Origin of the sequence: Pectobacterium actinidiae (assembly GCF_000803315.1) — a bacterium.
Taxonomy (GTDB): Bacteria; Pseudomonadota; Gammaproteobacteria; order Enterobacterales; family Enterobacteriaceae; genus Pectobacterium; species Pectobacterium actinidiae.
On record NZ_JRMH01000001.1, the window covers coordinates 2,073,092 to 2,303,777 of the forward strand.

The 230,686-nt window shown below is 50.2% G+C and carries 209 protein-coding genes, 1 tRNA gene, 1 other RNA gene, 3 pseudogenes, 1 riboswitch and 2 other annotated features (2 of these 217 cut by a window edge); of the genes and pseudogenes, 91 read left to right on the plus strand and 123 right to left on the minus strand.

Features of this window, described 5'->3' with window-relative positions:
• The 19 genes from KKH3_RS08715 to ihfA form a co-directional block, all read left to right on the plus strand.
• Positions 1 to 510: the final stretch of a sensor histidine kinase gene (locus KKH3_RS08715; RefSeq protein ID WP_039358204.1), read on the plus strand. It extends 1,236 nt beyond the left edge of the window; only the last 510 of its 1,746 coding nucleotides appear in the window; its start codon lies off the left edge, out of view; the stop codon is at positions 508 to 510.
• A complete protein-coding gene (locus tag KKH3_RS08720) occupies positions 507 to 1,256 on the plus strand; it encodes a LytR/AlgR family response regulator transcription factor (RefSeq protein WP_039358207.1) in 750 nt (249 codons plus the stop codon). The genes KKH3_RS08715 and KKH3_RS08720 overlap by 4 nt, the downstream gene beginning before the upstream one ends.
• A gap of 184 nt (positions 1,257 to 1,440) precedes the next feature.
• The gene (locus KKH3_RS08725) at positions 1,441 to 2,664 is read left to right on the plus strand and encodes an L-lactate MFS transporter (protein ID WP_039358210.1); all 1,224 of its coding nucleotides are present in this window, start codon (positions 1,441 to 1,443) and stop codon (positions 2,662 to 2,664) included.
• A 256-nt stretch (positions 2,665 to 2,920) separates the two neighbouring features.
• Complete coding sequence (gene ugpB / locus KKH3_RS08730) at positions 2,921 to 4,258, plus strand: sn-glycerol-3-phosphate ABC transporter substrate-binding protein UgpB (protein WP_039358213.1); 1,338 nt, start codon at positions 2,921 to 2,923, stop codon at positions 4,256 to 4,258.
• 30 nt (positions 4,259 to 4,288) lie between these two features.
• Positions 4,289 to 5,137: a glycerophosphodiester phosphodiesterase family protein gene (locus tag KKH3_RS08735; protein WP_039358216.1), complete on the plus strand. Its 849-nt coding sequence runs from the start codon at positions 4,289 to 4,291 to the stop codon at positions 5,135 to 5,137.
• Between the two features lie 152 nt (positions 5,138 to 5,289).
• Positions 5,290 to 6,171 (plus strand): protease HtpX, encoded by an 882-nt coding sequence (gene htpX, locus KKH3_RS08740; protein WP_010297866.1) that lies wholly within the window; start codon positions 5,290 to 5,292, stop codon positions 6,169 to 6,171.
• A gap of 354 nt (positions 6,172 to 6,525) precedes the next feature.
• Positions 6,526 to 7,692 (plus strand): oligogalacturonate lyase, encoded by a 1,167-nt coding sequence (ogl, locus tag KKH3_RS08745; protein WP_010275714.1) that lies wholly within the window; start codon positions 6,526 to 6,528, stop codon positions 7,690 to 7,692.
• A 214-nt stretch (positions 7,693 to 7,906) separates the two neighbouring features.
• Positions 7,907 to 8,698 carry a DNA-binding transcriptional regulator KdgR gene (kdgR, locus tag KKH3_RS08750; protein ID WP_039358218.1) on the plus strand — a complete coding sequence of 264 codons (792 nt, stop codon included), beginning with the start codon at positions 7,907 to 7,909 and terminating at the stop codon, positions 8,696 to 8,698.
• Between the two features lie 184 nt (positions 8,699 to 8,882).
• Entirely contained in the window at positions 8,883 to 9,146 is a 264-nt protein-coding gene (locus KKH3_RS08755; protein WP_039358221.1) for a YebO family protein, read from the plus strand.
• Positions 9,147 to 9,273: 127 nt separating this feature from the next.
• Positions 9,274 to 10,674, plus strand: a complete 1,401-nt coding sequence (locus KKH3_RS08760) for an amino acid permease (RefSeq protein WP_039358224.1) — start codon at positions 9,274 to 9,276, stop codon at positions 10,672 to 10,674.
• 256 nt (positions 10,675 to 10,930) lie between these two features.
• The gene (gene thrS, locus KKH3_RS08765) at positions 10,931 to 12,859 is read left to right on the plus strand and encodes a threonine--tRNA ligase (RefSeq protein ID WP_039358227.1); all 1,929 of its coding nucleotides are present in this window, start codon (positions 10,931 to 10,933) and stop codon (positions 12,857 to 12,859) included.
• A gap of 2 nt (positions 12,860 to 12,861) precedes the next feature.
• A complete protein-coding gene (infC, locus tag KKH3_RS21680) occupies positions 12,862 to 13,404 on the plus strand; it encodes a translation initiation factor IF-3 (RefSeq protein ID WP_071822580.1) in 543 nt (180 codons plus the stop codon).
• A 95-nt stretch (positions 13,405 to 13,499) separates the two neighbouring features.
• A complete protein-coding gene (rpmI, locus tag KKH3_RS08775; RefSeq protein ID WP_010275699.1) occupies positions 13,500 to 13,697 on the plus strand; it encodes a 50S ribosomal protein L35 in 198 nt (65 codons plus the stop codon).
• A 43-nt stretch (positions 13,698 to 13,740) separates the two neighbouring features.
• Complete coding sequence (rplT, locus tag KKH3_RS08780; RefSeq protein WP_005968887.1) at positions 13,741 to 14,097, plus strand: 50S ribosomal protein L20; 357 nt, start codon at positions 13,741 to 13,743, stop codon at positions 14,095 to 14,097.
• Positions 14,098 to 14,186: 89 nt separating this feature from the next.
• Positions 14,187 to 14,311: a sequence feature (Phe leader region), on the plus strand.
• Positions 14,192 to 14,236 (plus strand): pheST operon leader peptide PheM, encoded by a 45-nt coding sequence (gene pheM / locus KKH3_RS22255; RefSeq protein WP_106120997.1) that lies wholly within the window; start codon positions 14,192 to 14,194, stop codon positions 14,234 to 14,236. It overlaps the preceding feature by 45 nt.
• A 143-nt stretch (positions 14,312 to 14,454) precedes the next feature.
• Positions 14,455 to 14,913: an IS200/IS605 family transposase gene (gene tnpA, locus KKH3_RS08785; protein ID WP_039358229.1), complete on the plus strand. Its 459-nt coding sequence runs from the start codon at positions 14,455 to 14,457 to the stop codon at positions 14,911 to 14,913.
• 217 nt (positions 14,914 to 15,130) lie between these two features.
• On the plus strand, positions 15,131 to 16,114 hold the full coding sequence (pheS, locus tag KKH3_RS08790; RefSeq protein ID WP_010275686.1) for a phenylalanine--tRNA ligase subunit alpha: 984 nt from the start codon (positions 15,131 to 15,133) through the stop codon (positions 16,112 to 16,114).
• Positions 16,115 to 16,128: 14 nt separating this feature from the next.
• Positions 16,129 to 18,516: a phenylalanine--tRNA ligase subunit beta gene (gene pheT, locus KKH3_RS08795; protein WP_039358233.1), complete on the plus strand. Its 2,388-nt coding sequence runs from the start codon at positions 16,129 to 16,131 to the stop codon at positions 18,514 to 18,516.
• A 4-nt stretch (positions 18,517 to 18,520) separates the two neighbouring features.
• A complete protein-coding gene (ihfA, locus tag KKH3_RS08800; protein WP_009112984.1) occupies positions 18,521 to 18,817 on the plus strand; it encodes an integration host factor subunit alpha in 297 nt (98 codons plus the stop codon).
• Between the two features lie 66 nt (positions 18,818 to 18,883).
• Here ihfA and KKH3_RS08805 read toward each other — a convergent pair whose 3' ends face one another.
• From KKH3_RS08805 to nadE, 4 genes are all read right to left on the minus strand, one after another.
• Complete coding sequence (locus KKH3_RS08805; RefSeq protein WP_039358235.1) at positions 18,884 to 19,309, minus strand: nitrous oxide-stimulated promoter family protein; 426 nt, start codon at positions 19,307 to 19,309, stop codon at positions 18,884 to 18,886.
• Positions 19,310 to 19,445: 136 nt separating this feature from the next.
• A complete protein-coding gene (locus KKH3_RS08810; protein ID WP_039358238.1) occupies positions 19,446 to 21,164 on the minus strand; it encodes an ABC transporter ATP-binding protein in 1,719 nt (572 codons plus the stop codon).
• Positions 21,165 to 21,289: 125 nt separating this feature from the next.
• Positions 21,290 to 22,177, minus strand: coding sequence for an aromatic amino acid DMT transporter YddG (gene yddG / locus KKH3_RS08815; RefSeq protein ID WP_039358240.1), 888 nt, complete (start codon positions 22,175 to 22,177; stop codon positions 21,290 to 21,292).
• Between the two features lie 185 nt (positions 22,178 to 22,362).
• Complete coding sequence (gene nadE, locus KKH3_RS08820) at positions 22,363 to 23,187, minus strand: NAD(+) synthase (RefSeq protein WP_039358243.1); 825 nt, start codon at positions 23,185 to 23,187, stop codon at positions 22,363 to 22,365.
• A gap of 224 nt (positions 23,188 to 23,411) precedes the next feature.
• Between nadE and osmE the strand changes: the two genes are divergently transcribed.
• Positions 23,412 to 23,744, plus strand: coding sequence for an osmotically-inducible lipoprotein OsmE (gene osmE / locus KKH3_RS08825; protein ID WP_039358244.1), 333 nt, complete (start codon positions 23,412 to 23,414; stop codon positions 23,742 to 23,744).
• A 104-nt stretch (positions 23,745 to 23,848) separates the two neighbouring features.
• On the opposite strand, the gene KKH3_RS08830 is transcribed toward osmE, so the two are convergent.
• The 11 genes and pseudogenes from KKH3_RS08830 to KKH3_RS08880 form a co-directional block, all read right to left on the minus strand.
• Positions 23,849 to 25,243, minus strand: coding sequence for an L-cystine transporter (locus KKH3_RS08830; RefSeq protein WP_039358245.1), 1,395 nt, complete (start codon positions 25,241 to 25,243; stop codon positions 23,849 to 23,851).
• Between the two features lie 240 nt (positions 25,244 to 25,483).
• Positions 25,484 to 25,990: pseudogene (locus KKH3_RS08835) on the minus strand (metal-dependent hydrolase); the annotation flags it as partial.
• 80 nt (positions 25,991 to 26,070) lie between these two features.
• A complete protein-coding gene (gene paeX, locus KKH3_RS08840; RefSeq protein ID WP_039358251.1) occupies positions 26,071 to 27,024 on the minus strand; it encodes a pectin acetylesterase PaeX in 954 nt (317 codons plus the stop codon).
• Positions 27,025 to 27,378: 354 nt separating this feature from the next.
• Complete coding sequence (locus KKH3_RS08845) at positions 27,379 to 28,095, minus strand: oligogalacturonate-specific porin KdgM family protein (RefSeq protein ID WP_039358254.1); 717 nt, start codon at positions 28,093 to 28,095, stop codon at positions 27,379 to 27,381.
• 248 nt (positions 28,096 to 28,343) lie between these two features.
• Positions 28,344 to 29,633, minus strand: a complete 1,290-nt coding sequence (locus KKH3_RS08850; RefSeq protein ID WP_039358257.1) for an ABC transporter substrate-binding protein — start codon at positions 29,631 to 29,633, stop codon at positions 28,344 to 28,346.
• A gap of 15 nt (positions 29,634 to 29,648) precedes the next feature.
• Positions 29,649 to 30,776 carry an ABC transporter ATP-binding protein gene (locus KKH3_RS08855; protein WP_039358260.1) on the minus strand — a complete coding sequence of 376 codons (1,128 nt, stop codon included), beginning with the start codon at positions 30,774 to 30,776 and terminating at the stop codon, positions 29,649 to 29,651.
• A 13-nt stretch (positions 30,777 to 30,789) separates the two neighbouring features.
• The gene (locus KKH3_RS08860; RefSeq protein WP_010299968.1) at positions 30,790 to 31,695 is read right to left on the minus strand and encodes a carbohydrate ABC transporter permease; all 906 of its coding nucleotides are present in this window, start codon (positions 31,693 to 31,695) and stop codon (positions 30,790 to 30,792) included.
• On the minus strand, positions 31,688 to 32,578 hold the full coding sequence (locus tag KKH3_RS08865) for a carbohydrate ABC transporter permease (protein WP_010275610.1): 891 nt from the start codon (positions 32,576 to 32,578) through the stop codon (positions 31,688 to 31,690). The genes KKH3_RS08860 and KKH3_RS08865 overlap by 8 nt, the downstream gene beginning before the upstream one ends.
• 45 nt (positions 32,579 to 32,623) lie before the next feature.
• The gene (gene pelW / locus KKH3_RS08870) at positions 32,624 to 34,255 is read right to left on the minus strand and encodes a pectate disaccharide-lyase PelW (protein WP_039358263.1); all 1,632 of its coding nucleotides are present in this window, start codon (positions 34,253 to 34,255) and stop codon (positions 32,624 to 32,626) included.
• A 274-nt stretch (positions 34,256 to 34,529) separates the two neighbouring features.
• Positions 34,530 to 35,291, minus strand: coding sequence for a 2-dehydro-3-deoxy-D-gluconate 5-dehydrogenase KduD (kduD, locus tag KKH3_RS08875; RefSeq protein ID WP_010299965.1), 762 nt, complete (start codon positions 35,289 to 35,291; stop codon positions 34,530 to 34,532).
• Between the two features lie 83 nt (positions 35,292 to 35,374).
• Positions 35,375 to 35,584, minus strand: a pseudogene (locus tag KKH3_RS08880) (5-dehydro-4-deoxy-D-glucuronate isomerase); the annotation flags it as partial.
• 308 nt (positions 35,585 to 35,892) lie between these two features.
• On the opposite strand from KKH3_RS08880, the gene KKH3_RS08885 reads away from it, so the two are divergent.
• Positions 35,893 to 36,225, plus strand: a complete 333-nt coding sequence (locus KKH3_RS08885; protein ID WP_010275594.1) for a cupin domain-containing protein — start codon at positions 35,893 to 35,895, stop codon at positions 36,223 to 36,225.
• Between the two features lie 109 nt (positions 36,226 to 36,334).
• Here the strand turns inward: KKH3_RS08885 and hxpB are convergent, their stop codons facing one another.
• Positions 36,335 to 37,000, minus strand: a complete 666-nt coding sequence (gene hxpB / locus KKH3_RS08890) for a hexitol phosphatase HxpB (RefSeq protein WP_039358269.1) — start codon at positions 36,998 to 37,000, stop codon at positions 36,335 to 36,337.
• Positions 37,001 to 37,186: 186 nt separating this feature from the next.
• On the opposite strand from hxpB, the gene KKH3_RS08895 reads away from it, so the two are divergent.
• The gene (locus KKH3_RS08895; RefSeq protein ID WP_039358273.1) at positions 37,187 to 37,735 is read left to right on the plus strand and encodes a YniB family protein; all 549 of its coding nucleotides are present in this window, start codon (positions 37,187 to 37,189) and stop codon (positions 37,733 to 37,735) included.
• An 84-nt stretch (positions 37,736 to 37,819) separates the two neighbouring features.
• On the opposite strand, the gene KKH3_RS08900 is transcribed toward KKH3_RS08895, so the two are convergent.
• From KKH3_RS08900 to KKH3_RS08920, 5 genes are all read right to left on the minus strand, one after another.
• Positions 37,820 to 38,680: a fructosamine kinase family protein gene (locus KKH3_RS08900; RefSeq protein ID WP_039358276.1), complete on the minus strand. Its 861-nt coding sequence runs from the start codon at positions 38,678 to 38,680 to the stop codon at positions 37,820 to 37,822.
• Between the two features lie 270 nt (positions 38,681 to 38,950).
• Positions 38,951 to 39,808 (minus strand): metal ABC transporter permease, encoded by an 858-nt coding sequence (locus KKH3_RS08905; RefSeq protein ID WP_039358279.1) that lies wholly within the window; start codon positions 39,806 to 39,808, stop codon positions 38,951 to 38,953.
• Positions 39,805 to 40,668, minus strand: coding sequence for a metal ABC transporter permease (locus tag KKH3_RS08910; RefSeq protein WP_039358283.1), 864 nt, complete (start codon positions 40,666 to 40,668; stop codon positions 39,805 to 39,807). Before KKH3_RS08910 ends, KKH3_RS08905 begins: the two co-directional genes overlap by 4 nt.
• A complete protein-coding gene (locus KKH3_RS08915; RefSeq protein ID WP_039358285.1) occupies positions 40,668 to 41,558 on the minus strand; it encodes a manganese/iron ABC transporter ATP-binding protein in 891 nt (296 codons plus the stop codon). Before KKH3_RS08915 ends, KKH3_RS08910 begins: the two co-directional genes overlap by 1 nt.
• A complete protein-coding gene (locus KKH3_RS08920; RefSeq protein WP_039358288.1) occupies positions 41,555 to 42,469 on the minus strand; it encodes a metal ABC transporter substrate-binding protein in 915 nt (304 codons plus the stop codon). Before KKH3_RS08920 ends, KKH3_RS08915 begins: the two co-directional genes overlap by 4 nt.
• Positions 42,470 to 43,416: 947 nt before the next feature.
• Here KKH3_RS08920 and KKH3_RS22260 point away from each other — a divergent pair.
• The 3 genes from KKH3_RS22260 to rlmA all read left to right on the plus strand — a co-directional run bounded on the left by KKH3_RS22260 (position 43,417) and on the right by rlmA (position 44,722).
• Positions 43,417 to 43,533: a DUF2627 domain-containing protein gene (locus KKH3_RS22260; protein ID WP_139338652.1), complete on the plus strand. Its 117-nt coding sequence runs from the start codon at positions 43,417 to 43,419 to the stop codon at positions 43,531 to 43,533.
• Between the two features lie 41 nt (positions 43,534 to 43,574).
• Positions 43,575 to 43,784 carry a transcription antiterminator/RNA stability regulator CspE gene (gene cspE, locus KKH3_RS08925; RefSeq protein WP_005968829.1) on the plus strand — a complete coding sequence of 70 codons (210 nt, stop codon included), beginning with the start codon at positions 43,575 to 43,577 and terminating at the stop codon, positions 43,782 to 43,784.
• Between the two features lie 107 nt (positions 43,785 to 43,891).
• A complete protein-coding gene (gene rlmA, locus KKH3_RS08930; RefSeq protein WP_039358291.1) occupies positions 43,892 to 44,722 on the plus strand; it encodes a 23S rRNA (guanine(745)-N(1))-methyltransferase in 831 nt (276 codons plus the stop codon).
• A 189-nt stretch (positions 44,723 to 44,911) separates the two neighbouring features.
• Here the strand turns inward: rlmA and mntP are convergent, their stop codons facing one another.
• The 5 genes from mntP to manX all read right to left on the minus strand — a co-directional run bounded on the left by mntP (position 44,912) and on the right by manX (position 49,269).
• Positions 44,912 to 45,484, minus strand: coding sequence for a manganese efflux pump MntP (gene mntP, locus KKH3_RS08935; RefSeq protein WP_039358294.1), 573 nt, complete (start codon positions 45,482 to 45,484; stop codon positions 44,912 to 44,914).
• A 438-nt stretch (positions 45,485 to 45,922) separates the two neighbouring features.
• Positions 45,923 to 46,381, minus strand: a complete 459-nt coding sequence (locus tag KKH3_RS08940) for a DUF986 family protein (RefSeq protein WP_039358296.1) — start codon at positions 46,379 to 46,381, stop codon at positions 45,923 to 45,925.
• 89 nt (positions 46,382 to 46,470) lie between these two features.
• The gene (locus KKH3_RS08945; protein ID WP_039358298.1) at positions 46,471 to 47,313 is read right to left on the minus strand and encodes a PTS mannose transporter subunit IID; all 843 of its coding nucleotides are present in this window, start codon (positions 47,311 to 47,313) and stop codon (positions 46,471 to 46,473) included.
• Positions 47,314 to 47,327: 14 nt separating this feature from the next.
• Complete coding sequence (locus tag KKH3_RS08950; RefSeq protein ID WP_039358301.1) at positions 47,328 to 48,125, minus strand: PTS mannose/fructose/sorbose transporter subunit IIC; 798 nt, start codon at positions 48,123 to 48,125, stop codon at positions 47,328 to 47,330.
• Between the two features lie 175 nt (positions 48,126 to 48,300).
• Positions 48,301 to 49,269, minus strand: a complete 969-nt coding sequence (gene manX, locus KKH3_RS08955; RefSeq protein ID WP_039358304.1) for a PTS mannose transporter subunit IIAB — start codon at positions 49,267 to 49,269, stop codon at positions 48,301 to 48,303.
• 568 nt (positions 49,270 to 49,837) lie between these two features.
• Between manX and KKH3_RS08960 the strand changes: the two genes are divergently transcribed.
• Complete coding sequence (locus tag KKH3_RS08960) at positions 49,838 to 51,394, plus strand: TerC family protein (protein WP_039358307.1); 1,557 nt, start codon at positions 49,838 to 49,840, stop codon at positions 51,392 to 51,394.
• A 124-nt stretch (positions 51,395 to 51,518) separates the two neighbouring features.
• On the opposite strand, the gene sdaA is transcribed toward KKH3_RS08960, so the two are convergent.
• From sdaA to pabB, 3 genes are all read right to left on the minus strand, one after another.
• The gene (gene sdaA / locus KKH3_RS08965; RefSeq protein WP_039358310.1) at positions 51,519 to 52,883 is read right to left on the minus strand and encodes an L-serine ammonia-lyase; all 1,365 of its coding nucleotides are present in this window, start codon (positions 52,881 to 52,883) and stop codon (positions 51,519 to 51,521) included.
• A 395-nt stretch (positions 52,884 to 53,278) separates the two neighbouring features.
• On the minus strand, positions 53,279 to 53,872 hold the full coding sequence (locus KKH3_RS08970) for a CoA pyrophosphatase (RefSeq protein ID WP_039358313.1): 594 nt from the start codon (positions 53,870 to 53,872) through the stop codon (positions 53,279 to 53,281).
• A complete protein-coding gene (gene pabB, locus KKH3_RS08975; RefSeq protein WP_039358316.1) occupies positions 53,869 to 55,311 on the minus strand; it encodes an aminodeoxychorismate synthase component 1 in 1,443 nt (480 codons plus the stop codon). Before pabB ends, KKH3_RS08970 begins: the two co-directional genes overlap by 4 nt.
• Positions 55,312 to 55,454: 143 nt before the next feature.
• Here pabB and KKH3_RS08980 point away from each other — a divergent pair, with 143 nt between their 5' ends.
• On the plus strand, positions 55,455 to 55,694 hold the full coding sequence (locus KKH3_RS08980; RefSeq protein WP_039358320.1) for a YoaH family protein: 240 nt from the start codon (positions 55,455 to 55,457) through the stop codon (positions 55,692 to 55,694).
• Between the two features lie 46 nt (positions 55,695 to 55,740).
• Here the strand turns inward: KKH3_RS08980 and KKH3_RS08985 are convergent, their stop codons facing one another.
• Positions 55,741 to 56,085: a RidA family protein gene (locus KKH3_RS08985; RefSeq protein ID WP_039358322.1), complete on the minus strand. Its 345-nt coding sequence runs from the start codon at positions 56,083 to 56,085 to the stop codon at positions 55,741 to 55,743.
• Between the two features lie 192 nt (positions 56,086 to 56,277).
• On the opposite strand from KKH3_RS08985, the gene yoaA reads away from it, so the two are divergent.
• From yoaA to rnd, 5 genes are all read left to right on the plus strand, one after another.
• Complete coding sequence (yoaA, locus tag KKH3_RS08990) at positions 56,278 to 58,197, plus strand: DNA repair helicase YoaA (protein WP_039358325.1); 1,920 nt, start codon at positions 56,278 to 56,280, stop codon at positions 58,195 to 58,197.
• Positions 58,198 to 58,312: 115 nt separating this feature from the next.
• A complete protein-coding gene (tsaB, locus tag KKH3_RS08995; RefSeq protein ID WP_039358328.1) occupies positions 58,313 to 59,014 on the plus strand; it encodes a tRNA (adenosine(37)-N6)-threonylcarbamoyltransferase complex dimerization subunit type 1 TsaB in 702 nt (233 codons plus the stop codon).
• Between the two features lie 99 nt (positions 59,015 to 59,113).
• Positions 59,114 to 59,743 carry a Slp family lipoprotein gene (locus tag KKH3_RS09000; protein ID WP_039358330.1) on the plus strand — a complete coding sequence of 210 codons (630 nt, stop codon included), beginning with the start codon at positions 59,114 to 59,116 and terminating at the stop codon, positions 59,741 to 59,743.
• 200 nt (positions 59,744 to 59,943) lie between these two features.
• Positions 59,944 to 61,629 carry a long-chain-fatty-acid--CoA ligase FadD gene (gene fadD / locus KKH3_RS09005; protein ID WP_139338651.1) on the plus strand — a complete coding sequence of 562 codons (1,686 nt, stop codon included), beginning with the start codon at positions 59,944 to 59,946 and terminating at the stop codon, positions 61,627 to 61,629.
• Positions 61,630 to 61,770: 141 nt separating this feature from the next.
• Positions 61,771 to 62,895, plus strand: coding sequence for a ribonuclease D (gene rnd / locus KKH3_RS09010; protein ID WP_039358337.1), 1,125 nt, complete (start codon positions 61,771 to 61,773; stop codon positions 62,893 to 62,895).
• A gap of 221 nt (positions 62,896 to 63,116) precedes the next feature.
• On the opposite strand, the gene minE is transcribed toward rnd, so the two are convergent.
• Genes minE through minC form a run of 3 tightly spaced genes read right to left on the minus strand, consistent with a single transcriptional unit; the run spans position 63,117 to position 64,909 of the window.
• Positions 63,117 to 63,386 carry a cell division topological specificity factor MinE gene (gene minE, locus KKH3_RS09015; protein ID WP_005968801.1) on the minus strand — a complete coding sequence of 90 codons (270 nt, stop codon included), beginning with the start codon at positions 63,384 to 63,386 and terminating at the stop codon, positions 63,117 to 63,119.
• 3 nt (positions 63,387 to 63,389) lie between these two features.
• A complete protein-coding gene (gene minD / locus KKH3_RS09020; RefSeq protein WP_039358340.1) occupies positions 63,390 to 64,202 on the minus strand; it encodes a septum site-determining protein MinD in 813 nt (270 codons plus the stop codon).
• 20 nt (positions 64,203 to 64,222) lie between these two features.
• Positions 64,223 to 64,909 carry a septum site-determining protein MinC gene (gene minC / locus KKH3_RS09025; RefSeq protein ID WP_010275486.1) on the minus strand — a complete coding sequence of 229 codons (687 nt, stop codon included), beginning with the start codon at positions 64,907 to 64,909 and terminating at the stop codon, positions 64,223 to 64,225.
• Positions 64,910 to 65,045: 136 nt separating this feature from the next.
• Between minC and KKH3_RS09030 the strand changes: the two genes are divergently transcribed.
• From KKH3_RS09030 to KKH3_RS09045, 4 genes are all read left to right on the plus strand, one after another.
• Positions 65,046 to 65,303, plus strand: coding sequence for a YcgL domain-containing protein (locus KKH3_RS09030; protein ID WP_039358343.1), 258 nt, complete (start codon positions 65,046 to 65,048; stop codon positions 65,301 to 65,303).
• Positions 65,304 to 65,644: 341 nt separating this feature from the next.
• Positions 65,645 to 66,301 (plus strand): fumarylacetoacetate hydrolase family protein, encoded by a 657-nt coding sequence (locus tag KKH3_RS09035; protein ID WP_039358347.1) that lies wholly within the window; start codon positions 65,645 to 65,647, stop codon positions 66,299 to 66,301.
• Between the two features lie 118 nt (positions 66,302 to 66,419).
• On the plus strand, positions 66,420 to 66,866 hold the full coding sequence (locus KKH3_RS09040; protein WP_010275477.1) for a cysteine cluster protein YcgN: 447 nt from the start codon (positions 66,420 to 66,422) through the stop codon (positions 66,864 to 66,866).
• Positions 66,867 to 67,096: 230 nt separating this feature from the next.
• Positions 67,097 to 67,294, plus strand: a complete 198-nt coding sequence (locus KKH3_RS09045; RefSeq protein ID WP_039358350.1) for a DNA polymerase III subunit theta — start codon at positions 67,097 to 67,099, stop codon at positions 67,292 to 67,294.
• Positions 67,295 to 67,368: 74 nt separating this feature from the next.
• On the opposite strand, the gene dsbB is transcribed toward KKH3_RS09045, so the two are convergent.
• A complete protein-coding gene (dsbB, locus tag KKH3_RS09050; RefSeq protein WP_039358353.1) occupies positions 67,369 to 67,899 on the minus strand; it encodes a disulfide bond formation protein DsbB in 531 nt (176 codons plus the stop codon).
• Between the two features lie 194 nt (positions 67,900 to 68,093).
• Positions 68,094 to 69,674 (minus strand): sodium/proton antiporter NhaB, encoded by a 1,581-nt coding sequence (gene nhaB, locus KKH3_RS09055; RefSeq protein ID WP_039358357.1) that lies wholly within the window; start codon positions 69,672 to 69,674, stop codon positions 68,094 to 68,096.
• Positions 69,675 to 69,904: 230 nt separating this feature from the next.
• Between nhaB and fadR the strand changes: the two genes are divergently transcribed.
• Complete coding sequence (fadR, locus tag KKH3_RS09060) at positions 69,905 to 70,624, plus strand: fatty acid metabolism transcriptional regulator FadR (protein WP_039358360.1); 720 nt, start codon at positions 69,905 to 69,907, stop codon at positions 70,622 to 70,624.
• A 97-nt stretch (positions 70,625 to 70,721) separates the two neighbouring features.
• Here the strand turns inward: fadR and KKH3_RS09065 are convergent, their stop codons facing one another.
• The 4 genes from KKH3_RS09065 to KKH3_RS09080 all read right to left on the minus strand — a co-directional run bounded on the left by KKH3_RS09065 (position 70,722) and on the right by KKH3_RS09080 (position 76,142).
• Positions 70,722 to 72,263, minus strand: a complete 1,542-nt coding sequence (locus KKH3_RS09065) for a SpoVR family protein (protein WP_039362294.1) — start codon at positions 72,261 to 72,263, stop codon at positions 70,722 to 70,724.
• Between the two features lie 166 nt (positions 72,264 to 72,429).
• Complete coding sequence (locus KKH3_RS09070; protein ID WP_052201319.1) at positions 72,430 to 73,845, minus strand: condensation domain-containing protein; 1,416 nt, start codon at positions 73,843 to 73,845, stop codon at positions 72,430 to 72,432.
• Positions 73,846 to 73,895: 50 nt separating this feature from the next.
• Positions 73,896 to 75,185 carry an MFS transporter gene (locus tag KKH3_RS09075; RefSeq protein ID WP_052201320.1) on the minus strand — a complete coding sequence of 430 codons (1,290 nt, stop codon included), beginning with the start codon at positions 75,183 to 75,185 and terminating at the stop codon, positions 73,896 to 73,898.
• 21 nt (positions 75,186 to 75,206) lie between these two features.
• A complete protein-coding gene (locus tag KKH3_RS09080; RefSeq protein WP_039358363.1) occupies positions 75,207 to 76,142 on the minus strand; it encodes a sulfotransferase family protein in 936 nt (311 codons plus the stop codon).
• Between the two features lie 782 nt (positions 76,143 to 76,924).
• Here KKH3_RS09080 and otsB point away from each other — a divergent pair.
• The 4 genes from otsB (at position 76,925) to KKH3_RS09100 (ending at position 82,014) form a co-directional block, all read left to right on the plus strand.
• A complete protein-coding gene (gene otsB, locus KKH3_RS09085; protein WP_052201321.1) occupies positions 76,925 to 77,698 on the plus strand; it encodes a trehalose-phosphatase in 774 nt (257 codons plus the stop codon).
• On the plus strand, positions 77,695 to 79,089 hold the full coding sequence (locus KKH3_RS09090) for an alpha,alpha-trehalose-phosphate synthase (UDP-forming) (RefSeq protein ID WP_039358367.1): 1,395 nt from the start codon (positions 77,695 to 77,697) through the stop codon (positions 79,087 to 79,089). The genes otsB and KKH3_RS09090 overlap by 4 nt, the downstream gene beginning before the upstream one ends.
• 119 nt (positions 79,090 to 79,208) lie before the next feature.
• Positions 79,209 to 80,684 (plus strand): GMC oxidoreductase, encoded by a 1,476-nt coding sequence (locus KKH3_RS09095; protein ID WP_039358369.1) that lies wholly within the window; start codon positions 79,209 to 79,211, stop codon positions 80,682 to 80,684.
• A gap of 34 nt (positions 80,685 to 80,718) precedes the next feature.
• The gene (locus KKH3_RS09100; protein ID WP_039358371.1) at positions 80,719 to 82,014 is read left to right on the plus strand and encodes an aminotransferase class III-fold pyridoxal phosphate-dependent enzyme; all 1,296 of its coding nucleotides are present in this window, start codon (positions 80,719 to 80,721) and stop codon (positions 82,012 to 82,014) included.
• A 140-nt stretch (positions 82,015 to 82,154) separates the two neighbouring features.
• Here KKH3_RS09100 and KKH3_RS09105 read toward each other — a convergent pair whose 3' ends face one another.
• Genes KKH3_RS09105 through KKH3_RS09135 form a run of 7 tightly spaced genes read right to left on the minus strand, consistent with a single transcriptional unit; the run spans position 82,155 to position 87,023 of the window.
• A complete protein-coding gene (locus KKH3_RS09105) occupies positions 82,155 to 83,054 on the minus strand; it encodes a tagatose-bisphosphate aldolase (RefSeq protein ID WP_039358372.1) in 900 nt (299 codons plus the stop codon).
• Positions 83,055 to 83,090: 36 nt separating this feature from the next.
• A complete protein-coding gene (locus tag KKH3_RS09110; protein ID WP_039358374.1) occupies positions 83,091 to 83,624 on the minus strand; it encodes a P-loop nucleotide/nucleoside kinase family protein in 534 nt (177 codons plus the stop codon).
• On the minus strand, positions 83,621 to 84,058 hold the full coding sequence (locus KKH3_RS09115) for a PTS sugar transporter subunit IIA (protein ID WP_039358376.1): 438 nt from the start codon (positions 84,056 to 84,058) through the stop codon (positions 83,621 to 83,623). Before KKH3_RS09115 ends, KKH3_RS09110 begins: the two co-directional genes overlap by 4 nt.
• Before the next feature lie 6 nt (positions 84,059 to 84,064).
• Positions 84,065 to 84,343 carry a hypothetical protein gene (locus KKH3_RS09120; RefSeq protein WP_039358378.1) on the minus strand — a complete coding sequence of 93 codons (279 nt, stop codon included), beginning with the start codon at positions 84,341 to 84,343 and terminating at the stop codon, positions 84,065 to 84,067.
• Positions 84,344 to 84,387: 44 nt separating this feature from the next.
• Positions 84,388 to 85,725 carry a PTS sugar transporter subunit IIC gene (locus KKH3_RS09125; protein ID WP_039358380.1) on the minus strand — a complete coding sequence of 446 codons (1,338 nt, stop codon included), beginning with the start codon at positions 85,723 to 85,725 and terminating at the stop codon, positions 84,388 to 84,390.
• A 13-nt stretch (positions 85,726 to 85,738) separates the two neighbouring features.
• On the minus strand, positions 85,739 to 86,032 hold the full coding sequence (locus tag KKH3_RS09130; RefSeq protein ID WP_010295258.1) for a PTS sugar transporter subunit IIB: 294 nt from the start codon (positions 86,030 to 86,032) through the stop codon (positions 85,739 to 85,741).
• Between the two features lie 10 nt (positions 86,033 to 86,042).
• The gene (locus KKH3_RS09135) at positions 86,043 to 87,023 is read right to left on the minus strand and encodes a 6-phosphofructokinase (RefSeq protein ID WP_039358382.1); all 981 of its coding nucleotides are present in this window, start codon (positions 87,021 to 87,023) and stop codon (positions 86,043 to 86,045) included.
• Between the two features lie 538 nt (positions 87,024 to 87,561).
• Here KKH3_RS09135 and KKH3_RS09140 point away from each other — a divergent pair.
• Positions 87,562 to 88,815: a D-amino acid dehydrogenase gene (locus KKH3_RS09140; RefSeq protein ID WP_039358385.1), complete on the plus strand. Its 1,254-nt coding sequence runs from the start codon at positions 87,562 to 87,564 to the stop codon at positions 88,813 to 88,815.
• Positions 88,816 to 88,831: 16 nt separating this feature from the next.
• On the opposite strand, the gene KKH3_RS09145 is transcribed toward KKH3_RS09140, so the two are convergent.
• From KKH3_RS09145 to yeaG, 3 genes are all read right to left on the minus strand, one after another.
• Complete coding sequence (locus tag KKH3_RS09145; protein WP_039358388.1) at positions 88,832 to 90,031, minus strand: multidrug effflux MFS transporter; 1,200 nt, start codon at positions 90,029 to 90,031, stop codon at positions 88,832 to 88,834.
• Positions 90,032 to 90,194: 163 nt separating this feature from the next.
• Positions 90,195 to 91,469: a YeaH/YhbH family protein gene (locus KKH3_RS09150; RefSeq protein WP_039362302.1), complete on the minus strand. Its 1,275-nt coding sequence runs from the start codon at positions 91,467 to 91,469 to the stop codon at positions 90,195 to 90,197.
• 36 nt (positions 91,470 to 91,505) lie between these two features.
• Positions 91,506 to 93,440 carry a protein kinase YeaG gene (gene yeaG, locus KKH3_RS09155; protein ID WP_039358391.1) on the minus strand — a complete coding sequence of 645 codons (1,935 nt, stop codon included), beginning with the start codon at positions 93,438 to 93,440 and terminating at the stop codon, positions 91,506 to 91,508.
• Between the two features lie 454 nt (positions 93,441 to 93,894).
• On the opposite strand from yeaG, the gene KKH3_RS09160 reads away from it, so the two are divergent.
• Both KKH3_RS09160 and KKH3_RS09165 read left to right on the plus strand, forming a co-directional pair.
• Positions 93,895 to 94,644, plus strand: a complete 750-nt coding sequence (locus KKH3_RS09160) for a MipA/OmpV family protein (protein ID WP_039358394.1) — start codon at positions 93,895 to 93,897, stop codon at positions 94,642 to 94,644.
• A 136-nt stretch (positions 94,645 to 94,780) separates the two neighbouring features.
• Positions 94,781 to 95,632, plus strand: a complete 852-nt coding sequence (locus KKH3_RS09165; RefSeq protein ID WP_039358396.1) for an aldo/keto reductase — start codon at positions 94,781 to 94,783, stop codon at positions 95,630 to 95,632.
• 71 nt (positions 95,633 to 95,703) lie between these two features.
• Here KKH3_RS09165 and KKH3_RS09170 read toward each other — a convergent pair whose 3' ends face one another.
• Together KKH3_RS09170 and gapA are read right to left on the minus strand one after the other, a co-directional pair.
• On the minus strand, positions 95,704 to 96,573 hold the full coding sequence (locus tag KKH3_RS09170; RefSeq protein WP_039358399.1) for a D-hexose-6-phosphate mutarotase: 870 nt from the start codon (positions 96,571 to 96,573) through the stop codon (positions 95,704 to 95,706).
• 107 nt (positions 96,574 to 96,680) lie between these two features.
• On the minus strand, positions 96,681 to 97,676 hold the full coding sequence (gapA, locus tag KKH3_RS09175) for a glyceraldehyde-3-phosphate dehydrogenase (protein ID WP_039358402.1): 996 nt from the start codon (positions 97,674 to 97,676) through the stop codon (positions 96,681 to 96,683).
• A gap of 343 nt (positions 97,677 to 98,019) precedes the next feature.
• On the opposite strand from gapA, the gene msrB reads away from it, so the two are divergent.
• Positions 98,020 to 98,439: a peptide-methionine (R)-S-oxide reductase MsrB gene (msrB, locus tag KKH3_RS09180; protein ID WP_039358405.1), complete on the plus strand. Its 420-nt coding sequence runs from the start codon at positions 98,020 to 98,022 to the stop codon at positions 98,437 to 98,439.
• Positions 98,440 to 98,571: 132 nt separating this feature from the next.
• The gene (locus KKH3_RS09185; RefSeq protein WP_039358408.1) at positions 98,572 to 98,850 is read left to right on the plus strand and encodes a YeaC family protein; all 279 of its coding nucleotides are present in this window, start codon (positions 98,572 to 98,574) and stop codon (positions 98,848 to 98,850) included.
• A 36-nt stretch (positions 98,851 to 98,886) separates the two neighbouring features.
• Here the strand turns inward: KKH3_RS09185 and pncA are convergent, their stop codons facing one another.
• The 3 genes from pncA to sppA all read right to left on the minus strand — a co-directional run bounded on the left by pncA (position 98,887) and on the right by sppA (position 102,612).
• Entirely contained in the window at positions 98,887 to 99,549 is a 663-nt protein-coding gene (gene pncA, locus KKH3_RS09190; RefSeq protein ID WP_039358412.1) for a bifunctional nicotinamidase/pyrazinamidase, read from the minus strand.
• Between the two features lie 19 nt (positions 99,550 to 99,568).
• A complete protein-coding gene (gene ansA, locus KKH3_RS09195) occupies positions 99,569 to 100,588 on the minus strand; it encodes an asparaginase (RefSeq protein ID WP_039358415.1) in 1,020 nt (339 codons plus the stop codon).
• 173 nt (positions 100,589 to 100,761) lie between these two features.
• Positions 100,762 to 102,612, minus strand: a complete 1,851-nt coding sequence (gene sppA / locus KKH3_RS09200; RefSeq protein ID WP_039358418.1) for a signal peptide peptidase SppA — start codon at positions 102,610 to 102,612, stop codon at positions 100,762 to 100,764.
• Positions 102,613 to 102,896: 284 nt separating this feature from the next.
• Here sppA and KKH3_RS09205 point away from each other — a divergent pair, with 284 nt between their 5' ends.
• The 3 genes from KKH3_RS09205 to KKH3_RS09215 all read left to right on the plus strand — a co-directional run bounded on the left by KKH3_RS09205 (position 102,897) and on the right by KKH3_RS09215 (position 105,754).
• Positions 102,897 to 103,448: an NAD(P)H nitroreductase gene (locus tag KKH3_RS09205; RefSeq protein ID WP_039358421.1), complete on the plus strand. Its 552-nt coding sequence runs from the start codon at positions 102,897 to 102,899 to the stop codon at positions 103,446 to 103,448.
• A 96-nt stretch (positions 103,449 to 103,544) separates the two neighbouring features.
• The gene (locus KKH3_RS09210) at positions 103,545 to 105,470 is read left to right on the plus strand and encodes a DNA topoisomerase III (protein WP_039358423.1); all 1,926 of its coding nucleotides are present in this window, start codon (positions 103,545 to 103,547) and stop codon (positions 105,468 to 105,470) included.
• The gene (locus KKH3_RS09215; protein WP_039358427.1) at positions 105,467 to 105,754 is read left to right on the plus strand and encodes a YnjH family protein; all 288 of its coding nucleotides are present in this window, start codon (positions 105,467 to 105,469) and stop codon (positions 105,752 to 105,754) included. The genes KKH3_RS09210 and KKH3_RS09215 overlap by 4 nt, the downstream gene beginning before the upstream one ends.
• 115 nt (positions 105,755 to 105,869) lie before the next feature.
• Here the strand turns inward: KKH3_RS09215 and xthA are convergent, their stop codons facing one another.
• Positions 105,870 to 106,676 (minus strand): exodeoxyribonuclease III, encoded by an 807-nt coding sequence (gene xthA, locus KKH3_RS09220; protein WP_039358430.1) that lies wholly within the window; start codon positions 106,674 to 106,676, stop codon positions 105,870 to 105,872.
• 306 nt (positions 106,677 to 106,982) lie between these two features.
• Positions 106,983 to 107,078, plus strand: a riboswitch (glycine riboswitch).
• Positions 107,079 to 107,099: 21 nt separating this feature from the next.
• Between xthA and KKH3_RS09225 the strand changes: the two genes are divergently transcribed.
• Positions 107,100 to 107,726 carry a trimeric intracellular cation channel family protein gene (locus KKH3_RS09225; protein WP_039358433.1) on the plus strand — a complete coding sequence of 209 codons (627 nt, stop codon included), beginning with the start codon at positions 107,100 to 107,102 and terminating at the stop codon, positions 107,724 to 107,726.
• Positions 107,727 to 107,910: 184 nt separating this feature from the next.
• Here the strand turns inward: KKH3_RS09225 and KKH3_RS21690 are convergent.
• The 4 genes from KKH3_RS21690 to KKH3_RS09240 all read right to left on the minus strand — a co-directional run bounded on the left by KKH3_RS21690 (position 107,911) and on the right by KKH3_RS09240 (position 109,722).
• Positions 107,911 to 108,040: non-coding RNA, RtT sRNA (locus KKH3_RS21690), on the minus strand.
• Positions 108,041 to 108,083: 43 nt separating this feature from the next.
• Positions 108,084 to 108,168: transfer RNA gene (locus KKH3_RS09230), tRNA-Tyr, on the minus strand.
• Between the two features lie 154 nt (positions 108,169 to 108,322).
• Complete coding sequence (gene purU / locus KKH3_RS09235; protein ID WP_039358436.1) at positions 108,323 to 109,171, minus strand: formyltetrahydrofolate deformylase; 849 nt, start codon at positions 109,169 to 109,171, stop codon at positions 108,323 to 108,325.
• An 83-nt stretch (positions 109,172 to 109,254) separates the two neighbouring features.
• Entirely contained in the window at positions 109,255 to 109,722 is a 468-nt protein-coding gene (locus tag KKH3_RS09240) for a YchJ family protein (protein ID WP_039358439.1), read from the minus strand.
• Between the two features lie 132 nt (positions 109,723 to 109,854).
• Between KKH3_RS09240 and rssA the strand changes: the two genes are divergently transcribed.
• The 3 genes from rssA to galU all read left to right on the plus strand — a co-directional run bounded on the left by rssA (position 109,855) and on the right by galU (position 113,012).
• Positions 109,855 to 110,760, plus strand: a complete 906-nt coding sequence (gene rssA / locus KKH3_RS09245) for a patatin-like phospholipase RssA (RefSeq protein WP_039358442.1) — start codon at positions 109,855 to 109,857, stop codon at positions 110,758 to 110,760.
• A gap of 117 nt (positions 110,761 to 110,877) precedes the next feature.
• On the plus strand, positions 110,878 to 111,894 hold the full coding sequence (rssB, locus tag KKH3_RS09250) for a two-component system response regulator RssB (protein ID WP_039358445.1): 1,017 nt from the start codon (positions 110,878 to 110,880) through the stop codon (positions 111,892 to 111,894).
• A 206-nt stretch (positions 111,895 to 112,100) separates the two neighbouring features.
• A complete protein-coding gene (gene galU, locus KKH3_RS09255) occupies positions 112,101 to 113,012 on the plus strand; it encodes a UTP--glucose-1-phosphate uridylyltransferase GalU (RefSeq protein WP_039358449.1) in 912 nt (303 codons plus the stop codon).
• Between the two features lie 148 nt (positions 113,013 to 113,160).
• On the opposite strand, the gene hns is transcribed toward galU, so the two are convergent.
• Positions 113,161 to 113,568, minus strand: a complete 408-nt coding sequence (hns, locus tag KKH3_RS09260; RefSeq protein ID WP_010275331.1) for a histone-like nucleoid-structuring protein H-NS — start codon at positions 113,566 to 113,568, stop codon at positions 113,161 to 113,163.
• Positions 113,569 to 113,961: 393 nt separating this feature from the next.
• On the opposite strand from hns, the gene KKH3_RS09265 reads away from it, so the two are divergent.
• Positions 113,962 to 114,558, plus strand: coding sequence for a thymidine kinase (locus KKH3_RS09265; RefSeq protein ID WP_015840216.1), 597 nt, complete (start codon positions 113,962 to 113,964; stop codon positions 114,556 to 114,558).
• Positions 114,559 to 114,711: 153 nt separating this feature from the next.
• Here the strand turns inward: KKH3_RS09265 and adhE are convergent, their stop codons facing one another.
• Positions 114,712 to 117,387 carry a bifunctional acetaldehyde-CoA/alcohol dehydrogenase gene (gene adhE, locus KKH3_RS09270; protein ID WP_039358452.1) on the minus strand — a complete coding sequence of 892 codons (2,676 nt, stop codon included), beginning with the start codon at positions 117,385 to 117,387 and terminating at the stop codon, positions 114,712 to 114,714.
• Between the two features lie 1,008 nt (positions 117,388 to 118,395).
• Between adhE and oppA (KKH3_RS09275) the strand changes: the two genes are divergently transcribed.
• The 6 genes from oppA (KKH3_RS09275) (at position 118,396) to oppF (ending at position 125,829) form a co-directional block, all read left to right on the plus strand.
• Positions 118,396 to 120,066, plus strand: coding sequence for an oligopeptide ABC transporter substrate-binding protein OppA (gene oppA / locus KKH3_RS09275; protein WP_039358455.1), 1,671 nt, complete (start codon positions 118,396 to 118,398; stop codon positions 120,064 to 120,066).
• Positions 120,067 to 120,259: 193 nt separating this feature from the next.
• Positions 120,260 to 121,897: an oligopeptide ABC transporter substrate-binding protein OppA gene (gene oppA, locus KKH3_RS09280; RefSeq protein WP_039358458.1), complete on the plus strand. Its 1,638-nt coding sequence runs from the start codon at positions 120,260 to 120,262 to the stop codon at positions 121,895 to 121,897.
• 53 nt (positions 121,898 to 121,950) lie between these two features.
• Entirely contained in the window at positions 121,951 to 122,871 is a 921-nt protein-coding gene (gene oppB, locus KKH3_RS09285) for an oligopeptide ABC transporter permease OppB (protein ID WP_039358461.1), read from the plus strand.
• 11 nt (positions 122,872 to 122,882) lie between these two features.
• The gene (oppC, locus tag KKH3_RS09290) at positions 122,883 to 123,791 is read left to right on the plus strand and encodes an oligopeptide ABC transporter permease OppC (RefSeq protein ID WP_010295218.1); all 909 of its coding nucleotides are present in this window, start codon (positions 122,883 to 122,885) and stop codon (positions 123,789 to 123,791) included.
• 11 nt (positions 123,792 to 123,802) lie between these two features.
• Positions 123,803 to 124,798, plus strand: a complete 996-nt coding sequence (oppD, locus tag KKH3_RS09295) for an ABC transporter ATP-binding protein (protein ID WP_039358464.1) — start codon at positions 123,803 to 123,805, stop codon at positions 124,796 to 124,798.
• Positions 124,795 to 125,829: a murein tripeptide/oligopeptide ABC transporter ATP binding protein OppF gene (oppF, locus tag KKH3_RS09300; protein WP_039358467.1), complete on the plus strand. Its 1,035-nt coding sequence runs from the start codon at positions 124,795 to 124,797 to the stop codon at positions 125,827 to 125,829. Before oppD ends, oppF begins: the two co-directional genes overlap by 4 nt.
• A 309-nt stretch (positions 125,830 to 126,138) precedes the next feature.
• On the opposite strand, the gene KKH3_RS09305 is transcribed toward oppF, so the two are convergent.
• A complete protein-coding gene (locus KKH3_RS09305; protein ID WP_010295213.1) occupies positions 126,139 to 126,462 on the minus strand; it encodes an HI1450 family dsDNA-mimic protein in 324 nt (107 codons plus the stop codon).
• Between the two features lie 120 nt (positions 126,463 to 126,582).
• Complete coding sequence (cls, locus tag KKH3_RS09310; protein WP_039358470.1) at positions 126,583 to 128,043, minus strand: cardiolipin synthase; 1,461 nt, start codon at positions 128,041 to 128,043, stop codon at positions 126,583 to 126,585.
• 251 nt (positions 128,044 to 128,294) lie between these two features.
• Between cls and KKH3_RS22265 the strand changes: the two genes are divergently transcribed.
• Positions 128,295 to 128,471, plus strand: coding sequence for a YciY family protein (locus KKH3_RS22265; protein ID WP_085996914.1), 177 nt, complete (start codon positions 128,295 to 128,297; stop codon positions 128,469 to 128,471).
• Positions 128,472 to 128,546: 75 nt separating this feature from the next.
• On the opposite strand, the gene KKH3_RS09315 is transcribed toward KKH3_RS22265, so the two are convergent.
• Positions 128,547 to 130,220 carry a Tar ligand binding domain-containing protein gene (locus KKH3_RS09315; RefSeq protein WP_039358473.1) on the minus strand — a complete coding sequence of 558 codons (1,674 nt, stop codon included), beginning with the start codon at positions 130,218 to 130,220 and terminating at the stop codon, positions 128,547 to 128,549.
• 127 nt (positions 130,221 to 130,347) lie between these two features.
• The gene (locus KKH3_RS09320; protein ID WP_039358476.1) at positions 130,348 to 130,644 is read right to left on the minus strand and encodes a YciI family protein; all 297 of its coding nucleotides are present in this window, start codon (positions 130,642 to 130,644) and stop codon (positions 130,348 to 130,350) included.
• 250 nt (positions 130,645 to 130,894) lie between these two features.
• On the opposite strand from KKH3_RS09320, the gene tonB reads away from it, so the two are divergent.
• Positions 130,895 to 131,650, plus strand: coding sequence for a TonB system transport protein TonB (gene tonB / locus KKH3_RS09325; RefSeq protein ID WP_039358480.1), 756 nt, complete (start codon positions 130,895 to 130,897; stop codon positions 131,648 to 131,650).
• Positions 131,651 to 131,757: 107 nt separating this feature from the next.
• On the opposite strand, the gene yciA is transcribed toward tonB, so the two are convergent.
• The 3 genes from yciA to KKH3_RS09340 form a co-directional block, all read right to left on the minus strand.
• Complete coding sequence (yciA, locus tag KKH3_RS09330; protein WP_010275288.1) at positions 131,758 to 132,180, minus strand: acyl-CoA thioester hydrolase YciA; 423 nt, start codon at positions 132,178 to 132,180, stop codon at positions 131,758 to 131,760.
• Positions 132,181 to 132,199: 19 nt separating this feature from the next.
• Entirely contained in the window at positions 132,200 to 132,766 is a 567-nt protein-coding gene (locus tag KKH3_RS09335; RefSeq protein WP_039358483.1) for a septation protein A, read from the minus strand.
• A 199-nt stretch (positions 132,767 to 132,965) separates the two neighbouring features.
• Positions 132,966 to 133,718, minus strand: coding sequence for a YciC family protein (locus KKH3_RS09340; protein WP_039358486.1), 753 nt, complete (start codon positions 133,716 to 133,718; stop codon positions 132,966 to 132,968).
• Between the two features lie 349 nt (positions 133,719 to 134,067).
• On the opposite strand from KKH3_RS09340, the gene ompW reads away from it, so the two are divergent.
• The gene (gene ompW / locus KKH3_RS09345; RefSeq protein WP_039358490.1) at positions 134,068 to 134,700 is read left to right on the plus strand and encodes an outer membrane protein OmpW; all 633 of its coding nucleotides are present in this window, start codon (positions 134,068 to 134,070) and stop codon (positions 134,698 to 134,700) included.
• A gap of 139 nt (positions 134,701 to 134,839) precedes the next feature.
• Here the strand turns inward: ompW and KKH3_RS09350 are convergent, their stop codons facing one another.
• From KKH3_RS09350 to KKH3_RS09380, 6 genes and pseudogenes are all read right to left on the minus strand, one after another.
• Positions 134,840 to 135,559, minus strand: a complete 720-nt coding sequence (locus KKH3_RS09350; RefSeq protein WP_039358494.1) for an oligogalacturonate-specific porin KdgM family protein — start codon at positions 135,557 to 135,559, stop codon at positions 134,840 to 134,842.
• Between the two features lie 387 nt (positions 135,560 to 135,946).
• The gene (gene trpA / locus KKH3_RS09355) at positions 135,947 to 136,750 is read right to left on the minus strand and encodes a tryptophan synthase subunit alpha (RefSeq protein WP_039358497.1); all 804 of its coding nucleotides are present in this window, start codon (positions 136,748 to 136,750) and stop codon (positions 135,947 to 135,949) included.
• Entirely contained in the window at positions 136,750 to 137,943 is a 1,194-nt protein-coding gene (gene trpB / locus KKH3_RS09360) for a tryptophan synthase subunit beta (protein WP_167371725.1), read from the minus strand. Before trpB ends, trpA begins: the two co-directional genes overlap by 1 nt.
• A 13-nt stretch (positions 137,944 to 137,956) precedes the next feature.
• A complete protein-coding gene (trpCF, locus tag KKH3_RS09365; RefSeq protein ID WP_039358503.1) occupies positions 137,957 to 139,324 on the minus strand; it encodes a bifunctional indole-3-glycerol-phosphate synthase TrpC/phosphoribosylanthranilate isomerase TrpF in 1,368 nt (455 codons plus the stop codon).
• A 7-nt stretch (positions 139,325 to 139,331) separates the two neighbouring features.
• Positions 139,332 to 140,977: pseudogene (trpD, locus tag KKH3_RS22445) on the minus strand (bifunctional anthranilate synthase glutamate amidotransferase component TrpG/anthranilate phosphoribosyltransferase TrpD).
• On the minus strand, positions 140,977 to 142,539 hold the full coding sequence (locus KKH3_RS09380) for an anthranilate synthase component 1 (RefSeq protein ID WP_039358508.1): 1,563 nt from the start codon (positions 142,537 to 142,539) through the stop codon (positions 140,977 to 140,979). Before KKH3_RS09380 ends, trpD begins: the two are co-directional and overlap by 1 nt.
• Before the next feature lie 31 nt (positions 142,540 to 142,570).
• Positions 142,571 to 142,675, minus strand: a sequence feature (Trp leader region).
• Positions 142,676 to 142,914: 239 nt separating this feature from the next.
• Here KKH3_RS09380 and rnm point away from each other — a divergent pair.
• Positions 142,915 to 143,799, plus strand: a complete 885-nt coding sequence (gene rnm / locus KKH3_RS09385) for an RNase RNM (RefSeq protein ID WP_167371724.1) — start codon at positions 142,915 to 142,917, stop codon at positions 143,797 to 143,799.
• 142 nt (positions 143,800 to 143,941) lie between these two features.
• Positions 143,942 to 144,562: an L-threonylcarbamoyladenylate synthase gene (locus KKH3_RS09390; RefSeq protein ID WP_039358513.1), complete on the plus strand. Its 621-nt coding sequence runs from the start codon at positions 143,942 to 143,944 to the stop codon at positions 144,560 to 144,562.
• Positions 144,563 to 144,938: 376 nt separating this feature from the next.
• Here KKH3_RS09390 and KKH3_RS22450 read toward each other — a convergent pair whose 3' ends face one another.
• Entirely contained in the window at positions 144,939 to 145,148 is a 210-nt protein-coding gene (locus tag KKH3_RS22450; protein ID WP_039358516.1) for a hypothetical protein, read from the minus strand.
• A 162-nt stretch (positions 145,149 to 145,310) separates the two neighbouring features.
• Between KKH3_RS22450 and KKH3_RS09400 the strand changes: the two genes are divergently transcribed.
• The 3 genes from KKH3_RS09400 (at position 145,311) to KKH3_RS09410 (ending at position 147,025) form a co-directional block, all read left to right on the plus strand.
• Positions 145,311 to 145,556: a hypothetical protein gene (locus tag KKH3_RS09400; protein WP_039358520.1), complete on the plus strand. Its 246-nt coding sequence runs from the start codon at positions 145,311 to 145,313 to the stop codon at positions 145,554 to 145,556.
• A 12-nt stretch (positions 145,557 to 145,568) separates the two neighbouring features.
• The gene (locus tag KKH3_RS09405; protein ID WP_039358523.1) at positions 145,569 to 146,141 is read left to right on the plus strand and encodes a hypothetical protein; all 573 of its coding nucleotides are present in this window, start codon (positions 145,569 to 145,571) and stop codon (positions 146,139 to 146,141) included.
• Positions 146,142 to 146,455: 314 nt separating this feature from the next.
• Positions 146,456 to 147,025 carry a recombinase family protein gene (locus KKH3_RS09410; RefSeq protein WP_039358525.1) on the plus strand — a complete coding sequence of 190 codons (570 nt, stop codon included), beginning with the start codon at positions 146,456 to 146,458 and terminating at the stop codon, positions 147,023 to 147,025.
• Positions 147,026 to 147,287: 262 nt separating this feature from the next.
• Here the strand turns inward: KKH3_RS09410 and KKH3_RS09415 are convergent, their stop codons facing one another.
• The 3 genes from KKH3_RS09415 to KKH3_RS09420 form a co-directional block, all read right to left on the minus strand.
• Positions 147,288 to 148,004, minus strand: a complete 717-nt coding sequence (locus KKH3_RS09415) for a YagK/YfjJ domain-containing protein (protein WP_039362308.1) — start codon at positions 148,002 to 148,004, stop codon at positions 147,288 to 147,290.
• A 274-nt stretch (positions 148,005 to 148,278) separates the two neighbouring features.
• The gene (locus KKH3_RS22635; protein ID WP_478212204.1) at positions 148,279 to 148,569 is read right to left on the minus strand and encodes a helix-turn-helix domain-containing protein; all 291 of its coding nucleotides are present in this window, start codon (positions 148,567 to 148,569) and stop codon (positions 148,279 to 148,281) included.
• 213 nt (positions 148,570 to 148,782) lie between these two features.
• On the minus strand, positions 148,783 to 150,315 hold the full coding sequence (locus KKH3_RS09420) for a site-specific integrase (RefSeq protein ID WP_234991532.1): 1,533 nt from the start codon (positions 150,313 to 150,315) through the stop codon (positions 148,783 to 148,785).
• A 254-nt stretch (positions 150,316 to 150,569) separates the two neighbouring features.
• Here KKH3_RS09420 and rluB point away from each other — a divergent pair, with 254 nt between their 5' ends.
• Positions 150,570 to 151,454 (plus strand): 23S rRNA pseudouridine(2605) synthase RluB, encoded by an 885-nt coding sequence (gene rluB / locus KKH3_RS09425; protein ID WP_039358533.1) that lies wholly within the window; start codon positions 150,570 to 150,572, stop codon positions 151,452 to 151,454.
• Between the two features lie 217 nt (positions 151,455 to 151,671).
• Here rluB and cobO read toward each other — a convergent pair whose 3' ends face one another.
• The gene (gene cobO / locus KKH3_RS09430; RefSeq protein ID WP_039358538.1) at positions 151,672 to 152,262 is read right to left on the minus strand and encodes a cob(I)yrinic acid a,c-diamide adenosyltransferase; all 591 of its coding nucleotides are present in this window, start codon (positions 152,260 to 152,262) and stop codon (positions 151,672 to 151,674) included.
• Positions 152,263 to 152,288: 26 nt separating this feature from the next.
• Positions 152,289 to 153,050 (minus strand): YciK family oxidoreductase, encoded by a 762-nt coding sequence (locus tag KKH3_RS09435; protein WP_039362311.1) that lies wholly within the window; start codon positions 153,048 to 153,050, stop codon positions 152,289 to 152,291.
• 357 nt (positions 153,051 to 153,407) lie between these two features.
• Here KKH3_RS09435 and sohB point away from each other — a divergent pair, with 357 nt between their 5' ends.
• Positions 153,408 to 154,454: a protease SohB gene (gene sohB, locus KKH3_RS09440; protein ID WP_039362314.1), complete on the plus strand. Its 1,047-nt coding sequence runs from the start codon at positions 153,408 to 153,410 to the stop codon at positions 154,452 to 154,454.
• A 58-nt stretch (positions 154,455 to 154,512) separates the two neighbouring features.
• On the opposite strand, the gene KKH3_RS09445 is transcribed toward sohB, so the two are convergent.
• Positions 154,513 to 154,782 (minus strand): YciN family protein, encoded by a 270-nt coding sequence (locus tag KKH3_RS09445; protein WP_039358540.1) that lies wholly within the window; start codon positions 154,780 to 154,782, stop codon positions 154,513 to 154,515.
• Between the two features lie 369 nt (positions 154,783 to 155,151).
• On the opposite strand from KKH3_RS09445, the gene topA reads away from it, so the two are divergent.
• Together topA and cysB are read left to right on the plus strand one after the other, a co-directional pair.
• Positions 155,152 to 157,752 carry a type I DNA topoisomerase gene (topA, locus tag KKH3_RS09450; protein ID WP_039358543.1) on the plus strand — a complete coding sequence of 867 codons (2,601 nt, stop codon included), beginning with the start codon at positions 155,152 to 155,154 and terminating at the stop codon, positions 157,750 to 157,752.
• A 462-nt stretch (positions 157,753 to 158,214) separates the two neighbouring features.
• Positions 158,215 to 159,189, plus strand: coding sequence for an HTH-type transcriptional regulator CysB (gene cysB, locus KKH3_RS09455; protein ID WP_010295182.1), 975 nt, complete (start codon positions 158,215 to 158,217; stop codon positions 159,187 to 159,189).
• A gap of 121 nt (positions 159,190 to 159,310) precedes the next feature.
• Here the strand turns inward: cysB and dtpA are convergent, their stop codons facing one another.
• The 12 genes from dtpA to KKH3_RS09515 form a co-directional block, all read right to left on the minus strand.
• Positions 159,311 to 160,828, minus strand: coding sequence for a dipeptide/tripeptide permease DtpA (dtpA, locus tag KKH3_RS09460; RefSeq protein ID WP_072034520.1), 1,518 nt, complete (start codon positions 160,826 to 160,828; stop codon positions 159,311 to 159,313).
• A gap of 620 nt (positions 160,829 to 161,448) precedes the next feature.
• Entirely contained in the window at positions 161,449 to 164,052 is a 2,604-nt protein-coding gene (locus KKH3_RS09465) for an aminotransferase class V-fold PLP-dependent enzyme (protein WP_039358550.1), read from the minus strand.
• Positions 164,053 to 164,260: 208 nt separating this feature from the next.
• Complete coding sequence (gene nth, locus KKH3_RS09470; RefSeq protein ID WP_039358553.1) at positions 164,261 to 164,896, minus strand: endonuclease III; 636 nt, start codon at positions 164,894 to 164,896, stop codon at positions 164,261 to 164,263.
• Positions 164,893 to 165,600 (minus strand): electron transport complex subunit E, encoded by a 708-nt coding sequence (locus tag KKH3_RS09475; RefSeq protein ID WP_039358556.1) that lies wholly within the window; start codon positions 165,598 to 165,600, stop codon positions 164,893 to 164,895. The genes nth and KKH3_RS09475 overlap by 4 nt, the downstream gene beginning before the upstream one ends.
• Positions 165,597 to 166,226 (minus strand): electron transport complex subunit RsxG, encoded by a 630-nt coding sequence (gene rsxG / locus KKH3_RS09480; protein WP_039358557.1) that lies wholly within the window; start codon positions 166,224 to 166,226, stop codon positions 165,597 to 165,599. Before rsxG ends, KKH3_RS09475 begins: the two co-directional genes overlap by 4 nt.
• A 10-nt stretch (positions 166,227 to 166,236) precedes the next feature.
• Complete coding sequence (gene rsxD / locus KKH3_RS09485; RefSeq protein ID WP_039358558.1) at positions 166,237 to 167,292, minus strand: electron transport complex subunit RsxD; 1,056 nt, start codon at positions 167,290 to 167,292, stop codon at positions 166,237 to 166,239.
• Positions 167,293 to 169,536: an electron transport complex subunit RsxC gene (gene rsxC, locus KKH3_RS09490; protein WP_039358560.1), complete on the minus strand. Its 2,244-nt coding sequence runs from the start codon at positions 169,534 to 169,536 to the stop codon at positions 167,293 to 167,295.
• The gene (rsxB, locus tag KKH3_RS09495; protein WP_039358562.1) at positions 169,529 to 170,107 is read right to left on the minus strand and encodes an electron transport complex subunit RsxB; all 579 of its coding nucleotides are present in this window, start codon (positions 170,105 to 170,107) and stop codon (positions 169,529 to 169,531) included. The genes rsxC and rsxB overlap by 8 nt, the downstream gene beginning before the upstream one ends.
• Positions 170,107 to 170,688 carry an electron transport complex subunit RsxA gene (rsxA, locus tag KKH3_RS09500; RefSeq protein ID WP_039358565.1) on the minus strand — a complete coding sequence of 194 codons (582 nt, stop codon included), beginning with the start codon at positions 170,686 to 170,688 and terminating at the stop codon, positions 170,107 to 170,109. The genes rsxB and rsxA overlap by 1 nt, the downstream gene beginning before the upstream one ends.
• Positions 170,689 to 170,904: 216 nt before the next feature.
• The gene (gene ydgT, locus KKH3_RS09505; protein WP_010275188.1) at positions 170,905 to 171,120 is read right to left on the minus strand and encodes a transcription modulator YdgT; all 216 of its coding nucleotides are present in this window, start codon (positions 171,118 to 171,120) and stop codon (positions 170,905 to 170,907) included.
• A gap of 245 nt (positions 171,121 to 171,365) precedes the next feature.
• Positions 171,366 to 172,871: an L-arabinose isomerase gene (gene araA, locus KKH3_RS09510; RefSeq protein ID WP_039358568.1), complete on the minus strand. Its 1,506-nt coding sequence runs from the start codon at positions 172,869 to 172,871 to the stop codon at positions 171,366 to 171,368.
• 37 nt (positions 172,872 to 172,908) lie between these two features.
• Entirely contained in the window at positions 172,909 to 174,594 is a 1,686-nt protein-coding gene (locus KKH3_RS09515; protein ID WP_039358571.1) for a ribulokinase, read from the minus strand.
• Positions 174,595 to 174,965: 371 nt separating this feature from the next.
• On the opposite strand from KKH3_RS09515, the gene KKH3_RS09520 reads away from it, so the two are divergent.
• The 7 genes from KKH3_RS09520 (at position 174,966) to KKH3_RS09550 (ending at position 182,621) form a co-directional block, all read left to right on the plus strand.
• The gene (locus tag KKH3_RS09520) at positions 174,966 to 175,949 is read left to right on the plus strand and encodes an arabinose ABC transporter substrate-binding protein (protein ID WP_039358574.1); all 984 of its coding nucleotides are present in this window, start codon (positions 174,966 to 174,968) and stop codon (positions 175,947 to 175,949) included.
• A gap of 152 nt (positions 175,950 to 176,101) precedes the next feature.
• Positions 176,102 to 177,625: an L-arabinose ABC transporter ATP-binding protein AraG gene (gene araG / locus KKH3_RS09525; RefSeq protein ID WP_039358577.1), complete on the plus strand. Its 1,524-nt coding sequence runs from the start codon at positions 176,102 to 176,104 to the stop codon at positions 177,623 to 177,625.
• Positions 177,626 to 177,643: 18 nt separating this feature from the next.
• Positions 177,644 to 178,630, plus strand: coding sequence for an L-arabinose ABC transporter permease AraH (gene araH / locus KKH3_RS09530; RefSeq protein ID WP_039358580.1), 987 nt, complete (start codon positions 177,644 to 177,646; stop codon positions 178,628 to 178,630).
• Positions 178,631 to 178,694: 64 nt separating this feature from the next.
• Positions 178,695 to 179,627, plus strand: a complete 933-nt coding sequence (gene araC, locus KKH3_RS09535; protein WP_039358583.1) for an arabinose operon transcriptional regulator AraC — start codon at positions 178,695 to 178,697, stop codon at positions 179,625 to 179,627.
• Positions 179,628 to 179,729: 102 nt separating this feature from the next.
• On the plus strand, positions 179,730 to 180,776 hold the full coding sequence (locus tag KKH3_RS09540) for an oxidoreductase (RefSeq protein WP_039358587.1): 1,047 nt from the start codon (positions 179,730 to 179,732) through the stop codon (positions 180,774 to 180,776).
• A gap of 151 nt (positions 180,777 to 180,927) precedes the next feature.
• Positions 180,928 to 181,920, plus strand: coding sequence for a bile acid:sodium symporter family protein (locus KKH3_RS09545; RefSeq protein ID WP_039358590.1), 993 nt, complete (start codon positions 180,928 to 180,930; stop codon positions 181,918 to 181,920).
• Positions 181,921 to 182,162: 242 nt separating this feature from the next.
• Positions 182,163 to 182,621 (plus strand): SgcJ/EcaC family oxidoreductase, encoded by a 459-nt coding sequence (locus tag KKH3_RS09550; protein ID WP_039358594.1) that lies wholly within the window; start codon positions 182,163 to 182,165, stop codon positions 182,619 to 182,621.
• Between the two features lie 79 nt (positions 182,622 to 182,700).
• Here KKH3_RS09550 and add read toward each other — a convergent pair whose 3' ends face one another.
• From add to manA, 4 genes are all read right to left on the minus strand, one after another.
• The gene (gene add, locus KKH3_RS09555; protein ID WP_039358597.1) at positions 182,701 to 183,717 is read right to left on the minus strand and encodes an adenosine deaminase; all 1,017 of its coding nucleotides are present in this window, start codon (positions 183,715 to 183,717) and stop codon (positions 182,701 to 182,703) included.
• A 120-nt stretch (positions 183,718 to 183,837) separates the two neighbouring features.
• Positions 183,838 to 184,815 (minus strand): arsenic resistance protein, encoded by a 978-nt coding sequence (locus tag KKH3_RS09560; RefSeq protein ID WP_039358600.1) that lies wholly within the window; start codon positions 184,813 to 184,815, stop codon positions 183,838 to 183,840.
• A 98-nt stretch (positions 184,816 to 184,913) separates the two neighbouring features.
• Entirely contained in the window at positions 184,914 to 186,473 is a 1,560-nt protein-coding gene (locus KKH3_RS09565; protein ID WP_039358604.1) for a YdgA family protein, read from the minus strand.
• Between the two features lie 88 nt (positions 186,474 to 186,561).
• Entirely contained in the window at positions 186,562 to 187,734 is a 1,173-nt protein-coding gene (gene manA, locus KKH3_RS09570) for a mannose-6-phosphate isomerase (RefSeq protein ID WP_039358607.1), read from the minus strand.
• Positions 187,735 to 187,974: 240 nt separating this feature from the next.
• Here manA and fumC point away from each other — a divergent pair, with 240 nt between their 5' ends.
• On the plus strand, positions 187,975 to 189,372 hold the full coding sequence (gene fumC, locus KKH3_RS09575) for a class II fumarate hydratase (protein ID WP_039358611.1): 1,398 nt from the start codon (positions 187,975 to 187,977) through the stop codon (positions 189,370 to 189,372).
• 62 nt (positions 189,373 to 189,434) lie between these two features.
• On the opposite strand, the gene tus is transcribed toward fumC, so the two are convergent.
• On the minus strand, positions 189,435 to 190,370 hold the full coding sequence (tus, locus tag KKH3_RS09580) for a DNA replication terminus site-binding protein (RefSeq protein WP_039358614.1): 936 nt from the start codon (positions 190,368 to 190,370) through the stop codon (positions 189,435 to 189,437).
• Positions 190,371 to 190,535: 165 nt separating this feature from the next.
• Positions 190,536 to 191,804, minus strand: a complete 1,269-nt coding sequence (locus tag KKH3_RS09585) for an MFS transporter (RefSeq protein WP_080756530.1) — start codon at positions 191,802 to 191,804, stop codon at positions 190,536 to 190,538.
• Between the two features lie 114 nt (positions 191,805 to 191,918).
• Here KKH3_RS09585 and KKH3_RS09590 point away from each other — a divergent pair, with 114 nt between their 5' ends.
• The 4 genes from KKH3_RS09590 (at position 191,919) to KKH3_RS09605 (ending at position 196,663) form a co-directional block, all read left to right on the plus strand.
• Entirely contained in the window at positions 191,919 to 192,815 is an 897-nt protein-coding gene (locus KKH3_RS09590) for a LysR family transcriptional regulator (RefSeq protein ID WP_039358620.1), read from the plus strand.
• A 241-nt stretch (positions 192,816 to 193,056) separates the two neighbouring features.
• On the plus strand, positions 193,057 to 194,274 hold the full coding sequence (mlc, locus tag KKH3_RS09595) for a sugar metabolism global transcriptional regulator Mlc (RefSeq protein ID WP_039358623.1): 1,218 nt from the start codon (positions 193,057 to 193,059) through the stop codon (positions 194,272 to 194,274).
• 133 nt (positions 194,275 to 194,407) lie between these two features.
• Positions 194,408 to 195,073 carry a dethiobiotin synthase gene (bioD, locus tag KKH3_RS09600; RefSeq protein ID WP_039358625.1) on the plus strand — a complete coding sequence of 222 codons (666 nt, stop codon included), beginning with the start codon at positions 194,408 to 194,410 and terminating at the stop codon, positions 195,071 to 195,073.
• Positions 195,074 to 195,175: 102 nt separating this feature from the next.
• Positions 195,176 to 196,663, plus strand: a complete 1,488-nt coding sequence (locus tag KKH3_RS09605) for an MDR family MFS transporter (RefSeq protein ID WP_039358629.1) — start codon at positions 195,176 to 195,178, stop codon at positions 196,661 to 196,663.
• A gap of 49 nt (positions 196,664 to 196,712) precedes the next feature.
• Here the strand turns inward: KKH3_RS09605 and KKH3_RS09610 are convergent, their stop codons facing one another.
• From KKH3_RS09610 to KKH3_RS09650, 9 genes are all read right to left on the minus strand, one after another.
• Positions 196,713 to 197,012, minus strand: coding sequence for a DUF1161 domain-containing protein (locus KKH3_RS09610; RefSeq protein ID WP_039358632.1), 300 nt, complete (start codon positions 197,010 to 197,012; stop codon positions 196,713 to 196,715).
• Between the two features lie 103 nt (positions 197,013 to 197,115).
• The gene (locus KKH3_RS09615; RefSeq protein ID WP_039358636.1) at positions 197,116 to 197,736 is read right to left on the minus strand and encodes a hypothetical protein; all 621 of its coding nucleotides are present in this window, start codon (positions 197,734 to 197,736) and stop codon (positions 197,116 to 197,118) included.
• A 155-nt stretch (positions 197,737 to 197,891) separates the two neighbouring features.
• Positions 197,892 to 198,242 (minus strand): DUF1283 family protein, encoded by a 351-nt coding sequence (locus KKH3_RS09620; RefSeq protein ID WP_039358639.1) that lies wholly within the window; start codon positions 198,240 to 198,242, stop codon positions 197,892 to 197,894.
• A gap of 283 nt (positions 198,243 to 198,525) precedes the next feature.
• On the minus strand, positions 198,526 to 199,275 hold the full coding sequence (gene ydfG / locus KKH3_RS09625; protein ID WP_039358641.1) for a bifunctional NADP-dependent 3-hydroxy acid dehydrogenase/3-hydroxypropionate dehydrogenase YdfG: 750 nt from the start codon (positions 199,273 to 199,275) through the stop codon (positions 198,526 to 198,528).
• A 202-nt stretch (positions 199,276 to 199,477) separates the two neighbouring features.
• On the minus strand, positions 199,478 to 200,662 hold the full coding sequence (locus KKH3_RS09630) for a pyridoxal phosphate-dependent aminotransferase (protein ID WP_039358645.1): 1,185 nt from the start codon (positions 200,660 to 200,662) through the stop codon (positions 199,478 to 199,480).
• Positions 200,663 to 200,971: 309 nt separating this feature from the next.
• The gene (locus KKH3_RS09635; RefSeq protein WP_039358648.1) at positions 200,972 to 202,189 is read right to left on the minus strand and encodes a glycosyltransferase family protein; all 1,218 of its coding nucleotides are present in this window, start codon (positions 202,187 to 202,189) and stop codon (positions 200,972 to 200,974) included.
• Positions 202,190 to 202,219: 30 nt separating this feature from the next.
• A complete protein-coding gene (locus KKH3_RS09640) occupies positions 202,220 to 203,044 on the minus strand; it encodes a mannosyl-3-phosphoglycerate phosphatase-related protein (protein WP_039358651.1) in 825 nt (274 codons plus the stop codon).
• 374 nt (positions 203,045 to 203,418) lie between these two features.
• The gene (locus tag KKH3_RS09645) at positions 203,419 to 205,257 is read right to left on the minus strand and encodes a coiled-coil domain-containing protein (protein WP_039358655.1); all 1,839 of its coding nucleotides are present in this window, start codon (positions 205,255 to 205,257) and stop codon (positions 203,419 to 203,421) included.
• Positions 205,258 to 205,285: 28 nt separating this feature from the next.
• Complete coding sequence (locus tag KKH3_RS09650; RefSeq protein WP_039358657.1) at positions 205,286 to 206,176, minus strand: coiled-coil domain-containing protein; 891 nt, start codon at positions 206,174 to 206,176, stop codon at positions 205,286 to 205,288.
• A gap of 243 nt (positions 206,177 to 206,419) precedes the next feature.
• Between KKH3_RS09650 and pptA the strand changes: the two genes are divergently transcribed.
• Positions 206,420 to 206,650 (plus strand): tautomerase PptA, encoded by a 231-nt coding sequence (gene pptA / locus KKH3_RS09655; RefSeq protein WP_039358660.1) that lies wholly within the window; start codon positions 206,420 to 206,422, stop codon positions 206,648 to 206,650.
• A 20-nt stretch (positions 206,651 to 206,670) separates the two neighbouring features.
• Here the strand turns inward: pptA and yddG (KKH3_RS09660) are convergent, their stop codons facing one another.
• The 4 genes from yddG (KKH3_RS09660) to KKH3_RS09675 form a co-directional block, all read right to left on the minus strand.
• Positions 206,671 to 207,582, minus strand: coding sequence for an aromatic amino acid DMT transporter YddG (yddG, locus tag KKH3_RS09660; protein WP_039358663.1), 912 nt, complete (start codon positions 207,580 to 207,582; stop codon positions 206,671 to 206,673).
• A gap of 212 nt (positions 207,583 to 207,794) precedes the next feature.
• Complete coding sequence (locus KKH3_RS09665) at positions 207,795 to 209,306, minus strand: pyridoxal phosphate-dependent decarboxylase family protein (RefSeq protein ID WP_039358665.1); 1,512 nt, start codon at positions 209,304 to 209,306, stop codon at positions 207,795 to 207,797.
• A gap of 9 nt (positions 209,307 to 209,315) precedes the next feature.
• Complete coding sequence (locus KKH3_RS09670) at positions 209,316 to 210,701, minus strand: diaminobutyrate--2-oxoglutarate transaminase (RefSeq protein WP_139338649.1); 1,386 nt, start codon at positions 210,699 to 210,701, stop codon at positions 209,316 to 209,318.
• 356 nt (positions 210,702 to 211,057) lie between these two features.
• Positions 211,058 to 211,930 (minus strand): arginase family protein, encoded by an 873-nt coding sequence (locus tag KKH3_RS09675; RefSeq protein ID WP_039358671.1) that lies wholly within the window; start codon positions 211,928 to 211,930, stop codon positions 211,058 to 211,060.
• 239 nt (positions 211,931 to 212,169) lie between these two features.
• Here KKH3_RS09675 and KKH3_RS09680 point away from each other — a divergent pair, with 239 nt between their 5' ends.
• The gene (locus KKH3_RS09680) at positions 212,170 to 212,742 is read left to right on the plus strand and encodes a TetR/AcrR family transcriptional regulator (protein ID WP_039358673.1); all 573 of its coding nucleotides are present in this window, start codon (positions 212,170 to 212,172) and stop codon (positions 212,740 to 212,742) included.
• Positions 212,743 to 212,786: 44 nt separating this feature from the next.
• On the opposite strand, the gene KKH3_RS09685 is transcribed toward KKH3_RS09680, so the two are convergent.
• The 4 genes from KKH3_RS09685 to KKH3_RS09700 all read right to left on the minus strand — a co-directional run bounded on the left by KKH3_RS09685 (position 212,787) and on the right by KKH3_RS09700 (position 215,501).
• Positions 212,787 to 214,082, minus strand: a complete 1,296-nt coding sequence (locus KKH3_RS09685; protein ID WP_039358676.1) for a glycoside hydrolase family 10-like protein — start codon at positions 214,080 to 214,082, stop codon at positions 212,787 to 212,789.
• A gap of 5 nt (positions 214,083 to 214,087) precedes the next feature.
• Positions 214,088 to 214,375 (minus strand): VF530 family protein, encoded by a 288-nt coding sequence (locus tag KKH3_RS09690; RefSeq protein WP_039358679.1) that lies wholly within the window; start codon positions 214,373 to 214,375, stop codon positions 214,088 to 214,090.
• Between the two features lie 372 nt (positions 214,376 to 214,747).
• Positions 214,748 to 215,155 (minus strand): nuclear transport factor 2 family protein, encoded by a 408-nt coding sequence (locus tag KKH3_RS09695; RefSeq protein ID WP_234991531.1) that lies wholly within the window; start codon positions 215,153 to 215,155, stop codon positions 214,748 to 214,750.
• A gap of 10 nt (positions 215,156 to 215,165) precedes the next feature.
• Positions 215,166 to 215,501, minus strand: a complete 336-nt coding sequence (locus KKH3_RS09700) for a nuclear transport factor 2 family protein (RefSeq protein ID WP_039358685.1) — start codon at positions 215,499 to 215,501, stop codon at positions 215,166 to 215,168.
• Positions 215,502 to 215,656: 155 nt separating this feature from the next.
• Here KKH3_RS09700 and KKH3_RS09705 point away from each other — a divergent pair, with 155 nt between their 5' ends.
• On the plus strand, positions 215,657 to 215,923 hold the full coding sequence (locus tag KKH3_RS09705; protein ID WP_039358688.1) for a YjbD family protein: 267 nt from the start codon (positions 215,657 to 215,659) through the stop codon (positions 215,921 to 215,923).
• A gap of 19 nt (positions 215,924 to 215,942) precedes the next feature.
• Here KKH3_RS09705 and KKH3_RS09710 read toward each other — a convergent pair whose 3' ends face one another.
• From KKH3_RS09710 to KKH3_RS09740, 7 genes are all read right to left on the minus strand, one after another.
• Positions 215,943 to 216,824, minus strand: a complete 882-nt coding sequence (locus tag KKH3_RS09710; protein WP_072034521.1) for an HTH-type transcriptional regulator ArgP — start codon at positions 216,822 to 216,824, stop codon at positions 215,943 to 215,945.
• 191 nt (positions 216,825 to 217,015) lie between these two features.
• Positions 217,016 to 218,989, minus strand: coding sequence for a methyl-accepting chemotaxis protein (locus KKH3_RS09715; RefSeq protein WP_039358691.1), 1,974 nt, complete (start codon positions 218,987 to 218,989; stop codon positions 217,016 to 217,018).
• A 152-nt stretch (positions 218,990 to 219,141) separates the two neighbouring features.
• Positions 219,142 to 219,618 (minus strand): GNAT family N-acetyltransferase, encoded by a 477-nt coding sequence (locus KKH3_RS09720; RefSeq protein ID WP_039358694.1) that lies wholly within the window; start codon positions 219,616 to 219,618, stop codon positions 219,142 to 219,144.
• Positions 219,619 to 219,683: 65 nt separating this feature from the next.
• On the minus strand, positions 219,684 to 220,880 hold the full coding sequence (locus tag KKH3_RS09725) for an MFS transporter (protein WP_039358696.1): 1,197 nt from the start codon (positions 220,878 to 220,880) through the stop codon (positions 219,684 to 219,686).
• Between the two features lie 137 nt (positions 220,881 to 221,017).
• Positions 221,018 to 221,569, minus strand: coding sequence for a TetR/AcrR family transcriptional regulator (locus KKH3_RS09730; protein ID WP_234991530.1), 552 nt, complete (start codon positions 221,567 to 221,569; stop codon positions 221,018 to 221,020).
• A gap of 108 nt (positions 221,570 to 221,677) precedes the next feature.
• The gene (locus tag KKH3_RS09735) at positions 221,678 to 222,073 is read right to left on the minus strand and encodes a cytochrome b562 (RefSeq protein WP_010275013.1); all 396 of its coding nucleotides are present in this window, start codon (positions 222,071 to 222,073) and stop codon (positions 221,678 to 221,680) included.
• Between the two features lie 275 nt (positions 222,074 to 222,348).
• Positions 222,349 to 222,777 carry an OsmC family protein gene (locus tag KKH3_RS09740; protein WP_039358702.1) on the minus strand — a complete coding sequence of 143 codons (429 nt, stop codon included), beginning with the start codon at positions 222,775 to 222,777 and terminating at the stop codon, positions 222,349 to 222,351.
• A gap of 312 nt (positions 222,778 to 223,089) precedes the next feature.
• Here KKH3_RS09740 and KKH3_RS09745 point away from each other — a divergent pair, with 312 nt between their 5' ends.
• The 4 genes from KKH3_RS09745 to KKH3_RS09760 all read left to right on the plus strand — a co-directional run.
• Positions 223,090 to 223,779: an expansin EXLX1 family cellulose-binding protein gene (locus KKH3_RS09745; protein ID WP_039358705.1), complete on the plus strand. Its 690-nt coding sequence runs from the start codon at positions 223,090 to 223,092 to the stop codon at positions 223,777 to 223,779.
• Between the two features lie 288 nt (positions 223,780 to 224,067).
• Complete coding sequence (locus KKH3_RS09750; protein WP_039358707.1) at positions 224,068 to 225,468, plus strand: SrfA family protein; 1,401 nt, start codon at positions 224,068 to 224,070, stop codon at positions 225,466 to 225,468.
• Positions 225,469 to 225,470: 2 nt separating this feature from the next.
• A complete protein-coding gene (locus tag KKH3_RS09755) occupies positions 225,471 to 228,458 on the plus strand; it encodes a virulence factor SrfB (RefSeq protein WP_039358710.1) in 2,988 nt (995 codons plus the stop codon).
• Positions 228,455 to 230,686: the 5' portion of a putative virulence factor gene (locus KKH3_RS09760; RefSeq protein WP_039358713.1), read on the plus strand. Its footprint extends 231 nt past the window's final position; the window shows 2,232 of its 2,463 coding nt (coding positions 1–2,232); it begins with the start codon at positions 228,455 to 228,457; its stop codon lies off the right edge, out of view. Before KKH3_RS09755 ends, KKH3_RS09760 begins: the two co-directional genes overlap by 4 nt.

Consider the following 230,686-nt stretch of genomic DNA (forward strand, 5'->3'; position numbering starts at 1 on the left):
CTGATCGATATAAAGAAAGAGCTGTACCAAATTCAGGATTATATCGCGATTGAGCAGGCGCGGTTCGGTGCCAAGTTAACGGTAATCTACGATATCGACGATGATTTAGCGTACAAGATCCCCAGCTTATTAATTCAGCCGCTGGTAGAAAACGCGATTGTGCATGGTATTCAGCCTTGCAGAGGTAAAGGAACCGTTGTGTTATCCGTGAAGGAGCAGGGCGATAAGTTGTTGGTCGCGGTCAAAGACACGGGTAATGGTATCAGTCAGGAAACCATGGATCGCGTCGCGCGTAACGAATTGCCGGGTAATCGAATTGGTCTGCTGAATGTCCATCACCGGGTTCGTTTGCTCTATGGTGAGGGTTTGCATATTCGCCGTCTTGAACCTGGGACTGAGATTTATTTCTACATTCCACGAGAAGATAAAACCCCGTCGGCGTTGCCGGATGCCGTTCAGGTGCCGCGGCCGGGACATTCTGCTGCTGAACAAACAGGAGGCAACCCATGAAAGCCATTATCGTTGAAGATGAGTTCCTCGCGCAGCAAGAGCTGAGTTACCTTATCAAACAGCACAGTGATATTACGATTGAGGCGACATTCGATGACGGGCTGGATGTCCTGAAATATCTGCAACATAACGAAGTCGATGCGATCTTTTTGGATATCAATATTCCTTCGTTAGATGGTGTCTGGCTGGCGCAAAATATCAGCAAATTTGCGCATAAACCTTACATCATTTTTATTACGGCATACAAAGAACACGCGGTAGAGGCGTTTGAAGTCGAAGCCTTTGATTACATTCTTAAGCCGTATCATGAATCACGTATCGTCACGATGCTGCGTAAACTGGAAGCGACCTGGCAACAGCGGCAAATGGCACCCGCTGCTGAAACAGGTGCGCAGGCGGGTGCACCGAGAGGCGCACAGCACACCATTAACCTGATGAAAGACGAACGTATTATCGTTACGGACATCAACAATATCTATTATGCCGCGGCGCAGGAAAAGGTCACGCTGGTTTATACCCGGCGTGAGGAGTTCATTATGCCGATGAACATTACGGAGTTTTGTAGTCGTTTGCCGGAAGAGTATTTCTTCCGCTGCCATCGGTCTTACTGCGTCAACCTGACGAAAATCCGTGAAATTGTGCCGTGGTTTAACAATACCTATATCCTGCGATTGAACGATCTGGATTTTGAAGTCCCGGTAAGCCGAAGCAAGATAAAGGCGTTCAGGTCATTGATGCGTCTTTAACGGCATTTCATTCCGCGTTTCAGGCATCTCATTCCCCATTCGATCAACCACTGTCAGCCCGCTTGTATACTGGCCTCAGCCCATAAGCTGACAGTGTTTTGATGGATTTTCTCTTCTCCACATCAGCTTATATTTTTTAGCGTGCCGAGTGAATCGGACCAATTTTTGATGTAGGGGAAAGCCCATGAATACCAAACCTGTTAACCGGGGATTGATTGTCCTCGGTACGATCATCACCCAAATGGGACTCGGCACGATTTACACCTGGAGTTTATTCAACCAGCCGCTGGTGGACAAATTCGGCTGGACGCTGAGTTCAGTGGCGACGACGTTTTCCATTACCAGTTTCTGTCTGGCCTTTGCCACGCTGTTTGCCGGTAAATTTCAGGAACGTATTGGCCTGCGCCGCTTAACGATGATCGCCGGTATCGCGCTGGGTGCAGGCCTGATGGCGAGTGCGGCAAGCCCGTCGCTGACGCTGATTTATCTGCTGATGGGGGTTGTTGTCGGTTTCGCGGATGGCACGGCTTACATTACGACGCTGTCCAATTTGATCAAATGGTTCCCTAACCGGAAAGGGCTGATTGCGGGTATCTCTGTTGGCGCCTTTGGTACTGGAAGCCTGCTGTTCAAATACGTAAACAGTTTTTTGATTGCGGAAGTCGGTGTGTCAGAAGCCTTTTTCTACTGGGGCATTATCGTCATGGCGATGATTCTGGTCGGTAGCTCACTGCTGAAAGAACCTGCTGCGGTGCCAGTTCAGCAGGCTGTGGTTCAGGGGCAGACGCGTGATTTCTCGCTGGCTGAAATGCTGGCGACCAAAGAATCGTATTTGCTGTTTATTATCTTCTTCACTGCATGCATGAGCGGCCTGTACTTGATCGGTATTGTGAAGGATATCGGTGTGCAAATGGCCGGAATGGATATGGCGACGGCGGCCAATGCAGTGTCTGCGATTGCGATTTTTAATACCGTTGGGCGTATTGTACTTGGCGCACTTTCCGATAATGTCGGACGTATGCGGGTGATCAGCTTTACGCTGTTCGTGACGATTCTGGCCGTATCCGTGATGACGTTCCTGCCACTTAATCCGATTCTGTTCTTTGCCTGTGTCAGCGCGATTGCCTTCTGCTTTGGCGGCAATATCACGGTGTTCCCGGCGATTGTTGGCGACTTCTTCGGCCTGAAAAATCACAGCAAAAACTACGGCGTGATTTATCAAGGGTTCGGTATCGGTGCGTTGTCTGGCTCGTTTATCGCCGCACAGTTAGGGGGATTCCAGGCCACCTTTATGGCAATCATCATTATGTCGGTCATCTCGCTACTGATTACCCTGTGGGTTAAACCACCGAAACATCAACCTGTTGAAGCCTCAATGCGTACGGATATGGCACACGCACAGAGCTAATCGAATACCGTGGCGAGCAGTTGAAGGACTGCCCGCCACAACGTTTTCTGACGTAAGGCTTTTCTGCCATAAGATGTCTCCTCTCTATACCTGCTGAAATATCGCGATACAGTTCATCACCTCCCAGTCATCTACGTGTCACAGGCGAACCCTAGCGTCGTTACCAGTTCGCCTTTTTCCTAAAACACGTTTTCCAAAATGAAATTTTCCTAAAACAACGCGATTTTCCTAAAAAAATCGTACCGGAGAAAACATCATGATGATTCGGTTTGGGTTCTCGTCTGTTTTTTGGATGCTGCTAAGTGTGGTCTTGCTCATTCCGCTGTCTGCCAAGGCGGCTGTTGAGCTGACGTTTTGGCATGGCATGGATAGCAACCTGAACACGGAGTTGATACGGCTGGTCAACCGGTTTAACGAGTCTCAGACGATGTATCATGTTGAGCCTATCTATAAGGGCAGCTATGAACAGACGCTGGCTGCGGGGATTGCCGCGTATCGCACCGGTAATGCACCGGATATTTTGCAGGTTTATGATGTCGGTACGCCGAATATGATACACAGCGGGGCGATTATCCCAGTGTTCGACCTGTTCAAACAGGCTGGTATCGAAAATGATGAAAAAGCCTTTCTGCCCGCGGTGGCGCTATTTTATAGCGACAGCCAGACCGGGCATCTGATTTCCCAACCGTTTAACAGTTCAACCCCCGTGCTCTACTACAACAAAGATGCGTTTATTAAAGCGGGACTCGATCCTGATAAGCCGCCACTTACCTGGAATGAGCTGGCGTACGACGCGACGCGACTGCGTGAGAGTGGAATGACCTGTGGTTATACGAATGCAGGGCAGCAGGGCTGGATATTGCTGGAAGCCTTTAGCGTGTGGAACGGACTGCCGATCGCGACGAAAAACAATGGTTTTGACGGTGTCGATACGCACTTGTTGGTGAATGGTCCGTTGCAGGTCGCACACATCGCCCAGCTTGCGGAAATGATGAAGAAGAAAGCGTTCAGTTATTTTGGTCGTAATGACGAAGGGACTACGCGCTTTTATAACGGCGATTGCGGCATATTGACCACGTCATCGGGTGGGCTACGCAAGATTCAGAATTATGCAAAATTTCACTACGGCGTTGGGATGCTGCCTTACAGCGAAGAAGCGAAAGGTGCGCCGCAAAATACATTCATCGGAGGGGCAAGTCTCTGGGTCATGAAAGGGAAACCGGCATCACATTATCAAGGGATCGCTGAATTCCTGCATTTCCTCACGCTGCCGGAGAATGCCGCAGAATGGCATCAGATGACGGGCTATTTGCCGGTGACACTGCCAGCCTACGATCTGACGCGTGAGCAGGGATTTTATGCCCGATATCCCGGTAGCGATATTGCCATGAAACAGATAACGAATAAACCGCCGCTGCCTTATACGCGTGGGTTTCGCTTGGGTAATATGCCGCAAATTCGCACCATCATGGATGAAGAACTGGAGAAAGTCTGGGCAGAGCAGGAAACGCCGCAGCAGGCGCTAGACAATGTGGTTTCGCGGGGAGATCGTCTGTTGCAGCATTTTGCTCAGTCGGTTTCCCGCCGTTCGTGATAGTCCCCGCTTATTTGGAGCTTTCGACTGATGACAAGGCAAAGTAAAGGCATCACTCAGGAATTAATCGCGGTACAAAATCCTACGGTGCTGAGCGTAGCACATCGCGGCGTCTGGGCATCGGCACCGGAAAATTCGCTGGCGGCGCTGCGCGAAGCTATTCGTCTGGGCGTTGACATCGTGGAAATCGATGCACAATTAACGGCAGATAGCCACGTTGTCGTGATTCATGATGACACGCTCGATCGCACGAGCGATATGCGTGGTTGCATTGGCAAGATGATGCTGGCGGAGATTCGTCAGGCACGTCTACGCGGGAGTAATGGCGGTTCGGCATGGCCATTGAGTAACGAAAAAGTCCCGCTGTTGTATGAAGTTCTTGAAGAGGCTCGAGGGCGTATAGTCGTCAATGTTGATGTCAAACATGAGCACGAATTTGGTGTGATCGCCCGTGATATTCGCGATAAAGGCTTGAGCGCCGGCGTGATCATGAAAAGTCCGGTGGATCTTGCCTCTGCCCGTTTTCCCATTTCATCACCGTTGCGGGATACCCAAATACCCTACATGCCGATGATCCACTTCAGACGGGGGGAAACCGTCGATATTTTGCGACAGATTGATGACATTGGCGTTGCCATTGTGGAAGCCCGCTTTGATCATATTGAGACGTTGACTGAGGCGTATACCGAGTTTCAACGGCTTGGCGTGCGGATTTGGGTAAACACACTGGATTGCTCACATTCACTCGATTACAGCGACAGGCGAGCTTTAGTCAACCCTGACGCGGTATGGGGCGCATTAATTCACGCTGGTGTGGGGGCGATTCAGGTGGATCACGCTGCCGCATTGATCGATTTCCGTTCAACATTGTTACGCTGACGTATCAGGCAGGACGCCGCTTTCCTTTTGAAAAATGTAAAGTTATGTGGATTTAGTAACTGAAAAGTTAAGAATGCTTGAAAATGCCACGACAACCCATACGATGTATGTGTTGCAAACTTTATTTTTCTGCGAGAGGAAATCAGACCTTTATGATGCGTATTGCGCTTTTCCTGATCACCAACCTGGCGGTGATGTTGGTTTTCGGGCTGGTACTCAGCCTGACGGGAATTCAGTCCAGCAGTGTCCAGGGCTTAATGATTATGGCTGGGCTGTTTGGCTTTGGCGGTGCGTTTGTTTCACTGCTGATGTCTAAATGGATGGCGTTACGGTCCGTTGGCGGTGAAGTCATTGAACAACCACGTAACGAAACTGAACGCTGGCTGATGGAAACGGTTCGTTCACAGTCACAGCAGGCTGGGATCGCGATGCCACAGGTGGCAATCTATCATGCACCGGACATCAATGCGTTCGCAACGGGAGCACGCCGTGATGCATCGCTGGTGGCGGTGAGTACCGGTTTGCTGCAAAACATGAGCCGTGACGAAGCGGAAGCCGTTATTGCGCATGAAATTAGCCACATCGCGAATGGCGACATGGTGACGATGACGTTGGTTCAGGGGATCGTAAACACCTTCGTTATCTTTATCTCTCGTTTGATCGCACAGGTCGTTTCCGGTTTCCTGTCCGGCAACCGTGACGAAGGTGAAAGCAGCAACGGCAACCCGCTGGTTTACTTTGCTGTTGCGACCGTACTGGAACTGGTGTTTGGTATTCTTGCCAGCATCATCACCATGTGGTTCTCACGCTACCGTGAATTCCATGCGGATGCCGGTTCAGCCAAGCTGGTGGGGCGTGAGAAAATGATCGCTGCACTGCAACGCTTGAAGACCAGCTATGAGCCGCAGGAAGAGAGCAGCATGATGGCTTTTTGCATTAACGGAAAATCGAAGTCCTTCAGTGAACTGTTCATGTCACACCCACCGTTGGATAAGCGTATCGAAGCGCTGCGTTCCGGCGAATACCTGAAGTAATTCAAGAACTATCTTCCCAACGTTATCTTCCCAAAGGCCCATTCGGGCCTTTGTTATTTCTGCGCTTATGGGTTCATCGAACCTGCATTTTCTCCGCCTGAATGCTTTCATTAGATCTGAAACAGGTGGTGAAAATATGAAGAATGTTTTATAAAATAAAACCACGATCACGGAAAAATGAAACATTGTTTCTATAATGCCGGTATAACAGGCGTCTCGCGTGAGATTGGTGGCCTGATTTTTGAACAACCAGTGTCGGGATGACCGATGTATCGGGCGTTCGAAATATCAGGTTATCGAAGAGTATGCGCGTGTGGCGTCAGATTCTTCATGATAAGTTCTAAGGATTTACGGATGGCCAAAGGTAACAAGATCCCCCTAACGTTTCATACCTACCAGGATTCAGCAACCGGCACCGAAGTTGTGCGCTTAACCCCACCCGATGTTATCTGTCATCGCAACTATTTCTATCAGAAGTGTTTCTTCAATGACGGCAGCAAGCTGCTGTTTGGCGCTGCGTTTGATGGCCCGTGGAATTACTATCTGCTGGATTTAAAAGAGCAGAGCGCTACGCAGTTGACGGAAGGCAAAGGCGACAATACTTTCGGTGGTTTCCTGTCTCCGAATGACGATGCGCTCTATTACGTTAAAAATACCCGTAATCTGATGCGTGTCGATCTGGCTACGCTGGAAGAGAAAACGATTTATCAGGTACCTGACGATTGGGTCGGCTACGGTACCTGGGTTGCCAACTCTGATTGCACCAAAATGGTCGGTATTGAGATCAAAAAAGAAGACTGGAAACCACTGACCGATTGGAAAAAATTCCAGGAATTCTATTTCACCAATCCTTGCTGTCGTCTGATTCGCGTCGATTTGATAACCGGTGAGGCTGAGACTATTCTTCAGGAAAACCAGTGGCTGGGTCACCCAATCTACCGTCCGGGTGATGACAACACGGTGGCTTTCTGCCACGAAGGTCCACATGACCTGGTTGATGCACGTATGTGGTTCATCAACGAAGATGGCACCAACATGCGTAAAGTGAAAGAGCATGCGGAAGGCGAAAGCTGCACTCACGAATTCTGGGTTCCAGATGGTTCAGCGATGATTTACGTCTCTTACCTTAAAGATGATACCAATCGCTATATCCGCAGCATCGATCCCGTTACGCTAGAAGATCGCCAACTGCGTGTAATGCCGCCGTGTTCTCACCTGATGAGTAACTATGATGGTACGCTGCTGGTGGGTGATGGTTCCGATGCGCCAGTCGACGTGCAGGATGATGGCGGTTACAAAATTGAGAACGATCCGTTCCTGTATGTTTTCAATCTGAAAACCGGCAAAGAACATCGTATTGCGCAGCACAATACCTCTTGGGACGTGCTGGAAGGGGACCGTCAGGTTACTCACCCGCACCCGTCCTTCACGCCGGATAATAAACAAGTCCTGTTTACTTCTGACGTAGATGGAAAACCTGCACTGTATCTGGCGAAGGTTCCTGATTCAGTCTGGCACTAATAATACTAATAAATCCGCGTCACACTTTATGGCGCGGATTATTTTAAAATATTTTCTTACATATTATTTTATTAAGTCTCTGACGCGGTTATTTCTCAAACTTAACTTGATTATCGTTATTGCTCCATTGCCATAATCAAAGCGTTCCCTTTATACTAAAACCATTGTTCTATTTTTTTTAAAACAAAAAAACCTGAGTAGGGTAACCACAAAAATGGCTAGTGCAGATTTAGATAAACAACCCGATTCCGTGTCGTCCGTTTTAAAGGTTTTTGGTATTTTACAGGCATTAGGTGAAGAGAGAGAAATTGGTATTACCGAGCTTTCTCAGCGCGTGATGATGTCCAAGAGTACCGTTTACCGCTTCTTGCAGACGATGAAATCCTTGGGCTATGTTGCGCAGGAAGGTGAATCAGAGAAATATTCGCTGACGCTCAAGTTGTTTGAACTTGGGGCAAAAGCATTGCAGAACGTAGATTTAATCCGCAGTGCGGATATACAGATGCGTGAGTTGTCTGCACTAACGCGGGAAACAATCCACCTTGGCGCGTTGGATGAAGACGGCATCGTTTATATCCACAAGATTGATTCGATGTATAACCTGCGTATGTATTCACGTATTGGTCGCCGCAATCCGCTGCACAGTACCGCAATTGGTAAAGTGCTGTTGGCATGGCGTGACCGTAACGAAGTGGAAGAGGTTCTGTCGACCGTTGAATTCACTCGCAGTACGCCACATACGCTATGTTCTGCTGATGCGCTTCTCAACCAATTGGATGTCGTGCGTGAGCAAGGCTACGGAGAAGACAACGAAGAGCAAGAAGAAGGGCTGCGGTGTATCGCCGTGCCGGTATTCGATCGCTTTGGCGTGGTGATTGCGGGTCTCAGTATTTCGTTCCCAACCATTCGTTTTTCAGAAGAAAACAAACACGACTATGTCGCGACGCTGCACACCGCAGCCAGAAATATCTCTGAGCAAATGGGCTACCACGATTACCCTTTCTGATACTCCCTATTAATGCCTGAGCCTGTCCTTGCCGACAGGCTTTTTTTATTTTTACACCAATACGATAGCGGTGCGCATCAACACGATGTGGATAACGGATAGGGTTGGGTATCGAACTTGGCTATGTCACGGTGGTAAGATAGCCCACAGGTATCTGTCATAAGTGGTTATAAGTGGAGTCGTTGTGAACATATTAGAAGTGGTTTTTGTCTTGCTGATTGTGCTGCTGGCTGCGCTGGTCTGGTTTTTTGTTAATCGTGCGAGTGTCAGAGCGAATGAGCAAGTGAAATTGCTGCAAGAGGTCGTAGAGCAGCAACGCCAGCAGTTAGCGTTATTGAAAAAATTGCTGCCCCAGAATGCAGAGAAAAATGAGCCTGAAGCGCTTGCCGCTGAGCGCGATCGTGATGATGTGGAGTTAACGTTTAAAAGCGTCATCCCAGAACGTTAATGGCTTAATCACTGTGTAACGCGTAAAACACCTATCCCTTTGCCTGCTTACGTCATCCTTCATGCTGATGGCGTGAGCGGGCATTGTTATAAAATGAAGAAGGCTTTACAGGAAGCACAAAAACAACATGGCAAATGTTCAAAACAACATAGCAACTGATCAACAGGAATTGGTTTTAAAACGAGGGTTAAAGAACCGACATATTCAACTGATTGCGCTGGGTGGTGCGATTGGTACCGGATTGTTTTTAGGGATATCGCAAACTATCCAAATGGCAGGGCCGTCCGTTTTATTTGGCTATGCGATTGCTGGAATGATTGCGTTTCTGATTATGCGACAGCTGGGTGAGATGGTGGTGGAAGAACCCGTAGCGGGTTCATTTAGCCATTTTGCCTATAAGTACTGGGGCGATTTTGCGGGCTTTCTGGCCGGTTGGAACTACTGGGCGATGTTTATTCTGGTCGGGATGGCTGAACTGACTGCCGTGGGGATTTATATCCAATACTGGTGGCCTGAAACGCCAACCTGGCTGTCCGCCGCAATATTCTTTGTGCTGATCAACCTTATCAATCTGGTTAATGTGCGGATGTTTGGGGAAACAGAATTCTGGTTTGCCCTTATTAAAGTCCTTGCCATCGTTGGGATGATTGTCTTCGGTAGTTGGCTGCTACTGAGTGGCAATGGCGGCGAAACGGCAACGGTGCGTAACTTATGGATCCACGGTGGATTCATGCCAAATGGCGCAAGCGGATTGATCATGGCGATGGCAGTGATCATGTTTTCATTCGGCGGTCTGGAATTAGTGGGGATTACCGCTGCCGAAGCGGCCGATCCGAAGCGTTCTATTCCGCAGGCGACCAATCAGGTGGTCTATCGCATCCTGATTTTCTATATCGGCGCACTCTCTATTTTGTTATCGCTTTATCCGTGGGGAAAGGTTGTCGATGGCGGGAGCCCGTTTGTTCTGATTTTCCAGGCGCTGAATAGCAATATAGTGGCAAACGTCCTTAACATAGTGGTACTCACGGCGGCATTATCAGTTTACAACAGCGGCGTGTACTGCAATAGCCGGATGCTGTACGGTTTGGCAAAACAGGGAAATGCGCCGAGATCTCTTGCGAAGGTCAACGCACGCGGTGTCCCCGTTCGTTCTATCGTGCTGTCAGCATTAGCGACATCGTTCGGTGTAGCGATCAACTACCTAATGCCAGGCAAAGCCTTTGAGCTGTTGATGGCGCTGGTGGTCTCGACGCTGGTGATTAACTGGATCATGATCTGCTTTGCGCACCTGCGTTTCCGCCAGGTGATGATAGAGAAGGGGGTTGTTCCTGCGTTTAAAGCCTTCTGGTATCCGTGGGGTAACTATCTGTGTCTGGCGTTTCTGGCGGGGATTCTGGTGATTATGCTGCTGTCTCCAGGGATTCGCATTTCGGTCATCTTAATTCCGTTCTGGGTTGCCGCTATTTGGCTTGGCTTCCGATTCTCCCGCAAAAATAATGCATCGCTGAAATCCGTGCAGACACGGTAAACACTCTGTGGCCTGTTCATTACGATGCAAAGATGAACAGGCTATCCATCCGGCTTTAACACGCAAGTTATAAGGTGTATTATTGCCCCGACGTTATCTATGTCACGCTAATGCGTACCTTGAGTGTTCGCATCATGTGTATATATTTCACAGAGTAAAGAGAAATAGCATGGTTAACACTTTTGATTTTCAATTGATATACGATTTTTGCATGTGAGCTTTCGTGTGGCTCACCACTGTAAATAAGGGAATTATAATGCCAGTTATCACCCTTCCTGATGGAAGTCAGCGTCATTACGACCACGCCGTTTCTCCCCTCGATGTTGCACTTGATATTGGTCCCGGTCTGGCAAAAGCCTGTATCGCTGGACGTGTCAATGGCGAATTGGTTGACGCTAGCGATAAGATCGATACTGATGCGCAGTTAGCCATCATTACCGCCAAAGATGAAGCCGGTCTGGAAATTATTCGCCACTCCTGTGCGCACTTGCTGGGTCATGCGATTAAGCAACTGTGGCCAGATACCAAAATGGCGATTGGTCCAGTTATCGATAACGGTTTTTACTATGACGTTGATATCGACCGTACCCTGACTCAGGAAGATATTGAGCTGCTCGAAAAGCGTATGCACGAGCTTGCTGACACCGACTATGACGTCATTAAGAAAAAAGTCAGTTGGCAGGAAGCACGCGATGCGTTCGCGGCACGCGGTGAGACCTACAAAATGGCGATTTTGGATGAGAACATCAGTCGCGACGATCGTCCAGGTCTGTATCACCATGAAGAATACATCGATATGTGCCGTGGTCCGCACGTACCGAATATGCGTTTCTGTCATCATTTCAAATTGCAGAAAACGTCCGGCGCTTACTGGCGTGGTGACAGCAAAAACAAAATGCTGCAACGCATCTACGGCACCGCATGGGCGGATAAAAAGCAACTGGCTTCTTATCTGCAACGTCTTGAAGAGGCGTCTAAGCGCGACCACCGCAAAATCGGCAAACAGCTTGACCTGTACCATATGCAGGAAGAAGCGCCGGGTATGGTATTCTGGCACAACGACGGCTGGACGATCTTCCGCGAGCTGGAAGCATTTGTGCGCATGAAGCTTAAGTCGTACCAGTATCAGGAAGTAAAAGGTCCATTCATGATGGATCGCGTGATGTGGGAAAAAACCGGTCACTGGGAAAACTACAAAGAAGCGATGTTCACAACGTCATCTGAAAACCGTGAATACTGCATCAAGCCGATGAACTGCCCAGGCCACGTACAGATTTTCAATCAGGGATTGAAGTCATACCGCGATCTACCGCTGCGTATGGCTGAGTTCGGTAGCTGTCACCGTAATGAGCCATCAGGCTCTCTGCATGGCTTAATGCGCGTGCGTGGCTTCACACAGGATGATGCGCACATCTTCTGTACGGAAGAGCAGGTTCGTGATGAAGTGAACAGTTGCATCAAGATGGTGTATGACATGTACAGCACCTTCGGTTTTGAAAAAATCGTAGTGAAACTGTCTACACGTCCTGAAAAACGTATTGGTAGCGATGAAATGTGGGATCGCGCTGAAACCGATTTGGCCGCCGCGTTGACTGAAAATAACATCGAATTCGCCTATCAGCCGGGTGAAGGGGCGTTCTACGGCCCAAAAATTGAATTTACCCTGCATGACTGTTTGGATCGAGCATGGCAGTGTGGTACGGTGCAACTCGACTTTTCATTACCGGGTCGTCTGAACGCGTCTTACGTTGGCGAAAGCAACGAGCGTCAGGTGCCGGTTATGATTCACCGGGCTATTTTGGGATCAATGGAGCGTTTCATCGGTATTCTGACCGAAGAATTCGCCGGTTTCTTCCCAACCTGGTTGGCTCCGGTTCAAGCGGTGATTATAAATATCACCGATAGCCAGTCTGATTATGTCAATGAATTGACCCGAAAACTGCAAGAAGCGGGCATTCGTGTAAAAGCAGACTTGAGAAATGAGAAGATAGGCTTTAAAATCCGCGAACACACTTTACGCCGGGTTCCCTACATGCTGGTTTGTGGCGACAAAGAAGTCGAGACAGGAAAAGTTGCTGTCCGCACTCGTCGTGGTAAAGACCTTGGGAGCCTAGATGTCAGTGAAGTTATCAGTAAGCTGCAGCAAGAGATTCGCAGCCGTAGTCTTCATCAATTGGAGGTATAGGTATTAAAGGCGGAAAACGAGTTCAACCGGCGCGTCCTAATCGCATCAACAGAGAGATTCGCGCACATGAGGTACGCCTGTCAGGCGTCGAAGGCGAACAGCTGGGCATCGTAAGTCTAAATGAAGCATTAGAAAAAGCCGAAGAAGCCGGTGTTGATTTAGTTGAAATCAGTCCGAACGCCGAGCCGCCGGTTTGCCGAATTATGGATTACGGCAAGTTCCTTTATGAGAAGAGTAAGGCCACAAAGGAACAGAAGAAAAAACAAAAAGTTATTCAGGTTAAGGAAATCAAATTCCGACCTGGTACCGATGATGGCGACTATCAGGTCAAACTACGCAACCTGATTCGCTTTCTTGAAGATGGTGACAAAGCCAAAATCACACTGCGTTTCCGTGGTCGTGAAATGGCGCACCAACAGATTGGTATCGAAGTGCTTAACCGCGTTCGTGACGATCTGAGTGAACTGGCAGTTGTCGAATCCTTCCCATCGAAGATCGAAGGCCGTCAGATGATCATGGTGCTAGCACCGAAGAAGAAACAGTAAGGCATTCAAGTAGCAAGACCGTACAACCTTTGTGTTGTGCGGCTTTGTTCGCCTTATCTGATTCGTTTTATTAACAATGCGAAGTGGAAATAACAATGCCAAAGATTAAAACAGTACGTGGCGCCGCTAAACGCTTTAAAAAAACCGCAAGCGGTGGTTTTAAGCGTAAGCATGCTAACCTGCGTCATATTCTGACCAAAAAGTCTACTAAACGTAAACGTCACCTGCGTCCAAAAGGTCTGGTCTCCAAAGGGGATCTGGGTCTTGTTATCGCATGTCTGCCGTACGCATAAGTAACCTTTTTTTAATTCAGAATAAGACTTTAGGAGAGAGCATATGGCTCGCGTAAAACGTGGTGTAGTTGCCCGTGCACGTCACAAGAAAATATTGAAACAAGCGAAAGGTTACTACGGTGCCCGTTCGCGTGTTTATCGTGTTGCCTTCCAGGCAGTAATCAAAGCTGGTCAATACGCTTACCGCGACCGTCGTCAACGTAAACGTCAATTCCGCCAGCTGTGGATTGCACGTATCAATGCGGCAGCTCGTCAAAACGGCTTGTCTTACAGCAAATTCATCAACGGCCTGAAAAAAGCCTCTGTTGAAATTGACCGTAAGATTCTGGCTGATATCGCAGTATTCGATAAGTTAGCGTTCAGCGCGCTGGTCGAAAAAGCGAAAGCAGCACTGGCGTAAGTCAGTTGAGAGAGGGAGCTTTGGCTCCCTCTTTTCGTCGAGTGAGTGCTACATTTTTGGTTTTTTATTATTTACAAGACAAGGTAACGCAAGTATGAACGCTGCTATTTTCCGTTTCTTTTTTTACTTTAGCGCCTGAACTCAGGGGGCTTTGCGCGTAAGAAAAGAAACGAAAAGTAGCGCTTAAGCCTCCCCATAGGGAGGCTTTTTTGTTGTGCCCAGAAAACCCCCAGCTAGGCTGGGGGTTCAGTAAAGCTTTCAGCTTTGAGCCAGTTATAAAAACCCCTTTTGATTTGTTAAAACAGTTTGCGGTCTGGCAACTGCAAAGGTCCAACAAGAAATCAAAAGGGGGTCCCAATGAGGGACGAAAAGAGCTTAGCGCACACCCGATGGAACTGTAAATATCACATAGTTTTTGCGCCGAAGTACCGAAGGCAGGTGTTCTACGGGGAAAAACGCAGAGCGATTGGCAGCATTTTAAGAAAGCTGTGCGAATGGAAAAACGTGAATATTCTGGAAGCTGAATGCTGTGTGGATCACATCCACATGCTTCTAGAGATCCCGCCCAAGATGAGTGTCTCGGGATTTATGGGGTACCTGAAGGGAAAGAGCAGCCTGATGCTTTATGAGCAGTTTGGCGATTTGAAGTTCAAATACCGTAACAGGGAGTTTTGGTGCCGAGGGTATTACGTTGATACGGTAGGAAAAAATACGATCAAGATACAAGAATACATAAAGCACCAACTGGAAGAGGATAAAATGGGAGAGCAACTCTCGATCCCGTATTCTGGTAGCCCGTTTACGGGCGGTAAGTAACCCATAAATGCAAATGTCAGATCGCGATGCGCCTGTTAGGGCGCGGCTGGTAACAGAGCCTTATAGGCGCATATGAAAAACCTCCGGCTATGCCGGAGGATATTTTTTTTACAACAATCGGCTTTTACTCTTGTTTTTAGTAACATTTATCGTTTTGAGTAAAACGACATTCTTCAATCATGACCGTTGGCCACATAGGCAGAAAAAGAGGAACACAATGCCACATCTCGCAGAGCTGGTTGCCAAAGCCAGAACAGCTATAGAAGAGGCTCAGGATGTTACCGCACTGGAAAATGTGCGTGTCGAATATCTGGGTAAAAAAGGTCACTTAACCCTTCAGATGACCTCGCTGCGCGAGTTGCCGGCTGAAGAACGCCCTGCGGCTGGTGCTGTCATTAACCAGGCTAAGCAAGACGTTCAAGACGCGCTGAATGCCCGTAAGCACATGCTGGAATCCGCTGAGTTAAACGCGCGTCTGGCGCAAGAAACCATCGATGTCTCACTGCCAGGACGCACCATTGAAAATGGTGGCTTGCATCCGGTGACCCGTACCATCGATCGCATCGAAACCTTTTTCGGCGAGCTGGGTTTCTCAGTCGTAACCGGGCCAGAAATCGAAGACGACTATCACAACTTTGATGCACTGAATATTCCAGGACATCACCCTGCGCGTGCTGACCACGACACCTTCTGGTTTGATGCAACACGTCTGCTGCGTACACAGACGTCAGGCGTTCAGATTCGTACCATGGAAAAGCAGCAACCGCCTATCCGTATCATCGCGCCGGGCCGTGTTTATCGTAACGATTACGATCAGACCCACACGCCGATGTTCCATCAGATGGAAGGGTTGATCGTCGATAAAGACATCAGCTTCACCAATCTGAAAGGCACGCTGCATGATTTCCTGCGTAATTTCTTTGAGGAAGATTTGCAGGTTCGCTTCCGTCCGTCTTATTTCCCGTTTACCGAACCGTCTGCTGAAGTGGATGTGATGGGTAAAAACGGTAAATGGCTGGAAGTCCTGGGCTGTGGCATGGTGCACCCGAATGTCCTGCGTAATGTCGGCATCGACCCAGAAGTGTATTCCGGCTTCGCGTTCGGTATGGGCATGGAGCGTCTGACGATGTTGCGCTATGGCGTGACCGATCTGCGTGCATTCTTCGAAAACGATCTGCGTTTCCTCAAACAGTTTAAGTAAGGCGGGTATACATCATGAAATTCAGTGAACTCTGGTTACGCGAGTGGGTAAACCCGGCAGTTGACAGTGAAACGTTATCTGAACAGATCACGATGGCAGGGCTGGAAGTGGATGGCGTAGAGCCTGTTGCTGGTGCATTTAACGGCGTGGTTGTCGGTGAAGTGGTTGAATGTGGACAGCACCCGAATGCAGACAAACTGCGTGTGACGAAAGTGAATGTAGGCGGTGAGCGCCCGCTGGACATCGTCTGTGGCGCACCAAACTGCCGTCAGGGTCTGAAAGTGGCCGTGGCGACGGTAGGGGCTGTGCTGCCGGGCGACTTCAAAATTAAAGCCGCCAAACTGCGTGGCGAGCCGTCTGAAGGCATGCTGTGCTCATTTTCCGAGTTGGGTATTTCCGACGATCACGATGGCATCATCGAGCTGCCAGTCGATGCGCCAATTGGTACAGATATTCGTGAGTATCTGAAGCTGGATGACAACGCGATTGAAATCAGCGTGACGCCAAATCGTGCTGATTGCTTAGGCATTATCGGTGTGGCGCGTGATGTCGCCGTGTTGAATCAGCTGGCGTTGAATGAACCGACTATTGAGCCCGTTGCCGCAACGATTCAGGATACGTTCCCGATTCAGGTCGATGCGCCGCAGGCATGCCCGCGTTACTTAGGCCGTGTGGTGAAAGGGATTAACGTGAAGGCGGCAACGCCGCTGTGGATGCGTGAAAAACTGCGCCGCTGTGGTATTCGTTCTATCGATCCGGTGGTTGACGTGACGAACTACGTGCTGCTGGAACTCGGCCAGCCGATGCACGCGTTCGACCTTGACCGTCTCAACGGCGGTATCATCGTGCGTATGGCGAAAGAGGGCGAAGCGCTAACGCTGCTGGATGGTAACGAAGCGAAGCTGAACGCAGATACGCTGGTTATCGCTGACCAGCAGAGTGCGCTGGCGATGGGCGGCATCTTTGGCGGCGAGCATTCTGGCGTCAATGAAGAGACACAAAACGTTCTGCTGGAATGCGCTTACTTCAATCCGCTGTCGATTACAGGGCGCGCACGTCGTCACGGTTTGCACACCGATGCCTCTCACCGCTACGAGCGTGGCGTCGATCCGGCGTTACAGCACAAAGCCATTGAACGCGCGACCCGCCTGCTGATCGACATTTGTGGTGGTGAAGCGGGTCCGGTGGTTGATGTGACCAGCGAGGCAGACTTACCTTCGCGCGCAACGATTACGCTGCGCCGTGAGAAGCTGGATCGCCTGATTGGACATGTAATTGGCGATGAGCAGGTGAGTGATATTCTGCAACGTCTGGGCTGTAACGTCGTGAAAATCGATGCAGGTTGGCAGGCGACGGCACCGAGCTGGCGTTTCGACATGGAAATTGAAGAAGATCTGGTTGAAGAAGTCGCACGTATTTACGGCTACAACAACATTCCGAATATTCCGACTCAGGCACCATTGATCATGACCTCGCATCGCGAAGCGTCACTGTCATTGAAGCGTGTGAAGACATTATTAGTCGATCACGGGTATCAGGAAGCAATTACTTACAGTTTTGTTGACCCGAAAATTCAGGGACTCATTCACCCTAGTGAAGCGTCTTTGAGCTTGCCGAGCCCGATCTCTGCGGAGATGTCGGTAATGCGTTTATCGCTGTGGAGCGGCTTGCTGGGCGCGGCCGTGTATAACCAAAACCGTCAGCAAAGCCGCCTGCGCCTGTTTGAAAGCGGTCTGCGTTTTGTACCGGACAGCAGTGCTGACCTAGGTATTCGCCAAGATCTGATGCTGGCAGGTGTGATTACCGGCACCCGTTATGAAGAGCATTGGGATCTGGCGCGTCAGACTGTTGACTTCTATGATTTAAAAGGCGATTTGGAAGCGGTGCTGGCATTGACGGGCAAGTTGTCTGAGGTTGAATTCAAAGCCGAAAATAATCCGGCATTGCATCCAGGACAAAGTGCTGCTATTTATCTGTGCGGAGAACGCATTGGATTTATTGGCGTTATTCACCCAGAACTGGAGCGCAAGTTAGATCTTAACGGGCGCACCGTGGTGTTCGAATTGTTGTGGGATAAGGTCGCAGACCGCATATTGCCTGATGCGAACGAGATTTCCCGCTTCCCGGCGAACCGTCGCGATATCGCCGTTGTGGTTGCTGAAAATGTCCCTGCGGGCGATATTTTGGCCGAGTGTAAGAAAGTTGGCGCAAATCAGTTAGTTGGCGTAAACTTATTCGACGTGTACCGAGGGAAGGGCGTAGCGGAAGGTTATAAGAGTCTGGCTATCAGTCTGACCCTGCAAGATACCACGCGTACACTGGCAGAAGAGGAAATTGCCGCTACCGTTGCAGAATGCGTAGCAGCATTAAAACAGCGATTCCAAGCATCCTTGAGGGATTGAACCTATGGCGCTTACTAAAGCTGAAATGTCAGAATACCTGTTTGAGAAGCTCGGACTGAGCAAACGGGATGCCAAAGAGCTAGTCGAGCTGTTTTTTGAAGAAGTTCGTCGCGCTTTGGAAAATGGCGAACAGGTCAAGTTGTCAGGTTTTGGCAATTTTGATTTGCGAGACAAGAACCAACGTCCGGGACGTAACCCAAAAACTGGCGAAGATATTCCGATTACGGCGCGCCGTGTGGTCACGTTCCGTCCGGGGCAAAAGCTAAAAAGCAGGGTAGAGAACGCCTCTCCCAAAGAGTAACAGTGTCACCCAAAAAGGCCGCGCAAGCGGCCTTTTCCTATCCTATTCGTTTTCATATTATCTATTTCATTTCAGCGGCGTGTCGGTATCCGCTGGTGCCGTATGCTGCGAGGCTAAGCGGGGTGCCCGCCCGGTTGACACTTTTGGCGCTGTCTCTTTTTTCGGATAATCCGGTACTGGCCGATGATCGTCAATTAAATGGCGTATCGCCAAAATCGGGTGACGTAACAACATCCGTGGCCCCGACCAGCGCATAATCGCTTTTATCGCCTCACGTCTGGCGGGTTGATAGCAGTGAATGGGGCAATGCTTACATGCGGGTTTATCTTCACCGAACTGGCAACGTTCCAGACGCTTGATGGCGTAGTTGAATAAGTCTTTATACTGCGCGTTATCGTCGGTTTCGGGGTGATGCTTTTCATACAGTTCGATCATCAATCCGACGGTACGAATCTCCCGCTGTCGGTATTTTCCCAGGGGCTTTCTCGCCATGTGCGTCATGTCCTGATGAAACAATAATAGATGTATTTTAAATGCAATTTATTGCAAGAGAAACCTCTGAAGTCACATCTATATGGGAAAACAGAGAGAAAAAGGCGAGGAGAACCCTCGCCGAAGGAGGTAGCAATCAGGCCTGACCGAACTGTGCCTGATGTAATCTGGCATAGATACCGCTGTGTTCCAGCAGCGCCTGATGGCTGCCTTGCTCAATGATGCTGCCGTTATCTACCACCACAATGCGTCCTGCATTTTGTATGGTTGCCAGTCTGTGGGCGATGATCAACGTAGTACGCCCTGCGGAAAGCTCGCTGAGCGATTGTTGTATCGCCTGCTCCGTCGCGGTATCCAGTGCGGATGTCGCTTCGTCCAGAATCAAGATTGGCGGGTTTTTCAGAAAGATTCGCGCGATAGATAAACGCTGCTTTTGCCCACCCGACAGCTTAACACCGCGCTCGCCGACCACGGTATCCAGTCCGTCAGGCAGATTCTCGATCAGCTCATCTAACCGTGCGCGGCGTGCGGCTTCCATGATTTCTTCATCGCTGGCATCAAGTTTACCGTAGGCGATGTTTTCCCGAATGGTGCCGCCGAACAGGAAGACATCCTGCTGTACGATGCCGATTTGGCTACGCAGCGATGCCTGCGTCATCTGACGGATATCCATGCCGTCAATAGTGATGGCTCCGCTGGTTAAATCGTAGAAGCGAGGAAGCAAGGAACAGAGCGTGGTTTTGCCTGCACCGGATGGACCAACAAATGCCACGGTTTCCCCCGCGCGTATCGACAGATCGATATTACGCAGAATTGGACGGTCGGCGGAATAACCAAAGCTCACCTGATTAAAGCGGATATCGCCTTTCAGCGGTCCGATATCATGCGCATCGGGGGCGTCGGCAATTTCGGGAACGGTGTCGATCAGTTGAGTAAAGCGTTTGAACCCCGCAATCCCTTTGGGATAGCTTTCCAGCACCGAGGTAATTTTGGCGACCGGTCGGAAGAAAACCTCAATCAGCAGCAGGAAGCCGATAAAACCACCGTAGCTGAGTTCGCCCTGAATGACATACCAAATACCGGCCAACATCACAATAAGCTGTATCAGGCGCGTGCTGAGGTAGCTGAGCGTCATACTGGCGGTCATGATGCGATAGGCCTGCAACTTGGTACGGCGGTAGTTTTCGTTATCGTTGGAGAACAGTTTCTTCTCATGAGCTTCATTGGCAAACGCTTTAACAACGCGGATACCGCCAACGCTCTCTTCAATTCGGGCGTTGAAGTTGCCAACCTGACCGAAGAGCTGACGCCAGGTCTCCGTCATGCGGGCGCCATAACGGCTGACGAGAAACGTCATGAAAGGCACGATAATAATCGTCAGCAGCGCCAGATTCAGGTGAACCGTTGCCATCAGGATGAACGCACCAATAAACGTCATGATCGCGAGAAAGAGGTCTTCTGGGCCGTGGTGGGCGATTTCCCCGACTTCCTCCAGATCTTTGGTGACGTGAGTGATGATATGGCCGGTCTTCATATTGTCGTAATAACGGAACGGCAAATTTTGCAGATGTTCAAATGCCTGCCGCCGCATATCGGTTTCAATACCCACGCCCAGCGCATGTCCCCAATAGTTGACGATGGCCATCAGCGCGGTATTCAGCAGGTATACCGCCAAGAGCGCAACCGACGCTAACAGGATCAGCGACCAGTCCTGAGCCGGTAATAGTTTGTCGATGAACGCTTTAATCGCCATCGGAAACCCTAATTCAAGCAGCCCAGCGATAATGGCACAGCCGAAATCGAGGACGAATAACCCTTTGTAAGGGGAATAGTAGGAAAAGAAACGCCTTAACATGTGTGACTTTTTAGGTAACGAAATGTGAAGGTGACTATAACAGGTTAGCGCGAAGAATGTGACCGCGCGCAGATTAGGGTTTTATTAACCAGGAAGCGCGATCGCATATCAGGGGGATGCAGCGGTCAACCAGTGGGAGAGCGTGTCGCATACCAGCAAAGTAGCGAACCTGCTGTGACCATGACGACGCCTTGCCAGAATGAAAGATCGGGCGTGATATTGAGCCAGAACGCGGCCAATAGCGTGGAAAGCACGGGCGTGAAATAAGAAGCGGTTGCCAGCAGCGTCAGATTGCCATGCTGAATGCCAGTATTCCAGGCAGAATAGGCCAGTGCGGTTGAGGCACCCATAAAGAGCAGTTGCAGTGAGCTTGCTAACGTAAATGAAATAGCGCCTTCAGCGCTCAAGGCATACTTTATCCATAGCACGAGAGACGTGATGAAAAAGAACAGCGAGACACCGCTTTCCCCTTGTCCATAACGCTTGGTGATATTGCAGTAGAGCGCCCAGGTCAAGGCCGCAGAAAACGCCAGACTGTAGGCGAGTGGGTTGGCAAGAACGTTGTTCCACAGTAATTCTGGTGTCCAGTCGCTTTCTCCTTTCATAATCCACACAATGCCGCCGAGCGAGAGTGCGAGACCCGGCCAGAGCAGGAAACGGCTTTTCTGCTGATTGATAAAAAGAGAAAAAAGAATGGTCAAGCTCGGCCACAAATAGTTAATCATCCCTATTTCCATCGCTTGCATGCGGCTATCCGCGAGTCCGATGGACAGCGACAGAAATATCTCGTAGCAAACAAACATCGCACCGCCTGCGAATAAATAGATTCTGGGCAACGTTTTAATGCGGGGAAGACCATAAAAGGCCAGCAGACAGAGTGTGCTGGTGGAATAAATCATCGCTGCGCCGCCGATGGGGCCGAGCGCTTCTGTCAGGCTACGGATAAGCCCGACGGATGTGCTCCATAAAACGATCGCCAGCAGGCCCGTGAGCGTAGCGCGCTGTGGCGTCATGTTTATTCCCATCATCCTTTTCGTTGCCTGCGTTGGTTGCTACTTGGGCTTTCTATGGATTTCTCCCTCGCGAGCGAGTGCTTGTTCCTGTGACTCGAATGACTGAGGGAATCGTGATGCGTGCGCAGAAAAAACAAGAGCAAACCGGACGCCGTATCCGCGCCCGGTTTGCTCATCGCGATGACTTATCGCCAGAAGTCATCAAAAACGGTAATAGGCGGACGGCGCTTGTGTTCCGTTTTGCGATACCAGTTTTCAATAGTGGCGGCATCTTTATCATCGATCTGCTTGCCTTCCAGATAATCGTCGATCTTTTCATAGGTGACGCCCAATGCCACTTCATCGGGCAGGGACGGGCGGTCTTCTTCCAGGTCGGCGGTGGGGGCTTTGGTGTAAAGATGAGAAGGGCAGCCAAGTTCGCGTAGTAGCGCTTTGCCCTGCCGCTTGTTCAGTCGGAAGATCGGGTTGATATCGGTGCCGCCATCGCCGTATTTGGTGAAAAAGCCTGTTACTGCCTCTGCTGCATGATCGGTACCGACGACGAGCCCGGCATTCATGCCTGCGATGCTGTACTGCGCTTTCATGCGTTCTCTGGCTTTCTCATTGCCTTTAACAAAATCGGAAAGCTCAACGCCAATGGCACGTAAGGTGGCTTCACTGGCTTCGATAGCCGGCTTGATGTTTACGGTTAATACGCGGTCTGGTTGGATAAAGGTGATGGCATCCTGACAGTCTGCTTCATCTGCCTGTACGCCATAAGGCAGGCGAACGGCGATGAACTGATAGCGAGAATTTCCCGTCTCATTACGCAATTCCGTGATAGCCGTCTGGCACAGTTTGCCAGTCAGCGTAGAATCCTGGCCGCCGCTGATACCCAAGACTAACGACGTAACGAACGGGTGAGCATTCAGATAATTCTTTAAAAAATCAACGCTAACACGGATTTCCTGTGCTGGATCGATGCTACTTTTCACTCCCAGCGCAGTGATAATGTCGTTTTGTAATGACATGCCATCCCCTCCTGAACTTATTGATACTGCAAAAGAATTATTACGATTGCCAGAGTGTAAAACGAATTGACGTGAAGAAAAAGAACAAGCTGTCAGGTAGTCATTTTCCCTATAGATAACCCGTTTTTGACTATCGGCCAATATGTTACATCTCTGCATTATGATTTGAAAAAGTGGTCGCCGCCGACTAGCCTTAGAGTGAACGATAATAATGGGGTGATAATATGAAGAATAACAGATTACTGGTATGTATTGCGGCAGTTGGTGCTGTCATGCTGGCGGGATGTTCGGCTTATAACAAGGCAGAAAGCTATGTTAATGAGCCTGTGGTGAAAGATGTGAAAGTAGGAATGACGAAGCAACAGGTTCATCAGGTTGCGGGGACTGGCGGTACAGAGAAACGTCTGGTGAATGCCAAAGGCACCTGTAGCGATTATCTGCTGAAAAATCGCGATGGCACCGCACAGAACTATTTTGTGAGCTACGACGAGACAGGCCACGTGCGTAATAAAGGCTTCCAGAGTTGCCAGGCTTACGATACTAATCCGCAGCGCTAACTAACCTGATTGCACAATAGCGTTATCAGTAACAGTAACGCGTTAAAAACAAAAACGCCGACAGCATCAGCCGTCGGCGTTTTCTTTTGTGTAGCACAGGTGGTTTAGCGGTGTGTCAACTCAGCGTCATCCTGCGCGTTGAAAACCGTTTTATCCGTCTGTTTCATCAACTGGCTAGTGACCGTACCGGCCGTCATCGATCCGCTGACGTTAAGCGCGGTACGGCCCATATCGATCAGCGGCTCAATGGAGATGAGCAGTGCGACAAGCGTCACCGGCAGCCCCATCGCGGGTAGAACGATTAATGCGGCAAAAGTGGCACCGCCGCCCACACCGGCTACGCCAGCAGAACTGATGGTGACGATACCGACTAGCGTCGCGATCCAGACAGGATCCAGCGGGTTGATGCCGACCGTTGGCGCGACCATCACAGCCAGCATCGCTGGGTAAAGCCCCGCACAGCCGTTCTGACCGATTGTTGTGCCGAAAGAGGCCGCAAAGCTGGCGATAGATTGCGGTACGCCAATACGGCGCGTTTGCGCCTCAATGCTGAGCGGAATGGTCGCCGCGCTGGAACGACTGGTAAAGGCGAACGTCAGTACCGGCCACACTTTGCGATAAAAACGTGCCGGATTGATACCTGTGAACGACAGAATCAGTGCATGGACACCGAACATAATCGCCAGTCCGAGATAGGATGCGACAACGAAGCTGCCCAGTTTGAGGATGTCTTGCAGGTTAGAGCTGGCGACCATTTTTGTCATCAGCGCCATAACCCCATAAGGCGTTAATCTCATCACCAGACGAACGAGCTTCATCACCCAGGATTGCAGTGTGTCAATGGCGGTTAAAACGCGTTCGCCTTTGGCGGCGTCATCTTTCAGCAACTGTAGCGCAGCTACACCGAGGAAGGCTGCAAAGACGACGACGCTGATGATAGACGTCGGGTTCGCGCCGGTCAGCTCAGCAAACGGGTTTTTAGGAATGAATGACAGGATAAGTTGAGGCACGTTAAGGTCAGCAACTTTCCCCGCATAGTTGCTTTCAATTGCGGTTAATCGCGCCGTTTCCTGCGCACCTTGAACCAGTCCGGTAGCCGTCAGGCCAAACAGGTTAGTCACAAAAACGCCGACCAACGCAGAAATCAGCGTGGTGAGCAGCAGAGTGGACAACGTCAATAGGCTGATTTTCCCTAATGACGAGGCGTTATGCAGTTTGGCAACAGAATTCAGGATGGAGATAAAGACCAGCGGCATGACGATCATCTGCAACAGCTGCACATAGCCATTACCTACGATGTTAAACCATGAGATGGACTGCTTAACCACTGGGTTGTCACCACCATAAATCAGGTGCAGTGCAAGACCAAATAACACCCCGACAACCAAACCCAACAACACTTTCTTAGCCAGACTCCAGGATGGGTTACGGCTGGCGTAACCTAATCCGAGCAGCAATACGACAAATAGCAGAATATTTATGAGTAGCGGAAAATTCATCCGGCTTTGCTCCCTATTAGTGAATCGCGTCACGCTGTCCACGATTTCGCGCCGTAACGTAGAGCGGCGGAGATAGCGTGATTTTTTGCGATGAAAAATAACAAACGCGCACAGGATAGCAGGTCTTTTGCCATCATGTTACAGGGATATGTCTGACGGTAGGTAACGCTGTTATTTCACGTATTGAAAGAGATACGTTTGCGCCGACTGCAAAAAGCGAAATGACTGTTCGTAGGTGCAGCAATCCAGATTTTTTTGTGGCTGATACAGCGAAAAACCGATACAGGCAATACACAGAAAGCGTTCCAACTGATTGCCTTTTTGGCTGTTTAAAATCGGCAACCGGAAACGCCAGCGACAGGGCCAGAGCAGAGGGACGCCAGAGGGCGTCAGCATATCAGCAAGAATGTGGCTCAAATACCCGACGATCATGGCATGGTAGGCATCCGTCGGAATCGGCCAGTCTGGCGGCAGCCGCGTCTGAATAAAGAAGATACCGGCGGCGATGGCAAGGAGGCTATGCGTAAACCCGCGATGACCAAAGAGGCGGGCAATCGGCGAAGAAAGCCACTTCAGGCGCTGCCCGAGGACGGATTTGGGGTGATCGATGTCGGGCAGCAGCGCGGTAAGGAGTGCTCCGGGAATAATGTGCCACCAGTCTCCGGTAGCCAGCGCAGGCGATAGCTCAACTTTTTTAGCCAGAATTGCGCAGGCAACAGAAAACAGCAGGTGTCCTTCCGCAGTCATGAAACTTCTCAAATAAAACTGTTATTTTATACAGTATAAGAGATTATCCCTGCCTGCGGAAGCGGTGACGGCGTAACGATTTATTTCGGCAGTTCGTTGCTTGCAGGTAAAAGACGCAGCCAATTGTCTAGCAACTGAGGCCAGGCTGCCGCAGGAAGCCCTTTAGTGCCGCGCAGGCCGAAACCGTGTTTACCTTTCTCAAAGAGATGCATTTCGACGGGAATCTGTTTTTCCCGCAGCGCGCTGAACATCACCAGACTGTTATCAACCGAGACTGACGGATCGTCAACGGCATGCACCAGAAACGTTGGAGGTGTCTGAGCGGTAACCTGCTTCTCTGGAGAATAACGCAACACCTGCGCGTCCGTTGGCTGTTCGCCGATTAATTGTTTGCGCGAGCCAGCGTGCGCAATATTCGCCTGCATCGAAATAACGGGGTACATCAGTACCATGAAGTCAGGGCGTGCGCTCACGCTATCAATGGCATCCGTCGCCGGGTAAACGGATTGGGTGAATCGAGTTCCAAGGCTAGCAGCAACATGACCACCGGCGGAGAATCCCATAATACCGATACGTTGCGGGTTAATGTGCCACTTATCGGCGTTGGCTCTCAGCGTTCTGATTGCACGCTGGGCATCGGCTAACGGAGCGTCAGCACCTTCTTTATGGCCTTCACCGGGCATGCGATAGGTCATCACGAAAAGGGTATAACCCTGTTGATTAAAAAACGGTGCCAGATCGCTGCCTTCCTTGTCCAGCACGACGCGCTGATAAGAACCGCCAGGCGTAATGAGCAAAGCCATACCATTGGGCTTCTCTGCCGGATAAACGGTAATTTCGGGACTGCGAATCCCGGTTGCGGCCCGATCGGGAAGAGAAGGATCTTTGCTACGCTCGACCACTTGCGGCTGTACCGTTGACGAAGAGGCACCTGGCGCTTCGCCATGTGGCCAGACAGGGAAAACAGGTTGGGCGTAACTTAATCCATGTACAGACATCATAATGGCCCCGACAAGCAGAGAACGAACAATCATGATAGATCACCTGACAAAGAGAAGAAGGGGGGAAATCATTGGGCGATGGTAAAAAAATAGGGTAGCCATCACATCGGAGAAAAATGACTACCCTGAACCGCAAATTTTAATAAAGAAATAACATTCATACACGAAGAGGGTAAATCAGACACAGCAATTTCAACAGCTAAAACGCATGTGGCTAAATCACATTTAATGGCACCACATGTAACAACAAAACCTAACTAACCTGCTTACTAACAACGGACATCATAATAAAGGGATGCTAATGATGAAATTGAGTGAGTCAATTAACAATAACATCCCTTTTGCCAACGAATAACAATAATACTTATTTAAATAACAAGCTCGTTATTAGAAGCTATATTGCACACCAACACGGTAACGAGTTTGGCGATGATCGGTAGTGCCATCCTGAGCGACGTTACCTACCGCCATATAAGGCTTCCAGTTTTTATCCAGTTTATAAGACAATTTTACATCATGGTCGAAATTGTATGTTTCATTGTCGTATTGATATGCACCGGCTTTATTTGCTTTTTTGTAGTCCAGTTCGTAATCAACCTGGAAATCTTTCAGGAATTTATAGCTAACAACCGCGGTTAAGTTATAACCATTTTCTTGGTTGTTTTTTGATGCGTTTGGAACATCACCGCTATTACGTTTGTAGTAAGGGCGATAACGTAAAGAAGTAGAAAGATCGTCAGTGATGTTCATTTTACCGCGCAGGTAAGGACGATAGTTGTTAGACGTAGAGCTTGAATCTAAAGAGAATCCTGGTTCTAAAGAAAAGGTTTTATTGAAGTTGTACACATAGCTGGCAACGACTTCAGTACCATTGCTGACGGTTTCATTAAATGGTTTATTTGGCGTGTTGTCAGCACTGGATTGACGCCATTTTGCTTCAACAGATAACCCAAAGCCGTTGGCAAAACGGTGTGACATAGATAAACGATCGCGATGATCATTTTTCGGTGTATCTTTCATTTCATGACGATAGTCAATTGTCACAGCCATTGCATTCACACTAATTAATGACGTAACAGCCAGAGCTAGTAATTTAAATTTCATTGTTATATTCCCTACTGGTTAGGATATCTCTTAATAAAAAACACGCATTATGCTTTTTAGGACAAGTTCTATTCTATTTATTATTAAATTGCGTTCTGTGATCGAGATCGGCTTGGGTAACAAAAAGTAAAATGGGATTTCAAATTGTGAGGAAGATCGGATTGAATATAGCGGTTGTTTTAATTTAAATGAAAAATCCCTGCCGTCAGTACGGCAGGGATGAATTACAATCTAAATCAGGTACGGCATTATTTCATTGCACGCTTCAGAATACGCTCAGACTGACGCTGGAAGTATTTCGCAGCATCTTCCACAGATTTCTGACCGTAATCGATAGACTGGATGGTATCACCAAACAGAGAAACGATTTGCGGGTCGTCGAAATAAGGGGAAACGGCAACGTCATGTGGCAGAGCCAGCGCCAGTTTCAACCCGGCAACGGCTGGTGCATCATCTTTGATCACGCCATCAGCAGTCAACTGAGCCACAGCGGCTTTACTCAACGGTACACCACGTTCCAGACCCAGAGCCTGAGCACCTTCTTTGCTGTTCAGCAGGAAGTTGATCAACTGAGCAGACTCTTTAGGATACTTAGTCGATTTCCCGATAGACAGCATCTGTGCAGGTTTGAAGAACAAGCCGGCATCTTTCGCACCTGGCAGCATCGGATAGTTACCCAATGCCAGTTTTGCTGGTGGTTGCAGGTTGTCAGAGTACTTGGTAATGGTGGAGTTCCACATGTAAGTACCAGACCACTCGCCGTTGATCCATGGCTTCATCTCATACATGTTGCTCTTACCGAAAGAGGCATAGTATTTCGCATCAGGCATGACATGGCTGTCGATCAGTTTCTTATACATGCCAAAGAATTCAACCCATTGCGCATCGGTGTAGGCGAATTTCTGACTTTTTACATCAATAGCAGGAATGTTGTATTTCTGAACCATGTAAGAGTTCAGCAGTGCCAGAGAATCCTGGTGTTCCAACACGATAGGGTAGTATTGGTCGCCCAGTTTTTCTTTGAACACTTTACCGGCGTTCAGCAGCTCGTCCCACGTTTTCGGATATTCCAGTCCCGCTTTTTGCCAGCTTTCAGTGTTGAAGTAGAACACACGAGCAGTGACGGAAATTGGAATACCGTTCAGTTTCCCTTCGACCGTGGTGCTTTGCAGCTCTTTCGGATCGAACTGGGTCAGATCCAGAGTATCTTTCACTTTGTTCAGGTCATAAAAACCCGTGCCGTTTTTAGAGAAAATCGGCAGCCAGTTCCAGTTAGTCTGCATCACATCCGGCTCGGTGTTACCGGCAATCTGTGTAGTCAGACGCGACAGGTGACCATCCCATCCGGTGTATTCCGCTTTCACCGTGATGTTCGGATGCTGTTTGTGGAACTCTTCAATGGCCTTGAGCGTCTGCTGGTGACGGCTGTTGCCGCCCCACCAAGACATTCTCAATTCAACATTATCAGCGGCGAAAGAAGGCATGGCCACTAATGCCAGAGATGAAACTATTAACGTGTGTAGGATCGCTTTTTTCATCGGTTACTACTCCTGTTAAAGAGAGATATTTTTTTCTGTTTTTGCATCAAAAATATGGCATTTTTCCATGTCGAACTGGAAATATACCGGACGATGCAGTCCCTTCTCGATAATCAGCCGACCTTCGTCATAAGGAATGCGGCTGGTTAATTCAAAGCCATCGACTTTAATGTACATAAAGAATTCGTGACCCATGTTTTCTACGCGAACCAGCTCACCCTGTGAGTGGCTGCCTTCAAATGGCGTATCTGACACGGAAACATAGTCTGGGCGAACGCCGAAGAATACGTCTTGTCCGATATAGCTGCGCACTTTATCTTGTTTTTCAGCATTTAATACCAGCGCGTTATTACCCACCACCACGCCAACCTGACCGTCTTTCTCGACCAGTTTGCACGGCTTGATGTTCATTTCTGGTGAGCCAATGAAGCCAGCAACAAACATGTTGACAGGGAAGTGGTACAGGTTATCTGGCGTGTCAACCTGCATGATGTGACCGAGTTTCATCACGCAGATACGGTCACCCATGGTCATTGCTTCAGTCTGATCGTGGGTAACATATACGCTTGTCGCCGCTTTACCGCTTTTCTTCAACTGCTTATGCAGGTCGGAAATACGGATACGCATGGAAGCACGCAGTTTGGCATCCAGGTTTGACAACGGTTCGTCAAACAGGAACACATCGGGTTTTTTAACGATGGCGCGGCCTACGGCCACACGCTGAGCCTGACCACCAGACAGCTGGCGCGGCAGACGATCCATCAGTTCTTCCAGCTCCAGAATTTTGGCCGCTTCTGCTACCTGCGCTTCGATTTGCTCTTTAGGCAATTTGCTCAGTTTCAGACCAAACGCCAGGTTCTCTTTTACCGTCATGTGAGGGTAGAGGGCATAGTTCTGGAACACCATCGCAATCCCACGCTCTTTTGGCGCCAGATTGTTAACCACGCGCTCACCGATGCGAACTTCACCGCCGCTAATGGTTTCCAGACCTGCCAACATACGCAGTGTGGTGGATTTAGCACAGCCAGACGGGCCGACGATAACCATGAATTCGCCGTCTTTAATCGTCAGGTCGATGCCGTGAACGGCTTTGAAACCGTTGGAGTATACTTTTTCCAGTTTATTGAAAATAACTTCAGCCATGATAAATCCTCTATTAACCTTTAATTCCGCTGCTGGTCACGCCTTGTACGAAGTAGCGCTGTGCCAGGAAGAAAACAATAATGGATGGCAGAATGGAGATGCTGGACATGGCCAGAATTTCATTCCACGGAGCGCCTTCAGTAACGTCGATAGACATTTTCAGCGCCAGCGCAATCGGATATTTATCCACGCTATAGACATAAATCAGCGGACCGATGAAGTCGTTCATTGACCACATGAACTGGAACAGCGCAACAGAGATGATGGCTGGTTTCAAAATCGGCACGACCACATACCACAGCACCTGGAAGGAGTTACAGCCATCAATCTGGGCGGCTTCTTCCATATCACGTGGTACACCACGCAGGAACTGGATCAGCATGAACACAAAGAAGCCTTGTGTTGCAAACGCGACTGGCAAGTACAGTGGCAGATAGCTGTTCAGCATGCCCATTTCACGGAACATGAGGTACTGCGGAATCAGCAACACGGTGCTTGGCAGCAGCATGGTGGCAATCAGCGTGGCAAACCAGAAGTTCTTCCACGGAATGTCAAAGCGAGCGAAGCCATAAGCCACAATGACCGAGGAAATAACGGTCAGAACCACTTTCGGAATCACATACTGGAAAGTGTTAATCATGTAGTGACCGAAATTGTATTCCGTACCGGTTTTCCAACCGTTAACGAAACCGTCCCAGGTGGCATGAGCAGGCCACAGACCCAACGTAGTGAAAATCTCATGGTTAGGTTTGAACGATGCTGAGAACATCCACGCCAGTGGATAAAGCATCAGTAAACCAACGAACAGCAGTATCACGTAACGGATAGCGGCACTGAGTTTTTCTTTACGCAGCGTGCGGCGTACTTCTGCAGCAGCAACTTCTTGTGCTGTAGTCAGGTTTGAATGCATGTCAGCCATTTTTTCCTCCTTTATCAGCGGAGTAGAACACCCAGTATTTCGACGACTTAAAGGAGATAGACGCAAATACTGCAACAACCAGGAACAGAACCCATGCCAATGCAGCACCGTAACCCATATCGAAATACTTGAACGCCGTATCGTAGATATAGAGCGAGAACAGATAGGTGTAGTGCGTTGGACCGCCGCCAGTAATGACGTAAGGTGCCGTAAACTCCTGGAATGCCTGAGTGGTCTGCATGATAAAGTTAAAGAAAATAACTGGCGTAATCAGCGGTACCGTTACTTTCAGGAACATTTGCCATTTGGATGCACCGTCGATCATCGCCGCTTCATACTGAGATTGCGGAACGTTCTGCAATGCAGCCAGGAAGATAACCATGGCGGAACCGAACTGCCATACGCGCAACAGCGTGACCGACATCAGTGCCAGCGACGGCTCACCCAACCAGTTGATGGCATCAAAGCCAAACACGCCGAGGAAGCTATTTAACAAGCCATCGATAGCGAACAGTGCACGCCACAGAACGGCGATTGCCACGCTACTGCCCAGAATAGAAGGCACATAGTAAGCAGTACGGAAGAAACCGATACCACGTAATTTGAAATTAAGTACAAACGCAATTAACAATGCGAAAATTAATTTCAATGGAATGGTCAGAAATACATAGGCAAAGGTAACGCCCATTGATTTCCAAAAGAGATCATCCTCGATGAACATACGGTGATAGTTTTCTAGCCCCGTAAATTCAGGCGGATTTATCAAATCATACTCAGTAAAACTGAGGATAAATGACGAAACAAAGGGGAAAGCGGTAAAAACTATCAGCCCTATAATATAGGGGGAGATATAGGCTAACCCCAGCATTCTGTTTTCATTCATAATGCTTACCTATTGATTAATTGTGAACCATTAAAAAACATAAAATTAAGCTGTTAATAACTCTGGATAAATTAATTCCACGTCATAAACAATTCTATTTTCCCCATTAACGTGAAAATCCCCGTGAACATATCCACCTTGTGTCAGATACTGCGGGATATCGTTTAATTTGTTGCGACAAGCGGCAACGAAAGTCAGTAAAGCCAACGGATAGGTATCATCCAGACGAACATAACGATGCTGTGCGGAGCGAACGAACAAACCACGATGGAAATGTTGTTCAAACAGAACGCCAGCCAATTGCGCGGCGTAATGTGCCCAGGATTCTGATTGTTTGTGATCGGCCAGTTCGATAACGGCCAACAAAAGTACCGGGCTGGCGATGTGCTGAATCTCTTCTTTGTTCAGCCGCGTCAGCATGGTGTTAACCAGTGCATACAGGTCCTCATCACCGCTTAGACGATAAGCACGAACCAGCGGTAATAAATAATCACCTTCTAATGCAAACGGTTTTAATTCCGTACCCGCTTTACCGTAATAGCCATCGCGTTTAAAACGGTAACCTGTCATGTCCTGGCCGTTGTTCCACATCGGGCGCAGTGTATTGCTGGTGACATCGTAGGCGTACTGATAGTAATTTTTTAACCCTGAAATAACCCAGTTCAGCATTTCTGCATCAGGCTGCGTGCGGAGAATATCCAACATTGCCAGTGGGTTATCAATCAGCAGTGGGCGCATATCACGGAACAACACATTGGCTTCACGCGCGATTTCGCCGAACTCTGGGCCAAACTGGCGTTGAGCACGATCGCCAAACCAGGACTGCGTCTGGTTATCGTCTTCTGGCACCGGCTGGCGCTGCTGTGGTGAACTGAACTGATACACCGGCATACCGGTTTCTGGGTTGCGAGCCAAAACGTATTGGCGATAAAGATGCTTACCCCAGGCCGCGGCGTGACTATCGCCCGTGTACTCTGCGTATTTGAACGCGGCATAAATCAGGTCTGTGCCAGCATTAACAAACGTCAGCCCCTTCGTTAATGGCAGAACAGGCCACTGTGCCGGATCGACGACATCATGGCGGGCATGCAGGAAAACATTCGGATCGCGTTTTTTGCTGTAATCACCATGACGACCCAGATCCAGTGAATCCCAGTCTTCGACGTGTGCGTTCCAGAAACCCTGAAAGAAATTCAGCGTCTTTTCCGCATTAACGCGATGCAACAACGCGTAATAGGGCAGGTGGTGTTTTAATTCATGCACCTGAGCTTTGGATTCTGGCCCTTCGCCTGCGAGCGTATCCAGATTAATAAAGCGGTGACCACCCCAGAAGAACAGGCCGCTATTATCATCAACGAAATGATCCAGAAAATATTCGCTTTGTGCGATAGCCTGTTGTTGGTAACTATCATTACCTGTAACAACGCTCATGGCGCATAGCGTTCTTAGCCAATTTTGCTGGCTGGCAAAATTAGAAATAGGGGCGCTATGTCCATCCGGGAATTGCCACATCGCAGGCGCATAATTTTCCACATCAAAACCGTCAGCCAATAATAACGTCGGCTGACTTTGGCTGCGGCCTTTATCCTGAACGCAGGCAATGTGGCTATCGAGTGCTGCAACCCATTCGTCGAGCTGCGATTTTCTGCTGGTGTATAAGTTTTCAAAAATACTCATGGAGTACCTTCTTATGGAACCGTGGGAACAGTTCCTTATAAATAGAAACACTGTTTTGATTGATTATATTGCGCTATTAACCTTGTCGTCATGCACGCAATATCGAAAGTGTGATCAAAGTCGGAACGTTGTTTTGATTTTTTTTTAAGAAAGGATTTTGACAGGAGAAAGAATCATGAAAAACGAAATAACAACTTGAAAAACAAATAAAAAGCACAACCGAAATTGTGCTTTTTATCGCAGATTGGCGAAATGCCGCTAAGAAAAACTGCGCTTAGCGAGCCAGCCAGCCACCATCAACGGCAATCGTGTAACCATTGATGTAGTCGGATGCGCTGGATGCCAGGAAGACGGATGGGCCCATCAGATCCTGTGGTAAACCCCAACGGCCAGCTGGGATACGATCCAGAATTTCTTTGCTGCGTTCTTCATCGGCGCGCAGTTGCTGGGTATTGTTGGTAGCCATATATCCCGGAGCAATTGCGTTGACGTTGATACCGTGTTTTGCCCACTCGTTCGCCATCAGACGGGTTACGCCCATAACTGCGCTTTTTGATGCGGTATAAGAAGGTACGCGGATACCACCCTGGAAGGACAGCATAGACGCGATATTGATGATCTTGCCGCCTTTACCTTGTTTGATGAACTGGCGTGCAACGGTCTGAGACATAAAGAAAACGCTCTTAATGTTCAGATTCATTACGTCGTCCCAGTTTTTCTCGCTGAAGTCGATCGCATCTTCACGACGGATGATACCGGCGTTGTTGACCAGAATGTCAACGTGACCAAATTCAGCAACGGCTTTCTCGACCAGCTCTGCATGACCAGAGACATTGCTCATGTCGGCAGTCAGGCTCAGGAAACGACGTCCCAGTGCAGTGACTTTTTCGATAGTGTCTTTCGGTTCAACGATGTTGACGCCGACGATATCACAACCTGCTTGTGCCAGACCGATAGCCATGCCTTGACCCAAACCCGTATCACAACCCGTGATAAGAGCAACTTTACCTTGCAAATCAAAAGAATTTAAAATCATATCTGTAATCTCTCTATAAGCGACAAAATACTTAGTCGTTAGCTGTTACTGTAGGGAACACCGGTAATTCCGGCTGAAAGCGATTAACGTAACTCGCTAACCTTGACGTGATCCATGTCACCGAAAACCTGATTCTCGCCAACCATGCCCCAGATAAAGGTGTAGCGTCTGGTGCCAACACCGGAATGAATCGACCAGCTCAGTGACATCACCGCCTGCTCGTTTTTTATTACGCTATGACGGGATTCCTGTGGTTGACCCATCATATGAAAAACGGCCATTTCATCATTAACCGCTCTTGGTGAAAGCGCCGGGCGAAACAGATGATGTTGCGTGGCAGTGACAACGTCACCTATTCCTCAACCTGCCCGGTTCTTTCTTGTTATGCCGGATGATAGTTTGGATGGGATGTGAATTCAATAAAAATGAAATAATGTTTTATTTATTTCTTGAGGGCCGTCATGGTTTTGCTTATTTTATGTTTCTTCTGGTACTGATGTGGCTAAAATGTCGCAATCCATAGTCATACACTCGTTGTCGTGCACGGTTTGTTGACGCAATAGAAGGTATGGGCAATAAAAGCGTTAGAGGAGAGATGCTGATGAGAAGATATTTTATTGATGATGAAACGCCATGGGAAGAGCTGGGCGGTGGCATTAAACGTAAAATCATGACCTGGAGCGATGAGTTAATGATGGTTTACGTGCACTTTGATAAAGGTGCGATTGGTACACCGCACTTCCATGAGATTCACGATCAGATTGCTTATGTTGCCGCTGGCAGCTTTGAAGTCGTGATCGAAGGTGAGAAACGTATCCTGAAAACTGGCGACGCTTATCTGGCCGTGAAAAATGAAATGCACGGCGTGGTTTCGCTGGAAGACGGCAGCGTCCTGATCGATGCTTTCTCGCCTAAGCGAGCTGATTTCCTGTAATGCCTCAACGCGCGGTCAGTCTATTGGCTGACCACGCTTTCGTTATATCCCGCGATGTCTGTTTTTCTATTCTTCTACTTCTTTATTCCTCATTCCTACACCTGAATTTCTAGACTACGTGCGCGGTGGCCAGCTGATTCAGGGAATCCAGCTTATAGTCTGCCAGCGCCCAGCGAGCGTCATCGCGGAACTCAGCCTGTGGAATAACGATTGAACGCATGCGTGCCGCTTTGGTTGCGATCATGCCGTTTACCGAATCTTCCAGCGTCACACATTGTGTTGGAGGAACGCCGAGTCCGTTTGCTGCATTCAAATACACCTCTGGATGAGGCTTGCTATACGGCAGCGTCTCGGCTGACATGAGGACATCAAAGTAATGTTCCAGGTTAAACATGCGCAATACCTGCTGCTGCATGCGGAGCGGCGAAGCGGAAGCCAGTCCAATTTTGAGATTCTGTTCACGACACAGTTGCAGCGCATGTTCGACGCCGGGCAGGAGGGGGCGCTGTTCGGCAACCAGTTCAATCGCACGATCGATAATACGGCGGACAACCTCGTCCCGCGTTGGTGTCGCCCAGGGAGAACGCTGATACCAGAGTTCGACCACCATATCGATGCGTAAACCCAGAGTATCTTTCATGGATTCTCGTAGTGAAATGTCTACGCCAAGTGAGGCGATAACCTCCAGTTCGGCCTTGTCCCACAACGGTTCTGAATCAATGAGCAGCCCATCCATATCGAAAATCGCCGCTCGTATAGAAGAATCAAAAGGCATACCACGGGCTCCGTCAGCAAAGGAAAAGAAAATTTACTGATAAACTATACCTTAATAAGTCGAGTTGCAGGGGACTACTCAGGCGATGCAGGAGATAAAGTGTTGACTGTGCGTAAAGTTACAGTAGGCTACCCGTCGTACTAAAACGATACATTACCGATGTTGCGTCGCTAAGAAGGGGTTCTCATGACGTATCAACAGGCTGGCCGTATTGCCGTCGTTAAACGCATTGCCGGATGGATCCTTTTTATTCCCGCGCTGCTTTCAACCTTCGTCTCGCTGGCTAACTATCTCTATGCTTATACCCAGAAAAAACAGGGTATTGATGCTGTTCTTCTGGATTTTGTGCACCTGATGGTCGACATGGTGCGCTTCAATACGCCTTTCCTGAATATTTTTTGGTACAACTCGCCGGTACCGGATTTTACGCGTTTTTTCAGTGGGGCGACGCTGATGTTTTGGCTGATCTACATCCTGATTTTTATTGGCCTGGCTTTACAGGTTTCGGGCGCCCGGATGTCTCGTCAGGCTAAGGCCATAAAGGAAGGCATTGAAGATCAACTGATTCTGGAAAAGATGAAAGGTGATGGTGGGAACACGCGTGAGACGCTGGAATCACGTGTTATTGTTCCTGGACACACAATTTTTGTGCAATTCTTTCCGCTTTATATCTTGCCGGTGATTATCGCAGGTATTGGCTATCTGGTACTACGTTTATTAGGGTTACCAGTCTGATTGACGCTCTGGCGCAGCCGTTGCGCCAGAGCGGTATTCTTCTCACCTTAGCCCAAGACTCTCATATTAACGCAACCCTTAGCCTTAGATTAAAAGCTGTCGCTCAATGAGCTGTTGCGCTTCAACAATATGTTTGCCGCCGAAAAGATTGGCGCGGTTAAGCAGATAATAAATCTGGTAAATGGGCTGGCGATCGATAAAGCCTTTATCCAGCGGCCACACACTCTGGTAACCATCATAAATCTGTGGGGGCAGGGCTGGATAGCGTGGCAGCATCGCTAAATCACATTCTCTGTCCCCCCAATAGCAGGCCGGATCGAACAGATAAGCGCCATCCTGACCATTCGCACAGTTCTCTGGCCATAGGTCTCCGTGCAAGAGCGACGGCTGGGGCTGATGCCCTGCCAGACGTTCCTCAACGCGTGCGATTAGCGTTTCAATATGACCAAAATGCATCCCTTTTTCTGCTGCAAGCTGTAACTGCCAGCCAATACGCTGTTCGGCAAAAAAAGTCGCCCAGCGCCGCTGCCAACTGTTTGGCTGAGGCGTTGTTGAGAGGTCGTTATCGAAATCCAGTCCAAATTGCGGCTGCTCGCTCCATTGATGCAGGCGTGCTAACTGTTCGCCCAGGCACCAGGCGCTGTGTGCATCTAACGGTTTGACGGGCAGATATTGCAGAAGCAGGAAGCTGTGTTCGCGGGAGCTACCGACGCCATAGACGGCGGGTACACGCACCGTATTGCTGCGGCTCAGCAAGTGAAGCTGATCGGCTTCAGCAGTGAATTTAGCCAGCATTTCACGACTATCGCATTTTACGAAAACGTCATGCTCGCCGTAGCGGACATACCAGGCTGGATGTATTTCGCCGCCGGATAATTCGCGACGCTCCTGAATATCCGCAGTACCGTGATGCTCTTCCAAAAGTCGGCTGATAGCTTGCCACATAAGGTCATCCTCCCGTTGATGTTGCCCGATACGATGCTGTTCACTGAGGTGGTACGTTTACGGTAACCCATTGAGCGTAATAAAAATGGAATCTACAGCACAGTGATAACCGATAGGCCGAGATAACGAGAAACAAGTATAGTCGGAATTAAAAATAGCGGAGTTAGGATGACGCTCAATCCGTTAGATAAGGCAATGAAATCGCGTATGAATGACGTAACCGACGGCTGTTTTTCGGTTACGTCATGCTAAAAGGTTGGGACAAGGGAATTACAACGCGTCGGTGACGATCTGAGATGCCGCCTGACGACGTTGTTTAAGCTGGTGGTAAGTCAGCGCCAGCGTGAAGAACAGCGCCTGAACGATAACGATGCAAGGACCGGTTGCGCCATCAATATAGAAACTGATCAGCGTACCGGCAACACAGGAAATGACAGAAACCAGCGTAGCAACAAGCACCATGCGCTCAAAACGTTTACAGACCATGAAGGCAATAATGCCTGGTGCAATCAGCATCGCGATCACCAGAATAACGCCGACGGCCTGTAAGGATGCGACAATCGTCATCGCCAACAGGCTTAGCAAGCCGTAGTGCAGCAGCTTAACAGGCAGGCCGATAACGCGGGCATGATTGGGATCGAAGCAGTACAGCATGAAATCTCGGCGTTTTAACAAGATGACAGCCAGCGTGACTCCGGCAATCAGTAAGATTTGCGTCAGCTCTTGCTGAGTGATGCCCAGCACGTTACCAAACAGAATATGGTTCAGGTGCTGATCGGTATCGATGCGCGCAAACATGACTAGCCCCAGCGCAAACATGCCGGAAAAGATGATCCCCATTACCGTGTCTTCTTTGACCCGGCTGTGTTCTTTCACGTATCCCGTCGCTACCGCACAAAAAATACCAGATACAAAAGCCCCGATGACTAATGGGATCCCCAGTAAAAACGCGACAACGATACCAGGCAGCACAGCATGGGAAATGGCATCCCCCATGAGCGACCAGCCTTTCAGCACCAGATAACACGACAGCACTGCGCAGACCGTACCGGTGACGACGGCGGCGAGTAACGCACGCTGCATGAACGGATAGGACAGGGGATCGATGAGCCAGCTAATGAGCGTCATAATGCATCTCCTGATTGATCGCGTAACCGTAGACGGCGCGATGCCAGTAATCCATGTTTGGGTGCAAAGACAAATGCCAACAGGAAGATGACGGTTTGCAACGTGACAATCACGCCGCCGGTTGCACCATCAAGGAAGAAGCTCAGGTAAGCCCCGACCGCGCTGGTGATCGCCCCCAGTGCAATAGAAATCATGACCAGACGACCAAATCGGTCGGTGAGCAGGTAAGCTGTGGCACCCGGTGTAATTACCATCGCGATCACCAAAATAGCCCCGACGGTTTGCAACGCCGCGACGGTACAGGCACTCAGCAGCGTAAAGAACAGAATTTTCAGCTTCAGCGGGGAAAGGCCAATGGAACGAGCATGGTTCTCATCAAAAAAGACGGCCAGCAGATCTTTCCACAGCAGGCAGAGAATCACGAACGTTACGCCGATGATGATTTCAACTTGCAGAATATCTTCGTCGGCAATGCCCAAAATATTGCCAAAAATGATGGATTGCACGTTAACCGATGTCGGGTTGAGCGAAATAATTAGCAGGCCGACAGCGAAAAACGTTGAGAAAATAAAGCCGATAATTGCATCTTCGCGCAATCGGGTAATATGACGGATGAGTGTCATGGCCAGCGCGGCAAGCATGCCGGTAAAAAATGCACCAGCCGCATAGGGCAGGCCTAGTGCATAGGCTCCTGCGACGCCGGGGACGACGGAGTGAGAGAGCGCATCGCCCATCAGCGACCAGCCTTTCAGCATCAGGTACGCTGAAAGAAAAGCACACACGCCACCGACAATCGCGCTGACCCAGATCGCCTTGACCATGTAGTTATAGCTGAATGGCTGCAACAGGATATCGATCATCAGGGCTTTTTCTCCTCCGGTACAGCGCGTGATGCAGGAGGATCGCTCTTGGTCGACCCATAGAACACAGCCGGACGCTCATCGTCTGTTAACACCGTCACCGAGCGGACATCGTCATCATCGTGAAGATGCGATCCCCCGAGGTTGATGTGCCGCAGAACACCACCGAACGTTTTCTCCAAATTGCTTTGGGTAAAGGTGCTGTGCGTCGGCCCTGCGGCTAAAACGGTGCGATTGACCAAAATAACGTTGTCACAAAACTCAGGAACGCTACCGAGGTTATGAGTTGCCACCAGAATCAAATGCCCTTCATCGCGCAAGGTGCGAAGCAGGTCGATAATGGCATTCTCTGTTTTAACGTCTACGCCGGTAAAAGGCTCATCCAGCAGCAACACGCTGCCTTGTTGAGCGAGCGCCCGCGCCAGAAAGACGCGCTTTTTCTGTCCACCGGACAATTCACCGATCTGGCGATGTTGCAGCGTTGATAGCCCGACGCGCTCCAGCGACTCCGCCACAATAGCGCGGTCTTGTTTACTGGGAATGCGTAGGAAATTCATCCTCCCGTAGCGTCCCATCATGACCACGTCGGAAACCAGAACGGGAAAATTCCAGTCCACGTCTTCTGTTTGTGGAACATAAGCAACCAGATTCTGTTTCAGCGCCTGATAGATTGGTTGCTGATTGAGCAGGACCTGCCCTGAGGTTGGCTTGACCAACCCCATGATGCTTTTGAACAACGTCGATTTTCCACTGCCGTTTACGCCAACCAAGGCGCAAATTGTGCCGCCAGTCAGGGAAAAAGAGGCATGGCGAATAGCCTGATGCCCGTTGCTGTAAGTAACCGAAACATCATTGACTTCTAATGACTGTACGGCTCGATCACGACTCATTGATTAAATCCTTTAGCGATGGTTTCCACCGTCACTTTTAACAGATCGATATAGGTCGGCACGGGGCCTTTTTCTGTAGACAGTGAATCAACATACAGCACGCCGCCATATTTCGCCCCCGTTTCTTTACTGACCTGTTTTGCCGGCTTATCGGAAACGGTGCTTTCGCTGAATACGACAGGGATAGCCTTCTCACGTACGGTATCGATAACCCGACGCACCTGCTGCGGTGAACCTTGCTCATCGGCATTGATTGGCCAGAGATAGACTTCATTGAATTGATAGTCTTTTGCCAAATAGCTGAACGCCCCTTCACTAGTGACTAACCAGCGTTGCTGTTCTGGGATACGGGCAAGACGCTCACGTAGCGGCGTATCAAGAGCCTTAATTTTTTCTGCATAGGCTTTGGCGTTACGGTTATACGTCTCTGCATTGGCGGGATCGGCTTGCACCAAACCTTTACGGATATTTTCGATATAGATTAATGCATTGGAGGGAGACATCCAGGCATGTGGGTTCGGGTTGCCATTATAGGCGCCTTCGCGGATAGGAAGCGGCGTGATACCTTCCGTCACCACAACGGCTGGTACATTTTTCACGTTCTCGAAAAAGCGCGTAAACCAACGTTCGAGATTCATGCCGTTCCACAGCACCAGCTGTGCGGACTGTGCTTTTACAATATCACGTGGTGTCGGTTGATAATCATGAATCTCCGCACCGGGTTTGGTGATGGACTCAACCGTCGCGGCATCGCCTGCAATATTCTGTGCGATATCCTGAATAATGGTAAAGGTCGTGATGACTTTAAGCTTTTCAGCCGCCTGAGCAGAAGTGCTGGCTAGAAGCAGTAAAGCGCATGGCAGTGCCATACGGCGAAACAGGGCAGGTAAATGAGCGTGAAAACCAATCATGCGGATATCCTTACAAACCGTGAAAGTGTTATTTGAGAATAATTATCAATATCATTTAAGTCAAGAGGCAGAGAAGGGCGGGAGGTGAATATTGGAAGGTGTCTCATGACACAAGAAATCACTGTTCGCAGGCACGTCGCACGCGCTTGCGTGGGTAAGGAACGCATCATGCTCCTTTGATAACAGAAATGTTGCTTTAATTTAATGAATCGTACTTAAGGTTACAACGAAAGTCTAACGGTAACGGTAGTGTACTGTCGCGCAACTATACATAGCTATACACATGGTGAAATTTACGCCAAAAGAAGAGAAGAACCTGATACATCCTTAAGAAAATACCGACGACTGCCGATAAACCATAAAGAATGTGAGAGATGTCTCTATTTTAGACAAAAGGGTTGTAAGTGATATGAGCACAAAATCAGAACGACGTTGGAAACTGGCGAGTGTAGTCTTATTGGTTTTTTTGGTGGCGTTATTAGTGTTGCTGGTTCAAAGCAGTTAATTCCTAACGTGACGAAATGTTAGGTTATAAATAATTTCTATTATGTAATGTATTAATGCAACAGATACAGATAGCATAAAAATGACAATCGATTTTAAACATTGATATAAGTGTGATTGCGGATGATCACGCCAGTGGTTAATGGTCAATATACTTTCATAACAGAACGCCAATTATAGCTTTTTGTTATGATTGCCGATGTCTCTGTGCCAGAAATGCGACGGTTGTCGCGTATTTTTTGCATAATAGAATCTGAAGTGTGTTTATTGTGTCGGGGCAAAAGCCGCCTGTGAATATAAGTGTCAGCGAGCATTATCGTGTATTAATGAATCAGGGATGACGTGAATTTGTGCGGCGTGTCCATGACTGGCAAAAAAGGTCTTGCCATCGTTTACATAGTGTGTAATAACGCTTCTGGGTAAAACGAGGTACAGTTCTGTATATGAATGGCATTTTCAGTAAAGAAGACTTAAGTACAACCTTTAGTGTTGCATTCTGCTTCTCTGCCGATCCTTATCTTAGTGCCTCAGGCAGTAACGACTTTGGTTTGTCTGTATAACGCCTTTTGGGCGGTTTAAACAATTAAAGGAAATATTTGAAATGGCAAAGATTAAAGGTCAGGTTAAGTGGTTCAACGAGTCTAAAGGCTTTGGTTTCATCACTCCTGCTGACGGCAGCAAAGATGTATTCGTACACTTCTCTGCAATTCAAGGCAACGGCTTCAAAACTCTGGCTGAAGGCCAGAACGTAGAATTCGAAATTCAGGATGGCCAGAAAGGTCCTTCTGCAGTAAACGTCACTGCGCTGTAATTTTACAGCTCTGTTGCAAAACCCGCCATGGTGCGGGTTTTTTGTTGTCTGCGTTTTATCTGAACCTGTGATGTAATGAAGACGTCGTTAATGAGGAAAATGTGCCGATGAGTTATCAGTGTCCGCTATGCCAGTTACCTCTGGAGCGACACCCGCGGCAATGGACGTGTGGTAAACATAGCTTTGACTGTGCGAAAGAAGGGTACGTCAACCTGCTCCCAGTGCAGTTTAAGCGTTCAAAACAGCCTGGCGATAGTGCTGAAATGATGCAGGCGCGGCGCAGCTTTCTGGAAGCGGGTCACTATCAACCGCTACGCGACGCCGTTGCGCAGCACGTTGATCGTATTGTGGCGGATGACGCGGCGGCGCTGCTGGATATCGGCTGTGGTGAAGGGTATTACACCGCCGAGCTGGCTCAGCGTCTCATATCGCGCAGAACGATGACGATATACGGCTTGGATGTCTCCAAAGCGGCGATTCAGCGCGCGGCAAAACGGTATGATAACGTTGAGTTTTGCGTCGCCTCCAGCCATCGGTTGCCTTTTCAGGACCAATCCCTTGATGCTGTGGTAAAAATTTATGCGCCGTGTAATGACGCGGAATTGCAGCGCACCGTTAAGGTTGGCGGTTGGGTGGTGACGGTGTCGCCGGGGCCACGACACCTTTATCAACTGAAAGCGGAAGTCTACGATGCGGTGTTATTACACCCGAGCAAAGATGAAGTGCTCGCCGGTTTTCAGCTTGTGGATCAGCAGACGCTCGCGTACCCGATGCAGTTATCTGGGAATGAGGCGGCGGCGCTATTGCAAATGACCCCCTTTGCCTGGCGGGCAACGCCAGACGTTAGCGAGCGACTACAGGCGGCCACCGCGTTTAGTTGTGAAACAGACTTTATTATCCGCTTGCATCAGCGTGTTGATAACGGTGCGGTAGCATAATCGGGAAGAATAAAAAACGGGCAGCGCGGTAATCGGGCTGCCCGTTGATGTAAGTCTTGTTTTATACCCTAAATAATTCGCGTTGCGTGAAGGCGGCAACCGCACGAATCCCCAGGAGCTTACACAAGTAAGTGACTGGGGTGAGTAAGAGCAGCCAACGCACAAGCAACGTGAAGTATGACGGGTATATCAGGCAGCGTAGCCGAGGTGCTCGTACAGGATATTGCAGCCGATACCAATCAGAACCACGCCACCCATAACTTCTGCTTTTTTGCCGAGAATGGGGCCGATGTAGCGGCCAATCATCATCCCAATAGTAACCATAATCATGGTCGCGCAGCCTATCACCATCGCAGTATGGAAAATATTGACCTGAAGGAAGGCCAGACCGACACCGATTGCCATGGCATCCAGGCTGGTGGCGACCGCGGTACAGATTAACAGCGCCAGACTATGATTTTTGACTTTTTCGCAGCGGCAGTCTGAAGAACCTTTGAGGCCTTCAACGATCATGCGACCACCCAGAATCAGTAACAGCGTAAAGGCGACCCAGTGATCCCATTCCAGAATATATTGGCTGGCAAATAAACCGAGTGCCCAGCCGATGAGCGGGGTGATAGCTTCGATAACACCAAAGATGAGGCCAGTACGAATGGCATCGCGGAAACGGGGATTATGCAGTACGGCACCTTTACCGATTGACGCGGCGAAGGCATCCATTGACATACCAAATGCTAGGATGAGTGTTGCTGACATATTCATTGTAAAATAGCCTCGGCTGGACGATTAACCATATACACGCAGATCATCCCCAACCCGAATGATGATACTACGTGTCTATGGTCTCGCCTGCCAAGCACGCTTGGCCGCCCGCACCACGTTCTGTACTCCGATAATGGGAGATAAAACGAGTATGTTGATACGAGCATTTCTAACTAGTTACCATTCACTGTGATATGAATAGTTATTAGTCAGAAATCGGCTACTCCCCAATGACGGCGCAACCTTACCATATTATTTATGGTGCAAACAACACCAAATATTTTACGTGTTAATAATGCAATTGATAATTATTTTCATTTGATTGTCAGGGGAGTGGAGTTGTACAAAATAACGTCAAAGTTAATGGGGTTAAAATACCATCCAAAGAGGAGGTGTATATTTGTGGTTATTTTTAATAATTAGTAAGATAATTTTACTTCATTGATTCTCAATCATAAATTTATATATTTTTTCTAAATCATCCAGCTGTGTAACCTGTATCAATAAACGACGCTTTTCTAGTTCAATGACTAATACACCATCCTCAGATAAATTCATATTTTTAATTCTGGTATAAGGAATGAATATATTCGCATAAAAGAACCCGGTTGATTTAAAAACCAGTTTGGGACGACGAATATAGGCCAGATAACACGCCATGAAGGCCAGCGAAATCAAAAGGTAGGTGGTGATAATGGCACCGTTATTCATCACATTCTGATAAATAAGAATCCCCACTAAGCCGATGAAAATCAGCGTATCGAGCCGGTTAATCCGCTTCAGCGGGACGAGGAGCTGTGTTTTCCCTTTGAGTTTGTCCATGATGAACTCATCGTAGATGGCATAAACCAGTGCTAACGCAATCAACACGACCAGTGTGATATCTGTCATTGTCATCCGTATTACCCTTGTCCGTTAAGCATCCATATCCGTTAAAAATCCGATAATAACAATGGCCGGGCGTATTGGCACCCGGCCATTGAACATTACAGGCCGAGCAGGCCGATCCAGTATCCGAAGATACCAATGGCGAAGAAGCCCATAATCAGCCATAGCGCGTTTACCTTGCGCCGTAACAGCCACATACAGCCGAACGTCAGCAGCAGGGGAACGAGCCCCGGCATAAGCTGGTCAAGGATGGATTGAACGGTGGTTACTGTGGTCTCTCCGTTCTGGTTTGTCACCGTCGACACCACCATCGGTATGTTGACGTGAGTCCATTTATTGACCAATGCCCCCATAACGAACAAGCCGAGAATTGAAGCCGCTTCGGTCATTTTTTGCAGGAAACCGCCGCCCATATCACTGACGATATCGATCCCCTTACGGTAGCCGTAGGCGACACCATAGTACCGGACCAACAGGCGAACCAGGTTAAACAGGAGGAAGAAGAGGACTGGCCCCAGCAGGCTGCCGCTCATGGCAATCCCTGCGCCGAGTGCAGCGAATACCGGACGGGCGGTACCCCAGAATATCGGGTCACCGACGCCAGCCAGTGGCCCCATCAGCCCGACTTTCAGACCGTTTATTGCCGCGTCATCGATAGGAGCACCGTTAGCACGTTGTTCTTCCATGGCCATCGTTACGCCGAGTATCGGAGCGGCAACAAATGGCTGCGTATTGAAGAACTCCAAATGGCGCTTGATCGCTTGTTTACGCTCTTCGGAATTTTCAGGATAAAGACGGCGAATCACCGGAACCATGGAAAAACAGAAGCCGAGCGCCTGCATACGTTCAAAGTTCCAGGAGCCTTGAAACAGGTTGGAACGGATAAACACCGCGCGGATGTCGCTGTCAGTGAGTTTTTTAACATTCGTATTGTCGACCATTTTTCTCACTCCTGTTAATCCAGTTCGTTATCAAGACCGTTATTGCCTGACGCGACAGACTGGCCTTGAACCTTGTTATATTTCGGGCTGAGTTGGATATACAGCACCGCCATCACAATACCGATCACGCCCAGCGCCACCAGGTTGAACTCGGTGAACGCAGCGGTAACGAAGCCAAGATAGAAGAACGGCATCAGGTAGCCCGCGCGCATCATGTTGATGACCATCGCGTAGCCGACAACAACAATCATGCCCCCGGCGATATTCAGACCGTTGGTCACCACTTCCGGGATGGAGTTCAGCAGCGCGTGAACGGCGTCGGTCCCCACGGAAACGGCAACGATCACCGCAGGAATCGCGATACGCATGGCCTGTAACAGTAGGGCAGAAACGTGAATCCAACTGATAGCCGTCAGATTACCGCGCTCTGCCGCGCTGTCTGCCGCATGCTGGAACGCAACGGTGATGGTACGAACAATGATGGTTAAGACTTGCCCGGCCGCTGCGAGTGGAATCGCCAGCGCAATCCCTGCGCCGATCCCCTGACCGCCAGCAATAACCAGAATGGTTGAGATAATGGAAGCCAGCGCCGCATCCGGTGCGACGGCCGCACCGATGTTCATCCAGCCTAATGCGATCATTTCCAGCGTACCGCCGATAATGATCCCGGTTTTTAAATCACCTAATACTGCACCAATCAGCGTACAAGCGACGAGTGGACGGTGGAACTGGAATTCATCAAGAATCGAACCCATCCCCGAAACACATGCGACGAGAAATATCAGCACAATTTGAAGTGTGGTAATCTCCATCGTACTTCTCCTATAAAATGTGTCTGAGTAAAAATAAATGACCATCCCCGTTGATTTTCTATCTCGACATAGCTTTTCAATATCGACATAAATACCTATCTTGAAAATCGTCAGGTCGATAAAACTATTATTGATGGTGACATTAGCGCTAATACCCTTCACAGCACGATAGGTATCAACGCGGCATTTTGTTAATCAAGTCCATCATTTTAATCCGGGAATCGGTTGAGACTTTCCGAACCTCCAATTCAACACCGCGTTTATCTAATTCACGGAATGCCGCAATATCCTTCTCATCGATAGAGACGGCATTATTTACCTGCGTTTTCCCCTGTTTGAATGCCATCCCGCCAATATTGACCGAGGTGATGTTTACGCCATTTTCGATCAGTGTTAATACATCTGTCGGATTGGTGAACAGCAGCATCACGCGGTCGGCAGCATATTTCGGGTTGTCATAAACACGAACGGCTTTTGCCACATCCACTACGTGCGCGGTAACGCCCGGCGGCGCAACCTGAGTCAGCAACGTTTTACGCACGTTATCGGCGGCGACTTCATCGCTGACAACAATAATGCGCGAAACATTGGTTTCTTTCGTCCAGCGGGTAGCGACCTGACCATGAATCAGACGGTCGTCGATACGTGCCAACCCAATCTTCATATGTTCGCCGGGTCCTGCCGGTGTGGGTACGGCGTTGATTTTTGGAGGAGGTGGAGAAGAAGGGGGGACGGTTTTGGGAGCTTCCTGATGCTTTAGCGCTTTTACGCCATCTCTGCCAGTTTCTAAGGCGATAGAAACCAGATCGGAAAAGGACGGATTATCATCCCGAGCCATAAAGGTTTCCGCTAGCATGGGAATATTCACGCCAGCGATAACATCCTGGTTTTCTTTGTCGGTGACGAGGCGGCTGGCGGCGTTGAACGGGCTGCCGCCCCAGGTATCAACGAGAAACAGCACGCCTTGAGATGTGTCTAACTGCGTGAGTTTTTCCTGATATTTTTCTATCAATGTTTCGGCGTTTTCTCCAGGAACGAAATCAATCCAGGCGACATTACTTTGCTCGCCAAGGATCATTTCCGCTGTCTTTAACAGCGGTCCCGCAGTGGCGCCGTGAGTGCATAACATGATTGCAATACTCACTTGCTACCTCCTCACGTTCACGATCAAAAAAGAGTCAATGTGTCAGGAAACCGGGTTAGCGCTCGCAAGCTGAACGTTAACCGCCGCGGTATTAGTATGGCTGCAAGAAAAAATTTTACCGTGGATTCATGACATTCACTGTGTTCCTCCAGGTTGTCAGGCGAGATATCGTGACTGACAGATTTATTTTACTTATCGAAAAAATAAATAGTGTGATGATGCTCTAATGCTGACCAGTTAAACCACGGGCTAAAAGGGCGTGGAACGGGAAAATTTGGGCGCGTGATCAATGCGAAGCTGGCCGAAGAAATTCTTTGTGAAAATTGGTAACAACCTGTTAGAGTAAACGTCCCTTAAATTGCTTAGGAGCACCGGGCATCAGCCCTTCCCATGGACTGTCACCGACAAAACGTTCTCTGTTTTCCCGCTAATGCTGGCGGTTTGCTGTACTCAGCTGGTCACTCAGACCACATTCAGAATCGCTCTGATTCACACCAACTCTTTTTATTACCATTCAATGCGGCTCATGCATTGATGTCATCTGCTCGTTCATTTTCTGGAGTCTGACATGGAATTTTTGCTAGATCCTTCAATCTGGGCAGGCTTATTGACGCTGGTGGTACTTGAAATTGTTCTGGGTATCGACAATTTGGTGTTTATCGCCATTTTGGCGGATAAATTACCTCCCAAGCAGCGAGATAAAGCCCGCATTATCGGTTTAAGCCTGGCGCTGTTAATGCGTCTGGGTTTGTTGTCTTTGATTTCCTGGATGGTCACACTGACGCGTCCACTGTTTAGCCTTGGCGATTTCAGCTTCTCAGGTCGCGACCTGATTTTACTGTTCGGCGGTATGTTCCTTTTGTTCAAGGCTACGATGGAGTTGCATGAACGGTTAGAGAATAAAACGCACGATGGCAACGGTAATCGCGCCCACGCCAGTTTCTGGGCTGTGGTGGCGCAGATCGTCGTGCTGGATGCCGTGTTCTCGCTGGATGCCGTGATTACCGCGGTGGGAATGGTCGATCACCTGGGCGTGATGATGACGGCGGTGATCATTGCGATGGGTGTCATGCTGCTTGCTTCTAAACCACTGACCCGATTCGTCAACGAACATCCAACGGTGGTGGTCCTGTGTCTCAGCTTCTTGCTGATGATTGGCTTGAGCCTGATGGCGGAAGGTCTTGGCTTCCACATTCCGAAAGGTTATCTGTACGCAGCGATTGGCTTCTCTATCCTGATCGAAATGTTTAACCAGATTGCCCGTCATAACTTTATGAAACATCAGTCGCACCGTCCTTTGCGTGAGCGTACCGCAGAGGCCATTCTGCGCCTGATGGGCTCACGGAAAAACACGGACGATGTGGATACGGATGAACCGCTGAAGAAACTCACAACAGAGGAATTCGCCGAAGAAGAGCGCAATATGATCAGCGGTGTGCTGACGTTAGCCTCGCGTTCGCTGCGCAGCGTGATGACGCCACGTACTGAAATTTCCTGGGTGGATAGTGCGAGTTCTGTCGAACAGATCCGTATGCAGTTGCTGGACACGCCTCACAGCCTATTCCCAATTTGTCGCGGCTCGCTGGATGAACTTATCGGCGTTGTCCGTGCCAAGGATCTGCTGGTGGCGCTGGAAACACAGACTGATGTGGAAAGCTTTGCTGCGGCTAATCCACCGATCGTCGTGCCGGAAACGCTGGATGTGATTAACCTGCTGCCTGTTCTACGTCGTGCGAAAGGTAGTCTGGTCATCATTGCCAACGAATTTGGCGTGGTGCAAGGACTGGTCACGCCGCTGGACGTGCTGGAAGCGATCGCGGGTGAATTCCCAGATGAAGACGAAACGCTGGATATCATCCCAGACGGCGAAGGCTGGTTGGTGAAAGGCGGAACGGATCTACACGCTTTGCAACAGGTCGTGGATAGCAGCGATCTGGTTGATCCGAAGGAGGAGTATGCTTCACTGGCCGGAATGCTGCTGGCAAACAGTGATGAATTCCTGAAAGTCGGGGACACCATTGAATTGCACCATCTGCGTTTCCATATCCTCGAAGTGTCCGAATACCGTATCGAACTGGTACGCGTGGAACGCATTGTGGATGAGGAAGACGCTGAAGAAGCGTAATCAGGGCTGTATAAGTCGAGTGCAAAATGAAGCCCCGCCAATTTGGCGGGGCTTTTTCATCGATGGAAACAAAGGCAGAAGCAGGGTGATGACTCATCACACCGCTTGCTAATTACAGAGTGCGTTAATCACACTGTACTTTGATTGCCAGCCCGCCTCGTGAGGTTTCGCGGTATTTGGCGTTCATGTCTTTACCTGTCTCGTACATGGTTTCAATCACCTTATCCAGCGAAACGCGGGGTTCGCTGGTGCGGCGAGTAGCCATGCGGGCGGCATTAATCGCCTTAACGGAAGCAATTGCGTTACGTTCTATGCACGGAACCTGAACCTGACCAGCAACTGGATCGCAGGTTAAGCCCAGATTGTGTTCCATACCGATCTCGGCCGCGACGCAAACCTGTTCCGGGCTGGCGCCCATCAATTCTGCCAGCCCAGCGGCTGCCATCGAGCAGGCCACGCCGACTTCTCCCTGACAGCCCACTTCGGCACCGGAGATGGAGGCATTCATTTTGTACAGAATGCCGACCGCGCCCGCCGCGAGGAAATAACGAATATAAATGGTCGGGCTAACCGGCTCGATGAAGTGGTCGTAATAGGCAAGGACCGCGGGGACGATGCCGCAGGCGCCGTTCGTTGGCGCGGTAACCACACGTCCGCCAGCCGCATTCTCTTCATTCACCGCCAGTGCAAACATATTGACCCAATCCACCACGTTCATCGGGTCGTTAGACAGCTTATCGGAAGACACCAGCATACGACGCAGCGCAGAGGCACGACGTGGCACGCGTAGCGGGCCGGGCAACACGCCTTCGGTGTTCATACCGCGATCGATACAGGCACGCATCGTCTGCCAGATATCGGCAAAATAGGCGTCAATGTCCTGACGGCTGTGCAGAGCCAGCTCGTTACGCATCACCATCCCGGAAAGCGACAGGCCACTTTGTTTGCAGTGATCCAGCATCTCTTTGGCGGAATTGAAGGTATAGGGAACGGATACATCAGTGGTGGCATCTTTGCCAAAATTCTCTGCATCGACGATGAAACCGCCGCCGATGGAGTAATAGGTTTTGCTATAAATTTCTTTATTGCCAGCAAAGGCGGTGATGGTCATGCCGTTTTCGTGCAGCGGCAGATTTTCACTGCGGAAAACCATACCGCCTTCACGCGGGAAATCCACATCATGCTGCCCGTTAGCCAGCAGCAGGCGTTCGCGTTGCTCAACATCACGGATGAAACCGGGAATGGCGTCAATATCAACGGTATCCGGCATATTGCCCGCGAGTCCCATAATGATGGCGATATCCGTGTGGTGACCTTTACCCGTCAGAGACAGCGAACCATACACATCGACGGCAATACGCGTGGTCGCGGTCAGTCGATCCTGGTTGATCAATTCATCGACAAATTGCTTACCGGCTTTCATCGGTCCAACCGTATGAGAGCTAGAGGGGCCAATACCGATCTTAAACATGTCGAAAACGCTTATCACGCGAAACTCCTTAAAGACTCAAGGTCGTACCCACTCTTTATCGTCTGATCGTCTGCATTCGGTTCCTTCACCACAATCAGAAAGTTATACCGCGAATTATCTGATGATTTCGGTTTTTGCGAGACATGACCTGAATTTTAGTGGATATACACCCAAAGATTAGAATAAAACTCGTCAAATCGCGCTATTGTAGTGTGGAATATGTCGTGTGGCTTTCTTTTTCGCATGAAATAAACTTATGTCATCACATAATTTAACTTATCCTAAATGCGAGCTAAGTCATTGTAACTGCTATGTCTGGATGCTTTTTGTTCGTAAAGGTCGCTTTTAAAATAAGGATATTTAGTGAAGGAAAAGAAGTGGTGAGCTAAAAGCCGCTGAACGCGGCATTCAGCTTAGGGTCTGTCGGAAATCTGTAAGGCAAGCTGGTGGATGATGGCAGCGGTTAGTCCCCAGACAAACTGCTGCTGGTACCAGGAAAGATAAACGCGATGGCGCTGTTGCTTGCGCTCAATATCCAGCGGGTAATAGCGCGTTAGCGCGAAGGCCTCGTCCAGCGGCATTTCAAACAGTTCGGCGACTTCGTCTTCATTTGGATGAAAGCGAGTCTGTGCGGCGATCAGCCCGACGACAGGGGTGACCTGAAAGCCGCTGACGCTGTCCAGTGGCGGTAATACGCCCAGCACCTGTACGTTTTCTGGCGGAATAGCCACTTCTTCCTGCGCTTCACGCAGCGCCGTTTCAATAATTGAACGATCTTCTTTATCCGCCGCCCCGCCGGGGAACGCCACTTGCCCGGCATGCTTACGCAGTTCGGCAGAACGTCGGGTCAATAACAGCGTGGGCGTAGGGTGACAAATAATCGGCACCAGAACCGCAGCCTGACGCTGCTGGTGCACGGGCCGCAGCGATGGCGGAAGCTGTAACTGAAAGCGCGTAATAAAGTCGTTCAGCGCAAAAGCCGTTGGCGGCAAGGCGATCTCACTCATTTAGTCAGTACCCGAATTGTCTGGGAATCAGCCAGCAGGGGAAGAATGCGGCCTACTTTATCAAACGTTTCCTGATATTCAGCTTGTTCCTGACTGTCGGCGACGATGCCGCCGCCCGCCCAGCAGTAAATTCTGCCATGTTCAGTGAGTAACGTTCTGATAGTGATATTGGTATCCATTGTGCCGCACAGGCTGATATAGCCGACGCTGCCGCAGTAGGCATTCCGGCGCTGCGGCTCCAGCTCTTCAATAATCTGCATAGCGCGAATTTTGGGCGCACCGGTAATCGAACCACCGGGGAAACAGGCGCGTAGCAGCGTAGTTGCAGGGCAATCTTCCGGTAGCTGTGCTTCAATCGTGCTGACCAAGTGGTGCACGGCGGGGAAAGGCTCGACGACGAACAGTTCTGGCACGCGGACGCTGCCCGGCACCGCGACACGACCAATATCGTTACGCAGGAGGTCGACTATCATCAGGTTTTCTGAGCGGTCTTTTTCCGAATTAGCAAGCTGTAGCGCCTGCTGTTTATCGGCATCCGAATCTGTGAGGCGCGGTAGTGTGCCTTTAATCGGGCGCGTTTGGATACGTTGATCTTCCAGCCAGAGGAAACGCTCTGGTGATACGCTGATGACAGCATTTTCTGGCAGGCGCAGGAAAGCGGAAAAGGGCGCTTTATTTCCTGCGGAAAGCTGTAAAAATGCCTGCCATTCATCGCCCGCGTAAGTCGCGGAAAAACGCTGCGCCAGATTGACCTGATAACAATCTCCTGCCAGAAGGTAGTCCTGTATTTTGCGGAATTTTTCGCCATAGGCGTCGCGTGACATATTCGGCTGCCAGACGCTGGTAAGGCTGAAATTGGCTTTCGGGGTCTCCACTGGCGGGGTCGCTAGCCAGTCGAGTCGCGTTTGCAGGGAATGATGTACGATTAGCGTTAACGTTTGCTGATGGTGATCGGCGACGAGCGCCCAATCGTATAAACCTACTGCCATATCCGGCAGGTTGATGTCCCGTTCAGCCTGTGTGGGCAACGTTTCAATCTGACGTCCCAGATCGTAGCCGAACAGACCAAGTGCGCCCCCCTGAAAAGGGAAGTCAGGATGTGTTTCAGCGGACAACGCGAGTGAATCAAGTTGCTCTTGCAGGAGAGTAAACGGATCGCCTTCTACGGTAATCGTGACACCGTCACGCGTAATTTCCGTCTTGCCTTCGCGCGTGCAAAGCGTGACTCGCGGGTCAGCGACCATAATATCAAAACGGTTATGCGGATGATCGGCAAACCCGGAATGCAGCAACATCGCCCACGGTTGTTGAGAAAAGGACGCAAAGCGCTCGAGCAGCACGGTCGGGTAGTAAGGCAGCGCGTGATAGATAACGGCGGAGCTCGTCGCTGTGGTCGAATCGCTTGTGTTGGTTACGTGAGTCGTATTGGCGGCAGTCATGTTTTTCGTGTTGTGTTTACAATGTGGTGATGTCGATAGCGTATCGATTTTACTGACCACAGCGTACCACAAAGCAGAAATGCTGGTGTATGCCGAAGCGGGCATGCGATGATACGTGCTAATTTACCAACCAGGAAACTATCATGATTGCAGGTATGCCCGCACTGACGCACAAGCAGCAGCAAGATGCCGTAGAGCGTATTCAGGAACTCATGTCTGAGGGCATGAGCAGCGGCCAGGCGATAGCACAGGTTGCGGCGGAGATCCGTCAGAATCATCAGGGTGGCAACGTCGCAGTGATGTTTGACGAAGATGATGACGCGTTTAATGATAGCGACGAAGAAAACCATTTTGACGATGGAGAAGAAGAGGAAGAGCAGTAAGAGTAAGATAAGAACTGTAACCGCGCTTCCTCTGGAGGACGATAGCTTATATCGCCGCAATCGCTTTGATTTCGACTTTGAACTGCGGATGCATCAATTTAGCCTGCACGGTGCAGCGTACAGGCGCGCTGCCAGCCACAACCCAGGCATCCCATGCGGCGTTCATCGCAGCAAAATCATCGGCATCGGCAAGAAAAATCGTCACATCTAATAGCTTACTCTTATCCGTCCCCGCCTGTTGTAGGATCGCATCTAACGCGCCCAGCGCGTTTTCCGTTTGCGCCTGTGCGTCGTCATCCAGATTTTCCGGTACGCTGGTGTAATAGAGCGTGTTGTTGTGGATGACGGCGTCTGACCAACGTGCTTCAGGATTAATTCGTGTGATCGCCATGAGGTGGGGTTTCTCCATTGTGGGGATAATAAATATCGAATCGCCAAGCCTAACACAGCGCTGGATGGCACGCTTTCCTGATTTAGGGTGGTAGCGTCGGGTGACTCTTGGCATAATCAGCGCGATATTTTGCCACGACCTGAAACGGCTTGCGGCTTACAAATACAGCATTCCCTTGAAAAGAGAGCAGGCGTGACGAACGATCGTGTAATTGATGATTTTGCTAATGACGGCGCGCTGGCGAAAGCGATCGCGGGCTTCAAGCCTCGCGAGCCACAGCGACAGATGGCACAGGCAGTCATGCGGGCCATCGACGATAAAACGGCGCTGGTGGTGGAAGCGGGAACCGGAACCGGAAAAACCTATGCCTACCTTGCGCCCGCCTTGCGTTCAGATAAAAAAGTCATCATTTCGACCGGTTCGAAAGCGCTACAGGATCAGCTCTATAGCCGTGATTTACCCACGATTGCGCAGGCGCTGAAGTACAAAGGTAAATTAGCGCTGCTGAAAGGTCGCTCGAACTACCTCTGTCTGGAACGGCTCGAACAGCAATCGCTGGGCGGCGGTGATTTACCCGGCGAAACGCTGAGCGAACTGGTCCGGCTGCGCGGCTGGTCGTCGGAAACGACGGAGGGCGATGTCACGACCTGTTCAGGCGTGGCGGAAGACAGCGCGATCTGGCCGTTAGTGACCAGTACCAACGATAACTGTCTGGGCAGCGACTGTCCGCACTATAAAGAGTGTTTCGTGGTGAAAGCGCGGCGTAAAGCGATGGATGCCGATATCGTGGTGGTCAACCATCATCTCTATCTGGCCGATATGGTTGTGAAGGAGAGCGGTTTTGCCGAGCTGATCCCAGAAAGTGACGTCGTCATTTTCGATGAAGCTCACCAAATTCCCGATATCGCCAGCCAATATTTTGGTCAGCAGCTTTCCAGCCGCCAACTGCTGGATCTGGCGAAAGACATCATCATTGCTTACCGCACCGAAGTACGCGACGCTTCTCAATTGCAAAAAAGTGCCGATCGCCTGACGCAAAGTACGCAGGATTTTCGGCTGGCGCTGGGCGATCCGGGGTTTCGCGGTAATCTGCGTGATGTGCTCGAACAGCCATCGCTTCAGCGCGCGCTGGTGCTGCTGGATGATGCGCTGGAGCTGTGTTACGACGTCGCGAAACTATCGCTCGGGCGTTCAGCGCTGCTGGATGCCGCTTTTGAGCGCGCCACGCTCTATCGCAATCGCTTGAAACGGCTGAAAGACGTGCAGTTACCGGGTTATAGCTACTGGTACGAATGTCATTCACGCCATTTCGTGTTGGCGCTGACGCCGCTGTCCGTCTCCGATCGCTTTCGTGAACTGATAAAAGAGAAGCCTGCGGCCTGGGTGTTTACCTCCGCGACGCTGTCGGTTAACGATCAACTCTTCCACTTCACCGATAGGCTGGGGTTGGATAACGCGAACACGCTCCTGTTACCCAGCCCGTTTGATTATGCCAATCAGGCGTTGCTCTGCGTCCCCCGTCATTTACCGGAAACCAATCGTCCCGGTGCAGCGAAAAGGCTGGCGGCAATGCTGCGGCCGTTAATTGAGGCGAATCAGGGACGCTGCTTTATGCTGTGTACCTCGCATCAGATGATGCGCGATTTGGCGGCCGAGTTCCGCGCTACGCTGACGCTACCGGTGCTGTTGCAGGGAGAAACCGGCAAGGCTCAACTGCTGTCGCAGTTTGTGTCGGCGGGTAATGCCTTGCTGGTGGCGACCAGCAGCTTCTGGGAAGGTGTGGATGTGCGCGGCGATACGCTCTCCTGCGTCATTATCGATAAACTGCCGTTTACCTCGCCGGACGATCCGCTGCTTAAGGCGCGTATTGAAGACTGCCGCTTGCGCGGTGGTGAGCCTTTCGACGATGTGCAGGTTCCCGATGCGGTGATTACCCTGAAGCAAGGCGTCGGGCGCCTCATCCGTGATGTTGACGATCGTGGTGTGATTGTGATTTGCGATAATCGGCTGGTGATGCGTCCGTATGGTGCCGTGTTTCTTAATAGCCTGCCGCCGACGCCGCGTACCCGCGATATTCGGCAGGCGATTAATTTCCTGACGCGTAACACATAATTCTCAACTGGCGGTTGCCGCATGGCCTGACCGATGGTGGGAAGGGCTGCGGCACGACAGGGGCTTATGCTATGATACGGGTTGTTAAGATTTATTTATCCTGCCTGAGGTTGGCATGTCTACGCGAATTCTAGCGCTTGATACCGCAACGGAAGCCTGTTCCGTCGCACTCTGGAATGAAGGTGAAATTCATTCCCTGTTCGAAATTTGTCCCCGTGAACACACACAACGTATTCTGCCGATGGTTCAGCAGGTGCTGGCCGATAGCGGCCTGACGCTTAAGGATCTTGATGCGCTGGCCTTTGGTCAGGGACCGGGAAGTTTTACCGGCGTGCGGATTGGTATTGGCATTGCCCAAGGGCTGGCGCTGGGAGCGGATTTACCGCTGCTTGGCGTATCATCACTGGCGACGATGGCACAGGGGGCTTTCCGTCTCACGCAGGCCACGCACGTGCTGGCGGCCATTGATGCGCGGATGGGAGAAGTGTACTGGGGGTGCTACCAGCGTGATGCTGACGGCGGCTGGCAGGGTGAATCCGAGGAAGCGGTATTGAAACCTGAACAGGTGCAGGCGTTAACTGCCGCGCTGTCAGGGGAATGGGCTACGGTAGGAACCGGGTGGGAAACCTATCCTGAGCTAGTAAGCCATTCCTCACTGGTGTTAACGAAGGGTGACGTGCTGTTGCCGCAGGCGCAGGACATGTTGCCTCTGGCCTGTCAGCTATGGCAGGCAGGAAAAGCGGTCAGCGTCGAAAATGCGCAACCGCGCTACCTGCGCAATGAAGTGACCTGGAAAAAGCTACCCGGACGCGACTAGTCGGAATGCACATTTGGCGTGAAGTATACCCGTCATAAACAGCAACTTATTCGATGCTGAGCAGTCTAACTATCAGATATCTGAAGAGGGGGTTGTGCCATGTTTGTTCAGATAAGAAGCGTACAGATGAAAAGTGTGCATCTGAATCAGAAAAAAGCATGTCTCGGTATGGTGGTTGCGGCAGCGCTGCTGCTTTCAGGCTGTGTCACGGTGCCGGATGCCATTAAAGGCACTTCACCAACGCCGCAGGACGATTTGGTGCGCGTGATGAGTGCGCCGCAGATTTATGTCGGTCAGGAATCGCGCTTTGGTGGACGGGTGGTCAGCATCCGCAATGAAGCGAATAAAACGCGTCTGGAAATTGCCAGCATGCCGCTGGATAGCGGGGCGAAACCGCGGTTGGATATGCCGTCAGAAGGGCGTTTTATTGCCTATGTAAATCGCTTTCTGGAACCTGTCGATTTTAAAGACCAACTGGTCACCGTTGTCGGACCGATTGTCGGCACCGAACAGGGCGCTATCGGGGATAAACCCTATCGCTATGTCGTGATCGATGCACAGGGCTACAAGCGTTGGAATGTCGTGCAGCGCCTGATGGTACCACCCGGCGGCTATGGCTATGGCCCGTGGGGATGGCGTGCGGGTTACGGCTACGGCTGGGGCCCAGGATGGGGATTTGACGGCGGTTGGTCCGGTCCGGCAAGGATTGAGAATATCGTGACAGAATAAGAATCTACCCAGTAGGCTATTGAGATCAGGCGACGCAGGTTGCCTGATTTTTTTTGAATAAAGAATAAATTAGTGATCGATCTCGCAACCTTAACATTGTTTGTTAGCTAACTGGTAGGCTGAGTTAAAATAATGTTAATAACAATAAGCCTCTGAGGGCGACGACGATGCCACTAAAAAAATATCTCGGGAGTGACGTCTTGGAAAAAATTTGGTTATCACGCTATCCGGCGGATGTGCCGGCGGAAATCGATCCAGACCGCTATTCGTCGTTGATTGACATGTTTGAAAATGGCGTGAGGCGTTATGCCGATAGACCTGCATTTATCAACATGGGTGAGGTGATGACGTTTCGTAAGCTGGAGGAGCGGAGCCGGGCGTTTGCGGCCTACCTGCAAAACCAGCTTAAATTGCAGAAAGGCGACCGCGTGGCGTTGATGATGCCCAATTTGCTGCAATATCCCGTCGCACTGTTTGGCGTATTGCGTGCGGGTATGGTGGTTGTCAACGTTAACCCACTGTATACGCCGCGTGAGCTGGAACATCAGCTAAAAGACAGCGGTGCCAGCACGATTATTATCGTGTCTAACTTCGCGCATACGCTGGAAAAAGTCGTTCATAACACGGCGGTGAAGCACGTTATCCTGACTCGCATGGGTGACCAGCTATCCACGGCAAAAGGCACGTTGGTTAACTTTGTAGTGAAATACATTAAGCGTCTGGTGCCCAAGTATCATCTGCCGGATGCGATATCGTTTCGTCGCGTTTTACAAGAAGGGCGACGCCAGCAGTATGTTCGGCCTGATATCATCAATAGCGATCTGGCTTTTCTGCAATATACCGGCGGCACGACGGGTGTTGCTAAGGGTGCCATGCTCACGCACCGCAATATGCTGGCGAATCTTGAGCAGTGTAAAGGCGCATACGGTGCTGTTTTGCAAGAAGGCAACGAGCTGGTGGTGACGGCGTTACCTCTTTACCATATTTTCGCACTGACGGTGAACGGGCTTCTGTTCCTTGAACTGGGTGGGCAAAATCTGCTGATCACTAACCCTCGTGATATCCCTGCGCTCGTGAAGGAGCTAAAACAGTACCCATTTACGGCCATCACCGGCGTCAATACGTTATTCAACGCGTTGCTTAACAACAAAGAGTTCCACGAACTGGATTTCTCAACGCTGCGTCTATCGGTTGGCGGTGGTGCATCGGTGCAACAGGCGGTGGCAGAACGTTGGGAAAAAACTACCAGCAAGCACCTATTGGAAGGGTATGGATTGACGGAGAGTTCGCCGCTGGTGTCGGGAAATCCGTACGACCTTAAGCACTATAGCGGCAGTATCGGGCTACCAGTACCGTCTACGGATGTCCGAATCATTGGCGATGATGGCAACGACGCCGGGCCGGGTGAGGCCGGTGAACTGTGGGTGCGCGGGCCACAGGTGATGTTAGGGTATTGGCAGCAACCTGCCGCCACAGATGACGTGTTAAAAGACGGCTGGCTGGCAACCGGTGACATTGTCACTTCCGATGATGAAGGATTCTTGCGGGTCATCGATCGTAAGAAAGACATGATTCTGGTTTCCGGTTTTAACGTCTATCCGACGGAAATTGAAGATGTTATCAGCCGTCATCCTAAGGTATCGGAATCGGCGGTGATTGGGGTAGAGAATGAGGCCTCGGGTGAGGCCGTCAAAGCCTTTGTGGTCAGACGCGATAACTCGTTAACGAAAGAGGAACTCATTACCCATTGCCGCCGCAATCTCACGGGCTATAAAGTACCGAAAGAGATCGAATTCTGCGACGATTTACCGAAATCTAACGTCGGGAAAATTCTACGTCGTGAATTACGTGACGAGAAGAAGGCGAAGAAAGACGCTGCCGCCTGATGATTTTCCGCGAAAAACGACTGCCAGAGAGAGGCAGGACGCGATATGATGTTTTCACGCCGGTTTATCCGGCGTTCTTTTTTATGGCGATACGGATTTGACCCAGAACCGTAAAGTAAAAACAACCAAGAGAATGACGTTTTGAATTATCAGTTGATCACTTCCGACATCGGGTTACAACAGGTTTGCTCTCAGGCGCGATGCTTTCCGCAGGTGGCATTGGACACGGAGTTCGTTAGAACCCGCACGTATTACCCGCAATTAGGGTTGATTCAATTGTATGACGGCGAACAGCTTTCACTTATTGACCCGTTAACGATTACCGACTGGGCACCTTTTCAGGCGTTACTGCGTGATGAGCAAGTCACTAAATTCCTGCATGCGGGCAGCGAAGATTTGGAAGTGTTTCTCAATGCGTTTGGAACACTGCCGACGCCTTTCATCGATACACAGATTCTGGCCGCATTTTTAGGTAAGCCGCTTTCTTATGGATTCGCTGCGCTGGTGGCCGACTACATGGGCGTGACGCTGGATAAAAGCGAGTCGAGAACAGACTGGCTGGCTCGTCCGCTGAGCGAAAAGCAGTGTGATTATGCTGCCGCCGATGTGTTCTATCTGTTGCCGATGGCCATTCAACTGGTGGCAGATACGGAAGCCGCAGGCTGGACGAATGCCGCGCTGGATGAGTGTCTCCTGCTGTGTCAGCGTAAACAGGATATTCTGGCACCGGCGCTGGCTTATCGCGAATTTGGCAATGCCTGGCAGCTGCGTGGCCGAAACCTGGCTTGCCTTCAGCGTCTGGCCGAGTGGCGTTTGCGTAAAGCGCGTGAGCGAGACAGCGCGGTGAATTTTGTCGTACGTGAAGAGAATCTCTTGCAGGTGGCGCGTTGTTTGCCTACTTCGCTGGGTGAACTGAGCTCGCTGGGGCTGAGCGGCCCGGAAATCCGCTACCACGGCAAAACGCTGCTGGATTGTGTCGCACAGACGGACGGCATTGCTGACTCGGATTGCCCACCTCCGCTGATTAATTTAATCGATCATCCTGGCTATAAAAAAGCGTTTAAAGATATCAAAGCGCTGGTGCAGCGCGTGAGCGAACAGAGTGGATTATCCGCCGAACTATTGGCTTCACGTCGTCAAATTAATCGTTTGTTGAACTGGCACTGGAAATTAAGCGGACAAGATGTGGGGACGCCGGAAATGCTGTCTGGCTGGCGCGGTCAGTTATATGGCGGTGAACTGCGTGAAATTGTGCAGAGTTATTAATCACCGGTAAACACGTCTTATCAATACGCCTTATTTGCTGTGATGATGCAATCATGAAACAAGCAGCAAATAGGGTGATAAGAATACGGCGAAAAAAGTAAAATAAGAAATAAAAGACTGGCTAAATATACAGTCGATTATGAAATGAAACGCACTTAATTTGAAGTATGACGGGAATAGATATCCCCTGCGTAAAAGCAGGGGATACTACAGCAGAAAAATCATTTAGGCGTTTCTTCCGCTTCCGGTAATGTAACGTTCAACTCAAGCACGGAAATATCATCTCCTTTTTGCTCAAGCTGAACTGTCACCATCTCAGGGTCAATCTGTACATATCTACAGATAACCTCAAGAATATCCCGCTTTAATTGCGGCAGATAATGGGGTTCGCTATCTCCCCGGCGTCGCTCCGCGACAATAATTTGCAGCCGTTCCTTGGCAATATTGGCTGTCGTTTTTTTGCGGGACAGAAAGAAGTCCAGTAAAGCCATAATTTATCCCCCAAAAAGTCGTTTAAGGAAACCCTTCTTCTCTTCTTCAACAAAACGGAAAGGACGCTCTTCGCCAAGCAGACGTTCAACGGTGTCCGCGTAGGCTTTACCTGCATCAGCTTCCGCATCCAGAATGACCGGTTCGCCCTGGTTAGAGGCGCGGAGCACGGATTGGTCTTCCGGGATCACGCCAACCAGCGGAATCCGCAGGATCTCAAGAACGTCTTCCATGCTCAGCATGTCGCCACGGCTCACCCGGCCTGGGTTGTAGCGCGTCAACAGCAGATGCTCTTTGATCGGATCTTCAGAACGCTCTGCACGACGTGATTTCGAAGACAAAATGCCCAGAATACGGTCAGAGTCGCGAACGGAAGACACTTCCGGGTTGGTGGTGATAATCGCTTCGTCAGCGAAATAGAGCGCCATCAAGGCACCCGTTTCAATCCCGGCGGGAGAGTCACACACGATAAAATCGAATTCCATGTCGCCCAGATCGTTGAGTATTTTCTCTACGCCTTCGTGCGTCAACGCATCTTTATCACGCGTCTGTGATGCTGGCAGAATGTAGAGATTATCCGTTCTCTTATCTTTGATCAGCGCTTGATTCAGCGTGGCATCGCCCTGAATAACGTTGACGAAGTCATACACCACGCGACGTTCACATCCCATGATCAGGTCAAGATTACGCAGACCAATGTCAAAATCGATGACAACCGTCTTTTTTCCTTTCTGGGCTAAACCGGTAGCAATGGCCGCGCTTGATGTGGTCTTGCCAACGCCCCCTTTACCCGATGTAACAACAATGATGCGTGCCATAAATGTTTCCTTGGGAGATTCTAGTCTAGAGGTTTTATCGTTAAAACATTGTCCAGCTGGTTCAGATTGATCCGTGCTGGCTGCCCAAAATACGGTTCAGGAATCTGATCGCTCAGCCAGTAACGGCCAGCAATTGAGACCAGTTCTGCGGCCAGGTGCGTACAGAATATCTGGCTCTGAACATCGCCAGAAACGCCTGCGAGGGCTCGGCCGCGCATCATGCCGTAAATATGAATATTGCCATCGGCAATCACCTCAGCGCCCGCGCTAACGCTGCTTGTGACGATTAAGTCACAGTTCCGGGCGTAAATCTGTTGACCGGAGCGAACGGGGGTGTTGATGACTTTCGTTTTCACCGCAGCAGGAACGGCGGCGACGGGCTCGACTACCCGGCGTTGTGCTTTACCTTCGCTCAGAAGGGGAAGCCCCGCCTGCGCAATGGTTTTCTTTAATGCGTCGTCGGTGCATCCGCTGACGCCAACGACATGCAGGCCGGTTGACGAAATGGCCTGCTGTAATTTTATCCAGTCGGTTTCCGCTGTTAATGCAGCAACATTAATGACAACGGGGGCATTTTTCAGGAAAGCAGGCGCCTGCTCTATTTTTTCCTGTAGTGCCTGATAAATTACCTCGGGTTGGGAATCATGCAAATGAACAACCGATAAGGTAAAGCTGCTGCCTTTTAGCTCTATTGGCGTTTGTGACATCTATCCTGACTCAGTTTCAGCATCTTTTAATCCCTAGAGTAACATTTAAGGCATGATATTCCAGAGCGCTGTAAGCATGTTATAGTCACAATTATATACAGGCAAGATGGCATTCCCATCAAATAGAGTAAAAAATATGTTTTGTGTGATCTATCGAAGTGCGAAACGCGATCAGACCTATCTTTATGTTGAAAAAAAAGACGATTTCTCACGCGTGCCGGAAGAATTAATGAAAAGTTTCGGCACGCCGCATTTAGCCATGGTCTTACCGCTGGATGGGCGTAAAAAACTGGCGAATGCCGATATAGAAAAAGTGAAACTTGCGCTACAGGAACAGGGGTTTTATCTGCAAGTTCCTCCACCGGTTGAAAGCTTATTAAACACGCCGGTATAAGTGTAAAAAAATAATACCAAGGCGTACTTTCAGATAAAGCCGCAAACATAATTTGGCGTGGAATATCTCAGTCGTTCGTATGATATTCCGCGCGATAAATATTCACTTTTTGAGTTTTACCTCGCCACAATTTAATTGTTTCCATTTTTGATGGTTAGGACTTCGTTTCCCCCTCATCGGATCCCCAGTCTTGCTCACCTGAAATCTGTTGGGATAACCCCCGTTGCGATGATATAACGATGGTTTTGCACCATCGTGTTCTTATATAGCTGTTTTCTTTTTGGGCGAGTCGTGCGCCATGAAGACAGCGATAATCCAACAGACAGGGCAGGAGAATACCCATGTATCAACACAGAGACTGGCAGGGCGCGCTGCTTGATTTCCCAGTAAATAAAGTCGTTTGCGTAGGAAGTAACTACTCAGAACACATCAAAGAAATGGGAAATGCGACCCCGAGCGAGCCCGTTTTATTCATCAAGCCTGAAACCGCACTGTGTGACTTACGCCAGCCCGTTGTCATCCCCAAAAATCTGGGCTCGGTTCACCACGAAGTTGAACTGGCTGTGCTGATCGGTACGCCGCTCAAGCAGGCGAATGAAGAGCGCGTCGCCCGGGCGATTGCAGGCTATGGTGTGGCGCTGGATCTGACGTTGCGTGATTTGCAGTCTGACTTCAAAAAGGCGGGGCTGCCGTGGGAGAAAGCCAAAGCGTTTGACGGTTCCTGCCCGATCTCCGGTTTTATTCCGGTTGCCGAGTTTGGCGATCCGCAGCAAACCGATCTGGGTGTAAAAGTGAATGATGAAGTGCGCCAGCAGGGCAACACGCGTGATATGATTACGCCGATTCTGCCGCTGATCGCTTACATGAGCCGTTTCTTTACGCTGCGTGCGGGCGATATTATCTTAACGGGTACGCCAAAAGGGGTCGGTCCGATCCTGTCTGGCGATATGCTGACGATTACGGTAAATGACCGGACGCTGAGCACACGCATTATCTAACGCTCTGGCTGCCCGTGTTAAACGACGGGCAGCAAAATATCATCCCGCCGCAGCCTGCCAGAATCACACTTTTTTTCACAATACAGATTTTTCACAATACAAAGTAACCGGAAGAAAAATGACTGAACGCCCTTTTTGGCAGCAAAAAACGTTGTCTGAGATGTCTGACGATGAATGGGAGTCGCTGTGCGATGGCTGCGGTCAGTGCTGTTTGCATAAACTGATTGATGAGGATACGGAGGAGATCTACTTTACCAACGTCGCCTGTAATCAACTGAATATTAAAAGCTGCCAGTGCCGTAACTATGAGAAACGCTTCGAGTATGAACCGGACTGCATCAAGCTGACGCGTGAAAACCTGCTGACGTTTAACTGGCTACCGGCGACCTGTGCTTATCGCCTGATTCATGAACGTGAAGATTTACCGCAGTGGCACCCGCTAGTCTGCGGCACCAAGACGGCAATGCACCGTGAGCGCATCTCTGTGCGCCATATCGCCGTGCGCGAGAGTGAGGTGGTGGACTGGCAGGATCACATTTTAAACAAACCCGAATGGGCGCGATAGTTTCTGTTCGGTGTTGGCTGTTTACTGGTTAAAACAAGAAGCCCCTCAAACTGAATCACTCAGAAGAGGGGCTTTTTATCGAGTGGATACTCGAGTTGTAGCCATCTCTTCTTTTTGTCTGTCACGTCACATTTTTCTTTTTCCTTGTGCGAATCATGCTGTCATCCCCGGCATAAATCGTGACGTGTTGTATAATTTTAGAGCAGTGTAACCAGCAGGAGGGAGAGCATGTGATTAACTTTGAGAAAATCATTCTTGAGTACAGCGAGCAGTACACCGACTTTGCTGCCTCCACGATTGCTTTTATGGAAAGTCAGGAAAAAAAGATCGACGCAGATGAAATATCACGAAGAATCCCGCAGGAAAAAAGGCCTTTTTTCAACGAGCGATTAGGCCATTATCGCGAGATCTACAGACCACAGCAGTAAGCGCTGGCGCAAGGTTGTAGAACGTAGAAACGGTTACCAGAAGCCCGACTTTAGTCGGGCTTTTCGGTATATGATCAGCGGCTGAAGAGGTCGCGGCGTTTGGGGCGGAAAGGCTGGGCGATCAATACCAGCACCGCAATCAACAGATAAGCGATAAAGATGCCAAGCAACCATTGCGGCATTTCCAGGGAGAGGAATTCCCACTGACGCTCTGAGCAATCACCCGTCGCATTGAAAATGGCCGGGAGCCATTTGTCTAAAGGCAGCCATGACGGGAAGCTGACAAAGAAATCACAAGTGGTAAACGGCGACGGATGTAACAAAATATCCGTGTGTTTCCATGCCAGTCGGACCCCTTCATATGAACTGTATATCCATAGCGCGATGGCTGGGTAACGCAACGCCGTTGATGGCGCGATGGCACCAACAATACCTGCTGCGAACACGCCCCACAGCGCACAGCGCTGATAAATACATAGCACGCACGGTTTTAAGAGCATAACGTGCTGAAAATAGAGCGCGACCAATTCCAACGCTAAAGCAGTCAACGCCAGCAGCAGCCACGCACTCCGCCCGCGTGAGCAACGATTAAGAAATCGCAACATAAAAATATTCCATGCTAAACATGATTAAAGCAGCAGTGTAAACCGTTCTGGCTTCACTGCCATCATTTCACTGTGCAAAACGTAACGATATGTTTATTTGATGCTTTTCTGTCATTCTGCGGCGGCGGAAATCGTCTTGATAATGTTATCAATACCGAAATTGTCGCCGCCGCGATTACTATACACGATCGTGATTAGGGGTGACTGCCCGATAGGATCAAGTCTGGCAAAGAAATCCATTGTTTATTCATCAAAAACTCGGTGAACGGCAGCAGCGTGAACTCAACGCAAAGCAGCCCGACCAGCGTCATGACAATGGTGTAAGGCAGCGCCATTACCACCATGCGTCCGTAAGACAGACGGATAAGCGGTGCCAGAGAGGATGTCAGCAAGAACAGAAACGCCGCTTGCCCATTCGGTGTGGCGACGGAAGGGAGGTTGGTGCCGGTATTGATCGCGACAGCAAGCAGTTCGAACTGGTGTAGCGAAATCTGGCCGTTCTCAAAAGCGTTGCGCGCTTCGTTAATATAAACCGAGCCAACGAAGACGTTATCTGAGATCGATGAGAGCAGGCCGTTAAACAGATAAAATTGCGTCAGTTGTGCACTTTCAGACGATTGTAAGACGTAATGGATGATCGGTGAGAACAACTGCTGATCGATAATGACGGCGACGATAGCAAAGAAGACCGTCAGCAGCGCGGTAAACGGCATGGCATCCTGAAACGCTTTACCTATGGCATGTTCTTCCGTCACGCCGCAGAACGTCGTAACCATAATAATCACGGAAAGGCCAATCAACCCGACTTCAGCCAGATGAAACGCCAGTGCAATGATAAGCCAGACCCCCATCACCGCCTGTACGACTAAACGCGCTTTATCCTGCGGCGTGCGCTTTTCTGTCATGTCCCGATCGTAATCCTCAAGCACGCGACGCACGTTGTCTGGCAGATTGACGCCATAGCCGAACAGTTTAAAACGCTCGACCAGCACACAGGTTAGAATGCCGCAAATAAATACCGGAACGGTTACGGGTGACATGCGCAGGAAGAAACTGACGAAATCCCAGCCTGCGCTTTTCGCGATAATCAGGTTCTGAGGTTCGCCAACCATCGTCATGACGCCGCCCAGTGCTGTACCGACGCCAGCGTGCATCAGCAGGCTGCGTAAGAATGCCCGGAACTGCTCCAGCGTACGATGGTGTTCCTCGCTGCTTAATGTGCTGTCATCGCTGATATCGGCTTCGTCTTCACCCTGTTGAGAGGCGAAGCGGTGGTAAATCCCATAAAACCCAATAGCGACGCTGATAACAACGGCAATCACGGTCAGCGCATCAAGGAAGGCGGAAAGAAAGGCGGCGGCGATACAGAAAGCAAGTGAGAGCAGCGTTTTGGAATGAATGCGCAGCAGCAGTTTGGTAAACACAAGGAGCAGCAGCTGCTTCATGAAGTAGATGCCTGCCACCATGAACACCAACAGCATCAGGACTTCAATATTCCCCGTGACTTCATGCCACACCTGCTGCGGGCTAGTCATTCCGATAAATATTGCCTGAAGCGCCAGCAGACCGCCGGGCTGAAGCGGGTAACATTTCAGCGCCATACCGAGCGTAAAAATAAACTCCACGACGAGTAACCAACCGGCCCAAAACGGGCTGACAAAATAGAACAGCAGCGGATTAATCAGCAGGAAGCAAAAAATAGTCAGTTTGTACCAGTCTGGCGCGTATCCGAGGAAATTTTTTAATAGCGCACGGTGGAGGGGCATGCCGCTCATAGTGGGAGAGGAATCCTTATTCGTTAGAATAGTTTGATGCTTTTTATCATATCTTAAAAACTTTACAAACGGGCAGAAGTCTACCGTTCTACGCCGCAAGAGGGCGGTTTGCAGTCACAATTTTTCATTGAAATGGTTCGGTGCCCGAGTGCGGCGCTATATCATGATTCTTTCGTCTGGTATTATGACTTGGCTTTTTTCGGCAATCACCGCTACGGATTATCAAACACATGGTTATAAAGGCGCAAAGTCCGGCTGGATTCGCGGAAGAATACATTATCGAAAGTATATGGAATAACCGCTTTCCCCCTGGCTCTATTTTGCCCGCGGAAAGAGAGCTTTCCGAACTGATCGGCGTGACCCGTACTACCCTGCGTGAGGTGCTTCAGCGCCTGGCCCGCGATGGCTGGCTGACAATACAGCACGGGAAACCAACAAAGATTAACAATTTTTGGGAAACGTCCGGGCTTAATATTCTGGAAACGCTGGCTCGGCTCGATCACGATAGCGTGCCGCAATTGATCGATAACCTATTGGCAGTGCGAACCAACATCGCCGCCATCTTTATTCGGACGGCATTACGCCACAATCCGGAAAAGGTGCGTGAGGTATTAACTCAGACAAACGCGGTAGATGATAGCGCAGAAGCCTTTGCACAACTTGACTATAACGTGTTCCGTGGTTTGGCTTTTGCCTCTGGCAATCCAATTTATGGTCTGATCCTGAATGGTCTGAAAGGGCTATATATCCGCGTAGGGCGCTACTATTTTTCCAATCCGGAAGCCCGCAAGCTGGCGGTGAATTTTTACGGTCGGTTGGAAGCGTTGCGTAGCGAAGAGCTCTACGATCAGGTGATGGATGTCGTCAGACATTATGGTAAAGAAAGTGGAGCGATCTGGCACAGCATGCAGAGTGCGATCCCGCGGGATATCGCGGAAGTACGCCGCTAAGGCTCATACCGCAGTTTCATGGTGAAAAGGGGATTCAGGTTGCTGCCTGAATCCCCTTTGTCTTTGGTTGTGTTGCTGACCAGTGAACCGAGTTCCGTTATGCCGATGCCGTCCCGTTACGCGGCGGGCAGCGTTCAATCAACTCGATGCTGCCATCCGTGTTCGCCTGTTCCAGATAGACGTCAAATCCCCACAGGCGGTGAACGTGCTTTAATACTTCCTGGCTACTTTTGTCCAGCGGTGCGCGATTATGCGGAACATAGCGCAGCGTCAGCGCCCGATTACCGCGCAAATCCACATTCCAGACCTGAATGTTCGGTTCCAGATGGCTCAGGTTGTACTGCGCCGAGAGTTCCTGCCGGATCAAACGATAGCCTTCTTCGTCGTGGATCGCGGCAATTTCCAGATAGTTATTGCGGTCGTCGTCCAGAACGGTAAATAGCCGGAAATCACGCATCAGCTTCGGTGACAGGAACTGGCTGATGAAACTCTCGTCCTTGAAGTTCTGCATTGCAAAATGCAGCGTGTCGAGCCAGTCTTTACCCGCGATATCGGGGAACCAGTAGCGGTCTTCGTCCGTCGGTGACTGGCAAATACGCTTGATATCCTGAAACATCGCGAAGCCTAGCGCATACGGATTAATCCCGCTGTAATACGGACTGTTATACGGCGGCTGATAAATCACGTTGGTATGGCTGTGCAGGAACTCCAGCATGAAGCGCTCGGTGACCCGACCTTCATCGTAGAGATGGTTCAGAATGGTGTAGTGCCAGAATGTTGCCCAGCCTTCATTCATCACCTGAGTCTGCTTCTGCGGATAGAAATACTGGCTGACTTTCCGCACGATACGCAGAACCTCACGCTGCCAGGGCTCCAGCAGCGGCGCATTTTTCTCCATAAAATAGAGCAGGTTTTCCTGCGGCTCTTGCGGAAAACGTCGTGCTTGCTCTGGTATGGCACCCTGTTCGCGACGCGGTAATGTCTTCCAGAGATCGTTAACCTGGCTTTGCAGGTAGGCCTCACGGCTTTTCTGGCGGGACTTTTCCTCTTCGAGCGAAATCTTCTGCGGACGCTTATAGCGGTCAACGCCGTAATTCATTAGCGCATGGCAGGAATCTAACAGGCGTTCCACTTCGTCCACACCATAACGCTCTTCGCATTGCGCGATATACTGCCGCGCAAACAGCAGGTAATCGACGATGGAGCTGGCATCGGTCCAACTGCGGAACAGGTAGTTGCCTTTGAAGAAGGAGTTATGCCCGTAGCACGCATGCGCCATCACCAGCGCCTGCATCGGCAGGGTGTTTTCTTCCATCAAATACGCGATACAGGGATCGGAGTTAATAACGATTTCGTATGCGAGTCCCTGCTGCCCGTGTTTATAACGCTGTTCGGTTTCGATAAATTTCTTCCCGAACGACCAGTGGGCATAGTTGATCGGCATGCCTATACTGGAATAGGCGTCCATCATTTGTTCTGAAGTGATGACTTCAATCTGATGAGGATAGGTCGCCAGACGATACAACTTGGCTACCCGATCAATCTCATCCAGGTAAACCTGCAATAACTCAAACGTCCAGTCCGGTCCATCACTCAGGCGAAGTGTTTTTTTTACCTGATTATCCGTCGATATAGCCATCAGCGCGCCCCCTAACATAACAAGTCTGTACGTGAGATCTCGTTTACTGCCTTCCCGCTGGCTCCTGTCAAAAAATCATCGTTGTTCATTTAGTTATAGCTGAGCTTTGGAAACGCGGCAATTGACGAATTGAGCGTAGCAAGAAGGTTATCTCGTTATCGCAACCTCACTGCTTTCCCTCATCCAGCCAGCATCCTGTGCTCACGACGCTATCAAGTCGCTTTCTGGTTTGAGCAAGGTATTGCGATATGACATGGCTCGCTTGCTCAGACGCAGGATGACGATAATTAAGGAAAAGTCCATCGTGCGTGCGAATGAACCATAAGCACACTTCTTCAGGGTCGACGCTGGTGCAGTAGGCTGTAGCAACTTGCCACTCAGACCAGTGACGTGAACCTGGCGTACGACGCATATCCATATATGAGATCATGAAAGGATCGCGAAGCGGTTGGTTGATCAGTTCGGCGACACGGGTTATGGGTATTTGTGCCAACGTCTTTATTCCCTTGAGGCCCGTTACCGCGTGGGCGAGTGCCGACGAGAATGGGCTTGAACCATCGATTCGGCAGGCAAATGGAGACATCCCCACGTACCAGCCCATCGACGGCTTTCTGTTTCCCGATTGGGTTTGACAGGGAATCATCGTCCGAAATTCATACTGTCCGGTTTTATCATGAACGGATTTAGCCAGACACGCTAACAGCCCGGAGAAGGTATCTCCACTGGCGGCCCGACAGATGCGGCTAAATGCGTTTGCGTCATTTTTGTTCATCACCATGATGTGCCCGCTATGCTGCGCAATTAACGGATTTTCTGGTCTGTCTAGCGGAATGGGGAAAGGAGGCAAATGGCCCCCTGACTTATTGACAAAGCGCTGCCAACGAATGATCCCTTCGTGATCGGCGGTCAGCGCTTCAGATGCGCTTCGTTCTGCTTCTGCAAAATCGAGATAACTGGCAGCGGGAGGCAGAGTGAGCGGGGTGTTATCGGCGGAGATCGCCGCATGGTATAAAAGAGAGAGCTCAGCCGGAAGTTCAAAGAGTGAATAACCGTCTATCAATGTATGATCAACGGCGACACAGACGGTTGTCGCTCTCGCGTGCTGGATCGTGGTAAACAGATAGCCAGGCCAGTTGAGTGGACTAACGCTGTCGTTGAATAACTGCTCCAATTGGTGGACGAGATCGCCGGTATTGCTGAAATGACCAATAAAGCTGGCATCCACCTTGATCGCCGCTGTTTCCAAGGTCAGGCGTTCCAACTGTGTGTGCGCCGTTGGGGTCGCAGAAAGTCTAAGATGGCTGCGCAGTGTTTCATGACGATCGGTCCAGTGACACAGGGCTTTGGTGAATGCCGCCTGATCGAGCGGCTCCGGCAGAGTAAAGGTACAACTTAGCCAGGATGCCGATGCTCTCCCTTCCCGCTGTTCCTCAAGGGCTCCCATGATACTCGCCTCCTGAATACAGGAAGCGCGTCGCCGATCGCGAACCCATCTCGCATCCGACATTGGCGGGGCTTCTGCTCGCCAGACGGTAAGACGGCCTGGTGGGAGAGTCAGTGACGGCATATTGATAAACTTCATGATCTTTTCCTTAATCTCTGTGAAGTGCGTTGTCGAGTAAGCGCGGCAATTCAACCTGGTTTCTGACTCAACTGAGGCGTCCGAACTTTCCACAATGGGGATAAGACAATCCATATGGCGGCCAGCGCCATCAAGATAGCGGCAAATAAGAGGGATAACCGTATACCCAGAAACGTTCCGCATGCTCCGCCCAGTACTGCACCTAGCGGCGCCAGTCCCCAAACCAGCGTGCGGATACTTGCGTTTATCCGTCCATGAATAGCTGCGGGAGAAAGGGTATAACGGATCGGAACCTGATGAACGTTATAGATCTGCATGCCAAACCACATGATGGATTGAGAAAGACCTACTGTGATTTCCCCTTGCAGTAATGGGCAAAGCAGCGCACCGCCGGCGCTGATAATAATGGCGGTGACGAGCACGCGTCCCAGCCCTAGCCATCTTGCGGCGATGCCGGAAAGTAATGCTCCCGTCACGCTTCCTACCGCGGCGAAACTGGTCACAATGCCAATTTTCTCTGGTGTGAGTTGGAGGCTTCCTGATAGATAAAGAATGAATAAAGCAGAGTAGGCGCTATAGAAAAAGATCAGTGTAGCCGTGGCGAACGTGGCTGCGCGAAGGGGGGGAGTATGCAACAAGAATTGTGCACCTTCAATTGCTCCAGTGAGGATGCGTCTCAATGTACCTGAAGAAGTCGCGCGCGGTGCCTGAGGCGTCGCGTGTGGAGCCATCGACGTGCCGGGCTGCGATCCTGTCGTCACGTAAGGGAGTAATGCGGTCATCAGCATCAACGCGACTATATTCGCTACAATCGCGGTAGGCGCTGAGAACGTTGCAATCAGCCAACCGGCGAGTGGCAAGCCAACAATCATCGCTGCTGATTGTCCTAACTCTAGCCTGCTCTGTGCTTTTACCCACAGCGTATGCGGAACGATGGCAGGCACCCAGGATAGAAATGTGATATCCGTAATCACCATGGCGGCGCCAACGAGCGTTGCCGCGGTATAGAGGTGAAACATACTGACATGTCCGTTCCAGAAAACTGCCAGAGGGATCGTTGACAACACCAAGGCTATAACCATATTCGCCGCCATCAAAAGTAGCCTGTGTGATACGTTGTCAACCAGTAGTCCGACAAACAACCCTAACAGCAAATAGGGCATACGACCGCAGGCGAGTAATATCCCGGTTTCAAACGAATTGGCGTGGTTTAAATGAATAGCGGTGAGTGGGAGCGCGAGTGTTGTTATCTGCGCGCCGGTCAGGGAGAGAACCTGACCGGACAGAAGAAGATGAAAACCCGCGGGGATCCGCTTTGCCTTGTTTGTTAAATCATGCATGGCGCGTCGAACCCTGAAAAGCTAGCTGTTTATCGCTAGGCTGTAACCTAAACGTTGTAGTTCTTTTCCTGCAATAAGTTCGAACTTTTCAATTTGCTCTTGGGTAAGATCCTGACGGTAGCGACCATTGCGGCCAGTATAAACTGGCTTGCTTGCCGACTCGGCAGAGGGGTGTCCCCAGGGTTTTTCAAAAAGAGAGTGAGCAAGGTCTGAATGGCGTAGTAAACCGTCATCCCATTCTAATCCAATGAAATCAATCATCTGCTTAATGACGATTTGAGGCGTCATGACCAGATCTTCGTATCTGATTTCTTGATATCGCGCGTTCGGCGCGGAACGATGCGCGTTGGCTACTATCTCTAACCAGCCGTATGCGGCTTCCTCTATCGTCTGATAGCCCCATTCAGGGACTGTCTTTAAATGAGAGGCGGCAAGATCGCGTCCATCACGGAGGATATGAATAAAATCTGCGTTAGGCCAGATAGTGGCATAGTCTCTAACATCTTTGATCCTTCTTTGGAGCTTCAAACCCCAGCGTTTTGCTCCGGTTTGCTGGCGCCGAAGTTCTCCAATTAAATTAATTAGATAGCAACGATCGTCTAAAGAGGTAAGATCGCTGTCACACGCGGACATCGCATTGTTTACCAGATTTCTAAGATCGTCGCGGTTCAGACCAAAACGCTCGCATTGAATGATGAAGTGTACGCCGTCAAACCATTCAGGATCGATGCTTTCTTTTGTTGCGCCTATCAGCTGTTTCTCGTTGATATCGATAAAATTACATGCGTTTAGAATGTGAGGGCCAAGGTTGACGGGCTCTGTAAAATCGAGTTCGGGCCCAACGACCAGATCGGAGTGAGAATCAAGAATTACGCTGAGCAGCGTGGTGCCTGAACGGTTTTCTCCGCCTAAGAGAACCGGGTTGGAGGTCAATACATGAGATTTACAGTCAGCCATAACATATCCTTTTGTTATTAAACAGTATTTATACCCGACATACTTCAAGCTGCTTGTGCGTTGGCAATACTCGGCTCATCTCTGAGCCTCGCCCTGAAGAGCCGCCACAAGCGGCGTTCAAATTGGCTTAGCCAATTTGTCGTTACTCACCTCAGCCACTTACCTGAGTAAGCTCCTGGGGATGAAATATCAGACATCCTGTCCCAACGCATAGCGTTGTTCAGACGCTAACGTTTTGTCACGCAACTCGAATTATTCAGGGGATATCAATATTCTCAGTGTTCCATATTTTGGAAAAATAATTCCCCCCTGAATAACCATTAATATGGTTTGAAAATAATTAGCAATGTCAGTTTTAATTTCCCTTTCGTCATCTCCATAGCAATGTGAAAAATTTCTATCATTTGTTATTTGACAGGTCAATATATAATTTATTGTTAATTTATGTTGAAATTTTTCTTAAGGAGGTTAAATAATAATTACGCGATGTGACGGGTAGGTTGGCAACATTCAGTGATAAATAATAGCTTGTTAATTATTTTTCACTCTATTTTTAATTCATAACTTCATGATATTAATGGCTTTTAATGATATTAAAAACAAGTGAATTTGAGAGTGGTGTGCATGTATTTGTCAAATAGCATTTTATTATGGTTCGATTGGGTTGATTAATATAATTATATTAATGCGTTACGTTGATGGTTATAGGCAGTGTCTGTGTATTGGCTAGGTGAAAATAGATGTAGCAAAAGGGACGTCATTATCTCAGCGAGGAGTAAAATATGTCTTTTACCGATGAGCTAGCAAGCATTAGGCCGGATAAACACGCATTTTTCTTTGATATCGACGGAACGCTGGCCGACATTTGTCAGCGCCCGGAACAGGTAAAAATACCCTCCGAGCGTTTGCGCTTGCTGACACGACTTTCATTTATGAGTGGGGCGATGGCGGTGATATCCGGGCGCAGCATGGTGGATATTGACCAGCTATTATCCCCTCTTAAATGTCCGGCGGCGGCGGTACACGGCGCTCAAAAGCGGTATGCCTGTGGAACGCTTTGGCAATCTGAAACGTATTTACCGAAAAAACTGCTTCAGCAGTTACGCTTGCTGGCTGCGGATTTCCCCGGGGTTTGTCTGGAAAAAAAAGCCCAAATTGCCATGACGATACATTTTCGCGCCTGTCCTGAGAGCGGGGATGACGTGCGGATGAGGGTGAAGCGTTTAATTGCAGACTATCCGCAATTTGCGTTGCAACCTGGTAAGGAAGTCGTTGAAATTAAACCTCGCGAGGTTGATAAAGGCGCTGCACTGCATGAGTTTATGGGACAGCCGCCTTTTCTCGGTAGAATCCCCGTTTTTGTCGGTGACGACTTACCTGATGAGGTCGGATTTTCGGCTGCTCAGACGCTGGGTGGTATTGGCATCAAAGTGGGTCAAGGGGAAACGTGCGCAAGTCATCGACTGGCCAGCCCCGAAAGCGTTGAAAATTGGCTCCGCCACGTTACTTCTGAGCCAAATTCTCCCTTATCGCATAAGGGAGGCTACCCACAATGAATCGCCTGATTGTTGTTTCCAATCGCGTCGCCTCTCCAGCAAAAAATGGCTGTCCCGGTGGTCTCGCTAGCGGTCTACTGGATGCGCTACGTCAGATTGGTGGGCTTTGGTTTGGCTGGAATGGGGAAATCAAAGATGATGCTGGCGAATTATCCATCCAGGAAGAGGGGGAGATCACGTTTGTCACGACGAGTCTCACCCGTCAGCAGTTCCAGCAGTACTATTGCGGTTTTGCAAATAGCATGTTGTGGCCTGTTTTTCACTATCGTACTGATATAGCTAATTATAATAGCAATGACTACGCGGGATATTGTCAGGTTAATACATTATTAGCCCAAAAATTAATTCCCTTATTGCGTCCAGATGATTTGTTATGGGTGCAGGACTATCATCTCATCCCCTTTGCTAATTCGTGTCGTCAGTTGGGAGTGCGCAACCGTATCGGTTTTTTTCTGCACACGCCTTTTCCCTGTGCGGAGATAGCAAGAACGATTCCCCCACACCACGATCTGTTTGGCTACTTAGCCGATTACGATCTGGTGGGATTCCAGACAGAAACCGATCATCAGGCGTTTCTGGATTATGCTCGTCGTTTCAATGTCAATCAGGGTGTACCTCCTACGGGGGTTTATCCTATCGGCATTGCGCCTGACGCGGTGACGAAGATGGCAGAGGATCATCAGCAAAATGCGATCCTGAAGGGGCATTCACACCAAGCGCCAGAGACTCAGGTGATTTTTGGCGTTGACAGGCTTGATTACTCCAAAGGACTCCCTGAGCGTTTTCAAGGCTATGAACGTTTTTTGGAGACGTATCCTGATTATCGACGCCAGGTACAGTTTGTCCAAATGGCGGCGGCTACACGAGAAGATCTTACCTGCTATCGCCGAATCCATCAGCAGCTCAACGCCGAGGTTGGCCGAATTAATGGGTGCTTCGGTGATGTTGACTGGCTCCCGCTGAATTATTTAAACCAAAGCTGTTCACGCGCCTGCCTTGCAGGGTTAATGCGTCAGGCTCGTGTCGGTCTGGTGACGCCATTGCGTGATGGTATGAATCTCGTCGCCAAAGAGTATGTTGCCGCCCAAGATGCTGATAACCCTGGAGTATTGATTCTTTCCTGCTTTGCCGGTGCGGCTCAGGAACTCGATGCCGCACTCATGGTGAATCCACATGATGCCGATGAGGTCGCGATGGCGTTAGACCGCGCATTGACGATGTCTTTGTCAGAACGAAAAGCCCGACATCGGGCAATGATGCAAGTGTTAAATAAGAACACGATCGCTGATTGGTATGGAACGTTTCTCACTGATTTACGGAAGGTCAGACCGACTAACACGCCGCTGCGCGAGCGACTCGGTGCATTCGCCGGCGATGCTGCGCATCTGTAGTCATTGAAAAAGGTTTAATTATTACTGGTCGTGGTGAATAACCAGGCAGTCATTACGTTAACCATCGCGATCGTATTGGGCCAGTTGGTGGCAGGCCTATTGAAAAAGGAGCAAATATTGTGACGATAATTCAGCACATCGCCGCCTATCAGGGACGATTCGACCAATTCGACGCTGTCGTAGTGGGTTCTGGCCCTTCAGGCTCAATGGTTGCCAGAACATTAGCTGAGAAAGGCAAACATGTTCTCATTTTGGAACTTGGTGCGCATGCGCCGCCGGGCGCAGTGCTTACCACGCATCAATCCGTATTTAGCCGAGCCATAACGGAAGACCATATTGCAGACGGTAATCCGTGGACGGCGTGCTGCGTCGGTGGGGGAATGCAGTTCTATTCCGCGATTACTTTTCGTTATCGTGATGCAGATATGCACGCGAGTCGCTATTTGAACTCCGATATGGAAATGGATTGGCCGATCGGGCTTCAGGACCTGAATGAGCATTATGACTATGTCGAAACGCTGATGGGAATCACTGAAATGGGGCGCTATCCCGTCAGCGCTCGCGGCATCAAGATAGCCGCGGCAATGTCCGTATTGGACTATCAACCTAAGAATATGCCGCTCGCTATCCTTCAACCCGGCAAAGACGGAGGATGCAGCTATTGTGCTGCCTGCGATAGCCGCTCTTGCCCAGTAGGGGCGAAGGCCTCGGTTTTCACACGCTCGGTGCTCGACGATACCTCGTTGAAGGGCAGCATTACGCTGTTGTACGGCTGTGTAGTCAAAAAAATCGTCCTGGACAAACAGGGGCATGCGGGTTCAGTCGAATGTTATATCCCTTTCTCCTCTCAACACTTAAGCGTGCCGGTCGAGAACGTCATTTGCTGCGGCAATGCAATCCAATCAAGTGCGTTGCTCATGCGCTCTAAGTCCCACTATGCGCCCCAGGGTATTGGCAATGATTACGATCTGGTTGGAAGGGGACTGTCATTTAAAATCAGTGGCTATTCAATTGGTTCCAATCCGCTGTGGATGCAACAAGCCGATTTAGGGGCGCCCCATCAGGGTGCGCCAGCGACAGTCTATACCGATGCGTTCTATCAGGCTCCAGACGTGCCTACTGGCATGGGGGGACTGATTTATGAGGCGGCTTCGCCTTTCCCAGAAAAAAATATTGGTCATTTGCGCATCCACTACCTTGCCGGAGAAGAGGCCTGGTCGCATAACCGTATTTCACTGGATGATGAAGAAGATGTCTTTGGTAATCCATTAATCAGATTCCACTATAAAAATACTGAAAATGATCAAGCCCGTTTTGCATTTTTAGCCGATCGGGCTGACGACATATTACGTCAGGCTGGCGCAACATCCATTGAACGTGAAGTTCCGCAGTACAGAAAAGGCAGTTCGCACCTGCATGGCACGGCTCGTGCTGGAAAAAATCCTGCGCGTTCAGTTGTCGATCTCGTCGGCAAGGTGCATGGCTATGACAACATTTACGTTATGGATGCGTCCGTAATGAATTTTGCGGGTAACTGGAATCCAACGCACACCATCATGGCTAACGCACGCAGAATGGCAATCGCACTGGATTAAGGTGAAGAGGGAAATAATCATGGAGCACACTGAAATGGATAATAAACATCTGCTATTGAGAGCAATGTCGTCAACAGCGGCAAAGCAGTATGACGTAGAAGCGCGTCCCCCGTTTGTCGTCAATAGTGCACAAGGGGCGTGGTTAAAGGACTGCGATGAGCGCGCTATTTTGGATATGACATCGTCTAATGGCACGACGCTGTTTGGCTATCGGCGGGAGGATATCGATAACGCCGTAATCGAGCAACTCACCCAGAGAGGGACGATATTTCCGACCACGCTGTCTCCGCAGCGTATTGAACTGGCAGAGCGTCTTATCGACCGCTATCCGGCGGCAGAAAAAGCTGTTTTCTTCCGTACCGGGTCGGATGGAACGTCTGCGGCGATAAGGATGGCGCGAGCTTATACTGGGAAACGTATTATTTTATCCAGTGGGTATCATGGATGGCACGACTGGCATCGTCTTTTCGGCAAAGCCTGTTTCGATAAACAGACGGAAGTTTTTCATTTTGGCTACAACTTATCCGCGTTATCACAACTGTTGGAACATGCCAGAGACTGTATCGCGGGCGTTATTGTGACGCCAGAGCCTGGCTGGTATGACGAGAGCCATTTTCAGGCAATGTATCAACTGTGTAAACAGGCCGGCGTTCCATTCATATTAGACGAAGTGATGTCGGGTCTGCGCTACGGCGCAGCCGGTCTGAATGGCGCAGGTGTGTCCGCTGATTTGGTGGTCATCAGTAAAGGGTTAGCCAACGGTCATGCGCTTTCTTGCGTGGCGGGAAAGGCGGATATCATCAATGCCTATGATGCCGCAGGCTTGGCTGGAACTTACAATAAGGAAGTCACGCCGATGGCGGCCGCCCTTACCGTGTTACGTATCCTTGAAGAGGAAAAACCTCACGAGACGGCCTGTGCGGTGGGGGCTGAGCTGATGCAGGGGATGCAAAACGCGGCGGATAAAATCGGTTTCCCGCTGTGGGTCACTGGTGCCCCGTTGATGTTCAAAACGGTATTTTCCAGCGCGGCGCTTGCAGATGCTGTCACCGCGTCTTGCTTTTCCTCCGGCTTGTTTTTGGAGTGTGGCGGTACCCATATGATCAATTTCGCATTCGGTGCACAGGAACGGGATTATGCGATTGACTGTTTTGCACAAGCACTGAAGGAGGTGAGTTCATCTGGATTGGCTGACGATGTCATTGATCGCAAGATTACCGAATCTCAACGTAAAATGTACGCCCGTGATGCATTTGGCGCAGCATTTGAGGAAGACGAAGACATCACGCATCAAATCGCAGAGGCGCTAGGATACCTTGGCTTGCGTTAGGCATACCGCGCTTTTCTCGCGCATAACTATATAGAGAAGTGTCATTCTAGAGAGGTGTCATTCCCACATCGCGTTAGGAAAGGGAATGACACATCCCTGTTTTCGTCATACTTCGTCTAACCTGCCTGACGTTTACTCATTTAGCGGTGTTGATACCGTTTTAACAGCGCCTGAATATCGTTGAGGCGGGAAACGGCAATGGTAGACAGCTTCTCTTTAGAAACGTTGCGATCGAGCGAGATGCAATCCTTCCACAGTGAACGACCGGCAATCACACCAGAAGCGCCATTTTTCAACGCACTTTCTACCTGAGGGAGAAAGGTGGCGTGATCGACACCCGCAGACAGGACGGCCCAGGGAATGTTACCGCAGAGTGTGGTGACGCGCGCACAGGCTTCATCAGACCCAGGATAAGGAATCTTTAAGACTTTCGCGCCTTGATCGATACAGGCCTGACAGCCTGCCGGAATGAGTTCTGGCAAGAGGCGGGTATAGGCTTCGCGAGATTCATTTTCCAGAGAGTAGGTCAGAAATTCGACGACGAGCAGTAAATCTTCCTGCGCAAAATCCTGAATCACTTTACGGAGTGTGGCAAGGTTACGGGTATTGGCATCTGGTATATCCGGGCGAAGGTAGATCATGATTTTTCCGCCGGTGGCACCCCATTCACGGACTTTACGTGCCGTTACGCCGTCAACCATCGTGGAGATCCGGTAGCCTTCTGGCGTTGTTTCCCACCCTGACGCATCAAGCCCGATAAGCAGGCCCGTATCGCGGGGCAAAATCTTTTCATCTATAAGACCCGGTATGGCGCAGATCGGGTCAACCAGGACACAGCCTGCCTCAGCTGCCAGATAGCGAGTGATGTCATATTTTGTTTTTCCTAATGTCTCATTGGTAATCGCAGCCTGTGCTTCTGATGTCGGTGCTAATAAAGTTCGCATGCCGCCACGTTGATCGCAGGCAATAACCATCATTGCCCCCGTTGCGTTACAAATTAATTGATATCCCCGATGCTCAGCGGTTGTCATGGTGTTCATGATAATTACCCTCATAAAATTAATGTAAATAAGCGATTAATCCAGGTGTGTTTTTATCCATTGAATTAATTCCTGATAATTAATGTCCTTATCCTGATCAACCGTGTAACATTTTCCCATACCCATCGGCTGTGCCTGATGCGCGAGTGAAATTAATTCCGGCAGATACTCACTGCCGGGATGACCCTTTATTCTTTCATTCATTCTGGTTTGATATCGCTCAGCCACCCGGTCAGGTGAGATGGCATTCCATATCTCAAGCGCATGCTGGATGTCACACGAAACCAGATAGTGCTGTAATAGTGATTTTTCGCGAAAACCGAACCACGCATCAAGAATCAGAATACTATTGTCAGGAGCCTGTCTAACGATATTAAACATGGCCTGATACGCGGCATACCCTAATTTTCTGTTTAACGTTCGGTCAATCGTGTCGCTGAACTGCATCATGAACGGCTCTTTTATTTCATCGAGACTTAAGCGTGGGAGGCTCAATTCATCCGCAATGATACGCGCTACCGTACTTTTCCCTGATGCGGGAATGCCATTGACTAAAATAAGTTTTTTCATAAGACTCCGACAATATCATCTGATGTGGTGGCACATCGAATACGAGAGAGCATGTCGTCCTTTTCTAATAGGTTGACGATTGAGGCGATACCTTCCGTAATATGCGCATCACTGTTAACGCCACCGAACATAATTAAAATATCCACCGGCTCACTTCCGTGAATAGAGAGCGGCGTCTGTAACGTCAGTAGGCTAAAACAATTCTCCCGAACGCCACATTCAGGGCGCGCATGAGGAATAGCGACTCCTTCATCAAAAACATAATAAGGGCCGTATTCCTTCGTGTTTTCTATCACCGCGATAGGATACTCATTTGTAATATACCCGGCGCTGATTAAGGGTTGCGCGGCACAATAAATAGCCTCTTCCCATGTCTTGCATATCACACCGAGTTGAATGCAATTGTGCTGCAACAGGAAATTTTTTATGCTCATAAAACCTCATATATTTTTCCGAATGGTATTTCTGAGTTCATCTATCTGAATAAAAATACGATCAACGCGTTCCCGATAGTCAGAATGTGAAGAAAATAACTGAATGGCCTGATTGTATTTAATCATTAGCGCTTTTTGCGTTTCACTATGCCCCGGGTTTTGTGTTAAACGAGATTCAAGTTCCGCTAATTCTTCCTCCATTTCCCTGACGCGATTGTCATTCGTATTATCGCGATGGTCGGAAGAGGGACCAGGGGATAAAAAGCGTTTGAGCAGAGAAAACATAGTGACTCCTTAAGCTATTTGCATCATGACGACAGGCCAGTGCGCTATTGCGATAGTTTACGGTTCGCAATAAAAGCAATAAAAGCAACGAACGCGACAAAGGCGGCGACAAATAACCAGTCTTGCTGGAAGGCGTGTCCTAATATCAGGCCAGTACTGATGACATCGGAATCACTGAAGGTGACGCCAGTAAAGCCGAAAACTTCCAGTAATGGCACCAGAATAGCGGGCAACAGCGTAATGAAAAGGCCATGAACGACACCGCCGATGACGGCACCACGTCGTCCTCCCAGCGCGTTACCAAAAATACCGGCGGTTCCGCCCGCAAAGAAGTTGGTTAATAACCCTGGCAAAATCATTGCCAGCCCAAACATCGGGAAGATCAACATCCCCAGAATGGAACCGACGGTGGTCGCCAGGAACCCGACAATCACGGCGTTGGGCGCATAAGGGAAGAGTACCGGGCAATCCAACGCGGGTTTGGCGTTAGGCACCAGACGCATAGCGATACCTCGAAAGGCGGGAACCAGTTCATTAAGCAACAGACGTACACCGCTGTAGAGAACGAAAACGCCTGCGACAAACTGCATGGACTGCATGAAGGAATACATCAGATAGTTGACGCCATTGGCGTACTGCGCGATGTAGGCCGGTCCCGCTGCCACGGCGGGGATGAGATACATCGGCACCATGACGACGGCCATCGACAGGTAGGTATCTTGCAAGAATTTGAAATTATCAGGCAGCGCTAAATCTTCCGTGGATTTGGAGTTTTTACCGACGACCCGAGCGACGGCGGCCTGCACCAAATACCCGATAGTACAAAAATGTCCCAGCGCAACATCATCGGAATTCGTGATTTTACGGACAATCGGCTGCGCCAGCGCTGGCATCAGTACCGCCATAATGCCGCCAAATATGCCTCCGGTTAGGATCAGTGTCGCGCCGGTCAAGCCCGATTTATAGCCGATTACGGTACCGATTGTTGCCATCCACAGCAGAGCCTGTCCCGTCAGGAAGATATATTTAAAGGGGGTGATTCGCGCGATAAGGATGTTAACGGCAAAGATCACCATGAGCGTTAACGCGACTTCTGACCCGAGCTCGCGGTTTGCCAGCCCGGCGATGGCGGCAACATCGGTGATGTAGCCTTTCATGCCAAAGCCTTGAGTAAAGATGCTGTTCAAATACGTCAGGGTATCGACGATGATGTTAATCCCCGCCATCATGATGAGGAAACCGAGCAGTGTCTTGAACGTCCCCTCTGCTGTTTTCCCTACCGATTTCTTCTGTAAAATTAATCCGATCATGGCGATCAGCGCGATTAATATAGATGCCTGGCCTAATAAATCTTTCACAATGAAATTGATAACGGTATTCATTTTTCACCTCATGCTATTGATGAGCCTGGATATACGCTAAAATTTTTTCTTCTATTTCATCTTTGTCGGTCAGTTTATTAAGAATGATGATTCTTTTTTTCTCATCTTCACTGGCATCACTATTCAGAATGTCAGCAAATATTTTCTGAGTTAGAATAACGTCATAATTGAAGGCCGACGCTTCTGAAATCGTGGTGTGATTTATTTCTGCATCAATCCCCAGTTTTTTTAGTACGGATTTCGCACTCATTTCGATAGCGAAACTGGAACCTAATCCACAGCCGCAAACGCAAAGTACTTTCAACATAATCATGGCCTCATATAAGATGATGAGCTTTCGCGAGCTTGTAAAAGTGACTGTCAACATCAACCAAACGTCGTTCGGAATCCTCCAGGTCGATAGGAATGGCCTTGTTGTTATTATTAATAATGATGATTTTATTGGTGAGTCCGGCGTTAATACACCGAACCACTTCTTCTGCTAACAGGGTGCCCTGAATAATTTCTTCCCCGGTGGGCGCGCCATTTCGTAAACCGTATCCCAAAATAGTTTTTCGGATACGGATACCAATCTTATGCTCTAGTTTTTTGATAATGGTGTCGATAGCGCCCTGAAAGCCAGGCGTATATTCATGGGTATAGCCTTCAGAGCATAAAATGATTACGCTGTTTTGTTCTTTGATTTTCTCCCGAATACAGTGTGATAATTTATCAATATCCCACGGTGATTCTGGAATGAGTGCGACATCTGCATTGCTCTTTAATGCCGCCTGCAATGTTAATTCACCGCAATAACCGCCGAGTAATTCAATCATGAATACCCGTCCTTGTAGTCCACGGCCTGTATTGCGCAATTTTTCTACTTCACTCATTACCTGCTCACAGGCGGTAGAAAAACCGATCGTATAGCTGTTGCCTGAAATATCATTATCAATCGTCATTCCTACGCCATAGCAATGAATACCATAGTGACTTAATTCTTTTAGAAATTGGAATGAGCCATCTCCTCCAGCCATAATGAGCGCGTCGATTTTTTGTTTTTGAATGTTTTTGACGATTTGCTCATAATCCGTTTTTCTACATTTTCCGCTTTTTCTCCCAGAGGTGATCAAAGGCATGGCTGAGAGGGAATAATCCACTAAATCGCGGCGAGTAAGGACTTTACAGCAGTTATCGATAAGACCATTAATGCCACCATCGAAAATGACAATGTCGGAGGCAGTCATTCTATTCACCTGAAAGATGAAGTTATTTATTCCGCTAACGTCACCGCCGCTAATGACTAATCCAATTTTCATCATCGCCCTCTGGAAATATGAATAACCATCGTGTGAACACAATGTTATTAAACTGATAAGGCGTTTTTTTGATGAATGTCGCAAAATTGTATTTAACTACGGGGTCGAGTGTCTTGACAGTCATGTTGTTGATTCGATTGTTGTGATGGTTATCACTATTTAAAAATAGCCAACCCGACTAACTTATTAATTCATTTGGTATTTAACATTTTCATCTTTTTTATTTTTCTTATGCTTTCCAGCTAAAAAGTGAATACGCATTTTGTGAATGATTTCACAGTTATTTCGTTACGATCATCAGTTGAGTAAGTGATTCGGGTGAGGCACACGCAAGTGGGCCGCGTCGCGCAGCCAACGCACATGCAACGTGAAGTATGACGGGGATAGATAAATGCTATCGTCGAAGCGGGTGACAATTCTTTCCTAAATGCTAGAGTAGTCTTCAGTTTCACCTTTTAACTAGTGTTTTATTCCATCAAATAAGCATTTTTCCAGTAGATTAGACGGTCTTTAACGGAAATAAAGGGAGAGCGGTAGCATGCGGGTTGTGATTCTGGGAAGTGGCGTCGTTGGCGTAAGTACCGCCTGGTATCTTGCGCAGGCAGGGCATAATGTTACCGTAATCGACAGGCAACCGGAGCCTGCGTTGGAAACCAGTGCTGGAAATGCCGGACAGATTTCCCCCGGCTATGCTGCGCCTTGGGCTGCGCCGGGAATACCGCTGAAAGCGATAAAGTGGATGTTTCAGCGCCATGCACCGCTGGCCATCCGGCCTGACTTTACGGCGGCACAACTGTGCTGGATGTGGCAAATGTTGATCAACTGCGATGCGCGCCACTATAAAACGAATAAAGCGCGGATGGTGCGTCTGGCGGAATACAGCCGCGATTGCTTGCAAGCGCTGCGGCAGGATACCGGTATCGAGTACGAAGGCCGGCAAGGGGGAACGCTGCAACTGTTTCGCACTGAACAGCAATATGACAATGCGACACGAGATATCGCCGTGCTGGAAGAGGCTGGCGTACCGTATCAACTGTTGACTCGCCATGAGCTAGCCTCGGTTGAACCTGCGCTGGCGAACGTGGCGGGTAAACTGACTGGCGGGCTACGTTTACCGCATGACGAGACAGGAGACTGCCAGCTGTTTACTCGCCAACTGGCGGCGATGTCCGCCGAGGCCGGCGTCACCTTTAAATTGGGGCGTAACATTCGTCAGTTGCGGGTTGAAGGGCAGAGCGTGACGGGCGTGCAGTGCGACGACGAAATCATCACGGCAGATGCCTATGTGATGGCCTGCGGTTCTTATTCCACGGGACTTTTGCGCCAGTGGTTCGATATTCCTGTCTATCCGCTGAAAGGCTATTCGCTGACGATCCCGCTAGCAGATGATGCCTCGGCACCGGTTTCTACGGTGCTGGATGAAACGTACAAAGTGGCAATTACTCGCTTTGATCGCCGCATCCGCGTTGGAGGAATGGCAGAGGTTGTGGGCTTCAACACTGAACTGAATCCCAAGCGCCGTGAAACGTTGGAAATGGTGGTGCGCGATCTCTATCCTCATTGCGGCCCGATTGAGCAAGCAACATTCTGGACGGGGTTGCGCCCGATGACGCCAGACGGCACGCCGCTGGTAGGGCGCTCACCGTTGAAAAATCTGTATCTGAATACGGGGCACGGCACGCTGGGCTGGACGATGGCCTGCGGATCGGGGAAATTACTGGCGGATATTCTGTCGGACAAATCACCGGAGATTGCGTCCGATGATTTGTCCGTGGAGAGGTATACGCGTTAGCGTATCGGTATTTTGATTAACTACGGGGCAGCGATGTAATGCTGCCCTTATGGTTCCGCGTGAGCAGACGAGCGCGTATCGCCAATAGGGCTGCACAGAGCATCACCAGCGCCAGTGATATTTTTGACGGCAGAGGGAGTGCCATCGCGATCAGTCCCAGCGCTGCACCGCCCGCCATTTGCACAAACCCGACCATCGCCGATGCAATTCCCGCCTCATTGGAATAAGGTTCCAGCGCATAGCTGGTGGACGGTCCGATCAAAAATGCCAGACCGGCACAGGCCAGCGCAACGGGCAGCATGTAGGTTGGCCAGGTATCTTGCATCGCTTCGGGTAAGAGAACGACGCCGCTGAGCAGCGAAAGAAAACCCGTCCCCATCAGCAGGCTACCGATAGCCAGACAGCGTGGCCGACCGACTTTGCGGATAATACGATTCGCAAAGAAGCTGACCAGCATGATCCAAAAACCGTTTACGCCGAAGGCAATCGAAAACTCAAGCGGCGTGAGCTGGGCGTCATTCATCAATACCACGGGAGAGAAGGTGACATAGGTTAACGCCATCCCCATCGCGCCCGCGTTGACTGAGGCAAATCCGAGAAAGTGTCGTTCGGATAACAAACGTGCGTATTGGCGTAGCGGCAAGCCATGTACGGGCAGCGTTGAAGCTGGTCGCGTTTCGGGAAGGAAACGGATGACGAGAGCCAGAACCACGATGCTGTAGCCCGCCAGGAACCAGAAGGGCGCACGCCAGCCGAAGGCTTCGGCCAAAAGCCCACCGAATAGCGGTGCCAGTGCTGGCACAATGTTCAACGTGCCGTTAAGGAAACCATAGGTTCTGGCGGCATCGTCACCGTTAAGTTTGTCGCGCACACTGCTGAAAATGGCAACAGCGGTACAACAGACGGCCAGCCCTTGGAAAAGACGTGAGAGGATGAACAGCGTGGCATTGGTAGCCAGCGCGGCCATGATCGCACCGATGAGATAGATCATCACGCCAGCCAGCGCCATCGGGCGTCGACCGTACTTATCGACCAGCGGCCCCGCCAGAAGTTGGCCTAATCCCATGATCAGAATAAACAGTGCGACGGTAGACTGAATCAGCGATTCGGGGCTGTTCAGCGCCACAGCGATGGCGGGAATAAGCGGTAAATAGATGTCAATGCCCAGCGGACCGAGTAGAACCAGAGCCAGTAAGATCAGAACAAATCGTTGCATAACAAAACAGAAATCTACGTTTTATGGGCTCGACAGGGTAATCCGCACCGTGGCGGAAGGAAAGCGTTATCTTTGTGACAATGTCACGAAAATGGCGATTAACCTGCTGCGAAAGGAATCAGCCAGTTAGCGATTAACAGATAACTGGCCGATTGAGATGTGGCTAATGTCCTACCGTTTGTTTACGGAAGAGTTCACGGAAGACAGGGTAAATATCATCCTGATCGCGAATATGCTGCATGGCGAAATTATCGAACGTATCGCGCAGCGTTTCATATTCGCGCCAGAGCGTCTGGTGTGAACGTCGGGTGATTTCAATATAGCTATAGTAACGCACCATCGGCAGAAGCTGATTCGCCAGAATCTGGTGACACAACGGAGAGTCATCAGCCCAGTTATCGCCATCCGAGGCCTGTGCCGCGTAGATATTCCACTGCGACGGATCGTAACGCTCGCGAACCACTTCCTCCATCAGTTTTAACGCACTAGAGACAATGGTGCCGCCCGTTTCCTGAGAGTAGAAGAACTCCTGTTCATCGACCTCTTTCGCCTGCGTGTGGTGGCGAATATAGACGACGTCGACGTTTTTATAATTTCTGCTGAGGAACAGATACAACAGAATATAAAAGCGCTTCGCCATGTCTTTCGTCGCCTGATCCATCGAGCCGGACACGTCCATCAAACAGAACATCACCGCCTGGCTCGACGGCTCAGCCCGGCGCTCATAGTTCCTGTAGCGCAGGTCAAACGTATCGATAAAAGGCACACGGGCGATTTTCTGGCGCAGTTCGGTGATTTCCTGCCGCAGCCGTTCCTCTTCCAGCAATTGTGCGGGTTCGGTATGCGCCAACTGTTCCAGCGTTTCTTCCAGTTCATGCAGCGTGCGTCGTTTACCTGCTGTCATCGCCATACGGCGTGCCAGCGAGTTTTGCAGCGAGCGCACCACGCTGATATTGGCCGGAACGCCGTTAGCGGTGTACCCGGCACGGTGCGTTTTGTACTCGGTCATCTGCCGATGCTGGGTCTTCTTCAGATTCGGCAGCGCCAGATCTTCAAACAGCAGGTCCAGATATTCGTCTTTGGAGATCTGAAAGACAAATTCATCCTCGCCTTCGCCGTCTTTACTGGCGTCCCCCTGACCGGAACCACCGCCGCCACCTCCTTGTGGCCGCTCGATTTTGTCGTTCTGTACGAAGTGATCGTTGCCCGGGTGGACGCGGTGGCGGCGTCCTCCTCGGCCCTGATGGAACATCGGTTCGTTGATGTCTGCATTGGGGATCGAGACTGACTCCCCGCTTTCGATGTCGGTCACCGAACGCTTATTTATGGCCTCGGAAATCGACTGTTTTATTTGCGACTTATAGCGGCGCAGAAAGCGTTGGCGGTTCACCGTGCTTTTGTTTTTGCCGTTCAGCCGTCGGTCAATAAAATAGGCCATGTTTCCCCCAAACGCTGTTGCCAGCATCGTACGTCATTATGATGACTTCCTCACCCGCAGATACCATTCGCACAGCAAACGCACCTGTTTCCGGGTATAGCCTTTCTCCATCATGCGATCGACGAAGTCATCATGTTTTTTCTGTTCATCCGTTGAGGTTTTGGTATTAAACGAAATCACAGGCAGCAACTCTTCCGTATTGGAGAACATCTTCTTCTCAATGACCGTGCGCAGCTTCTCGTAACTGGTCCAGTTTGGATTCCGGCCGCTATTGTTGGCACGGGCGCGCAGGACAAAGTTGACGATCTCGTTACGGAAGTCTTTAGGGTTGCTGATGCCCGCAGGCTTCTCGATCTTTTCCAGCTCGGCGTTTAACGATTCGCGGTCAAACAGCTGGCCAGTATCTGGGTCACGGTACTCCTGATCCTGAATCCAGAAATCCGCATAGGTAACATAACGGTCAAAAATGTTCTGTCCGTATTCGGAATAGGATTCGAGATAGGCAGTCTGGATCTCTTTACCGATAAATTCGGCGTACTTCGGCGTCAGATAGCCTTTCAGGTGCTCCAGATACTTCTCTGCCAGCTCCTGCGGGAACTGTTCGCGCTCGATCTGCTGTTCGAGCACGTAGAACAGGTGTACCGGGTTGGCTGCGACTTCGCTGTGATCGAAGTTAAAGACGCGCGACAGAATCTTGAACGCAAAGCGGGTCGACAGGCCGTTCATTCCCTCATCGACGCCCGCGTAGTCGCGATACTCCTGATACGACTTCGCCTTCGGATCGGTATCTTTCAGGCTTTCCCCATCGTAAACCCGCATCTTGGAATAGATGCTGGAGTTTTCCGGATCTTTCAGGCGTGACAGAATGGAGAAACGAGCCAGCGTTTCCAGCGTGCCGGGCGCGCAAGGAGCATGCGTCAGTTCGCTGTGATCCAGCAGCTTGTCGTAGATTTTGACCTCTTCGGATACGCGCAGGCAGTACGGCACCTTCACGATATACACACGGTCAAGAAACGCTTCATTGTTCTTGTTGTTACGGAACTGCACCCACTCGGATTCATTGGAGTGCGCCAGAATAATCCCGTTGAACGGCAGGGCGGCAATGCCTTCCGTCCCGTTATAGTTGCCTTCCTGTGTTGCGGTCAGCAATGGGTGGAGCACCTTGATCGGCGCTTTGAACATTTCGACGAACTCCATAATGCCCTGGTTTGCCCGGCATAGTGCGCCGGAGTAGCCGTAGGCATCGGGGTCGTTCTGGGCAAAATGCTCCAGCTTGCGGATATCGACTTTACCGACCAGCGCTGAAATGTCCTGATTGTTCTCATCACCGGGTTCGGTTTTCGCGATCCCGACTTGCGCCAGAATTGATGGCCATACTTTGACGACTTTGAATTTGGTAATGTCGCCACCAAATTCCTGGAGGCGTTTGGCTGCCCACGGCGACATGATGGTACCGAGGTAGCGCCGTGGAATGGCATACTCTTTTTCGAGTATCGCGGCATCTTCCTGCGGGTTGAACAGGCAGAGCGGATGGTCATTCACCGGGCTGCGTTCGCCGTTGGCACTGAGGATGTAAATCGGTACGCGCTGCATCAGCGCTTTCAAACGTTCGGCCAGAGAAGATTTCCCGCCGCCGACCGGCCCCAACAGATATAGAATCTGTTTCTTCTCTTCTAATCCCTGCGCGGCATGTTTCAGGTAAGAGACAATTTGTTCGATGGCCTCTTCCATACCGTAAAATTCTTCAAAAGCAGGGTAGCGAGCAATTACCCGATTTGAGAATAGGCGCGACATACGTGATTCTTGGGCGGTATCCACCATTACAGGCTCACCGATAGCCGTTAACAATCGTTCAGCCGCATTCGCATAAGCATTGCGATCCTGCTGACAGATAGTAAGGAATTCCTGCAGAGTGAACTCTTCATCCTTGGCAGCGTCGTAGCGCTGGCGGTAGTGATCAAATATGTTCATAGCGATGCCCGTCCTTCGTCGATTAGCACAGATTAAGAGAGCGCGTGAAATATATGCCTATTAATGTATTGCCCCCGAAAGGATAAACCTTCTTAGTCCAGCAACCCTTATGCCAACTTGTGGCGTTAGAGCGTCGTGATTTTATTCATGCCTGCTGGTCAGGAAGTCGTCACCTTCTGTATTAAAGCGTAGTTTGCATCCGTAAAATTTCCTCTAGTCCACAGACGTATTTTTAAGATATTTCAAGGACTCACTTTCAGGGAAATCCGTGTAACATTATAGAGAATGGGCGCTCAGCCTTAAGGACACTGCCTATTACCGACGTTAGCGCACGTAAAACCTATCGAATATATAGGTTATTCGTTAATGTTATTTTTATATAACCTGAACGCGAACGTGTGTAATTGGCTTATCATGTTTCATGATATTTACCTGTAATAGGAAATAGAAAACTGTGAAAAAACCTCAACTATGCATGCTGGCCGCACTGGTTTCTGGTGCTGTGCTCCTGCCTTCAGCCTATGCCGCAGAGGTCTCTCTGGGTCTTGGCGCTGCGGGTTCAACGTCCGTGTACCGTGGTGTTGATAATGACGTTTATCCGCTTCCTGTACTGAATTATGAAAGTGAAAGTTTTTATTTCCGCGGGCTGGGTGGTGGATACTACTTGTGGAATGACGGCGTAAATCGTTTCTCTTTAACGGCGTATTACCTGCCTTTAGGGTTTAAGCCGGGAGATAGCGACGATCTGCGTATGAAGCAGTTGGACAAACGCCGCGGTACGTTAATGGCGGGTGCGGCTTATCGTCATACGGCTGACTGGGGTGAAATTCGTACCGTGCTGGCGGGTGATACGCTGGATTACAGCAACGGCTTCGTGTGGGATACCGCTTACCTTTACCGCTTCTCAATGGGCGATCTCAGTATTACCCCGGGTATCGGTGCCTCCTGGTTCAGTGAAAACATGAACCAGTATTACTACGGCGTAAGCGCACAGGAGTCCGCGCGTTCCGGCTTTAACCAATATAGCCCTGGCGATGGTTGGGCTCCGTATCTTGAGCTGAGTGCGGGTTATAAAATTAACGATAGCTGGAGCGCCTGGGCAGTTGGGCGTTACACCCGTCTGTCTGACGAAATGAAAGACAGCCCGATAGTTGATAGTAACCACAGCATCTTAATGAGCGCGGGCGTCAGCTATCGTTTCTGATGCTTTTCATAAGCATGGTGCATCTGCTGTACAATAATGGGGTGATATCACCCCATTTGCACATTTATGGTGCGCCGAATGCCATGTTAGGTTTGACGGTAAACAGGTTACGTTGACGGTTTAACAAGGAGGGCTCGTGACAAAGGCGATTCGTTTTCCAGATAACACCCGCGTACCGGCAATCGGTCAGGGAACATGGTACATGGGCGAAGATGCCCGAATGAAAGCGCAGGAAGTGGCGGCGCTGCAAGCAGGCATCGACCTTGGATTAACGCTGATTGATACCGCCGAAATGTATGCGGATGGTAGGGCGGAGGACGTGGTTGGCGAAGCGATACGCGGCCGTCGCGACCGCGTTTATCTGGTATCGAAAGTGTACCCGCACAATGCCGGAGGCGAAAAGGCGATACAGGCGTGTGAACGCAGCCTGAAACGACTGCAAACTGAACGTATTGATTTGTATCTGCTGCACTGGCGCGGCGGCATTCCGTTAGTGGATACCATTGCGGCAATGGAGCGATTGCAGCAGGCGGGTAAAATCGGCCAGTGGGGCGTGTCCAACCTTGACCTTGAGGATATGCAGGAGCTGTGGTCGTTAAGTGGCGGACAGCACTGCATGACTAATCAGGTGCTTTACCATTTGGCCTCTCGCGGCATTGAATTTGATTTGTTGCCGTGGTGCCAGCAACAGCAGCTCCCAGTGATGGCGTATTGCCCGCTGGCGCAGGCAGGGCGCTTGCGTGAGGGATTATTTTCGCATCCGGTGGTAAACCGCATCGCACGCGAACATAGCATCACACCTGCTCAACTTTTACTGGCGTGGGCAATTCGCCAGCCGGGCGTGATCGCCATTCCAAAAGCCAGTTCGGTAAAGCATGTGCAGGAAAATGCGCAAGCGCTGGACGTGGTGTTGTCTGAGGACGATATTGGGCAACTGGATCAGGCTTTTCCACCGCCGACGCGTAAACAACATCTGGATGTGGTGTAGCAGAAGCGAAAGCATGTGATGTATGGCGGATGATGTCGCCATACATCAATATATTTAGGGCATTGCCGTGGTTATTTCTTGATGCGGATAACCGTCGTCAAACGAGCCGGAGCCTCGGCGGATGCGACAAACGGTTGGTTAATCCGCGCGGTTTCCACACACACGAACGTTTTATATCCCTCATCGGGCATATCGCTAATCGTACGAGACAGTTCTGCGCCGGGGTTCCATGACACCACATCGCTATGGTGCGTATGGTGTACTTCGATAGCGCGTTTCAATACCGCATCATGTACCACACTGGTGTCCTGCGGCTGGGTATAAATACGATCTGTACGGTCGGTAAAGACCAAATCGCCTTGCTGTGTTGCCAGCTTGCCCTGATCGACCTTATCAATAAATGACTCACCCAGACCAGTAATGCGAATATCACTGATGTCGCCGATGTTGAAATAGGTGTGCAGCGCGCTGGTGATGCTGTAATCGCCATGTGCTTCCAACTCAATACTGCATTCTTTGCCCAGCTTGAAACGTGCGATGAGCGTGAATTCATGCGGCCAGCTCTTACGCGTTTCTTCATTGTCCCGCAGTGTGAATGTGAGCTGCACACCATGCTCATCTTCGCTGTGGGCGGTAAATTCCCACGGCAGCAGACGGGCAAAACCGTGGTTAGGCTCGGCGAAAGGGCCAAACCAAGGGAAACAAATCGGTACGCCGCCGCGAATAGCAACGTGATGAGTAAAAGGCGTATTGTCGCTCAGCCAGAGCACCTGTGCTTCGTTTTTCGGCTGCCAGCCAAGTAAATGCGCCCCTTGCAATGCGATTGCCGCGCGCACTTCAGGATGATCAACGACGATGAGAGGGAGTTGGTCCAACTGACGCTGGCTGAGGGTTGCGCTAATTTGTTGAGTGACGGGAAGTGCGAAAATTGTGTTATGCATGATAGTGCCTTTTTTTGATTGTTTTTCGTTGTAAAAAGAAATCTGCAATTAACAATAAAAAAGGGCGACATGACGTCGCCCTTTTTTCACAGAATCATCGCTGACGCTTATTTAGAGATGTGAGCGATCAGATCCAGAACCTTGTTTGAGTAACCTGTTTCGTTGTCGTACCAGGAAACCAGTTTCACAAAGTTATCGCTCAGTGCGATACCGGCTTTAGCATCGAATACGGAAGTCAGTTTTTCGCCGTTGAAATCGGTAGAAACCACTTCGTCTTCGGTATAACCCAGAACGCCTTTCAGATCGCCTTCAGAAGCGGCTTTGATTGCTGCACAGATTTCTTTGTAAGACGCTGGTTTTTCCAGACGTGCAGTCAGGTCAACAACAGAAACGTTCGGGGTAGGGACGCGGAACGCCATACCAGTCAGTTTGCCGTTCAGCTCAGGAATGACTTTACCTACTGCTTTAGCTGCACCGGTAGAAGATGGGATGATGTTCTGTGCTGCGCCGCGGCCGCCGCGCCAGTCTTTGTGAGACGGGCCATCAACGGTTTTCTGCGTTGCAGTGGTAGCGTGAACGGTGGTCATCAGTGCTTCAACGATACCGAAGTTGTCGTTGATGACTTTTGCCAGCGGTGCCAGGCAGTTAGTGGTACAAGATGCGTTAGAAACGATTTCCTGACCTGCGTAAGTTTTGTGGTTAACGCCCATAACGAACATCGGGGTGTCATCTTTAGATGGGCCAGTCAGAACGACTTTCTTCGCACCAGCAGCGATGTGCTTACGTGCAGTTTCGTCAGTCAGGAACAGGCCAGTTGCTTCAGCAACGACATCAACGTTAACTTCGTTCCACTTCAGGTTTGCAGGATCGCGCTCTGCGGTAACACGAATGGTTTTGCCGTTAACAACCAGGTGGCCATCTTTAACTTCAACGGTGCCGTTGAAACGACCATGAGTTGAGTCGTACTTCAGCATATACGCCATGTAATCAGCGTCCAACAGGTCGTTGATTGCAACGATCTCGATGTCAGAACGTTCTTGTGCAGCGCGGAAAACAATACGGCCGATACGGCCAAAACCGTTGATACCTACTTTGATAGTCATATATTCCACCAGCTATTGGTTTGTGAATAAAAGGTTGGTTGTAAAATTACAAAAACCTTGCTGAGCGTCAAGCGGAATCGTGTCAATAGTTGCTGTAAGTCAAACCTATGACCAAACTTTGTGCGAAAACCGCTCGACCCTGTAACTAAGTAACATCTAAGACTGATATGAGGGCGGAATGCATCATATAAAGCCTGTGTTGTCTCAATATGTGACGTGTATCACAATTAAATATTCATGCTAATCACATTCCTAATATTAGGCCAGAACGGCCTGTAAGGTTGTTAATTTTTTGTTATAATCAATGATTAATTGAATTGATAACACCCGCTGTGAGACTTCCATGACTAACGACTCTACTTCTCGTACCCCGTCTGACAATACTGAATTGACAGAGATGCAGCGCTATGTCACCCAGCAACGCGGTACGGAGCCTGCGTTTTCAGGTAAATTGTTGCATAACAAGCGAACTGGCGCTTATCACTGCCTGTGCTGCCAGGCTCCGCTGTTTTATTCCGACAGCAAATATGATTCCGGCTGTGGCTGGCCGAGCTTCGATCAGCCTGTTTCCTCAGAGGCGATTCGCTATCTGGAAGATGATTCACACAACATGCGCCGCATTGAGATCCGCTGCGGGCAGTGTGATGCGCATCTGGGGCATGTGTTCCCTGATGGCCCGAAAACCACGGGAGAGCGCTACTGCGTGAATTCCGCTTCGTTGAGTTTTATCGACGACGTTGATGGCGAGCGTGTTGACGGGTAATGTGTCTGCGAGAGGAGTGGCAGTCGCAGGCTGATAACGTTTTAGCTTTAAACGATTCAGCTGCAATGAAACGCTACACAAACTGGAATCCAGTCATAATAAATCTGACCTTTCTCGGAGCAGAAACCGGATATGGAACTCAATGATCTGATCGACGTCATGACGCCAGAAATTTATCAACGGTTAGTCACGGCGGTGGAGCTAGGCAAATGGCCAGACGGTGTCGCGTTGACGGCTGAACAGAAAGAAAACTGCCTGCAAATGGTGATGATGTGGCAGGCTCGCCATAACGAACAGGCTGAGCACATGACGATTGGCACTAATGGCGAAATTGTGATGAAGAGCAAGCAAGAGCTGAAGCGCGAGTTTAACATCGCTGACGCCATTGTTACGTTAAAACCCAACGCGTAACGTGTGAGCAGGCAGCCGCAACGGCTGCCGCTGTTTTCAGTTGTCAGTAACGCTAGGGGCAGAAGACAGCGTAGTAAGAAACTGCGTCATATCCGTCAGTATCGCACCACGCTGCGCCATTTCCCGTAATGCAGATTCGCTGTCATCAGGCGAAAGATTAACGCCACGACAGCCGTCCACCAGAACGTCGGTGTGATAGCCGAGCGCAATCGCATCCAATACGCTGAACTTGACGCAATAATCTGTCGCCAGCCCCAGAATCGTCAAATGGGTGATGTGATTAGCGTGCAGCCACTCATCCAATTCGGTTTTAACCCGATGACCATTATCGAAAAAAGCGCTATAGCTATCGATCTCCGGCTGCGTCCCTTTTTGTACGATCCACTGAATGGCTGACTGATTCAGCGCTGGATGAAAATCAGCCCCGGCGGTTCCCTGCACACAGTGAACCGGCCACCAAATTTGCGGCCATCCGTTTAATTCACCGAGTTCTCCGACTGTGGTATTCGCATTAACAGCAAAGCTGCCGTGATTAGCTGGATGCCAATCCTGACTGGCAATCACTGTTACGCCAGCAGCCACGCAAGCCTCGATAGCATGATTGGCAACGTCAATGACGCGGTCACCTTCATTAACAGCCAATGCGCCGCCAGGACAAAAATCATTTTGCAAATCAACTAATAGCAATGCTCTTTTCATTATCTACTCCGTGATTAACTCAATCTTTATCGCTCAATTCCCCATGCAGGCTCTGCTGCATCAACTGACGAATTTCATCGGCGCTTAAGTCTTGCTGGCTCAACAAGTAATGCAGCTTGGTCAAGGCAGCTTCGACAGTCATATCAAAGCCACTGATGACGCCAGCGTGCGCCAGCGCATTGCCCGTCGCATAACCGCCCATATTCACGCGTCCGGAAATGCACTGCGTCAGGTTGACGACCACAATGCCGCGATCGGAGGCTTCATGTAACTCGCGCAGCAGGCCAGGGCTTTGCGGCGCATTGCCAACGCCGTAGGAGCGCAGAATAAGCGCTTTTACTGGCTGACGGAGGAAATTGCTGATGACATCGGCAGAAATGCCAGGATAAATCGTAATCACCCCGATAGGCTGCGGCGTAATGTGATGCACCTTCAGCGGCGGACAGTTGCTGCATTCCACGGTAGGAGCCAGCCGACGAATATGGATACCGGCTTCCAGCAGCGGCGGATAGTTGGGGGAGGCGAAGGCGTCAAAACCGTCTGCATGGGCTTTGGTGGTGCGGTTGCCGCGCAGCAGTTTGTTATTGAAGAAGAGGGCGACTTCATTAATCGGATGATTAGCGGCAACGTATAGCGCGTTCAACAGGTTGGTCTGGCCGTCCGAGCGCAATTCTGCTAACGGGATTTGTGACCCTGTCACGATAACCGGCTTGGCAAGATTTTCCAGCATAAACGACAGAGCAGATGCGGTGAACGCCATTGTATCAGTGCCGTGCAGAATCACGAAACCGTCGTAATCATCGTAGTGGTGTTGAATATCGTCCGCGATGGATTGCCAATCGGCCGGCGTCATGTCAGACGAATCGATTAGCGGGTCATATTCATGAATCGTGAACGATGGCATTTCTTCGCGGTGGAATTCTGGCATGTTTGCCAATTGCTGCTGTAAATGACCAGATACAGGTACATAGCCATTGGCTGATCGCTGCATACCGATGGTACCGCCCGTATAGGCGACATAAATGGATTTCTTTCGCATGGTGGTGTGAGTCAGGATTAAAAATCAAGTATAGAGGGAAAAATAGCCCGGTAATATCATCATAAGTAATGACTATTACCGGGACAGGCCCGTCGTACTTCAAGTCGTATGTGCGTTGGCTTCCTTCACACAACTCGAATTATTTAGGGCACATATAGCGATCAATGTAAATGCTACCTAACTTCTCCGCAGGTGAGGCAAAATGCGTATCGGTTCTGCGGGTCGTTCAGGTTATTCATGATAGATGGCTGTGACCGCACCACTTCCGCCAACTGAGCAACCGGGGCTGGCAGCATGGACTGAACGGCAACGGGCAGCAGGGCATAAACAGAGGCGTTCACCTGATTCAGCATCGTGTCGAGCAAACCTGGCTGCTCGGCATACCAGTTCAACTGATATTGTCCCAGTTTTGCCAGCTCTGCCGCTTTCTTCACGGCGTCGTCAAAATCACCGATCTGATCGACCAGACCATTTTCTTTCGCATCGCTACCAACCCAGACGTGGCCTTGCGCGATCTGATCGATTTGCGCTGGCGTTTTCTTACGTGCTTGCGCCACGATATCGATGAAGTTCTTATAACCGCGTTCGATACTCAGTTGCATCATCTGCGAGAATTCAGGCGGCAGCGATTTCGTGATTGACAAATCGGCCAGCGGGGACGTGGCAACGCCATCCGTGTGGACGCCAAGGTTTTCCAGCGAATCTTCGAACGTGGTAATCACGCCAAAAATACCGATAGACCCTGTCAATGTACTGGCGCTGGAGATGATTGCGTTCGCTGGCGTTGAGATCCAGTAGCCGCCCGATGCTGCCATTCCGCCCATGGATACGACGATCGGTTTACCCGCCAAACGGAGTGACATCAGTTCTGAGCGAATCAGCTCCGACGCGGTGACGCTACCGCCGGGGCTATTGACGCGCAGTACCAGTGCTTTGACTTTAGGATCGAGGCGCGCGGCACGAATTTGTGCTGCCGTGGTATCGCCGCCGACCATTCCTGGTGTTTCCGGGCCATCAATAATTGCCCCATTAGCAAACACAACTGCGATCTGATTGTTGTTTTGCACTGGCGGTTTGATGGTGTAGTCGTAAATGCTGATGAAATTAAAGTTGTTCTTCTGACTATTCCAGCCGAACGCTTTAACCAGCGATTGCTCGGTCATGGAACGTGATGCCACTTCATCGACCAGCTTGTTATCCAGTGCATAGCGTGCAGTGTCGCCCTGAACGGCCTGCAAGCCTGCAATGATGCTGGTTGCGCCAGGGAAGAGCTGCTGCGGGGTGATCTGGCGGTTAGCAGAAACAGTATTTAAATACTGCTGCCACAGGGCGTTGATCCACCGGCCATCGGCATCGCGTGCAGCAGGTGACATATCGTCACGCAGATACGGCTCAACGGCTGACTTATAGGTTCCCACACGGAAGATATTGGTGGTCACTTTCAGCTTGTCCAACATGGACTTGAAATAGAGATTGTTGGTCGCGAAACCGTGTAGATCAACGCTGCCTTGTGGTGTCAATGATACCGTATTGGCAAAACTGGCCAAATAGTATTGAGACTGGTTGTAGCTGTCACCGACTGCATAAATAGGCTTGCCGCTATCGCGAAATTCGCGCAGCGCTTTACCGATGTATTGCAGAGACGGCTGGTCGGCACCGGTAAAATCGCTGAGATCCAGCACCATTCCCGTGATGTTTTCGTCACTCTTTGCCTGACGAATACTGTCGACGATATCGAACAGTGAGTTCTCCTGGCGACGGTTGTTCGATGCGCCGAAGAATTCGCGTCCTAATTGACGCAGTTTGTTGTTAACGGTGGGTTGATCAACGACCACGCCCGTCAGATCGACCAGCAGCGCACCTTTCGTGGCCTCTTCCGGCGTCGTTTTTATCTGTGAGTAGATCCCAACACCAACTAAAATCAGAGCAATAAGGAAAATATTGAGAATAAATTCTCTGATAAAATTAAGCAGACGCCATGTCCACTTAAAAAATCCGCTAAAAATTCGCCACAATGTGCGCATGATATCTCCATGAACGGGTAAACAGCGTGTGCCCTACGTCCTTCAACTCGCCCTCTGGCAAGTGATGAAGCACAAGGAGTGATAGTATCCTAATGAGCGGACAGTAAAAAGTCAGCATTAAATCGCCGCAGAAGCACGCCCTGTCGGGGTTATCTTGTAACAAAACTTCTACTTGTGCTAACGTGGCGCGCAACGTTGCCGTACAGTCGTTTCTACTGTAGAAGTGGCTTGCCGGAGAAGTGAATTGTACCGCAGAAATTATATTGCCAGACAGGAGATGTGCGATGGATGCTCTTGAATTGCTATTGAATCGTCGTTCGGCCTCGCGCCTGACCGCGCCAGCACCGACGGGTGACGCATTGAATAACATTATCCACGCCGGTATGCGTGCGCCGGATCATGGTGCGATGCAGCCGTGGCGCTTTTTTATGATCGAAAATGACGGTCTGGATCGTTTTAGTACGCTACTGACCCGCGCCGCGCAGCAGGAAGGGCTGGACGACGCTGGTATTGATAAAGCGCGTCAGGCGCCTTATCGCGCGCCGCTGATTATCACCATTGTTGCCCATTGTGAAGAGAACCCGAAAGTCCCGCTCTGGGAGCAAATTGTCTCCGCAGGCTGTGCGGTTCAGGCTATGCAGATGGCCGCATTGGCGCAGGGCTTTAACGGTATCTGGCGTAGCGGTGCCTGGACGCATAATGCTTTGGTGCGCGAAGCGTTCAACTGCCGTGAGCAGGATGAAATTGTCGGTTTCCTCTATCTGGGAACACCTCAACTCAAAGCCTCGGCCACGGTCACGCCGCTTGATACCGACGCGTTTGTTCACTACTTCTGATCGTCATCTTTTGAATAATATCGATTTCCGCCTTGTTTCACAGCGTACTTTCCCGCGAGTTACGCGGGAAATGTCCAGTCTGCTTAATGGTGAATAATGCGACTTTTTATTGCCGAAAAGCCCAGCCTTGCGCGGGCGATTGCAGACGTATTACCCAAACCGCATCGACGCGGCGATGGCTTTATTGCCTGCGGCCAGAATGATGTTGTGACGTGGTGTGTGGGGCACCTGCTGGAGCAGGCGCAGCCGGATGTTTATGATGCGCGCTATGCTCGCTGGTCGCTCACCGATCTACCTATCATTCCCCAAAAATGGCTGTTGCAACCGCGCCCCTCGGTCAGTAAGCAGCTTAACACCATAAAAAAGCTCCTGAATGATGCCAGTGAAGTGATTCATGCGGGAGACCCCGATCGTGAAGGACAACTGCTGGTGGATGAGGTGCTGGAATACCTTTCATTACCGGAAGAGAAACGTCAGCAGGTACGTCGTTGTCTGATTAACGATCTCAACCCGCAGGCAGTAGAGCGTGCCGTTTCTCGTTTGCGTGAGAACAGAGAGTTCATCCCCCTGTGTGTGTCGGCGCTGGCGCGTTCCCGAGCGGACTGGCTCTACGGCATTAACATGACCCGCGCCTATACGATATTAGGCCGCAATGCTGGCTATGACGGCGTGCTGTCGGTTGGCCGCGTGCAAACGCCGGTGCTGGGGCTGGTGGTGCGGCGAGATGAAGAGATAGAAAACTTCGTTTCCAAAGATTATTTTGAAGTGAAAGCGCATATCGTGACGCCTGCCGATGAGCGTTTTGTCGCGCTATGGCAGCCCAGCGAATCCTGCGAGCCTTATCAGGATGAGGAAGGACGCTTATTGCATCGTTCGCTGGCGGAACATGTCGTTAAACGTATCGAAGGCCAGCCTGCGTTCGTCACCAGCTATAATGATAAACGGGAATCAGAAACCGCACCGTTGCCTTATTCGCTGTCGACGTTACAGATCGAAGCCGCGAAGCGTTTTGGGCTTAGTGCGCAGCAGGTGTTGGACGTGTGCCAGAAGCTCTATGAAACCCATAAGCTGATTACGTACCCGCGTTCTGACTGTCGCTATCTGCCAGAAGAGCATTTTGCCGGGCGTCATGCCGTCATAAACGCGATATCCGTACACCAACCCGACCTGTTGCCACAGCCAGTTATGGATGTGGATCGGCGTAACCGCTGCTGGGACGATGGTAAGGTCGATGCTCACCACGCGATTATTCCTACTGCCCGTACCGCAAGCGCGTCGCTGACGGAGAATGAGCGCAAGGTATATGGTTTAGTCGCGCGGCAGTACATCATGCAGTTCTGCCCGGACGCCGTGTTTCGCAAGTGTGTTATTGAACTGGACATTGCGGGCGGTAAATTTATTGCCAAAGCGAGGTTCCTGGCCGAAGCCGGATGGCGTACGTTGTTAGGCGGCAAAGAGCGAGACGAGGAAAACGAAGGCATGCCATTGCCTGTGGTGGCAAAAGGCGATGAGTTACTGTGTGAACGCGGTGAAGTCGTTGAGCGCCAAACACAGCCGCCGCGGCCGTTTACCGATGCCACGTTGTTATCGGCGATGACAGGCATCGCGCGTTTTGTGCAGGATAAGGAACTGAAGAAAATCCTGCGAGCAACCGATGGGTTAGGAACCGAGGCGACGCGTGCGGGTATTATCGAGTTATTGTTTAAACGGACATTTTTGTTTAAGAAATCCCGCTATATTCACGCGAGTGAAGCGGGGCGGGCGTTGATCCACTCACTGCCTGCGAGCGCGGCGCACCCTGACATGACCGCACATTGGGAAGCCACGTTGACGCAAATCAGCGAAAAAAAATGCCGCTATCAGGATTTTATGCAACCGCTGACGAACTCTTTGCAGGAGCTGATTCAGCAAGCAAAACAGAACGGTGCGGTGAGAGCGTTCAAAGGGCTTTCTGCACCGCCGTCAGGTGCTTCAAAACGGCGTAAGCCTCAGACTAAAAAAGCGAAGGAGCAGGAGCAATGAAATCGTTAATGTCTTTGTGTGTCGCCAGTGTGATGCTGGTACTGCCTGCGTTGGCGCAGGCTAATCGTGGCGGAACCGATATTGTTGTTCCCGTTCCACCGGAAGTGTGGGGCGCTGGGACGGCGGTACGTGAACAAAATAACAACTGCCTGCGCTGCTGCGTGTATGAAAACCGGAACTATTCCGAAGGCGCGGTGGTAAAGGTTGAAGGTGTGATTCTGCAATGCGTGCGGGATAAACAAACGCTGGGAACCAACAACCTGATATGGCAGTTGGTTAAGTAATAACGGCGGGTTAAGTACGACGCTTAATGCTTCTGCGAATTTTAATCACCGCTGTGGCTTGGATGCCCAGCGGTGATGCTATTTTCATCGCGTATTATCTCTGCAACAACAGTTTCTACAACGAAAACTGTGCCCAAATCGGTGCATGGTCGGACGGTTTTTCCATTCCCCGAATATCGTAATCAATGCCGGTGGCGACGCAGCGCTCGGCCAGGAACGTACTGGCAAGAATCAGGTCAATACGCAGGCCACGGTTGTCATCGAACCCGGCAGAACGGTAGTCAAACCACGAGAAGCGATCGTTGCTTTCTGGGTTTGCCGCCCGGAAGGTGTCGATAAGTCCCCAGCCTTGCAAACGCGCCATCCATTCACGCTCTTCCGGCAGGAAAGAACATTTACCCGTGCGTAGCCAACGTTTACGGTTCTCTTCGCCGATCCCGATATCCAGATCGGTAGGGCTGATATTGACATCGCCCATCACAATCAGCGGTTGTGTCGCGCTGTGATGTTGTTCCAGATAGGTTTGCAGATCCTGATAGAAGCGCGTTTTGGCGGGGAATTTCACCGGATGGTCGCGGCTTTCTCCCTGGGGGAAATAGCCGTTAACGACCGTCAACGTGCCATGTTCGGTAGCGAAGTCCGCCATGATGATCCGGCGTTGCGCATCGTCTTCATCCGTTGGGAAACCGCGACGAACCGCAATGGGCTGCGTTTTACACAGCAGCGCGACGCCGTAGTGACCTTTTTGCCCGTGATAATAAACGTGGTAGCCGTACTGGCTGACATCCTCTAACGGAAACATGTCATCGTGGACTTTCGTTTCCTGCAACCCGATCACATCCGGCTGGTGTTGTTCGATAATGGCGGCCAACTGATGAGGGCGCGCCCGCAGGCCATTGATATTAAAAGATACAACTTTCATGTTCGCTGCCATTCGCTAAAAAATGTGACCAGATGGTAGCAGAAAACGAGGGATGCCGTCACGGTGAGGCTATGCTTTCGAACGGCGTTAATGGATTAGTACTGCGTTCTCAGAGACGGTTGGCGCAGATGAGAATCATTAAAAATAAGATTCACTTATATTCGGTTGAACGCAAGGCTTGTCGACCGTATACTCCGCTCCTCGCAGGAGAGAGGGCGCATACCCGACATTATTAGGGTATATGTGACGCTCCGCCGAAGGCGCAAACTCCCATAATCGCTCAGGCTACCCTAACTGCGAATTCCATTGAAGCCAACTGGAGAGAGGTTGTAACACAACCCACCGAAGGGGCAAGCAGCGCTGCTGCGTAAACTCTCAGGTAAAGCGGACAGAGGGAGTGGCACATTTCACAGGATAACTTGTGTGCTGACTTACATCTATCTGATCGCGATTACGGCAGAGGGGATGTCCGGGGCGCTGGCTGCCGGACGTCGTAATATGGATATTTTTGGCGTAGGCATGATTGCCTTCATCACTGCGCTTGGCGGTGGCACCGTTCGCGATATTCTCCTGGGTAATTATCCCATCGGCTGGACGCAGCATCCCGGCTATATCTATCTCACCATTGGTGCGGGTCTTTTCACGATAATCATTGCGCGCTTCATGCACCATTTGCACCGACTCTTTCTGGTGCTGGATGCGATGGGGCTGATTGCCTTTACAGTTATTGGTTGCAACGTCGCACTGCAACTGAATTATTCAACGACGGTGGTGGTTATGGCGGGTATTGTCACTGGGATTTTCGGTGGAATCTTGCGTGATATTTTCTGTAACCGTACGCCGATGGTGCTGAAAAAAGAGCTGTACGCCAGCGTCTCGCTTTTAGTCGCACTTCTCTATCTTGGGTTAAAGTCGCTTAACGTTAATCACGATATTAACCTGATGACGTCATTCAGCATCGGTTTGGCCGTGCGTCTGGCGGCCATTCGCTGGTCGTGGCAGCTTCCGGTGTTCTCTTATGTCCCTGGACGCTGGAAAGGGAAGGCGTAAGGCATTTTTCCCCATTCCATTCTATTGCGCTGATTATTGGTGCGAGTGGCCGTGGGGAAATAACGCTGCGCATTGCTCAAAACCGTGCCGGTTTTGTCGAACCCTGGTCGAAGGCTCTCACCTTCCCCAAATGGGAATCTGATGCTTTGATGTTGGGATTTAATTCAGAAGTGCTGCTTTGAAATGGTGGTGGGGGAAGGATAACTCGTCGCTTCGCTCCTCGCCCTGCGGGTCAATGCTGCGCATTGCTCAAAACCGTACCGGTTTTGTCGAACCTTGGTCGAAGGTTCTCACCTTCCCCTAGTGGGAATCTGATGCTTTGATGTTGGGATTTAATTCAGAAGTACTGCTTTGAAATGGTGGTGGGGGAAGGATTCGAACCTTCGAAGTCTGTGACGGCAGATTTACAGTCTGCTCCCTTTGGCCGCTCGGGAACCCCACCACTGGCCTTGCTGCGAGAAGCTTTCGCTTCAAGCGGGGCGCATCATATCAAATGGCGCGCCCCTGTAAAGCGGTATATATCAAAAATAAATGCGGTTGCCGTTTTTTTATTCCGTTCGGCGCATCCTTATACAAAAAGATGTCCGATCAACCAATTACAGAATAATGGTGCGGTTACCGTAGACAAAAACACGTTGTCCAAGCACGCGGTACAGCGCGCGACTCAGGACATTTTTCTCAACGTCTCGGCCTGCTCGCATCATGTCGTCGCCCGAATAAGTATGGTCGACGTGAATGACATCCTGCATGATGATCGGACCTTCATCCAGATTATCGTTGACGTAGTGTGCCGTCGCGCCAATGATTTTTACCCCGCGCTCATAAGCCTGATGGTACGGGCGAGCGCCGATAAAGGCGGGTAAGAACGAATGGTGAATGTTGATCACCTGATTCGGGTAGTGTTGAACAAAGGCCGGTGTCAGCACTCGCATATATTTTGCCAGCACGACGTAATCGGGTTTGTATTGGTCGATCTGCGCGATCATCTTTTGATCGTGCTCTTCGCGAGTCAGTCCTTCATGGCTGACCAGATGGAAAGGAATATCAAACCGCTCAACCAGCATCTGCAAGGTATCGTGGTTGCCAATGACGGCAGAGATTTCGACATCCAAACCACCGTAGGCGCTTTTCATCAATAGATCGCCCAGGCAGTGGGCTTCTTTCGTCACCAGAACGACGATGCGACGACGGCCAACTGCGGTTAATTCGCGAGAAGAACCTTCGGGAAGTGCGCTATCCAGATCGGCTAACAGCGTGGTGTCATTGAAAATCCCTTCCAACTCGGTCCGCATAAAGAAACGGCCAGTGCGATGATCGACAAACTCATTGTTCTGCACGATGTTCAGTTCGTGTTTATAACAAATATTCGTAATTTTCGCGATGAGCCCTTTTGCGTCGGGGCAAATGGTTCGTAATACTTTTCTTTGTATATTTTGGGATTGCATGAGCGTGTGGATCCTGTCCAAAAACTAAAATAATCATCTTATGGTAACGCAGCAATAACGCCGCGTGGGCGACTGCCTGTGTTCTACTGTCCGCAACACTTTTTGTATTTTTTGCCGGAATCACACGGGCAAGGTTCATTTCTGCCTGTCTGCAAATGAACGCCGTCTATATAGTACCAGCGATCCTGCTGACGAAGGAAGCGTGAGCGCTCTCGCATCACTTCTGTTCGCTGGTTGTCGCTTTCAGCTACATAACGTGCGGCGAATTCCACATAGCCCTCATCAAGCGTTTTTCCGGGAGACGTTGCCAGTATAGTAAGGCCGAGCCACTGCGAATTCTGGCAGCTTTCCGCGAGAGAGTCGCGCCATTTCTCGGGCTGAAGATCGGGATGCCAGGTGGCGATAAGGTAATCGACATCGTGTTTGACATAGGCGGTATAGCGCGATCGCATTAAGATGGCGGGCTCAGCCGCTGTTGCGGCATGCGTGAGGTAGGGTTGACAGCATGCGTTATACTGCAATCCACTGCAACAGGGGCAAGATTCTGACACGATGTCTCCTGAAGAAAATTTAAGATAAAAACCGATAGATAATAAACAGATCACTATGCAGGATGCCGATATGTTACCTAAGAAACTCTACGTGTAGCAATGTGCGCTAAAATGAAGGCAGGTGGATCGATCATGCAGCGGAAAAAAATTGGAATAGCCCTGGGCTCTGGGGCAGCGAAAGGATGGGCGCATATTGGTGTATTTAATGCGTTAACAGAAATGGGGATAAAGATTGATATTGTGGCCGGTTGTTCCATCGGCGCGCTGGTCGGTGCGGCGTATGCCACAAACAACCTATCCTCAGTGGAGCGCTGGGTGAGGGCATTTGGTTACTGGGACGTGATTCGACTGATGGATCTCTCCTGGCAGCGCGGCAGTTTGTTGCGTGGCGATCGTGTTTTTAATAGTGTGAAGCATTTGTTACATACAACACAGATTGAAGACTGTGCTATTAAATACGGCGTCGTGACGACCAACCTCAGTACAGGGCGTGAGCTCTGGCTGACTGAAGGCGATTTGCATCAGGCTATGCGTGCATCTTGCAGTATGCCTGGCCTGCTATCCCCCGTTCGATTTAACGATTACTGGCTGGTGGATGGCGCGGTGGTCAACCCTGTTCCCGTTTCTCTGGCGCGGGCAATGGGTGCCGACATCGTAGTCGCGGTTGATCTCCAGCACGACGCTAGCCTTAATCATCAGGATTTGCTGTCGATCAAACCGACAGCGTCAGACATTGATGTGGAAAATGTTCCGCAAGGTTGGCGTAGCAGAATTCGGGAACGCTTACTGCGGGGTCGTCGTCAGCAAGCGGAAAGTTCGCCAACGGCGATGGAGATAATGAGTACATCGATCCAAATTCTGGAAAATCGGTTAAAGATGACGCGGATGGCGGGCGATCCGCCTGATGTGCTGTTGCAACCGCATTGCCCCCAGATTGCGACCTTAGATTTTCATCGGGCTCCGGAGGCGATTGAGGCGGGTTATAAGGCGGTGGAAAAGATGCGTGATGAATTGTTGCCGCTAGTGAAAGGGGCATAGTGAAACGTGCTGCATGTAGCTAAGCACATGCAGTGAAGAAGACAGGGTGTGCCGTCTATTTGGCACTCTGGTGCTAAAGCAAGTGTGATTATTCGGTGTTTGAAGTAAGGGGTACTGATGGAACAACCACTAGCGGGTAAGCATATTTTAGTCATTGATGACGAGGCCGTTTTTCGATCTGTGCTCGCTGGTTATCTGACTTCTCTTGGGGCTTCAGTTCAGGAAGCAATTAATGGATTAGATGCGCTAAGTACTCTTGAACATTACCAACCTGATTTAATGATTTGTGATCTAGATATGCCGACGATGGGAGGAATTGAGTTCCTTGAACGTCTGCGCCTGAAAGACAATGACACGCCAATACTGATCATTTCTGCAACTAGCCAGATGGCCGACATCGCTAAAGTCTTGCGGCTTGGTGTTCAGGATGTATTGCTGAAACCGATTCGTGACTATGCACGTTTGCGTGAAGCGGTGATGTCCTGCCTGTATCCTGATATGTTCACCTCACAGCTAAATGAGATGGATCAACTCATGCAGGACATGGATTCCCTGAATCAATCTCCTGAAGCTGTCACCAAACTGCTTGCTCAGTTACAGCCACCAGTTCAGCAAACGCTTGCTCGTTGCCGTGTTAACTATCGTCAGTTGACGGCTGTGGAACAACCGGGGCTGGTGTTGGATATTGCCGCGCTTTCGGAGACTGAGTTAGCCTTCTATTGCCTTGATGTTACTCAGGGCATCAATAATAGCGGGACGCTGGCAGCGTTACTGCTTCGAACCTTGTTCAATGGCGTGCTTCAGGAACATTTGGCCGATCAACAACACCGTTTGCCGTATCTGCCGACGTTATTAAAACAGGTAAACCAGTTGCTGCGGCAGGCGAGCCTGAATGGCCGTTTTCCTTTACTCGTTGGGTATTATCATCAGCAGTTAAAACAGCTGATACTGATTTCTGCCGGGCTAAATGCGACGCTGAACGTTAACGGACAGCAGATAGCGTTGAATAGCGGGATCCCTTTAGGAACACTCGAAGGCGCTTATCTCAACCAACTGAATTATCAATGTGAAGCCTGGCAATGCCAGATATGGGGTGGCGGTGGCCGTTTACGACTGATGTTGACTACAGAATAGTCTGATAGCGAGAGAGGGTGCTGGTTTCAGGTAATAGCCATCTTTCGGTATTATTTTTTATTTCCTACTATTGTAGGGAGTTATCTTATTTTTATTGAACGGTAACGTTGGGACAAGCGTGCTCTTGTTAAAATCGTTATACTCTTACGGTTATCTTGATTAGATAAATAAAGTTCATTATTTGAACGGTATATAAGAGGCTGTTTATGTCTATTGTGAATAAAAAAGTAAAAAAAGCGGTCATACCGGTTGCTGGATTAGGGACGCGTATGCTGCCTGCCACTAAAGCCATTCCTAAAGAAATGCTGCCGTTGGTAGATAAACCGCTGATCCAATATGTTGTTAATGAGTGTATCGCTGCAGGGATTAATGAAATTATTCTTGTTACACACTCTTCTAAGAATTCTATCGAAAACCATTTCGATACCAGTTTTGAACTGGAAGCCATACTGGAAAAACGTGTTAAACGTCAGCTGTTGGAAGAAATTCAATCTATCTGTCCTAAGCACGTCACCATTATGCAAGTGCGTCAGGGATTAGCCAAAGGGCTTGGTCATGCCGTATTGTGCGCGCACCCGTTAGTCGGAGATGAGCCTGTCGCGGTTATTCTGCCAGATGTGATTATTGATGAATATGAATCCGATCTGAAGAAAGATAACTTAAGCGAAATGTTGCAGCGCTTTTCTACCACAGGCCATAGCCAGATTATGGTTGAGCCTGTTGAAAATGTAAGTAGCTATGGTGTGGTTGATTGCAAAGGCGTGGAATTAAAGGCAGGGGATAGCGCACCTATGGTTGGTGTGGTTGAAAAACCTAAGGCTTCCGAAGCACCTTCTAATTTAGCCGTCGTTGGTCGTTATGTACTCTCAGCGGATATTTGGTCTCTGCTGGAGAAAACACCACCAGGTGCAGGTAATGAAATTCAATTAACCGATGCCATCGCAATGTTGATGGAAAAAGAAACAGTAGAAGCGTATCACCTGAAGGGTGTGAGCCATGACTGTGGTAATAAATTAGGCTATATGCAGGCATTCGTTGAATATGGTTTGCGCCATGAGGGTTTAGGTCAGGAATTTGCGCAGTGGCTTCAGGAAACGATTGAAGCAGAAGAAAAATAACAGAATGTAATGATTGCTCTCTGTTTACAAAAAACAGAGAGCAGCCAAAAAATGGCGACATATCTGTTTTTTCTTTACAATATGCGTTACCAAAGAAAAACCCCCGATAGTTATCGGGGGTTTTTTCGTATTCAGTACTTATAAACGATTACAGCAGGAAATCGTCTAAAGATTTACCTTGCTCTTCGATTGCTTTCTTGATTACTGCCGGTGTACGACCTTGGCCAGTCCAGGTTTTAAGCTCACCGTTTTCGTCAGTGTATTGATATTTTGCTGGGCGGGCAGCGCGCTTGCTTTTACCTGCAACCTTAACTGAACCTAAAGACTGCAATAATTCGTTAGGGTCAATACCGTCTGCAATCAGCATATCGCGATATTGCTGCAATTTACGCGCACGTTCTTCAACTTCAGCCTGAACCTGGCTATCTTCTTCGCGGCGTTCATTAACCACGACTTCCAATTTTTCCAGCATTTCTTCCAAAGTATCCAGGGTACATTCTCTTGCCTGGGCACGCAGAGTACGGATGTTGTTAAGAATCTTTAGTGCTTCGCTCATTGTGATAATCTCAAATAATATTATTGGTGGCGTGTAGTGTGATAATAGAGTGCTATTTTCCTTTCTGCAATAGTCAAATTTGTAAGTTTGTTAAAAAACATCATTTTTAAAACAGATCTCACATCGTATGTTACATAAATATAAATACTTTCCTGTTATCAAAAAAATACATTTGGTATGCCGTTTTTCTCCATCAAACGGTAGAGAATGACTTATTGATACCACGCTGTTGTTATAAGGAACGTTTATATCCTTTATCATAACAGGCCGTCGCTAGCGGGTGTATGGACAAAATGTGGCCGAAGAATAGCCCATTGCGTAGCGTGAAGACGAGTTGTTACAATAAGTTTTTACGACACGAAGATCATATAGCCTGCCTTTTGGAGTAACTGAGTGGCCCAACTTTATTTTTATTATTCTGCAATGAATGCAGGGAAATCGACGGCGCTATTGCAGTCATCATATAACTATCAGGAGCGCGGGATGCGCACGCTGGTGTTCACTGCAGAAATAGATAATCGGCATGGCGTGGGGATAGTAAGTTCACGGATAGGCCTTTCTTCCCCGGCATTATTGTTTAATCCGCAGACATCCTTATTTGGATTGCTGGAGAAAGAGCACCGTGCTCAGCCCGTCGATTGTGTATTAATTGACGAATGTCAATTTTTAACCCGCGAGCAGGTGAGTGAGCTTTCCGATGTCGTGGACCAATTAGATATCCCGGTATTGTGCTACGGGTTGCGTACTGATTTTCGTGGCGATTTGTTTTCCGGGAGTCACTATTTATTAGCGTGGGCAGATAAGCTGATCGAGTTAAAAACGGTCTGCCATTGCGGCCGCAAAGCCAACTGCGTATTGCGGTTAGATGCACAAGGTAATGCTGTCCACGAAGGGGAACAGGTCGTTATTGGCGGCAATGAGAGCTATGTTTCCGTGTGCCGTAAGCATTATAAAATTGCGCTGGGATTAACCCGTAAAGAAAGCGAGTAAGGCGGTTAAATATCCGACAGGCAGGGCGATTAATAAACGATGTATTCTACGTGTCTATGCTGAGTACGAGTAATGAAAATGCCCAACCTTAAAGGGGTTGGGCATCATGAAGAGATAAACCGCCTTTAGGCCAAGGCGGTAACAGCCAGAATGTTACTGTGCAGCTTTCTTGCTGGTTTTCGCGGATTTTACTACGGGCTCAACCGCTTCCGTTTTTTCTTCTTCAGAGAACTTACGACCATAGTAAGTATCCAGCAGAATCTGTTTAAGTTCGGAAATCAGCGGGTAACGCGGGTTAGCGCCAGTACACTGATCGTCGAACGCATCTTCTGACAATTTATCGACCTTCGCCAGGAAATCGGCTTCCTGTACGCCCGCTTCACGAATAGACGTTGGAATCCCCAGCTCGGTCTTCATTTCTTCCAGCCAGCCCAGCAATTTCTCGATTTTCTGTGCGGTACGATCGCTTGGTGCAGTCAAACGCAGGTGGTCGGCTATTTCAGCGTAACGACGGCGTGCCTGTGGACGGTCATACTGGCTGAACGTCGTCTGCTTGGTCGGGTTGTCATTTGCGTTATAGCGAATCACGTTCGAGATCAGCAGGGCGTTAGCTAGGCCATGCGGGATATGGAACTCTGAGCCCAGCTTGTGCGCCATGGAGTGACAGACGCCGAGGAAGGCGTTGGCAAACGCGATACCTGCAATTGTCGCCGCGTTATGTACACGCTCGCGGGCAACCGGGTTTTTCGCGCCGTCACGGTAGCTGTCTGGCAGGTTTTCCTTCAAGAGCTTCAGTGCTTGTAACGCCTGTCCATCTGAGTATTCGTTTGCCAGCACAGAAACATAGGCTTCCAGCGAATGTGTTACGGCATCAAGCCCGCCAAATGCACACAGTGATTTCGGCATATTCATGACTAAATTGGCATCAACAATCGCCATATCTGGCGTTAACGCGTAGTCCGCCAACGGATATTTCTGTCCGGTAGCATCGTCGGTCACTACGGCAAACGGCGTGACTTCGGAACCGGTCCCAGATGTGGTGGTAATCGCCACCATTTTGGCTTTGACGCCCATTTTCGGGAACTTGTAGATACGTTTACGGATATCCATAAAGCGTAGTGCCAGTTCTTCGAAGTGGGTCGTAGGATGCTCATACATCACCCACATGATCTTCGCGGCATCCATCGGAGAACCACCGCCCAGCGCAATAATCACATCCGGTTTGAAGGAGTGCATTTGCTCGGCACCTTTACGCACGATGCTCAGCGTCGGGTCAGCTTCAACTTCGAAGAACACTTCGGTTTCCAGTCCGTGCTGTTTCAGTACAGACGTCACCTGATCGACATAACCGTTGTTGAACAGGAAGCGGTCGGTCACGATAAATGCACGTTTTGCACCATCGGAGGCGACTTCTTCCAGGGCGATAGGCAGTGAACCACGACGGAAATAAATGGATTTAGGAAGTTTATGCCACAACATATTCTCTGCTCGCTTGGCTACCGTTTTCTTGTTGATCAAGTGCTTCGGACCGACGTTTTCGGAGATGGAGTTTCCGCCCCAAGAGCCACAGCCCAGCGTCAGAGACGGAGCGAGTTTGAAGTTATAGAGATCGCCGATCCCCCCCTGAGAAGCTGGAGTGTTAATCAGGATACGCGCTGTTTTCATCATATTACCGAAATGATTCACGCGTTCTGGCTGATTGTCCTGATCGGTATAGAGGCAGGATGTGTGACCTATCCCCCCCATTGCGACCAGTTTTTCCGCTTTAATGACAGCGTCATTGAAGTCTTTCGCTCGGTACATCGCCAACGTTGGAGACAGTTTTTCGTGGGCAAAGGGTTCGGATTCATCGACGGCCGTCACTTCACCGATCAGCACTTTGGTGTTCGCTGGGACGGTGATACCCGCCATTTCTGCGATCTTCGGTGCAGGCTGGCCCACAATGTCGGCATTCAGTGAACCATTTTTCAGCAGAATACCTTGTACGGCATGCAGTTCTTTGCCTTTGAGCATGTAGCCGCCGTGGGTGGCAAAACGTTCACGCACAGCATCATAGACGCTGTCTACCACGATGACTGACTGTTCTGACGCACAAATGACGCCGTTATCGAAGGTTTTCGACATCAGAATTGAGGCAACGGCACGCTTAATATCGGCCGTTTCGTCAACGACGACAGGCGTGTTACCGGCACCGACGCCGATGGCTGGTTTACCTGAACTATATGCCGCTTTCACCATACCCGGTCCACCGGTAGCCAGAATCAGGTTGATATCGGGATGGTGCATCAGTTGGTTGGATAGCTCGACGGAAGGCTGATCGATCCAGCCGATGATATCTTTCGGCGCACCTGCCGCAATGGCTGCTTGCAGAACAATATCGGCAGCTTTATTGGTCGCATTTTTTGCACGCGGATGGGGAGAAAAGATAATCCCGTTACGGGTCTTCAGGCTGATCAGCGCTTTAAAAATCGCGGTAGAAGTCGGGTTGGTGGTGGGAACAATACCGCAAATCAGGCCAATAGGTTCAGCGATGGTAATCGTACCGAACGTGTCATCAGTAGAGAGGATGCCGCAGGTTTTTTCATCCTGATAGGCGTTATAAATGTACTCGGATGCGAAGTGGTTTTTGATGACTTTATCTTCCACTATCCCCATGCCGGATTCAGCAACTGCCATTTTTGCCAGCGGGATACGGGCATCTGATGCAGCGAGTGCGGCAGCGCGGAAGATTTTGTCCACTTGTTCCTGAGTGTAAGTGGCAAATTCCTGCTGTGCCTTTCTCACTCTTTCGACCAGTGCGTTAAGTTCTGCAACGTTGGTTACGGCCATAATGCTCTCCTGATAAATGTTAAACTCTTTCAGTCAATTGTTCGCCGGATAGAACAGTATAGATAAACGAGCGGGGGACACTTTTGTTACCAGGCTATTCTTTTTTACCGATTACATCGTAATTGACTCAAAGAGCTTGTCAGCCGCCGTCGTGGCGCGATTTCTGCTTTTTAAAATACTGTAACCGCCGATACCGTAAACTTTTGAAATATTGTTTGAAAAACATCAAAAATTAAGAGGATTTACGTGTTAACGAGGGTATGGAATGAGCATACCTATTTGTGGGTGCACTTTTTGTGATCAATATCGAATTTTCTTTAAGCTGACACCATTCAGCAAGCTGGTATTGATAACAGTTATCATTAACCAGGCGAAATCAGTGGTTTTTCTACCTAAAAAGGGATGGTGAAAGATAAGTGGGGTACTGAAGCGGGGTATTGTTGGGGAAAATTCCGGGCTAGCGGTTGTTCACATACTGGGAATGATCTATTCGTATAAAACATGTTCGTATAAATAGTACTTATATCTTAATCGAGTTCGTGATTTTACGTACCGCCTACCGTAAGGGAATTACGCGCTATTGTCGTGTAAGGTGAGTAACGGAGTTGTTAAAATAATAACATTATCGACAGATAATGACGCGGACAGGTAAGCATACATCATCATTTTTGTGCTGTGAAAATGATGAAACCCCCTACGATGTTTTTTTGTTCAAAACTCATAAATTGCTGAATATTTAAAATATATTTGAGATTAAGTACAAAAATCATTATTTATCATGTGGTTAATGGTTGGATTGAACGATTGAAATAAAACATTCACTGCGCTGTAGTAAAGAAAATTAAGCAACATCAATGTAAAGATATTGGCGAATGTGTCCGCTTTTGATAGCTTCGAGTGTCGACCTGCTATTCGTTATTCATCCATAAATTAATTTTATGATTTATTTGGATAATGGGCGATCTTTTCTACTCTATGTGGCGGCGATTTTTACGCATGGAGTCCGGTATGGCGTTGTATCAAGACAGGGGCGTTTATAAAGTGAATACTCGCAAAACAAAACGATACTTTGTTACCAGTATGATTGCAGCAGCAGTGATGGCGTCATGCGTGAATGTTCAGGCTGCTACAGTACCTGCCGGTGTTGAGCTGGCGAAAGAGCAGGTTCTGGTGAGAAACAATGGCGCTGAGGTGTCATCATTGGATCCGCATAAAATAGAAGGTGTGCCGGAATCCAACGTCGCGCGCGACTTATATGAAGGGCTGGTGATTTCCGATCCTGATGGACACCCGATTCCTGGCGTGGCCGAGCGTTGGGAAAGCAGCGATTTTAAAGTCTGGACGTTCCATTTACGTAAAGATGCCAAATGGTCAAACGGCGAACCTATTACCGCGCAAGATTTCGTTTATAGCTGGCAGCGTCTTGCCGATCCGAAAACTGTTTCTCCTTACGCCAGCTATTTGCAATATGGTCATCTGCTGAATATCGATGACATTATCGCCAGCAAAAAATCACCCGATTCGCTGGGTGTAAAAGCACTCGACGACCATACGCTAGAAGTGACATTAAGCGAGCCGATCCCTTATTTTTATAAATTACTGAATCACTCATCGTTGTCTCCGGTAAATAAAACGGTGGTGGAGAAATTTGGTGATAAATGGACCCAGCCGGAAAACTGGGTAGGAAATGGTGCCTACCGTCTTAAATCCTGGGTCGTGAATGAGCGACTTGTGCTGGATCGTAATACCCAATATTGGGATAACGCCAAGACCGTGATTAATCAGGTCACCTATCTGCCGATTGCTTCTGAAGTGACCGACGTTAACCGTTATCGTGCGGGTGAAATTGATGTCACCAATAATAAATTACCCATCGAGCTATTTCAGAAGCTAAAAAAAGAAATCCCACAAGAAGTTAAAATTAATCCTTTCCTCTGTACGTATTATTACGAAATCAATAACCAGAAACCGCCATTTAACGATGTACGGGTGCGTACGGCGCTGCGTATGGGGCTTGATCAAGACATATTGACCAATAAAGTGAAAAATCAGGGCGATATTCCTGCCTATGGCTATATTCCTCCGTTTACGGATGGCCTGAAAGCGCATACACCAGAGTGGTTTACCTGGCCACAGGCGAAACGTAACGAAGAAGCGAAAAAATTGCTGGCGGAAGCGGGCTATACCGCAGAAAAACCGCTGACGTTTAATTTGCTCTATAACTCGTCCGATTTGCATAAAAAGCTGGCGATTGCGGCGGCCTCGGTCTGGAAACAGAATCTGGGCGTCGACGCAAAATTGGAAAACCAAGAATGGAAAACCTATCTCAGCACGCGTCATCAGGGCAATTATGACGTTGCGCGTGCCGGATGGTGTGCGGACTATAACGAACCGACATCGTTCCTGAATAGTATGCTGTCAGACAGCAGCAATAATACGACGCATTATAAGAGTGCTGAGTTTGACAAGCTGATGCAGCAGGCTGTTCAGGCGAAAACGGATGATGATCGCGCGCAGATTTATCAGCAGGCGGAATCTCAGTTGGATAAAGATGCGGCTATCATACCCGTCTATTACTACGCGAATACTCGACTGGTAAAACCTTATGTCGGCGGCATTACCGGCAAAGATCCGTTGGATAATCTGCGGGTGAAGGATCTCTATATCATTAAGCATTAATCCGTCGTGGTGTTATTTACGGTTTGATGCAAATGAAATGAGCGAGCAGCGATTAATTTGGTGTTTAATCTCTGGTTACCCATTCCCATGATGTGGGAATGGGGGGAACTGGAACCGATGAATCGTTTTTACAGGGTGCCAACTCAGGAATTGCGCTGGGATAACGAGTGCGACAACATTACAGGAGAGAATAATGACACACATCACAACTAAAAAAAGAGTAGCTGCCGCTATTATTGCGGCATTAAGTAGCACGATGGCCGTTTCTGCCTTTGCCGCGACCGTTCCCGCCGGCGTTCAGTTAGCAGAAAAACAGGAATTGGTTCGTAACAACGGTGCGGAAGTCGCTTCCCTCGATCCGCATAAAATCGAAGGCGTACCCGAATCCAACGTATCGCGCGATCTGCTGGAAGGGCTGGTCATTTCCGATGTTAACGGTAAAACCAGCCCCGGCGTAGCCGAAAGCTGGGATAACAAAGAGTTTAAAGTGTGGACATTCCACCTGCGTAAAGATGCCAAATGGTCAGATGGCACGCCGGTTACCGCACAAGATTTCGTCTATAGCTGGCAGCGTCTGGCCGATCCGAAAACGGCATCGCCTTATGCTAGCTATCTACAATATGGTCATTTGCTGAACATCGATGACATCATTGCAGGTAAAAAGTCCCCCGATACGCTGGGCGTTAAAGCGATCGACGATCATACGTTTGAGGTGACGCTTTCTGAAGCGGTGCCTTACTTCTATAAACTGCCTGTCTATGCAGCCATGTCTCCCGTTAATAAAGCCGCAATCGACAAATTTGGTGATAAATGGACGCAGCCACAAAACTGGGTCGGTAATGGCGCTTATAAGCTGAAAGAGTGGGTGGTGAATGAAAAATTGGTACTGGAGCGCAACCCACAATACTGGGATAACGCGCATACCGTGATTAACCAAGTGACATACCTGCCTATCGCTTCAGAAGTGACAGACGTGAACCGCTACCGTAGCGGTGAAATTGATATGACCTACAACTACCTCCCCATTGAGCTCTTCCAGAAGTTGAAAAAAGAAATCCCGAATGAGGTGAAAGTTGAGCCGTACCTGTGTACCTATTATTACGAAATCAACAACCAGAAACCGCCGTTTAACGATGTCCGGGTGCGTGATGCGCTGCGTATGGGGTTAAGTCAGGATATTTTGACGAACAAGGTGAAAAATCAGGGCGATACGCCAGCCTATGGTTTCGTACCGCCTTATATTGACGGCTTCAAGGCTCAGACGCCAGAGTGGTTCACCTGGTCTCAGACGAAGCGTAATGAAGAAGCGAAGAAACTGCTGGCAGAAGCCGGTTACACGGCAAGCAAACCGCTGACGCTAACCCTGTTATACAACACTTCCGATCTGCATAAGAAAATGGCTATTGCCGCTGCCTCGATCTGGAAACAGAATATTGGCGTAGAGGTGAAACTGGAAAATCAGGAATGGAAAACCTTCCTCAGTTCCCGCCATCAGGGTAGTTATGACATTGCGCGCGGCGGATGGTGTGCGGATTATAATGAACCGTCAACGTTCCTGAATAGCATGTTGTCAGACAGCAGCAGTAACACGGCACATTATAAGAGCAAAGAATTTGATGCACTGGTGGCGAAGTCTTTACAGGTGAAAACCGATGAAGAACGTGCAGACGTGTATCAGCAGGCCGAAGCATTGCTGAATAAAGACGCGGTAATCGCCCCTGTTTATTACTATGCGAATACCCGGTTAGTGAAACCTTATGTGGGTGGATTAACAGGCAAAGATCCCCAAGATAATGTTTACGTGAAAGATCTTTATATCATCAAGCACTAATAATAATGGCTGGCGCACGCTGCTGTGCTGCCAGCCTTTTATAGGTACGAGCAATGTTAAAATTTATTTTTCGCCGCTGCTTAGAGGCGATTCCGACACTATTTATCCTGATCACCATCTCGTTTTTCATGATGCGATTGGCACCCGGCAGCCCTTTTACCGGTGAGCGTAATTTACCGCCGGAAGTGATGGCGAATATTGAAGCCAAATACCATCTGAACGACCCCATCATGACGCAATACGGTAACTACTTACTGCAATTGGTTCAGGGTGATTTCGGTCCTTCTTTTAAATACAAAGACTATTCCGTGAACGACCTTGTCGCGACGTCTTTCCCCGTTTCTGCAAAGCTGGGAGCTGCGGCATTTATTCTGGCGATTGTTTTTGGTGTGAGTGCGGGCGTAATCGCTGCGCTGAATCAAAATACGAAATGGGACTATACCGTGATGGGCTTTGCCATGACGGGGGTGGTGATTCCCAGCTTTGTCGTCGCGCCGTTACTGGTGCTGATTTTCGCCATTACGCTGCGTTGGTTACCCGGCGGTGGCTGGAATGGTGGGGCACCCAAATATATGATTTTACCGATGGTGGCGCTGTCTTTGTCCTATATCGCCAGCATCGCGCGTATCACCCGAGGATCTATGATCGAGGTTTTGCATTCTAACTTCATTCGTACCGCGCGTGCCAAAGGGCTGCCGATGCGCCGCATCGTCCTGCGCCATGCGTTAAAGCCTGCGCTGCTGCCCGTGCTTTCCTATATGGGGCCAGCGTTTGTGGGGATTATTACCGGCTCAATGGTTATTGAAACCATTTTTGGTTTACCCGGCATTGGGCAACTGTTTGTGAACGGTGCACTAAACCGTGACTATTCACTGGTACTGAGTCTGACGATTCTGGTCGGCGGCTTAACCATTTTATTTAATGCGATCATTGACGTGCTCTACGCTGTTATCGATCCGAAAATTCGCTATTAATTGGGGGCGTTATGTTTTGGAATCGAAAAAACGTTGAAGCGTTAGAGAACTTTACCGAGCAAGCTGAGATTGAAGGGCGCAGTTTGTGGCAGGATGCGCGTCTGCGCTTTATCCACAACCGCGCGGCATTGGCCAGCCTGTTTGTTTTAGCTGTGATTACCGTGTTTGTTATTTTTGCACCGATGCTGTCCGCATTTGATTACGCCGATACCGACTGGGGAATGATGTCAGCCGCGCCGGATATGACGTCAGGACATTATTTTGGTACGGATTCCTCCGGTCGCGATCTTTTGGTTCGTGTTGCCATCGGTGGACGTGTGTCGCTGATGGTTGGCGTCGCAGCGGCGCTGGTGGCTGTGATCGTCGGAACGCTGTATGGCGCGATGTCCGGTTATCTGGGCGGCAAAGTGGATTCGGTGATGATGCGTCTGCTGGAGATCCTCAACTCATTCCCATTCATGTTCTTCGTTATTCTGCTGGTGACGTTCTTCGGGCAGAACATGCTGTTGATCTTCGTGGCTATCGGTATGGTGTCCTGGCTGGATATGGCGCGTATCGTGCGTGGCCAGACGCTGAGCCTGAAACGTAAAGAGTTCATTGAAGCGGCAATGGTGTCCGGTGTCTCTACGCGCGGTATCGTATTACGCCATGTTGTGCCTAACGTGCTAGGCGTGGTGGTGGTGTATGCCTCTCTTCTGGTGCCAAGTATGATTCTGTTCGAATCCTTTCTGAGCTTCCTGGGGCTGGGAACGCAGGAACCATTAAGCAGCTGGGGTGCTTTGCTGAATGATGGTGCGAACTCAATGGAAGTGTCGCCGTGGTTACTGTTCTATCCGGCGGCATTTCTGGTTGTCACGCTGTTTTGTTTTAACTTTATCGGCGATGGCCTGCGTGATGCCCTCGACCCGAAAGATCGCTGAGGAATATCAACATGAGCAAAATTGAATTAATTGGCGCGCACGACGCGCTGCTACATGTTCATGATCTCCGGGTAACGTTCAAAACGCAGGATGGAGACGTGACGGCGGTTAATGACCTGAACTTCACGCTCAACGCTGGTGAAACGCTGGGGATTGTTGGTGAATCCGGCTCCGGTAAATCACAAACTGCGTTTGCGTTGATGGGGCTGCTGGCTCGCAATGGCCGTATTGGCGGCTCGGCGCGTTTTCGTGGCAAAGAAATTCTCAATTTGCCTGAAAACCAGTTGAATAAGCTGCGTGCTGAAGAAATCAGTATGATCTTCCAGGATCCGATGACCTCGCTGAACCCTTATATGCGCGTCGGCGAACAACTGATGGAAGTGCTGATGTTGCACAAACGCCTGAGCAAAAGCGAAGCGTTTGAAGAATCGGTAAAAATGCTAGATGCGGTAAAAATGCCGGAAGCGCGTAAGCGTATGAAGATGTATCCGCATGAGTTTTCCGGCGGGATGCGTCAGCGCGTAATGATTGCAATGGCGCTGTTGTGCCGTCCGAAGTTGCTTATTGCCGATGAACCAACCACGGCATTGGATGTAACGGTTCAGGCACAGATTATGACGCTGCTGAACGAGCTGAAACGCGAATTTAATACCGCCATCATCATGATCACCCATGATCTGGGCGTCGTTGCGGGTATTTGTGACAAAGTGCTGGTGATGTATGCCGGGCGCACGATGGAATACGGTGCGGCACGTGATGTCTTTTATCAGCCAAGCCACCCGTATTCCGTCGGTCTGCTCAATGCCGTGCCGCGTCTGGATGCGGAAGATGAGGTGTTGGCGACTATTCCGGGTAATCCGCCTAACTTATTACGTCTGCCGAAAGGGTGTCCGTTCCAACCTCGCTGCCCGTATGCGATGGATGTCTGCCATAGTGCACCGGCGCTGGAATCTTTTGATGATGGCCGCTTGCGTGCCTGCTTTAGAGCGATTGAGGAGGTGGTATGAACAACGCGGACGAGAAAAGAGTGTTGTTAGAAGTGGACGAGCTGAAAGTTCACTTTGATGTCAGAGATGATAAGCAGTGGTTCTGGCAGCCGCCGAAAAAGCTGAAAGCAGTCGATGGCGTGACGTTGCGTTTATATGAGGGCGAAACGCTGGGCGTGGTGGGCGAGTCTGGTTGCGGTAAGTCCACGCTGGCGCGTGCCATTATCGGTTTGGTAAAAGCGACCGACGGACGCGTCACCTGGCTGGGGAAAGATCTGCTGGGTATGAGCGCCGATGAATGGCGCGCCGCGCGTAGTGACATTCAGATGATATTCCAGGATCCGCTGGCATCGCTGAACCCGCGTATGACCATCGGCGAAATTATTGCCGAGCCGTTAAAGGTTTATCACCCCGAACTGGATCGACAGACGGTAAAAGATCGTGTGAAAGCGATGATGCTGAAGGTTGGGCTGTTGCCGAACCTGATCAACCGCTACCCGCATGAATTCTCTGGCGGGCAGTGTCAGCGCATCGGTATCGCGCGCGCGCTGATTCTGGAGCCAAAGCTGATTATTTGTGATGAACCGGTTTCCGCGCTGGACGTGTCGATTCAGGCGCAGGTGGTTAACCTGTTGCGTCAGTTGCAGCGAGAAATGCGTCTGTCGCTGATTTTTATCGCCCATGACTTATCGGTCGTGAAGCACATTTCCGATCGTGTGCTGGTGATGTATTTGGGGCATGCGGTAGAGCTGGGAACGTACGATCAGGTCTATCAAAACCCGCAGCACCCGTATACTCGTGCGCTGATGTCTGCTGTGCCGATTCCCGATCCCGATCAGGAACGAAACAAGAAGATACAGCTGCTGGAAGGGGATTTGCCGTCACCGATCAATCCACCATCGGGCTGTGTGTTCTGCACCCGCTGTCCGATTGTCGGCCCTGAATGTTCGAAAACCCGACCATTGCTGGAAGGGAGCTTTACGCACGCAGTTTCGTGTTTGAAGGTCGATCCGCAGGCATTGTTACCGTTGCAGGAAGCGGAAGTTCAGTAACCCGTTTATCGGCGACTGAGGTAAAAAAGGCGTCTCCTGTGGGGGACGCCTTGCATTGCTGACAAACTATTTGTCGAGTGAAACGGGATAAGGGAATAGAAGAGTAAAGCGTTTGCGCCAATGACAAAGGCGTCGGGAACGCCTTTGAACGTCGCTTGCGACGGCGCTGAAAGGGGGAATCTCAGGGATGAGATTCCTATCCGCGCAATCCGAGCTTACACGGACGTATTCACAGCGTCTTTACGATCTATCCCTTACTACCGCGCTACAGCCTTTGTTAACAACTTCCTAACGTTTAAGCGAGATAACTTATTCTTTCCACAAAATGTGGCAAAGTTTGTGATCTTTTTCCCGACAAATCAGCACGCGGGCAAAAATATCGGTAATTTCTTCACCTTCATTCTCGGCCAGCCCAATCACGACTTCGGCAAAAAAATCAGGGTTCAGGTCGAAATCAACGTGCTCGGCCCAGTCTTCAGCAGGATCGAACAACTCTGCGCCCCCGCGCTCTTCGAATTGCAGGTTGAACAGCAGAATATCTGCCGGGTCCAGGTTGTCAGCCGCGAGTTCCAAAAAAATATCGTAGGCCTGTTCTAATGCTTCGTCTTCGGTCAGGCGATTATTCAAATCCATAACGTCATTCCTGTTAATTCCCAATAGCCTTATTAGAACACGGGAAAACGGAGTATGCCCTAAATAATTCGAGTTGCAGGAAAGCCAACGCACATGCAGCTTGAAGTATGACGGGGATATTTATAGCAGGGGGCTGAAAAAGTAGAACAGCCGCTCAACAATGCGTTGCCAGTAAGGACGGTTTTGCCACTGCGTCGCGTTTAACAGACGTGAACGGGCGATATAGTCTTCCTGCACACAGGCTAAATCGCTGCCGAATCCGGCATCGTCAATCACCAACGTGATTTCAAAATTCAGCCACAGGCTACGCATATCCAGATTCACCGTACCGACCAGGCTGAGCTGTCCATCAACCAGTACGCTTTTGGTGTGTAGCAGCCCGTCCTTGAATTGATAAATTTTTACGCCAGCGGCAAGCAGCTCTGTGAAGAACGCGCGACTGGCCCAGCCGACCAATACCGAGTCGTTTTTGTGTGGAACGATAATGCTGACATCCACCCCACGCTGGGCGGCGGTACAGATGGCATGCAGCAGGTCGTCGCTGGGCACGAAGTAGGGGGTCGTCATGATCAACTGCTTACGTGCCGAATAGACGGATGTCAGCAGCGCCTGATGAATCATCTCTTCTGGGTAACCGGGGCCGGAAGCAATAACCTGAATGGTGTGGCCGCTCTCTTGTTCGAACGGCATAACGTTAACATCCGGCGGCGGCGGAAGCAGGCGTTTGCCTGTCTCCATTTCCCAGTCGCAGCAGTAAATGATCCCCAGAGTGGTCGCTACGGGGCCTTCAATACGCGCCATCAGGTCGATCCATTGCCCGACGCCAGCATCTTGTTTGAATAAACGGGGATCGACCATATTCATGCTGCCGGTATAGGCAATACGGTTGTCGATCAGGATAATTTTACGGTGCTGCCGCAAATCCATGCGGCGGAGGAATGCACGGAACAAATTCACTTTCAGGGCTTCAACCACTTCAATTCCGGCGGTGCGCATCAGCTCGGGATGATGCTGGCGGAAAAATTGTACGCTGCCGGCAGAGTCCAGCAGAACGCGGCAGTGCACACCGCGTCGTGCCGCGGCGATAAGGGAAGAGGAGACTTGCTCGACCAGGCCACCGGGTTGCCAGATGTAGAACACCATTTCGATGTTGCTACGTGCGAGTTCAATATCACGTAATAGCGCTTTAATCGTGTCATCAAACGTGGTCATCAACTGCAATTGATTGCCTTTAACGCCGCCTACGCCTTGCCGTCTTTCACACAGCTGAAATAACGCGCTGGCGACTTCACTGTTTTCCGTTGCGAAAATACGGCGATATTCTTTTAATTCGCGTAACCATTTTGCCGTTGAAGGCCACATTTTGCTGGCACGTTCGGCTCGGCGTTTGCCGAGATGGAGCTCGCCAAATGAAAGATAAGCGACAATACCGACAAGTGGCAGAATATAAATCACCAGCAGCCAAGCCATCGCAGAAGGCACGGCCCGACGTTTCATCAGAATACGTAAGGTCACACCTGCAATCAGCAACCAGTAGCTAAAAACCAGTAACCAACTTATTACGGTATAAAATGTCGACATAAAAGCAGCACAGTTCCCTTCTGCAAAGAATTAACAAAGTGTACGCATAGATTTATAAAAGGGGAAATGCCTTTCCTCTGAATATCCCCGTCATACTTTAAACTGCATGGATGTTAGCTGCGCGACGCGAATTATTCAGTGAACAACAGTGATGAGTATGGGGAGAATAGCGGAGAAGGAGATTCACTGATTGTCGCCACGTATGAGAGGGTTATAATGCCCAGCGCGAGTGGATTAACAAGAGTCGCATAATGAAACGCAGTCGGAATGAAGTGGGTCGCTGGCGGATGTTACGTCAGGTCCAGCGTAGAAGAAGTCGCTGGTTGGAGGCTCAATCACGTACGTATCGCCATATTCGCTCTGCCCGTTATCTGCAACAAAAGCAGCAACGACGGGCATTGCTCTATGCGGTAACGTACGACTGGTAAGCCAGTGAGGAAAATAGCGACCCGAGGTATGGTCGCTATTTTTTTATCACGCGCTGAGCTTATTGCCTCATCGGCTCATCCCATAGCCGGAATGCGCTGTGCCATGTCTCTCTGATCAATCATCGGGTTACTGTCATCGTCCGTTGAGGGCAGGATGAACAGCGAGACCGACGTATTTAAGCGTTCCGTTTGCTCCAGCAGTGAGGCGAAGGTGTGCGCGGAGGCTTCCACCTGTCCCGCATTTTCTCTGACGGTATCGTTCAGCGTGCTGAGTCGGGCGGTGACTTCATGAATGCTTTCATTCTGCTGGTGCGATATTTCCGAGATTTCGCTCAGAAACGTGCCAGTGTCTTTTGCTGTCTGAATGATGTTCTGAAGGCTGTCATTCAGCTTGTTCACCAGTCGCGCTCCGCTGGTTACGCTGTTGTCTGAATCACGAATCAGCACATTAATGTTTTGTGCAGAATGGCTGCTTTGCGAAGCCAGCGTGCCGACTTCGCGTGCGACGACGGCAAAGCCACGTCCCATCGTCCCGGCCCGTGCGGCTTCAATTGCGGCGTTCAACGACAAAATATGCGTCTGAAACGCCACGTTTTCAATCATCCCAATGGCCTCTGTCATCTCACGCGTTCTGCCAGCAATATCTGACATCGCCGCTTTGACGTCATTCATCATCGTCTCACCCTGAGCGGCGATTTTGCTGGTGTCTTGTGCATGCAAATTGGCCTGTTGGGTATGCCGGGTATTTTTCTCAAGATGCTGGCTTAGCTGAATAATGTGTTCCGTGGTGGCTTTGAGCTCGTGGGATTGGCGGTTCGCCTGTTCGGAAAGGCGATGGTTATCTGTCGCGACCCGATCAACCTGCGTCATCATGTGATCAACGCCCTGACGAACCTGATTGACCAAGGTCACAAGGCCTTCCTGCATTTGGATGACGCTGGTATTGAGCTGTTCAACTTCGCGTGTACCGCGCGTCTTTGTCCCGATCGCATGTGAAAGATCGCCCGCGGCGATCCGCTTTAAATGAGCGATAATGTGTGTCAGCGGGCGAATAATTACCCGATTTACGCCAATCCACACGGCGATGGCGATCGCTAGCAAGAGGCCCAGAACCGTAATGAAAATTGTTTTTGCGTTATCGAGAGAAGATAAAAATTGTTGGCCATGCTGTTTTTGCAGTGCATCGGTGTCTTGCAGATAGTGCGAATATTTTTGGGTAAAATCGCTTTGATAAGCTTGAACCGGAACGGCAAAGAAAATATCGATCTGATTAGTGTTTTTTATTCCCTGCGCCAACTCGACAAGCCCAGCATAAAGCTGGCTGTAGCTCTTTTTCAAATCGATAAACGCCGCAGTGTCCGCTTCAGCTGTCGTGACCGTCCCCAGTGACTGGTAGTGCTCCTGCGCCTGTTTGAGAGACACGTCAGCTTCATCCATCAGACTGTGCCAACTACCTTCAGAACCGGTTTCTTTGTCTACCAGCAGATAAATGCCTGCGCGATTGAGTTTATCGCTGGCATTCATCACTTCCATCCGTGCTTTATCCATTAATGCTTGTTGCTGGCGAAGGCTTTCGTTAGCGGAAATATCTTGCCGAACCTGGGTCATCGTTTGAGAGATAACGCCGACGGAAACCAATTGCAGTAAAGAAAATAACCCAATGATCAATAACAATCCGGAGAGAATACTGAGGCGATAACGGCGGCGGATGGTGGCAATTCCATTTCGCAAAATCGCAGGCATTAACATGATTGTTGACTCGTTATAGATGAATAGCGGTCAAACTATCACTGTTAAATGACTAAAATATTTCAGCTTTTAGCAATATGCCAGGAGGCCATGGCTTTTTCACGTAACCATGACCTGTATCAATCCCTTAAAACACTTTTTTGAATGGTTTTACGCTAACGTGCTTATAGACGCCTGCTGCAATGTAGGGGTCGGCATCGGCCCATGCCGTCGCCTCATCCAGCGAAGCGAATTCGGCGATAATCACGGAACCGCTAAAGCCAGCCTGACCGGGATCGTCGCTATCGATAGCGGGTAACGGGCCAGCGGTAATCAGTCGGCCCTGATCGCGTAATGCCTGTAAACGGGCAAGGTGGTCCGGTCTGACCGACAGGCGTTTTGCTAATGAATCAACATTATCTTCAGCATAAATGACATAGAGCATAGCGACCTCACAGGTTGGAAGGTACCCTTTCTCGCTTGGTGTGCAGGGGCGGGAATCCCTGTGCCAAACGCTATCGGGTAAGAGAAACGAGTTTCTACCATCATACGTGATGTTGTTCGAGGACAATAGGTTGATTTGCCAGAGTAATCCCCCCACGATTTCTGTTTTTTTTACAATTCCACGGGTTGTTATTGAATATGATTGCTATTTGCATTTAAACTTGGGCGGCATAAGAGGATAAAGACAGACTATGCCGCAAAAAAAGTTTTTTTTGACCCGCCGTTACTCATGGCCATTCATACTTTCAGTTGGTTTTCATGGTTCACTGATTGCAGGCTTGCTGTACGCATCATTTAATAATTCAATTGAATTACCGCAGGAATCCAAGCCCATCAGCGTTGTGATGGTGAACCCTGCGGCCTATGAAGCGGCTCCTGCTGCAAAATCTGCCCCGGAGCCAGAGCCGGTTAAGCAGCCTGAACCTGAGCCGGAACCGATTCCAGAACCGGAGCCATTGCCGCAGCCGGTTCCTATGCCATTACCTGAACCAAAGCCCAAGCCGAAACCTAAACCGGAACCGAAGCCGGTGAAGAAGGTTGAGCAACCGAAGCCAGTTAAACGTGAACCGACCGTTGAAAAACAGCCGCCTTCGCCGTTTACCAGCACAGAGCCGACGCGCAATGTGAATAACGCGCCGGTGAAGCAGGCTCCGGCACCCGCAGCAAGCACGCAGTCAAGTGGACCGCGTCCGTTGAGCCGTGCACAGCCTCAATATCCGGCTCGCGCGTTCTCTCTGCGTGTTGAAGGTCGAGTAAAAATGCAGTTTGATGTGGATGAGTCTGGACGTGTTGACAACGTGCGCGTGCTTTCAGCCGAACCGCGTAATATGTTCGAACGCGATATCAAACAGGCCATGCGTAAATGGCGTTATGAAGCTGGCAAGCCGGGCAAAGATTTAGTTGTGACCATCGTCTTTAAAATTGACGGCGGGGCGGCAGTCGAATAAGTCACGCTGATATGAAAAAGAAACGGGGCGTCATCTTTGCAGATGACGCCCCGTTTTCGTGATGTCTTTATATCCGTTAACAAATTAAGTGCTTACGTTACCCGATGTCACTCGCTTGGTGTAAAGTTGCTTTTACCGGCGGGGAGTTCGCGTGGGTGACCTTCTTCATCTACTGCGACGTAGGTGAATAACGCTTCGGTAGCCCGATAGCGCTGGCCAATCGGCTCAGAAGAGACTTTTTTTACCCATACTTCAACGTTGACGTTGATAGAACTACGTCCAGTGCGTAAGCAGCGGGCATAGCAGCAAACCACATCGCCGACGGCGACAGGTTTTAAGAACGACATTCCATCAACCCGTACGGTAACGACACGTCCCTCTGCAATTTCTTTCGCCAAAATCGCACCGCCGATGTCCATCTGCGACATCAGCCAGCCGCCAAAAATATCGCCGTTCGCATTGGTATCGGCTGGCATTGCCAGCGTGCGGAGAACCAATTCGCCCTGTGGTAACACGTTTTGTGTGCTCATTATGTCTATCTCGCTTTGGCTATTGCTGCTCGCTTTTTTCTTCTTCTGACTTTTCCTGATCGTTAGGCAAGTGACGATAAATATAAACGCCACAAATCAGCGTAAACAGCAGCGTCACACCGGTCAGACCAAAGACTTTGAAATTAACCCAAACGTTTTGCGGTAACCAGAAAGCAATATAGATGTTAACCAGTCCACACACCAGAAAGAACATGGCCCAGGCGAAATTCAGTTTCCCCCAGACGGGCTGCGGCAAGGTTAACTCTTTACCCAGCATCTTCTGAATCAGAGTCTGTTTCATCACAAACTGGCTAACCAGCAGAGCAATCGCGAATAAGGCGTAGATGATGGTGACTTTCCACTTGATAAACAAATCGTTATGGAACACCAGCGTTAGAGAACCGAAAACCACGACCATCGCGAAGGTGACCAGCGTCATTTTCTCTATTTTACGATACATCACCCAGGTGACCACAAGTGACAGCGCCGTTGCCGCAATCAGTGCACCCGATGCGATATAGATGTCATAAAGTTTATAGGCCGCAAAAAAAACGACCAACGGTATAAAATCAAGAAGTTGCTTCATTATGTCAATCCATCACTCAACAGTGTCGTAATTATAACCCACAAGAGTTATCCGATAGCGCATGCCATTATCCTTTATTGTGGAACACCATTCCCGAGATATTGTAATAATTTGCAGAAAATTACGATTGGGTAGATAGCGAACGGAGATCTGGCGGAACCTATGCCACCAGAGCGATGGCATAGGCAGAGAGCGGGAGTTAAGCGCGCAGCAGCATATAAAGGCGGAACAGATAAATGAGCAGGATCGCGGAGATCAGGTTGCTCAAGCCGTTCAGAACCACGCCGAGTACGGTAGGTGAGGAAATCGGTAACTTCGACACGATCAGCAAAATAGCGATTTTAGCGAGTAGCCACATCACGATGGCAGGTGCGGTTGCACGCAGGTTGCCGTAGGCCAGTTTGGTACTCACTTTAATGGCGCTGAAAATCCCACTTTTTTCCGTGACCACAATCACGGGTGACAAACTCAGCGCAATCGCCAGCAGCACGCCAGGAATGACCAGAAGCATCATACCCAGTTGGATGAGCAGGGTGCACAGCAGGATCAGAAAAAGCAGACGCAGTAAAAAAGGTGCCGATGCGCCAATTGCACGCAGTGCGCTGGTACGCTGTCCGTCAGATACCAGTTGAATCAGCATCAGAACTCCGCCCGTTAGCAGCACGTTGCCCACTAAGGCAGCGAAGGTGCCTGCCGCCGACATTTTCAGTAACACGGTTTGTTGTTCCGGCGTCATTTGCTGAATCATGTCCATCAAGCCGGATTCGACAGAAGATGACAGATCGCTGCTGGAACCGCTCAGAATCCGTAACTCGTCTACAGAAGGCGATAGCGCATGATTCAGTATGACAGTAATGAATGCCGTCAACAGTGACATCATTAAGATACTGATGAACTGGTTGCGGGTGAAATTCATTGTGTCACGGTACAACGTGTTAGCCGTGATAGGCATGCAGGCTCCTTGAAAAAGATAAATCGACAGAGAGAACTTAACTCACGATTGTAACCTGTTAATTCGCGCTGTGGCACCCCGTCAACGATGCAATGCTGATTTTCCCCTCACTATGAGGTAAGCGTAACTTGGTTACCAAGAATGTTTTTCCTTGCCATCGGCCGTGTAATTTATTCTTTAGTGTCATTCTTGATCTGGATCAATTCCATGAATTTTAATCAGTTAGTGATAAGTGATTCAGTTCAATTTGGGCGTAAAATCTTTAAAAGATGTGATCTGGCTTAAAACAAGAATACCTACTTAGGGGTATATTTCGCTCGAAATTTTAACCCTATTAATGGAGTGGGTAATGAAAAAGACATCTTTCTTATTGTTGGCGGCGGCGCTCATGCCTGCATTGGCACAGGCTCATCAAGCGGGTGATTTCATTGTTCGGGCGGGTACGGCTACGGTGCATCCAAGTGAAAGTTCGGACAATGTGCTGGGATTGGGAGAGTTTCAGGTAAACAACAATACGCAGTTGGGCCTGACTTTCAGTTACATGGTGACGGATAATATTGGCGTTGAATTACTTGCCGCTACCCCGTTTAAACATAAAGTCGGAACAGCAGGCACCGGAACGATTGCGGAAGTGAAGCACCTGCCGCCTTCACTGGTTGCACAGTACTATTTTGGTGATGCCCAAGATAAATTACGTCCTTACCTGGGCGTTGGCCTGAACTATACCTTGTTCTTCGATGAAAAATTTAATGACAATGGTACAAGTAAAGGTCTGAGCGATCTGAGCCTGAAAAACTCTTGGGGTGTTGCGGCACAAGCGGGATTGGATTACAACCTGGATAAAAATTGGTTGGTAAATATGTCCGTATGGTGGATGGATATCGATACGGATGTGAAATTTAAAGCTGGTAACGATCAGCAAAGTATCCATACGAAGATTGATCCATGGGCCTTTATGTTTGGTGTCGGTTATCGCTTCTGATGGTTGATTTAATTTGACGCAACGGTAAGACATAAAAAAACGGCGAAGTAAATAACTTCGCCGTTTTTACAGACAGGAAATAACAAACTAATAAAGAGAACGCTATTTTATTACAGCAATTATTAGATGGCGTTAGCCATTAGAAATTGTATTGTACACCAACGCGGTAGCGAGTCTGACGCTCATCCGTTGTTGTGCTGCCAACAACGTTGCCGACTTCAGCGTAAGGCGTCCAGTTTTTGTCATATTTATACGCTAACTTAACGTTGTGAGTCAGGCCATAGTTGTCGTTGTCAGCAATGTAGCCAACAGAACCGGCTTTGGTTTTCTTGTCGTACTCAAATTCGTATTCAACCACAAAGTTTGCTGGCAATTTATAGCCCAACGTACTGGTGATGGTATAGCCTTTCATATCGGAAGGGGCTGTAGTGCCGATGCTGTCACTTTTACGCAGATAAGATGCACGGTAGCGCAGGCCATAGTACAGTGAATCGGTAATGTTAGCTGTACCTTTGATATAAGGACGATAGTTGTTGTCTTTTGAAGAGGAAACCATATTCAAACCAGTTTCCATCCCAAAGGTTTTGTTGAACTTGTATTGGTAGCTAGCGGTAACTTCTGTACCGTTGCTAACCGTCTCGTTAAATGGTTTATTTGGCGTTTTATCGGCGCTTGATTGTGCCCATTTTGCTTCCATAGACAGACCAAAACCGTTGTCAAAACGGTGGGACATCAGCAGGCGATCTTTATGGTCGTTCTTTACCGTATCCTGCATTTCATGACGATAGTCAATCGTCACAGCCATGGAGCTTAAGCTGATTAAGGAAGTTACCATCATCGTCAATATTTTAACTTTCATTTTATTATCCCAAGTCAAAGAGAATTATTATTTAAAAACACGCTGCCACTTTTGTTCAGCGGTTCCATTTTATTTATTATCTCTTACAGTAATGTGAACAAGATCGTTAAAAAGAGAAAATATTAAATGATCTTATTTCTGTGATTTTCTTCGTATTTTATTGGTGGGATTTATGCGGTTTAAAAATTAACGGTTATTTGATTTATTTTTTGATGTGGTATTTAATAATTATTTCAATTTGAAAAATATTTTTACAATTATAGTAAAATAGACATTAAATAATAATTGAAGATATTAAGGTTTAATTAAATAAGAAATAAGTTGAAACATAATCTGGCGCGCGACGTTGCTTGCATTAAGCAGAAATCGCGCGCCTGAAAAGTGTTATTAATGCGTAGCGGCTTTCATTTCACTCACAAAGGCGTGTAACTCCGACAGCATCACATCAGGCTGGTTCAGATTTTTTTCGATAATCCGCACGATGGCAGATCCAGAAATGGCACCCGCTGCACCTGATGCTAACGTTTCCCGCACTTGAGCCGGATCGGAAATGCCAAATCCTTGTAGCGGAGGAGCGGCATGATGCGCATTCAGTTTGGCAACCAGATGATTCAGCGGCAGCTGTGCGCGCTTTTCTGCCCCAGTCACGCCCGCACGGGATACTAAATAGGTATAACCACGGCCATAAGAAGCGATCTCGCGCAGTAGTTCATCGTCAGCATTCGGTGGACAGATGAAAATAGGGGCGATGCCATGCCGCAGCGCCGCCGTACGGAAAGGGGCTGACTCCTCCACCGGAACATCCGCCACTAATACCGAGTCGACGCCGACCTGTGCACAGCGCTGATAAAATTCATCAATGCCGTTGCTAAAGACCAGGTTGGCATACATCAGCAGGCCAATCGGGATGTCCGGGTATTTTTGACGTATTGCCGCCAGCATTTCGAAGCATTGGTCGGGCGTGACGCCTGCCGCAAAAGCGCGCAGGTTGGCATCCTGAATGGTCGGGCCATCCGCCAACGGGTCAGAGAAGGGCACGCCCAGCTCCAACGCGTCGGCACCAGCGGCAATCAGCGTGTCGATAATTTTCAGAGATTGCCCGGGAGAGGGATCGCCCAGCGTAACAAACGGAACGAACGCGCCTTCCTTTTTCTCTGACAGGCGGTTAAATAACTGTTGATAGCGTTCCATTAGATTTCTCCCCGATCTTTCAAAATATCGTGCACGGTAAAGATGTCTTTATCACCACGGCCGGATAGGTTGACCACCAGCAGTTGCTCTTTCTCCGGTTCCGCTTTAATCATCTTCAAGGCGTGTGCCAGCGCATGGGAAGACTCCAGCGCGGGAATAATCCCTTCACCGCGGCAGAGCGCTTTGAAGGCATCCAGCGCTTCGTCATCGGTAATCGAGACATAGTCAGCGCGGCCAATGCTGTTCAGGTAGGCGTGCTGTGGGCCGACGGACGGGAAATCCAGCCCGGCGGAAATCGAGTAAGACTCTTCAATTTGTCCGTCAGACGTTTGCATCATCGGAGATTTCATTCCGAAATAGATACCGAGGCGACCGTGTTTTAACGGCGCGCCGTGCTGCCCAGATTCAATGCCCAAACCGCCAGGCTCAATACCGATCAGACGAACGTCAGTATCCTCGATGAAATCAGCAAACATCCCAATCGCGTTAGAGCCACCGCCGACGCAGGCGAGTACCGCATCTGGTAAACGACCTTCTTTTTCCAGAATCTGCGCTTTAGTTTCCTCACCAATCATGCGTTGAAACTCGCGCACGATAGTCGGGTAAGGATGCGGGCCAGCGGCCGTTCCCAGCAGATAGTGTGCTGTTTCATAGCTGCCAGACCAGTCACGTAGCGCTTCGTTACAGGCATCTTTCAACGTGGAAGAACCGCTGTGAACCGGAATCACTTCTGCCCCCATCAGACGCATGCGGAAGACGTTCGGCGACTGGCGCTCAACGTCTTTTGCACCCATATAAACGCGGCATTTCAGGCCAAGCAGGGCGCAAGCCAGCGCCGTCGCGACACCATGTTGACCTGCACCCGTTTCGGCGATGATTTCGCTTTTACCCATGCGCTTAGCCAACAGAGCCTGTCCGAGTACCTGATTGGTTTTGTGCGCACCGCCGTGCAGTAAATCTTCACGTTTCAGGTACAGCTTGGTTTTCGTCCCAGCAGTCAGGTTTTTACACAGGGTTAATGCTGTCGGGCGACCCGCGTAGTTTTTCAGCAGATCGGTAAATTCGGCCTGAAATGCAGGATCTTTCTGTGCACTGACGAAAGCCTCTTCCAACTGGCGTAACGCCGGGATGAGGATCTGCGGAACAAATTGTCCGCCGAATTCACCGAAGTAAGGGTTGAGTAATGTCATAATTTTCCCGTCTGTTTTAGTGTTGCGGCTGACGTAATGTCGCAAAAACCGCAGCAATTTTATGTGAGTCTTTTTTTCCCGGTTCGCTTTCTACCCCGGAATTGAAATCCAGTCCTGCGCAACCTTGCTGTGCCGCCAGTGCGCAGTTATCGCTATTCAGTCCACCGGCCAACAGCACGTTATCCAATGATTGATTCGCCAGCAGCGACCAATTAAAGGTTTTACCGCTGCCGCCCTGACCGTTATCAAACACGTAACGATCGACATGGGTGAGGTTGCGCTCTGGCAGTACATCGGTGATGCTCAGCGCTTTCCAAATCTGGCAAGCCGCAGGTAATTGCTGGCGCAGTTGGTTGATTGTCTGTTGATCTTCATCACCATGCAGTTGAACGGCCGCTAGCCCCAACTGCGTCGTGATAGCAACGATGTGTTCGACGGGCGCATTGCGGAAAACACCAACATAGCGCAATAGCGCACCGGTCATAACGTCAGTGGCTTGTTTGGCATCAATATAGCGTGGGGAACTGGCGACGAAGATTAATCCGCCGTAGAGCGCACCCGCTTGATAAGCGGCCTTTGCATCTGCGGCGCGCGTTAGGCCGCAGATTTTGTTTTCACCCAAAATAACGCGGCGTACCGCGTCGTTCAGATCGGGTTCGGACATCAGTGAGCTGCCGATCAGAAAACCCTGAGCAAACGTGCTGAGTTCACGAATCTGTGCGTGGCGGTTGATACCGGATTCACTGATCACGGTGACGCCAGCGGGCAGACGCGGTGCGAGCGTTCGGGTACGGTTGAGGTCAATGGAGAGATCGCGCAGGTCGCGGTTGTTGATCCCAACAACGCGTGCTTCGAGCTGAATGGCTCGCTGTAACTCTTCTTCGTTACTGACTTCTGTTAACACGCCCAGTTTCAGACTGTGCGCTACCTCGGCCAGTTGCTGATACTGCTCGTCGTCCAGCACGGACAACATCAGCAGAATGGCATCGGCCTGATAGTAGCGGGCCAGATAGATCTGGTAGGGTGAAATAATAAAGTCCTTGCACAACACCGGCTGATGTACTGCCGCGCTAACCTGTGGCAGGAAAGCAAAATCACCCTGAAAATACTTCTCGTCGGTTAAAACAGAAATAGCAGACGCGTAATCTTTGTAGACCTGAGCAATCGCTACTGGGTCGAAATCGTCGCGAATCAATCCCTTCGACGGTGAAGCCTTTTTGCATTCAAGAATAAAGGCGGGCTTATCTTGTTTCAGCGCCTGATAAAAGTCGCGCTGGCTGGGAACGATCTCATGCTGAAAAGAGGCCAGCGGCTGTGCTTTTTCTCGTTCCGCAACCCAGAGCGCTTTATCACGCACAATTTTATGTAATACGGTTTCCTGCATGGTTCCATTATCCTCTGGCGGACAAGGCGATAACGCGCTGATAAGCCTGTCCACTATGAATGACTTCAAGCGCTTGTTGCGCATTCTGGCGCAAATCTTCCTGTCCAAATAATCTCAGAAGCAGCGCAACGTTGGCTGCAACCGCCGCGGCGTGCGCGCGTTCACCTTTACCTTGTAGCAGTGACGCGAGAATGTCACGATTTTCTTCTGGCGTACCGCCTTGTAATGCCGACAATGGATACGCATCCAGACCGAAATCGCGGTGCGTCAGTTCGTAGGTTTCGATCTCGCCATTTTTTAACTCGGCAACCTGCGTGGGCGCATGGATCGCGACTTCATCCATCCCACCACCGTGAACGACCGCAGCTCGCTGGTAGCCCAGTACCTTCAACGTTTCGGCGATAGGGCGAACCAATTCGGGGCTATACACACCAATCAGCGCCAGCGGCGGGCGTGCTGGATTAACCAACGGCCCCAGGACGTTGAAGACGGTGCGAGTTTTGAGCTGCTGGCGCACCGGCATGGCATGGCGGAAACCTAAGTGATATTGCGGAGCAAACAGGAAACACACGCCCAGATCGTCCAGAGCCTGACGTGCATCCTGCGCGCTCATATCCAGTTTAATACCGAAAGCGGAGAGCAAGTCGGATGATCCAGAGCGGCTGGAGACGCTGCGGTTGCCATGTTTGGCGATTTTCAGACCACAGCTGGCGGCGACAAATGCGCTAGCGGTTGAAATGTTGATGCTGTTGGTGCCGTCACCGCCTGTGCCGACGATATCGGCAAATAAATAATCAGGGCGGGGGAACGGCTGTGCATCGGCCAACAAGGCCGTGGCGGCACCAGCGATCTCATCGGGATGCTCGCCGCGCACTTTCATACTAATCAGTGCCGCTGCCAGTTGGCTGGCTTCCAGTTCACCGCGGATAATCGCGCCAAACAGCGCTTGGCTTTCCTGACGGCTGATATTTTCCGCGCGGTATAATTTTTCCAGTATGTGTTGCATGGTCATGACATCCTGAGCAGTAGACGGTTCCTGGGTTTTAGAAGACAGTTGCATAATCGTATCTCTCGTTAAGCCAGCGCCCAGTCCAGCGTTTGTTCCAACAGTCGAGCGCCATGTGTGGTCAGGATCGACTCAGGGTGGAATTGAAAACCACAGACGCGATCCGCATCGTGGCGCACGGCCATGACCATCGTGTTGAAATGCGCGTTGACGGTCAGCGCCGGAGGAATGTTGCTGCCGACCAACGAGTGGTAGCGGGCAACGGGCAACGGATGCGGTAAACCACTAAACATACCGCTGGCATCGTGGTCGATGGCAGACGCTTTGCCGTGCAGGATTTCACCCGCCTGACCGACATGGCCGCCGTAGGCTTCCACGATGGCCTGATGGCCGAGGCAAATGCCGATAATCGGCAACTGACCGCGCAGACGTTGCAGCAGTTCTGGCATACAACCCGCTTCGGCTGGCGTGCCGGGGCCGGGGGAGAGCATCAGGATCGGTTTTTCCATTTGCTGTAACCGCGCGATGATGACGTCGGCAGGCAGATGGTTACGGTAAATCACGACCTGATGACCGCTGGCACGCAGTTGATCCACCAGGTTGTAAGTGAATGAATCGATATTATCGAGCAGCAGGATGTCCGCCATTAGAAAATCTCCTTTGCATGGTGCGCACTGGCAATGGCTCGCAGTACAGCCCGGGCTTTATTGCGTGTTTCGTCGGCTTCGGCCTGAGGATTAGAATCCAGAACCACGCCCGCACCAGCCTGAACGGTCGCAATCCCATCTTCGACATAGGCAGAACGAATGACGATACAGGTGTCCAGATCGCCATGAGCGGTGAAGTAGCCTACCGCACCGCCGTAGCTGCCGCGCCGGGTTTTTTCACTTTCGGCAATGAGCTGCATCGCCCGGACTTTCGGTGCGCCGCTCAGCGTGCCCATATTCATGCAGGCGCGGTAGGCGTGCAGCACATCTAAATCTTCACGCAGTGTACCCACTACGCGAGAAACCAGATGCATCACAAAGGAATAACGGTCAACTTTGGTCAGGTCAGCAACGTAACGGCTGCCCGGCTGGCAGATACGTGCCAGATCGTTACGGGCTAAATCTACTAGCATCAAATGTTCAGCCAGCTCTTTATGGTCGGTACGCATTTCCAGCTCAATACGGCTATCGAGATCGCGATCCAGTGAACCATCGGCACGACGACCGCGCGGGCGGGTACCGGCAATGGGGTAGATTTCGATTTGGCGGCTGTCGGCATCGTATTTCAGCGAACTTTCCGGCGAGGCACCGAACAGCGTGAAATCTTGATCCTGCATGTAAAACATGTAAGGACTTGGGTTGTTATCTTTCAGCGTTTGGTACGCAGCCAGTGGTGACGGGCACGGCAGGGAGAAGCGGCGTGACGGCACAACCTGGAAAATTTCACCGATGCGGATGGCTTCTTGCATCTGGCCGACAACGTCACCGAAGGCCTCATCGCTCTGGTTGCAGCTCAGCGTCATGTCTTCGATGGACTGACGCGGCAGGGCTGGTGCTGGCTGGGTGAGCTGAAATTGCAGCTGTTCCAGACGCTGTTGCAGACGCTGCTTTTCGCTATGGTTCGGCGTAAACAGACTGGCTTGCAGGGCGGTAACACGTTTTTGGTGGTCAAGCACCAGCAGCGTTTCTGCCAGATAGAAGCAAAAATCCGGGCAACGCTGCTGCTGGCTCAGCGCGGGTAATGCTTCAAACCCGGCAACCAGATCGTAGGCGAACAGGCCGCCGAGGAACATGGCTTCACGCTCGTCTGTCGGGCAGGCGACCAGCTTCATAATCTGGCGTAAGGCATCAAACACGGACAGCGAGCGCAGACGAGCATCTTCGTCCTGCATCGCGTCTGCCAGCGGGAAGGTGAGTTCACGGCCGTTCGGACGCGGTTGATTGGTAATCTCCACCGGCAGCGCAGCATCCAGAAGCGGCAGAAGGCTGGCACCGTTTGCCGTGAGTGCCTGAATGGAAACGTGCTGTCCCAGTGCGGTGATCCGCAGCGCGCTATCTACGATCAATAGGCTTTTCAGGTTTTCCTTGCTGTCGATTTCCGCCGACTCTAACAGCAATGTTGCAGGTCTGGCACCGCAGAGCTGATGGAAGATGGCGCTGGGGTCGTTACGATAAACGGCCTCAATACGTAGCAGTTCCAGTTTAGGTTGTGTTGTTTGCATTCTTGCTACTCGTTTAATGTTGTGCCCATCAAATAAAAAGCCCGCTTAGTTAAGCGGGCCTGGGAATATCTGCATGTGTGATAACAGCAATGCGTGATTAGTCCACCCGCGATAGGGATGAGCGCCACCAACCATGCTTCATCATTTTCTGCGTTGCCATTATCATCGTCTCGCTATCTGTTGCTAAACATTTTTGGGTACGGACCAATGTGTTACGGACTCATATTGGTGTATCGAGCTTGTGTACTAGTTAACTGGTTCGGCGGTGAAATGTCAACACCTTCAATAGGATTATTTTATTACTCGAAAAGACGGTGGTCATTACCATTTGCTTCCTATTAATGGCATCATGCGGCCTTCGCATTATTCTTGTTAATGGATAGGCTTGTGCCAGAAGATTCTCAATCGATATCGTCATTCCCTCTTTACGATTTGCATAGTCATACCACGGCGTCTGATGGCCTGTTAACGCCGACAGCGCTGGTCAGCCGGGCTGTAGACATGCGGGTGAGTGTGCTGGCTATTACCGATCACGACACGACCATTGGGCTTGACGAAGCGCAACAAGCAATCGCACAACAGGGGCTGCCGCTGAGATTAATTCCCGGCGTGGAGATTTCCACGCTGTGGGAAAACCATGAGATCCACATTGTCGGGTTGGGGATGGACATTACCCACCCGGCGTTAACGGGGTTGCTGCAACAGCAGGCGGCGTGTCGGCAGAATCGGGCGGAACAGATTGCGGCTCGGCTGGAAAAAAACCGCATTCCCGATGCGCTGGCTGGTGCACAGCGTCTGGCGACGGGGGGGCAGATTACGCGGGCGCATTTTGCGCGTTATCTGATCGAACTGGGCATCGCGGCGAATATGAATCAGGTGTTTAAAAAATATCTGGCGAAAGGCAAAACGGGTTACGTGCCGCCGCAGTGGTGCACGATCCCGCAAGCGATCGAGGCGATTCATCAATCTGGTGGGGTGTCTGTGCTGGCACATCCGGGGCGCTACGATTTGACGGCCAAATGGCTAAAGCGCCTGTTAGCCACGTTTGCAGAAAGCGGTGGGATCGCGATGGAAGTGGCGCAATGCCAACAGGCACCGGATGAGCGTACGCAGTTGGGTCGCTATGCGCGTGACTTCAACCTGATGGCATCGCAAGGGTCGGATTTCCACCTGCCGTGCGCCTGGATTGAGCTGGGCCGCAAGCTGTGGCTGCCTGCCGATGTCGAGCCAGTCTGGCACCATCCCGTGTTGGTAGACTAGCAGTGCATCATTGCGTAATGGCATTGCTATCTCATGAAATAACAATCTTTTACCATCAACACGTTCTATAATCATCCTATTGCACGATGACGCGGGTTGGAATGCACAACGCCGCGAAATGTCCGACGTATGAGGTAGGGTCATGAGCCAGTTTTTCTATATTCACCCACAGAATCCGCAACCGCGATTGATCAATCAGTCGGTGGAATTTTTGCATAAGGGTGGAGTGATTGTTTATCCAACGGATTCCGGTTACGCGTTGGGCTGTATGCTGGGCGAAAAGAACGCGCTGGAACGCATCTGCCGGATTCGCGACCTGGGTAGCGATCATAACTTCACGCTGATGTGTCGCGATCTGTCCGAGCTATCAACATATGCCCATGTTGACAATACCGCCTTCCGGTTGATTAAAAATAATACGCCCGGTAATTACACCTTTATTCTGAAAGCGACGAAAGAGGTTCCTCGCCGCTTAATGAATGAAAAGCGTAAAACTATTGGCCTGCGCGTGCCGTCTAATCCTATCGCCCTGGAGCTATTGGCTGCGCTGAATGAACCGTTGATGTCGACAACGCTGATGCTGCCAGGGAATGATTTCGCTGAGTCCGATCCAGAAGAAATTCAGGAAAGATTGGGAAAACAGGTGGACCTGATTATTCACGGTGGTTCTCTGGGTCAACAGCCGACGACGGTTATCGACTTGACCGAGTCCGTGCCGCGCGTCGCCCGTGAAGGCACTGGTGATGTCACGCCGTTCCTATAAGCACTGCGGCAGGCTTGTAACAATGGGAATACAAATGGCGTGAAGATCGGTATAATCGCGCCAGTATTGAATACGACGAACGATTTTTACGTACACACTATTTTTACGTAACTAGCTGAATTATATCAGCAGTTATGACTCCCCCCGACGCCTGGGAAGGCGACCAGCTATTTTTATTTATTCATTAAAAACAATGTCTTATTTTTTTTCATGCTATGAGTTGGGACTGTTTGTGTGACAGGGAATACACCCACTCAGTAGCACTGATATGTTGTACAGCATCTTAGTTAGATTTGAATGTAAAAAAACCGAGTACAGAGCTCGGTTTACAGCTTGCATCATATAAGAACATCCCCCCTCTTAACGAATATTTTTCCTACTCCTCATCCTCAGTGTTAAACGTTTTGCTATACGGACAGTGTTTCGATTTAGTGACGTAAGTGAACGTATAAATACTGTTGCTGTAAACGCACAAAGTTGATCCATTTTTCATTGTTGACTGCTCAGGATTCCTCATTGTGATTTGACCAGCCATGGCATTGAACGGTAACAGCGAGCTAAGAAGCGCCAATATATAACTCTTCATTACATTCCCTCCTGTAGCTATTGGTTGTCTTATCCGTGATAACGATAGGGTGTTTTCGCAGGAATTATAGTAACCATATTGATCACTTTTAACGATCGATAATATAATTATGATCGATTTTATCGATATGATTGTTTTTTATGTAATGCGATGGAGGCTAATTTGAAAAAAATTCTTTTGGTAGTTCTGGGACTTAGTGTTTGTGGTGGGGCGATGGCGGGTGATGGTTCGCCTGAACTCAAAGCTGAGAGTCAGGCGGTGATTCGTCAGGCTGGGTATCAATGTAATAAGGTGAATGGCGTCTATCCCGCAGCTTTTGGCGGTTCAGTCACAGTCTTCTGCGATGATTTATACAAATATATAATTAAGGATAAAGGTGGTCGCTATATCGTTGAAGTTGATGATTAAGGATGAACTGGTATGACGGCTCAGACAATCAAGGTAAACAATCTATATTTTTACTTCTTTTTGGTAATGCCACTAATAGTACCTATTTGTTACTATTTCATTAATGATGATATCTCTGCGTATATTATTTTCTACACTGCTGCTTTCGCTTGCGCATTTTTCGATCAAAAGGAAATGGTAAAATCAGAGCACGAATCAAAATCACAACTTGTCGCCTCAGTATTGGGGATCGTCATTTTTCCACCAATTTATGTCTATGGCCGGACGAATGCTTCTGGTATGAAAAAGTGGAGGTGGTTTTTTGTCTACATCGCAATTGTTCTTGCAAGTGTGTTTACCAGCGCAGCTATAGAAGCAAGCATGTCCCTTAAAACGACTGCATGCGAGATAACGACATCTATCTTCAAGGACAAAGGCACTGATACAAGATGCATAATAGTGAAGGATCTGGAGACGGTTTCTTCCGGCTATTATCGTGCTAAAGCCGTTCTAACGAATGGTGTTGATGTACCAATAACCATTGAAGAACGCGAAGATAATTACATCTATGTAACATTAGCACCACTGAGCAACCTGTTTGATTAAAAGCTCAGGGGAGATTATCCCCTGACTCTTCCCCCCTGCAAAAATCGTCATCACCCGATAGTTTTGACCAAAATATTACCAGTGCATTTTCTGATCAGCTAAGCGTGTGTCTAGTAGACAAAAGTTTAATGCCAATGATTTTCAAATATCAGATCAGTGAATTGATGGGGACAGTTTTAAAGGTATCAACAATCGAACGTTTTATGACGCCAATCTACATCCCCAAAAAATGGTATCAAAAAATTAGGGTGTTGACATAAAGATACCATTAACTGATTATGATACCGTATGTTGATACCAATTGAGAGGATGTTATGAGTCGTACTTTTGCATATTGTCGTGTATCCACCAGCGAGCAGACGACAGAAAACCAGATCATGGCGATTCGTCAGGCTGGTTATGATGTGATTGCTCAGCGCGTTGTATCAGAAATTGTGTCTGGTGGTGTGCAAGCGATGAGCCGTAAGGCGTTCGCTAATATGGTTAATCATAAACTAGAAGCTGGGGATCAGTTGGTGGTGCTGAAGCTGGATCGCTTGGGCCGTGATAACATCGACGTACAGCAAACTATTGCAATGCTCGTTGAGCTGGGAATTGACGTTGTATCGTTGGATCTACCAGTACGTAATCTCGCCAGCGCTGAAGGAAAGTTGATGCTACAAATGTTTTCAGCCTTTGCTGAATTTGAGAAGTCACGCATCGTAGAACGAACTAAAGAGGGCTTGGAGCGTGCGAAGAAGGAAGGAAAGAAATTAGGTCGCCCAGCAGCGACAGATACTCGTAGGCGTGTGCAGGAGGCTAGAGCTAAGGGACTAAGTCAATCTAAGGTGGCTACCGAGTTAGGTTTGAGTCTTCCAACCATTAAACGAAATTGGAACCAATAAGTAATATGTTCAATTTTGACAGCAATAAATTTGAGAAAATAAAAAGGGCCATATCGATTAAATCGAGTAGCCCTACGGTGTTTATTAGTCAAAATTAAGAATGATGTTCAATAAATTGCGTTTAAGTTGAGATGGCAGATAACGACGCACGTTAAGCGCTATATATCGCTCTGTAATCGATTTTTATTGTGTAACCAATACCTACCTACAACACACAGGTTAAAATCCAACATGAGTCGTTACATTGGGTATTCACGAATGGCTATTTTTTATTTCTTAGCTTTGACGTTGAATGTACACGATGACCCTTGCCAGTTTGGTTCTTCCCGCGCTCCTTGGCAAGATATGACACCCATTTGATTGGGCCTTCAAGCGTCTCTGGTTTACCACGTTCAATAACATAATTACTCGGAAAACGGTCATCCTTACCTAGAAGGTCAACCAGAGTATGTTCGCCCATAGTAAGGTCACACCAGATATCAATAATAGCGCTGCCTACGCCATATGTTGGACCGCCTAGTCGCTGTGTGATTCGATGGGGGAGTGCGATCCAGCAGTGATAATGAACTTGTTTAGCCTTTTCTTTTTCGCATACCCAGCCATAGGCAAAATTGTTTATTGGGCTAGTAATGCCTTTTGGTCTGCGGTTCTTTGATTTAAGGCGTTCACGTAATTTCTTAAATAATAATCTCATCCAATCATTGCTGATCTCTACAGTCGTACCTTTAGGTATACGCAAGTCAAAACGAGTAAATAACACACGGCTATAGATTGTCTGTATAGCCTTAAGTTCATCGACGATAGGAGTAAGAATATCTGATCGCACACCTGATTTATCTGTAGTGTTAATCGGATATTCAAAACCACCATAGGAGAATGTATTACCACCTACCAGCGGATAGCGACCATGCTTATGTGAGATTGTTTTAGATGGAGTAGGTAGTCGAAATGCAGAGTCTAACTGTAGTGTTGTTAACAAAAAACCTCCCTTAATATTTACACAAATGATCCTATACACCGACCTATAAGTTATTACCATCAGACCACCGCATAACGCTACCTAAGAAAATAGCTTGAAGCCTCTTCTAGCAAGGGGTACAAACGGGGGAAGTGAGGGTGTTTTTTTCGATCAAAGTTGCAGTGTATAAAAACCCATTTTTACAATAACAAGTTTCTATCGGGACTGCAAGAACTAACTTAAATCAGCCCACCAACGAGGATTTAGACTTAAGGTTCCTACTAGGAATTTTTACTCAGGAAAGCCGAAAATTGGTGCTGTATTTCTGATTGCAGCAAGGACAAAAATTTATCTTTCCCGTTGCAATTAGGAACCAACGAGATATGCCAGAACGATCTATGATGTAACCCACCAAACCCGCGTCAGTCAGTACAGAAAGATTTCGGTGTGTGCTTGAAAGTGGAACGCTTAGGCGTTTTGAAAGTTCGAGAGCTGTACTTGGGATAACTGTTCGGGTGAGGTGGAATAAGATATTGATACGCGAAGTTGTCAGTGTTAATCCCGCTGACTTCAGGATGGTTGCCATACGTTTACGCTCATCCAAAAGCGGTGGCCTAAACGCTGGCAGATTGGACTCAGTGTACAAGTTTTCCTCTCTGCGAGTTGATTGATCTCACAGAGAATTTTATCAAACAATACCAAAAAATGGAAATGAGAATTATTTTCATTTTCGGGTGTTTGCTAATTAACAGATCATTACAGTTATTTTAAATTTTTCTGTATGATTTTATTATATAAATTATTGGCGACTTGCCCAATCAATGACTGGAAGTAAAGCCTTCAATGGTGGTGTATGTGTGTATCTGGCTGTGATACCGAGAGATTGCGTTCTACTGTGACCCACGACAAATTGAACCAACGCGTGATTTCCAACGGATGCTATCGCATGACTTATAAATGTATGCCGTAGTGAATGTACCCGCCGCTTTAGTCCAAACTCGTTGTAATCTGGTATCTCTAGCACTCTGAGCAATTCCACCCAATCATAAGTAATAGTTGTATAGTTTGGAAGATTACCAAACACACGGTCGGAATCCTTAAGGGTTTCCACACAAGCCCGGAGTTCTGCCTCTATAGTCTTATGGATTGGAACCTGCCGCCGAGCATGTTCGGTTTTCCCACCTTCAATAAAGATATACCAACGTCCAGTCTCTTCATCTTTCCTTATGTGTTGTTTGCGGATTTCCGCTATCTCACTTCTACGGGCACCTGTATAAACCAAAGTGAGGAAGTACCATTTCCGATAATCACTATCTGGTAGGGCGAAAAGATACTTTTTGATCCGGCTCAGTTCGCTATCGATGTATTTTCCACCCCGGTTGGATTTCACCTCGTGGCTAATCCCATCGGTAGGAGATTTGGTCAGTATATCCTTCTGATCCACCAGATACGTTTTGAGCAATGAGCGCCAGAGCTTTAAATGCTTGTGGACGTGCTCACTGGCGATCAGGTCATCCTCGGGCACATCGTAATCAATACACTCGGCAAGACTCATTCTGGAATAAGGGAGTCTAGTTCGAGTAGGCAGATTCTCCGCAACCTTGAGGGAATCCCTTACATGCTGTTTCGTAACGCTATCGACAGGGACGTCGCCTACAACATGGTAGAGAACATCAAAGAAGCGCTGATTCTCGTTTGCTGTTTGTTTCCGCCACTTTTGACCTTTATCCTTTATATATTCATTCCACACCTCTAGCAAAGTAGGCCCTATGGCTGGGGATGTCTCATCAAGTGCAACTTTATTTTGAGGGAATGATTCTTGTAAAACTGCCTTGTCCGTTGGAGCTGCTTTCTGCAAAGCAGAAGCCATAGAGTCTAGGATCTGTTGGTATCGGATCAAATCACCAGAATAGAACGCCTCATAGGCCTGTGACATAAAGGCCTGATTCATATCTATCTGGCTGGCAATATGGTGAATCTGATCAAGGTCGGATTCATTAACCGTTAACATCTTCTTTTTGAGTGCAGCAGTCATCATTCTGGCTGAAATATCGTTACCGTTATACATATGCCCCATATGGGAGTTGGCGTAGCCTTGCGCCTCGTTTGCAGTGTCTAGGGGCGATAAAGGCTCACCTGTAATCTGTTTATGATACCTGCCTAATTCTGGTAACCGTTTAGCCTCTTCAAGGCCACCTTTTAGCCAATTCAAGAGATATTCATCAAAGTCTTGTTTTGTGGCGGCTCGGAAGCCCTGTATTTTAAGTTTGAACTCTTCAAGATCCATCGCTCCATTCTGAACAAGGGGAATGAAAGGACGGATCTGATTCATAATCACTTCTGCTTGCTTTCGGCTATCAGTGCCGAGAGTTAGGCGAACAGGAGTTGTTGAATCATTTTGTCTAAAGTTAGTGTAATATATGCGCCCACGAATCATTGTGTGTGACAGCTTGTGTGACCTATTGTTTGCCATGCTGTTTGCCATTAAATAGTTATATATCAGTGGATTACGTCAATCCCGGTGTTAACTCGTTGTTTTTTTAAAGTATACCAGACGCCTGGGAAGGCGACACTAGAGGTTGCTCAATGAGCGAAAAGTTACAAAAAGTTCTGGCGCGTGCCGGACATGGCTCACGCCGCGAAATTGAAGTTATCATTCAGGCTGGACGCGTCAGCGTTGACGGTAAGATTGCCACGCTGGGCGATCGCGTTGAAGTGACGAAAGCCACCAGAATCCGTATTGATGGCCATGTGGTTACCGTTAAGGAAACCGAAGAATCTGTGTGCCGCGTACTGATGTACTACAAACCGGAAGGTGAACTGTGTACTCGTAACGATCCTGATGGTCGTCCTACGGTATTCGATCGTCTGCCAAAAATTCAGGGTTCTCGCTGGGTTGCGGTAGGGCGGCTGGATGTGAACACCTCCGGCCTGCTGCTGTTCACGACAGACGGTGAGTTAGCCAACCGCCTGATGCACCCGAGCCGTGAGGTTGAGCGCGAATACGCAGTACGTGTCTTCGGTGAAGTTGACGATGAAAAAATCAAACAGCTGAGCAAAGGTGTACAGCTGGAAGATGGTCCGGCATCATTCCGCACTATCCGCTATCAAGGTGGTGAAGGCCTGAACCAGTGGTATAACGTGACGCTGACCGAAGGGCGCAACCGTGAAGTTCGCCGTCTGTGGGAAGCGGTTGGCGTGCAGGTTAGCCGCCTGATTCGCGTGCGTTACGGTGACATTACGCTGCCGAAAGGCATTCCACGCGGTGGCTGGACAGAAATGCCGCTGGAACAACTGAACTATCTACGTGAATTAGTACAGCTTCCGGCAGAAACGGTATCGAAACTGCCAGTTGAGCGCGAGCGCCGCCGGGTGAAAGCGAATCAGATCCGTCGTGCGGTAAAACGCCACAGCCAGATCAACAGCGCTCCGGCACGTCGTACCTCGCCAAAACCTAAGCGCAACGGTTAATACCGTTATCCCTACGCTTCACGGGCAGCTTTCGCTGCCCGCAATAGGCTGCTGACAGACCTATTTACCGAATGAGAACGGGCGTAACGGAATAGAAGAGTAAAGCGTTTGCGCCAGGGATGGCGCAATCCGAGCTTACATGGACGTACTTGCAGCGTCTTTACGATCTATCCGTTACTCCCGCGCACCAGCCTTTGTCAGCAATGAAAATTAACGACTACCAGTCAATACCTTGTTGCGCCTGAATCCCGCTATCAAATGCGTGCTTCACTGGACGCATTTCCGTCACGGTATCCGCCATTTCCAGCAAGTCACGATGACAACCTCGGCCGGTAATAATGACCGTCTGCCCGGCAGGACGCTGCGTTAAAGCAGTGACAACGTCACGTAAATCTAGGTAGTCATAGCTAATCATATACGTCAGTTCGTCCAATACGACGAGGTCGAGCTGTGGATCGGCCAGCATGCGTTTGCCATGCTGCCAGACGTGTTGTGCCGCTTCGGTATCCGTTTGGCGATTCTGGGTATCCCAGGTAAAGCCCGTCGCCATGACCTGAAATTCCACGCCGTGCTGTTGCAGCAGATTCTTCTCGCCGTTTGGCCATTCGCCTTTAATAAACTGGATCACGCCCGCCTGCAATCCGTGGCCTATCGCTCGCGTGACGGTGCCAAAAGCCGCCGTGGTTTTTCCTTTCCCATTACCGGTGAAGACGATCAGGATACCGCGTGTTTCATTCGCAGCGGCAATGCGTGCGTCGACCTTTTCTTTCAGGCGTTGTTGGCGTTGCTGGTGGCGTTCGTCGCTCATCGTGCGTGCTCTTCTTTATTATTCGATTATTCGGCTGGGCCGGCTTTTCTACCCGGCTGGGCGTCGAAACTCATCCCTGTCTTACGGCGGCTGTCGTCCCCCATCAGATAGAGGTACAGCGGCATGATATCTGCCGGCGTTTTCAGCCTCATCGGATCTTCGTTAGGGAAGGCTGACGCACGCATTCCTGTACGCGTTCCGCCGGGATTAATACAGTTCACCCGTAGATTGTGTGAACGATACTCTTCGGCCAGCACTTGCATCAGGCCTTCCGTCGCGAACTTGGAAACGGAATAGGCTCCCCAGCCGGCACGACCTTCGCGACCCACGCTGGAGCTGGTGAAAACCAGAGAAGAGCAAGATGATTTCAATAACAGCGGCAGCAGCGCCTGCGTCAGCATAAAAGTCGCGTTGACGTTGACCTGCATAACCTGATGCCAGATTTCTGGTGTTTGCTGCGTGATAGGGGTGATTTCCCCGAGTAATCCGGCGTTGTGGAGAACGCCATCCAGATAGGGCACAACCTGCGCCAGTTCGTCAGCCAGTTGAAAGCACTGCGCGGAGGATAAGGCCAGCATATCGCAGACCACAACGTGCGCAGGCGTACCGTGTTCCTGCTCGATTTGCTGTTTAACCGCCTGAAGTTTGCTTTCTGTTCGCCCCAATAAGATGACGTGTGCGCCGTAGCGGGCATAGGTCAGTGCGGCTTCCCGACCAATGCCGTCGCCAGCACCAGTGACCAGAATGATACGGTTTTGCAGTAAATCGATTTTAGGCTGGTAATGCACAATGAATTCCTCTTGCCGTGGCGCAAAACAGCCACGCTTCAGATAATAGACCTGCCATCGCGTATACGGCACGGCGAGATGCGTCGGTCGTGCCACTCGGAACGTCAGATAACGGCGTATTCGGGCAGGATGAATGGGGGTGTTATGCCTCAAATGTCATCTGTTTTCAATGAGACTGCCTCTATTTATCCCCGTGCTGTTGTAAAAAGCAGCAACAGGCGTAAAAACCACAGGAATAACATCGCCATATTGCGTGTCATCAGTTAGGTTATAGGAAGGGAATGGCGCACGACGTCAACGCCATGGTTGGTGAATAAACCAACATTAATTAATACGTAGTTAATGAGGACGGTGTTTGTGGAATTACTTTCTCTGTACGGTTTATTCCTGGCTAAGGCACTCACCATCGTGGTGGCTATTGGTGCGCTAGTCGTTCTGGCATTCGGGATGACGCAACGCAAGCGCCCGCATAAAGGTGAGTTGCTGGTCACGAATCTGGGCGAACAATATCAGGAGATGCAGCGCGAAATGCAGACTGCCTGTATGAGCGACACCGAGCGTAAGCTGTTATCTAAACAAGAAAAGAAGAAAGAAAAAGAAACCGCGAAGCAAGATAAACAGCGCGCCAAGCGCGGCGAAGAGAAAAGTGTCAAACCGTGCCTGTACGTTCTCGATTTCAACGGCAGTATGGATGCGGGCGAAGTCAGTTCGCTGCGTGAAGAGATCTCCGCCGTGCTCGCCGTGGCGAAACCGAAAGATGAAGTATTGCTGCGTCTGGAAAGCCCCGGTGGTGTGGTTCATGGCTATGGATTGGCAGCCTCGCAGCTACAGCGTCTGCGTCAGGGCGGCGTGCGGTTGACCGTCTCGGTGGATAAAGTGGCTGCCAGCGGTGGATATATGATGGCCTGCGTGGCTGACCGCATCGTAGCGGCACCGTTTGCGATTGTGGGATCGATTGGCGTTGTAGCGCAAATCCCCAATTTCCACCGTTTGCTGAAAAACAAAGATATTGATGTTGAACTGCACACTGCCGGTGAATTCAAGCGTACGCTGACGCTGTTTGGTGAGAACACCGAACAAGGCCGTGAGAAATTCCGCGAAGATCTGAATGTCACCCACACGCTGTTTAAGGATTTTGTGCAGCAGATGCGCCCCTCTCTGGATATTGATTCGGTGGCGACGGGAGAGCACTGGTTTGGTACTCAGGCGAAAGATCTGGGGTTGGTTGATGCTATCGGCACCAGTGACGATCTGCTGATTGCGGAAATGACCAGCCATGAAGTATTAAGCGTGCGCTATACACGACGTAAACGTCTGCTGGATCGTCTGACGGGCAGCGCAGGTGATACCGCAGAACGCCTGATGCTACGCTGGTGGCAACGTGGTTCGAAGCCTCTGCTGTAATTGATGCCATATTAAGCCATAGATAATCAAATGCCCGCAAATTTGCGGGCATTTGCATTTAATCGACCAGGTAATATTTTTCGGATAAGACATGCGCAAGATGCTTGAACATGTTAAATACCGCGGTGCTTTTTAAGGTTGGTATTCCGTTCTTATCGAGAAAGAATTCACCGCGAAAAACCAGTACGCCGTTTTTTTGTTCTACGCTATCAGCGACCATGCCATGCAAATAATCATCGTGATGTTTAATGATGTCATTGGCTTCAACTAATAAGCTCTGGCGGTCAATAGGGCGCTTTTCTTCGTTAACCTGATGTTCAGGTGACATGATTGTTACTCCTGTACTCACCCTTGAAAAAGGGGGGCGTTGCACTATATCAACAAGGTTATTTCTAAAATCAACACCGCAATTTCAACAACCAATATGGCTATTTCAAAAGTCGTATCAAGAGAAAGGGTACTGCGATACGGTTTCAGCGTAAAGCGTAGATTATGATGCAAATGGGCTACATTTTAGAGGCTTACCTGCCGATATTCAGTATGGCAGGATGCGGATAAAACAGGATTTCCGCGCTAATTAGGTTGCGTGACAGCATTTATCAGGTAGAGTGTGGGATTTTGCGCAGTCAGTAGAATCCGCTCTGGATGCCCCGAAAAATATCTGATTTTCAGAAGAATTCAGCAGGTAATAGTACATATGGGTAAAGCTCTCGTTATCGTCGAGTCCCCGGCAAAAGCCAAAACGATCAATAAGTATTTAGGCAATGACTACGTGGTTAAATCCAGCGTCGGTCATGTGCGCGATTTGCCGACGAGTGGCTCAGTCAGTAAAAAGAGCGCGGACTCAGCGACTAAAGATAAAACGAAAAAGAAAGTCAAAAAGGATGAGAAATCCGCGCTCGTTAATCGTATGGGCGTCGACCCTTATCACGGTTGGAAAGCCAACTACGAAATACTGCCGGGTAAGGAGAAGGTTGTCTCCGAATTAAAAACGCTGGCGGAAAATGCCGACCACATCTATCTCGCAACCGACCTTGACCGCGAAGGGGAAGCCATTGCCTGGCACCTGCGGGAAATCATTGGTGGTGACGAGCAGCGTTTTAGCCGTGTGGTGTTTAACGAAATTACGAAAAATGCCATTAAACAGGCATTTGAAAAACCAGATACGTTGAATATTGACCGTGTGAATGCCCAGCAGGCGCGTCGGTTTATGGATCGCGTGGTGGGTTACATGGTTTCCCCGCTGCTGTGGAAAAAAATCGCTCGTGGCTTGTCCGCTGGACGTGTGCAGTCGGTTGCCGTGCGCCTGATTGTCGATCGCGAACGTGAAATCAAAGCGTTCGTTCCAGAAGAATATTGGGAATTGCACGCTGATTTGCTGGCAGGCAGCGATATTCAACTGCAAATGCAGGTGACGCACCATAACAGCAAGCCGTTTAAACCGGTTAATAAAGAACAAACGCATGCAGCGGTCAGTCTGCTTGAGAACGCGCGTTATGTGGTTGCCGATCGTGAAGATAAACCGACCAGCAGCAAACCCGGCGCGCCGTTCATCACCTCCACGCTGCAACAGGCTGCCAGTACGCGCCTTGGCTTCGGCGTGAAAAAGACCATGATGATGGCGCAGCGTCTGTATGAAGCGGGCTACATTACCTACATGCGTACCGACTCGACGAACCTTAGTCAGGATGCCTTGACGATGGTGCGTGGCTATATTGGTGAAGAGTTCGGTAAGCGCTATCTGCCGGAATCCGCGAACCTTTACAGCAGCAAAGAAAATTCACAGGAAGCGCACGAAGCGATTCGTCCTTCCGATGTTGGCGTGCTGGCCGATAGCCTGAAAGATATGGAAGCTGATGCGCAGAAACTGTATCAGCTGATCTGGCGCCAGTTCGTCGCTTGCCAAATGACGCCAGCGCAATACGATTCCACCACGCTAATCGTGGAAGCCGCCGATTATCAACTGCGTGCCAAAGGCCGTACGCTGCGTTTCGATGGCTGGACGAAAGTCATGCCTGCGTTGCGTAAAAATGATGAAGATCGCACGTTGCCGACTGTGGCCGTGGGCGAAGTGCTGTCGCTGCAAAAACTGCTGCCAGGGCAACACTTCACCAAACCACCAGCACGCTACAGCGATGCCTCTCTGGTTAAAGAGCTGGAAAAACGTGGAATTGGTCGTCCGTCTACCTACGCGTCTATTATTTCCACCATTCAGGATCGCGGCTATGTTCGAGTGGAGAACCGCCGTTTCTATGCTGAGAAAATGGGTGAAATCGTTACCGATCGACTGGAAGAAAACTTCCGCGAATTGATGAATTACGATTTCACCGCACGGATGGAAAGCCGTCTCGATCAGGTCGCCAATAATCAGGCGGAATGGAAAGCGGTATTGGATGAGTTCTTCAACGAATTTAGCCAGCAGTTGGAAAAGGCAGAGCAGGATCCTGAAGAAGGCGGTATGCGCCCGAATGCGATGGTGCTAACCAGCATTGACTGCCCAACGTGCTCTCGCCAAATGGGTATCCGTACTGCTAGTACCGGGGTGTTTCTGGGCTGTTCCGGTTATGCATTGTCGCCGAAAGAGCGCTGTAAAACCACGATCAACCTGATACCAGAAACCGAAGTGCTGAACGTGTTGGAAGGCGATGATGCCGAAACTAACGCGTTGCGTGCTCGTCGCCGCTGTGAAAAATGCGGTACGGCGATGGACAGCTATCTGATTGATAATCAGCGTAAGCTGCACGTTTGCGGGAATAACCCAGCTTGTGACGGCTATGAGATCGAAGCCGGTGAATTCCGTATCAAGGGTTATGACGGTCCGATTGTTGAGTGCGAGAAATGTGGCTCCGAGATGCATCTCAAAATGGGACGCTTCGGTAAATACATGGCGTGCACCAGCGAGACATGTAGTAACACGCGTAAGATCCTGCGTAATGGCGATGTTGCGCCACCGAAAGAAGATCCGGTGCCGTTACCTGAGCTGCCTTGCGAAAAGTCTGATGCTTATTTCGTATTACGTGACGGTGCAGCAGGGGTCTTCCTTGCGGCTAATACGTTCCCGAAATCTCGCGAAACGCGGGCACCGCTAGTAGAAGAACTGGTGCGATTCAAGGATCGTTTACCGGAAAAACTGCGTTATCTGGCTGATGCTCCTGTGGTTGATAAGGACGGCAACAAAACGCAGGTGCGTTTCAGCCGTAAGACCAAACAGCAATATGTCTCGTCAGAGAAAGACGGCAAGGCAACGGGCTGGTCAGCGTTTTATATTGATGGCAAATGGGTTGAAGGGAAAAAGTAACTTCTTTCTGTCACCCTACGCATAACCGGGTTAGGTTAAGACATCGCTAAATCAAGCCAGCCGTAAGGCTGGCTTTTTTGATCGCAGAAAATATACAGATAAAACAGGTGCATGAAGATTGTCCTGCGGTAGCATGAGGATTGTTGATCCGTGATAGAGAATCATGCGGTTTACCTCGGTGATAATCGCACGCATTGCGTTCTTTATCATTTCACTATGTATATCGTCGTACTATGTGAAAATGGTTATATAAAAATAATTTTTATGATTAAATGACATGAATTGATGGAAATATGCGCCAGGCGGTTAAGGTGTATACCCTAAATAATTCGAGTTGCGTGGAGGCGGCCAACGCACAAGCAGCTTGAAGAATGGCGAGTATAATGAAAGTCAATAAAACGGAACGTCGTCAGAACGTCGTGAGATGCCACGCGCACACTTCAATTGGGAATGGGATAAATTATGAAACTACAACAGCTTCGTTATATTGTTGAAGTTGTTAATCACAACCTGAATGTGTCTTCTACCGCAGAAGGGTTGTACACCTCCCAGCCGGGGATCAGTAAACAGGTCCGCATGCTGGAGGATGAGTTGGGCATTCAGATTTTTGCCCGTAGTGGAAAACACCTGACGCAGGTGACACCAGCCGGACAGGAAGTCATCCGCATTGCACGTGAAGTGTTGTCGAAAGTCGATGCTATCAAAGCGGTCGCCGGAGAACATACCTATCCTGATAAAGGGTCGCTGTACGTTGCGACCACGCACACGCAGGCACGCTACGCGTTGCCAAGCGTCATTAAAGGTTTCATCGATCGCTATCCTCGTGTGTCGCTGCACATGCATCAGGGCTCGCCGACGCAGATTGCTGAGGCCGTTGCGAAAGGATCTGCGGATTTTGCTATTGCGACCGAAGCGCTGCATCTGTACGACGATCTGATCATGCTGCCGTGCTACCACTGGAATCGTGCGGTAGTAGTAAAACCGGATCACCCGCTGGCGTCTAAAACCGATATCTCCATCGAAGAGCTGGCTGCTTATCCTATCGTCACCTATACCTTTGGTTTTACGGGGCGTTCTGAACTGGATACCGCGTTTAATCGCGCTGGCCTCACGCCGCGTATCGTCTTTACTGCAACGGATGCCGATGTGATTAAGACCTACGTGCGTTTAGGGTTGGGGGTCGGGGTGATTGCGAATATGGCGGTCGATCCGCAGACGGAAACCGATCTGGTGACCATCAACGCAAACAGCATTTTCAGCTACAGCACGACGAAAATTGGCTTCCGCCGCAGCACGTTCCTGCGCAGCTACATGTACGATTTTATCCAGCGGTTTGCCCCGCATTTAACGCGTGATGTCGTCGACTCTGCCGTGGCGTTGCGTTCGAACGATGAAATTGAAGCGATGTTCAAAGATGTGACGCTTCCAGTGAAATAAGCGTTATCAGACGCACATAGCACTAACGTAAAAAAGCCAGACACTGTCTGGCTTTTTGTCATCTGGCTATCTCTAACGCTTCACCAATAACACGTCACACTATCATTTTCGCGTCCGGTTATCAGGCAGAGGCCGTCGTCGTGACGGCATCCGCAGGGGCGTCGGTGACATCCTGTGTCATACGCGTCAGTTTCGGTGCGGTCAGCAGCATCAGAACGGCGATGATGCCCGTGACGATACCAATCTGCATGAAGACATTGCTATAAATCTCAAGAGACGCATGTGGGTCTACGACGTTCTCAGGCACGGCCATCATATTCGCAACGTAGCCTGCGATAATGGCGGCACCGGCTGACGTCAGGAACCAGGCTCCCATAATGAAGCCCATCAGGCGCTGTGGTACCAGTTGAGCGACCATCGCCAGACCCAGACCGGAAATCATCAACTCCCCGATACTTTGCAGGCCATAGCAGAGGATCAGCCAGTTGACGGACACGATACCCTGTTCGTTTGCCATGCTGGCACCCCACGGCAGCACCAGAAACGCGCCGGAGCACAGCACCATGCCAACTGCAAACTTGTGCGCCATCGGCAGTTGGTCACCCATTTTGTTATACACCGCAGCCAGAATCGGGCTGGCAACCATAATCCAGAACGGGTTGAGCGCCTGATACTGCTCTGGCTCAAAGGTAAAGCCTAAAATCGAGTGCTCAACGTTGCGGATGGCAAAGAAGTTGAGCGATGTTGGCATCTGGTTGTACAGCACAAAGAAGACAACGGCCTCGAGCATCAGCAGAAGGGCGACAATCATTTTCCGGCGTTCTGCACCGTGCACTGCCAGCATCTCTTTGATGAAGATGGCGACAACAGCCAGTGAAATCAGCGTCAGAATCCAACGCGCGATGCTCTGGTTGTGCAGCAGCCAGGTGGAAAGTGCAACTAACACGACAATACCCGCGAGCGTGACGGCGAGCTTCGGCAGATTAATCGGTTGGAAATCTGGCTGAGAACCTTGTGTGCTGACCCACTTACGGCAGAACATAAAGTTAACCAGCGTCAGAATCATGCCCACTACGCTCAGGGAGAAGGCAACGCTCCAGCCATAGTTCGCAGCAAGCACCGGCGTCGCCAGCATAGAAAAGAAGGAGCCGATGTTCACCGCCATATAGTACATGGTGAAAGCACCATCCAGACGCGGATCGTCTTTCGCATAGCTGGTAGACAGTAGGGCTGAGGGGTTGGCTTTAAACAATCCGTTACCGACGGCAATGGTTGCCATACCGATATATACCCACGTCACGCTGTGGCCTGAGTAGGCAATCATGGTGTAACCGATCGCCAGTACGATAGCACCCAGCACGATCACACGTTTGGTGCCGAGGACTTTGTCGCCTAACCAGCCACCAATGGCGACGAAACCATATACCAACGCACTGAATGAGGAGAAGAGGGTAATGGAGTCGGTTTCGGACATGCCCAGCATTTTGACCAGATAAACCGCCATAATGCCTTGTAGACCGTAGTAACCAAAACGCTCCCATAGCTCTATGCTAAAGATGAGATAAAACGCTTTTGGCTGTTTGAAGGCGTTCATACTGACGCTTTCGGGGGATTCACTGTTGTTGTTTGCTGTTGACACAAAGACCTCTGATTTTACTTATCTCGTTTTTTTTAACGAGAAAATAACAAGAGTGAAGCAGTGAAACTGCAACCTCTTTTGACTAGTTATGGGGAGGAAAAACGGCGTTATATTGACGTGATTTTACAGACAGGCAAGTCATTTGACATGTTTTGTTACAAGTGGTTTTTGTGGTGGGATAAAACCAGAAATTAAATGTTATGCAGAGTTTAATTTCATAACTTTCTTTTTCTTAAAATGATTATCTCGATTTATCGATATTGGTTTTTCAGAAAGCCATATAATCTGCCTTTGGGTTGTAATCAAGATAATATGATTAACTATGAGTGAATAGTCGGTTTAATCTTTTGCATATGACTAAGTATGTAGTGAGTATAAAAATACATCAAATGCGTGCGATAAAATAAAATACGACATAATCACAGAAGGTGACATTCAATCACTAAATTTTCTATTAAAAATAACTTATTAGCCTTAAATAGTGGTTACTTGTACTTTTATACAGGCATCTTGATAGAGGAATACGCTATAACATAGGATTTGGGGAGCAGCGAAACAGTAACCGCAGTTAAGCGGTTACTTTAAATAGCCATTAAATTAAATATTAATGTGCTACGCCATTATTCTAATGATGTTGAAATGAAGGCCGGAAAGGTCGAACTGGACATTGCCACCTCAAAACTCTCTGCTTCTGTGTTCAAAAACCCCTTCGCAAACAGATAAAAACAATAAACGTCGCGGAAGTTCGAACCCAGACCAAGTGAAACACGTATTGCTCCGCAGTGGCCCTTGCTGAGGATCTTGTCATCAAAGGTTTTGCAGTCGAGGATTTTTTCATACTTATCAAGCTCACAGTGTTCCGCTCCGGCAGTAGTGTATGTCGCCTGCTGAACAGTGCCCAGATTGCAGAAACACCCGTTACGCACAATGATTCCCACGTTCTCCAAAGCTTGCCGGATCAAGGCGTGGGAGAAGATGGTGTTATTGCAGTCGAAAAAATTTAGCATCACTGTGGCCCCTTTATTTTTCACCGACAGTCCATACACCTGACAGAGAGGGGTAGCGAGTTTAGTGCTGTGCCGAAGTTCTGACAGTTTCAGCTCAAGCCATCGCGCAAGAGCAGATGAACGTCTCTCAACCTCTTCAAGTCCCAACTCGGAGAGAAACTGAAATCCCAAGGCAATGGCATGGAAGGAGGCATAGTTTGGCGTACCGATCTCAAATCGCCGACCATCATCACGGTACAGCAGTCGCTCCGTTGGAGACCACGGTCCCGAGTAGTAGCACACGGCACCGCCAGCAAAGGAGTGCGGCACCAGTTTATCCAGCGATGATCTCCTTGCAATAAGACAACCAGCCCCGGTCGGATAACCAAACATCTTGTAAAAGGAGATAGTCATAAAATCTGGCTTGTGTTGCGAATAATCCAGTCTGGACTGCGGGACAAACGCAGCTGCATCCAGCAAAACCATGGCTCCCTTCTCCTGTGCGGCATTAACCCACTTCAGGCTATGCCTGATACCGGTGGCGTTTGACTGCGCCGGGTATGCCAGCAGATGGGGATGCCTGGGGGACAAATTATCCAGTGCCCGCCGCATTGAACTGTCAGGGATCTGGAGAAGCTGGTCCAGGGGAATATATTTTACCTGTGCCCCCTTTGACTTAGCGTATTCCCGAATGCTGTGGACAGAGGTGTGGTTATCTTTAGCCAGCAGAACTTCTGTTCCATTTTCGAAGGGGAACGATTCCGCCACAAGGCGGATAGCACTACTGGCGTTAGCGGTGAAGATGATTTCATACTCATCTGGTGAACAGTTGAAAAAGTGATAGATCGCCTGACGGGCCTGCTCATAAATTTCCTCGGAAGTCCTGGAACCACTGTGTGGATTGCCCAGGATAGTGCTCCTGAGCATCTTGTAATTCCCTTCAATAAGACACAGTGGTGCCAGCGTGCCACCTACATGGTCCAGATAGGTCACCTTGCGAGAGTCCATACGTGAAAAGTTGCGTGCACGAAGCGCCTCAACCTTGGCTTCAGGGTATGTGGGATATTCGGACAAGAATGCCTGCTTCATTGCCAAGTACTGCTGTAGTGGTTGAGAATTTTGCAGCAAGGGCGGTAATGTCTTTCTCTTCCTGAATGCTTCTGGCGTTAGTTGATAAAACGCGGCCAACGCTGCAAATTCAGGACCCGGAGCCTTTTTAACAGACGTGTTGCCCTTTTTATCGACCTGTCCGCGTATCAGCCAGGCTTCGACCTGATAGTGTCGGTCCGGAACCTGCGCGTTAAAAGCGCGGAGCATGGTATCCAGATGTTGCTCTCGCATGACGCTGTCACACTGGTTGAACTCTTCCAGAAGAATGCAGGCATTAAAGAGGAATTCACGCGTATCATCGTCACTAAGCTGAAAACTCATGGGGTACAGGGTGACGCTCTCATCGTTATTCTGACACAGTCCCTCAAGGGAGAAGGCCCGGGTGATGGGAGAGTGATCGCTCAGGCTAAGCGCTGCATCCATAATTGCAGAGGGGATACCAAAATATTTCTGCGATTCACTCCGCGCCAGATCGAATAATTCGTTGTAATGAAAAACCGTGCCGTAAATTTTTCCACCGGAACGTAGCACCCGTTTAAACTCACGGGCGATCCGAACTTTGTCCGGCGGGAACATCAGCCCAAAGCCACACACGATAATGTCAAAACTGTTGTCTGCAAAAGGCATATCGGCCATGTCCACATCCGCCATGAAGGTGACATCCCGCCTCATCTCATCACTGACCACACGCTGTGCCATGTCAATTGCGATCTTCGACAAATCGGTCGCGGTGAGTTGGATATTAAGTGGCTTTGCCAGCCCCTCATAGATTGCAGTGGTGATTCGGCCTGTTCCACAAGCTACCTCCAGGATGCGGGTGGGCGGCGTCCTGGTATCAATATCTTTTCGAATCTCGGTGACAAGCAGTTCTCCATAGGGTTTGTAGAGTCTGGATCCTAGGACTCGCTCATAGAATTCCGTGAACGTACTCAATGACCATTGTTGATCTGACACAACCTTGCAGTGATGCTGTGCTGAATTATTCATTGTCGGGTATCCAAAATTATCGTGGTCAACGATAACAGACCACAGTTTTAGCATTGTTTCGGAATCTTTTTCCGATTCATCGGGTGTCACTTCGCTGGGGCCTGTGCATAATTTCAGGGTTATATGAACCGTCTGATTCATACAGGCCTGTATACCGCTTCAAAACGTAGTTCATACTATTTTTTGTGAAAATCCCGTGAAAATGGACGGCTGAACGTTATGTCCATAATGAAAATAAACGAGGAAATGACAGGGTCATTCTGACTGCAGGATAACTATAGACGAGGCGGAGTGAGGAATAACGGAAAAGACGATCTGGCGAGAGGGAATTTCACCAGACCACAGCAGATTAGGCGTCGACCTTCTCGCCAAATTCACATAAATCTTCAATCAGGCAGGAGCCGCAGCGTGGTTTACGAGCAATACAGGTGTAACGGCCATGCAGGATGAGCCAGTGATGGCAGTCGACTTTAAATGCTGCCGGAACGACTTTCAGCAGTTTTTCCTCTACCTGTTCGACATTTTTACCCGGTGCGAATCCTGTCCGGTTACTGACGCGAAAAATGTGAGTATCAACGGCAATCGTCGGCCAGCCAAACGCGGTATTCAGAACAACGTTTGCTGTTTTCCGACCTACGCCGGGTAAGGCTTCCAATGCGGCGCGATCTTCAGGAACCTGCCCTTGATGCTTTTCCAGCAACAAACGGCAAGTTTTGATGACGTTCTCCGCTTTGCTGTTAAACAGGCCGATCGTCTTGATGTAGCCTTTCACACCGTCAACACCGAGTTCGAGCAGGGCTTCTGGCGTGTTGGCAACAGGATAGAGTTTTGCGGTGGCTTTGTTGACGCTGACATCGGTTGCCTGTGCGGAAAGCAGTACCGCGATCAACAGTTCAAACGGCGTGCTGAAATTTAACTCTGTCGTCGGGTGGGGATTGTTGTCGCGTAAACGCGTTAAGATCTCAATCCGTTTGGCCTTGTTCACAGCGATTCCCCTACGGCACCCGTCACCGGTGCCGTTTTCCCTTCGGCAACAGCAGCACGGGCTCGGCGTTGTTTCATTTTCTCATCGATCAAATATTTCACGGCCAGCAACAGTCCCAGACCGATAAACGCGCCCGGAGGCAGCATCGCCAGCAGGAAAGGGGAATCAAGGTGGACAACCTCAATGCGGAGAACCTTAGCCCAACTGCCCAGCAGTAAATCCGCGCCGTCGAATAGCGTGCCGTTACCCAGAATTTCACGTAAAGAACCGAGCACCACCAGTGCGCTGGTCGCCCCTAAACCCATAGCCAGACCATCAATGGCGGAAGGGAAAACCGCATTCTTTGAGGCAAAGGCTTCTGCCCGACCAATAACGATACAGTTCGTCACGATCAGCGGAATAAAAATCCCCAAAGACTGGTATAACCCGTAGGCATAGGCGTTGATCAACATCTGCACGGTACTGACCACCGAAGCGATGATCATGACGTAAATGGGAATACGGATTTCCGCGGGTACCCAGCGGCGTAACGCGGAGACAGCCATATTGGTACAGGTGAGAACCAGCGTAGTTGCCAGCCCTAATCCCAGCGCGTTAGTCGCGGTTGATGACACAGCCAGCAGGGGACACAGGCCCAGCAATTGAACCAGTGCTGAGTTGTTTTTCCATAACCCTTCAACGAAAAGTGCTTTGGTTTGACTCATTGGTTCTCTCCACAGGCGGATAGCGTGTTGATTTGTGATGGCAGAGTTTGCAGGTAAAGGGCGCTGCGTTTTACGCTGTTAATGACGGCGCGCGGCGTAATCGTGGCACCGGTAAATTGATCAAACATTCCGCCTTCCTTTTTCACTGCCCAGCGGGCGTCATGCTCGCCCTGTACCATTAGCCCATTAAACCGAGTGATCCAGTCAGAAATTCGCACTTCGATTTTATCACCCAGTCCCGGCGTTTCATGGTGCTCAGTGACGCGGACGCCGAGTACCTTGCCATGAAAATCAGCCCCAACCAGCAGCCGAATAGCGCCAGAATAACCATCCGGCGCGGTACTTTCCAGTGCGGCAGCAACCGGTTCGCCATTCTGGCGAGCGATGAAAATGCGGTGCGGTGCTGATGATCCCAATGCCGGATTGGTGACAATGTAACACTCTTTCTGAATGTCACTATTGTATAGCTCGGCGGGAACGACCTGATCCAACAGCATCTTTTGTTGCAACATCGCCTGATGCGAAATTGTGGGTTCCGTTAATATGTTCACGATGGCTGTGATTGCCGTCGTGAATGCCGCAAAAAGAGCCAGTGTCATCGCGTGGCGGCGCATAGTGGTAAACATTATCTGCTCCTCAGCGATGGTGGCCGTAAGCGCGCGGCTTGGTGTAATAGTCGATCAGCGGCACGGTAATGTTTGCGAGCAGAACGGCAAACGCGACGCCATCTGGGTAGCCACCGTAGGTACGAATCAGCCAGACCAGTAATCCAATCAGCGCGCCGAAAATCAGACGCCCCCGGTTTGTGGTTGACGCGGTAACAGGATCGGTCGCAATGAAAAATGCGCCGAGCATGGTGGCTCCAGACAGCAGGTGTAGCATCGGTAGCGCGAATTTCTCCGGCGCGATGATCCAGCTTAGCGAGGCACAGAACATCAGCGACAGCAGGAAACTGACCGGAATATGCCAGCGAATGGTGCCACGCATCAACAAAAACAGTCCACCGATGAGAAAACCGATATTCACCCACTGCCAACCAATACCGGACAGCGATTGGGCAAACATCGGCTGTTGCAGAATGTCCTGCGGCGTTTGGCCGGAGCGCAGGCTGGTTTTAAACGTATCCAGCGGGGTGGCTTGGCTGATGCCATCAACATTGTGCATCAATTGCTGCATGGTGTGCCCGTCAGGCGTGTGTCCGGTAAAGATAATCACTAATGCATCATGGAAGCCGACGGGAATGGTTTGCAGCGGCGCGGGCGGTAGCCAGCTTGTCATCTGAACCGGGAAAGAGATCAGCAGCACTACATAGCCAATCATCGCGGGGTTAAACGGGTTTTGCCCTAAACCGCCATACAGCTGTTTGGCGATAATGATAGCGAAGACGGTTGCCATGACCACCATCCACCAGGGGGCGAGCGGCGGCAGGCTGATACCGAGCAGCACGGCAGTCAGTAGTGCGGAATTATCAGCCAGCGTGGTGCGAACCGCGAATTTCCTCAGTGACAACGTCACGGCTTCTGCGACAAGGGCGGTGGCTGACGCCAGCCCGAGCTGGATCAGGTTGCCGTAGCCAAAGAAATAGACCTGCGCCAGTATGCCCGGGAGGCAGGCCAGAATAACCAACAGCATGATACGCTGTGTGCGTTGCTGGTTATGGGTGAACGGTGAACTCGCAATTCTAAAAGCCATTTATTCCTCTTGATATGACGATGCCTGCGCGGCTTTACGGGCTTTAACGCGAGCGATAGCAGCTGCCACGGCAGCCTTACGCGGATCTTCCGGTTCTTGCACTTCCACGACGGCGACGGGTTCTGTCACCACGTCAGGGGTTGCTGATGAAACCGGTTCTTCCGCGTTTGTTGTGGACTGCTGAGCGGCTTTACGGGCTTTAACGCGCGCGATAGCGGCAGCCACAGCAGCCTTACGCGGATCTTCTGGCTCTTGCACTTCCACGACGGCGACGGGTTCTGTCACCACACCAGTGGGAGTTGATAAAACCGGTTCTTCCGCGTTTGTTGCGGACTGCTGTGCGGCTTTACGGGCCTTAACGCGCGCGATAGCAGCTGCCACGGCTGCTTTACGCGGATCTTCCGGCTCTTGTACTTCCGCGACGGCGACGGGTTCTGTCACCACATCAGTGGGGGCTGATAAAACCGGATCTTCAGTGTTTGTTGCGGACTGCTGGGCAGCCTTACGCGCTTTAACGCGTGCCAGAGCGGCGGCCACGGCTGCTTTGCGCGGATCGTCAGGTTCGGTAACAGGAACATCGACTGCTGGCGTTTCCTGCTGGGTCTGTTTTTCACGTGCCTGTTCTTCACGTGCTAAAGCTTTGCGGGCAGCGCGCGCGGCGATGGCTGCACTGTTATCCGGCTCTGCATCAGGGATGACCTCGATGGGTGAACCGACCTCTGTTGCGGCAGTTTGCTTACGACGTACGCGCTCCAACGCAGCCTGAACGGCATCTTTATCCGTGGTGGATACGCCAGCCGCAGCCTGTTTATGACGCCGTTCGCGAGCCGCTTTTTCCCGCTCCAGACGAGCCTGTTTAGCATCAAAGCGCACTTTGGCCTGTGCGGCACGCTGTGCCTCTTCGTCGATGGCCCGAATTTCGGCCTTTTCCTGACGGTAATACTGCACCAGCGGAATATTGCTGGGGCAGACGTAAGCGCAGGCACCGCATTCGATGCAGTCAAACAGATGATGATTGCGGGCTTTTTCGTGTTCCTGCCCGCGGCTGAACCAGTAAAGCTGTTGCGGCAAGAGTCCCGCCGGACAGGCGTCGGCACATTTGCTACAGCGAATACAGGATTGTTCTTCGGCAACCGGCTCCATTTCCGTATGTGACGGTGCGAGCAGGCAGTTGCTGATTTTGACGATAGGGACATCCAACGATGGCAGAGTAAAGCCCATCAACGGCCCACCCATCACCACCATCGGCTGTTTATTGACGTGGAAGCCGCCCTGTTTGAGCAGGTGGCGTACTGGTGTTCCCAATCGTGCCCAGACGTTGCCGGGCTGACGCAAGGCTTCACCGGTCAGCGTCACCACGCGTTCGGTGAGCGGTTCGCCGTCAATTACGGCACGTTTGATAGCAAAGGCCGTACCGACGTTCTGCATTAGCACGCCAATGGCGGCGGAATGTTTACCGAACGGGACTTCTTTGCCCGTCAGAATCTTGGTGAGCTGCTTGGCACCGCCTGACGGATATTTGGTTGGGATAACGCGCAATTGCATGTCGCTGCGTTTACCCAAGGCCAGTTTCAGAGCGCGGATGGCTTCCGGTTTGTTGTCTTCGATCCCGATCAGAATGCGTTTTGGCTGCAACAGGAATGACAAAATCTCGACGCCCTGAACAATCTCGTCGGCGCACTCCTGCATGAGTCGATCGTCGGCGGTGATATAGGGTTCACATTCTGCGCCGTTAATAATCAGGGTTTCAATCCCGCGCATCCCACCTTGTAACTTGGCTGCGGTAGGGAAGCCTGCGCCGCCTAAACCCGCAATGCCAGCCTGATGGAGATGGGCAAGTAAGGTATCAACGCTCTGCGCACGGTAGTCCGTAAAGGTCTGACGCTCGCACCAGCGATCGTCGCCATCCGGTATGATAATGATACTGAGTTCGGACAGACCCGAAGGGTGCGCCGTCGTGTGCTGACGAATCGCATTCACGGTTCCCGACGTCGGTGCGTGAACGGGCAAGGTGCGGCCTTTTCCCCGCGTCAATGGCTGACCACGCAGGACTTTATCGCCGACGCTGACGCAGATCTCGCCTTCCGGCCCCAGATGCTGCTTGAGCGGAATAATGAACTGTTCTGGCAGTGGGATCTGGCGCAGTGGCGTCTGGCTTGACTGCATCTTCATTTCCGGCGGATGAATGCCTCCGTCGAAATCCCAGATCCTGTCTTTTTTAAAGGCGGAAAACAGCTTAAGCATGTCGTTCTACTTGAATTACGCGTACTGGAATCGTATCGAGATCCCATTTCCAGTTAGCGGGAGTCGGCGCGATAGGACGTAATTCGATACAGTCCGTCGGGCAAGGGGAGACGCAGAGATCGCAGCCGGTGCACAAATCGCTGACGACGGTGTGTACCGCTTTGGTACTGCCGATGATGGCATCAACCGGACAGGCCTGAATGCACTTGGTACAGCCGATACAGTTGCTTTCATCGATCCAGGCAACCTGGCGTGCGGGAGCTTGAATGTCGGCATCGCCTTCCAGCGGTTGCGGGTCGACATTGAGCTTTTCAGCCAGCTTCAGCATCATCGCTTCGCCGCCGGGGCCGCACTTATTGATATTTTCGCCGTTCAGCGCGACCGCTTCGGCGTAAGGTCGACAGCCGGGGTAACCGCACTGGCCGCACTGGCTTTGCGGCAGCATGGCTTCTACTTCTTCCACGATCGGATCGTTTTCGACTTCAAATCGACGGGAGGCGTAGCCGAGCACCAGACCGAATGCCAGCGCAAGTGCGCTTAATGCCGCAATGGCGATCCAGATAGCGGTCATCAGAATTTCACCAATCCGGTAAAGCCCATAAACGCCAGCGACATGAGACCCGCGGTGATCAGTGCGATAGACGAGCCACGGAAGGGCGCGGGAATATCCGACACGGCGAGGCGTTCCCGAATGGCGGCAAAGAGCACCATCACCAGCGAGAACCCTGCGGCACCACCGAAGCCATAAATCGTCGATTGCAGGAAACCGTGTGACAGGTTGATGTTAAGCAAGACGACGCCAAGCACCGCACAGTTAGTGGTAATCAGCGGCAGGAAAATACCCAGCAGGCGATATAGCTCGGGGCTGGCTTTGCGCACGAACATCTCGGAGAACTGAACCACCACGGCGAGCACCAGAATAAAAGCCATGGTACGTAAATAGAGGATATCGAGCGGAACGAGAATAAATTCGTTGATCAGCCAGGAGAACATGGAGCCCAACGTCATAACAAACGTGGTCGCCATGCCCATGCCAATGGCCGTCTCCAGCTTTTTGGACACGCCCATAAAGGGGCACAGCCCAAGAAACTTCACTAAGACGAAATTATTTACCAGAAGGATGCTAACAAAGAGCAATGCGTATTCGGTCATTACGGTGCCTAGAAAACAAAACCGGACTATTATCAGGCATTGTTGGGTTTTCGACAACATACCCAAAGTAGGGTTATCGCCGTCCCCTTCAAGGGGCGGAAGGTCAGATTCGCTTAATAACAGAAGCGCCGGGCTATTATACAGTAACGCACAGAGCGTTCTGAGTAATATCCCGGAAGTAAATTATTGCATAACTATTCTTTTTGTCGTTAACCACTACAGAACGTGATGCCAGACGGATTTTGGTACGCAGCCGAGATCGAACAAGCGCCCACCGGATGCCAATTCAGCCCGCCGATGGTCCGCAGCACGATACATGTTGATGATTTCCTGACTATCTGTCAGTGAATAATTGAGGTGATCGAAGAGTTTTTCCAAACTTTCTGTTGAGCTGACTTTCCTGAATTTGAGCAAATAGTCATGAACGGTCATGTTGATTGGTCTAATAGTTATGTGGTTGAGGTGACTAAGTATATTCAAGCAAGAAAGCCTGTCTAGAGGGCGATGTAATAAAGTACGCTTATTTTTCAACAACAAACAAATGAAAATGAAAAATAACGGATTGACAGAAGAATGTGGCGGCGTTTAGGGCAATGTCGGGGAAAATCAACAAACGTGGGATGGCGAGTGCCTATAAAGGGGCAGATTATACGCCAATCTGCCCCTGACGATGGTGTCTAGCGGCTACAAAGTTTGTAATAGACCTCGTTCCAGCGCAGCGCATCTTTGAATTCGTGGAGCCGGGTTTCGTTGTCGATCACCAGCAGTTCAATATTCTGCATCTCGGCGTAGAGCCGCATGTGCTCGAGATCCAGCGCCTGACTAAAGACGGTGTGGTGCGCGCCGCCAGCCAGAATCCAGGCTTCGGCCGCCACTTCCAGCGACGGTTGTGCTTTCCAGATGGCGCGGGCAACCGGTAATTTCGGCAGCGGACGCGGTTGTTCGAGGGTATCGACCAGATTAACCAACATTCTGAAACGATCGCCCATGTCGATCACGCTGGCGTTGAGGGACGGGCCTGCTGGCGTTGAGAAAATCAGACGGGCAGGGTCGGCTTTTCCGCCAATGCCAAGGTATTGCGCATCCAAAATCGGTTTCTGCTCTTTCGCAATCGTCGGACAGACTTCCAGCATGTGGGAGCCGACGACCAAATCGTTACCATTCTGGAAGTTATAGGTGTAGTCCTCCATGAAGGACGTACCGCCGGCCAGTCCGCCCGCCATCACTTTCATAATGCGTAGCAGTGCGGCGGTTTTCCAGTCACCTTCGCCACCAAAACCATAGCCTTGCTGCATCAGCCGCTGTACCGCCAGCCCCGGCAGCTGTTTCAACCCGTGCAAATTTTCAAAATCGGTAGTGAACGCGTGATAGCCGCCTTGCTCCAGAAAGCGTTTCATCCCGAGTTCGATCTGTGCCGCATCCAGCAGATTCTGGCGGTTAGCCCCGTTGAGTTTCACCGCGTCCGTTAACTGGTAGCTGGATTCGTATTCTTCGACCAACGCTTCGATATCGCCTTTAGAGACAGCATCGACCACGGCGGTTAAATCGCCCAACCCCCAGGCGCTAACGGAGTAACCGAACTGGATCTGCGCGCCGACTTTATCGCCTTCGGTAACGGCGACTTCACGCATGTTGTCGCCAAAGCGCGCTACCTTCAGCTGTTTGCTTTCCTGAATGGCGGCGGCAACCCGCATCCATTTGCCGATACGGGCATGGGCGTTCTTATCCTGCCAGTGACCGACGACAACCTGATGCGCCTGCCGCATCCGGGCACCGATGAAGCCAAATTCGCGCCCACCGTGTGCGGTCTGATTCAGGTTCATAAAATCCATGTCCATGGTGTCCCACGGCACTTCGGCATTGAACTGGGTGTGGAATTGCAGCAGCGGTTTACTGAGTACGCTCAGGCCGCCAATCCACATTTTGGCTGGAGAGAAGGTATGCAGCCAGGTCAGCAGGCCGATACAGTTATCCTGATAGTTGGCATCGCGGCACAGCGCCAGGATTTCGTCCGGCGTTTTCACCAGCGGTTTCAGAACCAGCTTAACCGGCAGATTGGCCTGTTGATTCAATCCGGCGACGACTTTTTCTGCATTCTCTTTTACCTGACGCAATGTTTCCGGTCCATAGAGATGCTGGCTACCGATGACGAACCAGACTTCGAGCTGCTTAAAATGATCCATGATGACTCCTGTAACGTGATCCCCAGAGGGATAAAAATTAGTTTTTTGCCGTAGACGCTGGGCTATAGGCCGGTTCCGCGAGGCGGCACCACTGCTGATAGCGCTCATAAAGCTGCTGATAATGGGCGACGCGCTGGCTGTCTGGCATTAAGGTGCGCTCTATACCGCTGGCCATATGCTGTTGTGCCGTCGGGATATCGCCGTGAACGCCAGCGGCGACGGCAGCAAAGATTGCGGCACCGAGTGCACAGCACTGATCGGAGGCGACGATCTGTAAAGGGCGATTCATCACATCAGTACACACCTGCATGATGACGGGGGATTTCCGCGCGATGCCGCCCAACGCCAGCACGTTCTCGACGGGAACGCCTTGATCTTCAAAGCACTCCATAATGGCGCGCGCGCCAAAAGCCGTGGCAGCAATAAAACCGCCGAACAGCGTGGGGGCATCGGTGCCCAGATTGAGATCGGTAATCAGGCCTTTTAGTCGCTGATTGGCGAACGGCGTTCTGCGACCATTGAACCAGTCCAGCACGACTGGCAGGTGATCCAGCGTGGGGTTCTCTGCCCAACGACGGGTAAGCCGCTCCAGCAGTTTTGCCTCCATCGCCTGTAATGATGTTTTGAGTTCAGGATGGTCTTTTGCCGCTTCCTGTAACGACCAGCCCAGCAGCCGTCCAAACCAGGCGTACATGTCGCCGAAGGCTGACTGTCCGGCTTCGAGACCGATATAGCCAGGGACAACACTGCCGTCGACCTGCCCACAAATACCGGCGATGGTGCGATCGGCAATGCGTGTGTCGTCGGCGATCAAAATGTCGCAGGTGGACGTACCAATCACTTTGACCAACGTATACGGCTGTGCGCCTGCGCCGACGGTGCCAACGTGGCAGTCAAACGCGCCGCCCGCCAGGATGACGGTTTCGGGGATGCCGAGCCGCTGCGCCCACTCTGCGGTAATGGTTCCGACCGGCTGTTCGGCGGTCCAGGTATCAGTAAACAGCGGGTATTGCAATGTTTCGGTCAGGCAGGGATCGAGGGCGTGCAAGAAATCTTTCGGCGGCAGTCCACCCCAACTCGGGTGCCAGAGTGATTTGTGTCCGGCGCTGCACCGGCCACGGCGAATATCGGCAGGCGCTTGCGTACCGGAAAGCAGAGCGGGCACCCAGTCACACAGTTCGATCCAGGAAACGGCAGCCTGACACACGGCTTCATCGTCGCGCGAGACATGCAGGATTTTGGCCCAGAACCACTCAGACGAGTAAACGCCGCCGATATAACGGGTGTAATCCGGGAACTGGCCGCTACGGCACAGCGCATTGATGGCTTCTGCTTCTTCTATTGCCGTGTGGTCTTTCCACAACACGAACATCGCATTGGGGTTGTCAGCAAATTCGGGGCGTAGCGCGAGGATCTGACCTTGCTCATCAATCGGTGCGGGGGTGGATCCGGTCGAATCCACGCCAATACCGATGATGCTCTGCCGCTGCGCATTCGTCAGGCGGGAAACCACGACCTTAATCGCCTGCTCCAGCGATTCGATGTAGTCCAGCGGATGGTGTCGAAACTGGTTGTTGGCAGGCTGACAATATTTCCCCTCGCGCCAGCGGGGGTAATAGACGACTTCTGTTTCTAGCTCTTGCCCACTTTGGCAGTCAACGGCTAAGGCGCGTACCGAATCACTGCCGAAGTCGAGACCAATCGTAATAGCGCCCGCACTCATGCTTTGCTCCTCATTAATCCCAGATCGTTGCTATTTACGATGGCAGGGATAACGAGAGGTGGTGAGGAGCGGTTAGCTGGAAGTATGTATTTTTCTGTCGCCAGCAGCCATTTTGTGAAGCGGGTCAAAGGTTAATAATTGGTTAAATTCGCTAAATGTATGCACAAATCTGTCATTGTTCCGGACTGTGATAAAGCTCTACATTCTTGCCGGGAATAACGACTAAAACATAAGCGTCTGAATGCTACTGAGTAAAGGAATCGAGCTAAGTCTGTGTTTTTCCTTTATCCAGACCGGAAATACCCTACCAGGAACTCGAACTCGTTTCAGCGTTGCTGACGAATGAAAAGATAATTATACCGGAGAACATCATGCATAAATTCACTAAGGCGCTGGCAGCAATCGGGTTGGCTGCTGTTATGTCACAATCAGCTATGGCAGAGAATATAAAGCTGGGCTTTCTGGTTAAACAGCCGGAAGAACCCTGGTTCCAGACCGAATGGAAATTCGCTGATAAAGCAGGAAAAGACCTTGGTTTTGATGTGATAAAAATCGCGGTTCCCGATGGTGAAAAGACGCTGAATGCGATCGACAGTCTGGCGGCCAGTGGAGCGAAAGGTTTCGTTATCTGTACGCCTGATCCGAAATTGGGGCCCGCTATTATAGCGAAAGCGCGCAGCTACGATCTGAAAGTGATTGCAGTTGATGACCAGTTCGTCAACGCGAAAGGGCAGCCGATGGATACCGTGCCGTTGGTGATGATGGCGGCCACCAAAATTGGCGAGCGTCAGGGGCAGGAACTGTATAAAGAGATGAACAAACGCGGCTGGAAAGTAGAGGAAACCGCCGTGATGGCGATTACCGCTGATGAGCTGGACACCGCACGTCGCCGCACGACTGGCTCTATGGACGCGCTGAAAACCGCAGGATTCCCGGAAAAACAGATCTACAAAGTACCGACCAAATCTAACGATATCCCTGGTGCGTTTGATGCCGCTAACTCCATGTTGGTTCAACACCCCGGTGTGAAAAACTGGCTGATTATCGGCATGAACGATAACACCGTGCTGGGGGGCGTGCGTGCAACGGAAGGTCAGGGCTTTAAAGCGGCAAACGTCATTGGTATCGGCATCAACGGCGTAGATGCGGTGAGCGAGTTGTCCAAAGGTCAGGCAACGGGCTTCTTTGGCTCACTGCTGCCGAGCCCGGATATTCACGGTTACAAGAGTATCCAGATGCTGAACGACTGGGTCACCAAAGGCGTTGAGCCGGAGAAATTCACTGAAGTGACCGACGTGGTGCTGATCACTCGTGACAACTTTAAGGCCGAACTGGAGAAAAAAGGCCTGATGTAATCGTAATGCTGTTCACTTAAGCGTGGATTTTGGGGGAAACACGGTGATGAGGTTCCCGCAGGGACGCCTTGCACCGTGGTTGCCCCCAGTATCTCGATCCTTTGCTGGCGAGGTTATCCGCGTGCTACCTGCATCGTGATGAGGAAACAGACATGACACCACAGTCACCCTATTTGTCGTTTCATGGGATTGGTAAAGAATTTCCCGGTGTTAAGGCGCTTTCGGATATCAGTTTTTCCTGCCATGCCGGCCAGATCCATGCATTGATGGGGGAAAACGGGGCGGGCAAGTCGACGCTGTTAAAGATCCTGAGCGGTAACTATTCACCGTCAGCGGGCGAAATCCATATTCAAGGTAAACCCGTGCAGTTTACCAACACGATGGATGCCCTGAATGCGGGCGTTGCCATCATTTATCAGGAACTGCATCTGGTGCCGGAAATGACGGTCGCCGAGAATATCTATTTAGGTCAACTGCCGCATAAATACGGCATGGTGAACTATTCGATACTGCGCTATGAAGCCAAACTTCAGTTGCAGCATCTGGGATTGGATATCGATCCTGATACTCCGCTGAAATACCTCTCTATCGGTCAGTGGCAGATGGTGGAAATCGCCAAGGCGCTCGCTCGTAACGCCAAGATTATTGCTTTTGATGAGCCGACCAGTTCGCTGTCTGCCCGTGAAATCGAGCAGCTTTTCCGCGTGATTACGGAATTGCGCAGTGAAGGCCGGGTCATTTTGTACGTTTCGCACCGTATGGAAGAAATTTTTGCGCTGAGCGATGCCATTACCGTGTTTAAAGATGGCCGCTATGTGCGCACGTTCGACGATATGCAGCAGGTGAACCATGAGTCGCTGGTACAGGCGATGGTAGGGCGTAACCTGGGGGATATCTATGGCTATACGCCGCGTCCGCACGGCGAAGAACGTTTGACGCTGAAAGATGTAAAAGCGCCGGGTGTGAAATCCACCGTTTCTCTGAGCGTGAAGCAAGGGGAAATTGTCGGGCTATTTGGTCTGGTAGGGGCGGGTCGCAGCGAACTGATGAAAGGGCTGTTTGGCGCGACCAAAATCACCAGCGGTCAGGTGTTGCTGGATGGCAAACCGCTGGTGGTGAATTCTCCTATCGATGCGATTCGTCAGGGCGTGATGCTCTGCCCGGAAGATCGCAAGGCGGACGGCATCATTCCGGTGCACTCGGTGCGTGACAACATCAATATCAGCGCAAGGCGTAAGAGCCTGAAAGCTGGTTTTATTATTAATAATCAGTGGGAAGCGGATAACGCCTCGCAGCGCATTGCGGCGTTGAACATCAAAACGCCGTCCGATGAACAGCTGATTATGAATCTTTCCGGAGGAAACCAGCAGAAAGCCATTCTTGGCCGCTGGCTGTCCGAAGAGATGAAGGTCATTTTGCTCGATGAGCCCACGCGCGGCATCGACGTCGGCGCGAAGCACGAAATTTATCATGTCATCTATGAACTGGCGAATCAGGGGATCGCGGTGCTGTTTGCCTCCAGCGATTTACCCGAAGTGTTGGGACTGGCCGACCGGATTGTCGTCATGCGCGAAGGTGCCGTTTCCGGCGAATTGCTGCATGCCGATGCCACAGAGCAGCAGGTGCTCAGCCTGGCTATGTTACGAACCCCCGATATCGAATCTGCGGTTGCCTGACCGCGAAGGAGCAAAATAATGTCAACGGTTACGTCTGCAACGTCAGAAAAGAAGAAAAGCGGTGTGGGATTATCCCGCATTTGGGATAACTACGGCATGCTGGTGGTGTTTGCCGTGCTGTTTCTTGGCTGCGCGATTTTTGTCCCGAACTTCGCCTCATTTATCAATATGAAAGGGCTGGGGCTGGCGATCTCTATGTCCGGCATGGTGGCCTGCGGGATGCTGTTCTGTCTGGCTTCCGGTGACTTTGACCTGTCGGTAGCGTCTATCATCGCCTGTGCTGGGGTCACGACGGCGGTGGTGATCAATATCAGTGAAAGTCTGTGGATCGGTGTCAGTGCCGGGTTGCTGTTGGGTGTGGCGTTTGGTTTGCTCAACGGTTTTGTGATTGCCCGTTTAAAGATCAATGCGCTGATCACGACGTTGGCGACGATGCAGATTGCGCGCGGCCTGGCATACATCATTTCCGATGGTAAAGCGGTAGGGATTGAAGATGAGCGCTTCTTCGAACTGGGCTATGCCAACTGGTTGGGGTTGCCAGCGCCAATCTGGATCACCATCGGCTGCATGATTGCGTTTGGCCTGCTGTTGAACAAAACCACGTTTGGCCGTAATACGCTGGCGATTGGGGGCAATGAAGAAGCGGCGCGTCTGGCCGGGGTGCCGGTCGTGCGTACCAAGATCATCATTTTCGCGTTGTCCGGTCTGGTATCGGCGGCGGCAGGCATCATTCTGGCATCGCGTATGACCAGCGGCCAACCGATGACCTCCATCGGGTATGAACTGATCGTCATTTCTGCCTGTGTGCTGGGCGGCGTGTCGCTGAAAGGCGGGATCGGTAAAATTTCCTATGTGGTGGCCGGCGTGCTGATTTTGGGTACGGTGGAAAACGCAATGAACTTGCTGAATATCTCTCCGTTTGCCCAGTATGTGGTACGTGGTCTGATTCTGCTGGCGGCGGTTATCTTTGACCGCTACAAACAGCTGGCGAAGAAAACGGTGTAAATGCCTGTGCGGCAGGTGAATTGCCCTGTCGCTCTCTCTCTAATTAGCGTGTACCGGAGGCTCGATGTATCACCGTATGGCGCATGAATCTCAGCCTAATCCGCTGCTGCCGGGATATTCGTTCAACGCTTACCTTGTGGCAGGTCTGACGCCGATTCTGGCAGAAGGGCCGCTCGACTTCTTTATCGATCGTCCAGATGGGATGAAAGGTTACATCATTAACCTCACCATGAAAGGACAGGGGCAGGTCTTTGATGGCGATGAGACCTTTTTCTGTAATCCCGGTGATCTGCTGTTGTTCCCGCCGAAATCGAAGCATTTTTATGGTCGTTCGCCGAGCAGCGATTGCTGGTATCACCGCTGGGTCTATTTTCGTCCGCGTGCCTACTGGGCCGACTGGCTGGAATGGCATACTAAAAGCAGCGGTATTGGTCGCATGAGCCTGCCGAATAACCAACTGTTGCTGGAGTTTGACCGGCTGTTTGCCAATATCGAGCAGACGCAGCGTTCCGGGCGTCGTTTTTCAGAAGAATTGGGGATGAATCTGCTGGAACGTCTGTTGCTCCGAGCGATGGAAGAAGATCCGCAAAGCCCACAGAAGATCATGGATCCGCGTGTGATCGAAGCCTGCCAGTTTATTACCAGCAATTTGGCCGGAGAGTTGCGTATTGATGAGGTGGCGCGCCATGTTTGCCTGTCGCCGTCGCGGCTGGCGCATCTGTTCCGTGAGCAGGTGGGGATTAATATTTTGCGCTGGCGTGAAGATCAGCGCGTGATTCGCGCCAAGTTGTTATTACAAACGACGCAGGAGTCTATCGCCAACATTGGTCGCGTGGTGGGGTATGACGATCAACTGTATTTCTCACGCGTGTTCCGTAAGCGGGTCGGCGTCAGCCCCAGCGATTTCCGCCGCCGCAGCAGTGAAATCAACTATCCGGCGGCTAAAACGTTGCCCGTGACGTGGGGAGAACGGATGCCCAGCGCCGTAAGCGGCTAACGACAGATTCCCCTGGCTATTATCCCTCTCTGCACTCTGGCGGGTGACGGGTATATACTGAGTGAGAAATCACAAAGTCAAACTACGCTAAGGGGAATCGTCATGAGTGAGACTGTTCGTGTTGGACTGCTGGGTTACGGTTATGCCAGTAAGACATTCCACGCGCCGTTAATTGTCGGTACGGCAGGTATGGAGCTGGTGGCTGTGTCCAGCAGCAATGCTGAAAAAGTGCATGCAGATTGGGCAAATCTTCGAGTAGAGAAAGACCCTCAGGCGTTATTTAACGATCCCGATATTGATCTCATTGTTATTCCTACCCCTAATGACACGCACTTCCCTCTGGCGAAACAGGCGCTGGAGGCGGGCAAGCATGTCGTCGTCGACAAACCTTTTACGGTGACGTTGTCACAAGCGCACGAGTTGGGTGTTGTTGCCGAACGTGTCGGAAAAATGCTTTCTGTTTTCCATAACCGCCGCTGGGACAGCGATTTTCTGACGCTGAAACAGCTGCTGGCGGCGGGAACGCTAGGAAATGTGGTGTATATGGAGTCGCATTTCGATCGCTTCCGCCCCGAGGTGCGTCAGCGCTGGCGTGAAGACGGCAGCGAAGGCAGCGGGATTTGGTACGATCTTGGGCCACACTTGCTGGATCAGGCATTGGAGCTGTTTGGCTTGCCGGTGGCGATTCAGGTGGATATGGCGCAGCTAAGGCCGGGCAGTAAGGCCACCGATTATTTCCATGCGACGCTGATTTACCCGCAACGCCGCGTCGTTCTGCACGCCAGTATGCTGGTGGCGGCGGCTTCTGCACGCTACACCGTGCACGGCACGCGCGGCAGCTTTGTTAAATACGGCCTCGACCAACAGGAAGATCGTCTGAAAGCGGGCGAACGTCCACCGCTGGCCGACTGGGGACAAGATAAGCACGATGGTGTGTTGACGCTGTCTCGCGATGGCATAACGGCGGAACAAACCATTGCCACGATACCGGGTAACTATCCGGCCTACTATGCAGCAGTGCGCGACGCGCTGCTCGGCAAGGGCGAAAACCCCGTCAGCGTGCATCAGGCGATTCAGGTGATGGAACTGATCGAGCTCGGGCTGCTTTCCCACGAGCAGAAAAAAGCCGTCACGCTGAAAAATAGCTAGATTTACCGCGTGTTATTCCAGATAGTTAATGGTTTGTTTAAATAGGCGATCTTAGGATCGCCGTAGACTGCCATTTTGGGCGATCTTCGGATCGCCCGTCTTGTTCGGGTGTCAATTCGGCTGATAATAGGCTAGGGGAAAGGTGTTGGGCATGGGGTGGTTGCAACGTTTACGTATTGATAAGTTTTTATTGGTTTTGATTCTGGTGGTGGTGACGGCGTCGATCTTTCCTGCGGAAGGCATCGCGAAGGTTTTCTTTGAGAACCTGACAACGGCGGCGATTGCGCTGTTGTTCTTTATGCACGGTGCGAAGTTATCACGTGAAGCGATTACTACCGGTATGGGGCACTGGCGTTTGCATCTGGTGGTATTTGCCAGCACGTTTATTCTGTTCCCGCTGCTGGGTATTGGCATGAGCCTGCTCTCGCCCGTAGTGCTGACGCCGACCTTGTATCTCGGTTTCCTCTATCTGTGTGCGTTACCGGCGACGGTACAATCGGCGATTGCTTATACCTCAATGGCCGGTGGGAATGTCGCGGCGGCGATTTGTAGCGCCTCGGCATCCAGTATTTTGGGCGTATTTCTCTCGCCGATTCTGGTCGGTTTGCTGATGCATACGCAAGGGGGAGAAACGGATACGCTGCACGCTATTGGCTCTATTATCATGCAGTTAATGGTGCCTTTCGTGATTGGACATTTGTCTCGCCCGTTGATTGCCAAGTGGGTTGAACGTAACCGTAAGCTGATTAGTATTACTGACCGGTCATCAATTCTTTTGGTGGTGTATGTCGCCTTCAGCGAGGCGGTTGTGCAGGGGATTTGGGGACAGATCAACGTCTGGTCATTGCTTGCCGTCGTCGGTTGTTCGATCGTGCTGCTAGCGATAGTGCTGGTGGTGAATACGCTGGTTGCCCGTAAGATGGGCTTTAACACTGCCGATGAAATCACCATCGTGTTCTGCGGTTCGAAGAAGAGCCTGGCGAATGGGATTCCGATGGCAAACGTGCTATTTCCTGCCGCGGCTGTCGGTGCGATGGTGCTGCCGTTGATGATTTTCCATCAAATTCAACTGATGGTCTGCGCCGCTCTGGCACAGCGTTATGTCAAGCGGATAAACAAAGAACAGGATACGTCTCGTCAATAAGAGATTATCGGTCTCTCGCATCTTGCAAAACGCCCTCGGTCTTACACAGGCCGAGGGCGTTTTCATTTGTCATAATTATTTGTAACTACTCGGAAATACAATAAATAATCTATTACAGTGATAGTTTCATTGTGGTGTTACTTTTTTGTTTCGTTACGTTATAACAATAGTCGCTCACCGAGATGTATTGTCGGTAGAGCAGACACAGTTGATGATAATTATTATTTGAGATCGAGGGAAATATGTTTAAAAAAACGGTGTTAACTTTAGCGATGTTAGGGACGCTGACTTCCGCATCTGTGCAAGCTGCTCAGAATGCACAATGTGTAAAAACCAGTCAAAAAGAGATTGCGTCGCTATTTGACCGTTGGAATGCATCGCTGCAAACAGGTGATGCGAAGAAAGTTGCGCAAAACTATGCGCCAGACGCGGTACTGCTGCCGACGCTGTCCGATCAACCGCGTACAACTGACGCAGAGCGCATTGATTACTTCGAACATTTCCTGGCGAAAAAGCCCATTGGCAAGATAGACACCAGCACAATCCGCATCGGCTGTAATAAAGCCGTCGATACCGGAACCTACACCTTCACATTCGGTGATGGTAGCGTAGCTAAAGCGCGTTATACCTACACTTATGCCTGGAACGGCAAACAGTGGTTGATCACGACGCACCATTCATCTGCGAACCCGAACAGCTGATCTCTATAATTTATCTGTAACAGACTTGTGTCAAACGGCTAACAAAAGTTAGCCGTTTTTTATGTGCTGGAGAGATACGCTAGGGTGTGACACCGCGTTTACGCAGAACCTTTTCACGCAGTTGCTGTTTTTCCTGCTCGCTGATAAACGCAATGTTCAGGCCGTTTTCCTGTGCTTTGCGCGTTTCTACGGCTGTCAGGCCAGCAAGCGGGGCGGCGACTTCATATTCGTGACGGATCTCTATGCCTTGAACGGCAGGATCGTCCGTGTTGATAGTGGCGGGGATTTCATAGCGCAGAAAGTGGACGAGCGGATGCTTATCCAGTGATTCCACGGTGCTGGTTTGAATGTTAGAGGTTAAACAGGATTCAATGCCGATCCCATGCTGCGCCATGTGTGTCATGAGGCGGGGATCGATAATGGCGGTTACACCGTGCCCGATGCGCTCAGCACCCAAGTGGTTAATTGCCTGCCAAATACTTTCCGGCCCGGCCGCTTCACCCGCGTGAACGGTAATGTGCCAGCCCGCATCGCGGGCTTGTCGGAAATGAGAAGTAAACTGTGCGCCGGGATAACCCAATTCATCACCTGCCAGATCGAGCGCGACGATGCGATCGCGTTGGGATAGCAGGGCATCCAGCTCTTGCTGGCAGGCCTCGGTGCCGAATGTCCGGCTCATGATGCCAATCAGACGAATGTCGGTATCGAAATCACGGCTGCCAGCGGTAATGCCGTCGATCACGGCTTCAACAACGCCAGCAATCGGAAGCTTATGATTCATCGCCATATAGTAGGGAGAAAAACGCAGTTCTGCATAATCCAGCCCGGCTTTCATGGCATCTTCAACGTTCTCGTAAGCTACGCGGCGGCAGGCATCCAGTGAGCCAAGTACGGCCACGCCCCAGTCAAGTTTTTGTAAAAAACTCAGTAAGTCAGGTTCGTTTTTGGTGACCTGAACGTGTGGGCGGAGCGTTTCGATGTCGCTGGCTGGCAACGCTATATTGTACTGGCGCCCTAGATCCAGAATACTCTGGGCACGGATGTTACCATCTAAATGGCGGTGGATATCCGTTAACGGCAGGAGTGAATCAATCATAATGGTATTGTCTGATTACTGTTTTTCATACGACAAAGTATAAAAAGAAATCGTGGTAAATAGCCAACTGTTACCGCCGAAACTCAATCCTCTGAACAATCATTGAGCAAAAACAACCTGTTATTGCTTTCCCTGACCCGTAGAACGGACCTTCAACTTAGGTATCGCCCGGATATAAATGAGTTCGCTGAGCAATTCTACTAACGTTTGGCTGACGATCACGGCTGGAAGTAGCGGCAGTGCGCCCGGTATCGCCAACGCCAGCGGTAGAATAACCAGAGAGTTGCGCGTGCTGGCGCTAAAGGCCACGGCACGCCCGCTAGCCGAATCCAACCGGAACGCGCGGGCAGTGAACCAGCCGAGCAGCGGTGCCAGCAGCGCGAAGAGCAGATAAAACGGCACCGCGAGTAACACCGATGCCCAGGTGAGGCGCAGTTGGGGAATGACCGCCGCCACGACGATAAACAGCACCAGAGCGGTCGCCGGAACAGGGAGATAGCCTAATGCATCCGCAAACGTTGCCATGGTACGCTGCCGCGCTGCTAGCCATTGCAGAAGGGCGGCCAACGCTAAAGGTACGGCAATCAGCCAGATAAATGCGTCGATAAAGGGCGCAAAGGCAATGAGTCCGGCGGCGTCATGGCCGAGAAATAGCGTCAGGTAGAAGGGCAAGGCCAGCATTTGCAGCATCAATAAAATAGGCGTTGCGGCCAACAGTCGGGCGGCATCTGCGCGTCCCAGATGCGCGAATGTCACGACGTAGTCAATACAGGGGGCGAGTAACACCAATATGATGCCCAGCTTCACCAGTGGATCGGCGGGGAGAAAGGGCAGCATCGACGTCACCAGCAAGGGAATCACGAGGAAGTTGGCAGTCAGCAATGCACCGATGAATCTGACCTGAGTCATGCTTTTTCCGAGCGTGGTCAGCGGTACTTGCAGGAACGTGACAAACAGCATCAGCGCCAGCGCCGGATTAATCACGACATCCAGTTGCTCCGTTCCCGGCAGCACCAGCGCTGTTGCCATTGCCGCTATCACGGCAACAAAATAGATCGCGGCCTGATGGGTTTCCATGAAGGGTTTCAACGCGGACATGGTGTTATCTCAAAATCAAACGGGAGAGGTCGGACAGGAAAAACGGTGGCGGCAAGTGCGGCCACCGTGTGTTTTAGCACGTAATACGATGTGCTGACTTATTGTGCCGGTGGTGTGACGGGGGCTTCCTGTGTGCCAGGCAGAGACTCTTCACCTTCTTCCGTTGGAATGGAGAAGTACGGTGCGATGAAATCAGCCAGCGGTATTTTGTTGCCGTTGAAATCAATTTGACCATCGGCATAGTGCAGTGAACTGGTAATGGCATTGTCTTTTGTGACGCTCAGTTGGTTACCTTCACCAATCTGGGCCATCGCTTCAACCTGTTGTTTTGCCATGTCAGCAAGCTGCTTTTGCTCTTCCGCGTTGGTCGTTTTTGGTCCGCTCTGCACCATCAACTCCGTCAGCATATCCAGCGGCAGGTTGAGTTTGGCATCAAGTTTTTTGACCGACTGACGAATGATTTTTTCTTCATCCGACAGAGTTGCATCGTTTGCTTTATCGGCGTTCTGCAACGGATCGGTTAAATCCAGCGCCAGCGTAAACGTTCCTTCGCCTTTGCTGTTTTTCCAACTGATCGGGGAGATGGCAATACTTGGGTTACCTTTCAGCAACTGCGGCAGATATTGCAGAACAGACATGGCAACCTCGTGCTGATAAGCGTTAGGATCGATAGCAGTCGGATCCTGCAACAGTTTCTGCACTTTTTCCTGATAGGCGGTGAGGAACTGTTTGGTACCCGCGCCGTCCAGCTGTGAAATGGACATGCTGACGTTACCAGAACCCAGATTACGGTCGCCGATGAGTAAAGATCCCAGCGTCACGGCCATTTTGCCTGCCAGATTTTTATCATCTTCGGTTGCGCTACTTTGCAAGGAGAAATCGTTCAATGTAACGGGGTCACCACCTTCTACGGTAAACGTCATCGTTTTAAAGGACAGATTGCCATCGCCTAAATCCAGATCGAATTTGCCTTTTTGGTTGGTTCCCTTGATGGAGAAATCGGTGAGATCGACGTTCTCTGTTTGGCCCCAGGCATTTTTCCTTTCCATCTTCACGCTGCTGATGGTGGTATCCAGCTTGCTGCTGCGCAGGTCGTGTCCGATATCCACCAAGGCTTGCGCGCCGCTGAAGGAAAATTTCTGTTCCGGCGACTGATGGTCGATAGGGGCCAGCGTAACAAGTGACTGCGTATCACCGCTGTAAGCGACGCGAGTTTCGGCTGTAAAGAACGGTTTATCTTTCGTCAGCTCGAACCAGGCTTTGACGGCTGGGGTGTTGGCCAACTCGGTATGGACAGAAGCCATTGCGGGTACGAGATTAAATTTCTTGAGCTGCGCCAGCGGGAATGGCCCGTGAGAGACTGTTTCGTTTAGGACAAGCTCTTCGCCAGGGGCAAGGAACTGTGCGCCTTCTGCTGTGCCAATCGAGCCATCTGCTTGTAGCACATAGGATAGCGTACTGCTGAAAACGCCTCCCTGGTAGTCGCGATAGACCACTTTCAGCCCCGCGTTCGGGTAGGCTTGTTTGAGCTTGGTATTTAACGTATCGGTAAAACCATCAATCTGTTGAGCCATCTGTTTGCCGGTGTACCAAGATGCGCCGGTCCAGATGGCACCCAGAGCAACAATAACGCCTACGGCGACTAACGACTTCTTCATTTTTATTCATCCTTTAGTAAAAAAATGCGCGTTTTCAACGCGAAACGCTGGCAACTTACCCAGAGGTAACCGCAGCGTATGGAACAAGTTATCGGTTAAATACGCGAGCGAGACGCCCCTGTCCCTCAACCGTTACCGGTGACTCACTGGCGGAAATAAAGCAGGATTCTCCTGGGCGTAGCGAGAGTCGCTGCTCATTTTTTTGCAGGACGGCATGACCGTCAATACAAAAAACAATGGCTGCACTGTTCTGGCTGAGCGTCTGTGTGCTCTGGCTCAGTTCGTGCAACGAAAAAGCAAAATCCTCAACAGGAATCGGGAAGCTGAGTTCATTACCCTGTCGGTGTGGCGTCGTCAGCAGCTGGTTTGCGGGTTTAGCGTCGAACACAACATTAGCCAGCAGCTCTGGAATATCAATGTATTTCGGCGTTAGCCCGGCACGCAGCACGTTATCCGAGTTCGCCATGACTTCTAATGCCACGCCTTTCAGGTAAGCATGCGGCGTTTGCGCAAACAGAAACATGGCTTCGCCGGGTTGAAGTGTAATGACGTTAAGCAGCAGCGGGGAGAACAATCCGCTGTCATCGGAATAGTATTGTGTGATTGCGCGGATGGTCGCCCAGGGTTCGTCATTTTGACTATTTAGCGCGGCTTTCAATACACCGAGCGCGCGCGATTTTTGCTCGCCTTCCATACTTAGCAGGTTGGTGAACAGCATGGCGAGATTCTTCGCATCGGGCTGTTGTAAAAACGCGGTGATCGACGGATGCGCACTGGCAACTGGCTCCAGCAACTGCACAATTTCAGATAATTCTCGGAACCCATTCATGGCCTGAAAGGGTGTTAATGCGTAGACCAACTCCGGTTTGTGATTGGCGTCTTTGTAGTTTCTTTCGGCTGCATCCAGTGGGATACCGGCGGTATTCTCTCTTGCAAAGCCTTGTTCTGCCGACGATTTACTGGGATGAACCTGAATGGAAAGCGGCTGTTCCGCACACAAAACCTTAAACAAAAAGGGCAGTTCGCCAAAACGTTGCGCGATCGTTGCGCCAAGATGGGCGGTCGCGTCTTCTGCAATCACGTCACGCAGGCTGCGGGTGTTGCCTTTTTCATCAATAATCGCCGAACTGCTTTTAGGATGGGCGCCCATCCAAAGTTCTGCCATCGGTAAATCATTAGGGTTATCAATGCCATATAGCTCATTTAACGCGTGCTTGCTGCCCCAGGCGTAGTGCTGGACGCAATTGAGCATTTTTTGCATGTCGGCTCCCTGCTATTACATTAATTGTTAATTTCTGTGATGCTGGCTGCTAATTACTAGAGTGATTATGAATACACTGCATCCTCTTCGCTTCATGGTAATGTTTTATGTAGCGTGATACCAGACAGTGTTAGTAGACCAACAAGCGTTAACAAGGCCAGTGAGTGTTATCAGAATAGGCTCAGCGATGTGATTCAATGTCTTCTACTAGTTGAATGTGTATTTTAAGGAGGAAAGGTAATGAGCACGACGCGTAGTGAAAAAGACTCAATGGGACCGATTGATGTTCCTGCTGAACGGTTATGGGGCGCACAAACGCAACGATCGCTGGAGCACTTCCGTATTTCTGAAGAGAAAATGCCACGTGCGCTGATTTATGCGCTGGCACAAACCAAGCGAGCGGCGGCTCGCGTTAACATGGATCTCTCGCTTCTGCCTCCTGAACGGGGAAATGCGATTATTCAGGCAGCGGACGAAGTGTTGGCTGACAAGCATGCCGGGGAGTTCCCGTTAGCAATCTGGCAGACGGGGTCTGGCACGCAAAGTAATATGAATATGAACGAGGTGTTGGCTAACCGCGCCAGTGAACTGCTGGGGGGAGAGCGGGGCAATAATCGGCTGGTTCATCCCAATGATGATGTCAACAAAAGCCAGAGTTCCAACGACGTCTTCCCTACGGCGATGCACGTCGCTGCCGTAGTCGCGATCAACGAGCACCTGATTCCTGAATTGAAAGCGCTGCACGCCACGCTGGCGTCGAAAGCCGAGCAGTTTAAGGACATCGTTAAGATTGGTCGTACGCATTTACAGGATGCTACGCCGCTGACGCTGGGGCAGGAAATCTCCGGTTGGGCTGCGATGTTGCAGCATAATCTGAAGCATATCGAGAACAGCGTGCCGCACATTTGCGAGCTGGCGCTGGGCGGTACAGCGGTTGGAACAGGGCTAAACACGCATCCTGAATATGCGGTGCGCGTGGCGGCGGAGCTGGCGACACTCACCGGTCAGCCATTTGTGACCTCGCCGAATAAATTTGAAGCGCTGGCAACCTGTGATGCATTGGTACACGGGCACGGTGCGTTGAAGGGGTTGGCCGCATCATTAATGAAGATTGCTAACGATGTGCGCTGGCTGGCGTCTGGCCCTCGCTGTGGTATCGGCGAACTGAGTATTCCTGAAAACGAGCCGGGCAGTTCCATCATGCCGGGCAAGGTCAACCCAACGCAGTGTGAAGCACTGACAATGCTGTGTTGCCAGGTGATGGGTAACGATGTCGCTGTGAATATCGGTGGTGCATCCGGTAACTTCGAGCTGAACGTGTATCGCCCCATGGTGATTCATAACTTCTTGCAATCGATTCGCCTGCTGGCTGATGGCATGAAGAGCTTTGATGAGCATTGCGCGGTGGGGATCGAGCCGAATCACGATCGCATCACTCAGTTGCTGAACGAATCACTGATGCTGGTAACTGCGCTCAATACGCATATTGGCTATGACAAAGCAGCAGAAATTGCCAAAAAAGCGCACAAAGAAGGACTGACGCTGAAGGCGGCTGCACTCAAACTGAACTATCTCACCGAAGCACAGTTTGATGAGTGGGTTCGACCGGAAGATATGGTCGGTAGCCTGAAAAAGTAATGACGCGGTAGTCAGCGTTTTATCCTATAGCCTGCCGGAGTTTACCCGCAGGCTTTTTCTTTTCACTCTGGCGCATCGGTATACAGGTGCAAACGTGGAATAAGCAGGCGAAGCTCGGCCGCTTTCGGTTTGTACTTATGCTTGATGTTGTTGGCATCATAAGGATTGAGTTCGCCGATGATGGGCACGTCGCCGCCAGATCCTTGCTGACAAAGCACAAGCAGGGGGGACGGGCAGGGATGCTGAACCTGCTTTTGCTGTTCGGGATACCACACTCGCGAAATGGGCTGCACTTTGACCGGACGTTTGATTTTCAAAACAGCGTCTTCCGGCAGCGACAATACCGTGTCAATCTCCTGCTCGACATGCTCAATCCACTGCGCTTTGGTATACGGTGCTGCGTTTTTTGCCGCATTCAGGCTTTTGGTCAGTTTCTCCAATAGCTCTATACGCGCCATGTTCTTGATGATGTGCTTATTCGCCCAGCCAAAGCGGACTGACGCCGGGTTGGTTATGAGCGTTAACGAACGATAAGCACTCAGCGTGATCAACCCTTTCAAATTCGTGTGGACGAACTCAAAGCGCTGTTCTGGCTCCAGCCCGGACTCGACGGTAATAATTTGCTCCAGATCTTTTTTCAGCGCATTAATTTCTGCGATGAGCGACTGTGCCTGCTGATATTGTGCCTCGTTTACCGAAAAACAGAGTGCGCCCGGCAAACGGATCGCGCTTTTGCTGCTAAGCGTTTCTGGGTAGTGGTGAATGAACAGACGCTGAAAGTGAGCTAGCCCTTTATCGCGCGCCTCTTGTCCAACGTTCTGTGTGACGGCGATATGCTCTATAGGGTCATGCTCCGTTCCTTTTTCCACATGAGGAAGGGAATAGACGCGACCAATTAGCAGTCGGTATTCGGCAAACTGTTGTTGCATCAGCGCCAGCTTCGTCTCTAACGTTTGGAAACAGCGGTTCATGCGATCGATTAGCGCGTAGCGATTCATAGTTAAATTCATTTTAGTTACAACATACTTATATTTATACTGATAATCGAACACTTCAGCAATCGTGATTATCATTGTTTCAAGCAGGATTAACGGGGGGACATCGAGGGGGAGGGAACAACGCGGAGTTTACCTGATTCAGGCAAACTCCGGTAAGAAAGGGGTTTAAAGGCGCTGTTTGAGTATAAGACTTACTACGAGCGCGAGAAGTAAGAGGGCACTCAGAAACATGGTGATCCCCATCCAGCCGAATGAATGCCAGAAGAATCCCCCCAGCGTGCCGGCCAGACTCGAGCCCAGATAGTAAGAAAAGAGATACATTGATGACGCCTGACCTTTCGCCCGCCGCGCCCGTTGGCCAATCCAACTGCTGGCTACCGAGTGAGCGGCGAAGAAGCCGGCGGTAAAGAGCATCATCCCGCCAAAGATAGCAAATAGCGGGCTCAGTGCCGTCATTCCCAGTCCTGCTAGCATCAAAAGGATCGCAATACTCAGCACCGGGCCGCGTCCGTAGCGAGCCGTTAATGCACCGGCTTTCGGTGAACTGTAGCTTCCGGTGAGATAAACCACGGAAAGTAAGCCAACCACTGCCTGACTGAGTAAGTAAGGTGAAGCCAGCAACCGATACCCAATGTAGTTAAACAGGGTAACAAACGCGCCCATCAGCAAAAATCCCTGAACGAACAGCAACGGCAAACCCGCGTCGCGCCAGTGCAGTTTACTGTTCAGCAACAGCGTTTTCGGACGCAGCGAACCAGGCCGGAAGTGGCGCGATTCCGGCAGAATACGCCAGAACGTGATCGCGGCAATCAGTGCCAATACGCCGATCGTGCCGATAGCCACGCGCCAGGGGAAGTAGTCTGTTAAAACCCCGCTGACCAGGCGTCCGCTCATACCGCCAATCGAGTTGCCGCTGATATATAACCCCATAGAAAACGCCAACACACTGGGGTGAATTTCTTCACTCAGGTAGCTCATGGCGACGGCCGCAACACCGCTTAACGACAGGCCCATCATCGCCCGCATAATCAACACGCCATTCCAACTGGTCATAAACGCGCAAATTACGGTGCAGATTGCAGCCAGCATCAGTGACACAACCATCACATTCTTACGACCGATCGTGTCGGAGAGTGGGCCGGTGAACAGAAGCCCAAACGCTAGCATCACGGTCGATACAGAAAGCGACAGGCTGCTGGTCGCTGGCGAAATACCGAAATCCTGAGATAACACTGGCAGCAGCGGCTGCACACAATACAGCAGGGCGAACGTTGCTAATCCGGCAGAAAATAGCGCCAGCGTGACGCGCATAAATTGTGGCGTACCACGAGTGATATAGGGCGTTTTAGCAGAAGATTTCGGGGCAATATCATCCGCATCGTCGGGCGCAGAAATAGGCCAGTCGTTCGGTGCAGAAGATGGCAGGTTACTCACAATAATTCCTTACCAGAGAAGGTAAATCAGACGTAAAACTACAATGAAGGGATCATAGAAGAGTGATATTATTTTGTATAATATATTAATAATCATGATTGATATTTTTAAAATATGAATATTGAACTACGTCACCTTCGCTATTTTATTGCGGTCGCCGAAGAACTGCATTTTGGCCGAGCCGCAGAAAGATTACGCATTTCCCAGCCGCCACTGAGCCAGCAAATTCAAATTCTGGAAGAGCAGGTGGGTGCGAAATTATTGGCGCGCAACAACCGTAATGTTCAGCTCACGCCAGCAGGCGAGATGTTTCTTAAAGAAGCCTGGTCGATTATCAGTCAGGTTGATCAGGCGGCAGAGCGGGCATCCCGCATTCAGCGCGGCGAAATTGGAGAATTAACGATCGGCTTTACGTCGTCCGCACCGTTCATCAAAAAGATCTCCAGCAGCCTGCTGCGTTTTCGTCAAACGTACCCAGAAGTCCATATTCAGATGATGGAGCTCAATACCAAGCAGCAAATCGAACCGCTGCTGAACGGTAAGCTCGATATCGGCATTATGCGCAATAATCCATTACCGGACGCGCTGGATCATCAGTTGCTGCTGCGTGAACCCCTGATTGCCGTCGTGCAGGAGTCCCATCCGTTAGCGCAGCAGGATGCAGGGCGGCCAATCAACATCACACAGTTGGCCAATGAGCCGTTTGTTTTCTTCGCGCGCGCGGTTGGAACGGCGTTGTATGACGATACGCTGACGCTGCTGAAACGCTATGGCATCAGCCCTTATATTACGCAAGAAGTAGGCGAGGCGATGACCATCGTTGGGCTGGTATCGGCGGGATTAGGCGTATCCATCTTGCCTGCATCATTTTTACGTATTCGGGTCGATGGCGTGAAATATTTGCTGCTGGAAGAAGAGGACGCCACAACGGAAGTCTGGCTGGTTACGGCACGACATCAGCCACAAAGTGCAGCAGCGAAAGTGCTGATGTCGCTCATGCTGGGCGGATAATCGTTAAAATATGCGTGCTAAATCACATAACGAATCAAATATTTGACGAGTTTAGTGAAAAGCCCCACCATACCCGCAGTTTTTTTATTTTGCAGCGTGAAAAATAGTCATGCGGCAATAATAAAGATAAATTTTTCAACAGCAGTGCCAGATATACCCTAAATAGTTAGCCCTTTAGGGCGAAGCCAACGCACATGCAGCTTGAAGTATGACGGGTATATAATGCGTAGGAGCCAGGTTTGTGATAGCCGACGGTCAACCAGGACACATCGATCAAATCAAACAAATGAATGCCGGTGCGGTGTATCGGTTGATCGATAAGTACGGCCCGATATCACGTATCGAACTGTCCAAACGCGCCCAGCTCGCGCCCGCCAGTATTACCAAAATCGTCCGCGAACTGCTGGAAGCCCATCTGGTGCAGGAAACCGAATACCAGGATGTGGGCAGCAGAGGGCGTCCGGCAATCGGCCTAATTCTGGATACTGAGGCCTGGCACTATCTTTCCGCACGCATCAGCCACAATACCCTGTTATTGGCGTTGCGCGATCTCAGCAGCAAGCTGGTTGTGGAAGAAGAAATTCCACTTCCTGCCGCGTCATCACAGCCACTGCTCGATCGTATTCTGAATGAAATCGACCAGTTTTTTATTCGTCATCAAAAGCGGTTGGAGCGACTAACCGCAATCGCGATTACCGCGCCGGGCATGATTGATGCCAGCAAGGGCATGATTCACCGGATGCCGTTTTATGACGTTGAGGAAATGGCGATTGGCCCGGCACTGGAACAGCGCACGGGGCTACCGGTGTATTTGCAGCACGATATCTGCGCCTGGACAATGGCCGAAGCGCTATACGGCGCATCGCGCGATTGCCAAAATGTGATTCAGGTGGTGATCGACCATAACGTCGGCGCAGGCGTGATTACTGGCGGCCGTATCCTGCACGCAGGGAGCCGAAATCTGGTCGAAATAGGACACACGCAGGTCGACCCTTATGGCAAACGTTGCTATTGCGGCAACCACGGCTGTTTGGAAACCGTCGCCAGCACGGAAAATATGCTGGAACTGGCGCAACAGCGCATGAATACCTCCATGAGTTCGCTTCTACACGGCTCACCGCTTAGCGTTGAGAACCTGTGTGACGCCGCGCTCAAGGGCGATCCGTTAGCCAAAGATATCATTAACGATGTCGGTCATAACGTAGGCCGCATTGTCGCCATCATGGTGAACCTCTTCAACCCCGATAAAATTCTGGTCGGATCCCCGCTGAATAAAGCGGCCAGCATTTTACACCCCGCCATTTTAGGCTGTATTCAACAGCAATCATTCCCACCCTATAGCCATAACATTCAGGTGGAAGCGACCCAATTCTATAATCAGGGCACAATGCCTGGAGCCGCACTGGTAAAAGATGCGCTTTATAACGGCTCGCTGCTGGTTAAACTGCTACAGGGATAACCATAAAGGCGTAGAGCAACAAAACATTGCGCTAACGCAAACTGCCCGAATGAGGCATAGCCTAGACTTTCACGCTTGGAAAGCATTTTAGCTGTGCTTGTTTTTTGGTATTCAGGTGGTCTGGAGTTATCCCATGTTGAAACGTATTTTTGTCACTGGTACTGATACCGCCGTTGGCAAAACAGTGGTATCCAAGGCGCTACTGCAAAAACTGGCGCTGGCAGGCAAATCGGTTGCGGGCTACAAACCGATAGCAAAAGGGTGCGAAGAGACGGAAGCGGGGCTGCGTAATAAAGACGCGCTGTTGCTACAAGCCGCTTCCTCGCTCGAATTGTCCTATAACATGGTAAACCCTATCGCACTGCGAGAAGATGAAATCAGCGCCAGTGAAGGAACCATTGATTACTGTGCGATGACGCAAGGCTTGCGCCACATGGGCGAAGCCGCTGATATCGTAGTCATTGAAGGCACGGGCGGATGGCGGACCGTCATGAACGATCTGCGTCCGTATTCCGAATGGGTGGTGCAGGAACAGCTTCCTGTCGTGCTGGTTGTTGGCATCAAACTGGGCTGTATCAGCCACGCGCTGCTGACAGCGCAGGCGATCATCAATGATGGTTTGCCGCTGGTTGGCTGGGTCGCTAACCGTATTAACCCCGGACTGGCGAATTACGCCGAAATCATCAACGTTCTGCGGAAAAAAATTCCGGCACCGCAACTGGGTGAACTACCTTACTTGCCACGCGCCGAGCAGCGGGATCTCTCGTCTTATATCGATCTTTCTGCCGTCAGCGACTAATTTCTTTCATCTTCTATTCCCGCTTCTCTGCGGGAATAAATTTTCTCCGTCACGTCACCTGTTATACTCACTGGCAGTTTTTCTTCTTATCCTGAAAATTTAATGAAAACAGAGAATAACCAGAAACAAACGCCTGTCCCACATCGCCATTGGATTTTAATTGCCTGTATGTTGGCCATGTTCACGGCTGCAATTGAAGTGACCATTGTCGCCACCGCGCTGCCTACCATCATCGCAGATCTAGGCGGGTTTTCCCTATTGGGCTGGGTCTTTGCTGGTTATTTGCTGACGCAGTCGATCAGTATTCCAATTTATGGTCGATTGGCCGATCTGTATGGCCGCAAAAAGATTTTCTTCTTCGGCATGATCGTATTTCTGCTGGGGTCGATTCTGTGCGGATTCTCGACGCAGATGGGCTGGCTGATTGTCTTCCGCACTTTGCAGGGGCTGGGCGCGGGCGCGATTACCCCGATAGCTTTCACCATTGTTGCCGATGTGTACAGCTCGACCGAGCGCCCGAAAATTCAGGGCTATTTGTCCAGTGTGTGGGGCTTTTCCGCGATTATCGGCCCGCTGCTGGGGGCATTTATCGTGCAACACTTCAACTGGGCGTTGGTCTTCTGGGTCAACGTGCCGATTGGGCTATTCTCCATCTTCCTGCTGGCTCGCTATCTGCCAGCGATCAATACCGTGCGCCAGCATCAGTTGGACTGGATGGGGGCGTTTTATCTGATTGTGTCTGTCGCCAGTTTACTGATGGCGTTGCTACAAGCTGAGGTGTTTGGTTACTGGGTGATCCCGCTGCTTGCGATCTCCGCTGTGGGCAGCATTCTGCTGGTTCGACAGGAAAAGCGCACGCCGGAGCCACTGTTTCCGCTAGCGCTGTGGCGCAATCGAGTCATCATTGCTGGTAACCTCGGTGGGTTAGTCGTCGGAGCAGCCATGATGGGGGTAAGCGCCTTTTTGCCGACGTTTATTCAGGGCGTAATGGGAAAAACACCGCTGGAAGCAGGCAGTATACTGGCGATGATGTCGATTGGCTGGCCGCTGGCCAGCACGCTGAGCGGGCGGTTGATGTTGTTGACGTCTTACCGGTTTACGGCAATGCTCGGCGGTATTGTGCTGATTGTCGGCAGCCTGACGCTTCTGGCCGTTCAACCGGACAGCAACCTGATGTGGGCGCGACTAGCGGCATTTCTGATCGGTTCAGGAATGGGGCTAAGCAGCACCACGTTTCTGGTGTCGATACAAAATTCGGTGGACTACTCCATTCGCGGCATTGCAACGGCTTCCGCCATGTTTACCCGCATGCTAGGTTCCGCGTTGGGAACGGCAATCCTTGGCGCCACACTGAACATCAGTCTGCACTGGAGATTGCCGGAAGTGAGCGATCCACTCCAGACACTCATGGATCCGGCCAAGCGAGTTCTGCTTAGCGTAAACCAGCTCGATACGCTGGCATCGCAGGTCGCCTCGTCAATCCACGGTGTATTTATCGTTTCCGCACTCATTGCGGCCATCACGCTGCTTTCCGCCAGAATGATCCCCGCGAGTCAGCGACCGGGGCAGGCTGAAACCGAACAAAAATAACGGTAAAAGAAAAGGCGCGAAAGCGCCTTTTGAACCTCGAGAGGAAGGGTTAAGGTGTGGTCGTCGGCTGGCCTTCTGTTGGCGCTGGCGCACTTTCAGTATTGACGTCGCCCTCAGCATGGCGGGTGTAAACAATCTTGTGAGAATCATTCTCGCAGTGACCAACCACCTGACCACCGGCCTGATTCACCTGATCGTTTGGTACGATATCCAGCGTAAAACCGGATTCTGGTACGCCATTGGCGATGATTTTCTGAGCAATATCCGCTTTCACGCTCTCGCAAGACGCCTGTGCAGCCAACGGAGCAACCAGGAATAACGCGGCACCAAAAATGACGGTTTTTTTCATCTTTTGATCCTTTTCTCTGAAAAAAGTCTCTTTGAGTATATCAAACGATGACGATAACGCGAAAAAGCCGCGAAACCCGACCATCATTGATGGCTGGAGAAGGTTAAACACAGGGCCCAGTGGCGCAGCCATACATCATAAATAATGGGAAAAGAACAACGGCTGGAATCATGAGGGGAGCAAGTAGCACCTCTTTACCAGAGTTATCACTGCTATTGATTACAACGGGGATTGGCTGCGGCAAACGTCCATTTTCTGTCGGGCTGACTAATGAGCCGTCTTTCTTGCTAAATGTGCCGTTCGCGCTAAAAGTGACTTCACCTTTCCCCATTGTCGTAGGAATTTGCGCCGCGTAGAGTTCGCGTAAATCCACTTCCTGCTTTTGCGTCAATCGGCGAGTATCAATCACGTTTTTATACCTCGCGTAGACTTGACCATTATTGCGGAGAGAAAAATCAACTCTCACCCCCATGATGATGTCTTTGTAATCGCGATAAAACGCGTAATAGTCCTGATACTCCTTTTGCGTTCTTGCGTCGGAGAATTTATAAACGTAGGTCGCCGATTCAGCGATAAGCGTCCCGTTGTCATTGGTGATATTTGTGATGTTGTCCGTTTCTGGATACGTGCTTGCGCATGAACTGACCAACAGGCACATCATGAGCAAACCCCACAGTTTGATGTGAAAAGGGCGTGAAAATAACCGTGATAAATCCATATTCATCCTGATGCACTCCATTTGGGATAAAAATGCATGTTGCTACGCTATAGCGATAATCGTTGAGTGTAACGGTGATGTCACCTTCGGATGCAGGTTAATTTACTGCACTAATATGAAGAGAAAAGGGGAAACCCACGCCGGAAGGCGTGGGTAAAGAATCAAGGGGTAACCGGACGACCAGTACGACGATCGAGGCAGCGATCGGTGGTGTTTTCCCAGTAAGCATTGACGTTGTAGCTGGCGTTACATTTTTCACGCCCATCAATCGCTTTTTCGGTTTTATCGAATTCTTTCTCAACGCGGTTATTGACTTTATTACGCAGCGAACGGGTTGAATCCCATTGCTCCTTGCTTTGACGCGCCGCTTCTTTTGATAACGCGCTGTCGCCGGACTCAACAATGATATGGCGCGTATCTGCCAGTGCAGCAGGTTGCCAGGCAGCGGAAACGATAACCAGAGAAAGCGGGATGAAAGCCCGAATCAAAGAAGAAAAAGAGTAGTGGTTCATGTTTCACCTTGACAGAACGAATGATAAAAACAAACGCTGATGCCGCAGAACGATAACACATACACGGCAAGCGATAGACAACAAAAGGCGACCGCCGTTCCCTGTAACCTTCGCGCATCGTGCAAAACGAAAGGTTGCCTATAATAAGAAGTATACATCCTTCACTTCAACGGCACTATAACCGTGCAGCATCTGGTTAAAAGCGGGTTGTGACCCTATAGAAAAGGAAAAGGGCATGAAAGCAACTGCGTTCATGCCCTGAGTCGTTCAACATCGGCGCTTATCAGCCCTCGCGGTGTACGCTTAAACCGGCAAAAGATTGGCTAACCGGCATCATTTCCAATGTGTTGATGTTGACGTGTGCTGGCAGCGTGGCAACCCAGAAAACGGCTTCAGACACATCTTCAGCCGTCAGCGGCGTCGTGTTGTCATACGTTTTGCTGACTTTGTCATCGTTACCTTTGAAACGCACGGCCGAGAACTCGGTTCCACCGACCAGACCCGGTTCGATATTGGTTACGCGGATTCGGGTGCCAGACAGGTCCGCACGTAAACCCAGGCTAAACTGCTGGACGAACGCCTTGCTGGCACCGTACACGTTACCGCCCGCATAAGGCCAGTTTCCTGCGGTAGAACCGATGTTGATGACGTGACCGATATTACGCTCCACCATGGCTGGCAGCAGCGCGCGCGTCATAAACACCAGCCCTTTGTTGTTGGTATCAATCATATTTTCCCAATCGTCTACCGACGCTTTATGCGCAGGCTCCAGACCCAGCGCCAGCCCGGCGTTGTTGACCAGCACATCAATCGTCCGCCATTCGGCTGGCAGGGTGGCAACGGCCTGTTCAATCGCCTGACGGTCGCGCACGTCCAGTTTTAACGGATACAGCGCATCGCCCAGTTCCGTCTTCAGCGCATCCAAGCGTTCCTGACGGCGACCCGTCGCGATCACTTTATGGCCCGCACTAATAAACTTACGCGTAATTGACTCACCAAACCCAGCTGTTGCACCGGTAACAAAAATAATCATGCTCATTTCTCCCTGACCGTTCTCGTATTCTGCTTGTGCCTGATATCACTATAAATTGAAAGGCATGCGATCATTTAGCCGCGCAATTCCCCGTGGGTCAAGCGTTACTCCGGTTTCAACGATGCGGTTTTGCAAGAATTGCCCCTCAGATCGAGGGGCGAGTGTCGTGCCATTGCGAACGCAAGAGCGGTATAACGAGGGATTAAATCCAATTTTTCTTACGGAATTCTCGCATGGTATCCGCAACCCACTGCATTTCCTGCGGTGTCCCCAACGAGATGCGACACCAGTTATCCGCAGGAGGAAACGCACGACCAATCAGCACGCCGGAGTCTGCCATATGCTTTTGGTAATCCTTAAGTGGCACGACCAATTGGTGGAAAACAAAGTTTCCCTCTGACGGTAAGTAAGGCAATTTCAGCTCATCTAACGCTTTCAACAGGATTTGGCGCGACACATCATTACTCTTTTTGCTGTAGGTAATGAATGCCGAGTCGTTCATGGATGCCAATGCGGCATCTACGCCGCTAAAGTTGATTTTTTCACCCGCGACATGCTTTCCCATCAACGCAATGACGTTGGGATGAGCGACGGCATATCCAACGCGCATACCGGCCATAGCGTGTATTTTGGAGAAGGTTTTGAGCAGAATAATGTTCTCTGCACCTTGGCTAATCATCGGCGAAATAGAACGAAAACGTGGATCGTTGACGAACTCGGCGTAGGCCTCGTCAACGATAAACATCGTATTGGCCGGCTTGCTGGCAATCCACGGTTCGATGACATCAGCCGGGGTAATCGTACCCGTTGGGTTGTTCGGATTGACCAGATAAACGATGGAGGGACCGCTGTAACTGGCCACGGCCGCTTTTAGCCCTTCAATATCGAACGCCCAGTTGTCGAGCATTTTGACTTTCGTGACGTTAATGCCGGCAATTTTGGCAAAGTGTTCGCCATCGCCATAGGTTAATTCAGGAATCACCAACTGTGCACCCAGCGATGCGTAGGCTTCAATTGCCGCCCGGATGCCTTCGGACGATCCGGCTGTTAACAGGATGGAAGGGGCCTCGACCTGATGATGCGCCGCCAGCTTATTGCCAAGCAGTAAAATTTCATTCTTTGCATAGCGGTTGGCTTTCACGACGGCCTCGCGCGCGGCGGCTTGCGCCTTGGGCGACATACCCAGTGGATTTTCATTGAAGTTAATACGGATTGGATTCGTGGCCGACGGTGCGGTAAATGCCGCGTTCTCGGGCTGTATCTCGGCAAAAACCCGCGAGCTTAACCCTGTGGTTACCGCCGCCGTTCCCAGCAGGGCGCCAGAAAGTTTTAATAATGCTCTGCGTTTCGGGTTTAACACGTCGCTTTCATTGATTAAAAAATTCATCAAAACACTCTCCTTAGTTACATAATGACGGGAGAGCTAAAGCATAAAACGCGCCAACTTCTTTAATCGATGGCGCGCTAATGCCTTGTCAAATAGGTTAAATAACATTTTCTTACCACAAGTATTCCCGTCTGGCGGGAAAGAGTGCGTTTTCTGATGCGCTAATTAACGGTAAGAAAAACTGGTTTATTCATCGAGTGATTAAATCGAGTAATATAAATCACTTATGCAAGAGATCCATCATGACGCATACAATGATGCATCATGATGCGTTTGCCCTATGAGATAGCGAGTGCATAGCGGAGGACATCACGTTTCTTGATTGTCGGCTTCTACCGCCGCATACAATCGCTCAAGAATATCGGGAAAAGCAGACTGCACGCGGTTCCAGCTCGGCACAAACGGTTTATCCCCCAGGACATCGCTATAGGCATGGCCAGAAAAGGTGATCACATCAGAAAATAACTCCACCGCCGACTCCTCTTTATGGCGGTCGAAACTCAGGCCATTCATGCGTGCGTCATGTTCGAAAGCATCAATCATATCGAGCGCGGTCCGGTAGTAGGTCGCCCGCAGGACGCGGAAAGAGTCCGTGGTGATATTCACGCCGAGAATCGCCAGCTTGCGATACAGCGCTTTTGTGATATCCGTTGCCATACGCTGCAATCCCGCGTTTGGATCATCTTCAGACATCGGCTGATGTTTATGGTCGTAGCGATCCGCGATATCCACCTGACAAATACGGCGGGTTGCGGTTCCGCGATAAATTTCTGACAGCACGCCAATTTCCAGTCCCCAATCGCCAGGAATACGCAGGTTGTTCAGGATGGTGGTGCGCATCGCAAACTCGCCGGACAGCGGGTATCGGTAGCTGCGCATGTAATCCAGATAGTCGGAATTGCCGTAGACCTTTTGCAGCGATTTCAGTAACGGGTAAACCAGCAGACGCCCCACACGGCCATTCAGTTTTCCCTCTGCAACACGGGCGTAATAGCCTTTACAAAAGTCATAATTAAAATGCGGATTTGCCACAGGATAGAGCAGGCGGGCAAGCATTGCCCGGTCATAGGTGACAATGTCACAATCATGTAGCGCCACACAGTCAGAACGACGCGATGCCAGCGTGTAGCCGACACAAAACCAGACATTCCGCCCTTTGCCGGGTTCCTCCGGTGCCAGCGACTTTTCTGCCAGTTCATCGCTGAGCGCCTTTAGGCGCGGACCATCGTTCCAGAGAATTCGATGTCGGTGCGGCAACCGAGAGAAAAATTTTCGGGCGTAAAGAAACTGCTCCCGATCGGCGCGATCTAACCCAATCACAATTTCGCCAAGGTAAGAAACCTGAGACAACTGATCGACAATGTGGCTCAGCGCAGGGCCTTCCAGCTCAGAATACAGCGATGGCAGAATCAGCCCCATGCTGTTTTGCCCGGAAAATACCTGAAGTTCATACTCCAGCTCTTCCGTGCTGCGCTGAGTGAGATTGTGAAAATTGGTAATGATGCCGTCTTGATAAAATTCGCTCATCCTATGCTCCTATACCATCTTGAGGCTATGTCATACCGAGAAATGACCGTTGTTGATAAAGTGATCCAGTCCTTCACTCCAACCTTGAGGCCCTGAATGCTGCGTGCCATATTGCTTGCCGCTGTACGATTCAGGTAGGTTAACAATTTGATTTTCTTTGCCTTTAATTAATACGGCGCAGTCCACTGCGCATAACAGAGAGATATCATTCGGACCGTCTCCCAGACCAAGAGTCGTGATGTCAGTACCAAACTTCTCGATATACTGTGTTTTTATCCAGTTAACCATGAATCCTTTACTCGTTTGAGCATTCATGACGTGATAGAAGCGGCCACCTTGTGTCAGAGCCAGATCCGCCTTTGCCAATAACTGGCAAAAACGCGGTAGGGCATTTTGCTCGTCCAGCCACAGCAGCGGTTCCGTGGCTTCTCGCTGTTGCGCACGTTGGGCGTCTTGTTCGGTTAACCCCGTCATCTCTGCGATTTCCGCGCTGTTCATATCGCCAAAGCCTTTGAAGCGAAAACCGGATGCGCGTAGTTGCATCAACTGGGTGCGAATAATGGAATACTCTGCGCCAATCCTCTTCTTTGGGTAATCAGGATGCGTTTGCCATGCCGACGGCAGCACGGCAATAGCGCCGTTTTCTGCAATGTAGGGATATTGTTCCAGCCCGAGCGCCTGCCGTAAGGGCTCAATCTCAGCCTCCGTTTTACTGGTGGTAATAATCAACGGGGTTGCCTCGTTTGCTAGCCGCGCCAGCCACGGTTGCGCGGCATCCCACCGATAAGTCTCATGATCGAGCAACGATCCGTCGAGATCGCTGAAAATAATCAGCTTCGTATTACGCATTTGCATAAGTTCCCCATGTTTTATCGTGGATAAACAGAGAGTAACGATGGACGATTAACGTTATTCAGAAAGGGGCGTATCTGTCAGTGAGGTGTTGTGTCCGTGGTATTGATGAATGTGATCATAGTCACATTTAAAGGATAGGCGGTGATACATATCTTCACCAATAATATAATGATATGGCTATTCTCCGACGGGCTGATGAATATCAGCGTGTACGACTTTTATCCTGAAACGTTGTATTCCAGTCGGTCGGGCTCACGCTAAAACGCAGGTTTAACCTGCTGAATAAAATAATCTTTTATTACCTGCCTCTGAACGAGGCAGGTATAAGAGTAAATAACCGTGTAGATGTGCTGTTATCTATCCACCCGGCTGATTTACGCTTTCGACTGTATACGATCGCGATACCGATTCAGTTCTTTCAGTTTGGCCGATGCGGCCTGCTTACGTTTGAAGGCAATGTCCTCGATCTGGCTTGCCGTGGTACTGAGATAGGATTTCAGTTCATCACCAGTCAGGTACGTGCCGCTCAATTTATTCAGTTTGCTCCAACCGTCTTTAAAGTTATCCACAAACCTGGCTGACACGATGCCAACGGCCTGCCATTCAGCCGTTTGAGTAATGAAGAAATCATTTGTGTTCCGTTTGATGCGCTTCGTGAAACTTTTCGTCGGCTGATTCCGATCGAGCGCTTTCTGGAGCAGGTCTGACTGCTCGGTCGAACTTTCTACGACGCTCTGCATGAAATTCGCAAACGTTTTGAAGAAAAAAGAGATTTCGACAATAATTTCACGCATCCGCTTCAGCGCTTTGAGGCTCAGCCCCAGAGACTGGATCGCCAGTTCAATGGTTTCCTCTTCGCTTCGTTGTCCCTTTAGCAGGGCGTTTATTTTTACCAGCTCTGCCGCTTGTGTACGTTTCTCTTTTTCATAAGCCTCGACCTTTTCCAGCATTTTCATCTGCATGCTGCGGAGACCCGTCGCCTGTTGTTCTTGTTTCTCTGCCATTTTTCCCATATTATCGCCAAGGGAATCCAGCGCGGCATTTAAGGCTTTCAGCGCGGTTTCTGCCGCCGAAATCTTGCTGACCTTTTCTTTGATTTCTGCACTGTTGTCTTTGATTCTATTATCTAGAGATTCCAGCTGTACCGCTTTCGCGTCTGCATCGATCTGTGCGTCTTCTTCAATTTTTTCCTTTTCGGCCGTGAGCTCCTGATTCTTCTTCTCCAGCTCGGCTTTTTCACGCTCAGCGGTCGTTTTTTCGGTACGTTTGTCAGCAATTTTTCCCTTAGTTTCTATTGCCTTCGCTGTTGTGTCGTTCTCTTCTGTCGCAGTTTCCGCATTGATCAACTGCCGTGCCGTAGAGTTGACTGAAGCGGCAACCAGCGATGCGCCTCCCGTGGCGACCCCTGTGATGCCAGCAGTAATTGCCGGAACCATGGATGAAATCATCTGTGCGCCGATGCTCACGATAGACATGATAAAAGCGCGATCCTCAGCCGTTTCTGCTTGCGATTTATATTCGTTCGCCATTTTTTCATACTTGGCGATATCGTTCTGGAGGTCTTGTACCAGGCTATCCAGTTTTTCGCGTTGTGCATTGTTCTCAGCAATTTCTTTTTCTATCTTTTCCTTATTTTTCAAACGCGCAGATAGCGCCAGCTCTCCCTGCTGTGTCGTCTTGGTGGTATCGTCAATAATGCTATCGTAGGTATTCGCAATCTTTGTCAAATCGGCACTGACTCGCTCAGCCCGTTTCTTGATTTCTTTGGCCAGATCCACTAAATCCTCGCCAATGAAATCTTGCAGGTCCTGAGGATTATTGCTGTCACGGGCCTCCGCCCAGTCACCGAACAGGGTGCGTAATAATTTGAGAATTCGTTCAGCATCCGTCGACGCGTCGCGCATTTTCTGTTCGCTTTCATACTGAGCCGCAATCAGGCGACTCATCAACTTATCAATCTCAACCCTGATCTTTCCTTCTTCCTGCGGCGTTGTGTTGTAGGCGATATAAAGCAAATCGATGGCGTTATCGGTGTCTTCCTTGGATCGGGAAACGTCATAGGTGCCCTCAATCCTCCTGATGTAATCCTCAACCAGGGGGTGGTTGACATCAGGCAACGCCACGTTATTACTGTCCAGAATTTCCTCGACTTGGGCGTCAATACGTTTATTGACATCGAACTCGATACTGATGATTTTATTTTCAGCAGCCATGTTTCTCTCCTCAGATTCAGCAAAAAGGTTAGTTTGTGCAGATACGCTCGCCATCCGGAAGTTGCAGGCCGTTTATGTCGAGCAATTCTTGAGACTTAAGCAGTAAAACATTCAACGATTCAGATTCTTGGTGCAGGCGACTCACAATAAACCGACGGTCTGAAGTCGGATCGAGACCGTTAAGCTCCGTCAAAGAGTCGTTAAATCTAGCGAGTAGGGTGGCGTTATCCTGTTTGAGCGTTCTAATCTCGGTCAGTGATGCTTTGATCACGCCGATCTTGTTTTCGACTGCGGCAATATCAGCTCTGTTTTGCTCAGACTTCGTCAGGTTTTCCTTTAACTGTGCTTCAGCCTGATCATTTTCATTGCGCGCGGCCTCATATCGTTCTTTAGAGCCAGCGGCTCGCATGTCGATTTCCTGCCTTTTGTTATCCAGCCTGCGCAAATCCCCGTTCAGGCCAGTAATTTCTCCGGCAAAGTCACACATGAAACCCAAAAAGCCAAACTGACGTTTGCAACTGTCAAGTTCAGCCTCTCTTGCACGAATCTGATGCCTGATTTCCTGCATCTTGTTTTCCAGATCACGCCGTTCCATCAATGCCATCTCAAGGCGGTTGGAAAACTCTTTAGCTGCATAGGTTGCACGCTCCAGTTCGGTAGCCAATTTCTGATCCTGACGGTGCAATTCACCCGCCGTTTCCTGTAACCGATGACTACTCGCCTCAAGCTCCGCATCTTTATCAGCGTAGCACTGTCCTTTAGCGACCAGCGCCGCATCAATACGCTGTGCGTTGGCAATCTGCGCATTGAATGCTTCAATTTCAGATGGCGTCAGCGTTTGGGTTGCCGCTGACAGAGAAAGGGATGTAGTAAAAAATATGGCGAGAAAAGCACCCCAGAGATAGTTCAAGCGCAGCATGTTGGATTCTCCCTATTGTGTATTCGTCGAGACTGAAACGTCACGGACTACGGTAGCAATAGGGAGATCTGTCGTGATATACGGCATCTAACTGACAGTATGGCGGGTGTAATGCATAGGCTGACAACATTTTGGGATAAGACGAGCTTCTTCTGTGACATACTGATTTTCAGCGTTATCTTGTTATCGTCGTCAGGCACGATAAGAGCCAACGTGCCATCCCATTATTAAAAGGACCACCCGATGCCCCATATTGATGTCAAACACTTCCCGAGAAATCTGTCTGAAGAAGAGAAGAAAGTTGTCGCGGAAGATCTCGCTGCGGTTTTGAAGAAGCACTTCGGCTCTTCCGACGATTCGCTTTCTGTTGCGTTTAACGAAATTCAGCCGGAGCGCTGGAAGGATGATGTTTACGATCCCGTCATCAAACCGCAGTTGGATACGTTGGCGAAAAAGCCGGGGTATTCGTATTAATTCGCCCGTATCCCGACGGATTAATTTGCCTGCTCCGAAACGCTTTCCACTGTAGCGGAGCGGGTTGACCACCAACACAGTAGCGATCCCAGACTAACCATCGCCGCGCCTTGCCAAAAAGCAATGGTTAACGTCGAATTAAGAATAAATGACGCAAGCGCCGCGGAAATGACGGGAATGAAATAAGACGCGGTCGCCAGAACGGTGACGTTACCGTGAAGAATACCCACGTTCCATGCGGCGTAACCAAACCCCATAGCGCCGGCAGCGAGAATCAAGCTGATAATAACAGGCGTGCTGATAATAAACGCGGGTTGAGGAGCAAGCAGATAGTGAACCCACAGCGTTAACGCCGTTAGCATAAAGAAGAGGGTAATACCGTTCGCACCGTTCGCGATTTTCTTGGTTACCGCGCAGTAAGTCGCCCAGATAATGGCGCCGCCAAAAGCCAGCCCATAGCTTAATGGATTGCTATAGAGGTTATTAATAATGCTGCTCAAGGATAACCCTTCGTCACCGCCTAATACCCAGCCAATTCCCGTGATAGCCAGCAGCATTCCGGGGATGATAACCAGACTGGTTTTTTGCCGATTAACCAAGACGGATAAAAGAATCGTCAGGCTTGGCCAGAGGTAGTTAACCATGCCGACTTCGATTGCCTGAGTGCTGCTATTGGCATAGCCAAGGGATAAAGAGAGGCACAGTTCGTAGCAGACAAACAGCATACTGCCAGCAATGAGGTAGGATACGGGGAAGGTTTTGATTTTAGGAAAGCCGACCGTAATGAATAACATCACCGAGCTTAACGTGTAGATCATCGCTGCACCGCCAACCGCCCCGAACCCTTCACTCACGCTTCGAATCAGCCCGACAATGGCACTCCAAAGTACGACCGCGGTTAACCCAATGAGTGTTGCTTTTTGTGATGTCATTTATTTATCTATCCCAGAATTTCTATTTATTCCATAGCCGTGGCATCAGCACACGTCCACGAAATAATACGGCCAGAAAACCCAGTATGATGAAGCATGATGCAGTGCAGGTTCAACCGTTAATCATCCAACGTGAACGAGGAAGCTCGTCATAAAAAAAGCCGATAACCTGTTATTGTTATCGGCTTTTCACGATGCGGTAGAGCAGGGAATTAGGCAGTCAGCAACGGCTGAGCAGTGCTTTCAACCAGTGCTAGCAGGACTTTGACATCGTCCAGGCTGACCGTTGGGTTCAGTAGCGTCAGTTTCAGGCAGGTTACGCCGTTAAATTCGGTGACGCCTACATTGGCACGTCCTGATTCCAGCAGTGCATCGCCAATGCGTTGGTTCAGCAATGCGATAGTCGCATCATCCGCTGTCGCCAGCTGTTGCGGACGGAAACGGAACAGTACGCTTGCCAACTGTGGCTGCATCACCAATTCCAGTGAGGCATGCTTATCCACATACTGTGCAACCTGCTGTGCCAGCGTGACGCCGTGATCGATGATCGCGGCGTATTGCTGCTGGCCTAAGGCTTCCAGTCCCATCCACAGCTTCAGCGCATCAAAACGACGCGTCGTCTGCAATGATTTCGACACCAGATTAGGGACACCCTGTGCTTCATCAAACTCAGAGTTCAGGTAAGCCGCCTGATAGCGCATCAGCTCATAGTGGCGAGCTTCTTTCAACAAGAAAGCGCCGCAGCTGATGGTCTGGAAGAATTGTTTGTGGAAATCTAACGTAATGGAATCCACCAATTCAATGCCGTCCAGATAATCGCGATACTTCTCGGACAGCAGCAGTGCGCCGCCCCAGGCTGCATCAACGTGTACCCAAATTTGATGTTCTGCCGCCAGTGTTGCAATCGCCCGCAAAGGATCGATCGCACCAGCATCAGTGGTGCCCGCCGTCGCCACAATCGCCAGAATCTGCTCGTCGTTAGCCTTAGCCTGCGCCACTTTCTCTGCTAAATCGTTCAGATCCATCCGCGCGAAGCGGTCAGTTTTCACCAGCGTAACGCATTGATAACCCAGCCCCAGTAAAGCCATGTTCTTTTGCACCGAGAAATGGGCATTTTCAGAACAAAACACTTTAATTTTCTTCAGGTTACCGACCAATCCATCTTGCTGGATTGAATGTCCCTGACGGGCAAAGAAGGCATCACGCGCCAGCATCAGCCCCATCAGGTTACTCTGGGTGCCACCACTGGTGAACACGCCAGCATCACCAGATTGGTAGCCTACCTGAGTACGAAGCCACTCAATCAACTTCATCTCGATGATGGTTGCTGAGGGGCTTTGATCCCACGAGTCCATGCTCTGGTTCGTGGCATTAATCAAGACTTCCGCCGCCTGACTGACTACCAGACTCGGGCAGTGCAGGTGAGCGACGCACTGTGGGTGATGCACCGACAGGCTGTCTTTCAAAAAGTACTCAATCGCGCGCTCGATAGCGGCCTGGTTACCCAGCCCCTGAGGATTAAAATCCAGCGTGATGCGTTCACGCAGTTCAGCAACGGTTTTCCCCTGATACATCTCAGGCTGTTGTAGCCACTGCATAACGGCTTGACTACTCTGCGCGATCGCTTCCTGATAGGCTTCGATACTCTGCGCAGAAGAGGCCAGAATCGGGTTGACTTTTGTTTCCACTGCTTCTGTTTCCACTAATTTGGACATCGTGGTCATTCGCTCCACTCAGACTGGCTTCACGCCAGCAGACAGCAGGGCGTTTTCAAATTTATCCAGGAAGATTTCCAATTCAGCATTGCTGATCAGCAGGGAAGGCAGCAGACGCAGAACGCAACCGTTACGGCCACCGCGCTCCAGAATCAGACCTGATTCAAAGCATTTTTTCTGCAACAGCGCAGACAGCTCGCCATCAGCCGGGTAGCAGCCCATGTGATCCTGCGCTTCGCCAGGTTTAACAATCTCAATACCGATCATTAATCCCAGGCCGCGAATATGGCCGATCACCGGATAACGTTTTTGCAGCTCAGCCAGTTTGGCTTTCAGCCATTCACCTTGCTCAGCAACTTTATTGGCTACCTGATTGTCTTTGAGGTGCTTCAGCGTCGTCAGGCCGGTTGCCATCGCCAGTTGGTTACCACGGAAGGTACCGGTATGGTGGCCCGGTGACCAGGCATCGAACTGCTTCTTGATACCCAGTACAGCTAATGGCAAGCCGCCACCTACTGCTTTGGACATCACGATGATATCTGGCTCAATGCCAGCGTGTTCGAAGGCGAAGAATTTACCGGTACGAGCAAAGCCCGCCTGAACTTCGTCGATGATCAGCAGAATACCGTGTTCCCGCGTCACTTTACGGATGCGTTGCAGCCACTCGACAGGTGCCGGGTTAACGCCGCCTTCGCCCTGAACGGCTTCCAGAATGACCGCCGCAGGTTTGCGTACGCCACTCTCAACGTCGTTGATCAGGTTTTCAAAGTAGTAGGTCAACGCTTTAACGCCAGCTTCACCGCCAATACCCAGCGGGCAGCGGTACTGGTGTGGATAAGGCATAAACTGGACTTCTGGCATCATGCCGTCGACCGCTTCTTTTGGTGACAGGTTACCCGTTACCGACAGCGCGCCATGCGTCATGCCGTGGTAGCCACCGGAGAAGCTGATCACACCAGCACGACCGGTGTATTTTTTTGCCAGTTTCAGCGCAGCTTCAACAGCATCGGCACCAGAAGGGCCCGTAAACTGGAGGCAGTACTCTTTGCCCTGGCCAGGCAGTAAGGAAAGCAGATATTCGGAGAACTGATCTTTCAACGGCGTTGTCAGATCAAGTGTATGTAACGGCAAGCCGCTAGTAATGACACGTTGGATGCTTTGCAGCACGTCAGGATGGTTATGTCCAAGCGCCAGCGTTCCCGCCCCGGCCAGACAATCAAGATATTGATTATTCTCAACATCGGTGATCCACACGCCTTCGGCTTTCGCAATTGCCAAAGGTAATTTGCGTGGATAACTCCTCACGTTCGATTCAAATTCAGCTTGTCTTGCCAAATAGGTTTCATTGTTTCCGTTTAATGAATTCGCACCTAAACTGTCAATACGGACTTTATCCGTCATCATATCTCTCCTACAACCGTGTGCTCGCAGGCAACCACAGTTGAATAAATGAATTAAACATGTAACTGCTATAAGAAAAACGCGGCCAATATAGGGTTTTTCAGTCACCGACTCAATGATTTATTTCGTTTCGAAACTTTTATTTTTTTACATAAAAATCAACAACTTGATCGCATTATTGCGAATTATGATGCCATGGGTATCTTACATGCTTATTAAATAAGCAAAAAAAATCCTCCTACAGCAGAATTCCTGAACCGAAAAAGTGGCAACAGCGGGGGTAAACAGCACGTTTAGCTAGAGCGAGCGGGGAGAAACTTACGGAAGTTGCAGAGGTTTTTGAAACCTCTGCAACGCATTTATCCAATGAGTGGAAGTGATGCCAGCATCTTTTTAAGGTTGATCGCATCCCAGGGGAGATGTTCAGCAATTGTCAAACCGACTGGCTCAGCCTTGTCTGTCGCTCGGTTAAGCAGGCTGACAACATCTGCGATACTAAGCGTTCCCTCGGCCACATCGCCAAAATCGCTTTTCCCTCTGCCTGGTCGGGCAAACAGTACCGATCTGAACAGCGCAGGATCTAAAACATCCAGATCGATATGGATGGCAAGATATTCAATGGCTTCTTTCGCAATCCAGTCCATGACAGGTTGTGCTCCGTTTTTAACTTCTTCGGGGCTACACGTCGCAATATTATGCTCGGCGATAAACCGAGCTTCGTATTCCAGCGGATCATGAATACCCGCAATCATGACTTTTTGGGGTGATAAGGATTTATGAACATCCCGCGTTAATGCTTGATCCCCATATCCCATGAGTGCGCCGAGGACATGCGCATGAGAATGTGCAAATTGCTCCGGCGTCATCACATCGGGATGTGAATCCACCCAAAGCACGCCCAGCTTATCTCCATATTTTTCGACAAGATAAGAGAACGGCATCAGGGAAACCAGACAGTCACCACCCAGCACGACGATGGTGTCCGGTTTATGCTTCATAATGGCTTCTCGAGCGTGACCCAGCTGCGTAATCACCTGATTTCTCCCGATAATGCCGTTTTCGTTTAGCAGCGGTTCGTCGGATGGCGGGGGAACATCGATCTCTTCAACTGCGCCTTTAGCTTTTGGAGCGAGCCATGAAAGCAGATGGGAACCAAAGTGATAAGAAGCATTATTTCCGCCTTGCCACTGAGGAAAAATGAGTCTGAGGCTATTGTTTGATGAATTCGTCATGGGTGTTTGCTCATTTAGTTGAGGAAGAGTGCTGGTCTTCGCCTGAGTTGATGGCGATATTTATCAGCACCAAAATGAATGATCGTTCATTCATTTTGGTGCGCACGTGTTCATTTTACAAGTCATCATTTTTGATATCGCTTTTCCCGCGAGAGCACGACAGGCCAGAAAAGCCAGGTCTGGCATGGAGAAAAAAAGCGCGCTAAAGTGCGCCCATTGATAAATAGTCAGGATCAACCATGACGAATGACAATGTGACCTATCACAAGCTCATCACGGCCGCAGCGGCTTGTTTTGCGGAGAAGGGGTTTAATGCAACCAGCATAAAAGAAATTGCTACACGTGCCGGCATCAGTCAGGGGGCAATGTATACCTACTTCAAAGGGAAGGGTGAACTGATCTCTGCAATCGTGTTAGAAGAACAAAAGTCAGCGCTTGCGGCTCAGGCGTTGTCTCATTCAGGTTCGTATCTGAATTGTGTTTGTTCTTTGCTTGAATCATGCATCAGCGATGTGGGGTATCCTGCCTCACACCATCTTTGGGTTGAAATTATTGCTGAGTCTGCCCGTAATCCGTCCTTACGTGAAACCTTCATTACGAGTGATAAGGCAATGCGTGATGGGATAGGCAAAATAATAGAAAAGGGCGTAGAAGCGGGAGAATTCAGTAATAGTATTAACATCGAAGAGACCACAATTATGCTTTTTTCAATCATTGATGGTCTTATCGGCCGGAAAGCAATAAATAAAGATTTTTCACCCGAAAAAGACTTGCCTTCCTTTCGTCGAACGATCGAGAAAATTTTACGTTAAGTGATGTTTATTTTAAGTAATAACGTGGCGCGGGTTAGCGCCCGTTAGATCGGGTTCCAGCGGTTTCTGAGGTAATTAACCGCGTCCTGGGTCTGTGGTTGATTGAGATAGTTCTCTCTGAACAGAATCGTACCGTTGATTTGCGGCATAGACTCGTTCAAATCGAGCTGTTTTTTCAGCTCCGGCACGCCACCATTTATCATCCAGTCAGGTTCATTCTTTGAAGGTTCACCCACTTTATACAGTGCAACGCCAATATAGAGACGCGTATTCGTCGGCTTCACTACATCTGCCCACCATTTTGCCAATACATCATAGCGAGCCGCGTCACGCGCGAAGGGCCAATATATCTGTGGGGCAATGTAATCCAGCAACCCTTTCTGCACCCACAGGCGGGTATCAGCATAAGCTTCATCGTAGGCAGCCGCGCCGCGCGTATCAGAGCCTGCCGCATCGTGTGATCGGTTGCGCCACACGCCTGCGGGGCTTACGCCGAATTCAACGTCAGGCTTCAACTGCTTAATCGTGTGCGCAACCTGCTCAATCAATAGCTGTGTATTGTGCCGCCGCCAGTCTGCTTTTGAGCCAAATCCCTGACCATATTTCTTAAACGTCTCAGCATCGTTAAGCATCGAACCGGATGATTCAGCATAGAAGTAATCATCGAACTGCACACCATCAATAGGGTAGCTCGCAACGACTTCGGCCACGATACTGGTGATCCAGCTTCGCGCTTCCGGGATGCCAGGGTCGAGCACAAAACGATCGCCTGCGGTGCGGATCCAGTCACGGTGCAGCACAAATACGCTGGCCGGATTCTGCGACAAGGTGCGATTTAGCTCCGCTACGGTCGTGGACTTAGTGTTAACGGAGACGCGATAAGGATTAAACCAGGCGTGGACTTTCATGCCACGTTTGTGCGCTTCATCCAGCATGAACTGTAGCGGATCGTAGCCAGGATCCTCACCAATATTGCCCGTTAACATATCTGACCAGGGCAATATTTTAGAGGGCCAGAGTGCGGTACCATCAGGCTTAACCTGGAAAAATACGGTATTGATACCGAGACTTTTCAATTTATCCAGCTTGGCTTTCAGCGCATCCTGCTGCTGAGTCACGCGACTAGCCGGGCTGCTGACATTGATGGATGTCACCGGAGGCCAATCCAGGCGGGAGACGGTCGCTAACCAAACACCGCGCATGGGTTCCTTATTCTGTTGAGATTTCGCTGGAAGCGGCTGTTTAACAGGAGGAAGCGGGGTGACAAGCGAGCTTGGTGGTTTAGACGCGCAACTGGCAAGTAGAAGCGCAGCAGCAATAAGTACGACTGGCTTTTTCACGTTGGTTAGCTCTTATTTCTGCGGCTATTCGCCCATGGGTCAACGGCGATCTCATCCGATTTGGCGGAAGTGACATCATCCAGAGAATCAAGATACAGCGCTTCAACTTCGGCACGCGCCCAGGGGGTTCTACGCAGAAACTTTAAACTGGATTTGACGCTCGGATCGCTTTTAAAGCAATTGATGTTGATCCGTTTACCCAACTCAACCCAGCCAAAACGGGCAACCAGCGCATTGACTTGCATTTCAAGCGTGACGCCATGCAAAGGATCTTTAGAAGTATGAGCAGTCATGTAACGTCCAGTAGTTTCAGATTTTTGTTCAGGATTGGGCTTGAGCAACGAAGGTTACAAGAAAGCAGGGCGAGCGGCAATGTTATGCAGCTATATGGGGAGTTTCTTACGTAGCGATGTCCGCGAGTATTATCTTGCAGAAAGATAGTGTGCGGAGCGAGTCCTGATGAAACCACGGCCTGGCTACTGTAAAAAATGATTAATGCAGTGGGCTAGGTGGATAATGGCGGTTACAAAGTCTGGTACGTAGCTGAATATTTCATTTAACATAATATACATTATGCGAACCCATAGAGGCGCACGCAGGAACTGGCCGTTCAACTGAGCAAATTCCCCATCAGTAACATGTCATCTATCGCCAGCCATCGATACTTAGTTTGCTGTTGGTGTTCCCTGATGAAACCGCATTTGCCAGTCAGCGGGATTTTGACTGTCAGCATTTTTAATCCACAGCGATGTCCGCCATGTTTTACTGACGATGTTATTCTCGTCTGCCCTGTAACTCAGGTATGTCAGCAGCACACTTTTTTCATCCACCACTGATAACTCGAAGTTATCGGCCTGTATCTGTTGTTCAACCGTTTCAGAAATTAGTGCATCGATAACCTGCTGTTTGTCGTATCGCATTCCAGAACGACCAATTTCAAAAAAGTCGCGGTGCAGCAGCTGATCAATGATGGTTTTCTGGCTGCGCGTTGCTTGGCAATGAAGTTGTCTTTCATAATGCACAATCAGCGACTGTAACGTTTGTGTCTCTGATATCATGAGTTCTGAGCCCATTCACTGTTTACTACGGAAAGAAAAACCAAGCTGTATTAATAAGCCCGTTATTAACTTCAAAGACGGCAATGCTTTCTATTGGTTCTGCTGAAAGCCCATGGATTAATTCATGATCAAATACTTTATTACCTAATACTGTACGAGATAGCAATTCCGCTCTTAGTTTTGGGTTGTTGAATCGGTTATTCACGTAAAACTCTCTCAGTGCTTCTTTTCCTATCATCGACGGCGTTTCTGCTGGCATACGGTATGCTTTAAAATCCGGTGCAAAACATGACACGAATGTATCGATATCATGTTCGTTATAGGCTTTAAACTGTGCCGCTACGGCCAATTCTGGTGACATATTTCTCTCCATTATGTGTTTTTCTACTGTGCCTGAATAAATAAACTGTGTGTCAATTATCAAGAAATCAGGAAGACTCGCTGCACGATTTATCTAGGTCTCGGAGCGTTTTCCTCTACAATATATTTTCCAGCCCGCTTATCAGGTCCATTCCCATGCCAAGACTGACTCAGAAAGACATGACAGAAAGTGAACAACGCCAACTCAAGACGTTACTCGATCAGGCGAGAAAAAAACAGGGTCGTTCGCTAACCAACTCTGAGAGTAATCATATTAAAGACGATTACATCGATAAGCTCATGAAGGAACGTGAAGCCGTAGCAAAACAGGCAAAGGCCGAGAAGAAGAAAAATAAGTTTAAACCTGATTCCTCAGTCACATATGAATGGTCAGCCAGTACAAATCTACGCGGACGTCGCTAGTATTTCTGGCTTGACACCATTAGCGAAAAAGATACCGAACGGCCGCAACGCGTACGCTCTGACTTAATACATCCAGCGATGTTGAGCGGATATTCCAGCGGTGCCAGTACAGTCGAGTATCGATAGGATCCCCGGATTGAAACGGGACTAATTCGCCTTTTTCCATATGAGATGATGCCATATGTTCCGGGATCATCCCCCACCCTAGCCCTCTAACAATGGCGCCAACAAAGGCCGCTGTTGAAGGAACAAATTGCTGTGGCGGTTCAATCGCTATCGGAACCAGCGATGCTATAAATAAGGATTGTAATCTGTCCTTATTATTAAATATTAGGAGCGGTGCTTTCTGTAAACTGTCCGCATTGATGCCGTCAGCAAAGTACGTGTCGTGAAAAGTTTGTGAGCAATAGGCGCGATAACGCATCGTTCCTAAATACTCCACGCCACATCCCTGAATCGGCTCCGGGCTGGCACTGACCGCCGCCATAACCCTGCCTTCACGCAGCAAGGTCGCCGAGTGTTCCTGATCCTCGGCAAGAATATCGAGCAAAATACCAAACTGGTGGCAGGCATCATCCATCGCATCTAAAAACCATCCATCGATAGAATCCGCATTCACAGCCACTGAAATACTTTGTCTGGCTGGCATTTCAAGCGTGCTGAAAAGCTCGCTCTCCAACATATCTATCTGTTCGGCGTGCCGAAGTAGCGCTTGCCCCGTCGGCGTTGCGCGACAAGGATTGCCCCTTACAATCAGCACCTGACCAAGCTGATCTTCCAACTGCTTGATGCGCTGGCTAATGGCTGACGGCGTGACATGAAGCTTACGAGCCGCAATTTCAAAACTGCCGCTACGGACGATCTCCATAAACGCTTTCAGACAAGGATAATTCAGATGCATGATTATTTTTTCTTAAAAATATCAGGATGATTTAATTTGCCTTAATTAAAGGAGCGATACAACTTTCGTTGATCGATGAATGGCATAAGCCGTACTGGGGGAAATTCAGAGAAGAACGTGAACAATAATCGCAGAATGCGTAAAGAGATTGCCCGGCAATCTCATGGTTGCCGGGAGAAAGCGTGACTTTTTTATGTTAATAACGCATGGGGTAACGTGGGCTGCGGCTCCAAGTGGAAATGCTCTATCGCCTGCGCTAGTGACATGGATTGATCTTCCAGCGAGCTGGCAGCAGCCGACATCTGCTGTACCAATGCGGAGTTTTGCTGAGTGACGCCATCCATTTCATTGACGGCAATCGTGACCTGACTAATGCCCTTCGCCTGCTCATCCGATGCCGTGACAATCTCACCGATGATACTTTGTACTGAGCTAACGGCGTGTGTCATATCCTGCATAGTTTTACCAGCATCATTCACCAGTTTAACGCCGCTTTCAACACGCTGGCTGGATTCCTCAATCAGTGCGGCAATCTCCTTCACCGCACTGGCGCTGCGCTGGGCCAGACTGCGAACTTCCGATGCCACGACAGCGAATCCTCTTCCCTGCTCACCCGCGCGTGCAGCTTCTACCGCGGCGTTCAGTGCCAGAATGTTAGTCTGGAAAGCGATGCTGTTAATCATGGTAGTAATATCGCCAATTTTCTTCGCACTCTCATCAATCTGCGCCATCGTTTGAACCACTTGACTGACTAATGATTCGCCGCGCTGAGCAATTTTCGTGGCATTCTCTGTCAGTGTCGTCGCCTGGTGGGCGTTGTTGGCATTGTGTTTCACCGTTGCGGTGATCTCTTCCATGCTTGCGGCGGTTTGCTCCAACGCAGCGGCCTGCTGCTCCGTACGCGATGCAAGGTTGAGGTTACCGCTGGCAATTTCCGCAGCGCCTTGTCGCACGGAATCACTGGCATCTTTGATCTGTTCGACCACCTGACGCAGCTGTGACTGCATTGTATTCAGCGCGAAGAACAGGCTGTTACGATCGTTGGCTTTCACGTCAATCACATTACTTAGTCGACCTTCCGCCACAGCCAGAGCGATTGTGGCAGCTTCGCGTGGTTCGCCACCAAGTGGTTTCAGCACTTTACGACTGAATACCCAGCCCAGTAGTGCGCTCACCAGCAGAATACTGATCACCATCATGATGACGGCATTCATTAACTGACGTTCAGAAGCAGCCATCACCTGACTCACTGGCGCAACAATCCCCAGATACCATTTCTCCGTGCTGTTGCCGATGGTGACTGGTTGCCAGGTAACCAGCGCTTGTTCACCCAGAATGGCATCGTCGTGTTGTACGACCGCTGAGGTGAAGTTGTCCGTCGACCCTTGCCAGGCTTTACTCGTTTGGGATTTATCAGGATAAGAGATGACTTTACCGGCGCTGGATAACAGCATCGCGTAGCCACCGCCTTCCCAGGGCTTAATCTGGTTAACTTTTTGCTGTAATGACGCAAGAGAAATGTCTGACGTAACGACGCCCCACAGTTTCCCCTGGCTGACAATAGGTGCGGCGACCGACGTCAGCAATGTGGGAACGCCGTTGTAAGCATAGGTATAGGGTTCGATCAGCGTATCTTTCTGGCTCTTTTGCGGCACAAGATAGTAATCGCCCTGACCGGGAGTCAGAAAAGATTGCAGGGGGTGCATTTTGTAGTTACCGGCCTGATCGCGATCGACAAACCAGGCGTAACGGCCTTTAGGTGCCTGACCCGGCTGCTCGGCAAACTCGGCATCACGTCCGTCAAACGCATTTTCTTCAAAAATAACCGAAATCGAGAGATATTCTGGGTTATCCCGTAGCGCAGACTCCATGATTTTATCGACGACAGCGCGGTCTTTAACACCCGCGGCAGGCAAAGCCACTAGCCCATGTCCGAGGTTGTGTGCTACATCTCGGGCATAGTTGAGTTCCTGTTGAATTCTTAGTGCTTCGCTCTGGGCGATCTGCTGTAAATAGCGTTCTGCCAGAGACTTTTGTTCACGACTAGACTGCCAACTGAGCACCCCGATGGTGACAGCGAAACCGAGTGCGATGGTTAATGCGCCAGTTAACAGTACCTGAGCGCGGGTACTCATTGTCTTTTTTTGTATTAATTGTGTGGCCATTATGGCTCTCCTGATGTTGACCCTGGTAGAAATCAACATTCCTTTGCAGTGAGCTCCCTGCTATGTCTATCGGCGCTTTTTTTTTGAACTTTAGTGGCGCAGATAAGCTCAGGATAAGGGACGGAGAGCCGTGATAACCGTTTACAATATTTCTACTTTTGCCTGTCTGAATTCAGTATCTTATTCATATTAAAACCGGTAGTCTGGAAGCCGATTTTTTCATACAACGCCTTCGCTGACTGATTATTCACCGCCACTCTTAAACCAACCTCATTGATCCCCACGGCAGCCACTACGGCTTCCATTTCCAGTAATGATGCTTTTCCCAACCCTAGCCCACGCCACGCTGGCAGAAGGAAAAAGTCGGATACCCAGGCAGAGTGTTTATTAAACACAACCCAGAGGTAGCCAATCACCGGCTCTGTATTATCAGCGTGAATACACCAAAGTGAATTCTCTGCCGTATCAGGGCCTTGAGGTAACGCGATATCAATCGACTGTGTTGCGATCGCCCTTGCTTTCTCTGCGTCATAACCACGGGAATCCTGTAGATCCTGAGCATATTCCAGAATAAAACACTGGCGATATGCAGCAAATTCACCAGCAGACATCTTTTTTAAATTAACCATTTTCCCTCACGACAATATACGGATGTGCACGGTTCCGTAACACGCAACAGTACCGTGCAGAAACATCAGGATGGGGTGTCAGATACCGTTTTGGCCGAACGTTCGCGGGCGGAAGACGAACAGATAAAAGCCAGAATCACCATGACGAGCACCGGCAGCATGGCGATGCGTAACCCCGCAACCTCACCAAGAAAGCCCAACGCTGGCGGGCCCACAAGAAAAGCAAAGTAGCCCAGCGTCGCAGCAATAGTGACGCGAACGGCACTGTTCTCCCCACTTCCTGCGGCGGAAATCGTGAGCGGGAACCCCAACGATGCCCCAATGCCCCAGAAAATAACGGCGGCGGCGGCCAGCAGCGGCGCATCAGAGAAGATGACCAGCGTCAGCCCCAGCGCGGCAGAGGCGGCACTGAATCGAAGTACATTGACCTTGCCAAAGCGATCGACAAAATACCCTCCGGCAAAACGGCCCAGCGTCATACCTGCCGTAAATCCGACATACACGAGTGTTCCCGTCGTGTGATCGAAGTTGTGACCATCGATCATCAGCAGCGGTAGCCAGTCGTTAGCAGAACCTTCCGCAAGCGCCATCGCGAGAATAACCACACCCAGAATCAATAATCGGCTGTCTTTAAGTTCATTGAAAACCTGAGTCTTGTAATTACCCTTTTCTTCCTGCCCGGCGCTGGCTAAATCACTCAACCACGGCATTTGGCGCATCAGCAAAATGGCGGTGAATATCGACAGTGTCACCACCACCACAAAATGCAACGTCGTGTTAACGCCAAAAGCCGTCATCGCCATCCCTGCCAGTGCACCAACCAGCGTCCCCAGGCTGAAGAAACCATGTAGTGTTGTCATCAGGCTTTTTTTCAGATGTTGCTCAAACGCGGCACCCTCAATGTTGATGGCGATATCAACCAATCCGACACCTGCACCGAAAATCAGCAGCCCCATAAAGGCGCTGGGCGTGCTCCGAATCGAAAGCGAAACGGCAAGCACAAGCAACCCAAGCAGAAGCAGCAGAAATCCACTGACCATGGTTTTACGGATGCCGAGGACATTAATGACTTTGCCTGCACCCAATACGCCCAACATAGAGCCACATGAAAAGCCGAACAGAATCATCCCCATTGTTTCCGTTGAAGCATGAAGAACATCACGCATAACAGGGGTTCGGGTCACCCAGGTTGCCCACGTGAAACCGGGAATGAACATCAGCCCGAACAGCGCAAATTTATTGATAGCGGGTTTTGTGGTCATAGCTCTCGTCGTCTTTATTTAAATCAATTCGTACATACGTACGAATAACTATCGCACGAATATGTACCACTTTGCACCTGTTTCACGACGTTCTTTTTTAATGGGAAGGTGCCTGACACGATCGCGCCAGGCAGGAATTAAGAGGTCAGTTTGATTACCGTATTGAGAATATCTTCGCGGCTAACAGCTTTATTATTAAGATAGTTATGGATTGTGTACCCTTCGATCACCGCATCCAGTGAACACGCAGTCGCAATGTTGAAATGAAGGTGAAGCGATTTTCTACTACGCGTCATCCACTCCTGCAATATTAGCCGGTACTCTTCTTTACGCGATGCCAGCGCGTACAGTTCAAAACTTAATGTCAGGTGGCGCGGTGTCGCCCAGATATCGCCACAGATCAAGTCAACAACCGCTTCACGTGCGCTGTCGATATCTTTTGCTTGTTTAAGGCGGACACGAAATGCCTGCGAGATGCCATCAACCATGTAGATGAACGCACTGTTCAGCAGTAATTCAATACTGCTGTAGCGATAAGTCAGAGTCCCTGGTGATAGCCCGGCCTGTTGCGCAATTTTCCGGTAGGTTGCTCCTCGCACCCCATGATCCAGTATGACTTCCAGCGCGGCTTCGAGAATTCTGTGTTGTGTATCTTTGCCATCATGCGTTTCATCGTGTGATGGTGACATGATCCCGTTCCCCCTTAACTGACAATTCTAACAATCGTAGCCTTTATAACAAAAAAAGCCGCCAGTGAGTCCAATCCCACTGGCGGCTTATAGTAAACGAAAAGTGACTTAGCCTCTCAATTTACTGTGGTATTCGCCTTTCAACGTATTGATTTCAGCTAACACCGCTTTGGCTTCGCTTAGTTTACCGGCATCCGCCAGAGCCTGTGCGCTGTCCACTTTTTGCAAAATCTTATCCAGACCTTCCACATAGGCTTTTCTGTCTGGGCCATCGGCAGGCTGTTTGGCGAAATCAGGCGGTACCTGCGTTTTAGCGTGCTCAACGTGCTCACGGAATGTGCTCAGCGCAGTTTTCAGCGCGGCGGCATCGTCTGCTTTAGTGGCGGCGGTATAACTTTTTTGCATACCACGCATGTCTTCCGACGTGGTGGCATTTGCCAAAACAGGGGTCAGCAAACTACCGGCCAACAGCACAGAAAAACAGATCTTGGTCATTTTATTCATCTTGAACTCTCGCTTGTGTTCCACAGCACGACATACTCAGAGAATCTGACCACCACAAACTGGCCAGCCCAATATTGCTCTTGTTATATTGCGTCCTACGTCATAGCCCGCATCATGCAGCAATGACTATGCTAATTTTATGGTTATCATCGTAAGGATGTTAAATTATTTTTAATCATTTCGTTGTTTTTAATTGTATAAATGTAAAAAAGCTTACCGGAGTCGTCCTGGTAAGCTTTTTATTAGCACAATTTTTATCGCTCAGCGGCCTGCGCTTAGTTCAACTGATACTCCAGCGTAATCTCGGCTTTGAGCACTTTTGACACAGGGCAACCTGCCTTCGCTTTTTGGATGATGCTATCGAACGTAGCCTCATCAATGCCCGGCAGTTTTACCGTACTGTGCAGCGCGATTTTGGTGATCGCAAACCCGCCATCGACTTTATCCAGCGACACATCTGCGGTGGTATCGATAGACTCAGGTTTATGCCCTTCTTCGCCTAACATCAGCGAGAGCGCCATAGAGAAACAGGCCGCATGCGCTGCGCCAATCAGTTCTTCCGGGTTCGTGCCGGGCTTCCCCTCAAAACGGGTATTGAAGCCGTAAGGTTGCTGTTGCAGTGCGCCGCTTTCCGTTGAGACGGTGCCTTTCCCCTGCTTGATATCACCTTCCCAATGCGCTTGCCCTTTCTTATGAATGGTCATGCTGTCTCCTCTTCATCGTTATATATACCCGTCATACTTCAAGTTGCATGTGCGAAATAATGTTGTCACCCTTTAAACCGTAGAACACATTTTGAATAAAACCAAATATATTATTTACTCATATAATAATTTCATCCTATAGAAATAAACCCAGTGATATATTCACTGCTTTATTTTTTTAAGATAAAACCGATTTACTTATTTATACAAAAACCAGATAATCAATTCGCCAAAAAATGGACTTCCGTTTTGGTTCTTTTATTTTTACCACTCACCTATGTTATTAATCTTGAATCATATTGGATGTGAAACATGAATAAAATAACCTCATTAGCCTTATCTGCATTATGCGTTATCCCTCTGATTAATACCGCCCACGCTCAGTGGGAACTGGACGACATTTGTTACGGTTATGCCACCGCGACAGGCTCTGGCTATCAGGGCGGTGCCCTTTTGCTGGATCCGATCCCGAAGGACATGGAGATCACCGCGTTAAATCGGAACCAACTTGATTATCGCGGCGTGAAAGCGTCACTGGCTGGAGCCTACCTGAAAGTAAACGGACCAAAAGGCAGTACGGTGGTTTATGTCACCGATCTCTATCCTGAAGGTGGCGACTGTGCATTGGATTTATCGTTTAATGCCTTTGAGAAAATAGGCGATCTGCGGGATGGGAAAATTAATATCGACTGGACGCTGATCGAAGCGCCGGTGAATGGCAACGTTATTTATCGAATAAAGGAAGGTTCAAATCCTTATTGGGCTGCGGTGCAATTCAGGAACGTAAAATACCCCGTTATTGAGATGAAATATATGCGCAATAACCAATGGATTGCTGCACAGAAAACCGATTATAACCACTTTATTGTTGAGCACGTTGGAATGAACGATATTCCGATTGAATTTACCGACGTCAAAGGCAACGTCCTCAGCGATACGCTGCCGCCGATGTCACAAAGTACCTCATCCGCCTACCTGATCACGGGTAACGTCCAGCTTTAATTCTGACTGCCTTGAGGGAGGCTGACATCGCGCAGCGTCCCTCATTTCTGCAAATCATAGCTGAAAGAGGATGCATCATTTTTGCCAGCGTTTTCATCATATTATCTGGACGTTGTCTGCCGTACGTGAGTACACTTCCCGTTTCCCACTTTTTCTATTGCCCAAATATTTGTTAGTTTTATCACTTCTTTAAGCGTTTGATTCGCCATCATTCGCACTACAGTATACCCTGTCGCAGAGTACTCTCTATTTTCTGCTTTAGGCATCATTACAAAAGGTCTCTTTTGCGTGGCAAAATTATTTTTACGTAGTGGAAGTTTGGATGATTTTCTGGCGTTGGGTGAGAACGGGCAGCCAGTTTACGCATCAGCACTTCAATTGCGGGAAACGTTACGTCTCAGAAAACAGCAGCAAATTGCCGATTGTCTGGCAATTCCCCAGCCCAACGAGCATGGTGACCGCATTGACTGGTATTCACCAGTTGACGGTAAAGTCACCTCCTGGATTGCCGCGAGCGAAGAAGAACGAGAAAAGGCGCTGGCGTTGCTGGAAACTTATCAAGCTGCGGTTGCCGACATCAGCCAGCGTGCGCAAAATGCAGAAAAAGCCGGGCAGAAACTTTTCGGTGTCCTGCTGGCAAAAGCGATACAGTTCCCTGGGGCAAACCACGTCTATCTGGTTGATGGCAAACCCGTCTTAACGTTCTGGGGTTTCGTCAATCTCGATAAAAAATCTCGGCTTGATGCATTGGACTGCCTACGACCTGTCATCAAGGAAACGGAACCGCTTTTTGTTGCATCCGCCCCCGTGGCAAATGCACCCACACTGCCGCTGGTCGATCCCGTTCCCGAGCCGGAACCACAGCCTGTCGTTCAGCCCGAATCGGTCGACCCAACACCTGCACCCGTTGCCGCTGCGGCAGCCGTGCCTGTTCGCCCGCCGTTCTTTCGCCTGTGGTGGCTGCTTCCTGCCGCCGCACTGTTAGCGATTTTGTCATTGCAAATACGTGGCTGCGTGTCAGGACAGGACGACAAGTCGACATCCGATGTAGCCGCGACGGTCAAGCAAGAAAAACGCGCCCTGCCTTCTTCTACCCCGGCTGAACCTGCGCCACAGCAAGAAAGCACACCGGTTCCCCCTGTCGTAGAAAAAGAGGCCGTGAAAGCCGTTGAGACACCGGTTGCTGCCGCGCCTGTAGAAGACGCAGTCAAACCGGAAGTCCCTGCGGTCACGGAGCCGGAAGCGCCTGTTGCGCCACCGGCTGAACCCGTTGTTGAGCAAGTACCAGCGGTTCCTGCGGGCAAAGATGATTTAGTCATGCCAGCCGACGCGGTGAAAATCGGCTCCATCAAATTCCTGAACGGCAACTGGCGCGTCATTGTTGATGGCAAAGCGCCGATTACCGGCAGGCCGCCTAGCCTGCGCTACCAGATTCAAAATGGAAAAGGCACAGCACGTATCACTCATGGTGACGGTGTCACGTGTCGCGCTAACGTTGAGGCAGGATTAATGAGCTCTGGCAATCTGATCATCAACAGTCGCTCCGGCGCCCGCTGTTCCGATAATTCTCGTTTCCAAATGCCGGAACTGGTCTGTAAACAAGGTGCCTCCGGCGCGGCGGCAGAGTGTATTGGTCGCTATGACGAAAACACCGTTTTCCCGATGACGATAAAGCGCGAGAGTAAATAATCATGCTGGCGACGATTACCGATTATAAACAACGCATTACGTTGATTCAGGACAGCGGAATTCAGTTTCTGGATTTTGCCTTAAAGCCGCAGTTTTCGGCCGAGCAGCCTCACCGCTATGTGCGTAAAAGTGCCAACGGTCCTCTGCTACACCTGCTGTACGATGAACAGTCGGACAAATTCCTGCTGCCTTCCGCCACCGGAATGCCGCCGGAAGTCGTGAAGCCTGAGCTGAGCATTTCACTTGAGCAATCGCTGAAGCTGCTGGAGAACATGTGGCTGCCGCTGCCCTTCTTCCGCTTTAACCCGCCGCGCACCTTCATGGGCGGGCCGGATAACTGGGCGCGGATGCAGATTCTTGCGTTGGATACGCCCGATCAGGACGGCAATACGCACCGTATTTGTCTGGCGTTCGATACCAAAACCTACCCGGAAGGCCACGAGTACGAGTCGCTTGCACCGAATGCTAATGACATCAAAACCGGTGGGAGTTTCGCACTGGCGTATCACAGCGACGAACTGGGTGAATTCCTTGATGAAACCTGGGTCGACGGCTGGCTGCGCGAAGTCTTTGCTCAGCGGGTTAAAGCGCTGGAAAGCCGTGACAGCCACGATATAAAGGTGGCGCTCAGGGGGTTTGAATATCAGGCACATTACCTGAATGTGTTGGATATGCTGGGTAACCAGCTCGACATACCGGAAATTCGTATCAATACCAGCACGCTGCAAGAACCCGCGGTCAACGTTGACCTGATTTTGGATGTGGGTAACTCGCACACCTGCGGCATTTTGGTTGAGGATCATGCAGACGAAAGCAACGGCCTGAAACAGACCTATGAATTGCAGTTGCGCGATCTGAGTGAACCCCATTATCTGTACAACGAACTGTTTGAGAGCCGCGTTGAATTCTCACAGGCGAAGTTCGGTAAAGACAACTTCTCGGTAGAAAGCGGCCGCGATGACGCGTTCATCTGGCCGTCAATCACCCGCGTCGGACGCGAAGCCAGCCATATGGCACTGCTGCGTCAGGGAACGGAAGGTTCGAGCGGTATTTCCAGCCCGCGCCGCTATCTGTGGGACGAAGAAAGCTATGCACCAGGTTGGCGTTTTAGCCAGACGGACGCCCATTCACAGACCGAACCGTTAGCGACAGCCATGCCGTTGACTATTATGTTGAATGATGAAGGTCAGCCGCTCTACAACCAGCCGCTGGAAGAGCGTTTACCAGTGTTTTCGCCGCACTATAGCCGTAGCTCGATCATGACATTCATGCTCTCCGAACTGCTGGCACAGGCGCTAATGCAAATGAACAGCGCCGCCCAGCGGTTGAAGATGATCCACAGCAGCGCGCCACGCCAGTTGCGAAATATCATTCTGACGCTGCCTTCCGCGATGCCGAAACCCGAGCGTGAAATTTTCCGCCGTCGGATGCATGAAGCGATCGCACTGGTGTGGAAAGCGATGGACTGGCATCCAATGGATGAAGATTTCACCACGCCAGCCCACAAGCAGCAAAGCCGGGTTCCGGTGCCTGACGTACAAATCGAATGGGATGAAGCCACATGCGGGCAGATGGTTTACCTGTATAACGAAGCGCAGGTGAATTTTGGCGGCCGTGCGGAAGATTTCTTCGCCAGCATGGCGCGCCCGGATAAAGAGCTTGATGAAGGTGAACCCGCGGGAAAAACGCTGCGTATTGCCTCAATCGACATCGGTGGCGGTACCACTGACCTCGCCATTACGCAATATCTGCTCGATGACGGCGTCGGCAACAACGTTAAAATTATTCCGCGCCTGCTGTTCCGTGAAGGCTTTAAAGTCGCGGGCGACGATATCTTGCTGGATGTGATTCAGCTTTATATCCTCCCCGCGCTACAGGCTGCGCTGAAAACCGCCGGAATGGCCAGCCCGGATGCGCTGATGGCGAAGCTGTTCGGCAATGAAGGCCGTATGGACGCACAGCTTACACTGCGCCAGCAGGTCACACTACAGGTCTTCATCCCGATTGGTCGCGCCATTCTGGAAGCCTATGAGCGCTTTGATCCGCTGGACACTAGCGCCGAGATCGAATCGACCTTCGGTGAATTGCTGGAACAGGCACCAACGGAAAAAGTGCTGGAATACATCAATACGGAAGTACAGCGCGAGCTGCCGGTCAGCGACTACGTCTTTGATATTTTGCAAGTGCCGCTGATTCTCAAACTGAACAAGCTGCACGGTGAGTTCCTGTCTAACAAAATGAACATCACGCAGAATCTGCGCCTGATGTCTGAAGTGGTGTCGCTTTATTCGTGCGATGTGCTGCTGCTGACCGGCCGCCCTTCGCGCTTCCCAGGGATTCAGGCGCTGTTCCGCCATCTGCAACCGCTGCCGATTAACCGGATGCTATCGCTGGATGGCTATCACACCAATGATTGGTATCCGTTTAACAAACGTGGGCGCATCGATAACCCGAAATCCACTGCCGCTGTCGGCGCGATGCTGTGTCTGCTGGCGCTCGATCTGCGCCTGCCGGGCTTTTACTTTAAGGTCGGCGATTTCCAGCCTTATTCCACAGTGCGCTACCTCGGCATGATGGACAGCAGCAACGCGCTGACGCTCGATAACGTTTATTACAGCGATATCGATCTGGATGCGCCGGATTTCGTGCTTGACCCGCAACACAGCTTTCAGGTGCGTGGCTCACTCTGCCTCGGCTTCCGCCAGTTGGACAACGAACGCTGGCCGGCATCCTCGCTCTATATGCTTTCGATTGTCGATCAGGATTTGGCGCGTAAAGTCGTCGGGGACAGTAAGCTGCGCGTCCGGCTAGCCGTCACGAAAAGCGACGATCAAGACAGCCCGGAGCGCTTTGAGATTGCTGATGCCGTGCTGGAAGACGGCACTCGCGTTCCGCCGCATCATTTACGACTCAAATTGAACACATTATCCGCTAACGGCTCAGGTGCGACCCATTATTGGATCGATAGTGGGAGTGTATTTAAAAAATGAAACGATTAACGCCAAAACAGCTTTCCACCCGACTTCACAGTCAGTTACAGGCCGTCGTGCAAGGTGTTGAACAGGCCATCAACTGGGTTGAAAGCACACGCCAGAACGCCCCGCGTCTGGATATCGAAGCCGACCGTCTGATCGTCAAACTGCGCCGTAATCACAATAAAGCGCAGCATCTGTCCGATGTGGCGCAGAAAGACATTGCCATCGGTTTCTTTGGCTTGTCCCAGGCGGGGAAATCCTACCTGATCGCCTCGCTGGCCGGGGACGAAAATGGCAAGCTGGAAACCTCGTTTGAAGGGCAACAGCTGGATTTTATCAATCATATTAATCCGTCCGACCGGGCAACGGCGCTCGTTACGCGGTTTAGCCGACAATCGGGCGTGAAGAACAAATCATTTCCCGTTCAGCTGCAACTGCTCAACGAACTGGATATCGGTAAGATCATGGCCAACGCGTTTTTAAACGATCTCAATCAAGAGACAACGTTTGAAGAGCTGGATGAGCGCCATATTGCTGAACACGTTAAAACGCTGTTGATGCATCGTCAGCCAGACCCCGTTGAAGGGATAAGCCGCGATGAAGTGGTCGAACTTTGGGACTATCTCGCGCGTCACGATGTCAAACGGCAAAAACAGCTGGAGGCTCATTTCTGGCCGGTTGCGATTGAATTAGCCCCTTATCTGACCGTTGACGATCGCGCCCAGCTTTTCTCTGTACTGTGGGGCGAGTTGAATTCGCTGACCACCGCCTATCGCCATTTCAGCCACACGCTGCAACATCTGTCCGGTACGCGTAAGCTGTTAGCGCCGCTGCGGATACTGGTGGACGATGAGTTAAACCCAGCAGACGGTCTGATCGACGGTTCTGCGCTGGAACGTTTGCACAGCGCCGACGATCCAGGCGTGCTGGTGCGGCCGGTTCAGAATGGCCGAGCAGGGAAAACGACAGAGCTTTCGCTGGCTGAGTTAACGATGCTGACGGCGGAACTGCTTATCCCACTGCATTTGCCGCCTAAAGAAGCGCTGTTCGAGCAGGTTGATGTGCTGGATTTCCCCGGTTTTGGTGAAATCCGCGAGACGCGAGACGAGCCACCAGCAAGCCATCAAAGCACACCGCATCCAATGGCACACACGCTATTGCGTGCGAAACGGGCCTATCTGCTGGAGCGCTATACCGACAATCAGGAAATGAACGTATTGATGGTATGTAGCGCCGCAGGCAATCGCGCCGACGTTAAAGTGGTTGGCAAAGCGCTGGATCACTGGGTTAAACAGACTCAAGGTGAAAACGCACAGGTTCGTAGCCATCGTAAACCGGGGCTGATTTGGGCGGTCACCCGCCACGATCGCCGTATTACACACGGGCAAAACTATGATGCCGCAGTACAACGCTACGTGGGTAATCCGGGCGATGCCTGGGGAACGATGCTGGCGATGGATAAACGTGGCGTGGCGCGAATGGCAACGTGGTTGGGGGCGGAAGTCCATCGGGATGTAAAACTGGGGCGCATCAGCGAACAGCTTAGCGAAATCCAACGTGAACTCAGTGATAACCTGTTGGGTAATTGGTATCTCCCCGTTGATGTTGACGATCCGGCAGAAAAACAGCGTATCGCAGAAACCTTGCTCAAATCACTCCAGACTCGCACCGGCGTACACGGTGAACTGCTGGAACGGCTGTTACCTTCTCGTGATGAGCTTCGCCGCCTGTATCTGCAACAGAAAGGGACAAGCTATGGCGGTTTCCACGCTGATGCCGAAGACCTTTCTGCCCCGTCAGCCAATAGCGATCCGTTTGGTGTCGGGATCGAAATCGATTTGTTTGCCGATGAACCGATCGCGATCGATCAGCCTGCACCACCAATTTTGACGATAGACCACGGCTATGAGGCAGATTACGCGCACGGCGTTTACCGTTTCTGGATTAACCACTTACGCAGCTTGCCAGAGAATGCCCCGCTTCTCGAGTTGCTGAATGTGCCGAAAGCGACGATCGAAATGCTGGTCGAGGAATTGATTACCGGCAGCATCCGTTTGCGAATCGAAGAAGCGCTGGTTGATATGTTGGTCGACGGCGAGCAGTTGGGGATCAACCGCGAGAATAAAGCTGACCGTCAGGTTTCACGCGTGCTGACTATTCTCGGCGACTTTGTCGCCTGGCTCGGCTTCCAGCAGCTTGATGAATCCCTGCGCCCTGCCAGCCGCATTAATCGCGGCCATAAA

Coding starts and splice junctions, on each gene's coding strand:
- KKH3_RS08720 (WP_039358207.1), top strand. CDS start 507: ATGAAAGCCATTATCGTTGAAGATGAGTTCCTCGCGCAGCAAGAGCTG.
- KKH3_RS08725 (WP_039358210.1), top strand. CDS start 1,441: ATGAATACCAAACCTGTTAACCGGGGATTGATTGTCCTCGGTACGATC.
- ugpB (WP_039358213.1), top strand. CDS start 2,921: ATGATGATTCGGTTTGGGTTCTCGTCTGTTTTTTGGATGCTGCTAAGT.
- KKH3_RS08735 (WP_039358216.1), top strand. CDS start 4,289: ATGACAAGGCAAAGTAAAGGCATCACTCAGGAATTAATCGCGGTACAA.
- htpX (WP_010297866.1), top strand. CDS start 5,290: ATGATGCGTATTGCGCTTTTCCTGATCACCAACCTGGCGGTGATGTTG.
- ogl (WP_010275714.1), top strand. CDS start 6,526: ATGGCCAAAGGTAACAAGATCCCCCTAACGTTTCATACCTACCAGGAT.
- kdgR (WP_039358218.1), top strand. CDS start 7,907: ATGGCTAGTGCAGATTTAGATAAACAACCCGATTCCGTGTCGTCCGTT.
- KKH3_RS08760 (WP_039358224.1), top strand. CDS start 9,274: ATGGCAAATGTTCAAAACAACATAGCAACTGATCAACAGGAATTGGTT.
- thrS (WP_039358227.1), top strand. CDS start 10,931: ATGCCAGTTATCACCCTTCCTGATGGAAGTCAGCGTCATTACGACCAC.
- rpmI (WP_010275699.1), top strand. CDS start 13,500: ATGCCAAAGATTAAAACAGTACGTGGCGCCGCTAAACGCTTTAAAAAA.
- rplT (WP_005968887.1), top strand. CDS start 13,741: ATGGCTCGCGTAAAACGTGGTGTAGTTGCCCGTGCACGTCACAAGAAA.
- tnpA (WP_039358229.1), top strand. CDS start 14,455: ATGAGGGACGAAAAGAGCTTAGCGCACACCCGATGGAACTGTAAATAT.
- pheS (WP_010275686.1), top strand. CDS start 15,131: ATGCCACATCTCGCAGAGCTGGTTGCCAAAGCCAGAACAGCTATAGAA.
- pheT (WP_039358233.1), top strand. CDS start 16,129: ATGAAATTCAGTGAACTCTGGTTACGCGAGTGGGTAAACCCGGCAGTT.
- ihfA (WP_009112984.1), top strand. CDS start 18,521: ATGGCGCTTACTAAAGCTGAAATGTCAGAATACCTGTTTGAGAAGCTC.
- KKH3_RS08805 (WP_039358235.1), bottom strand. CDS start 19,309: ATGGCGAGAAAGCCCCTGGGAAAATACCGACAGCGGGAGATTCGTACC.
- KKH3_RS08810 (WP_039358238.1), bottom strand. CDS start 21,164: ATGTTAAGGCGTTTCTTTTCCTACTATTCCCCTTACAAAGGGTTATTC.
- yddG (WP_039358240.1), bottom strand. CDS start 22,177: ATGACGCCACAGCGCGCTACGCTCACGGGCCTGCTGGCGATCGTTTTA.
- nadE (WP_039358243.1), bottom strand. CDS start 23,187: ATGTCATTACAAAACGACATTATCACTGCGCTGGGAGTGAAAAGTAGC.
- osmE (WP_039358244.1), top strand. CDS start 23,412: ATGAAGAATAACAGATTACTGGTATGTATTGCGGCAGTTGGTGCTGTC.
- KKH3_RS08830 (WP_039358245.1), bottom strand. CDS start 25,243: ATGAATTTTCCGCTACTCATAAATATTCTGCTATTTGTCGTATTGCTG.
- paeX (WP_039358251.1), bottom strand. CDS start 27,024: ATGATTGTTCGTTCTCTGCTTGTCGGGGCCATTATGATGTCTGTACAT.
- KKH3_RS08845 (WP_039358254.1), bottom strand. CDS start 28,095: ATGAAATTTAAATTACTAGCTCTGGCTGTTACGTCATTAATTAGTGTG.
- KKH3_RS08850 (WP_039358257.1), bottom strand. CDS start 29,633: ATGAAAAAAGCGATCCTACACACGTTAATAGTTTCATCTCTGGCATTA.
- KKH3_RS08855 (WP_039358260.1), bottom strand. CDS start 30,776: ATGGCTGAAGTTATTTTCAATAAACTGGAAAAAGTATACTCCAACGGT.
- KKH3_RS08860 (WP_010299968.1), bottom strand. CDS start 31,695: ATGGCTGACATGCATTCAAACCTGACTACAGCACAAGAAGTTGCTGCT.
- KKH3_RS08865 (WP_010275610.1), bottom strand. CDS start 32,578: ATGAATGAAAACAGAATGCTGGGGTTAGCCTATATCTCCCCCTATATT.
- pelW (WP_039358263.1), bottom strand. CDS start 34,255: ATGAGTATTTTTGAAAACTTATACACCAGCAGAAAATCGCAGCTCGAC.
- kduD (WP_010299965.1), bottom strand. CDS start 35,291: ATGATTTTAAATTCTTTTGATTTGCAAGGTAAAGTTGCTCTTATCACG.
- KKH3_RS08885 (WP_010275594.1), top strand. CDS start 35,893: ATGAGAAGATATTTTATTGATGATGAAACGCCATGGGAAGAGCTGGGC.
- hxpB (WP_039358269.1), bottom strand. CDS start 37,000: ATGCCTTTTGATTCTTCTATACGAGCGGCGATTTTCGATATGGATGGG.
- KKH3_RS08895 (WP_039358273.1), top strand. CDS start 37,187: ATGACGTATCAACAGGCTGGCCGTATTGCCGTCGTTAAACGCATTGCC.
- KKH3_RS08900 (WP_039358276.1), bottom strand. CDS start 38,680: ATGTGGCAAGCTATCAGCCGACTTTTGGAAGAGCATCACGGTACTGCG.
- KKH3_RS08905 (WP_039358279.1), bottom strand. CDS start 39,808: ATGACGCTCATTAGCTGGCTCATCGATCCCCTGTCCTATCCGTTCATG.
- KKH3_RS08910 (WP_039358283.1), bottom strand. CDS start 40,668: ATGATCGATATCCTGTTGCAGCCATTCAGCTATAACTACATGGTCAAG.
- KKH3_RS08915 (WP_039358285.1), bottom strand. CDS start 41,558: ATGAGTCGTGATCGAGCCGTACAGTCATTAGAAGTCAATGATGTTTCG.
- KKH3_RS08920 (WP_039358288.1), bottom strand. CDS start 42,469: ATGATTGGTTTTCACGCTCATTTACCTGCCCTGTTTCGCCGTATGGCA.
- KKH3_RS22260 (WP_139338652.1), top strand. CDS start 43,417: ATGAATGGCATTTTCAGTAAAGAAGACTTAAGTACAACCTTTAGTGTT.
- cspE (WP_005968829.1), top strand. CDS start 43,575: ATGGCAAAGATTAAAGGTCAGGTTAAGTGGTTCAACGAGTCTAAAGGC.
- rlmA (WP_039358291.1), top strand. CDS start 43,892: ATGAGTTATCAGTGTCCGCTATGCCAGTTACCTCTGGAGCGACACCCG.
- mntP (WP_039358294.1), bottom strand. CDS start 45,484: ATGAATATGTCAGCAACACTCATCCTAGCATTTGGTATGTCAATGGAT.
- KKH3_RS08940 (WP_039358296.1), bottom strand. CDS start 46,381: ATGACAATGACAGATATCACACTGGTCGTGTTGATTGCGTTAGCACTG.
- KKH3_RS08945 (WP_039358298.1), bottom strand. CDS start 47,313: ATGGTCGACAATACGAATGTTAAAAAACTCACTGACAGCGACATCCGC.
- KKH3_RS08950 (WP_039358301.1), bottom strand. CDS start 48,125: ATGGAGATTACCACACTTCAAATTGTGCTGATATTTCTCGTCGCATGT.
- KKH3_RS08960 (WP_039358307.1), top strand. CDS start 49,838: ATGGAATTTTTGCTAGATCCTTCAATCTGGGCAGGCTTATTGACGCTG.
- KKH3_RS08970 (WP_039358313.1), bottom strand. CDS start 53,872: ATGAGTGAGATCGCCTTGCCGCCAACGGCTTTTGCGCTGAACGACTTT.
- pabB (WP_039358316.1), bottom strand. CDS start 55,311: ATGACTGCCGCCAATACGACTCACGTAACCAACACAAGCGATTCGACC.
- KKH3_RS08980 (WP_039358320.1), top strand. CDS start 55,455: ATGATTGCAGGTATGCCCGCACTGACGCACAAGCAGCAGCAAGATGCC.
- KKH3_RS08985 (WP_039358322.1), bottom strand. CDS start 56,085: ATGGCGATCACACGAATTAATCCTGAAGCACGTTGGTCAGACGCCGTC.
- tsaB (WP_039358328.1), top strand. CDS start 58,313: ATGTCTACGCGAATTCTAGCGCTTGATACCGCAACGGAAGCCTGTTCC.
- KKH3_RS09000 (WP_039358330.1), top strand. CDS start 59,114: ATGTTTGTTCAGATAAGAAGCGTACAGATGAAAAGTGTGCATCTGAAT.
- minE (WP_005968801.1), bottom strand. CDS start 63,386: ATGGCTTTACTGGACTTCTTTCTGTCCCGCAAAAAAACGACAGCCAAT.
- minD (WP_039358340.1), bottom strand. CDS start 64,202: ATGGCACGCATCATTGTTGTTACATCGGGTAAAGGGGGCGTTGGCAAG.
- minC (WP_010275486.1), bottom strand. CDS start 64,909: ATGTCACAAACGCCAATAGAGCTAAAAGGCAGCAGCTTTACCTTATCG.
- KKH3_RS09030 (WP_039358343.1), top strand. CDS start 65,046: ATGTTTTGTGTGATCTATCGAAGTGCGAAACGCGATCAGACCTATCTT.
- KKH3_RS09035 (WP_039358347.1), top strand. CDS start 65,645: ATGTATCAACACAGAGACTGGCAGGGCGCGCTGCTTGATTTCCCAGTA.
- KKH3_RS09040 (WP_010275477.1), top strand. CDS start 66,420: ATGACTGAACGCCCTTTTTGGCAGCAAAAAACGTTGTCTGAGATGTCT.
- dsbB (WP_039358353.1), bottom strand. CDS start 67,899: ATGTTGCGATTTCTTAATCGTTGCTCACGCGGGCGGAGTGCGTGGCTG.
- nhaB (WP_039358357.1), bottom strand. CDS start 69,674: ATGAGCGGCATGCCCCTCCACCGTGCGCTATTAAAAAATTTCCTCGGA.
- fadR (WP_039358360.1), top strand. CDS start 69,905: ATGGTTATAAAGGCGCAAAGTCCGGCTGGATTCGCGGAAGAATACATT.
- KKH3_RS09065 (WP_039362294.1), bottom strand. CDS start 72,263: ATGGCTATATCGACGGATAATCAGGTAAAAAAAACACTTCGCCTGAGT.
- KKH3_RS09070 (WP_052201319.1), bottom strand. CDS start 73,845: ATGAAGTTTATCAATATGCCGTCACTGACTCTCCCACCAGGCCGTCTT.
- KKH3_RS09075 (WP_052201320.1), bottom strand. CDS start 75,185: ATGCATGATTTAACAAACAAGGCAAAGCGGATCCCCGCGGGTTTTCAT.
- KKH3_RS09080 (WP_039358363.1), bottom strand. CDS start 76,142: ATGGCTGACTGTAAATCTCATGTATTGACCTCCAACCCGGTTCTCTTA.
- otsB (WP_052201321.1), top strand. CDS start 76,925: ATGTCTTTTACCGATGAGCTAGCAAGCATTAGGCCGGATAAACACGCA.
- KKH3_RS09090 (WP_039358367.1), top strand. CDS start 77,695: ATGAATCGCCTGATTGTTGTTTCCAATCGCGTCGCCTCTCCAGCAAAA.
- KKH3_RS09100 (WP_039358371.1), top strand. CDS start 80,719: ATGGATAATAAACATCTGCTATTGAGAGCAATGTCGTCAACAGCGGCA.
- KKH3_RS09105 (WP_039358372.1), bottom strand. CDS start 83,054: ATGAACACCATGACAACCGCTGAGCATCGGGGATATCAATTAATTTGT.
- KKH3_RS09110 (WP_039358374.1), bottom strand. CDS start 83,624: ATGAAAAAACTTATTTTAGTCAATGGCATTCCCGCATCAGGGAAAAGT.
- KKH3_RS09115 (WP_039358376.1), bottom strand. CDS start 84,058: ATGAGCATAAAAAATTTCCTGTTGCAGCACAATTGCATTCAACTCGGT.
- KKH3_RS09120 (WP_039358378.1), bottom strand. CDS start 84,343: ATGTTTTCTCTGCTCAAACGCTTTTTATCCCCTGGTCCCTCTTCCGAC.
- KKH3_RS09125 (WP_039358380.1), bottom strand. CDS start 85,725: ATGAATACCGTTATCAATTTCATTGTGAAAGATTTATTAGGCCAGGCA.
- KKH3_RS09130 (WP_010295258.1), bottom strand. CDS start 86,032: ATGTTGAAAGTACTTTGCGTTTGCGGCTGTGGATTAGGTTCCAGTTTC.
- KKH3_RS09135 (WP_039358382.1), bottom strand. CDS start 87,023: ATGAAAATTGGATTAGTCATTAGCGGCGGTGACGTTAGCGGAATAAAT.
- KKH3_RS09140 (WP_039358385.1), top strand. CDS start 87,562: ATGCGGGTTGTGATTCTGGGAAGTGGCGTCGTTGGCGTAAGTACCGCC.
- KKH3_RS09145 (WP_039358388.1), bottom strand. CDS start 90,031: ATGCAACGATTTGTTCTGATCTTACTGGCTCTGGTTCTACTCGGTCCG.
- KKH3_RS09150 (WP_039362302.1), bottom strand. CDS start 91,469: ATGGCCTATTTTATTGACCGACGGCTGAACGGCAAAAACAAAAGCACG.
- yeaG (WP_039358391.1), bottom strand. CDS start 93,440: ATGAACATATTTGATCACTACCGCCAGCGCTACGACGCTGCCAAGGAT.
- KKH3_RS09170 (WP_039358399.1), bottom strand. CDS start 96,573: ATGCATAACACAATTTTCGCACTTCCCGTCACTCAACAAATTAGCGCA.
- gapA (WP_039358402.1), bottom strand. CDS start 97,676: ATGACTATCAAAGTAGGTATCAACGGTTTTGGCCGTATCGGCCGTATT.
- msrB (WP_039358405.1), top strand. CDS start 98,020: ATGACTAACGACTCTACTTCTCGTACCCCGTCTGACAATACTGAATTG.
- KKH3_RS09185 (WP_039358408.1), top strand. CDS start 98,572: ATGGAACTCAATGATCTGATCGACGTCATGACGCCAGAAATTTATCAA.
- pncA (WP_039358412.1), bottom strand. CDS start 99,549: ATGAAAAGAGCATTGCTATTAGTTGATTTGCAAAATGATTTTTGTCCT.
- ansA (WP_039358415.1), bottom strand. CDS start 100,588: ATGCGAAAGAAATCCATTTATGTCGCCTATACGGGCGGTACCATCGGT.
- sppA (WP_039358418.1), bottom strand. CDS start 102,612: ATGCGCACATTGTGGCGAATTTTTAGCGGATTTTTTAAGTGGACATGG.
- KKH3_RS09205 (WP_039358421.1), top strand. CDS start 102,897: ATGGATGCTCTTGAATTGCTATTGAATCGTCGTTCGGCCTCGCGCCTG.
- KKH3_RS09210 (WP_039358423.1), top strand. CDS start 103,545: ATGCGACTTTTTATTGCCGAAAAGCCCAGCCTTGCGCGGGCGATTGCA.
- KKH3_RS09215 (WP_039358427.1), top strand. CDS start 105,467: ATGAAATCGTTAATGTCTTTGTGTGTCGCCAGTGTGATGCTGGTACTG.
- xthA (WP_039358430.1), bottom strand. CDS start 106,676: ATGAAAGTTGTATCTTTTAATATCAATGGCCTGCGGGCGCGCCCTCAT.
- purU (WP_039358436.1), bottom strand. CDS start 109,171: ATGCAATCCCAAAATATACAAAGAAAAGTATTACGAACCATTTGCCCC.
- rssA (WP_039358442.1), top strand. CDS start 109,855: ATGCAGCGGAAAAAAATTGGAATAGCCCTGGGCTCTGGGGCAGCGAAA.
- rssB (WP_039358445.1), top strand. CDS start 110,878: ATGGAACAACCACTAGCGGGTAAGCATATTTTAGTCATTGATGACGAG.
- galU (WP_039358449.1), top strand. CDS start 112,101: ATGTCTATTGTGAATAAAAAAGTAAAAAAAGCGGTCATACCGGTTGCT.
- hns (WP_010275331.1), bottom strand. CDS start 113,568: ATGAGCGAAGCACTAAAGATTCTTAACAACATCCGTACTCTGCGTGCC.
- adhE (WP_039358452.1), bottom strand. CDS start 117,387: ATGGCCGTAACCAACGTTGCAGAACTTAACGCACTGGTCGAAAGAGTG.
- oppA (WP_039358455.1), top strand. CDS start 118,396: ATGGCGTTGTATCAAGACAGGGGCGTTTATAAAGTGAATACTCGCAAA.
- oppA (WP_039358458.1), top strand. CDS start 120,260: ATGACACACATCACAACTAAAAAAAGAGTAGCTGCCGCTATTATTGCG.
- oppB (WP_039358461.1), top strand. CDS start 121,951: ATGTTAAAATTTATTTTTCGCCGCTGCTTAGAGGCGATTCCGACACTA.
- oppC (WP_010295218.1), top strand. CDS start 122,883: ATGTTTTGGAATCGAAAAAACGTTGAAGCGTTAGAGAACTTTACCGAG.
- oppD (WP_039358464.1), top strand. CDS start 123,803: ATGAGCAAAATTGAATTAATTGGCGCGCACGACGCGCTGCTACATGTT.
- oppF (WP_039358467.1), top strand. CDS start 124,795: ATGAACAACGCGGACGAGAAAAGAGTGTTGTTAGAAGTGGACGAGCTG.
- KKH3_RS09305 (WP_010295213.1), bottom strand. CDS start 126,462: ATGGATTTGAATAATCGCCTGACCGAAGACGAAGCATTAGAACAGGCC.
- cls (WP_039358470.1), bottom strand. CDS start 128,043: ATGTCGACATTTTATACCGTAATAAGTTGGTTACTGGTTTTTAGCTAC.
- KKH3_RS22265 (WP_085996914.1), top strand. CDS start 128,295: ATGAAACGCAGTCGGAATGAAGTGGGTCGCTGGCGGATGTTACGTCAG.
- KKH3_RS09315 (WP_039358473.1), bottom strand. CDS start 130,220: ATGTTAATGCCTGCGATTTTGCGAAATGGAATTGCCACCATCCGCCGC.
- KKH3_RS09320 (WP_039358476.1), bottom strand. CDS start 130,644: ATGCTCTATGTCATTTATGCTGAAGATAATGTTGATTCATTAGCAAAA.
- tonB (WP_039358480.1), top strand. CDS start 130,895: ATGCCGCAAAAAAAGTTTTTTTTGACCCGCCGTTACTCATGGCCATTC.
- yciA (WP_010275288.1), bottom strand. CDS start 132,180: ATGAGCACACAAAACGTGTTACCACAGGGCGAATTGGTTCTCCGCACG.
- KKH3_RS09335 (WP_039358483.1), bottom strand. CDS start 132,766: ATGAAGCAACTTCTTGATTTTATACCGTTGGTCGTTTTTTTTGCGGCC.
- KKH3_RS09340 (WP_039358486.1), bottom strand. CDS start 133,718: ATGCCTATCACGGCTAACACGTTGTACCGTGACACAATGAATTTCACC.
- ompW (WP_039358490.1), top strand. CDS start 134,068: ATGAAAAAGACATCTTTCTTATTGTTGGCGGCGGCGCTCATGCCTGCA.
- KKH3_RS09350 (WP_039358494.1), bottom strand. CDS start 135,559: ATGAAAGTTAAAATATTGACGATGATGGTAACTTCCTTAATCAGCTTA.
- trpA (WP_039358497.1), bottom strand. CDS start 136,750: ATGGAACGCTATCAACAGTTATTTAACCGCCTGTCAGAGAAAAAGGAA.
- trpCF (WP_039358503.1), bottom strand. CDS start 139,324: ATGCAGGAAACCGTATTACATAAAATTGTGCGTGATAAAGCGCTCTGG.
- KKH3_RS09380 (WP_039358508.1), bottom strand. CDS start 142,539: ATGCAAACAACACAACCTAAACTGGAACTGCTACGTATTGAGGCCGTT.
- rnm (WP_167371724.1), top strand. CDS start 142,915: ATGGATAGGCTTGTGCCAGAAGATTCTCAATCGATATCGTCATTCCCT.
- KKH3_RS09390 (WP_039358513.1), top strand. CDS start 143,942: ATGAGCCAGTTTTTCTATATTCACCCACAGAATCCGCAACCGCGATTG.
- KKH3_RS22450 (WP_039358516.1), bottom strand. CDS start 145,148: ATGAAGAGTTATATATTGGCGCTTCTTAGCTCGCTGTTACCGTTCAAT.
- KKH3_RS09405 (WP_039358523.1), top strand. CDS start 145,569: ATGACGGCTCAGACAATCAAGGTAAACAATCTATATTTTTACTTCTTT.
- KKH3_RS09410 (WP_039358525.1), top strand. CDS start 146,456: ATGAGTCGTACTTTTGCATATTGTCGTGTATCCACCAGCGAGCAGACG.
- KKH3_RS22635 (WP_478212204.1), bottom strand. CDS start 148,569: ATGGCAACCATCCTGAAGTCAGCGGGATTAACACTGACAACTTCGCGT.
- KKH3_RS09420 (WP_234991532.1), bottom strand. CDS start 150,315: ATGAATCAGATCCGTCCTTTCATTCCCCTTGTTCAGAATGGAGCGATG.
- rluB (WP_039358533.1), top strand. CDS start 150,570: ATGAGCGAAAAGTTACAAAAAGTTCTGGCGCGTGCCGGACATGGCTCA.
- cobO (WP_039358538.1), bottom strand. CDS start 152,262: ATGAGCGACGAACGCCACCAGCAACGCCAACAACGCCTGAAAGAAAAG.
- KKH3_RS09445 (WP_039358540.1), bottom strand. CDS start 154,782: ATGTCACCTGAACATCAGGTTAACGAAGAAAAGCGCCCTATTGACCGC.
- topA (WP_039358543.1), top strand. CDS start 155,152: ATGGGTAAAGCTCTCGTTATCGTCGAGTCCCCGGCAAAAGCCAAAACG.
- cysB (WP_010295182.1), top strand. CDS start 158,215: ATGAAACTACAACAGCTTCGTTATATTGTTGAAGTTGTTAATCACAAC.
- KKH3_RS09465 (WP_039358550.1), bottom strand. CDS start 164,052: ATGAATCAGACGGTTCATATAACCCTGAAATTATGCACAGGCCCCAGC.
- KKH3_RS09475 (WP_039358556.1), bottom strand. CDS start 165,600: ATGAGTCAAACCAAAGCACTTTTCGTTGAAGGGTTATGGAAAAACAAC.
- rsxG (WP_039358557.1), bottom strand. CDS start 166,226: ATGTTTACCACTATGCGCCGCCACGCGATGACACTGGCTCTTTTTGCG.
- rsxD (WP_039358558.1), bottom strand. CDS start 167,292: ATGGCTTTTAGAATTGCGAGTTCACCGTTCACCCATAACCAGCAACGC.
- rsxC (WP_039358560.1), bottom strand. CDS start 169,536: ATGCTTAAGCTGTTTTCCGCCTTTAAAAAAGACAGGATCTGGGATTTC.
- rsxB (WP_039358562.1), bottom strand. CDS start 170,107: ATGACCGCTATCTGGATCGCCATTGCGGCATTAAGCGCACTTGCGCTG.
- rsxA (WP_039358565.1), bottom strand. CDS start 170,688: ATGACCGAATACGCATTGCTCTTTGTTAGCATCCTTCTGGTAAATAAT.
- ydgT (WP_010275188.1), bottom strand. CDS start 171,120: ATGACCGTTCATGACTATTTGCTCAAATTCAGGAAAGTCAGCTCAACA.
- araA (WP_039358568.1), bottom strand. CDS start 172,871: ATGGATCATTTTAAGCAGCTCGAAGTCTGGTTCGTCATCGGTAGCCAG.
- KKH3_RS09515 (WP_039358571.1), bottom strand. CDS start 174,594: ATGAGTGCGGGCGCTATTACGATTGGTCTCGACTTCGGCAGTGATTCG.
- KKH3_RS09520 (WP_039358574.1), top strand. CDS start 174,966: ATGCATAAATTCACTAAGGCGCTGGCAGCAATCGGGTTGGCTGCTGTT.
- araG (WP_039358577.1), top strand. CDS start 176,102: ATGACACCACAGTCACCCTATTTGTCGTTTCATGGGATTGGTAAAGAA.
- araH (WP_039358580.1), top strand. CDS start 177,644: ATGTCAACGGTTACGTCTGCAACGTCAGAAAAGAAGAAAAGCGGTGTG.
- araC (WP_039358583.1), top strand. CDS start 178,695: ATGTATCACCGTATGGCGCATGAATCTCAGCCTAATCCGCTGCTGCCG.
- KKH3_RS09540 (WP_039358587.1), top strand. CDS start 179,730: ATGAGTGAGACTGTTCGTGTTGGACTGCTGGGTTACGGTTATGCCAGT.
- KKH3_RS09545 (WP_039358590.1), top strand. CDS start 180,928: ATGGGGTGGTTGCAACGTTTACGTATTGATAAGTTTTTATTGGTTTTG.
- KKH3_RS09550 (WP_039358594.1), top strand. CDS start 182,163: ATGTTTAAAAAAACGGTGTTAACTTTAGCGATGTTAGGGACGCTGACT.
- add (WP_039358597.1), bottom strand. CDS start 183,717: ATGATTGATTCACTCCTGCCGTTAACGGATATCCACCGCCATTTAGAT.
- KKH3_RS09560 (WP_039358600.1), bottom strand. CDS start 184,815: ATGTCCGCGTTGAAACCCTTCATGGAAACCCATCAGGCCGCGATCTAT.
- KKH3_RS09565 (WP_039358604.1), bottom strand. CDS start 186,473: ATGAAGAAGTCGTTAGTCGCCGTAGGCGTTATTGTTGCTCTGGGTGCC.
- manA (WP_039358607.1), bottom strand. CDS start 187,734: ATGCAAAAAATGCTCAATTGCGTCCAGCACTACGCCTGGGGCAGCAAG.
- fumC (WP_039358611.1), top strand. CDS start 187,975: ATGAGCACGACGCGTAGTGAAAAAGACTCAATGGGACCGATTGATGTT.
- tus (WP_039358614.1), bottom strand. CDS start 190,370: ATGAATCGCTACGCGCTAATCGATCGCATGAACCGCTGTTTCCAAACG.
- KKH3_RS09590 (WP_039358620.1), top strand. CDS start 191,919: ATGAATATTGAACTACGTCACCTTCGCTATTTTATTGCGGTCGCCGAA.
- bioD (WP_039358625.1), top strand. CDS start 194,408: ATGTTGAAACGTATTTTTGTCACTGGTACTGATACCGCCGTTGGCAAA.
- KKH3_RS09605 (WP_039358629.1), top strand. CDS start 195,176: ATGAAAACAGAGAATAACCAGAAACAAACGCCTGTCCCACATCGCCAT.
- KKH3_RS09610 (WP_039358632.1), bottom strand. CDS start 197,012: ATGAAAAAAACCGTCATTTTTGGTGCCGCGTTATTCCTGGTTGCTCCG.
- KKH3_RS09615 (WP_039358636.1), bottom strand. CDS start 197,736: ATGAATATGGATTTATCACGGTTATTTTCACGCCCTTTTCACATCAAA.
- KKH3_RS09620 (WP_039358639.1), bottom strand. CDS start 198,242: ATGAACCACTACTCTTTTTCTTCTTTGATTCGGGCTTTCATCCCGCTT.
- ydfG (WP_039358641.1), bottom strand. CDS start 199,275: ATGATTATTTTTGTTACCGGTGCAACAGCTGGGTTTGGTGAGTCAATT.
- KKH3_RS09630 (WP_039358645.1), bottom strand. CDS start 200,662: ATGAATTTTTTAATCAATGAAAGCGACGTGTTAAACCCGAAACGCAGA.
- KKH3_RS09635 (WP_039358648.1), bottom strand. CDS start 202,189: ATGAGCGAATTTTATCAAGACGGCATCATTACCAATTTTCACAATCTC.
- KKH3_RS09640 (WP_039358651.1), bottom strand. CDS start 203,044: ATGCAAATGCGTAATACGAAGCTGATTATTTTCAGCGATCTCGACGGA.
- KKH3_RS09645 (WP_039358655.1), bottom strand. CDS start 205,257: ATGGCTGCTGAAAATAAAATCATCAGTATCGAGTTCGATGTCAATAAA.
- KKH3_RS09650 (WP_039358657.1), bottom strand. CDS start 206,176: ATGCTGCGCTTGAACTATCTCTGGGGTGCTTTTCTCGCCATATTTTTT.
- pptA (WP_039358660.1), top strand. CDS start 206,420: ATGCCCCATATTGATGTCAAACACTTCCCGAGAAATCTGTCTGAAGAA.
- yddG (WP_039358663.1), bottom strand. CDS start 207,582: ATGACATCACAAAAAGCAACACTCATTGGGTTAACCGCGGTCGTACTT.
- KKH3_RS09665 (WP_039358665.1), bottom strand. CDS start 209,306: ATGACCACGATGTCCAAATTAGTGGAAACAGAAGCAGTGGAAACAAAA.
- KKH3_RS09670 (WP_139338649.1), bottom strand. CDS start 210,701: ATGATGACGGATAAAGTCCGTATTGACAGTTTAGGTGCGAATTCATTA.
- KKH3_RS09675 (WP_039358671.1), bottom strand. CDS start 211,930: ATGACGAATTCATCAAACAATAGCCTCAGACTCATTTTTCCTCAGTGG.
- KKH3_RS09680 (WP_039358673.1), top strand. CDS start 212,170: ATGACGAATGACAATGTGACCTATCACAAGCTCATCACGGCCGCAGCG.
- KKH3_RS09690 (WP_039358679.1), bottom strand. CDS start 214,375: ATGACTGCTCATACTTCTAAAGATCCTTTGCATGGCGTCACGCTTGAA.
- KKH3_RS09695 (WP_234991531.1), bottom strand. CDS start 215,155: ATGGGCTCAGAACTCATGATATCAGAGACACAAACGTTACAGTCGCTG.
- KKH3_RS09700 (WP_039358685.1), bottom strand. CDS start 215,501: ATGTCACCAGAATTGGCCGTAGCGGCACAGTTTAAAGCCTATAACGAA.
- KKH3_RS09705 (WP_039358688.1), top strand. CDS start 215,657: ATGCCAAGACTGACTCAGAAAGACATGACAGAAAGTGAACAACGCCAA.
- KKH3_RS09710 (WP_072034521.1), bottom strand. CDS start 216,824: ATGCATCTGAATTATCCTTGTCTGAAAGCGTTTATGGAGATCGTCCGT.
- KKH3_RS09715 (WP_039358691.1), bottom strand. CDS start 218,989: ATGGCCACACAATTAATACAAAAAAAGACAATGAGTACCCGCGCTCAG.
- KKH3_RS09720 (WP_039358694.1), bottom strand. CDS start 219,618: ATGGTTAATTTAAAAAAGATGTCTGCTGGTGAATTTGCTGCATATCGC.
- KKH3_RS09725 (WP_039358696.1), bottom strand. CDS start 220,880: ATGACCACAAAACCCGCTATCAATAAATTTGCGCTGTTCGGGCTGATG.
- KKH3_RS09730 (WP_234991530.1), bottom strand. CDS start 221,569: ATGTCACCATCACACGATGAAACGCATGATGGCAAAGATACACAACAC.
- KKH3_RS09735 (WP_010275013.1), bottom strand. CDS start 222,073: ATGAATAAAATGACCAAGATCTGTTTTTCTGTGCTGTTGGCCGGTAGT.
- KKH3_RS09740 (WP_039358702.1), bottom strand. CDS start 222,777: ATGACCATTCATAAGAAAGGGCAAGCGCATTGGGAAGGTGATATCAAG.
- KKH3_RS09745 (WP_039358705.1), top strand. CDS start 223,090: ATGAATAAAATAACCTCATTAGCCTTATCTGCATTATGCGTTATCCCT.
- KKH3_RS09755 (WP_039358710.1), top strand. CDS start 225,471: ATGCTGGCGACGATTACCGATTATAAACAACGCATTACGTTGATTCAG.